Below are 162947 nucleotides of genomic sequence, written 5' to 3'. Positions count from 1 at the left end.
CCACCCAGCGAGCGCGGCTTTGTGCCCCCACCCAGGCTCAGCGGTCAGCCAACTGCCCCTGCCGTTGTCGATAAAGCCAAACGCATAGCCCCAGCCCCGATGCCGAGCCCAATGCGGCGAACAAAAAGATCGAAGCGAAACCGAAATGTGCCGCCACTGCCCCGGCCAGGGGCCCAGTCATGCCCAGCGACAAATCGATGAACAGCGAGTAGGCCCCCACCGCCGCGCCACGGCTGGCGGCCGGTACCAGGTTGACGGCTTCGACGCCGATGGCCGGGAACACCAACGAAAAGCCGAAGCCAGTCATGGCCGCCCCGGCCATGGCCCAGTCGGCCGTGGGCGCCAGCCATAGCAACAGCAGCCCCAGGGTTTCCACCCCTAGGCAAGCGATTGCCACGCGAAAGCCACCGAGGCGGTTGATCATGTTGCCGAACAGCAAGCGGGCGCAGATAAAGCTGGCGCCGAACAGCGTAAGGCACAATGCCGGGTTGGCCCAGTGCTGGGTGGTGTAGTAAAGGGTGATGAAGGTGGCGATGCTGCCAAAACCGATACCACCCAGGGCCAGGCCCATGCCATGGGGCAACACCCGGCCAAGCACATGGATGAACGGCAGCCGCTCGCCCACGACGATGGGCGCCGGCGTGCGCTTCCATGCCAGGGCGATGCCGCAAACGCTGATCAACACAATGCTGGCGCCCATGCTCCACAACCCCAGTTGGCCCGCCAGCACCACCCCCAGCGGTGCTCCGATGGCCAACGCGCCGTAGCTGGCGATGCCGTTCCAGGAGATAACCTTGGCGGTGTGCAGGGCACCTACGCGGCCGATACCCCAGCCGATGGCACCGGCGCCCACCAGGCTTTCTGCACCACCCAGTAGCACCCGGCCAATGAACAGGCAGGTAAGGCTGGCGGCGGGCAGTTGCGCGAGCGCCGCGGCCAATAGCATCAGTACGCCGCTGGCACAGCAGCCGTATAGGCCATAGATCACTGCCTGTTTACTGCCCCGGGTGTCGATCACTTTGCTTGCGTAAGGCCGGCTCACCAACGTGGCCAGGTACTGCACGCTGATCACCAGCCCTGCCAGCACCGCGCCGTAGCCTAGGTCTGTGTGTACGAAACCGGGGAGCACCGCCAGCGGAATGCCGATGTTCAGGTAACCGATGAAGGTGAATACGACGATCGATACCACGCGCCCGGTGATGGCAAGCGATGAAGGGGAAACGTTTGGCATGGGAGGGTCCGCGAAAACGGCAGGGCAGAATGAAGTGCCCATGATAGCGGCTAGTGCGGTGTCTCAGAAGTTGGCTGCACTATTTTGACGGTGCATTTTGCCGCAGGGCTGCGTTGCCGCTTGTCGCCGTAGCCATGCTATGACGCGGCACGGCGCCTTGCCCGACGGCAACATTCGCGCGCCAAACTGGGTGAAACCCACACCCGTTGAACCTTGGGTGTTAAAGCGTCTCCAGCGCCTACCTAGCGGCCGTAGTCCAACAGGTAGGTCATGCTGAATTGCGCACGGTAGTAGTCCAGCCGCAGGCGCGGCAGCACAAAACCGCCGCAGGAGCGGCAGGCATCGAGCAGGGTGAACACATCGATACGCTCAACCGCTTGAGCCTGCGCCAGTAGGTCCTGGTTGATCACCGTTGCGATCAGCCGTTCGGAATCCAGGTGGCGGTCGTGAGTGCGCGGTGTGAGGTCGCCTGGCCGCCTGAGTACGGGCAGGTCGGTAAACCGTGGGTCCGGGGCTTGCCCATTCATACGGGCGCGTGCGTCGATGTACTCGATGCGCGGTTGGTCTATGCTGGGTGGGTTGGCAAGTTCCAGCTTGCGTTTGCTCTTGCCGCCGGAGAGTGAAAAATACACCCGCCGTTGGCCATCGCGTAAGGTGATCGAGGCGAATGCCAGGTTGGCGCCGGTCAGGTGTTTTCGCAGGGTTTCAGCGCCCTGGGCGGTGCCCAGGGTTGCGGCGCTCAGGGGGGTATAGAGCGTGCCGACCTTGCCGGTAGCCGGCAGTAGTTGCTGGAGTACGCCAACAATATGTTGCCGTTGCCCCGGCGTACACGCCCTGAAATGGCGCCAAACGGGGATGATTTCTTTGTTCAGACCCGCTACGCCCTGGCGCACCAGGCCAGTGAGGGCGTCTTGCGGGCCCACACGGGTGAGGATGTTTTTCGCGTATTCCGGTAACAGCCGCGCTTGCGCGCTGAGTAAGAATTCCAGAAATGGCGAGTTGTTTGCCGGCATCAATGCCTTGCCCCTATCCCGCCAGTCCCGTAGCAACTCGGTCAAATTATCGATGTCGCGCTGCAGGTGGCGGCGGCCGGCTACGATCCGGTAGCTTTCGCTCACATCCAGATAGGCTCTGACGGCGCTATCGTCGCGCACCCGTTTGAGCTGTAGCCGCGTCGAAACGGGAACAGGGCCCTGCAATAACGGGCGGCCCGTGTTGGCCAGCGCGCTCAGTTGCTCCTGCAACCACGTGGGCACGTGGTAGCGTGTGCCGTAGAGGATGCCTAGGTCTGCCTCGACGAACAGCCAGTTTTCACCCTGCCAGTCGATGACCGCCCCCCGTAATGTGCGCCGGTCGAACACGGATTTAGCCAAGCCGTGTAAGCGCAGCACAGGGCAAAAGCGCGCCGCCAGGGTGGCGGCCCCTAGGGACAGGTTGGCAGGCAGGCCGAACCATAGGTCGGGAACCAACTCGGCGATGATCTGCCGGTGGTAGGCCGGTGGGGCGATTACCCCCAAGCGTATCGGTGCTTCGTCGGTGCTCAGCACCTGGGGTATTTTTCTGCCGGTACGCCGTGCCGGTTGCCGGCCCTTGGCCGGAATGATTTCGTCGCTGTAGTGGAAGCACTTACCTTCGCGAACGAACACCGATGCCCACTGGTGTTCATTCAGGTCGTGGGCTTTGAAACGCATGGGCGCGGTTTCGATGCGCACCGTCCCGAAGGCTCTGCTGACCAATTGCCCAAAAGGCGGTGTGCCGGTGTCGTTGGCCGGCAGGCCGAAGGTCAGCGTGATCGAGGGTTGCCCTGGCCCGGTGCTGCTGTTAACGGTGGCGATGGGCTGGCCATCGCGAGTCGCGGAGCCCAGCAAGGGTTCGTACCGCACGTGCCGAAGCAGGTTGCCCGTTTGCCCTCTATGAAAGCGGTACGGTTCGCCATCGATGATGAGGTCTATGGTGTGCGCATCACGCACCACCATCACCGGATCGCGCTGCCCACCCAGCCTCATCCGCGGCAACCCGTCTGGCCCCAGGGTGAATTCAAGCGCGCCGGGGGCCTGGCCGTTTCGCAGTTGCCGCTGGGTGGTCAGCAAACGCAGCGGTTCGCCTTCCGCCTGGGCTTGCAACGGGGTCAGGCGTGGGCCAAAAGGCGCGTTATTGAGGCGGTCGAGCATCCGCAGGTCACCGTTGGCGTCGGCAACCACGAACTGGGCAGTACCGTCTACCTCGGCGTGAGTTGCCTGGGCCCGGTGGCCCGGCAGCGCCGGTTCGCTGCTCCAGCGCCGAGGGCCTAGGTGGCGCTGGTCGGCCAGTGGTGCGGCTGCCCCGAGCCGGGCGTTAGCCCAGGCGCGGGCGATGCGTTGCGAGTCAAGGTAAGCGGTGGGCGACACCTGGGCCGGATGTTTGCGTAGCTTGCTCAGCGGGCGGATTATCCGGCCACCGACCTTGAACAGGCCGGCCACTGGCCCGGTGATGTCCAGCACACAGTGCGCCGCGTCGCCGCCGCTGCTTACACCCAGGCAGCCCACCAGCGGCAACGTACGTTGGAGCAACCGCCACAGGTAGCCCCAGACACTGCCCTGCAGATGTTTGGCTTGGGCGATCTCCCGCAGCGTTGCACCCTTGCACACCATGCGCAAGGCGCCCAGGTGAGCGAGCGCGACGTCGGCCGCATACTGTTGCGCCAAGGTTGGCAGGCGCCGGTTTGCAGGGGCGGCCACTATCGGCGTACAGCGGGCGAAATCAGAGACGTTCCAGGGCAGCGGGGTGCCGTTGTAGTCGGCATAGGGCAACGCCAGTAAACGCGGTACCTGCGCAGCAGGGTTGGCAAGCAGTTCGCGTTCGCGGCTATCGGTAACGGTATGCACCCTGTACGTTAAGCGTTCGGGAAACACCTCGTAGAGGTAGTCGGCGCTGGCGCCTTGGGCGTGGATCATCAACCCTTCGGCGGCCGTGTCGTATGCCCAGTCATCTTCTGGCGAGGACCCCAGCGAGGGCACCGCGGTGCTTGGCCCAATATAACGCGGCCAGGCGACGCCATAGGCTATCCACGGCAACTCTTCGAGCCGTTGCCGGTCGGTGCTGTGCATTGCCTGCAGGCATACGTCGAACACCTCTGCGTAGGTCTTCTTAGCGCGCTGGGTGTAGGCGGCGAAGCGTTCGTCGAACCAGGCGTTCACATCTTGCAGGGCGCCCCGCTGCTCGGCGGGCAGCCGGTGGTGTTCGCCGTCCAGGTAGGCTTCTATATACGGCTGGTTATCCACATCGCGGCCATCGGGGGCGATGCCAGCCTCAAGCAACCATTGGCGGGCTTGTGCAACCCGGTCGGGCAGTTCCCGCAACAGCTCCAGCGCCCAGGCTACATGGAAACGCCGATAGGCGTGCAGCAAGGCGGCATCGGTGTACGGCCCTTGGGCCGGTAGCACACCATTGAGCTGCGCCCATAGCAGGTTGGTTTCGTTCAGCCCGGCGGCATATTGCTGCTGGCCGCCGGTGGCGCGGGCGGGTGCCTGTTCGGCTGCGGCGAACGTCAGTGGCTGGCGTTCGGCTTGCAATAACCGGGCGCCGTGCTGCAGGTTGGCCCAGCGCAGGTCTGGCTGGTAGCAGAACTGCTCGGGGGCGTCGTCTATGAGTAGTTCCGGGGCGAAACGGCGCATCAATAGATAGGCGGCCAGTTGCGCCACGCCCGTGCGGCACTGCAGGGTTTGCCGCAGGTGGTTGCACAGGTCGATGCGGATCTCGCCCAGCGGGTAATGGGCGTTCTGCGCGGTGAACAGCTCGAAACCCAGCAGGTAGCCGGGCTCGCGACTAGGCGGGGGGTAAAGCGTATCGATCAATGCTTGTTCGGCCAGCGCCCGGTTCATTGGCTCGGCTTCAGCGCCTTCGTACCATTCGGCGGCCCGCACCAAGGTATGTTGCCACTGTTGAAATGCATTAGAGGCCAGTATCGCCTCCAGCACGTGCGCTGCAGGGTGGCGCAGGGCTTCGCCGGTGATGAACGCTTCGCCATATTTATTCACGGCCACCCCCGCTTCGCGCTCTTTTTGGGTGGGTGCCCGGCGCTGTAACGGGTTCAGGCAGTAAACCTCGGCGCCCAATTGCGTGAACATCTGCCAGGCGGTCGCTTCCGGCGTGCCCTCGCCCAACAGTTGCGCCGCCAACTCATCGAGCCGTAGGTAATCCTTGAGCATCAGTGGCGGCGCCGGCCGGGCGGTCGCTGAGGCGGGGCTTGGGCGGCTGGGCAACGTCTCGTACAGCAGGAAGGCGGCCATATAGAACGCTTGCTGCGGCCTGAGGCAAAGCCCCTGTGCCCACAGTTGTTGTGCCAGGTCGGCCGTGCGGTAGCCGCTGTCAAGTTTCGGCGACGGCTGCAATGCGCCCAGCCCACCTGGGGTCAGATGCTCCACCACACATTGACTAAGGCGTTTGAAAAAATTCGCACGCAACGCTAAGTCGAGGCCCGAAGGGGTGGCTGCGTCGAGGAACTGGCAAACGTACCGCCCGGCTGCGTCTGTGCTTAAGCGGTTATTCAGTTCGGCGAGGATGCTGGCGTCTTGCAGGTGCTGAGGAAAGTTACTGGGTGTTCCCAATGCACGGGCAAAGTGTTCGTTCAATGACCATGCAGGGTCTGGGGCGGCCACGCCGCTGGGTAAAAGAATGTGCCGGATCGACAGCTGTTCCAACTGCTGGCGCCATGGCTGGGGGTAATCAGGTATGGGCATGTGTCAGGCTTCCGGTGGGTACGCCCGTGGGGCAGGGCGGGTATGGAAGGGCAAGCCTGGTGTGGATGTGCGCTGGCAAGGTGTTGGATAAATACAGCGCCAGCGCCATGGCCTATGGGTATCGCGCGTGGGCGCCCTTCGGCCCTGGCCAACAATGCGCTCGCCACACCCCGCCGCGTGAAGGTACGGGGCGGGGGCGTGAGGTAGGCGAACAGCGTGGCGCCAACTTTACCGTTGCAGTTTATGAATAAGAAGTTAGTGTTTTATTTAATGATGCAAGGGTTTTTAACCATTGTTACAACCGTCGCCGACGACCAGGTATTCAAGAATATGTTGTTGGTGTTGTGAGTCGAGATAGGTCATCTGCACAGGCACTACGCCACACACTTGTGGAACGCGCGGTTGTTTCAATACCTGCGCGATATCCAGGGCCATGCCGTAGTGATAGTGTTCCACCGCCGCGGGTGCGGTAGGCTGGGGGGCTTGATCGGCCATGGCCGTGGCACAGGCGCCACAGAATGCGATAGCCCACAGTGCAGCTTTCATGAGAAATAACCTCGTCGATAAGAAGTGGCCGCCGCCTTGTGGGCCAGGCGGCCAAGTACATGCCCGGCCGGGTTTGGCGGGCAGTGCCGTACAGTTTGAAAGTTAAAGCCGGGGCGGCCCTGCGGTGGCGAACCGCCCGTGCCGAAGTGGCGGGGCGCAGTGTAGGGGGGTGCACTGCAAAGTTATATAAAACTTCTTGATAAACAGTGTGCGGCGCGCTGTAATAATCCCATGGCCTCGGCGCCTATGGCGGCCGGGGCGGGTAAAGTAGTCTATGCTGGGTAACCGTAAGACAATGGTCGAATGGCCCGGATAGGCCGGCATGCGCTATAAGGGGGCCATACAACAACAATGATTACCCGAGGTAAGTAACGATGAGTGCGGCTTCCCTGTATCCCGTTTCCCCTGAGGTGGCCAAGCATACTCTCACCGACGAGGCGGCCTACAAGGCCCTTTACCAGCAGTCGGTGATCAACCCCGACGGCTTTTGGCGCGAGCAAGCCCAGCGCCTTGACTGGATCAAGCCGTTTACCAAGGTCAAGCAAACCTCCTTCGACGATCACCATGTGGACATAAAATGGTTCGCCGACGGTACGCTGAACGTGGCCTACAACTGCTTGGACCGCCACCTCGAGGCACGTGGCGACCAGGTCGCGATCATTTGGGAAGGCGACGACCCCAGCGAACACCGCAACATTACCTACCGCGAGCTGCACGAAGAGGTCTGCAAGTTCGCCAATGCCCTGCGTGGACAAGATGTGCACCGCGGCGACGTGGTGACTATCTACATGCCGATGATCCCCGAGGCGGTGGTGGCCATGCTGGCCTGTGCGCGCATTGGTGCAATCCACTCGGTGGTGTTCGGCGGTTTCTCACCCGAGGCGCTGGCTGGGCGCATCATCGACTGCGGCTCCAAAGTGGTGATTACCGCCGATGAAGGCCTGCGCGGCGGCAAGAAGATCCCGCTCAAGGCCAATGTCGACCGGGCCCTCACCAACCCGGAAACCGCCAGCGTGCAACAGGTGATCGTGTGCAAGCGCACTGGCGGTGACATCGAGTGGAACCGCCACCGCGACATCTGGTACCACGCCCTGCTCGAAGTTGCCTCCAGCACCTGTGCACCGAAAGAAATGGGTGCTGAAGAGGCGCTGTTCATCCTTTATACGTCCGGCTCCACTGGCAAGCCCAAGGGTGTGTTGCATACCACCGCTGGGTACCTGCTTTACGCGGCGCTGACCCACGAACGGGTATTCGACTACCGCCCCGGAGAGGTCTACTGGTGTACCGCGGACGTCGGCTGGGTCACCGGCCATAGCTACATCGTCTACGGCCCGCTGGCCAACGGTGCCACCACCGTGTTGTTCGAAGGCATCCCCAATTACCCAGACATCACCCGCGTGGCCAAGGTGGTCGACAAGCACAAGGTGAACATTCTCTACACCGCCCCTACCGCCGTGCGCGCCATGATGGCCGAGGGCAACGCCGCCGTCGAAGGCGCCGATGGCTCGAGCTTGCGCCTGCTCGGTTCGGTGGGCGAACCGATCAACCCGGAAGCCTGGAACTGGTACTACCACACCGTGGGCAAGGCGCGTTGCCCTATCGTCGATACCTGGTGGCAGACCGAAACCGGTGGCATCCTCATCAGCCCACTGCCGGGCGCCATCGCCCTCAAGCCGGGCTCGGCGACCAAGCCGTTCTTCGGTGTGGTGCCGGCACTGGTGGATAACCTGGGTAACATCATCGAAGGCGCGGCTGAGGGTAACCTGGTGATTCTCGACTCATGGCCGGGCCAGTCGCGATCGCTGTACGGCGACCACGACCGTTTCGTCGACACCTACTTCAAGACCTTCCGCGGCATGTATTTCACCGGTGACGGTGCGCGCCGCGACGAGGACGGCTACTACTGGATTACCGGCCGCGTCGATGACGTGCTGAACGTGTCGGGCCACCGCATGGGCACCGCCGAGATCGAAAGCGCCATGGTCGCCCACCCGAAAGTGGCCGAGGCGGCAGTGGTGGGCGTGCCGCACGACATCAAGGGCCAGGGTATCTACGTGTACGTGACCCTGAACGGCGGCGAAGAACCCAGCGAAGCGCTACGCCTGGAGCTGAAGAACTGGGTGCGCAAGGAGATCGGCCCCATCGCCTCGCCAGACGTGATCCAGTGGGCGCCGGGGCTGCCCAAGACCCGCTCGGGCAAGATCATGCGGCGCATCCTGCGCAAGATCGCCACCGCCGAATACGACGCGCTGGGCGATATTTCGACGCTGGCCGACCCTGGGGTGGTGCAGCACCTGATCGACACCCACAAGCAGATGCGCAAGGCCTCAGCCTGATCGGATATCCGGCGCCCTTCACCGCTAGGGTGGGGCGCCTGCTGGACCCCGCCGCCACCTCCCGTTAGAATGCGCCGCTTTCGCCGGCCGTATTCTGGTTATCCGTGTGCCTGCATTCCCTGGCCGTTTCCCCGGCGCAAGCGGCTGGTAGCCCCGGTGAACCGTTCACCTTTTTACCAGGCAGTGGCGGCCCATGGCCCGGGCATCACCAGCGTTTCGCTGCTACTTATTAGCTGGCTTTCGAGGCCTATGTAAGCGCAGGCGCTAGACCGCAAAAGGGGTGAAGCATGCAACGAATCGACCATCCGCTGCCGTGGAGCAGCCTGGGCAGCGCCCACACCCTGAGCGTGCTGCGCTTCGGCAGCGGTGAGCGCAAGGCCTATATCCAGGCCAGCCTGCATGCCGACGAAATGCCAGGCATGCGCACTGCATGGGAGCTTAAGCAGCGGCTGGCTGCCTTGGAAAGCGCCGGGCGCCTGGCTGGGGTTATCGAACTGGTGCCCGTGGCCAACCCGTTGGGCCTGGGGCAAGTGTTGCACGGTGTACACCAGGGCCGCTTCGATCTGGCCAGCGGGCGCAACTTCAACCGCGACTTTTTCGAACTAAGCGAACCGGTGGCCGCCACCGTGGCCGGCCAGCTCGGCGATGACCCCCACGCCAACGTGCAGATGATCCGCCAGGCGATGGCTGGCGTATTAGCCAGCCTGCCGCCGGCAAGTAGCGCACTGCAGGGCCTGCAGCGGTTACTGCTGGCCCACGCCTGCGACGCTGATGTGGTGCTGGATTTGCACTGTGACGCCGAGGCGGCGCTGCACATGTACGCACTGCCGCAACATTGGCCGCAATGGCGTTCACTGGCCGCGCACCTGGGGGTCCGGGTGGGCTTGTTGGCCGAAGATTCCGGCGGCAGCAGTTTCGACGAGGCTTGCTCGTTGCCCTGGCTGCGTTTGGCGCAGCGCTTTGCCCACGTGCCGCTGGCATGCCTGGCCACTACCCTTGAGCTGGGCGGCCAGGCCGACACTCAGCCTGCCCAGGCGCAAGCCCATGCGGCCGGCATCCTGGCGTTTCTGGCCGAGCAAGGCTTGCTCACTGGTGACTTCCCGGCCGCAGCCCACGCGCCCTGCGAGGGCTTGCCCTTCGAGGGTACGCAGCTGCTTTACGCGCCACACCCGGGCGTGGTGAGTTTTTTACGCCGCCCTGGTGAGCAGGTGCGGCGCGACGAGCCGTTGTTCGAAGTGATCGACCCGCTGGCCGATCGCGTGACCTGTGTACGTTCAGGTACCAGCGGCGTGCTCTATGCGGTGCAGCGGGTGCGCTATGCGCAGCCGGGGGTATGGTTGGCCAAGGTGGCCGGCGCCGAACCGATTCGCCACGGCCGGTTGCTTAGCGACTAAGCCTTTTTTACAGAGAACACGCCTATGTACAAGCTGCTGAGCGCCCCTGCATCCGATCGCCCGCGCCAGTTCCTATCCGGTAGTCTTGAATGATTGCCTTCAGTTCACGAGCGTGACCGCCCCCATGATCCCCCAGCGAATCGGTTTTCTCATTTGGCCCGGCACCAGGCCGCTGACCCTGGCACTGGCCGAAGAAGCGCTGGACGTGGCCTGCCGGGTGCACCCGGAAGTCAGTTACGAGGCGCTGCTGCTGCAGGCCGAGGTTACCGCGAGCGGGTGGATGCCGGGCGAACCCTGGCAGGGGCGCTTGGAGCGTTGCCAACGATTGTTCCTGGTGGCCGACGAGCCACCGCTGGCGCTATCCTCGGCGCTGGGGGCGGCGCTCAAACAGGTGGCGCGCAGCGGCTGCGTGATGGGCGGGTTGTCTGCCGGCCTCTACCCGCTGGCCCAATTGGGTTTGCTCGATGGCTACCGGGCCGCGGTGCACTGGCGCTGGCAGGATGACTTTGCCGAGCGCTTTCCCAAGGTCATCGCCACCAGCCATTTGTTCGATTGCGACCGTGATCGCCTCACCGCCTGTGGCGGGGTGGCGGTGCTCGACCTGATGCTGGCGATGCTCGCCCGCGACCACGGCGCGGAGCTCGCCGGCGCGGTCTCTGAAGAACTGGTGGTCGAGCGCATCCGTGAGGGGGGCGAGCGCCAGCGCATCCCGTTGCAAAACCGCCTGGGCTCCAGCCACCCGAAGCTTACCCAGGCCGTGCTGTTGATGGAAGCGAACATCGAAGAGCCGCTGACCACCGATGAGATCGCCCAACACGTATGTGTGTCGCGGCGCCAGCTAGAGCGTATTTTCAAGCAGTACCTGAACCGGGTGCCCAGCCAGTATTACCTCGAGCTGCGCCTGAACAAAGCACGGCAAATGCTGTTGCAAACCAGCAAGTCGATCATCCAGATCGGCCTGTCGTGTGGGTTTTCCTCCGGCCCGCATTTCTCCAGTGCCTACCGCAATTTCTTTGGCGCAACGCCCCGTGAAGACCGTAACCAGCGCCGCGGTGGCAACCCCTTCGAACTGGCTTCGGTGCCGGCTGAACGCGGTTGACACTGTTGGTGCATGGTAGGTCGCTGTAGTCGCATATTCTTACATGTAAGGTTTGCATCTTGCCCATGGGCAGGTGTAGGTTGCTTACATGTAATGTTCGGAGCGGCCCATGCCACGTAAAACCCTAGGCGCAAGGCCCACGGGCAAACCTAAAACCTCGGCCGATTACGTGCGGCAAATGCGCGAGCGCTTGCGCGAAGCGGGGCTGGTCAAGCGGGAGTTCTGGGTACTTCCGGAAAACGTCGCCGCCCTCAGGGGCGTCGAAAAGGCGTTACGCCAGCCCTTTTTGGGCGATAGGGTCAAATTGGAGGGCTTCATGACACAAGACAGCAACTGGACCGTTAACAGCCTGTTCAACGCCTTGGCCGAGTTGGAACTGGCCACTACCGGCGAGTTTGCCATGCAGTTGCTCGCTGGCGAGCAGCCCAGCATCGAAATCAAACTCAGCGAATATGGCGGGATGCCGGTGTACGTCGCCGTAGCCGGTGATCAGGTACTGGTCGATGCCACCTTGATCGAGGCGCACAAGGTTAAGGACCGCGCCGCCTTCAACGACCTGGTGCTGCGCAATCGCGACCTGTTCCCGTTGTCCTCGGTGGGCATCGAGCAGGTGGCTGGCACCGAAATCTACTGCATGTTCGGCGCCCTCAGCGCTGCTTCGAGCCTGACCGTGATCGTGCAGGAAGTGCACACGCTGGCTGAGAACATGGTTCGGGCCGTCGAAGCGTTTGGCGACCATTTCACCGCATAACATCGGAGTGAGCACGATGAGTATCTGGAAAAAAGTAGTTACCGCCATTCGTGGCGGCGCATCGGAAGCGGGCGAGGCGATCGTCGATGCCAATGCCATTCGCATCCTCGAGCAAGAGCAGCGCGATGCCGAAGCCGCCGTGCTCAAGGCTCGCAACGGCCTGGTTGAGATCAAGGCCAAGCACAAGCTGTCGTTGCAACGCCTGGCGGCCTACGACAACGACATCACCAATTGGGAAGGCAAGGCCATCGCCGCGCTGGGTAAGGGCGAAGAAAGCCTGGCCAGCGAATGCGCCAACCAGATTGCGCAAATCGAAGGCCAGCGCGAACAGGAAAGGCTGCTGAATGAACAGTTCGGCAAACAGGTAGACGCCCTGCACGCCCAGGTGAGCCGCGCCGATGCGCAGATCAAGGGCCTGAAGCAGCAAGTGGAAATGGCCAAGGCCCGTGAAACCGTGCAGCAGGCGCGGGTGGCCACCGCCGCCGCCACCGGCGGTGCCAGCGGCAAGTTGGAAACCGCGGTAGACTCGCTGGCACGCATCAAGCAACGCCAGGACGAGCGTGACGCCAAGCTCGAAGCCGCCGAAGAACTGGCTGCCGCGGCCAATGGCGGTGACCTCGACAAACGCCTGCGCGAGGCGGGCATCGGCGCCTCGTCGCCTGGCGGTGCCGACGTGCTCGCCCGCTTGAAGGCGCGGCAAAACACACCGCAATAACCGCTGTTCAGAACCCCAAGGAGCGCACATGGGCGTGATCAAACGCTGGTTGGGCCTGGAGGCGCCGGTACGGGGCACCAGGCCCGCGCCCGCAGCCACTGCAGCCGGGCCGCTGGAACTGGGGCCGGGGCGCATGGTGTGCCTGGACCCTTCGCTCAAGCTGTTGCTCGCCGGCCATTCCCATGTGGTGCTGCCCGGCGATGAAAAGGTCTGGGCCCGTGGGCACATCGACCTCGGCCAGGGCATGGGCATTAACCGTTATTACCTGGACGACGAAGACTACTTCGTTCAAGTGGTGATGAACGGCCCGGGCGCTGACGATATCGAAGAGATCATCTTGTTCGGCTACTTCGCGGCCACGCCTGTCGCCAGCCAGGCTGAGCTGTTGCGCCTGACCGGCCCACAGTCGCCCATTGGCCTGCCCACCTACGAACACGACGGCGAAGTGTTCATGCGCCAATGGGGCAGCGAGGCGGGGCAGACCGAGTTCGTGCCGCTGGAGGAATTCGTCACCAGCCCCGAGGCCAGCTACCGGGTGGAGCACCTAGCCATGCTTTATGCGCGTGAGGTGGGTTTGGCCAACCGGCGTGAGTTCTTGTTGTTCTCGGTAGAGGAAGACGAAGCCGGCAATGTGAGCCTCACCACCGCCGTGGGCGTGAGCCTGCAACCCACCGATATCAAGGTTCTCTGACAAGGATATGCCCATGCTTGCTGCACTCGCCCTATCGCTCAACGCTACGGCCGTGTTCGGTTTCATTATCTATATCGTGGTGGCGGTGTTGTTGTTCGCGCTGTTCCAGTTCGCCTACACACGCTTGACGCCGCACAAAGAATTCGACTTGATCCGCGAGAACAACAGCGCCGCCGCGGTGGCTTTGGCGGGCTCGCTGGTGGGTTTTGCCCTGCCGGCCAGCAACATCATCGCCTACAGCGTCAGCGTGCTCGATTTCGTGGTGTGGGTGGTCATCGCCGCGGTGGTGCAATTGCTCGCCTTCGCCGGCACCAGCCTGGTGCTCAAAGGGCTTTCGGCCCGTATCGCACGCGGCGAGATGGCCGCGGCCATTTATTCGGCGGCCGTTGCGGTCAGCGTTGGCCTGCTCAACTCGGCGTGCATGACGCCGTCGGCCTGAGCCGCCGGGCAAGGAGATTTCGATGAGAACCCGCAGTTCGGTAACACTGGTACTGGCTGGTACCTTGCCACTGGCGCTGGCCGCGTGTAACCACTCAGACACGGTGAACGTGACGGCGCGGAAAAATTTCAAAACCGTGCAGGAATGCGTGGAAGCCAAGTTCCCGGTAGACGTCTGTTCCGATGCCTACATGACGGCCTTGGCCGATCACAAGCGCATTGCGCCCACCTACGACGACCAGGCGTCGTGCGATGCCGATTTCGTCGAGGGCTACTGCCAGGCCACGCCCGATGGGCATTTCGCGCCGCGCCTGGGCGGCTTCGAGTTGGCCATGGCCGGCGAGGTGCCGCGTGAACAGGCTGAGCAGGCCCGCAGCCAAAGCGATGGTGGCAATGGTTTCCTGACGGGGTTATTGATCGGCAACCTGCTCAGCGGCAGCCGCCCCAGCTACTTTGCCCAGCCTATCTACGACACCCGCACGCGCCAGGGCGGCTATGCCAGCACTACCTTGCCCCAGCAGATGGACGACGGCAAAACCTTCGGCCGCTCCAGCCAGGCGCGCAGCGGCGGCGGTAGCTATACCCCGTCGACGCTGGCCAAAAGCCTGGGCAGTGGCGCCACCGTGGGCTCGACCATTTCCCGTGGCGGCTTTGGTAGCCAAGCTACCGCGCGCAGTGGCTGGAGCAGCAAGAGCGGCGGCTTCAGCGCCGGCGGCTGACCATGAAGAAAATCCCAATTGCCGAGCGCCCCGGCTGGCAGGCGCGGGTCGAGCGTGAGGGCTTCGTGTTCCATACCCTCGACGGCGAGCGCTATTGGGACGAGCGCGGGTATTACCAATTCAGCGAAGCACAGGTAAGCCGCGACCTGGAGGCGCCCACCAAGGAACTTCACGAGATGTGCCTGGATGTGGTCGCTCGAGTGGTGGACAGCGAAGCCTTGCTGGCGTCGCTGGCCATCCCACCGGCGTTCTTCGACCTGGTGCGCCGCTCTTGGAAAGAGGGCCAGCCACACCTGTACGGGCGCTTCGATTTTTCCTATGACGGCCACGGGCCGGCCAAGCTGCTGGAAGCCAACTACGACACACCCACCTCGTTGCTCGAGGCCGCGGCGGTGCAGCTGCTTTGGCTGGAGGACCAGATTGCGCTGGGTAACCTGCCCGCAAGGGCCAACCAGTTCAATACCCTGGCCGAAGACCTGGTGCGAGCGTTCGCGACCTTCCCTAGCGGCGCGCCGTTCTATTTCTCCGCTATCGCCGGTTCAGTCGAAGACCGTGGCACCACCGATTTTTTGCGACGCATGGCCCGCCACGCCGGCATTGACGCTCGCCATATCGACCTGGAGGCCATTGGCCTGGCCGCTGATGGCCGCTTCGTCGACCTGCAGGCCCGGCCCATCGAGCGGCTGTTCAAATTGCATGCCTGGGAACACATCTTCCTCGAACCGTTCGGCCAGGCGGTGGCCACCTCCGGTACCCAATTCGTGGAACCTGCCTGGAAGGCCATCATCAGCAACAAGGGCATCCTGGCCTTGCTATGGCAGCTTCATGAAGGCCACCCCAATCTGCTGCCGGCCCGGGTAGACCCCCAGCCGGGCCGCCCGGTGTCGCCGGGCTGGGTGCGCAAACCGTTCTTTTCCCGCGAGGGTGCGAACATCGAGATTCACACCCACGACCATCAGCGGCTCAGCGAAGGCGGCCCCTACACCGATGCCCCATATATCCTGCAGCAGTGCGCGCCGCTGCCGCGGTTTGGCGACAGCTATACGGTGGTCGGGTCCTGGGTGGTGGGGGACACGCCGGCCGGGATTGGCATTCGGGAAGACGACAGCTTGATTACCAAGGACAGCAGCCGGTTTTTGCCGCATGTGGTGTTGGATTGAAGGGTGCCCCTCGGCCCACCACTCAAGTGGACGCGTAAGGCCACCCTCGCGTTGCTTCCAAGCGCCGGTTCCGGCCGCCAACGCCAGTATTGCCAGCGCCTCGATTCCGACGGCCAGGCTGAGTATCAATACTTCACCAGTCGCGCCGTTGGCCAATGTTTTCAACCCTCCGAACATCGCCGGGGCGAAGGCGTAGCACCCTTGTGACGTCGCCACAATCAGCGTAACCACGCGCTGTACGTGTTGCGCCGGAAACTCTGATTGAGCAATCAGCGGTGGGAGCGAGGTCGCGTTGCCGATTCCTAGGCCGAAAAGGACAACCCCCGCCCACAGCAGCGCGGGTGAGAGGCTAGCCGCGGCCAGGGCCAAGCAGCCGAGTAACTGGCAGCCATAGCTGATGCAAGCGACGGTACGCCTATCCGCCTTTGCTGACATGAGCCAGCCCATGAGGGATCGACCGGCGATGGCACTCAGCGTGGCCATGCCCATCGCCACAGCTGCCGTTTTTTCAGGCATATGGCCGGCCAGCAACACAAATAACTGGCTGATCAGGCCAATCTGGGCAAACAGCCCGAGAGCCATGGCCGCCGCTACGGTGATGAACCGGCGGTTGGCCCGCAGGGACACCGCTGGGCTGCCTGCCGGGCTTCCCGGGCCAACAACTATTGTCGCTGCGCCGTCGGGGTGCTGGCCGAGATGCTCAGGCCGAACATTGAAGACCTTCATCGAAAGGGCGGTAATAATGCCGATCGAAGTGATGCCGACCAACAGAGCCGCGTGGCTGAACCCGATACGCTCGATTAAGTACACCCCCGCCGATGAAAACACCACCCCGCCGATGCTGGCGCCGTTATAGGCCATGGCCAAGGCTGCAGGCCGCCGGGCTACGAACCATGGGGGCAATGATGGCGTTGACGGCTGCGGCGCCCATCGTCACCCACCCCAAGCCGCTGAGGGTCGCGGCCATAAACAGTTGGTAAGGCTGGCCGGCAGTGGCCCACCCATACACCCCGCAGGCGAGCATCGCGGCCCCCGCTAGGGTGATGCGGGGCAGGCCGAAGCGCTTATACAACCTAGGGAGGTTAACCACGACCAGGGTGCCCGCCAGAAAGTGCACGGTGACAGCGCCGAAGCACCATGCCAGCGACCAGCCGGTGCGTTGAACCACGGCGTACAAGAAGATCGGTGGGCCATAGAACCCGATGCCCCAGCCGAGAACGGCCATCACACATGTCGCTGCAACGACCTTGTTTCCAAAAAAAGCCGGTGGTGCCATTCGCCAATCCCTTCAGGTGGTTTGGCCGCAGTATGATGGTTGTGCACACCAACACTTCAGGGACGGGTGAACAATGGATGTAGACGCTGCTGATCTTTCTTTGGCCGCGGTCGCCGGCGCTATTGCGGATGCTGCGCCGGCGAACTGGCGGCCACGCTGCATGATGCGTGGGTCCAGGCAAATTGGGTTTATGAAAACGGCGCGAATGACGGCCTCACCGAGAAAGGTACAGATCGCTTGCTTCAGTTAGGTGTGGATGTAGATGCCATTTCGCGGCAGCGAAGGCGCCTGGCCTACCCTTGCATGGACTGGAGCGAGCGGTCGCCGCATATCGGGGGGCGCTCGGTGGAGCGCTGTTGGCGTTGATGTTCAAGCGCGGCTGGGTGGTCCGCCATCTCGATTCCAGAGCGCTCAGTGTGACATCGAAGGGCAAAAACAGCCTGGCGAAGGTGTTCCCATAGCCAGCGGCCGCTTAACCTGTGGCGGTTAGCCTACTGAACCGGGCACCTGCCGGCCTCTATCGCCTTGGCCAAGCGAAGCACCTGCGCTGAGGCTTGGTCGGCACTGGCAATGTTCGTGAAACCCAGGAGCAGGCCTTGTCGGGCCGGGGCTTGTAGGTACCAACGCGACAGTGACCCGACCGCTAGCCCGGCCGCTGCGGCGCGCTGCGCAAGGTCGATGTCGCCCCCGTCGTTCAGGCCAGCGAGCAGATGCATGCCGCCCGCTTGAGGGTCGGCCCACAGGCGGGCGCCAAGCTGCTGGCGCAGCGCATCGACCAGCCATTGGCGGCGGCGCGCGTACAGGGTGCGCATTTTATTCAGGTGCCGCGCGAAATGGCCTTCACTCAGGAAGGCGGCCACGGTTGCCTGCAGCACGTATGGGCAGTGGTTGTGCAAGCGGTCCGCTTGGTGGGCGAAAGCGCCGACCTGTTCCGGCGCAACCACCAGATAAGCCAGGCGTAGCCCAGGGAAAAGCACCTTACTGAAAGTCCCGGTATAGAGCACGCGACCCTGTTCGTCGAGGCTCTTGAGGGCCGGCAAGGGCCTGCCTTGGTAGTGGTATTCGCTGTCGTAGTCGTCTTCGATGATCCAGCTGCCCTGGCGGTTGGCCCAGCTCAGCAGCGCGAGCCGGCGTGCGAGCGACAACGGCACGCCTAACGGGCTCTGGTGGCTGGGCGTGACCACCGCGAAGCGAGCCTGCTCCGAACGGGCGATGCCTTCCGCTACGTTCAGCCCATGTTCGTCTACCGGTACGGGCACCAGCGTGGCGCCGGCCTCGAGCAGGGTATCCCTGGCCATGAAATAGCCGGGCTCTTCCAACCAACACGCATCGCCTGGGCGCATGAGCGTATGGCCGATCAAGTCGAGGCAGGCGCGATAGCCGGCGCACACGAAAACCTGCTCGGCGTGGCAGGCGATACCCCGCGAAATCCCCAGATAGGCGGCGATGGCCGCGCGTAACCCGGCATGGCCACGTGCATCGGGATACACCAGCCCCTCCACCCCGGCTTGGCGCAGTTGGCGGCCGGCTAACTGTGCCCATAGCTTGCGCGGAAACGCGTCCAGCGCGGGCAAGCCCATCTGCAGCGCGAGGGGCTTGGCACCCCGATGTATCGCTGGGTACGCCGTGGTGCTGGCCCGCAGCCGGGCGGGGGGCAGCGATGCGAGCGCCAAGTGCGGTGAAACCAGCGTGCCCGCTGGCCCGTGGGCGGTCAGGTAGCCTTCGCCCATCAGTAACTGGTACGCCGCCTCGACAGTGCCGCGTGCTAGGTTCAGCTCCGCCGCCAGCGCGCGAACGGCCGGCACCCGATCACCTGGGCGCAGGCGGCCGTCGCCAATGGCTTCACGAAAACGTTGATACAACTGGCGATAGATCGGCGCCGTATGGCGGCGGTCCAGTGCGAAGGTCAGGGCCATGGCCTAGTCGTTCATTCATTTTTTGGCTCTATAGCTTATGCCGTCGCGCCCCTAAAGTGCGTGCTGTCTCAACGCAATCGGTGTCCACCATGGCACCTGGCCTTTTCACCACACCGAGGTTTCACCATGAACCGATTAAGGCTGGCGTTTCAGTCGCTGTCGCCGGCAGCTTACCAGGGCCTGCTGGCCACTAACCAGGCGTTGGCCGATGGGCCGTTGGGCCTGCCACTGCTCGAGCTGGTGTACCTGCGGATATCGCAGATCAATGGCTGTGCCTTCTGCCTGGGCAAACACTCACAGACCTTGCGCGAATGTGGAGTGCCGCAAGCCAAGCTGGATTGCCTGGCGGGTTGGCGCGCCAGTGAACGGTTCGACGACCGCGAACGCGCGGCCCTCAGTTGGGCCGAAGCGCTTACCGATGTCAGCGAACAGGGCGCGCCCGACGAGCTGTTCGAGCCCCTGAAGGCCCATTTCACAGATGCCGAGGTGTCCGACTTGACTTTGGCGGTGGCCCTGATGAATGCCTTTAATCGGTTGGCGGTGGGGATGAGGCTTTAACACAGTCCCTATTCTCATGATTGCATTTGCAACAACATTGCATTATTCCTAGAGCCTCTCGCAAGCGTCGCCCTTGGCTCAATGGCCGGCGCTTCGTCGCCCTGGGCACGGCCGGCTTTGGCCAGTCCGATACCCGAGAAGCCTTGCGCCGCCACTTCGAGGTGGACAGGCAGTTCATTGTGCTGGGGGCACTCAAGGCATTGGCCGACGACGGTATCCTCGAGCGGGAGGAGGTTGCCAGGGCGTTGGTGGCCCTGCAGATCGATGCGCAAAAGGTCGCCCCGGCCGCGGTGTGATCGGCACCAGGGCCGCCGCGTCAACCAACGGCCTCCGGGTTGAGCATGCTGCCGGTCAGCCGGTAGCGTTCGTGCCACGACAGCGCTTCGGCCAGCAGATGGGGGGTGTGCTTGCCAAAGCTGTCGCGGTTGGCACGTTCGATATAATCGCCCAAGGCGTCTCGGTAGCTGGGGTGCACGCACCGTTCCAGGATGGCTTTGGCGCGCTGCTTGGGGCTGAGCATGCGCAGGTCGGCCAGGCCCTGGTCGGTGACAATCACCGACACGTCATGCTCGGTGTGGTCCACATGGCTGACCATCGGCACCAGGGTCGAGATCAGCCCATTCTTGGCCACACTCGGGGCCATGAACACCGAGAGGTACGCGTTACGGGCAAAGTCGCCTGAGCCGCCGATGCCATTCATCATCTGCGTGCCCAGGGTGTGGGTCGAATTCACGTTGCCATAAATGTCCGCTTCCAGCATGCCATTGAGCGCGATGCAGCCCAGGCGGCGGATCAGTTCCGGGTGGTTGCTGATGCCTTGTTGGCGCAGCACGATGCGCTTGCGCAGGAACTCGGCATGTTCGTTAAAACGCTCGATACCCACGGGGCTCAAGGAGAACGACGTGGCGGCCGCCAGCGCCAATTTGCCACTGATCAGCAGCTCCAGCATGCCGTCCTGGATCACCTCGGTAAATGCCGTGAGCCCGGTGAACTCGCTTTCGCCCAGGCCTTGCATGAAGGCGTTGGCGATATTGCCCACGCCTGACTGGATCGGCAGCAGGTTGCCGGGAATGCGCCCGGCCTTGACTTCGAAACGCAAAAAGTCCAGCAAATGGTCGGCGATGGCCTTGGAGGCGGCATCCGGTTGTTTGAACGGGCTGTTGCGGTCTGGCGCGTCGGTTTCCACCACGGCAACCACCTTTTCCAAGGGCACGCTCAGGTACGGTTCGCCGATACGGTCACCCGGGTGCACCAGCGGGATGGGCTGGCGCGCGGGGGGCAGGGCGCCGTCGTAGTAGATATCGTGCATGCCTTCCAGGGCCTCGGGCTGCCAACGGTTCACTTCCAGGATCACCGCATCGGCCATGTCCAGCCAGGTCTTGTTGTTGCCCACCGACGAAGACGGCACCAAGCGGCCGTCTTCCAGAATCGCGGAAATTTCTATTACGGCGACGTCGACTTTGCCGAAAAAGCCGTAGCGAACCTTCTCTGCCAACTGCCCCAGGTGGATGTCCATGTACTCCAGGGCGCCGGAGTTGATGCGCCCGCGCAGTTCGGGGTCGGATTGGAACGGCACGCGCAGCTCGATGCCGTCGACGCGAGCGAGCACACCGTCCAGTTCCGGCGCCGTCGAGGCGCCGGTCAGTACCGTAATGCGAAACGGCTCGCCCTGGGCGTGGCGGGCCGTGATGTGTTCAGCCAGCGCGCCCGGAATCGCCTTGGGGTAGCCGGCGCCGGTAAAGCCGCTCATGCCGACCGTCATGCCATGCCTGATTCGCTGCGCCGCTTCGGCAGCAGACAGGCGCAATGCAGCAAAGCCGGGATGGCGGATTCGATTACTCATGGATACAAGGCACCTCGTTCGAGCTGCGGCGGCGTGCCGCCGAGAAAAGGGAAGCGAAACGGGCGCAGTGGTTCCCGCCAGCGCCAGGGCTACGGTATACCCAAGCCCACTAGCAAGCGTAGAAGCCGTGCGCCAAAGGTCGAGCGCAAATGCCCATAATCGGCGCTGGGTGGGTAACGGCGGGTTATGAGCAGGGGTTTGGCCCGATAGCATCGGCATGCTGAAGCGTAAGGCGGGGGACGGAGCCAAGCGAGTGTGGTGTTTCAGACGTTCGCACGAGAATTGACGCGTGAATGTTGCCGGGCCCCGTCCGCTCTTCGCCCTAGGGCCGCGATGGTTCGTCGAGGCGGCGCGCCCATCGGCAACACTGGCGTGGCGATGCCGGCGAACGTGTGAAAGACCCTACTATTCACGCACCCGCACCTTTTCAGACAAAGGCCGTAATTTGCCAATAACGAAGAGATAGCAAAACGCACCGATCAGGCCGTGGGCGCCGACGAAATATAAAGCGATAGTGAACGAGCCGGTGCTTTGCACGGCGTAACCGATCACGACGGGCGTCACAATTCCAGACACACTGCCAAACAAATTGAACAGCCCGCCTGCAACGCCCACCAGCCTTGCCGGGGCGGTGTCGGACACCACCGCGAAGTTCACCGCCGCCAGCCCTTTACCAAACAACGCTAATGTCATCAGGCCGACGATTACGTAGGTAGAGCTGACAAAATTGCTGAATATCAGGGTGGACGACAGCAACATGCCGGTCACGAACGGTACCTTACGGGCGATGCTTACGCTGTAACCTCGGCGGCTCAGTGCGTCGGAGATGACGCCCCCTAACACACCGCCGATGAAGCCCGCCACGGCGGGCATGGTGGCCACCAAGCCGACTTCCATGATGTTCAGGCCACGGCCTTTAACCAGATAGATGGGAAACCAGGTGAGGAAAAAATACTGCATGGATGCCAGGCAGTATTGGCCCACATAGATGCCCAGCATTTGCCGGCTGGTCAGAAACATCTTCAACACCCCACGGGTCAGTACCTTGCTGCCCGAAGGGTTGCCGTTTTGCATTTGAACGTTGGCGCCCCCGTCCCGCAGGTAATCCAATTCGGCATCGTTCACCCGTGGGTGGGTTAACGGCGAGCGCACCACCCGGGCCCAAACCAGTGTCAGCAGCAACCCCAGTACGCCCATGCCCCAAAACACCCAATGCCAGCCGGCATAATGGACCAAATAGCCCATGATCGGCAAAAATACCAACACCGCCAGGTACTGGGCTGAATTGTAGATAGCGGTGGCCGTGCCGCGCTCAGCCACAGGAAACCAACCCGCCACGATAGAGCTGTTACCCGGAGACAGCGGCGACTCCACCAGCCCCAGGGCGAAGCGCAGGCAGAACAGCCCGGCCACGATCAGGCCAACCGGCAACCCATCGGCGAACCCCTGGATGAACGTGAATAACGACCACAAACCGAGGCTACAGCCATAAACCCTGACCGCACCGAAGCGGTCAAGCAGCCAGCCGGCCGGCAACTGGGCCAGCACGTAAGCCCAGGAAAAAACAGAGAACAGATAGCCTAACTGCACTGAACTGATGCCCAGCTCGCTGGACATCGCAGAGCCCGCAATGGAAAGGTTGGCCCGGTCGGCCAATGCGACAGCGCTGGCGATGACCAGCATCGCCAACACCCCATAACGTACCCGTGATCGCTTCACGGCCGCCGGTGCCGCATCGATTTCGTAGGTGTTCATTGTTTCTCCGTTTGTAGTTGTAGTCGGAGCCGTCATTCACTGGGCAAGGGCGCCCGCGGCGCTGTCGGGTTATGCGCCGGCGTATTCACCACGCCGCTGTTCCACCCGTGCCACTAACCGGTCAAGCTCGGCCAAGTCTTGCGCACTCAACCGCGGCCCCGGCGTGCGCATGGTGGCGTGTGCGATGGCGCCACGGCGGCGCATCACTTCCTTGCGGGCACACACCCCCCAGAAACCCATGGCTTCGTAGCGCAGCAACGGCAAATAAAGGTCGAACAGGTCGTCGGCTTTGTCTGCCTCACCGCGCTGATGCAACTGATACACCTGGGCCAGCATCTCCGGGTAAGAAAAACCCGCCATCGGCCCATCAGCGCCACGGCGCAGTTCCAGCGGCAGGTACATGGCGTTGTTGCCGGTCAAGATCGCGACCCGCCGGCCTTGGGACTCGCGCAGGCGAGTGATCTTGTTCAGGCAGGGCAGGTCTTCTTCTTTGATCAGGCCGATTTCCGGGTGGGATTCCACCAGTTGCAGGATCGCCGGCACGGACATCGCGACTTTAGAGGCGAACGGAAAGTCCTGAAGCACCGTGGGGATGCCCTCGTTGTGGCGAAACAATGCGGCAAAGTAACCGAACAGCTCTTCATCCGTCTGGATGCCGGCAGGTGGCGCGACCATGACCCCCGCCGCGCCCAGGTCCATGACCTGAGCACTGAAATCGGCAAGTTGCGCAAGGCTAGGGTTGCTTACCCCGACGATAACGGGCAGGTCGCCTGCACGCTCGATGTAGCGCTGCGCAACCTGCTGGGCTTCAGCGCTGGTCAGCTTGCCGGCTTCGCCGCTGACGCCCAATACGGTAAAGCCGCTGGCACCGTGCTGCCGGTAAAACTCAACCAAGCTGTCGATACTGTTCAGGTCGACATTGCCCGCTTCGTCGAACGGGGTCTGGGCGACGATATAAACGCCTTTGGTGTGCTCAAGCATAGGAACTCCACATCGGTTTGTTTATTGGAAAAGGCAGCCGCTGTTACGCTGCTCGATCATTCACGCCGCCCGTTCGGCCGGCAGCTCGATGTCGAACTTCGACGCCCACGGCCGCAGGCGTGCAAAAACCTCTTCGCTCAGTTCAATACCGGCCTGCATCTGCTCGCGCCGCTGCGCCAGGGCGCGCTCGCCCGGTAAGCGCACCGGCGGCGCGCCGTCGCGCACCCGGCTGGCTCGGCAAGCCGCCACCAAATGGTCCATTTCCGCCAGGAATACCGGCAAACCCGCGAAGTGCACTGGGTTGATAACTTGCAAAAAGACGCTCTGGCCATACATGTCCGGCCCCGTCAGGCGGCCTGCGCCAGACAAGCCAAGCGACAGCGCCTCCACGGCGATGCCCAGGCCGAAGCCCTTGTAGCCGAACGCTGTACCGCCCAGTGGCAGGATGGTGCCGGCGGGCTTTGCTTGCAGCACTGCAGGGTCATCGCTGGGCTGCCCTTGAGCGTCCAGCAGCCAAGCGCCGGGTAATTTTTCGCCGCGTTCAGCGAACGCTGTGAAAAACGAGTTGCTGGCGATCGATGTGCACTGGTCGATCAGGATCGGCTCGGCGCTAGTGGGGATGCCATAGGCAATCGGGTTGGACGTGAGCACTGCATCGATGCCGCCGAAGGGGGCTACCGAGGCGATTCCCGGGTTGGTGGCACTCAGGGTCACGAAGAGGTTTGCCTCTACTAACGGCAACAAATAACTTTGCAAGCAGCCAATATGCGAACAATCGGCAATGGTGGCGGTAACGACCGCCTGGGTGGCGGCCATCGCCAACATCTGCTGGGTGGCTTGGTCCATTACCCAGGCGCCAGGCAGGCGGTTGGCCCGCCACGCAAACGACGCCGGGCCACTGGCGATCACTTCGAGGGGGGCATCGGCACGGATGTGCCCGGCCTCCAGCCGCTGCAAATAGCTGCTAAGGAACCATAAGCCATGGGTACGATGGCCCAATAGGTCCGCGTCGAGCATGCGCAACGTCATCAAGTGTGCCTGATCGGCAGGCAGGCCAACCTGCCCGAGCAAGGCCATGGAAAAGCGCTGCAGGGCGGCGTAGGCAAAACGTGGGCGGCGCGCCGTAGAGCCAGTGGTCATAGAGCCGATACCTCGTGCTGATGAATCAAGTTTTTGGGTTGGCGCAGCAAAGTGCGCGCATTAAGCCGTTGCAACGGTTTCACCGGCCAGGCGCAGGCGCCGCAGTTTGCCGACGATCAGGATGTAACTCAGGGCGCCGATCAGTGCGTGAGCCGCCACGAAATACATGGCGGTCGTAAAGGAGCCGCTGACCTTGACCATGTAACCAATGACGATAGGCGTAGCGATGCCCGCCAGGTTGCCCGCCACGCCGAAGACGCCCGTGGCCATGCCGACGATAGCCGGTGGCGAGGTGTCGACAACCACCGCCAAGCCAATTTGGGCCAGCCCTTTGCCGAACAATGCCAAGCACATCAGGGCAACGATCACATAGGTCGAGTCGGTGAAGTTGCACAGCACCAGGGCCGTGGCCAACAGCATTCCGCTGACGAAGGGCAACTTGCGCGCAAAGGTCACGGACCCGCCTCGGCGAATGACCGCATCGGAAATGCTGCCGCCCAACAAGCTCCCCAGGAAGCCGCAGATGGCGGGCAAGGTGGCGACGAAGCCGACCTCAAGAATGTTCAGCCCCCGCCCCTGGACCAGATAGATGGGGAACCAGGTGATGAAAAAATATTGCAGCGCCGTGATGCAGTATTGGCCCAGGTAAATACCCAACATCATCCGGCTTTTGAATAACACCCCGATTGCCCTGATCGACGGTGGCGGTGCTTTGTTTTTGGCCGCCTCGATATCGATCAAGGCGCCGTTTTGCTTGAGATAATCCAGTTCCGCCGCGTTCACCCTGGGGTGTTTATCGGGGGTGCGCATCACGTAAAACCAGAACACGCTCAGCGCCATCCCGAAGGCCCCCATGAACCAGAACACGTAATGCCAACTCAAGGCATGGCCGAGCACACCCATGATAGGAACGAACAGCAGCACCGCAACGTACTGGGCAGAGCTGAAGATCGAGGTGGCAATACCGCGTTCTTTCAACGGGAACCAGGCCGCGACCACATAGTTATTAGCCGGGTAGATCGGCGCTTCGACTAAACCCACCAGAAAGCGCAGGCAGAACAGCGAAACGACTACCCACCCTGCGGGCAGCCAACTCACCGTTCCTTGGAGGAAGGTAAACGAAGACCAAAGAAACAAGGCCCCGCCATAAACATTGATCGAATTAAACCGATCAAGTAGCCAGCCACCGGGCAGTTGGCCAATGACGTAAGCCCATGCGAAGGCGGAAAACAGGTAGCCCATGGCTACGGCATCGAGGCCAAGCTCGCTGGACATCGCTGAGCCGGCGATGGATAAATTGGCGCGATCCCCCAGGTTGACCGCGGTCACCAGGACGATCAGCGCCAGGATGTAAAACCGGATATGGCTGCGGGCGGCGGAACTGGACACGGCATCGCGCTCGATGCCGGCTACGGTGGGGGCGTTCTTCATGCCTGACGTGGTCATAGCTGTCTCCTGAGCCCAAAGGTAACGTAGGCTCGGTGGCCGGTTCTGATCCGGCTTTATTGGAATGTGGAGCAGGCGCGGGCGCTACGGACGCAGCGCCGCACCTGGGCAGTGGTTTCAGCGATCCTTGATATCGAACACGTGATGCGCGGTGGTGTGCCGCTTGATGTAGTCCCAGTCGTAGGTAACACCCAAGCCGGGGCCGGTGGGCACAGGCACGGTGCCGTCCTGGTCGATACAGTCAATTTGGTCGGAATAATCGCAGGCGTAGACCTGCGGAATATTGTTCGGGCAGTCAGGCCCGACCAAGGCGATTTCATAAAAATTGGAGTTGCGAATGGCCCCCATCACGTGCCGGTGCGCCGGGCCCACCGCGTGTATTTCTACATCCAGGCCAAACGCTTCGGCGAGCCGCGCGGTCTTGATCGCCCCGGTAATGCCCATGTCGTATTCCGGGTCGACACGGATGAAGTCGGTACCGCCAGCGATGAGGAAGTCCGCCTTGGGCTCCAGCCCACGCACGTGTTCGCCAATCAATAGCGGCGTCTTGAGCATTTCCCGCAGTTTCTTGTGCGAGAACGCAGACAAGCCCGCGTCGCGGTAGGGGTCTTCGAACCAGAAGTAATCGGCTTCATCACATGCACGGCCAACGTATAAGGCATCGGCGAAGGTTTTCAGGTCGCAGGCGCCGTCATACATCAGGGCCATATTCGCGCCCACCGCCTTGCGCGTTTGCAGGATTGCCGCGGCCTCCTCAACGGGATTGCCGTCGAACCAACCATGGATCTTGAAGCCCTTGTAGCCCATTTCGCGGCACTGAACCGCGAAGTCGCCATAGGCCTGCGGGCTGTCCAAGCCGCCAGCACGGTCGCCATGGAAGGTGCTGGCATAGGCTTTAAGCCTTGAGCGATAGCCGCCGAGCAGGGTCTGGATCGAGGCCCCCAGTTGCTTGCCGGTCAAGTCCCACAAGGCGATGTCGATAGGGCCGTGGCCCATGTGATCGAAATGGTGGAGCTTGCGCTTGAACTCGTCGTAGATGGCTTCACGCTGGTTGGGATCGCGGCCGAGCAGGTCGGGAGCCAGCATCAGCGATTGTGCCAACGCTGGGCGTGTACCGCCCCACATGGCCACGTACTCGCCACGTGCGCCATCGTTGGTTTCGATCACGACGGCGTACTTCGAGAGCTGCATGCGGCCGCCTTTTTTATAGGCCACATGGTTATGGGTGTGCAGGCCTTCGGCGGCCAAGTTGATCACTTCATACTTGAAATCGAAAATTTCGACGCGGGTTATGTGAGACATGCTGACTCCGACTCTTGGCTTTTTTGTATGAGCTGATAGCGCTATCAAGTTTATGATAGCGCTAACTAAGTCGGAGCGCAAATGCGTCGGTGCCGAGCCAGTAGCGATAAACCGAAAGAGGGGCGCGTGAACGCGGGTCAGGCGGAACCGCGATGGACGATCGAAAAACCGACGTCGACCGTGGTGCCAGTGGCACGGCCCTGAAGGTGGGCCAGTATCAATTGAGCGGTGCTGACCGCAATCGCCCGCCCATCGGCACGCACCGTCGACAATGGCGGGTCGGTGTCGGCAGCGAAGTTCAGGTCGCCATAGCCCATCACCGCCAATTGCTGCGGGACCTTCAGCCCGCGCGCCTTGGCTTCGGTGAGTACACCAAGGGCAACCATGTCAGAGGTGCAGAATATGGCGTCCAATTCGCCGTACTCGGCCAGCAACTGCGCCAATGCCTGGCGCCCCGCGCCCATTGTGCTGGGCGCGGGGATTACCTTGGAAGGCACGTGCATGGCGGCGTCCAGCTTTCGAATGGTGGCCATGAAGCCCTCGGTGCGTACCGCCGCGCGCTGGTCGTCGGCGCCGATCAAGGCCAAACGGCGGTAGCCCTTGCCTACCAGGTACTCGGCGGCGGCGCAGCCTACGGCATGTTGGGAAAACCCCACCAACATCTGCAGCGGCTGGGCAGACAAATCCCAGGTTTCAACCACGGGAATGCCAGAGGCCGCGAGTTGCGCGCGCACTTGTTCAGACTGCACCGTACCGACTATCACGATCGCGTCTGGGCGGCGCCCAATCAGCGCTTCGATCAAGCCGGGATCTTGCGGCTTGGCATAATCACTCTCGCCCAAGATGACCTGGTAGCCGGCGCTGGACAGCTCTGCCCGCAACGTTTGCAGGAACTCCAGATAGATGAGCGACGCGATACTGGGCACCACCACGGCAATAAAGTAGCTTTGCGTCGACGCCAGCCCCGAGGCGAGCATATTGGTGACATACCCGGTTTCGAGGACGGCGGCCTTCACGCGCTCAACCAAAGCAGGCGACACCATGTGGGGTTTGTTCAAGGCCCGTGACGCTGTCATCTGCGACACACCGGCGACGTTGGCAACATCAGATAAGGTCACTCGGCCAAGACCTCGCCTGGCCCGCAGGAGGTGTTTGGGGGGGAGGTCGGTCATGGAAGCAGGCCCGATGAATACTCAAGGATGCGTATATTAACCACTTTTAGCGCCAGGCAATGCCGCACTGCTCCAGGCCGGTAAATCTTGCCCTTGACGCGCCCCGCCCGCCGGGCAGCAAAAGGCATCGCCAATGGGGGGGCAGCCAACGTCTAAAACAGCCCACCAGGGCCCGTTGCGGCACCTTGCCTGGCGGCAGAGCCCACGCGCACAATGGGTGTACGAATGTCTGAGCACCCCTCGCGCCTGGATAAAACCCTAAAGCCGCTGCCCTGGGTGGATTCAAAACCCCATGCACAACGTTTAGACTACGCATTCACGATACTTTATGTCGCTTGGATGAAAACCCGCCCGCTGGCGGATACTGGCTATAACAAGTTGTCGCCTGGCCGCAAGGCCGTCGCCCAGCCAGCCCCTACAATCCCCCAATGCCAGCCGATGGGCTGGCGCTTCGTTTCAGGAGACGCTGATGTCCGTTGAGCACGCTGCGGTGCAACGCACCGATTACGACCAGGTAGTGGTCCCCACTTACGCCCCGGCCGGTTTCATTCCGGTACGCGGCGCGGGGTCGCGCGTCTGGGACCAGGCGGGCCGAGAACTGATCGACTTCTCCGGCGGCATCGCCGTGAACGTACTGGGGCACGCCCACCCGGTGTTGGTCAATGCCTTGACCGAGCAAGCACACACGCTGTGGCACGTTTCCAACATCTTCACCAACGAGCCCACCCTGCGCTTGGCCAAGAAGCTGGTGGCGGCCACCTTCGCCGACCGCGCGTTTTTCTGCAATTCCGGCGCCGAAGCCAACGAAGCGGCCTTCAAGTTGGCGCGGCGGGTAGCGCACGATAAATACGGCCCGCAAAAGTTCGAGATCATCGCCGCGCTCAATAGCTTTCACGGCCGTACCCTGTTCACCGTAAGCGTCGGCGGCCAGCCGAAGTACTCCGATGGCTTTGGGCCGAAGATCGACGGCATCACCCATGTGCCTTACAACGACCTTGACGCGCTGAAGGCGGCAATCTCCGACAACACCTGCGCGGTGGTACTGGAACCGATCCAGGGTGAAGGCGGTGTGCTGCCGGCCGACAAGGCCTACCTCGAAGGCGCCCGCGCCCTGTGCGACCAGCACAATGCACTGCTGGTGTTCGACGAAGTGCAAAGTGGCATGGGCCGCACCGGCCAGTTGTTCGCCTATATGAACTATGGGGTGACCCCCGACATCCTTTCCAGTGCCAAAAGCCTCGGTGGCGGCTTTCCCATCGGCGCCATGCTCACCCGTGAAACGCTGGCCCAGCATTTTAGCGTGGGCGTGCACGGCACCACCTTCGGCGGCAACCCGCTGGCCTGCGCCGTGGCCGAGGCCGTGGTCGATGTGGTCAATACCCCGCAGGTATTACAGGGGGTGCAAGCGCGCTCGGAACACTTCATGAGCCGCTTGCGCGCCATTGGCGAACGCTACGGCGTGTTCAGTCAGGTGCGCGGCATGGGCCTGCTGATCGGCTGTGTCCTGGCCGAGGGTTGGAAAGGCCGGGCCAAGGATTTCTTCACTACCGCGGAAAAACACGACCTGATGATTCTACAGGCAGGCCCCGACGTGGTGCGCTTCGCACCGAGCCTGGTGATCGACACGGCAGACATCGACGAAGGCCTGGATCGCTTCGAACGGGCCGTGGCCGAGCTGACCGGCGCCTGACGTATCGCGCCGGGTGCTTGCGGGCCCCGGCGCCTGGCGGTACCTGAGTATTCTAGGAGTGGCACCATGCTGGTGATGCGCCCTGCGCTAATGGCTGACTTAAGCGAGGTTCAGCGGTTGGCCGCCGACAGCCCGATCGGGGTCACGTCGCTGCCCGACGATGTCGAACGGCTGGGCGACAAGATCGCCGCCTCCGAGGCTTCGTTTGCCGCCGAAGTGAGCTTTAACGGCGAAGAAAGCTATTTTTTCGTGCTCGAAGACACGGCCACCGGCCGCCTGCAAGGGTGCTCGGCGATCGTCGCTTCGGCCGGCTATTCGGCGCCGTTTTACAGCTTTCGTAATGAAACCTTCGTGCATGCATCGCGCGAGTTGAAAATCCACAATAAAATCCACGTGCTTTCGCAATGCCACGACCTGACCGGCAACAGCCTGCTTACCAGTTTTTACGTGGTGCCCGAGCGGGTGCGCAGCCCTTGGGCAGAGCTGAACTCCCGGGCCCGCCTGCTGTTTATGGCCTCCCACCCGGAGCGCTTCGCCGAATCGGTGGTGACCGAAATCGTCGGGTACAGCGACGAAAACGGCGATTCACCGTTCTGGGACGCCATCGGGCGTAATTTCTTCGATGTCAGTTACGCCGAGGCCGAGCGCTTGTGCGGGCTCAAAAGCCGTACCTTCCTGGCCGAACTGATGCCCCATTACCCGATCTACGTGCCCCTGCTGCCAGACGCTGCCCAAGAGGCCATGGGCCAAGTGCACCCGCGCGCGCAGGTCACCTTCGACATCTTGATGCGAGAAGGCTTTGAAACCGACCATTACATCGATGTGTTCGATGGCGGGCCCACGCTGCATGCGCGGGTGTCGAGCATCCGCTCGATCGCCCAAAGCCAGCTGGCGCAGGCCACGCTGCAACAGGGCGCCGCCACGCCTGGCGGGCGACCATACCTGGTGAGCAACACGCTGCTGCAAGATTACCGCGCCACGTTGCTGGAGCTACACTGGGCGCCTGGGCAGCCGCTGTTGCTGGGTGCCGCCGCGGCGCAAGCGTTGAAAATCACCGAGGGCGACGACGTGCGCTTGGTGGCTGTGTGAAGGTTGCCCTGCGCTCGCCTGAGGAGAAAGCATGATCGTTCGCCCCGCCCGCAGCACCGACCTGCCGGCCTTGATCGACCTGGCCCGCGGCACCGGGGCCGGCCTGACCACCTTGCCGGCCAACGAGCAGCGCCTGGCCCAGCGAGTGGAAGCGGCAGAGAAAACCTTTCGCGGCGAAGCCTCGCGCGCAGATGCCGACTACCTGTTCGTGCTGGAAACCGATGCCGGTGAAGTGGTCGGCATCAGCGGTATCGTCGCCGCGGTGGGCCAACGTGAGCCCTGGTACAACTACCGGGTGGGGCTGACGGTCAGCGCCTCGCGGGAATTGGACATCTACCGCGAGATTCCCACGCTGTTTCTGGCCAACGACCTCACCGGCAACTCCGAGCTGTGCTCGCTGTTTTTGCGCGAAGACTTGCGCCGCGGGCTCAATGGCCGCCTGCTGGCCAAGGCGCGCTTGCTGTTCATCGCGCAGTTCCCGGAATTGTTCGGGCGCAAGGTGATGGCCGAATTGCGCGGCATGCCCGACGAAAACGGCCGTTCGCCATTCTGGGAAAGCTTGGGCCGGCATTTTTTCAAGATGGAGTTCAGCCAGGCCGACTACCTGACCGGTGTGGGCAACCGCGCGTTCATCGCCGAACTGATGCCGAAGTTTCCGCTGTACACCTGCTTTCTGTCCGAGGCGGCGCGCAAGGTGATCGGCCGTGTGCACCCGCACACGGAACCTGCAATGGCGATGCTGCAGGCCGAGGGTTTCAGCTACCAGGGCTATGTCGATATCTTCGATGCAGGCCCTGCACTGGAGTGCGAAACCAGCAAGATTCGTGCGGTGCGCGACAGCCAGACGCTGATCCTGGCGGTGGGCACTGCCGGCGATGAGGCCCCGGCTTACCTGATTCATAACCGCCTGCGCGAAGCCTGCCGCATCGTTGTCGCGCCCGCCCGGTTGGCCGCCGGCACCTTGGTGGTAGACCCGGCCACCGCTCAGCGCCTGCGCTTGTACGCTGGCGACCAGGTGCGCGCGGTACCGCTGGCGCCACCGGCCAGCCGAGCATGAGGTGGCAGTGGCCAAGCGAGGGGTTATGATGGCTGCACCCCAGCACCCGCCCCGGCAGCGGCAGGGCTAAACCTTCAAGGCGTTGGTAAGCTGGCCGGGCCGTTGGGCTTCGGCGTGGTTTATCTTTTTGAACTTTGACATCATGGGAACACAACACATGGCCGATGCGCTGCGCTTGATCCTCGAAGATGATGACGGTACCCAACTGGAAACCTCTTGCACCCGCCTGGCGGTGGTGTGGCAGGGCCGCGAGTTGTGGGTTCAGCAAGACGGCAGTGGCCAATTGCTGATCGGGGTGGATGTAGAAGATGGCGACACCGAATACGCCAATTTGGTATTACGGCCGATGGCCACTAATTTGGTCAGCTTGCAGTTGGAAATGGAGCCGGCCGACCCCGCCGATGGCGCGGGCGATGGGCATGTGCATGGGCCAGATTGCGGCCACCATCACTAAAACTGTTATACACAAAGGCTTTCGCCGCCCCGGCGGCGGTGCCGGGCAGCTGGCGCGGCAAGCCGCGCGCCGCCCGGGTAGGCGCTACACCGCCACCTTTTGCTGGCCCTGCAACCGGCGCAAGCCGCGGACCTTGGCCATGGTATCGGCGCAGGTGCGCGCCGCTTCCTGGCCCTTGTGCTCGAAGTGGCGGAAAAAGTAGCCGTGGTGTTCTTGGCCATCGTGAAAGTGGTGCGGGGTCAGCACCACCGAAAACACCGGTACTTGCGTTTCAAGCTGCACCTGCATCAGCGCGCTGACTACGCTTTGCGCCACGAACTCGTGGCGGTAGATGCCCCCATCGACCACCAGCGCGGCACCGACCACGCCGCCGTAGCGGCCGCTTTGTGCAAGCAGTTTGGCGTGCAGGGGAATTTCAAATGCGCCGCCCACTTCGAAGAAGTCGACATCCTGCTCGCTGTAGCCCAATTGAGGGAGTGTTTCGACGAAGCCTTTGCGCGCCTGGTCGACAATGTCTTTGTGCCAGCAGGCCTGGATGAACGCGATGCGCTCGTGCTTGCTGTCGATGGGGGTGGGTTGCATGCTTGGATCTCCTGTTTATTAAGACAAACAGGGCAATCGGATCGAAGGGGATTGAAGGGTACGCGCAGGCGGCCCTTGGGCATGAATCCCGTTCTCTCTTCATCCGGACTGTTACCGTCGGCCCCGGAATCGCACCGGGTCTGCTGGCCTCGCCGAAGCGAGCGCTCGCGGGCTAGGCGCATTGCACGCCATTACCGCCGGTGGGGAATCGCACCCCGCCCTGAGAACGTTGCCGCTGTGCGGCGGCCCAATTATTACCATAGTTTTCATTAACGTGCACGGCGTCTGGTAACCGAGGGTATGGGTTGATTATTCGCGGCATTGGCCGCAGTAATGGCTGGATACATCCACCGGACGCCTATTGGGGGCCTCATGAGCGTTATCGATCTACGCAGCGACACCGTCACCCAGCCGTGTGCAGGCATGCTCGCGGCCATGGCCCGCGCCGAAACCGGCGATGATGTGTACGGCGAAGACCCTACGGTGAACCGCCTGCAGGCGCAGTTGGCTGAGCGCTTGGGTTTCGAGGCCGGGTTGTTTGTGCCCAGCGGCACCATGAGCAACCTGCTCGGTTTGATGGCCCATTGTGATCGGGGCGATGAATACATCGTTGGCCAGCAAGCCCACACCTATAAATATGAAGGCGGCGGCGCCGCGGTGCTCGGCTCGATCCAACCGCAGCCGCTGGAATTCGAAGCAGATGGCAGCCTGGATTTGGCGCGGGTGGCCGCGGCCATCAAGCCTAACGACTTCCACTTCGCCCGCACCCGCCTGCTGGCGCTGGAAAACACCACCCAGGGTAAGGTGTTACCCCAAGCGTACCTGGCACGCGCACGGCAATTCACCCGTGAACACGGCCTGGCGCTGCACCTGGACGGCGCACGGCTGTTCAATGCCTCGGTGCGCTTAGGTGTGGACGCGCGGCAGGTGACCCAGCACTTCGATTCGGTATCGGTGTGTTTGTCCAAGGGGTTGGGTGCGCCGGTGGGCTCGGTACTGCTTGGCGAGCGCGGTTTTATCGGCAAGGCCACGCGCCTGCGCAAAATGCTCGGTGGCGGCATGCGCCAAGCGGGCGTGCTCGCCGCGGCGGGGTTGTATGCCCTTGAGCACCAGGTCGAGCGCCTGGCCCTTGACCACGACAACGCCCAGCGGCTGGCCGGCGGCTTGGCGGAGCTAGGCTACGAAGTCGAGCCGGTGCAGACCAACATGGTCTACGTTCAGTTGGGTGAACATGCCGAGCCATTCAAGGCCCATGCTGCCCAGCGCGGCGTGCGGCTAAGTGCCGCAAGCCGCCTGCGGCTGGTCACCCATCTGGATGTGAGCACCGCGCAGGTCGACCATGTGGTGCAGGTTTTTGCAAGTTTTGCCCGGCACTGACCCGGGCGCGGGGCGAAAACAATCGCACTGCGCGTATAAACCGGCTGTACCGCGGCGGCAGGGCCTATATAATGCGGCCCTTTGCCGTCGATTCGACCGACAATAAGCACTCGCCTCCGGCCGCTGTCCCCGTGGAAGAACCTATGAAAAGCGCAGAAATCCGTGAAGCCTTCCTTCGCTTCTTCGAAGAGCAAGGCCACACCCGTGTCGCCTCCAGCTCGCTGATCCCCAGCAACGACCCGACCCTGCTGTTCACCAACGCGGGGATGAACCAGTTCAAGGACTGCTTCCTGGGCCAGGAAAAACGCGCCTACACCCGCGCGGTAAGCAGCCAGAAGTGCGTGCGCGCTGGCGGCAAGCACAACGACCTGGAAAACGTGGGTTACACCGCCCGCCACCATACGTTCTTCGAAATGCTCGGCAACTTCAGCTTCGGCGACTATTTCAAGCGCGATGCGATCACCTTCGCCTGGGCCTTCCTTACCAGCGAAAAATGGCTGAACCTGCCCAAGGACAAGCTCTGGGTCACCGTGTACGCCAGCGATGACGAAGCCTACGACATCTGGACCCGCGAGGTGGGCGTGCCGGCCGAGCGCATGGTGCGCATCGGTGACAACAAAGGCGCGCCCTATGCGTCGGACAACTTCTGGACCATGGGCGACACCGGCCCCTGCGGCCCGTGCACCGAGATTTTCTATGATCACGGCCCGGATATCTGGGGCGGCCCGCCCGGCTCGCCGGAAGAAGACGGCGACCGCTACATCGAGATCTGGAACAACGTATTCATGCAGTTCAACCGTACCGCCGACGGCGTACTGCACCCGCTGCCGGCACCGTCGGTAGACACCGGCATGGGGCTGGAGCGCATCAGCGCGGTGCTGCAGCACGTGCACTCGAACTACGAGATCGACTTATTCCAGCACCTGCTGGCCGCAGCGGCCCAGGCCATTGGTTGCGAGAATGCCGAGCAGCCCTCGCTCAAGGTGGTGGCCGACCACATCCGCTCCTGCGGCTTTTTGATAGCCGACGGCGTGTTGCCGTCCAACGAAGGCCGCGGCTACGTGCTGCGCCGCATCATCCGCCGCGCCTGCCGCCACGGTAACAAGCTGGGCGCCAAGGGCAGCTTCTTCTATCGCATCGTCGCCGCGCTGGTGGCCGAGATGGGCGCTGCGTTCCCTGAACTCAAGACCCAGCAGGCGCACATAGAGCGCGTACTCAAGGGCGAAGAAGAACAGTTCGCCAAAACCCTGGAGCAGGGTTTGAAGATCCTCGAGCAAGACCTGGCCGAACTCAAGGGTAACGTGGTACCGGGTGAAGTGGTATTCAAGCTGTACGACACCTACGGCTTCCCGATGGACCTGACCGCCGACATCGCCCGCGAGCGCGAACTCACCCTCGACGAAGCCGGCTTCGAGCGCGAAATGAACGCCCAGCGCGAACGCGCCCGTTCGGCAAGCGCCTTTGGCCTGGACTACAACAGCCTGGTCAAGGTGGAGAACGACACCCAGTTTCTCGGCTACCACAGCCACAGCGGCCAAGGCACCATCGTGGCGCTGTACAAGGGCGGCCAGGCCGTGCAGGCGTTGGCCGAAGGCGAGGAGGGCGTGGTGGTGCTGGACCAGACGCCGTTTTATGCCGAATCCGGTGGCCAGGTCGGCGACCGTGGCTACCTGCAGGGCGGTAACAGCCGCTTCCAAGTGAGCGACACCACTAAATCTGGCGGCGCCTTCTTGCACCACGGCGTGGTCGCGCTGGGAGGCCTGAAAACCGGTGAAACCGTGCACGCCGAAGTCGAAGGCGACCTGCAGCAGGCCACCTCGCTGAACCATTCGGCCACCCACCTGCTGCACGCGGCGCTGCGCGAGATCCTCGGCGACCACGTTCAGCAAAAGGGCTCGTTGGTCGACAGCCAGCGCCTACGCTTTGACTTCAGCCATTTCGAGGCGGTCAAGCCGGAGCAGCTCAAAGTGCTTGAAGACATCGTCAACCGAGAGATCCGCCGTAACACGCCGGTACAGATCGAAGAAATGGACATCGAAAGCGCCAAGGGCAAAGGCGCCATGGCGTTATTCGGCGAGAAGTACGGCGACCGGGTGCGCGTGTTGACCATGGGCGAGGGGTTTTCCGTCGAGTTGTGCGGCGGTATTCACGCCAAGCGCACCGGTGATATCGGCGTGTTCAAGATCATCAGCGAAAGCGGTGTCGCTTCCGGCGTGCGGCGCATCGAAGCGGTCACCGGCGCCACCGCGCTGGCCTGGCTCAACGGCGCCGAAGAGCAACTTAAGGAGGCCGCCGGGTTGCTCAAAGGTAGCCGTGACAACCTGGTCGACAAACTTTCGGCACTGCTGGAGCGTAACCGCCAGTTGGAAAAACACCTGGAGCAGTTGCAGGCCAAGGCCGCCAGTGCTGCCGGCGATGACCTCTCGGCCCAGGCCGTGGCGGTCAAGGGCGTGCAGGTGCTGGCCGCGCGCCTGGACGGGGTGGACGGCAAGGGGCTGTTGGCCCTGGTCGACCAACTCAAGAACAAGTTGGGCCAGGGTGTGATCCTGCTGGGCGGTGTGCACGAGGATAAAGTGGTGCTGGTGGCCGGCGTGACCAAGGCGCTGTCGGCCAAGCTCAAGGCCGGCGACCTGATGAAACAGGCCGCCGCTGCCGTAGGCGGCAAGGGCGGTGGCCGCCCGGATATGGCCCAGGGTGGCGGCGTCGACGCCACGGCCTTGGACGGCGCCCTGGCCTTGGCCGTGCCGTTCGTCGAACAAGGGCTGTGAGGGCTCGGTTGCCGGCCCACTGATATCGCAGCGGGCTATGGCTTTAGTGCGTTTGGTAGTTTAATGGGCGCCCTTCAGGGGCTTGAGGCAGCAATGAAATGGCTTTGATCGTACAAAAATTTGGAGGCACTTCGGTCGGCACGGTCGAGCGGATTCAGCAGGTTGCCGAGAAGGTCAAGAAATTCCGCGCCGAAGGCCATGACATCGTTGTGGTGGTGTCGGCCATGAGTGGCGAAACCAACCGCCTGGTGGCGCTGGCCAAGCAGATCAGCGACCAGCCGGTTCCGCGCGAACTGGACGTGATTCTCTCCACCGGTGAGCAAGTGACCATCGGCCTGTTGGCCATGGCACTGATCGAGCGCGGTGTGCCTGCGGTCTCCTACACCGGCAACCAAGTGCGCATCCTCACCGACGGCGCCCACACCAAAGCCCGCATCCTGCAGATCGACGACCAGCGCATCCGCGCCGACCTTACGGCTGGCCGCGTGGTCGTGGTCGCTGGCTTCCAGGGTGTGGATGCGCACGGCAACATCACCACCTTGGGCCGCGGGGGCTCCGACACCACCGGGGTTGCCCTGGCCGCGGCGCTCAAGGCCGACGAGTGCCAGATCTACACCGACGTGGACGGTGTGTACACCACCGACCCGCGGGTGGTTGCACAGGCCCGGCGGCTGGAGAAAATCACCTTCGAAGAGATGCTGGAAATGGCCAGCCTCGGCTCCAAGGTGCTGCAAATACGTGCCGTGGAATTCGCTGGCAAGTACAACGTCCCGCTGCGCGTGTTGCACAGCTTCCAAGAGGGCCCGGGCACCCTGATCACCATCGATGAAGAGGAAACCATGGAACAGCCGATCATTTCCGGCATCGCCTTCAACCGCGACGAAGCCAAGTTGACGATCCGTGGCGTGCCCGACAACCCGGGTGTGGCGTTCAAGATCCTGGGCCCGGTGAGCGGCGCGAACATTGAGGTCGACATGATCGTGCAGAATGTTTCGCACGATAACACCACCGACTTTACCTTCACCGTGCACCGCAACGAGTACCTCAACGCGCAGCAGGTGCTCGAAGCCACCGCACGTGAAATCGGCGCCCGCGAAGTGATTGGCGACACCAAGATCGCCAAGGTGTCGATCGTGGGCGTGGGCATGCGCTCCCACGCCGGCGTTGCCAGCCGCATGTTCGAAGCACTGGCCAAGGAAAGTATCAACATCCAGATGATCTCCACCTCCGAAATCAAAGTGTCGGTGGTAATCGAAGAGAAGTACCTGGAACTGGCCGTGCGCGCGCTGCACACCGCCTTCGAGCTGGACGCGGGCAGCAGCCATAACGAGTGAGCCTGCCCCGGTGGCAAGAGCGCGGCTATAACGCCGCGCTTTTTTGTATTCGGCCGCCGGCCTTTGCCGGCGCCGCTTTGGACGAGGGCGTTGCCCGGGTCCCTTTTTATGCAGATGTGTTGTCCCCAAGGCAGTAGGTAAGGAGAGTTTTATGTTGATTTTGACCCGCCGCTGTGCGGAAAGCCTGGTGATTGGCGACGGTGAAATTATCGTGACCGTGCTTGGCGTGAAGGGTAACCAAGTTCGCCTTGGTGTGAAGGCGCCCAAGGACGTGGCGGTCCACCGTGAGGAAATCCACAAGCGCATCATGGACGAGAAAGAGCAAGAACCAAGCCTTTAATTTTTATCGTTTTTTGGTTTGCAAACGGGGGAGAAGCTGGTTAATATACGCCCCGTGTTGCGGAGAGGTGGCCGAGTGGCCGAAGGCGCTCCCCTGCTAAGGGAGTACATCTCAAAAGGGTGTCGGGGGTTCGAATCCCCCCTTCTCCGCCATTACTTCACGCGTAGTTCGTGAGTTATCCTTGCATAAGTGTTTGAAAACACTGAATAAGGTTGACAAAGCACTAAAACGAACTAGAATGCGCGGCACCTAACATGCACTCGTAGCTCAGCTGGATAGAGTACCCGGCTACGAACCGGGCGGTCAGAGGTTCGAATCCTCTCGAGTGCACCATGTCGGAAGTCAGCTAACCTGCGTTAAGGTGGCTTCGGAGCAACCAGCGGTGGTCTGGTTTAACAAACACCACATGCACTCGTAGCTCAGCTGGATAGAGTACCCGGCTACGAACCGGGCGGTCAGAGGTTCGAATCCTCTCGAGTGCACCACCCTTGAAAAGCCCGTATCGAAAGGTACGGGCTTTTTCTTTTGGGTTCCGCGGCTGTTTCTATGCATCGCTACCTGGGTACTGCGGGTACAGCTCAGGCCCAGTGCAGCCATTCGGCGGGTGCCTACCCTGTGAGTGTTGCTATTTTTGTAACAGTGCATCGCGTTTGTGTCTATTTAATTAGGCAGTGAAAGTTGTATCCTATTCGTGTCATCCTTGAGTACAGGCCGATGATGACAGGTTATTCGTGCCACCCTGTGTGACAACTTCTTACTGCCACCCCATGGCGAATGAAGTCAATCCTTGGATTGCTTTACAGGCCATCGCATCATGAAGAACTTTATCGCATTGCTGCTGGCCGCTTATTGCGGCTTCGCCGGCGCCGCCCAAAACACCCCTGCCGAGGAGGCCGCTGCGGCCCCTGTGCAGCAGTATGCCTACGGCCAGCAACTAGACATCGCCAGGGTGCTGGAAATGTCCGGTATCCCCGACGTTTGCAACGTGGTGCCCGCCCGCATGACCTACCTTGACCATCAAGGCCAAGTTCACGTGCTGGAATACCAAGTGATGGGCACGGGGTGTTCACAAGGCTGACCCTGCGCCGCGAACCAGAGCCCCTCTTACATGAGGGGCTTCGTTTTACAGGGGTAGGGCCCTGCTGTAAGGTGGCGTGCGTTTCTATGCTGGATGATTGCAATGCACATTGATGGTCGAACGCCCGCTTACCTGCTGGGCTTGTTGATTCCCTTTTGGCTTCTTGGCGGTTTGCTGGTCACGGCGAGCTTTTACCCCGGCTACAGCCAAATGGCCCAGGCCATGAGCGTGTTGGGTGCGGTGGGCGCGCCTACCGAGGGCTTGGCGCCGCTGATCAACAATTACCCCTTGGGGCTGATGTTCCTGGTGTTTGCCGGCGCGGTGTATTTCACCCCAGGGCTACCCCGGTTGGCGCGCATAACCGCCGTGCTGATCGCGATACACGGCGTGGCCAGCCTTTTCGCCGGCTACTTTGCCTGCGATGCGCTATGCAAACCCGAGGTGCCCTCACTGTCGCAGCAGGTGCACACGGTTGCCAGTGCGGTGATGCTGCTCAGCCTGCTGCTGGCCAGCGGGTTATGGTGTTACCTGGCGTTTCGCCTGCCGTTTCGTGCGTTCGGGTTCTTTTCTATCATCATGACCTTCGCCACCGCCGCCAGCCTGCCGTGGATGGCCGCCGCGGCGCAGATGGACACCCACTTTGGCTTATACCAGCGTTTCAGCTATGGCACCCAGGTGCTTTGGTTGGCGGGCTTGGCCCTTACCCTGATCAAACGCCCGTTGCGCTGAGGGCGCCGGGCGCTGGCCCCACCCGGGCAAACGCTCGCCGTCGGCTTGCGGAGGGTCGCTGGCGGGCGCCCTTTACCGCGGGTGCAACTCTTCCAGCAGCAGTTGCGCCGGCGCACTCAATTGGGCGCCGCGTCGGGTTAGCGCCGAGTACGGTTCGGTGGCTGAATGCAGGCGCAGCGGCAACTCGCAAAGCAGGCCATGGCGCAAGGCGTATTGGGCGACGTCGCTGGGCATCAAGGCGACCAGGTTGGGGTCTTGCTCGAGCAACAGCAGGGTAGAGAACGTCGAGGCCGTTTCGATCGGGTAACGGGGGAACTCCAGCCCTGCCTCGCGAAACTCACGCTCCAGCAACAGGCGCATGGGCATGTTGGCCGGGTATACCACCCAGGTGGCGTCGCCCAGGGCAGCGAGGTCCAGCGTAGTGCTGGCCGCCAGGGGGTGGGCTGGGTGGGCCACCACCCGCAGGTGCTCCCGGTGCAGCGACAGCTCCGTGTAGTCGTCGGGCCGGCGGCTCACGCTGCTGCGGCAGATGGCGAGGTCCAGCCGGCCTTGGTCCACCAGCGGCAAAAGCCGCGCGCTGGTGTCTTCGATGATTTCTACGGCCAGCGCCGGTTGCCGTGCGCGCAGGCGGGTGAGGGCACGTAGCAGCATCGGCACGCCGCCCATGATACAACCCACCGCCAAGCGGCCGCCCTCGCCCTGGAGAATACCGAGCATTTCTTCGCGCAGGTGGGCAAGGTCGGTGTGTATCAGCCGCGCATAGCGGATCGCGCAGCGGCCCAGGTCATTGGCGGCCAGGCCTTTGGGGGAACGCTCGAACAGCGCCACGCCCAACGTGGCCTCGATGTCGTTCAGAGCCTTGGTCGCCCCGGGCTGGGTGATCGACACCTGTTCAGCGGCCTTATGCAACGAACCGTATTCGTCCAGTGCAATCAGCAGCCGTAATTGGCGAAGGCGCAGGCGTGACGCGATGGTGGTGAGCGAGGGAATCGTCAAGGGTGATGACCAATGGTTATCGGGGCATCAGGAGCTGTCATTAGGCAGGGGCACGCAGGCTTTGTAAAGTCCGGTTACACCAACAATGACAAAGTGATGCGCCATGAGACTGATCCAATTCGACAGCGCGGCCGGCGAGCGCCGGGTGGGCACGGTGGCAGGCCAAACCTTGCAGGTAGTCAACCAGGTAGCCAGCACTCGCGAACTTGCCCTGTTGGCCATCGGCAATGGCTGCAGCCTGGCTGAACAGGTGGCCACCTTGGGTACGAAGCCCGGCCCGGTTTACCTTGACCTACTCGCCGCGGGGCGGGTGTTGCCGCCGCTGGACCACCCGGACCCGGCCCACTGCTGGGTGACGGGCACCGGCCTGACCCACCTGGGCAGTGCCTCGACCCGCGATGCCATGCACCAGGCCAATGCGCCGCGCACAGATGAAGCCACCCTTACCGACACGGCGCGCATGTTCAAATGGGGCGTCGAAGGCGGTAAGCCGGCGGCGGGACAAGTGGGTGTGCAGCCAGAATGGTTCTTCAAAGGTGACGGCGACAGCGTGGTACGCCCCGGTGCCGACCTGCCCATGCCTGAGTTCGCCGAAGACGGCGGCGAAGAACCCGAGCTGGCTGGGCTGTACGTGATCGGCAATGACGGCCAGCCGTATCGGCTGGGCTATGCGTTGGGCAACGAGTTCTCCGACCACGTGATGGAAAAACGCAATTACCTGTACCTGGCCCATTCCAAGTTGCGTGCTTGCAGCTACGGCCCGGAGTTGCGAGTAGGGCCGCTGCCGGCGGACTTGAACGGCCACAGCCGCCTCTACCGTGGCGCTGAAGTGGTCTGGGAAAAGGCGTTTGCCAGCGGCGAAGCCAACATGTGCCACAGCTTCGACAACCTTGAATTCCACCACTTCAAATACGACCTGTTCCTGCGCCCGGGCGATGTTCACGTGCATTTTTTCGGGACCGCCACCTTGTCGTTTGCCGATGGCATCCAGCCGCAGCCGGGCGACCGCTTCGAAGTGGCCATGGGCGAATTCGGTGCACCCCTGGTCAATGGGCTTGCGGTGACTACCCCGCGTTTTGGCCTTGGCAAGGTGCGGGCGCTCTGATTCAACCGCTGTACATCGCGCAGCCTTGGCGGCGCCCATAACAAGCATAAAAAAGAGGACCACAGCATGAAAGCCGTTCAGGCCCAGGCGCCGGTGGCGCAACCGGCGGCCTACGCCGCCACCTTGCAGCCCAGCCGCGTGCGCTGGCGCATTTTTTTCATCCTGCTGGTGTTGGCGGCGATCAACTACATCGATCGCGCGTCGCTGTCGGTGGCCATGCCCCTGATCAGCGCTGAGTTTCACATGACCCCAGCCTTGGAAGGCTTGATGCTCAGCGCTTTCTTTTGGTCATACGCGCTGATGCAGATTCCCGCCGGGTTACTGCTCGACCGCTTCAACGCGCGGGGCATCGTGGGCGCAGCCACCCTCGGCTGGGGCGTGTTCCAAGCCGTTGGTGCTTTGGCCACCGGCTGGTTCAGCTTGCTGTTCACGCGCATCGGCCTGGGCGTGACCGAATCGCCGATCATGCCGGCCGGGGCCAAGCTCAACGGCAACTGGCTGACCGCTAATGAACGCGGCCGTGGCGCCACCTTGGTCGATGGCGGTGCGCCGCTGGGTACCGCGCTGGGCGCGATCATCACCACGGCGTTGATTGCTTGGTTCGGTTCCTGGCGCATCGCCTTCGTGATCGCCGGGGTGGGGACTATCCTTGCCGGCCTGTGCGCCTGGTGGTACATCCGCAACCACCCCAGCGACCACCCTGGGGTGAACGCGGCGGAGCTGGCCCACATTCGCGCCGGCAACCCGGCGGCCACGGCAGCCAATGGGCCGCGACCGCCCCTGGGGCAACTGATCCGCAACCGTTCGGTGTTGGCCATGTTCGCCGGCTACGCATGCTATAACAGCGTGTTCTATGGTTTGATGACCTGGATGCCCAGCTACCTGCACCAAGCCCATGGGCTAGATATCAAGGCCATGGGCGGGGCGACCTTTGTGATTTTCATGTGCGGGTTCATCGGCGAACTGGCCGGCGGTGCCGTGGCCGATAAATGGAAAGCCGCTGGCGGCGCGGCCAACACGGTAATGCGCACGTTGTTCAGTGGCTCGGCGCTGGTCGCGGCGGTTTGCATCCTGGCGGTGGCCTATACGGCCAGCGCCGGCTGGGTGGTGGCGCTGCTGTGCGTGGCGCTGTTTTTCATTCGCTGGTGCGGCATGTACTGGTGTTTGCCGGCCATCCTCGGTGGGCGTTCGCGTTCTGGCGTGCTGGGCGGTGCGATGAACTTCTGGGGCAACATGGCCGGCGTGGTGGTGCCGATCCTGATCGGCTTGATCGTGCAGTTCACCGGCTCGTACTTTTTGGCCCTGATCTTCTTCGTGGTCATGGCCGTGGGCTTGGTGCTGTTCTCCAGCCTGATCGACTACCGCGAGCGCGCCCTGGCCTGAGGCGCGCATACTCATAAGGACCCCCCGTGATGGACCTGATCACTAAAACTGGCGCCGCACACGACATAGCCGCCGCATTCATTCGTTTGAACCCGCTCGATGACGTGCTGGTTGCCCGCCAGCCTTTGCCGGCCGGGCTGTTCATCGAGGCGGAGAACCTCACCGTGGCCCAGCCCATCCCGGCCGGGCACAAGGTAGCCAGCCGCGCCCTGGCCCAGGGCGAACCCCTGCGCCGCTATGGGCAAATTATCGGCTTCGCTTCGCAGCCGATCGCCGCCGGTGAACATGTGCACGTGCACAATGTGGAGATGGGCGATTTTTCCCGCGATTACGCCTTTGGCGTGGACCGTCGCGAAACCCCACGCACCCAGGCCACCTTCCAAGGCATCGTGCGCCCCAGTGGGCGTGTGGCCACCCGGAACTACATCGGCATTCTCACCTCGGTGAACTGCTCGGCCACCGTGGCGCGTGCCATTGCCGATCACTTTCGCCGTGATATCCACCCTGAAGCGCTAGCGCCTTACCCGAACGTGGACGGGGTAGTGGCCCTGACCCATGGCGTGGGCTGCGCCGTCGACCCCAAAGGCGAGGCATTGGCCATGCTGCAGCGCACCCTGGGTGGCTACGCGGTGCACGCCAACTTCCATTCGGTGCTGATGATCGGCCTGGGCTGCGAAACCAACCAGATCGACGACCTGCTCGCCGCCCAGGGGCTACAAACCGGCCACCAGCTGCGCACGTTTACCATCCAGGGTAGCGGCGGTACTACCAAGACCATCGCCAGCGGCATTGCTCAGGTCAAGGCGCTGCTGGCCGAAGCCAACCAAGTAAAGCGCGAAGCGGTCAGCGCTAGCCACTTGGTGGTGGGTTTGCAATGCGGTGGCTCCGACGGCTACTCCGGGATCACCGCCAACCCCGCGCTGGGCAACGCGGTGGACCGGCTGGTCGCCGCTGGTGGCACCGCTATTCTCTCGGAAACCCCGGAAATCTATGGTGCCGAGCACCTGCTGACACGCCGTGCGGTCAGCCGTGAAGTGGGTGAGAAACTGATCGCGCGCATCCACTGGTGGGAACGTTATTGCCAACGCATGAACGCCGAACTCAACAACAACCCCTCGGCCGGTAACAAGGCCGGCGGCCTGACCACCATCCTGGAAAAGTCCCTGGGGGCGGTGGCCAAGGCGGGCTCTACCAACCTGGTCGACGTGTACCAATACGCAGAACCGGTGCGTGCCCACGGCCTGGTGTTCATGGACAGCCCCGGTTACGACCCGGTCTCGGCCACCGGGCAGGTCGCCAGCGGCGCGAACCTGATCGCTTTTACCACGGGCCGTGGCTCAGCGTATGGCTGTGCGCCGTCGCCATCGATCAAGTTGGCCACCAACCAGCGCCTGTTCGAGCACCAGGAAGACGACATGGACGTGAACTGCGGCGGCATCGCCGACGGCAGCACCTCCATCGAAGAGCGCGGTGCACACATCTTCGCGATGATGCTGCGCATTGCCTCGGGCGAACGCAGCAAGAGCGAACAGCACGGCTATGGGCAGAATGAGTTCGTGCCCTGGCAGATCGGCGCGATTACCTGATAGGCCAGGCTCAGCGCCGGGCCTGTAACCAACCCTGCAGCTCCTCCTCCGCTTGTTCCAGCGCGGTGCGGTTGAGCAACTTGCGCAGCAAGGCGATGTTCACCGCCCGTGCCCGCAGGTTGAACGCTGGGCTGGCATCGCCCAATTGGTACACGCCGAGTTTCTCGTAGAGCTGTTGCAGGCGGTTTTGCACACTGCGCAGCGACAGGTTATGGCGCTCGGCGATGGTGCGGTCGGTCAGGCCCAGGGCGATGTCTTGCAGCACGCCGTATTCGGTGTCGGTCAGGCCCAGCAGCCGGTCCTGGGCCTTTTGCTGCACACCGCGAATTTCCCGGTCGATCACGCATTGCTGTTCGATGAACAGGCTGCGCAGGGCCAGGCGCAGGCGTTCCTCGGACGCGGTTTTGAGCACGTAGCCGTAGGCGGCGCCCTGCGGCACGATGCGTGAGATGCCGCGCACGTACGCTTCATCGGCGTAGTTCGACCAAAACAGAATTGATGTGTCGGGGCGTTCGCGCCACATGCTCTTGGCCGCTTCCACACCGGTACGGGCAGGCATTTGCAGGTCCATCACCACTGAACCCACCGCGTGTTCGTGCGCCAGGCGCTCGCCCATGCGGCCGTCTTCGGCTTCGAACAGATGCGAGCATTCCGGTAGCGCCAGCTCGATCACTTCCTTGAGAAACGCGCGATGCACTGGGTCATCTTCGACAATCAGCACGTTCATGGCTAGGGCCCCTCCAGGGCGGTGATGGGTTGGCTTTCGTTGTGCGGCAGGCTCACGCTGACGCGGGTGCCGCGCCCGCCGGGCCCTGCGCCCAGTTCCAGGCGCGCACCCAGTAGCTGGGCGCGGATGCGCATGTTGCCGATGCCACCGGTTTCCCGCTGGCTGGCATCGCCCAGGCCGATGCCGTCGTCGGTCACGCAAAAGGTGAGGTGCTGCTGGCGCTGTTGTATGTCGATGCGGATGGCCCGTGGTGCCGCATGCTTGATGGCGTTGTTCACGGCCTCCTGGATGATCCGCAACAGGGCGATCTGCTGCGCTTCGGCCAGGCGGTTGGCGGCGCCGCCGGTGTGGTCTTTCAGGCGGGTGCGGATGCGCAGGCCGCTACTTTGTACACTGCGTAGCAGCAGGTCTTCCAGGCCCTCTTCCAGGCCGAACAATTGCAGCACCGTAGGCTTGACCGCATCGATGATGCCGCGCAGTTCCTGCATGCTCTGCTGCAAACCGTCGCACACCGGTTGCAAGTCGCTTCCACACAAGGTGCCTTGGCGGCTCAGGCGCGCCAGCCGGCGGTGCAGGCGGGTCAGGTCGGCCAGGGTTTGGTCGTGCAGGTCCATGCCGATGCGCTGGCGTTCGTTCTCCAAGGTGTCGGTCAAGCGCGAGGCACCCAGGCGCAGCCCTTCTTCGCGGGCGCGCAGGCGCTCTTCGGCCACCGCCAGCTTGGTAGCCTGCTCGGTTTGGCGCAGCGCATAGAGGTAGGAGGCCAGCAGGTCGGCGATGTGCTGGGTGTGGCGCACGTCGTCCAGGGTATAGAAGTGCGCCGCGTGCTTGGAGCAACTGAGTGCGCCGAGGATCTCGCCACGCGCCCGCAGCGGCACGTGGAGGCGGCTGCGCAACTGCGCATTGAAGATCGGGTGGTTGAACGCTTCAGGAAACTGAAAGCGCGGGTCGCGCATGGCATCGCCGCTGAGCAGGTACCCCACCTCGCCCAGCAGCACCGCGCGGATTGGGCTTTGCGCGGTGGGCATCAGGCCCTCGGAAAAGTCCCCCCATGAGGTGTGTAGGCCGGTTTCGAACGCGTGCAGGTGCTGGCCATCGAGCAACAACAGGCTCACGTCGAGGTGATCGTGGGGCAGGATGAAGTGCACCTCGCGGGAGATGGCTTCGATCATCGACTGAAAGTCCAGTTGCCCGGCCAGGGCCCTGGAGATGCCAAGGAAGTGATGCAGCACATCCTCGGCCTGGATGCTGGGGCGGTGCACGATACGGGCTGCCTTTATTGTTGGTATGAGCATAGCGCGTTGCCTGGTTTGATTGTGCGGCCATCGCAGTGGATGCGCTTGCGGGTTCCCGCAGAGTGTTTGCGCGATCTGGCCGCAAGTGTGCGCCATTGGCCCAAGACGTGTGCCGGCGCCGGTAGCACACTCGGCCTTGAACGATACGCGCGCGCGATGCGCCGCTGTGCCATCGCCACCGCCAGACACAACAATAAAAAGGGTCTGCTCATGAAAGCTCATTCGTTTCGCCGCGTGTTGCTGTGCACTGCCTTGTCCCTGGCCCCCTGGCTGGCCCAGGCCGCCACAGCGGACAAAACCATCGCCCTGTCGAACAACTATGCCGGCAACGCCTGGCGGCAGAACATGCTCGCCAGTTGGGATGCCACCGGCAAGCAGGCAGTCAAGGATGGTGTCGTGGCCCAGGTCGATGCCTTCACCACTGCCGAGAATCAGGCCACCGAACAGGCGGCGCAAATCCAGAACCTGATCCTGCAAGGCTACAATGCCATCGTGGTCGACGCCGCCTCGCCCACGGCCCTCAATGGCGCGATCAAGCAGGCCTGCGACGCCGGGATCGTGGTGGTGTCGTTCGACGGCACGGTCAGCGAACCATGCGCCTACCGCATTTCGATGAACTTCAAGCAGAGCGGGGTGGCGCAGATGGATTACCTTGCCCAGCGCTTTCCCCAAGGCGCCAACGTGCTGGAAGTGCGTGGCTTGGCCGGGGTGTCGGTGGATGAACTGATTCACTCCGGCATTGTGGCCGGCGCGCAGAAATACCCGCAGTTGAAGATCGTCGGCACGGTAAACGGTAACTGGTCACAAACCGCCGCGCAGAAGGCGGTGGCCGGTGTGCTGCCGAGCCTGCCCAAGGTGGATGCGGTGGTGACCCAGGGCGATGATGGTTATGGCACCGCCCAGGCCTTCAGCGCCGCCGGCCGGCCGACGCCGGTGGTGATCTTCGGTAACCGCGAAGAAGAACTGTCGTGGTGGAAGCAACAGCGCGATGCCCACGGCTACCAAAGCTTTTCGATTTCCAGCGCGCCGAGCATTTCGAGCCTGGCGTTCTGGGTGGCCCAGCAAGTGCTCGACGGCAAACAGTTTCCCCACGACCTGGAGTCGCCCGCCGCCACCGTGACCCAAGAGACCCTCGATGCGAGCCTGCAAGGCCTGCCCAAGGGTGGCATCGTCAGCCAACCGGTGAGCGTCGACGACCTGGCCCGGCTCAAGCCCGCCGCTACCGCCGCCAACTGATCGGGAGGCTTGCCCATGGCTGCTGCCACATGCACATTGCTTGAGTTCCAGGGCACCGGTAAAACCTTTGGCGCCGTGCGGGCGTTAGAGGGGGTGAGCTTGGCTTTCCATGCCGGCGAGTGCTTGGGCCTGATCGGCCACAATGGCGCCGGTAAATCCACCTTGATGCAGGTGCTGGCCGGCACCCTGGCCCCCGATCAGGGCGCAATGCTGGTCGGCGGCCAAGACTTGCGCCACCGCTACAATGTGCGCCTGGCCCGCGAACACGGCATACGCTGCGTGTTCCAGGAGCTGTCGCTGTGCCCGAACCTGAGCGTGGCGGAGAATACCCGGCTGATGTGCGCCGGGCTGGCCGGCTGGGGCTGGCGCGCACGGGCGCGGCGGGCGATCGCTGAGCAACTGCAAGCGATCTTTCCCGGCCACGGCATCCACCCCGACGACATCGTTGCAGACTTGCCCATCGGCCAGCGGCAGATGGTGGAAATCGCCCGGGCCTTCGTGTGTGAGGGCGAACCCCTGCAACTGGTGATCCTCGATGAGCCAACGTCCTCGCTCGATGCCGGGGTGGCGGCGCAGTTGTTGCGTTTCGTGCGGCGCTTCGTCGAGGGCGGCGGCAGTATCGTGCTGATCAGCCATATCCTCGGCGAAATGCTCTCGACCTGTGACCGTATCGCGGTGATGCGTGATGGCAAGGTGGTACAGGTGCGCCCCGCGGCAGACTTTACCCACACCTCGTTGGTCGAATGCATGGGCCATGCGGCCAAGGCGGCCGAGGAGCACCGCACCTTTGTTTCGCGCCGCCATGGCACGCCAGTGGTAGACACCTGCCCGGCGCGCCAGGGCGATGGCCAGTGCGTGCGCGCCTACCCTGGCGAGATTGTCGGTTTAGCGGGGCTGGCCGGGCATGGCCAAAGCCAGTTGTTGTTGCAGGTCCTGCGCCAGCGGGTACGTGGGCGGCAGGGGGTGGCCCTGGTGGCCGGCGACCGGCAAAGCGACGGGGTGTTCCCGCTGTGGTCGATCGCCCAGAACATCAGCGTGGCGTCCCTGGCGCAGTTGCGCCGCGGTGGCTTGATCGACCCCGGCGCCGAGCGGGCGTTGGCCAACGAATGGCAAGCGCGCATGGGCATCCGCACCCCGAGCATGGACCAGCCGATCGTCGCGTTGTCTGGCGGTAACCAGCAAAAGGCGCTATTCGCCCGCGCGCTGGCCACGCCGCACCCGCTGATTTTGATGGACGACCCGATGCGCGGGGTAGACGTGGGCACCAAGCGCGACGTGTACGCCACCCTCGCTGCCGAGGCGGCCAAGGGCCGTACCTTTTTGTGGTACACCACCGAGCTCGAAGAGCTGCAGTACTGCGACCACGTGTATGTGTTCCGCGACGGCCAGGCGGTGCTCGACGTGCCGCGCAGTGAACTGACCGAAGCGCTGATCTTGCGTGGGTCTTTCCAGGAGCACAGCGCATGAACGCCAGCAACCCGCTTCCTCTGGCCGCCACCCAGCGGCCGGCGCCGCGCGAGCGAGCGCGGCTGCTGCGCAGTGCACTGCCGGGCGTTTCGCTGGCGGTGCTGCTGGTGGCGATTTTCATCATGCAGCCGCGGGCGATGAGCTACCTGGGGCTTAACCTGATGCTCAACCTGGCGGTGCCCATTGCGCTGGCGACCATGGCGCAGATGTTGATCATCACCGTTAACGACCTGGACCTGTCGTTGGGCAGCTTTATCAGTTTCGTCGCCTGCGTGGCGGCCACCGTGCTGGGCCCGCACCCCTGGCTGGGCAGCCTGGCGCTGCTGGGCTGCATTGCTGTGTACGCGGCGCTGGGCGCGTTGGTCCATGGGCGTAACTTGCCGGCGATCGTGGTCACCCTGGGCATGTCGTTCATCTGGATGGGCGCTGCCATTTTGCTGTTACCCTCGCCTGGCGGGGCGGCGCCGGCCTGGTTGCAAGGCCTGGTGCGGATCAAAACGCCTTTGCTGCCGCTGGCGATTTTCGTGTGCATGGGCATTGCGCTGTTGATGCATGCCTTTCTGGCCCGGTCGACCCTGGGGGTGATCCTGCGCGGCGCTGGCGGCAACCCACAAGCCATTGGCCGGCGCGGATGGTCGCTGCTGCGCATCAAGGCCGGCCTGTACGGCTTGGCCGGCACCTTTGGGGTGCTCTCAGGGTTGTTCCTGGTGGGGCTTACCACGTCGGCCGACGCCAATATCGCCCTGCGCTACACCCTGCTCTCGATTGCCGGGGTGATTCTCGGCGGTGGCGAGTTCGTCGGCGGCCGGGTGTCGGCCGTAGGGGCCGTGCTTGGCGCCCTGACCTTGGTGTTGGCCGGTTCGCTGCTGTCGTTCTTGCACATTTCCCCGGATTGGCAGATCGGCGCCCAGGGCGCGATCCTGATTCTGGTGCTGGCCCTGCGCGCCGGGGTCAACCGCCTGGAGGCCCGGCCATGAGTACGCTACGTGTGTCGTTCAGCGCAAAACCTTGGCTATGGTCGTTCATTGCCGCCGTGCTGATTTGGCTGGCAACCATCGCCTTTACCGGCGGGCAGGGCGCTGGCGGGCTGCTGTCCAGTGCCCTGGGCTTCTCGGCGTTCTTCGTGATCGTCGGCCTGGGGCAACTGTTCGTGATCACCACCGGGCCGGGCAACATCGATTTGTCTATCCCGGCCAACATCGCCCTGTGTGGTGCGCTGGGCATGAAGCTGATGGCCGGCGACGCGGGGTTGATCGCCCCGGCGCTGCTGGCGGTACTCGTGGCCGGCGTGGCCATCGGCTGCTTCAATTACGGGTTGATCCGCCTGCTGCGCATTCCACCGATCATCGCCACCCTGTCGGCGAGCTTCATCCTCCAGTCGCTGGCCATCGCCTACGGGCGCAGCGTGCGCATCCAGCCACCGCCGCTGTTTTACGAATTCTGCACCGGCCGCCTACTGGGCGTGCCCTACCTGGCGTTGGCGGTGTCGCTGCTGACCGCCGCCATGGCCGTGGTGCTGGCGCGCACCCGCTACGGCCGCTGGGTGCTCGCCATCGGCCAGAACGCCCGCGCCGCCGAGCTTGCCGGCGGCCGGGTAGGGCGCATTCGCTTTGCCACCTATGTGCTCAGTGCTGTGTTCGCCGCGTTGTGTGGGGTGCTGCTGGCGGGGTTTTCCGGCGGCGCCTCGCTGGCCATGGGCGAGGAATACCTGTTGGCCTCCATCGCCGTGGTAGTGATCGGTGGCACCTCGGTGGCCGGGGGCTTTTCTAACGTGCCGGGGTTGTGGGGGGCGGCGCTGTTCCTCTACTTGCTGGTGAGCATGCTGAATACCTTCGGCGCCAGCGCCGGCATCCGCTTGATTTGCACCGGGGTGATCATCATTGCCGTGATCATCGCCGTGAGTGCGCGCCAACAAGGGGGCCGCCGATGAATGCCGTGTTGTCCATGAGCGAGCCACGCTATGAATACTGCGACCCGCGCTTTTATGAACTGACTTTGCCCAATACCCAGCTGGAACGCCTGTACGACCGCTGCCGCTGGGCCGAGGGCCCCGTGTGGTTCAACGACGGCGGCTATTTGCTGTTCAGCGACATCCCCAACCAGCGCATCTTGCGCTGGACCCCGGAACAAGGCGTGTCGCTATACCGGGCAAACTCCAACTTCGCCAACGGCAACACCCGTGACCGCCAAGGCCGGCTGGTGACCTGCGAACACGGCACCCGCCGCGTCACCCGTACCGAGCCGGACGGCAGCCTCACGGTGATTGCCGACCAGTATCAAGGCCACCGCCTGAACTCGCCCAATGACGTCGTGGTGCACACCGATGGCTCGATCTGGTTCACCGACCCTACCTACGGGATCATGAGCGACTATGAAGGCAACCGCGGGGCCCCTGAGCAACCCGGCCGCTATGTATACCGGGTAGACGGCGCCAGTGGCGAAATCACCTGCGTGGCGGATGACTTCGTGCAACCCAATGGCCTGGCGTTCTCCGCCTGCGGCCAATGGCTGTACGTGGCCGACTCGGCGCGCTCCCACGCCCCCCACGCGCCCCACCATATCCGCAAGCTGCGTGTGCTCGAAGGCGGGCGCTTGGGCGAGTCGCGGGTGTTTGCCGAAATCGAGCCGGGCATCCCCGATGGGTTGCGGGTGGATGTAAACGGCAACGTATGGACCAGCGCCGGGGATGGGATTCAATGCTTTGCCGCCGATGGCACGCTGCTGGGGAAGGTGCTGCTGCCAGAGAAGGTGGCGAATTTGACCTTTGGCGGGCCGCGCAGGAACCAGTTGTTCATGACGGCCAATACGTCGGTGTATCTGATTCATGTGGCGGTGGCGGGCGTGCAGTGGCCGTGAGGGTGGGGGTATGCCAGCGCCGGCCCGGCAGCCAACGGCACCGCCGAAGGGGCGCTGGCAACGCGTGAAACACCACCCACGTTGCAACGCCTACGGGCCACGCTTTGTGCGAAGGGCGCAGGCACCGCGCTGGCCCTATGGATATTTCGACCCATTGCATGGGTGCCCCGCGCAGGCCTGTGTACCCCCCCGCGCCAGCGCATCAGTGTTGTGAATATGGTTATGAAAAAATCATATTTAATACCCGAACGTTATTGAGCTACCGTAGTTCGACTGCCGTTCGACCGGGCCACCGGAGACGCTTCCTTCACCACCTCCGTGGAGTCGTTCCCATGCCCTTGGCTCAATTTCTACGCCCCGCGCTGCTGGCGGCGACGTTGTTCTCCGGCCTCGCCCTGGCCGACCCGCAGCACATCAAGATCGGCATCAACGACAGCCCGCAGAACGCGGCCATCGAGCTGGCCGCGCAGTTGGCCAAAGAGAAGGGCATCGAGGTCGAGGTACTGTCGTTCTCCGACTGGAACACGCCCAACCTGGCCTTGGCCAATGGCGATATCGACATCAATTACTTTCAGCACCAGCCATTTCTCGAAAACGCCATCGCCCAGAATGGCTACGACTTGGTGCCGCTGGCCTATGGGGTGGAGAACAAAGTCGGCCTGTACTCGAAGAAGATCACGGCGTTCAACCAGGTTAAGGATGGCGACACTGTGGCGGTGGCCGACGACCCGGTGAACCAGGGCCGCGGGCTTAACCTCTACCAGCGCGCCGGGCTTATCACCCTGCGCGACGGCGCCGGGCCCAAGGCGAGCCTGCAAGACATCACCGCCAACCCCCACAAGCTCAAGTTCATCGAGTTGCCCGGCCCGCAACTGGCGCGGGTGCTCGATGACGTGACTCTTGCCCAAAGCTACCCCTCGCATATTCTTGCCGCCGGCACGGCAGACCCAGGCAGTGCCTTGCTATTTAGCCAGGACGAAGCCAACGGGCACCTGTATGCGTTGCGCTTCGTGGTGGCGCGCAAGAACGTCGATAACCCGGCGGTGCACACCTTTATCGACATTTTCCAAAACGACCCACGGGTCCGCACGGCCATTGAGAAGGCCTACGGTAACCCTAAACTCTACGCGCTGGCCTGGTTGCCGGCACAGAAGGAGGCCGCCCGATGAGCCAGGTGATTTCCCTGCGCAGTAACACCGTTGAACCCCCGCCCGTGCACGCTCCCCAGCAGCCGGTGCACATCCAGGTGCGCGGCGTGGGCAAGACGTACCTGGCCGGGCGCAAGGCGGTCAACGCCCTGAGCAACATCGACCTGGATATTCACCGTGGCGAGATTTTCGGCATTATCGGCCGCAGTGGCGCCGGCAAGTCGAGTTTGATCCGCACCTTCAATCGCCTGGAAGACGTCAGCGAAGGCCAGGTGCTGATCGACGGGCAAGACATCGGCAAGCTCTCGGCCAACGAGTTGGTGAGGTTGCGCCGCGGCATCGGCATGATCTTCCAGCACTTCAACCTGCTGGCGTCGCAAACCGTGCTGGAGAACCTCGCCCTGCCCTTGAAGGCAGCTGGGGTAAGCCGTGCCATTATCGAGCAACGCGCCCGTGAGCTGTTGGCGTTGGTGGGGCTCAAAGGCAAGGAACATGTGTATCCGTCACGGCTCTCCGGCGGGCAAAAACAGCGGGTGGGCATCGCCCGGGCGCTGATGCTCGAACCGAGCATTTTGCTGTGCGACGAGGCCACCAGCGCGCTAGACCCAGAAACCACCCAGTCGATTCTGGCGCTGCTCAAAGAGATCAACCGCAAGCTTAAGCTGACCATTGTGCTGATCACCCACGAAATGGCGGTGATCCGCCAAGTGTGCGACCGGGTGGTGGTGCTGGAGCGCGGGCGCATTGTCGAGCAGGGCCCGGTGTGGCAGATCTTCGGCCGACCCCAGGCGGACGCGACCCGTGCACTGCTGGCACCGCTGGCCACTCAACTGCCGGAAGACCTGGCCCAGCGCTTGGCGGCCGGTAACGGCCAACGCGCGGTACTGGAGCTGACCTTTGACGGGCAAAGCGCCGGCGAGCCGGATTTGAGCGCCATCGCCCACCACCTGGGCCGTGACATCGAGTTGCTGCACGGTGGCATCGATCGCATCCAGGGCCGGGCCCAGGGCCGCTTGCTATTGGCGGTGCGCGCGGCGCCCGCGCGGGTGGAACTGTTCCTGGGCCTGAACGGCCTGTTCAGTGCGGCCAAGGTCGTGGGCCATGTCTGATTTCATGTTCAAGGCGCTGTGCAAGGCGCTGGCCGATACCCTGACCATGGTCGGGCTCTCGGCGATTATCGTCTGGTTTGCCGGTATTGCCTTGGCGCTGGTGCTGGTCACCACCGCGCGCGGTGCGATCTTCAGTGCGCCGGCGCTGAACCGGGTGCTGGGCGGGGTGGTCAACGCCTTTCGCGCCACGCCGTTCATCATCCTGTTGGTGGCGCTGATCCCCTTTACCCGTTTGCTGGTGGGCACCACCATTGGCGTATGGGCGGCGGTGGTGCCCATTACCTTGAGCGCCACCCCATTCTTCGCCCGGGTCGCGGAGGTGAGCCTGCGCGAAGTCAGCGGCGGGGTGATCGAGGCGGCCCAGGCGCTGGGCTGCGAGCGCCGGCATATTTTGTTCAATGTGCTGTTGCCCGAAGCGCTGCCCGGCATCATCGGCGGCTTCACCCTCACGGTGGTAGCCATGATCGGCGCCTCGGCCATGGCCGGTGCCATCGGTGCTGGCGGCCTGGGCGACTTGGCCATCCGCTACGGTTACCAGCGTTACGACACGGTCGTGATGGCCTGGGTCATTGCAATTTTGATCGTGCTGGTGTGTGGCATCCAGTACTTGGGTGACCGCTATGTACGGCGCCTGCGCAGCCGGTGAAGGCGGCAGCCAACGACCGTCGCCCTGCGTATCATGCAGGGTGTCTCGCACATCGCACCCATGCCCATAGCAGAAACACCCCGCTAGCGCCGGCAACCTGCAAACATGTCCAAGCCAGCGTCGTATACCTGGCTGTCTACCTGCAAAAGCCCAAGCATGGAGTGAAACACGTTGTCGTGGCTGAGCGGGCGGTCACGTGAGGCCTGAAGGCATCGCGCATCGAGGGAAAAATCCTTTTGGTAGCCATCGGAGAACCACGCCAGCATCGGCACGTGCTTTTGCTGTTCAGGCGCAAGCATGTAGGGCGTGCCGTGCAGGAACAGGTTGTATTCGCCCAGCGACTCGCCATGGTCAGACACATAGAGCATTGCGGTATCCACCTGGCCGTCGTGGCTGCGCAGGGTGTTTATAAGCTCACTGAGCACATGGTCGGTATAGCGCAGGGTATTGTCGTAAGCATTGATGATCTGCCCCCTGTCGCAGGCGTTCAGGGCATTGTTCTCGCACACGGGTTGGAAGTGGTCATAGCCGGGCGGTACCCGCTTGTAATATTCAGGCCCGTGGCTACCCATCTGGTGCAACACCAGTACGGTGTTCTGCTTCAGGTTAGCCAGCAGCGCCGGCAGGTCACGCAGCAGAATCTCGTCGTGGCATTCGCCGCCTGAGCAGTAGCGAGGGTCGGCTGCATTGCTGACGTTGCTGTAGGCCACCCGGGCACAGGCCCCTTTGCAGCCGGCTTGGTTGTCGATCCACAGCACGTCCAGCCCGGCTCGCTTCAGCACATCCAAAAGGCCTTCGCGGCGGGCTGCCACGCTTGCCGAATAATCCTTGCGCGGCAGGTTGGAGAACAAGCATGGCAGCGATACCGCGGTTTCCGTGCCGCAAGAATGCACATCCGGGAAAGCTACCAAGCCCGCCACTTTGGCAAGCTCCGGCGTGGTGTCGCGGCTATAGCCGAACAGGCCGAAGTTTTCGGCGCGGGCGCTCTCGCCAATCACCAATACCGTCAGCGACTTGCGCGCATGCTGCTGCCAGGCTGGGGCCAGGTGCGCATCCAGGCCAACCTGCACGAAGGGTTGTTTAACCGCAGACACGTTCTCTGCGAGATAGGCCATGGTGGCGCCGATCACATTGCTGGGCACTACCAACAGGCGTAATTCATGGTGATTGCGCAATAACGACGACAAGCCTTGGTAGTTGGCCATGGCTAAAAGCCCGACAGCGCAGGCGCTGAACATGCCCACTACGAATTTACTGAGCACTGCCCGGGAGAAAGGCCGGTAATGGATGGGCAACCGCCAAAGCAACACGCACGGAAGCGCGCCCAAGCCGAGCAGGTACCCGGCCAGTTTCACCGAGAGCAGCCCACGTACCTCGCTGGCGTCCGTCTCGGCGACGTTACGAAACATACTGGCATCGATGAAGATGCCGTATTCGTTCATAAAGTACGCGACCGCAGCGCTGACCACGAACAGCAGCATCAGCAGGGGCTTTAGCGTCCACCGGCTGGCGAACATGAACAGCACAAAGTTAAATAGCAGCAGCACCATGGTCAGGAATACGCTGCGCAGCAGCCAGCCATGTGCAGCCTGGGTAATCGGTGCCAAGTGGTGCCACAACGGAATATTGAACAGGGTCAGCAACAATATGCTGGCTGCCAGGGTGACCGCTTCGGGCCGTACCGCTTTGAACTTCGCCATCGAATGAAAGCCGTCTGCATTCAATTAACGTGCGCGCCCAGAAGAGGGCGCGCTCCAGTAGCAGGGGAACCCATGGGGTCTCTCAGAAGTTCGCGCAAACCTTGACGCATGGAGGGTGTTGCCGAGCACCGTGGCCCAGCAGCGAACGGCACCGCCAAACGGAGTGCGGGCAACTTCCGAGGTGCCACACTAGGCACGGGCAGGAACGTTTTTCGTGAAAAGCGCCGAAACGAATGGTCACGGCTGGCGGTATTGGGCTTATTGGGCTAAGCCCAGGCTGCGCGGGCCCGGGGCTAGAAGCATTCCACGGTGGCTGGCAGCGCGGGCACCATGGCGCCCGCCTTGTGGCACAGCAAAGCGTACGGGCGTAGAACGAACAGTAATGAGTTCAGGGCGAACTGAGCTTGTAGCCCAGGCCGTGCAGGGTATGCACCAAGGGCTGCTCAAAACCCTTGTCGATAGCGCGGCGGATCAGATAGATATTGCTTTTTATAATGTCGTTTCGGGGTAGGTCACGGCCCCAGACAGCGTCTTCCAGTACCCGCTTGCTGACCACCGCGGGGCTGCGGCGCATCAGCACCTCAAGCAGCTTGAGCCCGGTGGGCGTCAAGCGCACCGGGTGGCCGGCACGGGTCACCTCCAGGGTATCGAGGTCATAACGCAGGTCACTGACCTGCAAAATTCGCGGGTTACGGCCGCGGCGGCGGGCCACGATGGTTTCCAAACGCACCACCACTTCGGCCATGGCAAATGGCTTGACCACATAATCATCGGCGCCCACCTCGAACCCCACCAGCCGGTCGCTCAACTCGTCGCGCGCGGTGAGGATCAAGATCGCGGCATTGGAGTGTGCGTGTTGGCGCAATGTGCGGCAAATGTGATAACCATCCGCGCCGGGCAACATAATGTCGAGGATGATCGCATCAAAATCCTTGGAGGCGGCCAAGTGCAACCCGGTCAGCCCATCCAAGGCCCCCTCGACGTGGTGGCCCTTGAGTTTGAGGAACTCGACAATGTTGTCGTGGATGTCGCGGTTATCTTCAATGATCAAGATTTTCATGAGGCACTGTGCAGGGAGAAAGCCTGCCTCACAGTAGAGAAGTGGATGTCATTGAATGGTGACCGGTTGGTAAAAATTCCGTGTGGTAAAGCGTTCCGGGCCGCCGTATCGGCCGTTTGCAGGTGCGATCAGCTACCGATTCTGCCAGCCGTCTGCACTACCTTCTGCCCTCAACGCTCCAATCGGGCTGTACGTGCTAAAGGCGCTTGGCATAGCCTTATAGACTGTTCCGCGTGCATGGCTGTTACCCTGCGCCAACAGCGACCCCTGGAGACACGCCGTGCTGATTGCCCACTTGTCAGACCTACACATCAGGCCACAGGGCGTGCTCTACCAGGGGCTGGTGGATTCGAACAAGATGTGTAAGCAAGCCATCGAGCATCTACATGCCCTGCGACCGCGCCCGGATGTCGTCATCATCACCGGCGACCTGGTGGATGAAGGCTTACCCGCCGAATATGAGATGGCAAAAATGCTGCTGGCGGGTATCGAGCAGCCGCTGCTGTTGATTCCTGGCAACCATGACGACCGCGCACGGTTCCGGGCAGCTTTTGCTGAACAGAGCCTGGCGGCCAGCGAAGGGCCTTTGCATTTCGTTGCAGCCGGGCTTGGGCCGGTTCGTATCATTGGCTTGGACATTACCGTGCCTGGCCAACACCACGGCGATATGGACGAAGCGGCGCAGGCATGGCTAGAAGGTGCGCTTGCCCAGGAGCCGGAGCGGCCTACCTTGATCATGCTGCACCAGCCGCCGTTTTTAAGCGGTATTCCCTATATCGACCCCTACGCCTGCTTCAACGCCCAGCGCCTCGCCCGCACCGTTGAACGATACCCGGCGGTGGAGCGGGTGGTGTGTGGGCATGTCCACCGGGCGATGCAACTGCGTTTCGGCGGCACCCTATTGTGTACGGCGCCCAGCACCACCACGGCCATCGGCCTTGCGCTGGAGCCCGGCGCTGAAGAAGCATCCTATCTAGAACCCCCCGCCCTGTTGCTGCACCACTGGAAGCCTGACACCGGGCTTATCACCCATTGGGTGCCTATTGGGGCATTCCCAGGGCCCATGCCGTTCGCTTGAGCGCGGTCACCCACGGCGGGGCAACCCCAGGGTGTTTCATCGGGTATGCCACGGGCGATCAGATAGCGGCGCCGGCCGCCCTTTTCATATACCTTCCTGCCCAGCCCCGCACACCAGGGCACAGACATTGAGGCCTGCTGGCAGGGCCAGCTTACCTGAGCGCAGCGCGGCAATCGCGGCGGCGCCGCTGAGGTCTGCGGCCAATCCAAACTCGAACCACAACCACCGGGCTGCGTCCAGTAACGCGGCATCGCTGACCAGTACCACCTGCTCGATGGCATGCCGCGCCAATTCGAAAACACGTTCTTCGGTACGCCCGCAGGCCATGGTCGCCACCTGCGTAGTGACCGCGGGCAGGCGTACCACCTGTTGCGCCTGCAAGCAGGCGTGTAGGGTGGGGGAGCCTTCCGGTTCGATACCGATGATGCGCACGGAGGGCTTAAGCGCCTTGAGCGCGGTGGCGATGCCGGAAATCAGCCCGCCGCCGCCGATCGCCACGAGGATCACGTCAATGTCGGGCAACGCCTGCAGGATTTCCAGCCCCAAGGTGCCTTGGCCGGCGACCACCGCTGGGTCGGCGAACGGATGGAAATAGGCCGCTTGGTGCTCGGCGGCAAATACCAAAGCCTGCTCGTTGGCTTCATCCCAGACATCCCCCACCACGTGCACCTGTGCACCCCAACGGGCGAGCTTGTCTAATTTGGCCGGGGTGATGCTGCGGGGCACGAAAATGTTTGCCGGTACGCCGGCAACGCTGGCGGCGCGCGCGGTAGCCAAGCCGTGATTGCCCCCAGAGGCCGTGACGATGCCATTGCGCAGTTGCTCCACCGGTGTGGTCAGCAGGCGGTTGGTGGCACCGCGTACCTTGAACGACCCGGTAGGCTGCAGGCATTCGAGCTTGAGCCACAACCGCGCATCCGTGACCGGCTCGCGCAGCGCCGTAGCGGGGACCAACGGTGTGTGGCGGATAAAAGGCGCAATGCGTTCTGCGGCTGATTCGATATCGGACAAAGTGATCACGGCGGCCCCTACGGAATTATTACGTAATCGATTGCGTTCTGACTACATCACACCATACAGTAGCGAACACGGCAAGCCATTCTCTTATCGGCTCAGCGACCATCCGCCCTTCCCCAGAGGCCTGGAATGAACGAAATACGTTTCTACGATCCTCGCCATGGCGAGTTCTGCGCACTGAGCAACCTGCACCCTCGAGCGCTGGAGTACGCCGGGCAGCGCTATGCCACTGCCGAACATGCCTACCAGGTACTCAAGGCCAGGCCGGCATTGCGCGAATGGCTGATGGCGGCACCCACAGCGGAGTTAGTGGCCGCGGCCGGTGACGCCCTGGCACCCGAGCAAACCGTCGACCATTGGTATGAGGACCACGTGAAGATCATGACCGGCATCGTGCGGGCCAAGTTCGACCAGCACCCGGACCTGCGCGCCTTGCTGCTCGGCACCCAGAATGCACGCCTGGTGGAATGGGCCCCGGATGACAGCGAAGTTGCCCGCTACTGGGGCGAATACCAGGGGCAGGGGCATAACGTGCTCGGCAAGATACTCATGGGGCTGCGCCATGAGTATCGCCAAGGCCGCTTTGGTGCCTAAAGCCGGTAGGTCGCAATGGCGGTGTCGCGGTAAAACTGCTGAAGCTCGCTGGCCGAGCAACCGCTGAGCAGTTCGTCCATCACCGCCACCCAGGGCCGATAGGCACCGGCGAGGTTGATCACCGGCCAGTCACTGGCAAACAGCGCACGCCCCAGCCCAAAGCAGTCGAGGGTGTGGTCGATGTACGGGCGGATGTCGCATAGGGTCCAGTGCAGCGGGTCGGCCTCGGTGATTACGCCGGTGACCTTGCAGACCACATTAGGCAGCTGCGCAATCGTTTTGATCTCTTCCCACCAGGGGTGCCGCACACCATTGGCGATCCCCGGCTTGGCGATGTGGTCCAGCACGAACTGCACATCGGGGCAGCGGCGTACCAGCTCGGTCGCACTGGCCAGTTGCTGGTGGCGAATACAAATATCGAAGCTCAGGCCGCGCCGGCCGAGCTGCTGCACGCCCTCGACGAAGGCCGGTTGCAGGCAGTAATCCACCGCCTCGTGGTACTGGATCAAGCGGCGCACGCCCTTGAGTAACGCGACCTCGCCAAGCCGGTCTAGCTCGTCGTTGACCCAGGCGCCCCGCTCGATGGCGGCCGAGGCGACGATGCCCTGGATGCGCCGGTCGCTGCGGGCAAGGCCCTGCACGAAACGCGCTTCGGCCAATTCCTGGCCTGGTGCGACGTCCACTTCGACGAACACCTGCTTGTCGATGGCGATGCCCTCGGTCGCGGCGGCGAAGTCGGCGGGCAGGTAGGTGCCCTTGATCGCCGGAACGTTGTCCAGCCACGGGTAATTCAGTTGGCTGGGATCGTAGTAGTGCACATGGGCATCGACCAGGGCAAACGAAGGCATGGTGGTTAACCTTTAACGGTGGTAAAGCGGTGGGGCGGTGCTGGCCCGCAGGATCAATTGCGTGGGCAGTACCACCCGCTCGGTCGCCAGCACGTTGTCGGCGGCAAAGCGCTGGAGCAGGCGCTGTGCGGCCACCTGGCCCAACTGGTAGGCCGGCTGGGCAATGGCGCTGATGGCTGGCTTGAAGATCGGGTACCACTCCAAGTCATCGAAGCCGATCAGCGATATGTCGTCTGGAATCGACAGGCCGGCTTCCAGCAGTGCGGTGATGGCGCCCATGCTCATCAGGTTGTTGGTGGCGAACACCGCAGTCACTTTGGCGCGTTTGCGCAGCAGGGTGGTGACCGCCGCATGGCCGCCTTCGAAGGTGGAGTCGCCGCACAGGGTCAAGCGCTTGAGCGGCTTCAACCCCTGAGCGTTAAGGGCCTGCTGATAACCGGCGAGGCGTTCGCGGTCGAACGAGGCCTGCAGTTGGCCGGTGATGATGGCGATGTCGCGGTGCCCTTGTTCCAGCAAATGCTCGATAGCCATCTGCGCGGCGCTTTGGTTGTCGACCACGACGGTGTCGGCATCGACGTCCCGCAATTCGGAGTCCACCAGCACGATGCGCATGCCGCGGGCGATGGCTTCGTTGATATGTTCACCACCGGCCGCGGAGCTGGCCATGATCACCGCATCCACTTGTTTTTCTGCCATCAGGCGCAGCAAGCGCCGCTCTTCATCGGCATCGTTGCCGGAGCTGGCCAACAGTACGCCGAAGCCCTGTTGCGTCAGGGTGCTTTCCACGCCGCTGGCCAGGGCACCGAAGAATGGGTTGGCGACATCGGCCAGAATCAGGCCGACCGACGATGAGCGTTCCTTGCGCAGGCTCGCGGCGACCGAATTGACCACATAGCCCAGGCGAGCGGCGACCTCGCGCACTCGTTCGGCGGTGTCATCGGAGGTCGCACCCTTGAACCCGGCCAGTACCCGCGAAACGGTAGCGGTCGACACCGCCGCTTCGCGAGCAACGTCTTGCATAGTGGGTTTTCTGTTGGCTTTCAACGCGTTGCAATCCTTAAGGCAGTGAAGGCCGGCGCCGGCAGTGGCAACGCCGGGCACCGGGCGGGGTGTTTTTTCGGCGCCGCCTGGCGTCGGCAGCCGGGGCAGCGCACGGTATTTTCAATAATTGTGTTGACGCCATCTGCAGGTTGCCACTATAAAGCAAACACGCAACGTAATCGATTACGTGAATCGATTACGTCCACAGTCTACGACATTTGCGAGGCGCGCGACATGCATTCACCTCAGCAGTACCTGGCGGCGCAAGCGGCCCCCGCAAACGGCGGCGCCCACCTGCCATCGGTGGGGCGTCGGGAGCCAGCGTTGCAGGCTATCGGTATCACCAAGAACTTCGGTTCGCTGGAAGTGCTAAAGGGTGTTTCCATGGAGCTGTATCGCGGCGAAATCACCGCCGTGGTCGGCGACAACGGTGCCGGCAAGTCGACCTTCATGAAGGTCCTCAGCGGCGAGCATGCCCCGACTGGCGGCCAGCTGTGCGTCAACGGCAAGGAGGTGCTGTTGCGTTCGACCCAGGACGCGCAAACCTTCGGTATCGAAACCGTGTACCAAGACTTGGCCCTGGCGCCAGACCTGTCGGTGGCAGAGAACGTTTTTCTGGGCCGTGAACTCAAGGCGCCAGGCTGGCGGGGGCGTATCGGCATGCTCGATCGCCCGCAAATGCTTGCGGAATCGACACGGATTTTGACCGAGTTGGGGGCGAAGCTTAAGAGTTACCGCGCGACCACGCAGAGCTTGTCTGGCGGCCAGCGCCAAGGGGTAGCCATTGCGCGCGCCATCAAATGGGCGCGCCACGCCATTCTCATGGACGAACCGACCGCAGCGCTGGGCACCCGCCAGCGCGATATGGTCTACGAGGCCATTCGCGCCGCTGCCCAACGCAACCTGGCGGTGCTGCTCATCTCCCACGACTTGCCTCAGGTACTGGCGTTGGCGGATCGCATCGTGGTCATGCGCCAAGGCGTGGCAATCGCCAACCTGGTTCCCGCCGAGGTCACCGTCAGGGATGTGGTGGACGTGATGCTGGGCGCCAAACCCACTTGATGCACCGCTGCCGTTGCTGTTGCTGGGCTTATCCATGGCTGTTCGCACGAGGCTCGTACCGTGAACAAACTTGCTTATGACGATGGTTCCACCTGGTTTTACCGGCTAAGGGAAACCACGGCGTTCTGGATGTTTCTGATCCTGCTGGGGCTGGTCGCACTGTTTTCGCTGATTTCGCCGCACCATGCGTTCCTTAGCGTGAACAACTTCTTCAACATCGCCCTTAATGCGTCGCAGCTCGTGCTGCTGGCGGTGGGCATGACCTTTTTGCTGGGTGCCAAGGAGTTCGACCTGTCGGTGGGTTCGAACATCGTGCTGGCCTCGATCCTTGCGGCCAAGACCATCACCGCGCTGGCCGGCACCCCCGATGAAGTTGCCGTGGGCGACTATCCCCACCTGGGCCTGGCCGTGGCGGTCGGGGTGGTGGTGGCGTTGGGCTCGGGCGCGCTGTTCGGGCTGGTCAACGGCCTGTTGGTGACCACGCTGCGCCTGAGTTCATTCCTGGTCACGCTGGCCACTACCGCCATTGGCCTGGGTATGGCGCTGGTGCTGACCCACGGCGCCAACGTTCCGGACATTCCCCGGGCCTTGCAAACAGACTTCGCCACCTACCGCTTGTTCGACTTGGTGCCGCTGCCGGTATTGCTGTCACTGGCGCTGGTAATGCTGTTGTGGTTCGTGCTGGCACAGACCCGCTTCGGTGTTCATACCTTGGCGCTGGGGTCATCCGTGGACGCCGCCCGCCGTGCCGGCATCAATCACAAACTGCACCTGCTCAAGCTGTTCGCGCTGATGGGCGTGTTGTGCGGTGTCGCCGCACTGCTCGACATCTCGCGCTTCGCCACCACCAACATCGGCGGCCACCAGACCGACAACCTGCAGGCGGTCGCCGCCGCGGTGATCGGCGGCACCAGCCTGTTCGGCGGCATGGCCTCGGTGCAAGGCACGCTGGTCGGTAGCTTGATCCCGGTGGTGCTCGGCACCGGCCTGGTGATCATGGGGCTGGATTCTTTTTACCAGTTGATCCTGGTCGGGCTGATCGTTATCGCAGCGGTGTACATCGACCAGCGTAATCGCCAAACCCGTTTCTAGTGGGTGCCTCACCGGTTCATGCCTTGTCCGTGATTCTTGCGGCTTTTGATAGCTCAGCAGAGGGTAGATGACGATGAAGATGAAGTTGGCAGTAACGCTTGCGAGCATTATGGCGGCGGCCTTGGCGGCACAGGCCCATGCCGAAGATCCGGTCACTGTGGCGTTCCTGCCGGGGCAGGTGGGCATCCCGTTCTATTCCTCGATGCAATGCGGCGCACAAGCGGCGGCCAAGGCATTCAACGTGCAGTTGAGCTGGAACGGCCCGCCGGATTGGGACATCGCCCTGCAGCAGCCGTTTATCGACGCCGCATTGCAATTGCATCCGCAAGGCATCGTATTGGCGCCCACCGATGGCGGCGCGCTGATTTCCCAAGTCAAGGACCTTGAAAGCAAAGGCGTGCACGTGGTGACCGTGGACGCGCCGCTCGATCAGCCAGTGGAAACCCAGAGCGTGCAGTCCGACCACTTGCTCGGCGGCGTTGCCGCGGCCAAGGCGATGGTCGCGGTGGCCGGTGACACCGGTACGTTCCTGGTGGTCGGCATGCGCCCCGGTTTGCCGGACATCGACGCACGGGTCAAAGGGTTTGTCGACACCTTCAAAAAAGACCACCCCAATGCCAAGCTGCTGCCGGTCGCCTACCCTGAAACCAGCTCTACCAAGGCGGCGCAGCAAGTGGCTGCGGCGATCCAGGCCAACCCCGACCTGAAGGGTGTTTACGTCACCCATTCGGCAGCCGCCACCGGGGCCTCGGCCGCGATCATGGAGGCTGGCTTGCGCGGCAAGGTCAAACTGGTGTCGTTCGACGCCGACCCACAGCAGATCCGCGACCTTAAAGACGGCATCTACGACGCGCTGATCATTCAGCAGCCCTACAACATGGGCTACGAGGCGGTGAAGCTGAGTGCGCAACTGATCCGCCACCAGGTCGACAAAGCCAGCGTCAAGCATGACAACTTCTTGCCGTTCGTGGTCGCCACCCGCGACAACATGGCGGATAAGAACATCAGCCAGTACTTCTATAAAACCAGCTGTAACTGACGGCGCCGGGCTCTCGCGAGCCCGCGCCCGTCGCTATCGATGATTGAACAGGGCAGGGGCTCACGCGCCGTGGCCTGTGATGGAGTAAATGAAATGAAAGGGCGTCTGAAAAACCGTGTGGCGATCATCATCGGTGCCGCCAAGGGCATTGGCGCGGCCATGGCCCGACGCTTCGTCGAGCAAGGCGCGCGGGTGGTCTTGGCCGACCTTGACGCCGACAGCGGCGAGCGCCTGCTGGCCGAGCTGCCCCCGGAGCGGGCCGTGTTCGTACGCGCCAACGTGGCGGTCGAAGCCGATATGCAAGCGGTAGCGGATTTGGCGTTGGCCCGCTTCGGCCGCATCGATATTCTGTTGCAAAACGCCGGCATCTATCCGTCCTATCTGCTTGAGGACATGACCCTCAGCCAGTGGCAGGACGTGCTGGCAGTGAACCTTACGGGCAGCTTTTTGGCCACCCGTGCGTGCCTGCCGGCGATGCGTGCCCAAGGCGGCGGCAAGATGGTGTTCACCTCTTCCATCACTGGCCCGCGGGTGGCCAACCCAGGCGTCGCGGCGTATGCCTCGAGCAAGGCCGGCATCAACGGTTTGATCCGTTCCGCAGCGCTGGAATTCGCGCGCTATGGCATCACCGTCAACGGTATCGAGCCGGGCAACATCCTCACCGAAGGGCTGAGCGCCGGGCGCAGCCCGAGCTTTATCAGCAACATGGAAAAATCCATTCCGCTGGGCCGCCTCGGGTTACCCGATGACGTGGCCCATGCGGCGCTGTTCCTGGCCTCCGACGAGGCGGCCTATATCACCGGTACCACCATCGTTGTCGACGGCGGCCAGACCCTCCCCGAAAGCAAGGATTTTGCCGACCCTGCCGCCTGGCAATAAGCACCCCTGGAGATTCACACGATGACTGCACTCATACGCCTGGCGGCGCTCGGCCTGAGCCTGCCCACTGTGCCCACGCCGGTGGCCAACTATGTGCCCGGCAAACGCCTGGGTGATCTACTTTATTTGTCGGGGCAGGGGCCGCGTGATGATAGCGGCGGTTATCACCAAGGCAAGGTAGGCGCTGAGGTCAGCGCCGATCAGGCCTACCAGCATGCCCGCCTCGCCGGGCTGGCATTGCTGGCGGTGGCGCACTCCCTGTACGCAGACCTGGACAAGCTCGAGGTGGTGAAGATTTTCGGCATGGTCAACGCCACGCCAGAGTTTGGCCAGCATCCGCAGGTGATCAACGGCTGCTCCGACCTGTTCGTCGAAGTACTCGGCGAGCGCGGGCGGCACGCCCGGTCGGCGGTAGGGATGGGGTCGCTGCCGGGCAATATGACCGTAGAGGTTGAGGCGATCTTTCGTATTCTTGACTGACGCCGTACGAACTCATTCGCACACCCATCGAGGCGAGACTGCTTCCTCAATGGGTAGGCGATAGGGTTTGATGACTAAGAGTGAGGCCCGCCTCAATCCCAGCTCAACGCCCCACCCGTTTGGTACTCGATCACCCGGGTTTCGAAGAAGTTCTTTTCTTTCTTCAAATCCATGATCTCGCTCATCCACGGGAACGGGTTGGTGGTGCCTGGGTATTCTTCTTTCAAGCCGATTTGGCTCAGGCGCCGGTTGGCGATGAACTTCAGGTAGTCTTCCATCATCGCGGCGTTCATGCCCAATACGCCGCGTGGCATGGTGTCGCGGGCGTATTCGATTTCCAGTTGGGTGCCCTGCAGAATCATCTGGGTGGCTTCTTCCTTCATCTCGGCATCCCACAACTGCGGGTTTTCGATCTTGATCTGGTTGATCACGTCGATGCCGAAGTTCAGGTGCATGGATTCGTCGCGCAAGATGTACTGGAACTGCTCGGCGACGCCAGTCATCTTGTTACGCCGGCCCATGGACAGGATTTGGGTGAAGCCGCAGTAGAAGAACACGCCTTCGAGCACGCAATAGTAGGCGATCAGGTTGCGCAGCAGTTCTTTGTCCGTTTCCGGGGTGCCGGTGTCGAACTCGGGGTCGGAAATGGCACGGGTGTACTTCAGGCCCCAGGCGGCCTTTTTGGCCACCGAAGGGATCTCGTGGTACATGTTGAAGATCTCGCCTTCGTCCATGCCCAGTGATTCGATGCAGTACTGGTAGGCGTGGGTGTGGATCGCCTCTTCGAACGCCTGGCGCAGGATGTACTGGCGGCACTCGGGGTTGGTGATCAAGCGGTACACGGCCAGGGCCAGGTTATTGGCCACCAGCGAGTCGGCGGTGGAGAAAAAGCCGAGGTTGCGCATCACGATGCGGCGCTCGTCGTCGGTCAGGCCTTCCGGGGTTTTCCACAGGGCGATGTCGGCGGTCATGTTGACCTCTTGCGGCATCCAGTGGTTGGCGCAGCCGTCGAGGTACTTTTGCCACGCCCAGTCGTACTTGAAGGGTACCAATTGGTTGAGGTCGGCGCGGCAGTTGATCATGCGCTTGGCATCTACGGTCACGCGCGCCGCGGAGCCTTCGAGTTCGGCCAGGCCTTCGGCGATGTCCAGGTCGTTCAGGGCGGCCTTGGCACGGGCCACCGCCGCGCTGTCGTCGGCGGCAATTTCGCGGGCTTCGTGGGCCGCGGCGTCGCCGGCGCTGTCGAGTTTGTCGATACTACCGGCAGGGCCTTGGGCCTGTTGCGCGGTGTTATTAGCGGCAGGTACGTCGCCGTCTTCTTTGTCGAATTCTTCCCAGCTCAGCATGGTGATGTTGCTCCTGCCAGAGGGCCGCCGTGGCGGCAGGTGGATATTGAAACGCGTGTGTGGCGCCCGACGAATGAGGCCTCGTGCGCACTGCAAATGGTTGTTCGGCGCTGCTGCTGGGCAGCCTGAACGGGGGTAACGATTATACGAAAAAGCAGCCTTGATTGCGCGCGCCGGCGATGTTTTCCGACGGGGGTTTATTCACTTCGGGGGGAGCATAGCACTACATATGGTGTATTTCATGATTGAAATCACAAAATATGGTGTTTTGTGGTGGAGGGTAAGTGTGCTCACGATCGGTACAGCGCGCACCCAGGGTGCCGCGCCAGGCTTATGGGCAGGCCACCGATAGCGTTCTGTTGGCTTGAATAAAAACTGAATAGCCGGGCGCTTGCAGTGGGCCGGTAGGATAGCCCGCCCACAATGCCCAGCCAGTACCGTGTGCCCTTCAGAGCAGGGAATGATACCGCGCATTTCCAGCCTTTGGCAGCCCCGTCAGCCTTTGTACGCACCTTCAATAACAGGTGCAGGGTCTCCGGCTTCGCATAACCAGGGGCACAGCCCGCCCCCCTTCAATCGATAAAGGCTTGCGCGCCCAAGGTATGCCAATTTGCCCTGCAGGGCCGCCGGCCCGATCAAGCTTTTAGGCGCTCAATCCAGCCGCGCCCCAGTAGCCTTGTCGAACAGGTGAATATGTTCGCACTGGCCCCGCAAATGGACAGCCTGCCCCAGTTGAAGGTCGTCTTTGCGCGACAACGCAGCCACGATCGATGTGCTGCCGGTTTGCCCGTAAACATGGCTTTCCGCGCCGGTTGGCTCGATCAGGTCGACCTTGAAGGGCAGGGTAAATTCCAGGCCCTGAGCCGGCGCCAGGGCCAAATGCTCGGGGCGAATGCCCATCACCACGGGCGCCGCCGCCGCCAGGTCGATACGCCGCCCCATTGCAATCCGCTGGCCGCCCACGCGCACCTGGGATAAGCCTTGTTCATGCTCGAGCACGCCCTCGATCAGGTTCATGGCGGGCGAGCCAATGAACGTCGCCACGAATAGATTCGCCGGGCGGTCATAGACGTCGATGGGCGCGCCGACTTGCTCGATCCGGCCACCGTTCATCACCACGATCAGGTCAGACATGGTCATGGCCTCCATTTGATCGTGGGTCACGTAGATCGCGGTGGTGCCTAGCCTTCGTTGCAAGGTGCGGATTTCGATGCGCATCTGCACGCGCAGCTTGGCGTCCAGGTTCGACAGTGGCTCATCGAACAGAAACACCTGGGGATGGCGCACGATGGCGCGGCCCATGGCGACCCGTTGGCGCTGCCCGCCGGACAGGGCCTTGGGGTAACGGTCAAGGTAGTTCGACAGCCCAAGCAAGGCGGCTGTTTCTTTTACCGCCTGGTCGATGCGCGCGGGCGATTCCTTGCGCAGGTGCAGGCTGAACCCCATGTTTTGCGCAACCGTCATGTGCGGGTACAGCGCGTAGTTCTGGAACACCATGGCGATGTCCCGGTCTTTGGGCGAGACGTCGTTGATCACCCGCCCATTGAGGTCTATCGTGCCGGCCGTGACGCTTTCCAGGCCCGCGATCATGCGCAGCAGGGTCGACTTGCCACAGCCTGAAGCGCCGACCAGCGAAACGAATTGGCCGTCGGCGATGGCCAGGTCAATGCCATGCAACACCGGAATCGCGCCGTAGTTTTTACGAAGTTTCTGGATAGTTACGGTTGCCATATCGGGAACACTACCTATACCGGGCCCACTGATTCAGGAGAGGCGCACAACCTTCGTGAGGTGGCGCGGCGCGGTGCTGTCCAGGTGTTTGTGTTGGGCCAGGCGCTCGCCCAACAACTGAAGCGCCGGCAAAATGACCAGGCTCCGGTGCAAACCCGTGTGGGGCACTTCGACAGATAAGTCACCGGGCCCGCCAAAACCGATGACCAGCGCGCCCTTCTGTTTGAGTTCGACATACAGTTTTGCTTCTTCGTCGCGGGTTTGCGGGCTATAGATCAGCACCACGCAGGTTTTTTCGTCTACCAAGCTGATGGGGCCGTGTCGATATTCCATCGGGTGGAACACCTGGGTATAGGTCAGGCTCATCTCTTGCAGCTTCAACGCCCCCTCGCTCGCCAGCCCGTAATACGCGCCGCCGCCCAGGTACACGAAATGCGAGCGCGACAGCACGCTGCTGCTCAACAGGCCGTCCAGCGCGTGCATGGCTTGCTCTGCCTGGGCCGGGATAGCCGCGCTTACCTCGACGCCGGCCAGCCGCAGGCCCAACAACAGCATCAGGCTGGCGGAACTGCTCATCACGATCCCTTCCAGGGCGTGGGTAGGGGCGAACAGCACCTCGTCGCTGCAACGCGCCAGGCTGCTGGCGCTTTCGCAGGTGATGCCCAGGGTTTTCAAGCCGCGCACGCGGCTGGCTTGCACGGCCTGTACGGTTTCAGTGGATTCGCCGCTGCGCGACAAGGCAATGACCTGGGCATCCTCGGTGGCGGCCAGGTAGGCATCCGGGCGCCGGGCCCATTCACCTCCCGGTACGGCGATCGCGCACTGGCCATTCAGGTTCAGCGCACTGGCCACCACCTGCGCCAGGTAATAAGACGTGCCGCAGCCGACCACCACCACCGTGGAGGCGTTGAGCGTTGGCAGTGGCTGAGCCAACGCAGGCCCCCAGAATGGAAACTGCTCGACGATGACTTGTTCAGTGATGTTCATGAAAAGGACCCTTCAGAGGTTATTTGGTCGCGCCGGCAATCAGGCCACGCACGAGGAAACGGTTGAGGAAAATCACCAGCAGTACCGGCGGCAGCATCGCGACGACACCGGCGGCGTTCATCAGCCCATAGTCGACGTAGTTGCGCGTTACGAACTCTGGAATCAGCACGGTCAGTGATTTGGTCGCCAGTGACGGGGAGAACACCAGCGGCACCATGAACTGCCCCCAGGCGCTGAGAAAGGTGAGGATGGCCGTGGCGATAAGCCCAGGCGCGGCCAGGGGCAGCACGATGCGCACCAGCGTGTAGGTGCGGCCCGCGCCGTCCAGCCAGGCGGCTTCTTCCAACGCCACCGGCAGCGACTGGTACACGCTGCGCATCAACCACAACGCCAGCGGCAGGAAGGCCGAGACGTAGATGAGCGTCACGCCCAGGTAGGTGTCGATCAGGTGCAGGGAAATCATCAGCCGGTACAACGGAATCATCACCGTGTACGCTGGCACCGCCATGCTCGCGACCACCAGGCCAAACAGCAAATCCCGGCCCGGGAAGCGCAACCTGACGAAGGCGTAACCGCCAAAAGCCGCCGCGGCCAGGGTGACCAGCGTGGCTGCGGCGGAGGTCACCAGGCTGTTCACGAAGGCCCTGGAAAACTGCGGCCACACCGACTGCACCTCGTTGCCCTGGGAGGCGCTGCTGGCGCCGAACAGTTTGGCAAAGTGCTCTAGGGTCGGGTGTTGCGGCCACAGGCTCAGGTGTTCGCTGAGCATGTCGCGCGGGTCGGTAAAGCTGGTGAGCACCGCCCAATACACCGGCCCCAAGGACCACAGCAGCAACACCAGCACGGCGAGGGCGAAGCCGGCGCGGCCAAGATAGTGCAGCGTGAGCTTGCGCATCAGTCGAACCTCGTTTCGCGGTACACCTTGAGCACATAGACCAGCGACACCACAAGCGAAGCGATCATGGCCAGTACCGACAGCGCCATGCCGTAGGAGAATTTCAGATTCTGGAACGCCGACATGTACACCTGGATGATCAGGCTGCGCGTGTCCAAGCTTGAGCCGTTGAGAATCCACGCTTCATCGAACAGGTTGAAGGCGAAGACCGTCGATTGGCTGAGCGCTATGGCCAGGCCGCCCGCGATCAGCGGCAGGGTGATCATCCGAAAACACTTGATACGCCCGGCGCCGTCAAGCTTGGCGGCCTCGTACAGGTCGGCGGGGATGGCCTGCAGCGCGGCCAGCAGGATGATCGCGGTCAGCGGCAACATGCGCCACACGTGGACCAGCGCCACCAGCAGTAACGCCGTGTTGTGATCGTTGAACCACACCACGTTATTGTCGAGTAGCCCAACGGCTTTGAGCAGGTTGTTCAGCAAGCCGTAGCTGGGGTTGTAAATCCACAACCACACCAAGGCGTTGACCACCGGCGGCAGGCACCAGGGCAGCACCAGTACCGCCAGCAACCATTGCCTACCGCGGCGCACCTTGTTCAGCAACAAGGCGGCGGCCAACCCGCCGGCGGTTTCCAGCAGCACTGCCAAGACCACGTAAACCAGCGTGTTCCAGGTCGCGTGCTGAACATTGCTGTCCGCCGCCAGGTTTTTATAGTTGAGCACCCCAATGAACGGCGTGCCCGGCCGCATCGGGTCGATGCGGTACAGGCTATCGATCACCGTGGTCACCAGCGGCACGAACACCAAGCTGGCCATCACCAGGATGATCGGCAGCACATACGCAAGCCCCAGCCAGGTTTCCCCCGCCACCGGCCGCAACCGCTGCCTGATCGAGGCTAGGTTCATCACGGCTGCATCGCGCTCTGTGCTTGTTCGGCAATCTGGGCCACGGCCTGGGCAACGGTCAGTTCACCTTTGGCCGCTTGGTTCAAGGCACTGGAGACTGCGCTGGTAAATTGCGGATACCAGACCGGGGTGCCTTGTTTGAACAGCGGGTCGACCAGTGTGGCCTGTTGGAGGATGACATCGCCGCTCTTGAGCTTGCCTTCGCTGTTGAGCTGCTTGAGCACGCTGGTTCGGGTGGGCAGGTTGCCCAGGGTTTGGTAGCTGTCGATCTGGTTCTGCGGCTTGACGAACCAGTTGATGAAGGCCTTGGCGCCGCCTTTGTTCTTGGCGCTGGCCGGGATGCCCACGGCTTCGGGCAAGCCGATGGTCCGCGCGGTACCGGTGGTGGTCAGCATCAGCGCCGCCGCGACCTGGTCCGCGACCTTAGACTTGGCCGGGTCGCTGTACACCGCCACGTTGCCCGCCCAGCCGGCGAGGTCGAACGAGGCTTCGCCCTTTTTGAACAGCTCTTGAACTTCGACGTCTTTCAGGCCCGTCGCCGCTGGGCTGATCAGCCCCGACTTGAGCGCGTCTACCTCAAACGCCATGGCCTTGTAGCCGGCCGAATCCGGCTTAACGAATTGAGGCTCGAACTGGTCGTTGAACAGCTCGCCGCCGAACACCTTGGTCAGCAGGTACCACGCCGTGGCGCTGCCCTCGCTGGCTGAGAGCGGTAGGGCGATGGGGTATTGGCTGATGTGCTTGGCCTTTATCGCTTTGGCGTCGGCCAGCAGTTGTTCCGGCGTGGTGGGTGCCGCGGCGATACCGGCACGCTTGAGGTGGTCGCGGTTGTAAATCAGCACGCGAAAATCGTTGGCGTAAGGCACTGCCAACAACTGCCCGTTGAACACGAACAACTTCGCCGAAGGAATGTCGGCGATCGTGGCGGCGTCCACCACACCCTCAAGGGGCTGATACCAGTTGGCGGCGCCGAACTGCCCGACCCAGGACCAATCCACTTCGGTGGCGTCGGCAGGCGGGCTACCGGCGATCATCGAGGTGGCGATCTTGGTCAGGATCTGGTCCCAGCCCAAGGTTTGGGTGTCCAAGGCCGTGCCTGTCTCGGCAGCCAGGCGGTCTGTCATCGCCTTGGGCAGGGTGCCCCAAGGCGGCAGCAACACTTCCACGGTGTCGGCCGCGCTGGCGCTGGGCACGAACGCCGGTACGGCGAACGACAAGGGCAACATCACCAGCGATGCAATCAAATGGCGTCGGAGCATGGCAAAGCCTCTACATCGGAAAAGGGGAGGTTGATGGCAGTGCAAGGGTGCTGCGTAGGCTTGACGACAGGTGTTCTATCCAGCTGTTATCGGGGTTCCATCCCGCGTTATGGGCGGCGCGCCAAAGTGCCCCGCCAATCGGTGGCAAGCGTGGGCTACGCGGGGCGGTGCCCAGCTGATGGCGAAGCTGCTCGGCGATCAACGGGTTTGTGAACACCCCCCCCGCGTAACTCCACACAGGCGGGCCCTGCAGCCCGATGGCACGCCAGGCAGCGCTGACGTGTTCGGCCAGGTGCCCGGCAGCGGCGTGCAACAGTTCAATGGCGGCGCTATCACCGGCGCCTGCCCAGGCCGACACTTGCCGCGCCAGCGCCGCGACGCTGGCGCGACGGTCTGCCACGTGGTAGACCCAGCCGGCCAGTTGTTCGGGGGCCAGGTGCAGGTGATCCAGTAACGCCTGGGTGAACCGAGGCTGGTTGGCCCGCCCGTCCAGGGTGCGGCTGGCGATGACCAACGCTTGGGCGCCAATCCAGTAGGCGCTGCCCTCGTCACCGAAGACGTCGCCCCAGCCACCGACACGTACCGGCGCCGCGCCGCTTTCGTTACGGCTGGCCCACGCCATCGAGCCGGTGCCGGCCAGTATCAGCACGCCGGCCGACGCCCCGATGAATGCGCCGTCGAAGGCAATACGCACGTCGTTTTCCACGGTCACCGGGCAAGGCAGCGCCTGCTGGGCGGTGGCCTTGGGCGATTGAACACTCGGCCAGTTCGCCATGCAGCGGCAGCCCCAATACCGCGGCCGCCAGGGGTAAACCGGCCGCGGGCTGCAACAGCGCGTTCAGTTGAGCTTGCCAGTGCACATTGGCCACCGGGTCGAGCCCAGGGCTCACCTCTAACTTGAGTACCTGGCCCTGGCGATTGGCGATTGCCAACAGGGTTTTCGAACCCCCGCCGTCCAACCCCAGAACGCAAGCGCTCATGCCGTTTGGCCCTCGGCTGCAATCGCTTGGCTGGACGCCTTCAATAGCGTGCACCCCACCTCTTTCAGCCTGGCCCGCCAATTGGCGGGCAATAGCTCGTCGCTGATCAGCGTAAGTGATGGGTTCAGCGGCGCCACGCGATAGGTGAGGCGTTGGTCGAACTTGCTCGAATCTGCCAGCAGCAGGGTGTGCCCCGCGCGGGCCAGCATCTTCTGGTTCAACTGCGCTTCGCTGGCGTCGAGGCTATAGATACAAGCATCTGGTGCGATGGCGCCGGCACCGAGAAACAATTGGTCGAACCAGAGGTTCTCGATCATCGCTTCGGCCAATGCGCCGACCATCGAGGCGTTTTCCGCCCGCAATTGGCCGCCCAGTAAAACCAGGGTGATGCCAGGGGTGTTCATCAGCACCTGAGCCACGTTCAGGCAATTGGTGAACACCGACAGGGGCAGTGGATCAAGTCGCAAGCGCCGGGCCAGTTGCAGAACGGTGGTGCCGGCGTCGAGAAAAACGGTCGAGCCGGGAACGATCTGCTCGTAAGCCACCTCGGCGATGGCGCGTTTGGCGAACAGGTTCTGGTTTTCGCGCAGGTCGAACGCGACTTCAACACCGGCACTTTTCGCGATGCGCGCACCGCCATGGGTGCGATGTATCGTGCCGTCGGCTTCCAGGCTCAGTAAATCACGGCGAACCGTCGCCAGGGAGGCGTCGGCAATCTCGGCAATGGTCTGGATGGTGCTTTCGCCATGGCTGTAGAGGTGCTGACAGATCAGCGAAAGGCGCTCGTCTTTGGTCACTTGAATTGCTCATTAGTGATTCAATGGATGGGAATATAGCGTTTAAAAAATCACTGGCAATCAAAAATATGATTGATTTTGATCGTTTCGCTCTCGTAAGGTGGCCTCCCACTGTTATCCGGAGGCGGCACCATGCAGGCTCATTATCTTCAAAAACTGGCGCAGGCACATGCGCAGGGCAAGCCAGTAGGGGTTACCTCGGTGTGCTCGGCGCATGCGTGGGTGATCGAAGCGGCGTTGCGCGAGGCGCAGGCAGCCTTGGGGCCGGTACTGATCGAGGCCACCTGTAATCAAGTCAACCATGAGGGTGGGTACACCGGCATGGCACCGGCGGATTTTCGCCAGTTTGTGCTGGGCATCGCCGGGCAGGTGGGCTTTGATCCTGATCGGCTGATACTGGGTGGGGACCATTTGGGCCCCAACCCCTGGAAAGATCTGCCCGCCGAACAGGCGATGGGCAAAGCGGAAAAAATGCTTGAGGCCTATGCACGGGCAGGCTTTTCGAAAATCCACTTGGACACCAGCATGGCCTGCGCGGGTGAAGCAAACCCCTTGCCGGGACCCTTGATCGCCGAGCGCGCGGCATGGCTGGCGGCAGTGGTCGAACGTACGGTGGTTGCCGCCGGCCTGCCTTTGCCCGTGTATGTGATCGGCACCGAGGTGCCGGTGCCCGGTGGCGCGTTGGAAAGGGTAGAGGGTTTGTTGGTCACCACGCCGCAGGCTGCGCGGGAAACCCTGGCGCTGCATCGCGTGGCCTTCAGGGCCCTTGGCTTGCAAAGCGCTTTCGCACGGGTGGTCGGGCTGGTGGTTCAGCCTGGCGTCGAATTCGGCAATGAAAACGTGGTTATCTACGCGCCCGCAAAGGCACGCGGGCTCAGCGCTGTTTTGCAGCAGGCGCCGCAGGTGGTATTCGAGGCTCACTCCACCGATTACCAGCCGGCCGCCGCGCTGGCGCACCTGGTCAGTGACGGTTTCGCCATCCTCAAAGTGGGCCCCGGGCTGACATTCGCGTTGCGCGAGGCGCTGTATGCGCTGGACCACATCGCCGCCACGCTGGGGGTGGTGGCCGAACCCCAACGTTTGCATCGAACCATGGAAACCTTGATGCAGGCGAAGCCCCATTACTGGGACAAGTACTACCATGGCGATGAGCAGGCGTTGCGGTTGCAGCGGCACTTCAGCTACAGCGACCGAATTCGTTATTACTGGCCCTTTGAAGCCGCTGCCGAGGCGGTCGAGGCGCTGTTTGAGGCATTGGGCGACAGGCCCATTCCCGACACGCTGGTGAGCCAGTACCTGCCACAGCTGTACCCACAGATTGCCAACGGCCTGGGGGCCACCTCGGCGAAGGGGCTGGTGCTGGCCGCAATAGCCTATGTTTTAAAACACTATCGCGCGGCCTGCGAGGGCCAGAGGCCGTTAACCTAAGGGCAGCGTTGCCATGCACTGCCGGCTTGGCGCCAGCGGTGGCGAAAAAGGCTCGGTGAAGGGGGGCACGGTATAGGTGCACGCGGTTTTGGCGGGATAACCCTGGCGCATAAAAAACCCCTGTAAAGCACGTGATCGTGTTTACAGGGGCTTGGCTGGGTAACGTAGGTTTACCGCGCTACCAGGGCGGCTATTGGCACGCCTCGCAATCCGGCTCGTCGATGGCGCACGCTTTGGGCACCGGTGCCGGCCCCGCGGCCTGCACGGGGGCGCTGTCGCCACCGCTGGATACCGCATTGAGCTTGCCGGTGCTGATGGTCGATTTCTCGGTGCTGGTGGCAGCCAGGGCACGGAGGTAGTAGGTGGTTTTCAGGCCACGGAACCAGGCCATGCGGTAGGTTACGTCGAGCTTTTTGCCCGAGGCGCCAGCGATGTACAGGTTCAGCGATTGGGCCTGGTCGATCCACTTCTGCCGGCGGCTGGCGGCTTCGACGATCCAACGGGTGTCGACTTCGAACGCGGTGGCGTAAAGGTCCTTCAGTTCCTGCGGGATGCGTTCGATCTGTTGTACCGAGCCGTCGTAGTACTTCAGGTCGTTGATCATCACCGAGTCCCACAGTCCACGTGCCTTCAGGTCGTGCACCAAGTAGGGGTTGATCACCGTGAATTCGCCGGAGAGGTTCGATTTCACGTACAGGTTCTGGTAGGTCGGCTCGATCGACTGCGACACGCCGGTGATGTTGGCGATGGTCGCGGTCGGGGCGATGGCCATGATGTTCGAGTTGCGGATGCCTTTTTGCACGCGCTCGCGCACCGGTGCCCAATCCAGGGATTCGGTACGGTCCACTTCGATGTACTTGGCGCCGCGTTGCTCGATCAGGGTGGCCAGCGAATCCAAGGGCAAGATGCCCTTGGACCACAGCGAGCCTTGGAACGTGTCGTAGGCGCCACGCTCGTCGGCCAAGTCGCAAGAGGCCTGGATCGCGAAGTAGCTCACCGCTTCCATGGAGCGGTCGGCGAATTCCACGGCGGCGTCCGAGCCATAGGCGATGTGCTGCAGGTACAGCGCGTCCTGGAAGCCCATGATGCCCAGGCCCACCGGGCGATGCTTGACGTTAGAGTTCTTCGCCTGCGGCACCGAGTAGTAGTTGATGTCGATCACGTTGTCGAGCATGCGCACGGCCGTGTTCACGGTGCGTTGCAGCTTGGCGGTGTCCAGCTTGCCGTCGACGATGTGGTTCGGCAGGTTGATCGAGCCCAGGTTGCAGACGGCGATCTCGTCCTTGTTGGTGTTCAGGGTGATCTCGGTGCACAGGTTCGAGCTGTGTACCACGCCCACATGCTGCTGCGGGCTGCGCAGGTTGCATGGGTCTTTGAAGGTCAGCCAGGGGTGGCCGGTTTCGAACAGCATCGAGAGCATCTTGCGCCACAGGTCTTTGGCTTGCAGCACCTTGTACACCTTGACCTTGCCGTATTCGATCAGCGCTTCGTAGTACTCGTAGCGCTCTTCGAAGGCCTTGCCGGTCAGGTCGTGCAGGTCGGGCACTTCCGAGGGCGAGAACAACGTCCATTTGCCGTCTTCGAACACGCGCTTCATGAACAGGTCCGGAATCCAGTTCGCGGTGTTCATGTCATGGGTGCGGCGGCGGTCGTCACCGGTGTTCTTGCGCAGTTCGAGGAATTCCTCGATGTCCAGGTGCCAGGTTTCCAGGTACGCGCACACCGCGCCCTTGCGCTTGCCGCCCTGGTTCACCGCCACGGCGGTGTCGTTGACTACCTTGAGGAACGGCACCACGCCTTGGGATTTGCCGTTGGTGCCCTTGATGTACGAGCCCAGGGCGCGCACGGGCGTCCAGTCGTTGCCCAGGCCACCGGCGAATTTCGACAGCATGGCGTTGTCGTGGATGGCGCCGTAGATGCCGGAGAGGTCGTCCGGCACGGTGGTCAGGTAGCACGAAGACAACTGCGGGCGCAGCGTGCCGGCGTTGAACAAGGTCGGCGTGGAGGCCATGTAGTCGAACGACGACAACAGGCGGTAGAACTCGATGGCGCGTTCATCGCGGTCTTTTTCCTCGATGGCAAGGCCCATGGCCACGCGCATGAAGAACACCTGCGGTAGTTCGAAACGGATGCCGTCCTTGTGGATGAAGTAACGGTCGTACAGGGTCTGCAGGCCCAGGTAGGTGAACTGCTGGTCGCGCTGGTGGTCGATGGCCTTGCCGAGCTTTTCCAGGTCGTAGTGGGCAAGCTCCGGGTTCAGCAGCTCGAACTCCACGCCCTTGGCCACATAGGCGGGCAGGGCCTTGGCATACAGCTCGGCCATTTCGTGGTGGGTGGCGCTGTCGGCAACGCCCAAAAAGCCCAAGCCCTCGGCGCGCAGCGTGTCCATCAGCAGGCGCGCGGTCACGAACGAGTAGTTCGGCTCGCGCTCGACCAGCGTGCGGGCCGTCATCACCAACGCGGTGTTGACGTCTTTTATGGCCACGCCGTCATAGAGGTTCTTCAGGGTTTCACGCTGGATCAGCCCGCCATCGACTTCTTCCAGGCCTTCGCAGGCTTCGGAAATGATCGTGTTCAGCCGGCCCATGTCGAGCGGTGCGAGGCTGCCGTCGTCGCGCTTGATACGAATGCTTGGGTGCGGCTCGGCGGGGGCGCCGGCGGCCGAGCGGCTGGCGCGCTCCTTGGCGCGTTGGTCGCGGTAGATCACATAGTCGCGGGCCACCTTGTGCTCGCCGGCACGCATCAGCGCCAGCTCGACTTGGTCCTGGATCTCTTCGATGTGGATGGTGCCGCCAGACGGCATGCGACGCTTGAAGGTGGCGCTGACCTGTTCGGTCAGGCGCGCGACGGTATCGTGGATGCGCGACGACGCGGCGGCGGTACCGCCCTCGACGGCGAGGAAGGCTTTGGTGATGGCGACTTTGATCTTGTCGACGCTGTAGCCCACCACCGTACCGTTACGCTTGATCACGCGCAGTTGGCCAGGGGCGGTGGCGGTCAGTTCCTGGACCTGATCGGCACCCTGCGGCGCGGTGGCCTTCGGGTTCTCGCGAGTCGATTCGGTGTGCATGGGGGTCTCCACGATTGTCTATCCCTGGGCTGAATGCTCGGCCTGCTGGGCAGGCTCGAGGCCGGCCCGCGCGAGAGGCTGCGCGGAACGGCAAAAACTCGAAATATTTGGCAAAAAATGAGCTTGCCAATGCTTGCGCCGAGACTTCGAGTTGTGGTTCTGGTTTAGCCGAAACCCCAACATGTAGTGGTTCGGTAAAGTCGGGATACAAGATAATGCGGTCTGCACCTCATTGCAACACCGAGCTGTGTGGATAACATGTGGGCAAAATGTGTAGAGCTGTGGGCCGTTCGCGGGCAGCCCGCGAGGGCCTTGGGCTGTAGCGAATCGGGCTTTTTTATGCCGGCGCCGGCACTGCCACCAGGCTCAATAAGCGCCCGCCCGCCACCTGGAATTGGCCGCGCAGCACAGCCCCGGCGGGCCAGCCAGTGCCCAGGTCGGCCAATAAGCGCAAGTGCGCCTGGCCCTGTGCAGACCACTCCAACAGTTCGGCATGCTCGAAGTAAAACCGCTGCAGCACCTGCGGGTAAAGGGCCTTGAACAAGCTTTCCTTGAGCGAGAACGTCAAGGTGATCGCCAGGGCCGCAGTGGCGTCGTCGGTGGGCAGGCGGGCAAGCTCTGCCGGTGTGAGGATTTCCCCGGCCAGGCGGCGCGCGCGTTCGGCCGGCAGCAATTGTTCTACGTCCAGGCCCAGCCCCAGCCACTGTTTGGCGGGTGCGGCCACGCAGGCCGCCCAGCCGCCGCCATGGGTGATCGAAGCGCTGATACCGGGCGGCCACACGGGCGCGCGGTCTTCACCGATCGGCGCCACCCAGGGCACGCCCGCCACCGCCTGCACCGCTTGGCGCGCGCACAGCCGCCCGGCCAGGAACTCCGCTTGGCGCTTGGCGACGGAGCGCTGAATGCTGGGCGGCGGCGCAATGCCGTAGGTGGCGAAGTCACCCGGTTGCAGGTGTGCCGGGGTAAAGCCGCAACTGACCAGCACCGCGCCGGGCAACGGCTCGGGCAGCGGCCAGTGGGTATGCAGGGGGGAACAGCAGTTGGGGGGTGCCATGGGGGCTATTGTGCAAGCGGCCAGCGGCCAGCTGCAAGCGGCGGCTGGCAACTGGCGGTGTATAGGGCCTTAAAAGAACACTTTCAGCAAAAAGCTGGCCGTATTCTGGTTGGTGTCGAAGGAGTCCGTGTCCTTGATCCCGTATTTGTTTTCCCAGTAGTCGTATTCGATCCCCACATAGAGCTGCTTCTCGCCCAGGTTCAGTGCCTTGCCCAGGTCGTATTTGATCTGCGGGTTCACGTGCAGGTTGGCGTGGTAGTCACCGTGGTTGTTGGAGTCGTTGCCGACGACCCAATCGATGTAACCGTCGACGAGAATGTCGGATTTGCCCACCGGGAGGGTATAGGAAAACACCGGGGTGATCTGCCATACGTTGTCGCCGGCACGCGAGCCGTCGCTGTAGCGTTTGTAGAAGTTGAGCTGGAAGTAATCGAAACCCGGCACGTTGAGGTCGAAGCCCGGGCCGATCAGGTACGACTCCACATCACCTTCACCAAACTCGTACGTCATGGCCAGCAGCACGTCCTTGACGGGGCCAAGGGCAATCGGCTGGCCGAAGATCTTGCTGGCCGACAACCGTGGGCTGAACTCGCCGTACAGGGTGTTGTTGCCTGCGCTGTCGCTCTTTTTGCCTTGGTAGTGGATGCTGTCGACGAACAAGAAGTTGTCGCCGTACTTCCAGCTGTCGGCGTGCTCGAAGGTGAAGGTTTGCTGGGTTTCCGGGTCTACGGCGAAGTCCTTGCCCCACAGGTAGGTGAGGCTGTTGCTTTGCCATTGCAGCCATTCACCGGCCATTGCCGGTGCGGTGGCCAGTACACTGCCGGCCAGTGCCAGGCTGCAGAGGGTCGATTTCATGCGGGTACGCTCCTAGGTGATACGAGTGGCGCGTCTGCGGCGCCTTGCTCTAGTGGTTGTCCATTCGGTCAGCTTTTTAGGCAGCCCGGTGCCACTAGCAATGGCTGCGCCAACTGTTACGCCAGGGCGCAAAAAAGTTGTCCGCTCGGTTGAAAATAAGGTTTCCCGGGGCATTGCCGCGTAAAACCCCATGGCGTGGCGCTAGGGGGACGCACGATACTGGGGCAGCGCGGGCTACGCAGGTGTCTTAATGGCGCAGGGGCGGCTGGCCGGGCCGCCCCGCAGGGGGGCATTAGTTGAGGTGTGCGCCGTTGGCGGTCCAGTCGCCGATCAGTTGGCGTTCTTCAGGGGTCATCTGGGTGACGTTGCCCAGCGGCATGATCTGGCTGGCCACCGCCTGCGCCTGAATGCGCGCGGCCATCTGCTGGATCTGCTCGGGGGTGTCGAACATTACCCCCGCTGGCGCCGAGCTGAACAGGCTGCTGGTGGGGTTGGCCGAATGGCACACCGTACAGCGCTCTTTGATCACGCTGTGCACCTTGGCGAACCCGCCACTGCCGCTGGCCGGTGTGGCCTGTGCGGCTTGCGCCTGGGCGCTGGGCGCCGCCGGGGCCGGCGTAGTCGGTGCGGCGGCGGGGGGCGGTGGCGTCGGGTCGTCAGCGCGGCGCCCGCCGAGGGCGGTTTCGGGCAGCGGCTGGAATTCCACCTGGGCGTTGGCCGGGCGGGCCACCGGCGTGGGGCCGGTCACGTAGGCCAGGCACAGCATGCCCAGCGCGCCCACTGGCAATGCCCAAGCGTAGCGCTGGCTATTGTGGCGGGTGTTGAAATAATGCCGCACCAAAATGGCCACGGCCGCGATACCCGCCAGGATCGCCCAGTTATAGGGGCTACCGTAGGTGCTGGGGAAGTGGTTGCTGATCATGATGAACAGCACTGGCAAGGTGAAGTAGTTGTTGTGCCGCGAGCGCAACAGGCCCTTGGCGGGCAGGCTCGGGTCGGGGGTGCGGTTCTCCTTGATCGCCGCCACCAATGCGCGCTGCGCCGGCATGATGGTGCGAAACACATTGCCGACCATGATAGTGCCAATGATCGCCCCGGTGTGCAGGTAGGCGGCGCGGCCGCTGAACACCTTGCTGAACCCATAGCAGGCGCCGATGATCAGCACGAACAATATCAACGCCAGCACCGCCGGGCGGTCGCCCAGGTACGAGTCGCAAAGTATGTCGTAGATGAACCAGGCCAGCGCCAGCGAGCCGAGGGCCAGGGCCACCCCTTCGGCCCCGCTCAAGGTGCTGCCGGGGGCGAGCAAGTAAAGCGTGGGGTTGAAGTAGAACACCACGCACAGCAACGCCACCCCGCTCAACCAGGTGGCGTAGGCCTCCCATTTGAACCAGTGCAAGTGCTCAGGCATTTGCGGCGGTGCCAGCTTGTATTTCTTCAGGTGGTAGATGCCGCCACCATGAATGGCCCATAAATCGCCGGACAGCCCTTCGCCAGGGTTGCGCCGGTCGAGGTTGTTCTCCAACCAAACAAAATAAAAGGACGCGCCGATCCAGGCGATCCCGACGATCATGTGAACCCAGCGCACGCCTAGATTCAGCCACTCCATCAGATGTGCTTGCACAGTTGTAGCCTCACGCCGGCGCGCGGGTGCGATGCACCGCAGCAGGCCGGCCTTCTTTTATCGGTGGAATTCGAGCAGCACTTGTTGCGGCTCGCTGAAGTAGAACTCGTCGCAGTTGTCGCCAGGCCCGCTGCGATCGACCACCAGGAAGTCATCCTGCTGTTCGATCGCCAGCACTGGGTGGTGCCAAACGCCGCGATGGTAATTGATGCCCTGCCTGCCGTTGCTGATGAAGGCACGAACCAAGCCTGATACCGGCTCATCGCCAGGGGGCGCCACCACGATCAGAAAGGGGTTGCCCAGCAGCGGTATGAACGCCTGGCTGCCGCGTGGGTGGCGCTCGAGCATGCGCACTGTTAGCGGGTACTGCAGGGCTTGGGCGCGAAAGATATTGATGATGGCCCGGTCTTCAGGCGATTCGGTCTGTACTTCGGCCAGCTTGTGATAGCGCTGCGTCGAGCCGTTGTTGATCATGAAGAAATCGCGGCCGTCGGTGTCGATGACGTCGCCGAATGGGGCGAACGCTTGCGGGGCCAGCGGCTCGATGGCGAGAGTACGCATGCTTGGGTTCCGGTCAAAAAGGGAATGGGCCATTCAGCGGGCCAGCTTGCCCAGCACCCGCAGGCGGCTCACGCCGCCGTCGGGGAACACGTTCAGGCGGATGTGGGTGATTGGCCCGAGGGCGTGGAGCTGTTCGGCGAAGCTGTGCTCCTGGTGCATGGAGAGCTTCTGGCTAGGGAGCAGTTCGCGCCAGAACAGGCTTTGGGTTTCGATTTGGCTGTCGGTGCCGCCCTTCACATACGCCGCTTGGATCGAGCAACTGTCGGGGTAGTTACCTTTGAAGTGCAAGGTGTCGACGATCACCTGCTCGACCACGCCCGGGTGGCCCAGGGCGATGATCACCCAGTCGTTGCCAGGGGTGCGGCGGCGCGCGGTTTCCCAGCCGTCGCCCATGTTCACGCCACGGCCGGGGTTGAGCAGGTTGCCCATGCGCCCGAAGTGTTCGTCCGAGCAGGCCAGGGCGCGGCCGCCATTGAGCGCGGCGGCCAGGTCCAACGCCTCGGTGTCACCGACGGTGGCCCAGTCACGAAACGGAACCCCATACACTCGCAGGCGTGCCACGCCGCCGTCGGGGTAGATGTTGAAGCGCAGGTGGGTGAAGGCTTGCTCGCTACGCACCTCGTGGTAGTGGTGGCTGTTGCCTTGCAGGTCTACCGCCGGCAGTACTTCGGCCCACACGGTGCTGCTGGTGGGGTCGCCGTCGGCCACGAAGCAGCCTTCGAGCGAGGCCGAGGGCGGGTAGTTGCCGGTGAAATACGAGGTGTCGATGTCTATGCCCTTGATCGTGCCCGGCACCCCCAGCCGAATCACCGCGTGGTCATAGCCCTCAAAGCGTTTACGGCGCGACTCCCAGCCGTCCATCCACTTGCCGTTGTCGTCGAATACGCCTTCTTTCCACACCGCCGGGGTGGGTTGGAACATCCGGTTAACGTCGGCGAACCAATCATCGGTCACGCTGATGGCCTGGGTGCCGAGGCGTGCATCGGCCAGGTTGACAAACTTTTCGAAGGGGGCGGCGTACGCTTTCATGGGGTTCCGTGCCTTGTGGTGTAGGGGCGGTTAAAGAGCCAGCAGGCGCAACAGCGCGATCTTATCGATCTCGGCCAGGGCGCAGCGAAACTCTTGTTCCGGGGTGTGCCCGATGCGTTGCTCGAACGCGGCAAGAATCTGCTGCCGGTTGCTGCCTTTCACGGCCATGATGAACGGGAAGCCGAAGCGGGCCTTGTAGGCGCTGTTAAGCGCGGTAAACCGTGCGAATTCTTCCGCGGTGCATTCATGGATGCCGGCACCAGCCTGCTCGCGCGTGCTGGCGGCAGTCAGCTCCCCGGCCACCGCGGCCTTGCCGGCGAGGTCGGGGTGGGCGTTGATCAGGGCCAACTGGCGTTCCCGGCCCGCGCGGTGCAACGCTTGGCTCATGTGCTGGTGTAGGCTTTCGACCTGGTCCAGCTCGGTGCCGTGGGCGCTGTCGAAGGCAGCCTCGGCTACCCACGGGGAGTGCTCGTAGATGTCGCCGAAGGCTGCGATGAACCCTTGGCGGTCCAACTGCGAGGGGGTCAGGTGGCTGAACGCGGTCACTGCGCACCCCCGGTATAGGGGTGGGTGGCGTACCAATGGCGGGCGATGTCTACCCGGCGGGCATACCACACCCCCTCGAAGCCTTCGGTGTACTCAACGAAGCGCTTGAGCGCCGCCAGCCGCGCCGGCCGCCCGATCAACCGGCAATGCAGGCCGACCGTAAGCATCTTCGGCGCGCTGGCGCCTTCTTCGTAAAGGGTGTCGAAGGCATCCTTAAGGTATTGAAAGAACTGCTCGCCGGTGTTGAAGCCTTGCGCCTGGGTGAAACGCATGTCGTTGGTGTCGAGGGTGTAGGGGATCACCAAGTGCGGCTTGCCGGTGGGCGTGTTCGGCTCCCAATAGGGCAGGTCGTCGTCGTAGGTGTCGCAGTCATACAAGAAGCCGCCTTCTTCCATCACCAGGCGCCGGGTGTTCGGGCTGGTGCGGCCGGTGTACCAGCCCAGCGGGCGCTGCCCGGTGAGTTCGGTGAGGATACGCACGGCCTGCTGCAGGTGCTCGCGTTCTTGCTCGGGGCTCATGTACTGGTAGTCGACCCAGCGGTAACCGTGGCTGCAAATTTCATGGCCGGCCTCGACCATTGCGCGGATCACCGCGGGGTGGCGCTGGGCGGCCATGGCCACGGCGAAGATGGTCAGCGGGATCTCATGCCGGGCGAACAGCGCAAGGATGCGCCACACCCCGGCGCGGCTACCGTATTCGTACAGCGATTCCATGCTCATGTTGCGCACGCCCTGCAGCGGTTGGGCAGACACCATTTCGGAGAGGAAGGCTTCGGATTCTTTATCGCCGTGCAGCACGTTGCGCTCGCCACCTTCTTCATAGTTGAGCACGAACGACAACGCGATGCGTGCCTGGCCTGGCCATTGCGGATGGGGAGGGCGGTCGCCGTAACCGATCAGGTCGCGTGGGTAATCTGCACTCACGAGGGTGTCCTTTCAGGCAAAAGAAGAAGGCACGGCAACCGCCGGCCGCGGTAATGGATTTATTGTATACAACTTTGCTGGGCGATTGGGGCGCATTTTTCCCGTGGATATTTTAGATAACCTATAACCAGACCTTGCAAAAAACCTGCCTGAATGGTCAGCTTGCTGTGCATAACCTGGCGCCTATGCTAAACATTGCAGAATGCCAAGCGCAGCGGCGGAGCAGTGAAAAGGTTGCCCCAAAACTTGTGTACAATTTTACATTAAACTGTCCAGTATTCATGATCTTTGCGCCCGATTGCCCTGATCTGGTGCATACACGCCCAACCTTGGAGGCCAGCCATGGCAGCACTTACCACCCACGTGCTCGACGCAGCCCATGGTTGCCCCGGCCAGGGCATCCGTGTCGAACTGTACCGCGTGCGCGGGCAACTGCTCGAACCACTTGCCAGCACCGTGACCAACGCCGACGGCCGCTGCGATGCACCACTGCTGGAGGGCGAAGCGTTCGCCAGCGGTGTTTATCAATTGCATTTTCACGCCGGCGATTATTATCGCGCGCGCGGCACGGCACTGGCTGAACCTGCGTTTTTAGACGTGGTGGTGCTGCGCGTGGGCCTGGATGCGCGGCAAAACCATTATCACGTGCCGTTGCTGCTCTCGCCTTATAGCTATTCCACTTATCGCGGTAGCTGAAGCGTCCAGTGTGGTGTTTCAGAAGTGGCCTGTCGCCGTAGCCCTACTATGACGCGTCGCCCCGGCTTGCCCGGCAACACCATTTACCCGTCAACGTTTGTGAACGGCTGAGTCGCTTCACTGGGTGCTTAATCCGTTTGCCGCCCGGGTGTGAAGTGCCATGGTAGGGCACAGCCTTTCCCATGCCTGCAAACAATGGTGGCTTTCGAACAAGGAAGCCCCATGACCGACCTTACCGATTTATTAGGGCCCCCAACGCTGGAGCCGGTAGCGTTCTTGCCCGGCCACGCAGAGCAAGCCATGGCCGCGCTCGACGGGGCCTTGGCCATCGCCGAGCGCCCGGTTGAATGGCTCAACGCCGTGGCCGATGCTTTGGCATCGCCTTCCCCACCGCAGGCCTTGGCCCCGCTGTTAGCTGCCGAGCATGCGCCACTGTTTTCAGCGCTAGCGCTGCAGCCCGCGGCCTGGCAAACGGCGCTGGCCGAGGCGCTGGGTGAGCAGGCGCAGTCCTTCGACCGGTTGCTTCGCCCCGGTAGCCAATCCCAGGCCTATCCCCGGCTGTTGTTAGAGGGCGACCGAAACCGGCACCAAGCCCGCTTGCTCGAACGTTTCGGCGAGCTGCCACCCAGCGCGCCGGCCTTGGCCACCTATAGGGAGCATTTGGCGCGCCGCGCGGGCGCCTGCCAGGCCAGCCAGCAAGCGTTGGGCGGGCTAAGCTTGGCGACGATCGAGCAGGCCCCGGCGGCGCTGTTGCCGGCCTTGCGGGATGCGCTATGGCACGAGGCCTGGCTGCAACACGAGGAGGGCGCGCTACCGGCCGATGCCCTGGCCTGGTTGGGTAGCCACTTGGCGCCCGGCACCTTCCAGTGTTGCGCGGTGCACGTGGGCGGCATGCCGATACCGGGGGCCTGGGTGTTGGCCGATGCCTACCTGTGGCAAGCCAACACCCATGCCCAGCACGTGTTCCTTTGGCTGCACGGTGCAGCGGGCGGGTTGCAGTATGTCATGCACCCCAGCGAGCTTCGCGAGCGCTTGGCGTTCACCCTGCGCTGTGGGGTGCCAACGCCCTTGATGAAACAACTGGCGCCGCGCTTGCCGGCGACATTTTCTCTGGATGGGCCGGTCGGCTTCGAGGTGCTGCCCGATGGGCTGCTAGGTGGGTTACGGGAGATCGCCGGGCAATGGCAAGCCGCCGCCCAAGCCATCGAGGGTGGGCAAGGGCCTTGGCCGGATATGCCCCGTGTGGCCGCCCAGGAACGGGCCTGGCAAGAGACGCTCGGTTGCCTGGCCATTGCCGACAACGCCACACGGCTGGCAGCCATAGGCGAGGTAGAGGGGCGTTGGTTCGCGGCGGCGGTCATCGATCGCTTGCCGCCGTGGCTGCTGGCCCTCGATGAGGCGGCCCGGCGCCGCTACACCGACCAACTAGGCGCGTATCACCATGCCTCGCAGCGCCTGGAGCATTGGCTGGCCGACACCCTGCCGAGCTTTGCCGATTTCGCTGGCAAGCTTATGGCGGCCCGCATTCGCCGGGCGCTGTGCGTTAGCGTGGCGCCCGATGCGCCGTTCATTGAGCGCCCGATGGCGGTTGAGTATCGGCCTTATCCGGCCATCGTGGAGCCGCCGCCGGCCGACCTGTTGATCTACCCGCCCGCTGAGCCTGGCCCGCGGTGGGTGGCGGGCGACGCTTGGGAAACCTTGACCCTGGCCCAGTTCGCCTGCGAAAACATCGACCTAGGCAGCGAAATGGAACAGGCACGGCTGGCGATGGCACACCTGCTTGCCCCCTTCGTGCCGGCCTGTGAGCCGGGTGACCAGGGCCCTCACCCGGAGCACGCGCGCTGGCAGTGGACCCCGCATTACTTGGGCCGGCTGCTGGCCGAAGAGGACCCACTGCGCCGTTACGAACAGTTACTCGAACACCGGCTAGCCCCTGAAGAATCGGATGATCCGCAACGCCTGCTCGAGCCCTATGAGCACGAGATCAGCTTGTGCGCGCAGGTCGCCCATTGGCGCCGCCAACTTAGCACAGCGGGGCTGAACATGCTGTTGGCCGCGGCGGTGGCACGTACCCCAGCGGCGCTTGAACAGGCCGGCCTGTGCATTCACACCCTGCAGCTTTCCATTGGCGTGCACCCGCAGCGGGGCGTGCAAGGGGTGGGCGTGGTCGAGCGCCGCAGCGACGGCTTGGCCGTGCTGTACCTGCCAGGTGTGCCACACGGGCCGGTATTGGTGGAGCGCCCACAGGTAGGCGCGGTTTCGCAATGGTTGCTGGATGAGCTCAAGGCCCAACCGCATTTTCGCCAATACCTGGCCGAACGCCTCAAAGGGTTGGTGGTGGCTGAGGTGCTCAGCTACATGAACCAAGCCGCACTGCGCGACTATCACGGCTACCTGAGCCTTCACCGTAGCGCCGAGCAGACCCTGGGTAGGCTGCAATTGGCCGACCGGCGTTTGCTGCTGTTGGCCCAGGCCGAGCAGCACGGGCGTAGCCAGCGCAGTATTTTGCAAGCGCGGCCTTCGGCGGCGCAGTATTGGTTGGGTTGGGGGCGCTTTGCATTGTCTTTCGTGCCCGGTATCGGCACCCTGATCAGCCTTCAGGAAGCCTATGAAAGCGTGCGCCTGCTGCAAGAGGCCGGGGGCCGGCGCGACGCGGTAGCCGCCTTCGAGGCAGCCGGCGCACTGGGCGCCAGCGTGCTGGATGTATTGACCTCACTGGTTCCCGGCCTGGCCGGCTTACCGGCGTTGCGCAAGGCCGCCGCGGCGCGGCGGCTGTTGCGCAGTGGCAATCGCTTGCCCGCGCTAGCGCTGCGCTACACGCCGCAAGATCGCCAGTATTTGCATGGCCGCGATACCGGTAGTTTCCTGCGTGGCGGCGAACAATGGATCGAACTGGACGGCCACCTGCGGCAGGTATACCGCCGCCCTGGCGAGGGCACGTTGCGCCTGCGCCGTTTACCTGGGCAGTTCTACGAAGCGCCGGTGCGCCGCGAGGGTATGCACTGGGCCCGGCACGCCGACGTCGGCGTGCTAGGTGGCGGCGGCAAGCTGACCGCAGCAGAAAGTGTGTTTGCCGACTGGGGCGCAGGAAGGCGGGCCACTGCGCTGGCCCAGGGCCGGCGCCTGTTGGCGCAATTTGACTTTCTCGACGACACGGCGGCTGAAGAATTCGCCAGGGCCTATGTGGCCGAGGCCCGCATACCGCAATGGGCGCTGCAATATCGGCGCACCGGGGACCTGCCGGGGCCGCCGCCGGCAGACCACCTGTTGGCGGGCTTGGAGGTGGCCATCACCCCGGCCGACCGATTCTTCGGCGGGCAATACGGTGGCCAAGCCGACATCATGTTCAGCGGGGAAGGGGTGACCCGGCCGCATGTTCGCCTGAACGGCCGCTATTATCCATTGATGGGGCGGCCGGTAGCCAATGATCGGCGTACTTATATTCCTGGCCCGGGCCCCTTGCCCGAAAGCCTCGGTGAGTTGGACCGGCTGATCGAACGTGGCGCGGGGCCGTTGCGGGTGCAACTGGGTGACAGCGTGCCGGCTGCGGCGACGCTGCTGGGGCCGTACCCTGAAACCTTTATTCAGCGCTTGCGCCGCGTGCGCCCATGGTTGACCGATGAGACGGTCGAGGCTTGGGGCGAGGCATTGTACCGCGAGGGCGAAGTGCCTGGTATTGCGCCACCGCACAACCGTTTGCATGGTCAGCGCCTGCGGCGTCTTGAAGACATCGTTGAAGGGCGGGGGAAGCGGCTGGACGATTACCGCGAGCCGTTGCGAGGCCTTGACCTTTTCGAGGTGCGGCAACTGCCGGTGGTGTTCGGTTTGGGCGCGCCGGTAGTGCGTTTCGACCGGCTGGGGATTCGCCTGGGCGCCGACGACGTGGCCCTGGCCAGGCGTTCGATGGCCAATATCGCTGGGGGCTTCAGCCAGGTGGTGGAGCGGGTGCTGACGCGCGGTGGCTATGAGATTCTCGACAACCTCGACCACCACGGGCGTACGTTGACCCTGTTTCGTCGCGCTGGCCTGCCCGATAGTTACCTGATGCTGACCCAGCGCGCCGGCAGCACGTTTCACATCCCGACCACCCAACCGGCAGCCGGCGGCCCGCTCGCGTTGTTCTTCAGTGAGCTCCACGTGCGCCGTGTCATCGAACGTATCGAACACCCCGCGCTGCGCCAATACTTGCAGACCGCGCGGCGTGAAGGCCGCTTGCACACCCTCATTGCCGGCGTCGGTATCGCCGGGCAAGAGGTGCGTATGCGCCTGCAGCGTATTCGCCTGGTCGCCGGCCTTGAGCCGGAACCACCCGCCGAAGCGCCATGGCGGCGCTGGCTGCAACCGCTCACCGATCAAGACATCGAAACCGACTTCCGCTCCGGCCTGTACCGTTCGCAGCCCGATGGGCCCGCCCAGGCCATCGAGGTAGAAGGGTTGCGGTTGCCGATATTTCCCACGCCAAACCCTGGAACGGTCGTGATCAGCCACCCGCTGTCGTTGCCTGACCCGTTGTCATTGCAGGCGCTTAACCAATACCTGCATGCCCGCTTCGACGAGCAGCCCTGGCTGTTCGCTCGCCGCGGTGCGGTATGGCGCGCGCAGCGGCCGATGTTCGCAGCACCGGTTGAGCAGATGGCCATGCTCGCGCGCCCAGGGCTTTCAGCGGTCAGTGCGCTCAATGTGGCCGACCATGTGTTCCAGGCCACCCAGGGCGACGCCTTGGCGCGGTTAACGCGGCTGGAACACGTACTGGTGGCATGGCAGGGGCACAGCGCTCACCTGGGTAGCCTTGCCGACCCGATCAGGCTAGCCATGCCGCACGCACCTACCGCTTTGCCCGCCGGCTCAGGTTATCGGCTGGTCATCACCCCCGAACTGCCAACGGCATCACCGGCCAGCCTGCACCTGACCTTTGGCGCGGGCGAACACCGCCGCTTGCTTGCCGCGCGGCAGGCGCCACAACCTCAGGGTATCGCCATGTTGGTCGGTAATGCCTTGCAGCACTATGGGTTGGCCTACCACGGGGCGCACGGTGGGGTGATGCATTACGGCCAAGCCAATACCGGCCTGGCTTACCTGGTGCTGCCACGGCACAGCTTCAGCCATGAGCTGAACCTGGCGCCGCCTGGGCAAGGGCGCATGCTGTCGAACGCCTGGATCGATACATGGCTGGCCGAGCTGCCGGCACAACAAGCCGAGCCACTGCGCCAAGCACTGGGCACCGGCAGGCTGGTCCCCCTGGTGGCGTGCGTGCGGTTCGGCGCTAGCCCTGCGGATGATCGGCTGGTGCTCATGCGCTTGCAGGCGGGTTAGTGCCGGCTCAGCAGGGCCGCCGCCCCGGCACCGCCAAACAATGCGGCGCTGGCGCGGTTGAACCACACCTGGCCGCGGCCGCTGCGTAAGTAGCGCGCCGCGCCGCGCGCACCCAGGCCGTAGCCCAGCTTGCAGGTAAGGTCCAACAGCGCCCAACTGGCGACCATCACCCACAGCTGCGGCCCCAGCGGGTGGCCAGCATCGAGGAACTGCGGCAAAAAAGCGGCAAAGAACAGGATGTCTTTCGGGTTGCTGGCGCCCAGCATGAATGCCCGGCCAAATAACTTGCCAAAGCGTGGCGGCGCCAGGCGGCCAGGCACCTCAGCGGGTTGCGCTGGCTGGCGCGATTGCCGCCAGCTTTGCGCGGCGAGGTAGAACAGGTACAGGGCGCCTGCCACCTTCAATACCGAAAACAACTGCTCCGAGGCCAGTAACAGCGCGCCTAACCCCAGCGCCGAGGCGCACAGCAGGCTGCTGGACGCAGTGACCCCACCCAAAAAGGCGGGGTACGAGCGCAATAGCCCGTAATTCAGGCTGTTGCCGATCATCAGCAGCGACAGCGGGCCGGGCAGGAGGATCACCGCCGCGGCAGCGGCGCAGAACAGCAACCAGGTTTCAATAGCCATGTGGAGTATCCCTGTCATAAAGGCCACGGCGTTCAACGCACTGGCCGTGCCCATGAACATCCGCTGGTGAACCATACACGGGCAACGCTTGCCGTCAAGCCGGTGCGCTGAGTACCGGCAAACCTATACCGGCACCGGCCCCTGGCGCCGCGCCTTTGGCTGCGCCCCCGCCCAGCGAGGCAGGCGAACCCTGCATAGGCACAGGCGTGCGCGGCTGTGTACAATGCCCCATCGCCTCGCCTTTCCCGCTTTCGAGTTCCCATGAACGAACAGCTGCAACCTCTGAAGAAACAGGCCCGCGCCAGCCAACCGGGGCGCAGTGGCACCCAGGATGATGTGGTTTACGCGCATATCTTCGAGGCCATCCTCGAACAGCGCCTGGCGCCAGGCACCAAACTCAGTGAGGAAGCATTGGGGGAGATCTTCGGGGTCAGCCGCACCATCATCCGCCGTGCGCTGTCGCGCCTGGCCCATGAGGGGGTGGTGCTGCTGCGGCCCAATCGTGGTGCGGTGGTCGCCAGCCCCAGCGTCGATGAAGCCCGCCAGGTGTTCTTCGCCCGGCGCCTCGTCGAAAAGGCCATTACCGAATTGGCGGTGCTCAATGCCAGTGCCGAGCAATTGGCCACACTGCGGCAAATGGTTGCCGACGAACGCGACAGCTTCACCCGTGGCGACCGTGGCGCGGGCATTCGCTTGTCTGGCGAGTTTCACCTCAAGCTCGCCGAAGCCGCCGGCAACGCCCCGCTGATCAGCTTCCAGCGCAGCCTAGTGTCGCAAACCTCGTTGATCATCGCCCAATACGAAAGCGGCAACCGCTCACATTGTTCCTACGACGAACACACCCAACTGATCGACGCCATCGAAAGCGGCGATGCCGGCCGCGCGGTGGAGCTGATGATGCACCACATGGACCATATCGACGGCAAACTGAACCTGGATGAAGACAGCGCCTCGGGCGACCTGCATGCGGTGTTCAGCCATGTGATCCGCGGCAAGCGCTAGGCAACCGCCAGGTCAGCGCCGGGCGTGCCGCAATGTCTGGCGTATCAGCCGCCACCCCCTGGCGCCCCCGGCGGCGGCCGCGACGGCGCCAGCTACCCCTATCAGGGCATAGCCGGCCACGTCGGCCATGGCGCCGGTACCCAGACGCGCTTCGAACTTCACCTCGGTGCCGAGTACTCTGGCAGTGCCTTCGCCGAGAGGAATCGAGTGCGCCACGGCCGCCGCATGCCGGCCATGGGTCGACGCAGACAGGTCGCAAACAACGCCCGTCGATACCAAGTTAGGCAAAGCCTGCGCATTGGCGTTGTAATTCAACCACTGCCTACCTTCCGGTATGTGCGGTTTACCTAAAGTGACCGAGTTTATGACCCCTTGTGCGCTCCGGCCATTGGTCATTATCGAGAGGTCAGCAGATACGCCAAGCCCTTTGAATGAACCCAGCGGGGTATCCAAAAATTGATGATGAACTTTCCCCTTGATCGCCAATTTGGGTGTTAGGGCGTCCACCAGCCCATTCAGCCATGTGCCCCAGCTTGCACCTTCTGGATCCACGCGGTTGACCGGCTCTGCCGCGCAGTAGGCGTAGGCGTTCAAGCCGCCTTCGGCAAACGGTGAAAACGCGTCGGGGCTGGCAAACCGCATCAGTGCCGGCACGCCAGCGCGCCGGCCGGTGCCGAGCAGGTAAAGGCCGGCCGCGGGCTCTTGCCACTGGCCGGTGAAGCGAGCAAGGCCCTCTGGGCACTCACCGAACGGCATATAAGCCAAGCGGCTGCTACCGTGCCTCAGCACGCTTGCGGCCGTGTCGGTTGCGACCAGGCGTTGGGGGGGCGAGAGCAAATGGTTCATGGTAGGCACTGCCGGCGATTGCAAATGCGGGAGTATCGAGTACGCCAAGCCGGCGGGTAACTGGTAGATCTAATAGGTCAGCGCCGATGCACCACCTGCCCATGGGCCACCGTTCGCTCGATCACCCGGTCATCGCCCAGCGTCATCAGCACGAACAGCGTTTCGGCAATGTCATTGCATTGCTTCAGGCGGTATTCCAGCAGCGGCGTGGCCGCCAAGTCCAGCACGAGGAAATCCGCCTCGTGACCCACCTGCAGGCTGCCGATGCGATCCTCCAACGACAGCGCTCGCGCACCGCCGAGGGTGGCGAGGTACAGCGACTTGAACGGGCTTAACCGTGCCCCTTGTAATTGCATCACCTTGTACGCTTCGTTGAGGGTCTGCAGGATCGAAAAGCTGGTGCCGGCGCCCACGTCGGTGCCCAGGCCCACTTTCAGCTTGTGCCGCTCGGCCATCGGCAGGTTGAACAGGCCGCTGCCCAAAAACAGGTTGGAGGTAGGGCAAAAGGCGATGGCCGAGCCGGTTTCAGCCAAGCGCGCGCATTCTTCATCGCACAGATGCACGCCATGGGCCAATACCGAGCGTGGGCCCAGCAATTGGTAATGGTCGTATACATCGAGGTAGCCGCTGCGCTCGGGAAACAGTGCCTTGACCCATTCCACCTCCTTGGGGTTTTCGCTGATGTGGGTGTGCAGGTACAGCCCTTCATGCTCAGCCAGCAACTGCCCGGCCAGCGCCAGTTGCTGCGCCGTGCTGGTAGGGGCGAAGCGCGGGGTCACCGCGTAGTGCAGGCGGCCCTTGCCGTGCCAGCGTTCGATCAGCGCCTTGCTTTGCGCATAGCTGCCCTGGGCGGTGTCGGTGAGATAATCCGGCGCGTTGCGGTCCATCATCACCTTGCCGCAAATCATGCGCAGGTCCAGGCGCTGGGCTTCGGTGAAAAACGCATCGACCGACTCCGGGTGCACGCTGGCAAACACCAGGGCGGTGGTGGTGCCGTTGCGCAGTAACTCCTTGATGAAGATCCCGGCCACCTTTTCCGCATGGGCGGGGCTTGCGAACTGCCGCTCGCAGGGGAAGGTGTAGGTATTGAGCCAGTCGAGCAACTGCTCGCCGTAGGCGCCGACCATGCCGGTTTGTGGGAAGTGGATGTGGGTGTCGATAAAACCAGGGGTGATCAGCGCGTTGTCCAGGCGCTCGACCGGGGTGCCGGCCGGCAGTGTAGGCAGCAGCTCGGCAGCGTCGCCCATGGCGGTGATCTTGCCGCCTTCGACCAGCAGCAGGCCGTCGGCGATGTATTGATAGCTCGCGGCTACACCGACATCGGCGGGGTCGCCGAGGCTGTGGAGCAGGGCACTGCGGTAGGCGTGGGCGGGCATGGGGTCATCCTGGCAGGGCCTGGCCGCGGCGCGAGCGCGGCAGCAGGCGGGCGATGGGTTCGTGGCTGGCTGAATGCTGGCCGAAGTCTGCGTTATAGGTGGCGATCACTTCGGCGGCGATCGACACGGCGATCTCTACCGGCAGCTTGCCCTTGACCGCGGCCAGGCCCATCGGGCAACGCATGCGCTGCACCACCGCGGGGTCGAAACCGCGCTCGCGCAGGCGATGCTCGAAGCGCGTGCGTTTGGTTTTCGAGCCGATCAGGCCAAAGTAGGCGAAGTCGTTGCGGGCCAGGATCGCCGCCGCAAGTTCCAGATCCAGCGCATGGTTGTGGGTCATCACGATGCAGTAGCTACCGGGCGGCAGGCGCTCGGCTTCCTCCACCGGGTCGTCGTTGACCACCCGGCTCACACCGGCGGGTAGGGCATCGGGAAACTCCTGCTCGCGGGCATCCACCCAGCGCACCCGGCACGGCAGGCTCGCCAGCAACGGCACCAGCGCACGGCCGACGTGGCCGGCACCGAACACGGCGATGTGTGCGCGTGGCTGGCCCAGCGGCTCGAACAGCAACACCGTGGCGCCGCCGCAGCACTGGCCCAGGCTGGCCCCCAGGCTGAAGCGCTCCAGGTGCGGTTGCTGGGTGCCGGCGGCCAACAGCCGGCGGGCGATGGCCAAGGCCTTGTATTCCAGGTGGCCGCCGCCGATGGTGTCGTACAGGGCAGTGGCGCTGACTACCATCTTCGAGCCCGCGTTGCGCGGGGTGGAGCCGTGCTCCTCAAGGATAGTCACCAGTACGCCCGCTTCACCCTGGGCCTGTAGCTCGGCCAGCGCATCGATCCAGTTGGCCATGGCTCAAACCTCCGGCAACGGCGCGGTGTCAGCGTGGGGCTGGCGAACCACGGCACGCATCTGCTCGCAGCCCCAGAACACCCGTTCGGGGGTGGCCGGGGCGTCGATGTTCGGCTGCACGCGGTAGCCGGCCAGGCTCGCCACCGCGTCCTTGAGGGCACACCACACGCTGATGCCGAGCATGAACGGCGGCTCACCCACGGCTTTGGAATGGAACACGGTGTGTTCGGGGTTCTTGCGGTTTTCTACCAACTGCACGCGAAAATCCGCCGGCATGTCGGCCACCGCCGGGATCTTGTAGCTGGCCGGGCCATTGGTCACCAGCTTGCCCTGGGCATTCCACACCAGCTCTTCGGTGGTGAGCCAGCCCATGCCTTGCGCAAAGCCGCCCTCGACTTGGCCGATGTCGATCGCCGGGTTCAGCGAGTCGCCCACATCATGCAGGATATCGGTGCGCAGCAGCTTGTACTCGCCGGTGAGGGTGTCGATGATCACCTCGCTGCAGGCCGCGCCAAAGGCAAAGTAATAGAACGGCCTGCCGCGCGCCTGGGCGCGATCGTAGTAGATCTTCGGGGTTTTGTAGAAACCGGTGCTCGACAGCGACACCTGGTTGAAATACGCCAGTTGCACCAAGGTGTCGAAGCTTACCAACTGTTCCCGCACGCGCACCTGGCCCCCACGAAACTCGACATCCTCGGGGCTGACGTTCCAATGCCGGGTGGCGAATTCCACCAACCGCTGTTTGATCGTTTCGGCGGCGTTCTGCGCGGCCTTGCCGTTGAGGTCGGCACCGCTGGAGGCGGCTGTTGGCGAGGTGTTGGGCACTTTCTCGGTGTGGGTGGCGGTGATCTTGATGCGGCTGACCTCTACTTGGAATACCTCGGCCACCACCTGCGCCACCTTGGTGTTCAGCCCTTGGCCCATTTCGGTGCCGCCGTGGTTCAGGTGGATGCTGCCGTCGGTATACAGGTGCACCAGCGCGCCCGCCTGGTTGAGAAAGCTGGCGGTAAACGAGATGCCAAACTTCACCGGGGTCAGCGCCAGGCCTTTTTTCAGCACCGGGCTGTGGGCATTGAAGTGGCGGATGGCTTCGCGGCGCTGGGCGTACTGCGCGCTGGCTTCCAGTTGCTCGGTCATCTCGGCGATGAGGTTGTGCTCCACGGTCTGGTAGTAGTGGGTCACGTTGCGCTCATCCTTGCCGTAGTAATTGGCCTTGCGCACGGCCAGTGGGTCTAGCTGCAGGTGGCGGGCGATGCGGTCCATCACCTCTTCGATGGCGACCATCCCCTGCGGGCCGCCGAAGCCCCGGTAGGCCGTGTTGGAGGCCGTGTGGGTCTTGCAGCGGTGGCCGTTGATGGTAGCGTCGCCCAAGTAATAGGCATTGTCGGCATGGAACATGGCACGGTCGACGATCGAGGCGGATAAATCTGGCGAGCAGCCGCAGTTGCCGGCCAGCTCCAAGGCGATGCCATGCAAGCGGCCGCTGGCGTCGAAGCCGACGTCATATTCAACGTAGAACGGGTGGCGCTTGCCGGTGGTGAGCATGTCTTCGACCCGCTGCAGGCGCATCTTGGTGGGCTGGCCGGTGAGCCTGGCCACCACCGCGCACAGGCAGGCGGGGCTGGCCGCTTGGGTCTCCTTGCCGCCGAAGCCGCCGCCCATGCGGCGCATGTCGACCGCCACGTGGTTCATCGGCACGCCCAGCACCTCGGCCACCAGCTTTTGCACTTCGGTGGGGTTTTGCGTGGAACTGTACACCAGCATGCCGCCGTCTTCGGTGGGCATCACCGAGGCAATTTGCGTTTCGAGGTAAAAGTGCTCTTGCCCGCCGATGTGCAGCGTGCCCTGCAAGCGGTGTGGGGCGGTGGCCAGGGCCGTGGCCGAATCGCCGCGCTGGTGGGTATGGCTTTCGAGCACGAAATGGCGTTTGCGCAGCGCCTGGACCACGTCCAGTACCGGTTCGAGGTCTTCGTACTCGACGATGGCCGCCAGCGCCGCTTGGCGCGCCGTGGCCATGTCACCGGCGGCCACCGCCAGCACCGGCTGGCCCACGTACTCGACGGTGTCGATGGCCAGCAGCGGGTCACCCGGCAGCAGCGGGCCGATGTCTTTAAGGCCGGGGATGTCTTCATGGGTAATGGCGATACGCACGCCAGGGAAACCATAACACGGCGCGGTGTCGATACGCAGGATGCGGGCGTGGGCGCGGTCTGACAACCGTGCGTACACATGCAGTTGGTTAGGGAATTCGAGGCGGTCGTCGATGTACTGCGCCTCGCCCGCCACATGCTTATCAGCGCTTTCATGCTTGATCGGCTTGCCCACGCCGGTGTGGATACCCTGGCGGAATAGCTCGGCCATTTGTTCGGCGCTGTGGTGTTCGGCGTGCTTAGACATAGTCGGTCACCCGCGTGGCAACCTTGGGCTGGGTCAGCTCGATGTGGCAGCGCCGCAGCAGGTTCTGTGCGGCGTGCAGGCGATACTCGCGGCTGGCGCGAAAGTCCGACAGCGGTGTGAATGCCCCGGCCAACGCCGCACAGGCGGCCTCCACGGTGGCGGCGTTGAACACCTTGCCAGCCAGCGCCGCCTCGGCCGCATACGCGCGTTTGGGGGTCGCCGCCATGCCGCCGAATGCCACCCGTGCCTGGCGCACCACGCCATTGTCGAGCCACAGGTTGATCGCCGCGCACACCGCTGAAATGTCATCGTCCAAGCGCTTGGACACCTTATAGGCGCGAAACGCCTGGCCGGCGGTCGCCCGCGGTACGATCACCTTCTCGATGAACTCCCCCGGCTCGCGGGCGGTGGCGCGGTAATCGATGAAGAAGTCTTCCAAGGCCATACTGCGCTGGCGTGTGCCCTGGCGCAGTATCAGGCTCGCGCCCAGGGCGATCAGCAAGGGCGGCGAGTCACCGATCGGTGAAGCATTGGCTATATTGCCGCCCAAGGTGCCCTGGTTGCGGATTTGCAACGCGGCAAAGCGTTGCAGCAGGTGGCCGAAGTCCGGGTACTCGGCCGCCAGCACCGGGTAGCAGTCGGTCAGCGCCGTGGCCGCGCCGATTTCCAGGCGGTCGTCGAAGGTGGTAACGCCCTTGAGCTCGGCCACATTGCCGAGGTAGATCATTCGCGGTACCGCGCGGTGCGCCTGGGTCACTTCCAGGGCCAGGTCGGTACCGCCGGCCAACAGCCGTGCGCTGGGCTCGGCAAGGTACTGCGCGGCCAGTTCATCGAGGCGCGTGGGCAACAGGCAAGCTGTGCCGTCGCGCTGCAGCGATGCGCTGCCCTGCGCGGCGATGTTCTGCAAGCGCAGCATGGTGTCGGCCTTGAGCGCATCGAAGCGGTCCACGGCCGGGGCGCTCAGGGCCTGTTCGGCGGCGGCGAGGATCGGCCGGTAGCCCGTGCAGCGGCACAAGTTGCCGGCCAAGGCTTCTTCGGCGCGCTGGCGGCACGGTTCGCTGGCGTTTTTTTGCAAAGCGAACAGCGACATCACGAAACCGGGCGTGCAAAAGCCGCACTGCGAGCCGTGGCAATCGGCCATGGCGCGTTGCACGCTGTGCAGGTGGCCCTGGTGCTTGAGGTCTTCGACGCTGAGCAGTTGCTTGCCATGCAGCGAGGCGACGAAGGTGAGGCAAGCATTGACGCTGCGGTAGCGCAGGCTCGGTTGGCCGCCAGGCCCCTGGCTCAGTTCACCCACCACCACGGTGCAGGCGCCACAGTCACCGCTGGCGCAGCCTTCCTTGGTACCGGTACGGCCACGCTGGCGCAGGTATTGCAAAACCGTCAGGTTCGGGTCCAGCTTATCTTCGGTGCACAGTTGCTGGTTAAGGAGAAACTGGATCACGGTGCGTGCCTCTCGCGGGCGGGTTTGTTATGGGGCGGGTAGGGTGCTTCAGCCGTTGGCTGCAGCCGTGTGCTGCCGGGCTGCGTTGCCATTGCTTGCCCGAATGCATGAGGCACGCACCAATGGCGGTGAATGTATTGATAGCTGACTTTTCGGTCAAATGTTTTCTGACCTTGTAGTCAGCATCGGTAGCAGGCCCCACCTCACAGGGCTTACGTGCTTAATCCGTGCCAGCCGTGCCTGCTATTTTGCCCTGCAATTGCTATACAATCGCCGCTGGCCAACCCTCCGATGCGCAAGGACCATCATGACGTTCAAGGCTAACGACAGCCTCGCCGAACAAATCGCCCAGCACTTGGCCGAACGGATTATCCGCGCCGAACTGCGCCCCGGCGAACGCATTCAGGAACAAAAAGTTACCCAGGCCCTGGCCGTGAGCCGCGGCTCGGTGCGCGAGGCGCTGCTGATACTGGAGCGGCGCCACCTGGTGGTGATTTTGCCGCGCCGCGGTGCCCAGGTTTCGCACATCACGGCGCACCATGTGCAGAGCTTGTGCACCTTGATGGCCGAGCTGTACATCCTGTTGGGCAACGCCGTGGCCGAGCGTTGGCAGAACGCCGAAGACCTGGCACCGTTCCTGATGTTGCAAACGCGCCTGGAAACTGCCCGGGAACGGCAGGACATCAACGCCTTCGTCGACGACAGCTTCAATGTGATGCGTGCCGCTTACCCGTTCGCCAACAACCCTTATTTGCAGGAAACCGTCGAGAACCTGCAACCGGCCATGAGCCGCCAGTATTGCCTGGCGCTCGAACAACGCAAGGCGTCGATGAACGAATACCTGCTGTTATTCACGCGCTTGCTCGAAGCGGTGCGCGCGCGCCACTTCGCCGGCATCCGCCAAGTGCTCACCGCCTATGGCCAGCGTAGCTGCGAGCAGGTGCTGGCGGCACTGGAGGCCGCCTGACCGTGCGCCTTAAATGCATTCGCCTGGCCGGCTTCAAGTCGTTCGTCGACCCCACCACGGTCAACTTCCCCAGCAACATGGCGGCGGTGGTGGGCCCCAATGGCTGCGGCAAATCGAACATCATCGACGCCGTGCGCTGGGTGATGGGTGAAAGCTCGGCGAAGAACCTGCGCGGCGAGTCGATGACCGACGTGATCTTCAACGGCTCGACCAGCCGCAAACCGGTGAGCCAAGCCAGCATCGAGCTGATCTTCGATAACAGCGAAACCACCCTGGTGGGCGAATACGCCGCCTACGCCGAAATCTCCATCCGCCGCAAGGTAACCCGCGACGGGCAAAACGCCTACTACCTCAATGGCACCAAGTGCCGCCGGCGCGACATCACCGATATCTTCCTCGGTACGGGCTTGGGCGCGCGCAGCTATTCGATCATCGAGCAGGGCATGATCAGCAAGCTGATCGAAGCCCGGCCCGAAGAGCTGCGCAACTTCATCGAAGAAGCCGCGGGCATTTCCAAGTACAAGGAGCGCCGGCGCGAAACCGAAAACCGCATCCGCCGCACCTTCGAGAACCTCGAGCGCCTGACCGACCTGCGCCAAGAGCTCGAGCGCCAGCTTGAACGCCTGCATCGCCAGGCCCAGGCGGCAGAGCAATACCAACAGTACAAGGCCGAGGAACGCCAGCTCAAGGCGCAACTGGCTGCCTTGCGCTGGCGCGCGCTGAACGAACAGGTGGCGCAGCGTGAAGGCGTGATTGGCGACCAGGAAGTCAGCTTCGAGGCATTGGTGGCTGACCAGCGCAGCGCCGACGCCAGCATCGAACGGCTTCGCGACGGCCACCATGAGCTTTCCGAACGCTTCAATCAGGTGCAGGCGCGGTTCTATTCGGTGGGCGGTGACATCGCCCGCGTCGAGCAAAGCATCCAGCATGGCCAGCAGCGCCTGCGCCAATTGCACGACGACCTCAAAGAGGCCGAGCGTGCCCGCCAGGAAACCGAATCGCACCTGGGCCACGACCACACCTTGCTGGCCACCCTCGGTGAAGAGCTGGCGATGCTCGAACCTGAACACGAATTGGCCGCGGCCGCCGCCGAAGAGGGCGCCGCCGCACTGGAACACGCCGAAGCCGCCCAACGCGCCTGGCAGGAGCGCTGGGACCAGTTCAATACCCGCTCCGCCGAGCCACGCCGCCAGGCCGAGGTGCAGCAGGCGCGCATCGCGCAATTGGAGCAGGGCCTGGAACGGCTGGCCGAGCGCCAGCGCCGCCTGGGTGAGGAGCGCGCCCAACTGGCGGCCGACCCGCAAGCGGCGGCTATTTTCGAATGGGCCGAACAATTGGCCGAATGTGAGCTGCAACTGCAGGCCCTGCACGGCGAAGACGAAGCACAGGCCGGGCAACTTGAAAATACCCGCCAGCAGTGGCAAACGGTGAGCGCCGCACAGCAACAGGCGCAAGGCGAATTGCAGCGCCTGGAAGGCCGCCTGGCCTCGCTGGAAGCATTGCAGCAGGCGGCGTTGGAGCCCGGCAGCGGCACCGCCGAATGGCTCGCGGGCCAGGGCTTGGCGCAACGCCCACGGCTGGCGCAGGGGCTCAAGGTAGACGCCGGCTGGGAGCAGGCAGTCGAGGCGGTGCTGGGGGCCGACCTGCAAGCCGTGCTGGTCGATGACCTGGCCGCATTGGATTACGCACGTTTCGAACAGGGCCAACTGCGCCTACACAGCGCCCAAGCGGCGGTACCCACCACGGTGGATGCCGGCTGCCTGTTGGCGAAGGTCCAAAGCCCGGTGGACCTCAGCCCATGGCTGGCCACGGTGCACCCGGCCGACAGCCTGGAGCAGGCCCTGGCGCAACGTGCGCATTTGCCCGAAGGGCATAGCCTGGCCACCCGTGAGGGTTACTGGGTGGGCCGGCACTTTTTGCGGGTAAGCCGGGGCAACGAGGCGCAGGGCGGGGTACTCGCCCGGGCCCAGGAGATCGAAGCGTTGCAGGCGCGCCGGGCGCAGGGCCTGCAGGCGTTGGCCGAACTGGACCAGCGCCTGGATACCCTGCGCCATGCCCAGGCCGAGCAAGAGCGGGCACGCGAACAATTGCACCGGCAATTGCAGGGCGCTGGCCGCCAGCAGGGCGAGCTCAAGGCTCAGCTCTCGGCCGGCCAAGCCCGCGCCGAGCAATTGACCTTGCGCCAGCGCCGCCTCGATGAAGAACTGGCTGAGTTGGCCGAACAGCGCGCCGTGGAAACCGAAGCCATCGGCGAATCGCGCCTGCTGCTGCAGGCCGCGCTCGACACCATGGGCGAAGACACCGAACAACGTGAACAACTGATGGCTGAACGCGACCGGGTGCGTGAGCGGCTCGAACAGGTACGCCAGGCCGCGCGCCTGGCGCAGGATAAAGCCCACCAGTTGGCGCTGCGCCTGGGCTCGCTGCGGGCCCAGCATGCCTCTACCGGCCAGGCCTTGGAGCGCCTGCAACTGCAAGCGGCACGGCTGCTTGAGCGCCAGGAACAACTGGCGCTGAACCTTGAAGAGGGCGACGCACCGCTCGAAGAACTGCGCCTGAAGCTTGAAGCGCTGCTCGAACAGCGCCTGGCCGTGGACGACGAATTGCGCAGCGCCCGTGCCGCCATGGAAGACGCCGACCGGGAACTGCGTGAAGCGGAAAAGCGCCGTAGCCAGGCTGAGCAACAGGCGCAGTTGTTGCGTGGCCAATTGGAACAATACCGCATGGAATGGCAAGCGCTGAGCGTGCGCCGCACCGCCTTACAAGACCAATTGCGCGCCGATGGCTACGACCTGCACGGGGTGCTCGATACCCTAGCGCCCGAGGCCAGCGAGCAGGGTGCCGAGCAACAGCTGGAGCGGGTCGACGCGCGCATCCAGCGGCTGGGCGCCATCAACCTGGCGGCCATCGACGAATACCAACAGCAGTCCGAGCGCAAGCGCTACCTCGATGCCCAGGATGCAGACCTGGTCGAGGCGCTGGATACCCTGGAAAACGTGATTCGCAAAATCGACAAGGAAACCCGCAACCGTTTCAAAGACACCTTCGACAAGGTCAACGGCGGTTTACAGGCACTTTTTCCGAAAGTTTTCGGCGGCGGTTCCGCTTATTTGGAACTGACGGGCGAAGATCTACTCGATACTGGGGTAACGATCATGGCCCGGCCACCGGGCAAGAAGAACAGCACCATTCATTTGTTGTCCGGTGGCGAAAAAGCCCTGACCGCCTTGGCCCTGGTGTTTTCCATTTTCCAGCTCAACCCCGCGCCGTTCTGCATGCTCGACGAAGTGGATGCACCGCTGGACGACGCTAACGTCGGGCGCTACGCCCGGCTGGTCAAGGAGATGTCGCAGACCGTGCAGTTCATTTACATCACCCACAACAAAATCGCCATGGAAATGGCCGACCAATTGATGGGTGTGACCATGCACGAACCAGGTTGTTCGCGGCTGGTGGCGGTGGACGTGGAAGCGGCGATGGCCATGGTCGAGAGCTAAGCGGTTGCGGCCGACACAGCAACAAATGCAAGGTGCAGGCGACTGGCGGTGTAAAGTTGCCGTGGGTCGTGGTAGTTTAATGTTCATAGTGTGTAATGCGTGGGAAAACGCCAGCCAAGTCAGCGGCTTGGCGCCACGATTTAAAGGGGTTTATGCCCTGGTTATCGTCAAACTTTCAGATTGAGGCTCGGGTACATGGAAATCGGTCTGCGTGAATGGCTGATCGTCATCGGCGTTATCGTGATCGCCGGTATTCTGTTCGATGGCTGGCGCCGCATGCGCGGTGGCAAGGGCAAGCTCAAGTTCCGGCTAGACCGCAACTACAGCAACCTTCCCGATGAAGAAAGCACGGCAGAAGTGCTGGGCCCGCCGCGGGTGCTCGACGCACAACAAGAGCCGGAGCTTGACGAAGACGACCTGCCGTCGATGAGCGCCCCGGTACGCGAACCCAAAGAAGGCAAACGCGCACGCAAAGCGGCCGAAGCCGTGAAGCCGCGCCAGGGCGACCTTGACCTGGCGGTGGACGAGCCGCGTTTGAGCGCCCGGGACCGGGACCGGGAACACCACACCGACTTCCCCGACGAAGAGCGACCGGCCCACGGCGGCGAGCCGGGTTTTCTCGCCGAGCCCGACGAGGTGCTGGTGATCAACGTGGTATCGCGCAGCGACGCCGGGTTCAAGGGCCCGGCGCTGTTGCAGAACATATTGGAAAGCGGCCTACGCTTCGGCGAAATGGACATCTTCCACCGCCACGAAAGCATGGCGGGTAATGGCGAGGTCCTGTTTTCCATGGCCAATGCCATTCGGCCCGGGGTGTTCGACCTGGACGACATCGACCACTTCAGCACCCGCGCCGTGAGCTTTTTCCTCGGCCTGCCCGGCCCGCGCCATCCCAAACAGGCCTTTGACGTGATGGTCGCCGCCGCCCGTAAGCTCGCCCACGAGCTGGACGGCGAGCTCAAGGACGACCAGCGCAGCGTGCTCACCGCGCAAACCATCGAGCACTACCGCCAGCGCATCGTGGAATTCGAACGCCGGGCGTTGACCCACAAACGCTGAAGGTTATGGGCCCTGGGCGGGGAGGCCGCCCCGCCCAGGGCCCACGCCACATTCCCATTCGCAACCGCGCCGGTCGCCCATGAACACCGCCGAAACCCGCATCCTCGAACTGCGCCATGCCTTGGACGAGCACAACTACCGCTACTACGTGCTCGACGAACCGAGCGTGCCCGACGCTGAATACGACCGCCTGTTCCGTGAGCTCAAGGCGCTGGAAGAGGCCAACCCGCAGTGGGTGACCGCGGATTCGCCGACCCAGCGGGTCGGCGGTACGGCGTTGAGCGCGTTTGCCACGGTGCGCCATGAAATCCCCATGCTCAGCCTGGGCAACGCCTTCGAAGCGCAAGACTTGCTCGACTTCGACCGGCGCGTGCGCGAGGGCCTGGAGCAAACCACCGTGGAATACAGCTGCGAGCCCAAACTCGATGGCCTGGCGGTGAGCCTGTTGTATCAGCAAGGGCAATTGGTGCGTGGCGCCACCCGCGGCGATGGCAGCACCGGCGAAGACATCAGCACCAACGTGCGCACCATCCGCAACGTGCCGCTCAAGCTCAAGGGCAGCGGCTGGCCCGCCACCCTCGAAGTGCGCGGCGAGGTGTACATGAGCAAAGCCGGTTTCGAGCGGCTCAACGCCGCCCAGGCCGAAGCCGGCGGCAAAACCTTCGCCAACCCGCGCAATGCCGCCGCCGGCAGCCTGCGCCAGCTCGATTCGAAAATCACCGCCAGCCGCCCGCTGGAATTTTGCTGTTACGGCATCGGCCAAGTCAGCCATGACATCGCCGATACCCACATTGGCAACCTCAAGCAATTGCAGCAGTGGGGCCTGCCCATTAGCCGCGAGCTGCAAATCGCCACCAGCATCGAGCAATGCCAGGCGTACTACCAAGCCATCGGTGCCCGGCGCCAGGCGCTGGCCTACGAAATCGACGGCGTGGTGTTCAAGGTCAACGCCATCGCAGCCCAGCGCGAGCTGGGCTTTCGCGCGCGGGAACCGCGTTGGGCCATTGCCCATAAATTCCCCGCCAGCGAAGAACTCACCGAACTGCTCGGCGTGGAATTCCAGGTCGGCCGCACCGGCGCCGTGACCCCAGTCGCCCGGCTGAAGCCGGTGAAGGTGGCTGGCGTGACCGTGGCCAACGCCACCCTGCACAACATGGACGAGGTCGCGCGCCTGGGGGTGATGATCGGCGACACGGTGATCATCCGCCGCGCCGGCGATGTGATTCCGCAGGTCATGCAGGTGGTGACCGAACGCCGCCCGGCCGATGCGCGCCCGGTCGAGGTGCCCAGGCAGTGCCCGGTATGCGGCTCGGAGGTAGAGCGCACGCAATTGATCAAGCGCAGCAAGGGCAAGCAGACCGTGATCGAAGGCGCGGTGTACCGCTGCGTCGGCCGGCTCGCCTGCGCCGCCCAGCTCAAGCAGGCGATTATCCATTTTGTGTCGCGCCGGGCCATGGATGTGGACGGGCTGGGTGACAAAATCGTCGAGCAACTGGTCGACACCGGCCTGGTGCGCTCGCCGGCGGACCTGTACACCCTCACCCAGGAGCAAGTGCTGGCCTTGGAGGGCTTCGCTGAAGTCTCCAGCCGCAACCTGATCAACGCCATCGATGCCAGCCGGCAACCGACCCTGGCGCGTTTTATCTTTGCCCTGGGCATCCCTGAAGTGGGCGAGGAAACCGCCAAGGTGCTCGCCCGCTCATTGGGTAACTTGCAACGGATCATGGCGGCCCGGCCGCTGGTGCTCACCTACCTGCCCGACATCGGCCAGGAGGTGGCTTACGAAATTGGCCACTTCTTCGAAGAAGCACACAACCGCACGGTGATCACCCAACTGCTGGCGCGTGGCGTACAGCCGCAAGGCGAGGGTGAACTGCACGCCGAATTCGCCGCGGCGACCACCTTCGAAGGCTTGGTTGCGAAGCTGGGCATCCCCTACGTGGGGCCGGGTGCCGCGCAAAAATTGGCCGAGCGGTTCGGCTCGCTGGAAAAGCTTGCCGCTGCCGATTGGCTCGACCTGCGCCAGGCCGTGGCCGAACGCGCCGCCCAGGCGGTGCGCGAGTACTTCGACGATGAGCCACGGCGCACCGAAGCGCTGGCGGTGGAACAACAACTGCGCGACTTCGGCATGCACTGGGCCAGCACCCGACGCGAGGCCGAGGGCTTGCCCCTGGCGGGGCAAACCTGGGTGCTCACCGGCACCCTCGAAAGCATGACCCGCGAAGAAGCCAAAGCGAAACTCGAAGCCCTGGGCGCCAAGGTCGCCGGCTCCGTCTCCGCCAAGACCCACACCGTGGTGGCGGGGCCGGGGGCGGGGAGCAAGCTGGTCAAGGCGCAGCAGTTGGGGGTGCGCGTACTTGACGAAGGTCAGTGGGTGGCGCAGTTAGCCCATTATTGACCCGTGGATGGTGTTACCTGAGAGCAGAACCATTGTGTTTCCTCGGCAACTAGGTCGAGGCCAGTCAAAAACCGATTGGGTGATGACAGAAAATATACAGGGCCTGGCAAGCCGGGCCGCTCGCAGATGCTATTGTGACCATCGTTTTTGACCCAGCGGTTTTGCTCCTGACTACCGCTCACCGCTAATGTAGTGGTAGCCGTCGTGTTTCGGAAGGAGGCACACGTCAGCGTCGCACCTTCGAAAAACTCGCCGCCATACGAATTTGCGAGGTGAAGCCCTGTTACGATTTGCCCCGCTGGGCATGATTTTGGAGTGTCTTTCACATCCATTGAAACGGTGGTGGTGGCAGAAGCCTTGAAAGGTTTATTGGCGAAATCTTGAAGATCTGCGCATTGATACTCGAATTCTCCCGCCCGTTTGCTATATAGCGCGATCAGCGCGCCGTCCCCGCATTGAGCGTTTTGATCAACGCTCCTGGGTTGCCACGGTCGCGGAACTGTGCGCAGCCAGCCGGTGGCGGTGGTGGCTGGAAGCTGCAGCAAGGCGCAATGCGTCTTAGGTGATGTGATATCCTTCAACCCTGCCCCGATGATTTTCAAGTACGGTGCTACGTAACGATCGCTTGACGGGTCGGCGGTCCAGGAACCTGCTTTTTGCAGAATGGCTTGTAACGACAGCTTTTCTGTACTGGTTTCACGCGCTGTAGCTTGAAGTTTTACCCACCATTTCGATTTAGTTGTCGACTCCGTGCAGTCGTCCTCCGTCAGTAGTAGAGTACTTTGCGATGGTATCTTTTCCACCAGTACGGTGTTCGGCTGATAATCACATGCGCGGTTGAAGGCAGATTGGCCTTCGCCTTCTGCGAGGAGTGGGCAATCGTTGTTCTCGTCATTATAAAGGTGAACTACCCCGGTGGTGCTGGCAGTCGTGTTCACGTTAGTTTTGGGTGTTACGGCATAACTGCTCGGCATTCCCAAGCACGCCATCCAAACGCAAACGCCTACGATAGGCCTGCGCATGATCCATTTTAAGAAGTTCACAATTAATTCCTCCGCCTGGCGCTATGATAACTATCAAGCATCTAGGCTAACCATGAACCGCCTCGCCGTGTACCTGGCAACCTTAAGGGGTGTACAAGCATCCATTGCCGTTATCGATGCCATGTGCCGGAAATGCTGAACTGTCTGCGCGCGGGTTACTCTATCGCCTGAGTTCTCAGTGGAGTCATGAGCTGTGGCAGGATCTTTCGGTCGCTTTTCCAATCGGTTATCTGCTGTGCGGGCGGGATCCGCCAATCTGGACAAGCGCTGGCGTTGCCGTTGTGGCCTAGCCGTGTTTTTCGTCAACAGCCGGTGCTTAGGGTGTGGTGCTGCCTTGGGTTATCTGCCGGGCGAAAACATTGTTTCCAGCCTCGCCGAGAGGCAGCCCGACACTCATTTACACTGTGATGCGCTACCCGCTGCGGGTGCATATCGTCGGTGCGCCAACCTCGATACTCCCGCCGCCTGTAACTGGCTGGTTCCTGCCAGCGACCCTAACCCGTTGTGCCGTGCCTGCCGCTTGAACCGGACCATTCCAGACTTGTCGTTACCGGAAAACCACGAATACTGGCGCAAGGTCGAAATCGCCAAACGTCGGTTGGTCGCGCAGTTGCTCAATCTCGGCTTGCCCGTGGTGGCCAAAGTGGACGATGAAGCCAAAGGCCTGGCATTCGATTTTGTGGGTACCGACCTAAACGGTACGGCCCCCACTACGGGACACGCCGCTGGGCTGATAACGCTGGATATCAAGGAGGCCGATGGCGCCCACCGGGAAAGGGTGCGCAAAACCATGGGGGAGCCCTATCGCACCTTACTCGGGCACTTTCGCCATGAGGTCGGCCACTACTACTGGGACCGATTGGTTGCCGGCACCCCCTGGCTCCAACCTTTCCGCGCGCTGTTTGGTGACGAGCAAAGCCGTTACGCTAACGCGATGCAGCGCTATTATCAGCAAGGCGCCCCGCCTGACTGGCAGCAGGGATACGTCAGCGCCTACGCGACCATGCACCCATGGGAAGACTGGGCTGAAACCTGGGCACATTATTTGCACATGATGGACGCCGTTGAAACCGCCCTGGGCTTCGGCATGGCAGGGCACACTGGCGGCCTTGCCTATCCGCCGTTGCCGCTTCAGGCCCTGTATGACCCGGAGCACGACAGTGCGCCGTCGTTCCTCGCCTTCGTCAATGCTTGGATCGAGCTGGCAGGTATGCTCAACGAACTCTCGCGCGCCATGGGCCAGCCAGACTTCTATCCGTTCGTGCTGCCCCCGGCGGTGATCGCCAAGTTGCATTTCATCCACCTGGTGGTGCAGCAAGCCGGGGGCAAAGCTGACGACATCCTCGAAATCGCCGAGGCCGCAGCCTCCCCCGCACCTGGCCGGATACGTTAACGCCCTGACCCGCTTTGTTTTTTTCAAGGCGCCGGTTGTATCCAGCGGCCAAGGCTGTACAATGGCCCCCGCTCGCCGGGCAACCCGGTGAGCATGCGTTATGGTGACCCCGCCGGTCCCCTCGCAATGACCAACCGTGAACCCGGTCAGGCCCGGAAGGGAGCAGCCGCAGCGGTGCCGTCGTGTGCCGGGGTGTGGCTGGTGGGGTTGCCACCCAATCTCCGGGCTTCCTTGCCTATTTCTCTTTGCTCCTTCCAGTCCATACGCTTCGTATTAAAGGCAATGAAAAGTCATCACCTGCGCACTAGTAGTGCAGGACTGGCTGCGGCTGCGGTTAAAATGACGTTAGTCCTGTGGTTGATGTTATTATTGGCGTCCCGGGCGGCGATATCCATATACAGGATGCCCTTCGGCGGAGGTGGCGACTTCTTGTTAGCTAACGGCTTCTCGCTAGGTGACGGCGTCGCGATGTCCGTTCCCGTTGTTATGCTCTCATCGATTGTTGAAGGCGTTGCAGGGATGGTTACCGGAGGCTGGGCGGCACTACTGGCAATTCGCTCGTCCATTAGCTCGTCCAGTCTCGCCATCAGTATCTCATCTCCGGCACTCAGAGGCGAGAGTGAGCCCCTCGGAGATGTTTGGCTGCCTGCCTCTACACCACGGCCCCTAAATGACCAATTACTGCGGGCGCGACCGAAAATGTCCATTTCATCATCCGATATGGGCAAGAGCCTCAGTGACGAGGTGCTGCTGCGCCGGCTAAGGGCCCCCGCACCCTCGGCTGTTTGTACGCCCACATCCGCCGTGCTCACCATTTCCTTGCCCCCCGCCCTTGCCGCCATGCCCGCCGCCTTGCCGGCCAACACCCCGGACGCCACCCCCAAACCGATCCCGGCGAACAGCAACGCGCTGTTATCCGGGTCGATCATCGAGGCGATGCCGGTGCCCAGCGACGCCGCGGTGAGGGCGGCGGCGCCAGCCATGGCCAGCATGGCGCCACCGACCGGGGCGGTGACCACACCCACCACGATCTGCACCAAACTCCAGGCTTCCCAGGCGATGAAGCCCCAGCCAATGGCCTTGAAGATCGAACCGAGCCAGCCGCCGCCTTGCCCCTGTTGTTTCTCCGGCTCCATGTAGTAGGGCAGGTTGCTGGCGTTCCAGATCGGCATCGGCGCATGGCCGCTGGGGTCGTGCAGCATGATCGGGTTGCCTTGGGCGTAACGGTAGGGGTTCAGGCCACCTGCCCCGAACGGGCTTTCGCTGTCGGGAGCGTTGTAGCACATAAGCCCCGGGTCGTATAACCGATAGCCGCGGCCGAGCAGGTAGGCGTCTTGCGCGGCTTCGCGCAACTCGCCATTGAAACCCAAGCCGTGGCTGGCCTGGCCTTCGGCCGTATGCTGGCTGCCGTAGGCACTGTAGACGGCGCGGCTGAGCAGGTTTTGTTCCCATTCGCCCGTCACGCTGCCGGTGCTGTCGGCGAGCAGGGCCTTGGCTTGGCCTGCGCCATCGATGAGCGCCACCGGGGTGCCGGCAGTGCGCAGGTAGCGCTGCACGGTAGCGCCGCTGCGCGTATGGTCTACCGCGTAGCCTTCGTAGAAGCGCTCTTGGCGTTGGCCGTTATGCTCCACGGCGCACAGCGTGCCGTGAGGGTCGTAGTGGTAGGCGCTGCGCCCGGCCGCTGTGGTCAGGGCCAGCAAGCGACCCAGGGTGTCATATTCCAGGGTTGTCTGCTCGTTGCCGCTGCTGCGCCCAGTCATTCGCCCTTGGGTGTCGTATTCGAACGCCTCGGTGAGGGTACGCTTATCGGTCCAAGTGTGCAGAACGCTGGCCAGCTGGCAAGCGTCGCTGGCGGCATAGGTGAATACGCTGGTACAGATGGCGCCGTCTGCCTGGCGGGTCAGCAGGCGGGTAACGTTGTCCAGCGCATCGAGCGCGAACACTTGCTGGGTGTAGGCGGCGCCAAAGCGATCTCGCGGCAGCCAGGCGGCATCGCCAGTGCAGTCGTGCCGGCTCAGGCGGTTGCGTTGGTCGTAGCCAAAGCGCTCGGTGAGCACCGGCGTGCTGGCGCTACCGGCATAGGTGTCGCGGCCGGCCAGGGTACCGTTGCCATGCCAGTGCAGGGTGTACCGCTGCAATGGTTCGCCATCGGCCTGGCGCACCAGGCGGCGCTCGGTTTCGCGGCCGAGGTTGTCGAAGCTGAGCGTGGTTTTGACCCCCGCGCACTGCCATTCGCGAAGGTTGCCGAGCAGGTCGTAGCCCAAGGTCGCAGTCGCTTGGCCGGTGTGGGTTTGCTGCGCCCGGCCACTGGCATCGTAACGCCAGGTACAAGCGCCCACGCCGCTGTCGTCGCGGCTCAAGCGGCGGCCTTGCACGCTATGGGCGTAGGCTGTTTCGTAAGCACCGCCTTGGCGTTTTTCCGAGGTCAGTTGGCCCAAAGGGTTGTACTGGTATTCGCAGTCGATACCGCCGATAGTAGCCGTGCCATTGTGCGCACGGGCTTGCTCCAGGCGCCCGGTCAGGGCGTTGTAAGTAAAGGCATAGCCCTCGCCCGCGCTGCTCACGCTCAGCGGTTCGGCGGTCAGCGCCGGGCGGTAGGTGTAATCCACGGTGCTGCCATCGGCCAGCGTCACTTGCCTGGGTGAGGGGCTGGCGCCGTCATAGGCCCAGCGGGCGGTGCGCCCGCCTTGGTGGGCCTCGGTTACCCGCGCCAATTGGTCGAAGCGGCGGTTGGCCAGGGGCGTGAGGGCGTCCGCGCGGCGGCCGTAGCTCAATTGCTCCAGCAGGCCCTGCGGGCTGTGTTCGGCGTAGCCCTGGCCCACCAGGTCGCCGTTGGGCAAGGTGGTGAGCACCAGGCGCCCCCAGGCATCGTACTGGTAGGCGGTGGTCCGGGTTTCCTGGCCGGGGCCGTTCTCGGTCCAGGTGGCGTACCAGTGTTCTTCGCGCAGCAGCGTGCCAAAGCCATCGTAGTAGTAACGCACCCGTTCAGCGGCGCTGCCGGCCGCATCGTACGCGGTGGTCTCCCAGGCTTGGCCAAGGCCGTTGTAGCGGGTTTCGCGTAGGCCATCGGTGTGCACCTTGGCCTGCGCATCGGTGTACTCCCGCTTACTTCGGCTAACCGGGCCGGCACCGCCGAACGGGCTGGTCTGGTTTACCTGGCACACCCCATCGGCGCCAATGCTGGCGCGCAATTGGCCCCAGTCGTCGTATTCGTGGCGGGTGGTCAAGGCGGCCCAAGTGCCGTCGGCACCGCAGTCGTCGTAGGCGGTTTCTTCCGCCAGTTGCCCAAAGGGGTTGTAACGCCCTTGCCACACCAGGGCAGGGGCCGCTGCCGTAAGGCCGCCGTCGCCTTGGTAGCGCTCTACCGGGCGGCCCAGGCCATCCACTTTGGCCCCGCGGGCCACCCCCGCGGCGCTGGTTTCGTACTGCTCGGCCAAGCCTTGTTCCTGGCTGTGGCCTCGGTAGGCGAACGTGCGCTCAGCCTCGATGTCGCTGCCAGGGGCCACCGCTAAGCTCAGCAGGCGGCCCAGGCCGTCGTAGCGCGAAGCGGTTTCTACGTTGAGGGCATCGACGCTGCGCAGCGTCTGGCCGGTGCGCAACGACTGCTCCACGGCGGTTTGGCTGCCGGTGCCGTCGCTGTTGGTTTGGGTCACCACGGTGTTGAACCTGGCGGCCAGCTCACTGCGCCCCGCCAGCATCATGCCAAATTCAGGCTTGCCGGGCAGCGGCTCATAGGCATTGCTTTGGCTGCTGGTATGGCCCTGGTAATTGGCCGTACGGGTTTTCAACCGGCCAAAACTCAGGGGGTCGGCTGGGTTCTGGTAATACTCGAAGGTCACGGTCTGGCTGTCCAGCGGCGTGGTGTCCTCGGCCTTGGCCAAGGCCTGGGTGGTGACCTGTTCCACCAGCACATAGTGGCTGGCCGCCTGGCTGCCCGGCACCTGCCGGGTCAGGCCCGGGCTCGCCGGCGCTGGCAAGGGCAGGGTGGTGTAACGATAGGCGGTCACCTGCACCGTGCCACCCCCCTCGATGCCCTGGCTGGGGTCTGCGGGTGCCGGCAGGCGCGTGCTGGTCTTCATGTGCCGCACAAAGCCCCAAGGGTCTGGCGGGCAGCCGTCCTCCCCGGTGGCCGCATAGTAGGTGAAGTCGGTCTGGATGCCGCTGGCTTCGATCTGGCTGATCAGGTTGCCGTGTTCGTCGTAGCTGGCGTGGGTGGTTTCTTCGCGCTTTTCTTGGGTGCTGCTGTCGTACCAGGTGCTGGTGACGCCGGCCGGCATTTGAAAGGTGTGGGGCAATTCGTCGAAGTTTTTTCCGGCCAGGTCGCCGTAATGGGTGGTGCGGGTGAACTGGCAATTGCCTTGGGTGGTGACTTCGTTCAACTGCAGGTGAAAGCGGTTATAGGTGCGTTCGATGCGGCGGGTGATCGCACCGTGCGTCTGTGTCATGGTCGCGCCGTATTCATAGTTGCTGCGCACCGCATACAAGGGGTCGGTGCCGTCCTGCGGCCACGTGCTGATTTGGTTGTAGCCGAGAAAATTATGCTCGCCAGTGCTGTAGCGAAACGTTTGTTGCACCGCCTGCGCCTCCCCACCGGGGTGTAATGTGTACTGGGTGACCCGCGGTAAGTCAGGGCGGCCACCAGGCACCTTGTGCACCTCGTGGTAGAGCATTTGCTCCACCGCCCCCAGCGGTTGGGTTACCTTGTTGATGGAGGGGTAATCGTCGTTGCCGTAGTAGCCGAACGACCATTGGCCACCGATGCTGGCCGGCAGTGCCAGGGTTTGCAGGCGCCCGCTTTGGAAGGTCATCTTGTAATAGAAATCGTCTTCTTCGCTGGCTGGGTACAGCAACAAGTCGTTGCCGCTTTTTACGATGCGTAGCAATTCGTTGCCGGCTTCGTCGGTAATGCCTTCCAGGCGCGGGCGGCCGGCATCGTTAACGTACCCCAGGGCGATCCAACGCCCATCGGGGCCTTCGATGAACGTGGGCACCAAGTGGTCGCCAAAGCCTGGATAGTTCAAATGCTCGATCCGCCCGCTGCGGTGCACCACCCGCGCTTGGTTGCTGCTGTCACGGAACAGCCGGAACGATTGCAGCTTGCGCTGCAACACTTGGGGTTCGCCCTCCTGCCCCCCCGTCGGAAAGTGCTCGCCGGTACTCAACGCCAGGGTGCGCGGCGCTGTGCGCTCCAGCCGGCTAAGGCTGGGTGACCAGCCCTGGCCGTAGCCCCAGTCATCCCCGCCCAGCGGGTTGAAGCTCAAGGCCAGGTCGAAGTCGGGGCCGGCTAGCGCATTGGCCGGTGCCATGGGAATGTTCAGGGTGAAGCTGTACAGCCCGGTACGGGGGTCGACGCCGCCATTGGCGAAACTTGCAAAGTTTTGGGTCGCGGAAGACAAGTTTTCAGCCATGGCAGTCACCTGGGTAATATTCAACAAGTAAAGGACGTTATCAACAATCGGCGGTTGCGTACTTATTGGCAGGGAAACAGAGCACCGGGAAGTTGTAAACCTAGCAACCTTATGGGGCGACAAAGTTACACTTAAGGCTTTTTTGAAAACTCCCGTACAGGGCTGTTGCACCTAGTAGATCTGCTAGTTCCGGCTACTTCAAGGTTCTGACACAGTTTGCCCCACAGTTATGTGGAGTGAATGATATGCGCTTGGACTACGCCACCGTCGAAGGCCTGGATATAACCGCGGCCGCCTTGGACCGCCAAGAGAGCAGCGGCAAACCGGTAGTGGTCTGGGTGCAATTCGACGGCCTGGCAACCACCCGGAACGTGGAATTGGTGTGGCAGGTGGCATCGGACGCAAAGGTCATAAGCGACTATCGCCCGGTCATCCAAGTCGACCCTACCGCCCTGGACCCGGCCAAGGGTTTGAAGGTTCCGGTGCCTGCCTCGGAGGCTGTGCCTGGGCCAAACCGCGAAGTCTGGCTTCATTACGTGGCCGACGGGCAGCCGAGCCCGCGCCTTCAGTTCCGCCTTGGCGGCGCCGGGCCGGTGGTGATGGCGCGCCAGGCCTTCGGCTTGGTGATCGTCCCGGATGAGATCACCGAGACAACCCTGCAATGGACGTTACCGCCTTATACAGCGATGGCCGAGGGTGATGTGGCCACCCTGTGGCTGGTCAGCGACCCTGACACCTCGCCATTGCCGTGGGATGAAGAACCCCATACGGTGCTCGCGGCCGAGGTCGGCGCACCGTTGGTATGGCAGGTCGATACCACCTACCTCTTGTTCCCCGTGGATATCCTGGGGGCTCATGTTTCGGTAGTGCACGCCACCCGATCGGGGCAACCAGCCCAGGCCTCAGAATTTGCCATGCAGCACTATCAGGTGCTCATGGTGCAGCCCGCCGACCCCAATTGGTTGCCGGATGCCGAATTGCCAGAGGTGCAAGGCGACATCGTCGACCCAGGCGACCACCCGCAGGGGCTGAGCGTGCGCCTGCCGCTTCCCGCCGGCCTGACGGTCGATGACGCCGTACTGCTGCATTGGCGGGGGGCGGACCGGGCCAGCTCACAGGTGCAATATTGGGCGGTGGACGCCGGCATGCTGCAGGCCCGTGCCATCGACGCCCAGGTTCCTACGCCGGTACTGGCGGCAGGGGTGGGCGGCACGGCGCGGCTGAGTTGGCAGTTCGCGCGCCCCGGGGCGGCGGCGAACAGCAGGGAGCGAATGCTCCAACTGCTTGCAGCGGCCCCTTTGCCGGCGCCTACGGTGCTCGAGGCCAACGACAACGGCGAGGTGGCCGCTGCCCGCGCGACCGCAGGCCTGCGCGTACAAGTGCCGGCATTGCCAGGCGAGGTGGGAAACCTCACCGTACATTACCAGGGCCATCCCGACACGGACCCTTACGCCACGAGCACCCCGGAGGGCGAACGGGTTTTTCGCCTCCCGGCGCAGGTGCTGCCACCGAACATGGGTGCCAACCATTATTCGGTGTATTACACCGCAACCATTGAGGGCCGGCAGCGAAAGTCACCCGCCTATCAATTGAGGATCACACCCCTACCCAGTAGCGCGCTGCAAAACGTGGTGTGCGCCCAGGTGCCAGCCGGCGGGCAGTTGTCGATCCAGGTACTGAGTAACCAACACAACGGCAACGCAACGTTCAGCCAGCGACCTTGGCCTTTCTACGCCCAGGGCCAGCAGGCCAGCATCGTTGCCCAAGGCCTGGCGGCCGCTGGCGGCACGCTGAACCATTACATCTTCAACGGTGTTACCCCTGCCGCACCGGAAGACCTGACCGGCACGTTGCCGGTGAGCTTTCTGCAGACCCTGCGCCGGCCGCAACAACTGGATGTGGATGTGACCGTCCGCTTCGGTGGCGACGCGCCCGCCTTGATCAAAAAAACCTCATTCCAATTGGTGGATTAACCGACACGGGAACCCGCTATGAAACTTGATGATCTGGAAAAAGCATTGGCCGGCAAGAGCTGGACGTTCGCCTGGGATGCGCTGTTGGCCGTCAGCAAGGCACAGTTGGAGCAGTCGCTGTTCCATGCCATCACTCGGCGTGTCGATGCATTTATTCGCCCCTTCAGCGGCACCCTTGAGCACAGCAACGTAGGTACGGCGCGGTTGCGGGCCGGTGGGCTGTGTTTCGGCCCGGCGCAGTTATCGTTCGCCGGCAGCACCTTGCGCCGAGCTGCGGTGCAGGTTCGGGTGCCGCTGGTGGCCGGGAACCTGGTAGAACTGCTTACCGGTGGCACTAGCGCGGGCCTCTCTGCCCTCGACGCGGTGTCGCCCGCCCAAGGCTATTGGTTGCAATGGGAAACCGACCTGCAGGTGCTGCGCCAAGGGTCGAATTTGCAAGTGGTGCTCGACCTGGCGGGCGAGGCGCGCGAGCCGCGCTGCAACCTGTCGGCGCATGCGCTCGAGCAGTCTAGGTTAGGCGAGCAACTGCTGGCGTATCTGCGCAGCGGGCTGGGCACGGCCGCTGCGCCGCTGCCGGTGATGCCGGAGACCCGCTTCCCGCTGATCACCCTGCCGCTCGGGCAGGGTGACTGGTCGGAACCGGCCACCGCCGAGGTGTTGACCTACCAAGCCGGCAGCGACGATGACGGCGCGGTGCTGGTGTTGTTGGCATTCAGCGACCGGGCGGGTGGCAGCCTGCCGGACCCCGCCGCAGGCCTGCCGTACCTGGTGCCGAATGACCAAGCCAATGGGCAGCGCCTTTACCACGCCGCGCTGTTGCTGCGCCAAAGCCCCTATGGGCAATGGCTGGCTGAGGACCAACTGCCGCAACTGCTGAACGAGGCACGTTTCGGTGACCAGCGCTTTGCCGCGGCGGCCCAACGCAAGCCTTTCGACCGCTTGTGGGTGGGGCGCCTGGAGAGCGATGGCAGCCTGCGCCTGGAGCCGTCAACCGCGACCCTGGCGGCAGGCAGCGGCCAGGCATTCGCCCCGCAGGCGGGCCTTGCAACGGCCGCCGGCCTGTGGCAAGCCGGCGGCCAGGTGCATGGCAGCGCTGGTGGGCGGGTGACACAGGCCGGCCAGTACACCGCAGCCAGCCTCGCCGAGCTGGCGGCCGATACCGGTGTGGCGGCGGTGCGGTTGAACCAAAGCAATGGCGAGCGCGAGGAAACCGCCGCCGCCTGGGTATACACCCAAGCCAGTGCCGTCTTGCAACCGGGGCGGGTGTTCGTGCAGCACCTGTATGGCACCCCCGAGGCCTTGAGCCTGCGCGCGGTGGCGCCCGGGCAGAGCGTACAGTGGCACGCGCCCAGCCTGGGCCGTTTGGCTGAGCAAAGTGCCGACGGCAGTGCGCGTTACCAGCCCCCCGCCAGCCTGGGCGACTATGTGGCGGTGGACTACGTCAAGGCAAGCGTGGCCAGTGGGGCAGCCAGCGAAAGCGCGGTGGTGCTGATCGGCCAAGCGCCGGGGTTCACCCTAGCGGAGAATTACGCGCTGAACGTGGCCGCCGGCGACCCGCCGCTGCGCTTCGGTTTGGGCGAGGCCAAGCGGGCCGATGGTCAGACCTTGAGCCTGGCCACGCGGGCCGACGACGATCTCCAGGCCACGGTCGTTAACCCCGAGGGTGGCACGGTGGTGGTCGACGGTGACGATATCGTCTATACCCCACCGGCCATAGTGGTACACCCGGCCGATGTCATCCAAGTCACCCTGGTTATTCGTGGCGGGATCAAGCTTCACAGCCATATCGTGGTGCACACCCGCCCGGCGGCGACCTTCATGCCGGACCATTGGGAGCAATTGGATTACTTCAGGGTTCGCGTGGTGGGCTCGGTTACCCCGTTGCTGGGCACCGCCTACGGCAATGGCTACCAGCAAATACAGGTGCAGGTGGAAATCCGTACCGGAACGGTTATCTACGACGGCCAGGAGTACCACATCCCCATCACCCAGGAAGAGCTCGACAGCCTCGAACTGGTGGATAACCTGAACAACCAGGCTGTGTTCAAGCTGGCCTTGGGCGCCGAAGGGATCGACGACCCGCAAGTGGCGTTGGCCTTATCCCTGGAGCGCAACCGCTATGTGCTCGGTAGCCAAGTGCAGGCCCCCGCGCCCGCCGCCGAGGGCGACCAGGAGCGTACCCGCCGCGCCACCTACTACATTCACGTTCAAGGCAACAAGGCTTATGAGCTGTTCGCCCGGTTCACCGATACGTATTACATCGCCCACGAATCGCGGGGGGTGACGCCGGCCGAAGGCTCGATCACGGTGAAAAGCGAGCCGGCCCCGCAGCCGACGTTCTACCTCGAATACCACCCGCGCAGCGCCGTGATCGCCTGGAAGGGCCGGGTCATCGACAATGGCGAGAACCAGCAGCCGCGTTTCGACTACGGCCTCAGCGATGCCAGCACCACGTATTACGAGTTGTCGGCTTACCGCAACAACCAACTGGTTAAGCTGCTGGAATGCCAGGTCGAGGGTGTGCCGAACATGGCGCGCTGGGAAAGCGAGTTCTGGGCCGAGAGCGGTTTCAGCTACAGCAGTTACGCCAGCCCCAGCGATGGCCGCGGCTATGACCTCGCCCTGAGCGCTGAGTTGTTGGAGCTCAACCAGGCCTTGCGCCCGGGCCTGGCCCAACCCCAGGTGCCGCCGGCCAGCGGCCCGTATCGTGAAGAAATACCGCTGTGGAGCGCACTGCGCCCGGGCGTGACCCCGACCGAAGGCAAGCTGTTGTTCACCCTCGACCAGATGAGCGACATGCCCTGGCAATGGGCCGACGACTTGGGCGAGGCCCAGGTGCAACGGCTGGATGAGCTGCGCCAAGCATTGTCCGCCGAGGTGCCGACCTTTCGGGTGCGCGATGAGTTCGGCACCTTGCACAGCGGCACGCTGGGCTTTCCCCCCGACACCGGTGGCCCGACCAGCAACCGCGACAGCCTGGTGTGGCAGCCGTCGAGGGCCCTGGCCACCCAGGCAGCGCCAGCGGCCTCGGTGCACTCCAATGCGTTCAACTTTCTCAGCTACCTGCAGGGTGGGGTAGACCCGCGCACCGGGCAGTACACGGTCGCCTTGGAACTGCCCGGGGTTGCCGCCAACGACTTGGCGGGCCCCGAGTTGCCGCTGGTGCTGAGTTTCAGCCCGCTCACCCCGCTGGACGCGGGTTTCGGTATCGGCTGGTCGCTGAACCTCAGCCACGTGGACCTGGCCACTGGCGGCTTGGGCAGTGTTCGCTTGGGCAACGGCGAAAGCTATCGCATCACCGGCGCCGACGCCACCAGCCAAGAGCTGTACATGCGCGAGCAGAAGCTGCCCAGCTTTCGCCTATTCAGCTTGGGCGGTAACCAGTATCGCTTGGTGCACCGGGATGGCTTGGTGGAATACCTGGGCAACCCCGGCGCGGGCAGCCTGATGTTGCCATCGCGGATCGAAACGCCGCGTGGCCACGGTGTGCAATTGCGCTACGAAGGGTTCGAGGGCAATGCTCGGTTGGCCAGCATCATCGACGATAGCGGCCGGGTACTGCTGCAACTGGAGCATGGCAGCAGCCAGGCGGTGGTGCGCCTGGATGTGGACGGCAGCAGCGAGGCGGCCCGTTTCATGCTCACGTTCAGCGCGCGGCAATTGGTCGAAATGGCGTTGCCCACCGAAGAGCGGGCCAGTTGGCGCATCGAGTACGACCACATCGGGGCGAACTACGAGTATTTGTGCGTGAGCGAGCTGCACACCCCAGTGGGCGGCCGCGAGGTGATCAGCTACCACAGCCAGGGCCATGGCGTGCCGGGCAATGCCCGCCCGCCGTTGCCCAGGGTGGCCAGCCACATCACCTACCCCAGCGGTGGCGGCGAGGACCGCTTGGAAGTGACCTACGCTTGGTCGAGCAACAACTTCCTTGGCTATAACGCGTTGAATACCTGGAGCGAAGAGGAAGATAACCTCTACGTGCTGTACCGCAGCCAGCAGGCTTACGAATATTCGAGCATAGCCACACAGGTAGGCAGCGGTGTTACCCGTACCGTGACACGCACCTACAACGGCCTGCACTTGCTGACCGAGCAGCAGACCGAACAAAACAACCACGTGCGCACCGACACTACCCGCTACCACTTGATCGCCGGCACGCCTGTGGATCAGCAGCCCGGGCAGTTTCAGCTACCGAAGGCGCAAACGGTGACCTGGCGGGTCGGCAACCAGCGCCAGGCCACCCAAGTGACCGGCACCGACTACGACGAGCACGGCAACCTGCTCAAGGAAACCGCTGAAACGGGCGTGGTGACGACGTACACGTATTACCCCGGTGGCAGTGGCAGCGAGGCTTGCCCTGCCGACCCCTGGGGCTTCACCCGCCACCTCAAGACCACCACCGTCGCCCCCAGCGCGCTCGGGCAACCTGGCGCCCCAGTGCGGGTAACCACGACCACGTACCGGCAGGTGCCGGGCCTGGCCAGCGCCGATGCCAAGGGCGAGGTATTACCCGCCAGCGAGGTGTTGGCCGAACAGGGCCAGGCGCAAGCCCTGCGCAGCAGCACCTACGCCTATTACACAGACAGCGCCGACAGCCTTACCCTCGGCCGCTTGCGGGAAACGATCGTAACCTATGGCACGTTCGCCACTACACAGGCGTTGGTGTACCAGAAGCTCGACGGCCAGTGGGGTGTGGGCACGGTGCTCAAAACCCAGCAAACCACCACAGGGCATGACGGCACCACCAAGGTCAACTACAGCGAGCAGTCAATCCTCAATGGCCTGATGCTGCTTGAACGCGATGAGCAGAGCGAAGGCCAGGACATCGACGTGCGCCGGCATTATGACCGCTTGCAACGCGTGGTCGAGGAAACCATTGCCCCCGGCACGGAGCAAGAGGCCACCAAGCACTACGCCTATGGTTTGGTCAGCGCGGCGGGCCAACGCGGCTGGCAGGCGGTGACCGATGTGAAGGGCCTGCGCGAGGTCACCTGGGTCGACGGCCTGAACCGCCCGGTGCAGGTAGACCGTTACGAGCCAGGCAGCCAGCAGCCGCTGCAAACCTACAGCGCCACCTACGACCGCCTAGGGCAACTGGCCAGCGCCCGCGAGTTCGATGACTGCCTGGCCCAAGGTCAGGTGCTGGAGCTGCCTGAGCGTTACGAATATGACGACTGGGGTGAACGCAGCGTGACGGTTACCGCCGACGGCGTTAGCCAGCATGACCGTACCGAACCGCGCAGCCTGGCCGACGTACCGGCGGCCACCCAGGTACAGATCCAGTCGCAGCAAGGCGGCAACCTGCGCAGTGGGGTGCAGGTCACTTGGCTCGACGCCTTCGACAACCCTTTGCGGGTGGAGCGCTACGAAAGCGCCGAAGACCACGAACAGGGCAGCCGCCCCTACAGCACCCAGCAGTACGCCTACGATGGGCTCGGGCGTAAAACACGAGAAATCGACGCCGGAGATTTCGAAACCCAGTTCGAATACGACGCCTTCGACCGCAACGTGCTCACGGTGCTGCCGGGTAACACTCAGGTCATCCGTGAATATGCCGCCCACAGTGACCAGGACTGGCCCACCTCCATCAGCGTGCGCATTGGCAGCCAAACTAAACTGCTCGGCACCCAGGCCTTCGATGGCCTGGGCCGGATGACCGAAGCGGTGACCGGCGGGCGTAAGCGCGCTTTTACCTACAAAGGGGGCGAAACCCGCCCCACCCGCGTGCTGACCCCCAGTGGGGCGACACTGGAATACCAGTACCAGCCACGCTTGGGCGACCAACCGATCTTGCGAAGCGTGCCGGGGGCCACGGGCAAGCAGGCTGCGCCCTTGACCGAATACTATGACTACGACCCCCTGGACGCGCGCCTGGTCGCGTGCCGCCAGGGCAGCCAAGAAGTGCTCAAACGCCAGTACCACAGCAATGGCCGGCTCAAGACCGAAACGCGCCTGCATGGCGGTGAACCCTTGAACATGGCCTATAGCTACAGCGTGGGGGAACGGCTGCTGAGCTACACCGACGTCGTCCAGCAGGTGCAAACCTACCAGTACGACAGTGCCGGGCGCCTGGCCAAGACCGAACTGGGCAGCCTGGCCTGCACCCTGGGCTACGATGCCTTGGGCCGGCCGGCATCGGTTGCCGCCACCGACAGCAGCAGCCGCTTGACCACCTACTTGGGTTACGACGCTTTTGGCCGTGAAGTCGAACGGCGTTTCCAGTACGCCGACGGTACCGATGTGCTCACCCAGGCTTACGATGCCCTCGACCGCATTACCAGTAAAACCCTGCGCGACGGTGAAGGTGAAAACGCGCCGCTGCTGCGCAAGGAAACCTTCAAATATGATCAACGTGGCCACCTCAGCCAGTACGACTGCGAAGGGCCAGAGAAGCCGCAGGACCCTTATGGCCACCCCATCACCCGCCAGGTATTCGCCGTGGACGGGCTGGACAACCACACCCGTGTGCTGACCAGCTGGGACGGTGGGCAGAACGTCGCCACCTATACCTACAGCGAGGTGGACCCGGCGCAACTGGTGCGCATCGGCAATACCGGCCAAGGCTACCCCACGGCGGTCGAGTTGGCCTATGACGAAGACGGCAACCTGCTCAACGACGAATGGGGCCGTGCCTTCGACTACGACCCATTGGGCCGCCTGGCCTCGGTCAGCGCTTTGCAGGGCGAAAGCCCCAGCTACTACCACTACGACCCACTGGATGCCATCAGCGCCCGTAGCGAACAGGCAGATGGAGCCCCTCTAGAAGGCCGGTTCTATCGCGACGGCCAATTGCACACCCTGCTTGAACAAGGGCAACCGACCACGATTGTACGCGCCGGCGAGCATTTGATTGCCGAAGTGGGCACGCCCGACAAGACCCCACCGAGGAGTACCCAGCCATGAGCACCACCTACCAGACCATCGACCAATTACTGCCCTGGTTTCGCGAAAGGTCCCGGACCTTCGGGTGGGATGCGATCATGGCATTGGACCGTGACCAGTCCAACCATGTATTAACTCAGGAATACATCAAGCGCTTCGGCACCGGAGACTATGTACAACCGATCAGCCAGGTGACAGAGGGCACCGGCAATTTTCAGCAATTGGTCGGTTATCGCTTCGATAAGCCGAGGGTATCGTTTGAGGCGGCCAGCCTCGACGACGGCAGGATCAATGTGACGTTGCGCGCAGTAGGCGGCACTTACTTGCTCTGGACCGGTGTGAGCTTGAACACGGCCGCGCTGACGCGCATTGACAAGATCGACCCCTTCGCGGGCCACACGTATACCGCGACCTCGGAACTGAAAGATAACCCGCTGCAACTACATGACCGCCAAGTAGTCTTGGACCTGAAAGATGGCCAGGATCCGAAGCTCGACAGCACGGAGTTCCCGGCAGAGCAAACGGTGACCGGCCAGTTCATCCTTGAGCAGTTCAAGGCCATGAGCGATTCACAAACCCGGTTTGAACTCAGCCGGTTGCGGTACAACGATAACGACTTGATACAGCCGGAAAGCCTGCGAATTCGTACCCAGGCCGCGCCTGGGGCGAAACTGGCCACCAGCACAAACTCAGGTGACGGCGCGGTGCTGGTTTTCGTAGCAATGAAGGGCGGCAGCGTGGGCACGCTACCCACCGAGGGAAGCTCCGACTGGCGGTATTTGCTCGACCCGGCATCACATTCGGCGTTGTTGGTCATTGCCAACAAGTTTCTGCTCAACAGCATTGCCGGGCAAGGCATGCGTTCGCTGCAAAGAATCAACGGCGCCAATGGCACACGGGACGCGTTCGAGCCGCATGTAGATAAGGTCGGAGAGTTTTACCGGGTGGGCATGCAGGATGAAGCATGGTGGCAGTCTGAGGGGGTTGAAGACCAAGAAGCCGGGTTTAATGTCAGTTGGGTCATTATCGCGTTTCCCTTCAACGTTCAAGGGGCCTCTGACCGCTGGTTGCTAGGGCAACTGGAGTTCCATGTGACTGGCGATGTACTTCAGATGAAGTGGGCGGGCCAAACTTTCCAGTTCAAGGCCAATATTCGAGAAAATGGAGCGCTACGGGGCATTGTTTCTGGTAAATCGAGTTTCGATTATTCGACGCCCTTTCGCATGACGATTGAGGGTTCCACGATATCGTTCCAACCTGAGCTTGCGCCGGTTCAGGTTCCCAGCGTGGATCATTCCCTTACGCCCGAGCAGTGGAACGCGTTCAAGGCGGCGTTTGCCTCCCGGGTCGAGGACATTCGCCGCTCGACGGCTAGTGCGTTCACCGGGGCCCTGGCGAACGTGAACACCGCTCACCTTTCGAATTTGCTGTTCAGCAGCGATGTACCCCTGGCCCTTAAAGGCGCCAAGATGCCCGGCGATCTGATCATCTATGGAGACATCAGCCCAGAGCTGACCAGCTTTACCCTTACACCGAGCGAAGTGTCGGTGATGGTAGGCGGCAATCACACCTTCACGTGGTCCGGGAATATCAAACCCACCTTCACCCTGGAATGGGCCGACGGCGAAGGCAGCGACCTGGGCAGCATCGATGCTAATGGCAAATACACCGCGCCCGCGACCCTTGCCGCGCCCCGGGATTTTGTACGCGTGCGGGTGGTGGCCAAAGCTGGCAGCGCTACCAGCTATGCGCTGCTAACCGTGGCCGCGCGGGGTATCAACGCCAACCCGCTGGTGCAGATCGTCAGGCCAGGCGCCACGGCGCAGCCGCTGCGTGGGGCGGCTTTGGGCGGCGGCAAGGTCAGTTGGCAGTCGAGTCTGGGGGCGACCTTCACCGAACAGGCCGACGGCAGTTTCACCTACACCCCACCGGCCAGCTTTGAGGGCAACGTGGCGGTAGATGAAATCACTGCCAGCAATGGGGGGCATAGCACCAAATGCTACGTGGTGAACATTCAGACCGAACTGTTCACCCTGTATATCGACCGTGCCGGCAGTGATCTGGGCAAACGCCAAATCAAGGTGGTGTTGCCCTCGGCTATCGCGCGAGCGCCGGATGAGTACGGTTGGTCAGTGATCGCCGGTGGCGGTTCGATCACGGCCAGTGATTGGGAGGATATGACCTACCAAGCACCTGCCACCGGCTCGCTGCCCTTTGCGCTGATCGAGTTACTTGAGGAAGTGCGTGGCAGGAAGAGTTATGGCTACGCGCTGATCCCCCAGCCTGTGGAACTGCTCGCATTGCCGGCCTGATCGGCGTCCCGCGGCCGATGCAGCAGGGCGGCCGCTCCGTTATACCTGCCAGGAGTGTTCAGATGAGCAAAAGCAAACCAGTACCCATGTCTCAGAGCGTCAGGGATTCCATTGCACAGCAATATCGAACCGGCGCTACCCTGGCTGCCGGCGGCCCGCTGCTCACCGTGGCGGACGATGTCTATGCCGACAAGGCGCGCGGCATTTTGAAGGTCAGCGCGTGGGCCCAAGGCCTTGAGGTGATCGTACAGCCTTGGGAAAACGGCTTCCCGATCGTGACCTTGATTATCGAGAAAAAAAGCGGCAGCAGCGGCTGGCAAGAAGTCTATTCCGAGGAAATGTTCGGCGGGTTGACAGCGCCGTTCCACTACACGATCCCGATCGACGACCTTATACCGGATGGCACGTTGGAAGTGCGCGGCACCATCGATATAGGCGAGCGTTACGATGGGGAGGTCACGACACTGGTGTTCGATAGTACGCCACCCTACCGGGACAACCCCGCGGGGCGTTACCCGACCAAGCCAAGCATTGTAGAGACCATCATCACCCAGGCGTATCTTGATGCCAACGGCAGCACGGTGAAAGGAACGGTTCCCGGTTACCCCGACCATGATCAGGGCGACCAGCTGTTCATCTATTTGGAGAAAGAGTTACCAGAGCCAGGTGACCAGTTGGCGCCGGTTTGGCACGGCGCCGCCCTCGCCACGGCTACCCCCTTTGAGGTGACCGAGGCCGCGCTTCAAGGCAAAGCCGACGGCGAGTATTATCTGGTTTACATATTGGTCGATGTGGCGGGCAATTACTCGGAGTTCTCCTGGACCGAGAAAATTGACCTGTTGCGCGACCCGCTCCCGGTCACCCTGGCCGCGCCCAATGTGCCGGCCGCCGACCCTACGATCGACGTGGGCGACATACGCAGCCACAACGTTTCGATCGAGATTGAACCCTATACCGGTGCTCGCGTCGGCGATTGGATCGCGGCGGATTGGGACGGCGACCCCTTCGCTGAAACGCCCGTTCCTCCGACGCTCAAGACCGTGATTTCGGTGGCTTCAGATTACTTCGTGCCGGTGGCGGGGCAACAAACGACTGCGGACGTGGCGTACCAAGTGCGGCGGCTGCGTTGGCAGTCGACGCAATCGGCCATCAAGTCAGTGGCTATCGACCTGCGCGTACCGGGGCCGGAAAACCCTGGTTGGCCGGGCCCCAACCCAGACCTGGACACGGTGACGTTCAGAAGCGCCAGCGGCGCGGAAAACGTGGTCGGCCCCGCCGACATCGGCCAGGATGGCACGTTGGAATTCGAGATCTACGAAGACGCCCGAGTTGGCGAAATCATGCGCTTTTATTGGGATGGCAGGGAAATTGGCAGTGGTTACACGGTGGAGGCCAGTGACAACCCGGGCGAGGCAAAGACCTACCCAGTGCCTTGGGCAGACCAGTACCTCTCTGTCGGCCAAGATGAAGCGCAGGTGCATTACCGCATCTTCGACCCCGGTTTGCCGGAAGAAAACTACCAGCAATCCGAGCCTACCGCCGTGGATACCTCAGCGTTGCCGCTCACCTTGCCGCAGATGACCGCGCCCGACGCTCGGGAATATAGCGGTTTCAAGTGGCTCTACTGCAGCCATCTAAAAGACCCTGCCAACCCCACGGGCCCGCAGCCGGTGGACTCCGCCGAGGCCGCCATCCGTATTTGGATACCTGACGTTTCCGTAGCGCCCTATAACCTTGGGCCGGGCGAGACGTTGACGCTTTATTGGAAAACCTTCCTCTATGAGGATACCGGTTTGCCTGAGCAGCCGGGCAGCCCGATCACTCCGGACGGTGAATTCAGTGAAACGCATACGCTGGCGCCGGGAGAAGAGAAGGGCTTTTTCTGGTACGTGCCTTATGAGCCCTACGGCCGTGTCACCGCTTACCCGGATACACCGGCCCCGCCGCAATCTACCGAGCGATGGGCGTGGGCCCAGGTGCATTACACCGCTCAGGTCAGCGGTAAAGCGGCCGCTTCAGCCCCAACCGATGACTTGCTGACCGTATTCATTCTGGCGAGTACTGGCTGTTATGCCGAAACGTTGGGGCTTCCACCATCGAATTAAGACTTCTCTGAAGGATAATTAAATAAGGCGCCGATATTGTGTCCGGCCGTTACATATTAGCGCTTTATATGAGGATGCATCATGGGAAGGCTTCAGGCTGCTGTTTGCCCACTCGCCAGGCATATACGCTTGGCGGTATTGGCTTCATGTTCGATGGGGGCGCTCCCGGCGCTGGCCATCGAAGATGTCGTCAGCGACCGGACCATCGATGCCAGCACGCCGGCCGACCGCTACACGGTGCGCGCCGGGGCAACATTGACCGGCAACCAGGCCAACTTGGTAAGCGTATCGGCCAACGCTGGAAGCGGCCTGGTACTGGACGGCGGAAGCGTTGACTCGCGCAGCAGCACACTCAGCTTTGGCATCCTCGGCCAATCGGCGGATATCAGCCTCAATAATGTGCAGGTCGAAGGCCGCCAGACTGGCGTGCAACTGACCGGCAACGCCAGCAACCCCGCCCAGGCCAGTATTACCGGAGGGCGTGTGGCTGGCCAAAACTTCGGCCTGCAGATGCAGGCCGCCTATACCGTGTACGTGAATGGCACCACAGTAGAGGGTCGTGACCGTAGCGCGTTACTTGCCTACGGCGGGCAATTGACGGCGGTGGGCGCCACCTTCATTGGCCATGACAGTGCTGTATTGGCCGCGGATTCCAGCAACAGCGGCAGCGGCCCTAGCTTGGCTTTTTATGGCAGTACCCTGCAAAGCAGTAACGGCGCAGCGATCCAGATAGGGATGCCGGGCTTTGCCACCCATGCCGATGTGTTGATCGCCGATGGCAGCCGCCTCAGCGGCGAGGGCGGGCGCTTGGTCGATGTGCAGGCCGGGAGCTTGGCAAATGTGGCCGTGCTGGGCTCGGCGCTCGAGGGCAACCTGCTCGCCGGCGACAACGCCGAGCTGAGCGTTACCCTCGGCCAGGGGGCCAGCCTTACCGGCGACATCCTGGCCGCGGCCAGCGCCAAGGCCAACCTGAACATGGCCGACGGCGCGCTGTTCACCGGCCGCCTGGAGAATGTCGCGGATGTGAGCCTTGCCAATGGCGCCACCTGGCAATTGGTGGAAGACACCACCCAGCAAAACCTCACCCTCAATGGCGGCGTGGTGCGCCTGGGCGACGACAGCGCCTACCGTACCTTGACCTTGGGCCAGTTGTCCGGCAACGGCGGCCGGTTCGACCTGAGGACCAACTTCGCCACCGGCGAAACCGACTTTATCGACGTGACCGGCAGTTCCAGCGGCAACCATGTATTGAACGTAGCCAGTAGCGGTAGCGATGTGGGTGTCGAGCGTATCCATGTGGTGCACACGGCCGACGGTGGCGCTGATTTCACGCTGAACAACGGCCGGGTCGACCTCGGTGCATGGAGCTACCAACTGTTGAGCGAGAATGGCAACAGCGATTGGTACCTGGACAGTTCCAGCCAAGAGGTCAGCCCGGGTGCCGCATCGGCCCTGGCCCTGTTCAACTCGGCACCGAGCGTCTGGTACGGGGAGATGACCACCTTGCGCAGCCGCATGGGTGAAATCCGCCGCGACGCCAGCCAAACGGGCGGTTGGGTACGCACTTACGGTAACAAGTTCAACCTGGCCGGCGGCGGTGGCATTGGTTACCGGCAGTTGCAACAGGGGCTGTCGTTCGGTGCCGATGCTCCCGTGGCGCTGGGTGATGGCCAGTGGCGGCTCGGCGTGATGGGCGGCTACAGCCAATCCAGCCTCGACCTGCAGCGAGGCACCAGCGGCGAGGTCAAGAGCTTCTATATCGGCGCGTATGGCACCTGGAGCGATGAGGCCAGTGGCTATTACATCGATGCTGTGGTCAAGGCCAACCGGTTCCGCAACGAGGCCAAGGTGGCCCTGAGCGACGATACACGCACCGAAGGCGATTACAACAACCTGGGCCTCGGCACCACGCTGGAGTTTGGCCGCCGCCTGGCGCTGAGCGAGGGTTGGTTCGTCGAACCCTATGCACAATTGGCGGCGCTGACCGTGCAAGGCCGTAGTTTTACCCTGGACAACGGCTTGCATGCCGACGGCGACAGCGCGCGCTCCTTGCTGGGCAAGGCCGGGGCTACGCTGGGCCGGCGCATCGAGCTGGGCGAAGGGCGCAGCGTACAGCCTTACGTGCGCGCCGCTTATGCCCATGAGTTTGCCAAGCGTAACGACGTATCGATCAACGACAACCGCTTCAACAATGATTTGTCCGGCTCGCGCGGCGAGTTGGGCGCAGGCCTTGCCGTGAACCTGAACGAACGTGTGCAGGTGCATGCCGACTTCGACTATGCCAAGGGCGAGCGGGTTGAGCAGCCCTGGGGCGTAAATCCAGGCGTACGTTATCTCTGGTAAGGCCCCCACCCGGAGGCACTGAAATGCGTAAAGACTACGGGCCCACCCTGCAAGTGCCGCGTATCGACGGTTTGTTGCCGGCCGATGACGATGGCAAGGTCAACCTAGTGCCGGTGGGGTTGCTCGCTGCGCCCGTGGCGGTGTTGGTTCCAGCCTGGAGCAATGGCCCAAGCCCGGGGATAGGGCAACAGCGTTTGGACCTGTTCCTGGGTAGCAAGCGGGTGTACCAGCAGGAGTTGGAACAGCCTTTCGGTGCCCAACTACGGTGCGAGGTGCCGGCGGCCGAGTTCATCCATGGTGTTCATGAGCTGCGCTATGACGTTTATCTTTATGTGCGCGACGAAACCGAAAACAGCCAGACCTTGCCGCTGACCGTGGATCGGATCGCGCCGGCCGCCAATGGCTTAGGGGAATTGGTGTTCCCGGCGCAGGTGCTAAGCGGGGGTGTGACCGATGCCTGGCTGCAGAGCCACGGCGACGCGCTGAGCGCTACGTTCCCGAGCTACTCGGAGCAAGAGGTCAGCGACCAGGTCGTTTGGTACTGGGACATCGCTGGGCAACGCCAATGGGAAGCCGGGCGCGCACGGCTCGACCAGCTTAGCGCCAGCCACACCCTGGTATTTCCCGGCGAATTGATCCGCGAGCGAGGCGACGGCTCAGCCCAAGCCTATTACCTACTGCGCGACCGTGCTGGCAATGAATCCAGCCTGGCCTGGCCGGTGTCGCTGCGGGTCGACGCTCAACCCGTGCCGCGGGTGTTACCGGCGGCGCAGGTGGTTGGGGCCACTGGCAGTGGCGCGGAGCAAACACTCAAAGCCACCCTGGCGTTGAGGGGGGCCACCGTACGGGTGCCGGCCAGTGCCGTGATCCAACCGGGCGAGCACGCCGTGCTGCACTGGGGGCGCCCCGGGGAGGCGGGCTACCGCAAGCTCGACCCGGCTATCGCGCCGGGCGACAACCCCATACCGGTTGAAGCGGTGGCCGCCTACCTCGATGGCCAGGCGCAGGTCAGCTACCAGGTGATAGACGCCGAGGGCCAAGCGTTCGATTCCGACGCATTGGCCCTGGCGGTACAGGCGGACTTCCCCCTTCGCGCGCTCGATTGCCTGGAGTTGCGTGGCAAGGACGCCCTTACGCTCGGCCAATTGCCCAGCGCGGGCGCTACGTTGTACCTACCCGCCTGGGCCATGATGGTGGCCGGGCAGACGCTCAAGGTATCGATCACCGGGATCGACGCCGCTTCGAACCAGTCCCGCGAGGCGGTGGTGGTCGCTGGCCGCGCGGTCGCCGCCGCCGAGGTTGGCGGGAACATCACGGTAATGTTGCCGCTTGCCGCGCTGTCGGGGTTCAAGCCCCAAGCCCAGGCCGATATCCAGGGCTGGGTCAGTTTCAATGGCAGCAATGAATGGCCCCGGGCGAAGGCATTCGGCAAGTTGACGCCAAAATTGGTGCCCTGAACGCACCGCCGGTTTTTCGACAGTTTCGCTGAGTAAACACTCCAAAAGCGCCCCGTGGGGCTTTTTGACGTCGGAACCCCGTCTATTTGGCGGCGGTTTTTGGCGTAGGCCAACCTTTCGTCAGCACAACGGGGGTGGCAAAATGATTCCGCACTTTTTTGCAGTAGCTTGGTCTTTGTCGTGAGTTTAACCAAGGACGTTGATCATGCGTACGATGCTTGCTTTGCAACTCGGTGTTTCGTGTGTGTTAGCCATGGCCTGTATGGCCGCCCATGCCCAAGGGAATCTTCGCGATTCGGGGTTCGATGAAGGCATCACTGCCCGTTGTATGTGGGGCAAGAGCATTGCCGGGATGGCCCAAGAGAAATATTTGGCCGGCGTCTCGCGCAAGGAGTTTCTGGTGTCGCTGGATCAGATGCACTACGCCCGCGCGTGGATGCCGCGCATGACCCAAGCGATCGCCGACAACGTGTACCGCAGCAACTCTAGCTCAAGCGTCTCGATCGTTCAGGAGCAATACCTCAACGATTGCCGCCAGTACTACCTGGCTAAGTGACGGCGCGCATTTACAAGGCTCCGTGGGTGCTTCATATTTCACCGTTTGGTGAAACCTGATTTGCTTACGGAGTACCTGCGCGTGGAACAGTCACCCGGCCAGCCGTTGGATACGGTGTATATCGTGCGTATCGACGGCACCCGCTTCGGCCCCTTCGCCACAGCGTTGGAGCCAAGCAAGGCGCTGATCTGGGAAGTGACGCTCAATGCCGGGGCGGGCGATGTGCTGGAGCACCATAAAGGGCCGGGCCAGGTGGAGGTGTACGCCATCACCAATACCCACTTCCAGCCCAAGATGGAGGGCATCGAGGCTCACTACACGCTGCGCCTGCGCACGCTGTGATGGCATGGCCACGGGCCTGCGGGTAGCACCGGTGAACGCGACATCGGTAACGCTCACGCGTTAATTGCGTGGGTGGCTGGCCGTGGCCGACGGGTTTGCGGGCTCGACCGCCCGTTGGCGTGGTGGGGGCGTATTCGAAACCTTATCACGGGATTGCCTAACGAGTTTTTCCTCAAGGTTGTTGATACTACTGGCCGGCTTATGCGGCGTATTAATGGCGCGCGTCGCTACTGGCTGTTCGAGCCATTGCTGGATGCCCCTGGCGCGGTCACAAAAGCGTTCGAACAGGTTAATTAATGCAGATGCCTCCAACTGGCCCAGCCATTCTTGCGCCCATAGGATGATACTTTTGCTGTCGGCGACCGCGCTGATTTGCAATGCCGGAAAATCATCTGCAAATATATTTTGCTGTAAAAGTTGCCACAGTAGGCTATTTTCTTCATCCGACCTTAGTTCGCCCAGCCTGGCAACCAGCAACAGGCGCTCTTTCAACACGCCGGTGATTTGCACGGTGATATCTTTGAACTCCAGTTCGTAGGTGTCTTCTAGCCCTGAACCTTCTGAAGCGACATTCAGATACTTCAAAAGGGGGGCAACCGTTTCATGAAATTTTTTTGGCGACACGGTGATTCTCCCATAGCGGATATGCCCTGCGAGTTAGCCAGGGCAGAGCTGGGCGGCTCAGTCTTCAGGATAGAGCGGGGGCAAATCAGCCATGCCCTGGGCCCGGGCCTCCCGTAACGCAGAGGCATGTTGCTCATAGCGGTCCCGCGCAATGCTTTGTGTTGCAACCTGGGTAGCATCGTTTTCATCTTGATAACGAATGCCCAAGTTAGTCATCCCGTGAAGTTGCTTATAAAAGCGGCTGCCCGGTGCTTGGCTCAACTGCTTCAGCTCGTGATACGGCGGGGTCTGCTCGCTAGCATTTATGTGTTCGATGCGCTGATCGTCCAGTGCTTGCGCCATTGTGTCGAGTATTTGGTCCTCCGTTAGTGGAGCAGGCTGTGAAGGCATTTGTGCGGCAATTAACGCCCCCAGCGGCGGAAGCCTAGAATGTTGCAATAACATCCCGCCCGTTGACAGCACCGGCCAGTTCTCTGCTACCACCACGTCTCTGTCGGCGCGTTGGTCGCCAATCACATTGACCACATGGTCAAGGCCTGCCACTTGATGGGTATAAACAGGGCGCTCCAACCCCAGCATCGCCAATACCGCCTTGGTCACATCCGCGAGCTCTTCGCAGTTAATGCCGCCTGTTTGAAATGAAGCCTTGACTTGCCGTTGGGGGTCGTCGCGCAGTTCACGGGTTTTGATATACCGGGCGGCTACCACCCGCTGATAGTTTTCGCCTTGGCTTGCGACAAGCGAGGTTTGTTGATTACCGGGGCCATGGGGGAATGCTTCATGAATGAAGCCCAACGCTTCCCGGCAACGCTTGATGTCGCGCATTGCCACACTGCTGACCTGGATGGTTTGGCCGTGGTGGTTGCCCGGCAGTTTGTCCCATAATTTAACTGTTTCATCTGTGCCCGGCAGGGTGCTGCCGGTGTGACCACTCACCGTTGGAAACACGATACCTCTCCTTCTGTTAGCCGCTGGAGACCCTGGGTGGGCAGAGCGACAGAACGGTTCCTACCGCTTGTAGATAAAGTCGAGGCCGCGCTGCCAGCGATGCTTTGACCTCGTCGGTTTTGTGAGCCAGGCAGTTGGCCATGGTCAGTTGACGCCGCGGTGCCCAGCGGCACCGCGGCGCCACCTGTATCAGCAAGGCTGGCCATGCAGCGCTGCATGAGGCTACGCGCCCGCGGCCAGCCATTGGGCCACGTCAAAGCACGGGCAGGCCTTTACGAACTCATTGGCGCTAACCACCCCGTCACTGTTCGTGTCGGCCGAGAGGTCCCGGTGCCCGAGAATGCGCGCGGCCGGGTAACGGCTGTGCAGCTCGGCGAGCAAGCGCCGCAGGCAGGCCAGTTGCGCCTCGGTGTAGTTGGCGTGCGGTTTACCGGCGGCATCCACGCCGCCCACCAGGCAAACACCCACCGACACGGCGTTGTGCCCGGCGGCGTGGGCGCCGATGGCGTGTTCGGGGCGGCCGTTTTCCAACTTGCCGTCGCGGCGGATCACATAATGGTAGCCAATGCCTGCCCAGCCACGTTTGAGGTGCCAGGCGTTGATGTCGTGGGCCCCGATATCGGCGTGCGGGCCGGTGGCTGAACAGTGCACGACAACCAATGAAGTGCGCGTGCGGGCAGTGAGTTTAGGCTGGGCCATGGTCAGCATTCCTTGCGGTGAATGGCAGGGCATCACACCTCACCCCATAGCCAATACCGATTCGGAAACGTCTCAGGGGGCGCCGGGTGCCGTTGTAGCTTGCATTGGCAACGCGGGTACTGAACGCCCCCTACCATGCCTAGCCGGTCCGGCGGTGGGCCGGCGCCGCCCGGTGCTACCCATCGCCAAAGGCGGGTGCTTTTGAACCCTCGCTGCGCTAGGATGTGCGCCTTTACAACCGCTGTGATCAGGTTCGATGAGTTATCAGGTACTCGCTCGCAAATGGCGCCCACGTTCCTTCCGTGAAATGGTCGGGCAGGCGCACGTGCTCAAGGCCCTGATCAATGCCCTGGACAACCAGCGCCTGCACCATGCGTACCTGTTCACCGGCACCCGCGGCGTAGGCAAAACCACGATTGCGCGCATCATCGCCAAGTGCCTTAACTGCGAAACCGGCATTACCTCCGAACCTTGCGGGCAGTGCTCGGTGTGCCGGGAAATCGACGAGGGCCGCTTCGTCGACCTGATCGAAATCGACGCCGCCAGCCGCACCAAGGTCGAAGACACCCGCGAGTTGCTCGACAACGTGCAGTACGCGCCCAGCCGCGGGCGGTTCAAGGTGTACTTGATCGACGAAGTGCATATGCTCTCCAACAGCTCTTTCAACGCCTTGTTGAAAACGCTGGAAGAGCCGCCCCCCTACGTCAAGTTCATCCTGGCCACCACAGACCCGCAAAAATTGCCGGCGACCGTGCTGTCGCGGTGCTTGCAATTTGCACTGAAGAACATGAGCCCGGAGCGGGTGGTGGAGCACCTGCAGCACGTGCTCAGCGCCGAGCAGGTGCCGTTCGAGGTCGATGCCCTGTGGCTGCTCGGGCGTGCCGCCGACGGTTCGATGCGCGATGCCATGAGCCTGGCCGACCAGGCCATCGCCTTTGGTGAGGGCAGGGTGTTGGCGGCCGACGTGCGCGCCATGCTCGGCACGCTCGACCATGGCCAGGTGTTCGAGGTGCTCCAGGCGCTGCTCGATGGTGACGCCCGGGCGCTGCTGGTGGCTATCGCCGAGCTGGCCGAACAAGGGCCGGACTGGGCCGGCGTGCTCGCCGAGATGCTCAATGTGCTGCACCGCGTCGCCATTGCCCAGGCGCTGCCGGAGGCGGTCGATAACGGCCAGGGCGACCGTGACCGCGTGCTGGCCCTGGCCCAGGCACTGCCGGCCGAAGATGTACAGTTCTACTACCAGATGGGCTTGCTTGGGCGCCGTGATTTGCCCCTGGCGCCCGATGCCCGGGGCGGTTTCGAGATGGCCCTGCTGCGTATGCTCGCCTTTCGCCCGGCCGGTACCGGCGAGGCGCCCACGCCGCCCCGAGCGCTAAAGCCGATGGGGGCCAGCCCGGCCACGGCTGACCCCCAAGTGGCGGTGGCCACGGTGGTGAAGGCGACATCGCAACCCGTGGTTCCCCACGCTGCGCCGGCGCCCGAAGCGCCGGAAGCGCCGGAAGCGCAAATACCCGAGCACGAATTGCCCTGGAACGAACCTGTGGTTCCGGCCCCGGCCGCAGTATCGGCCCCGGTGGGCGTTGCGGTACTCGACACCCGCGCCGAAGCGCCACAACTGCCGCCGATGCCCGTGCCCACACCGGCGAGCGTGGTCCCGGCCGCGCCGCAACGTGAGCCGGAGCCTTCCCCGGACGACGAGTTGGACTACCCGCCCGCCGGCAGGTTGCGCGATGAGGACGTGCCGCCGGACGACGACTATTACGAAAATGGTTTTGGCGGCGACGCCGATGCCTCGGCCTACGGTTACCTCGACGAACTGGCCAGCCACGCCGCCGAGCCTGCCAGCGAACCGCCACTGGAGGCGGACCTGCCGCCGGCGCTGCCGGCCACGGGCCTTGCCCTGCAATGGCTTGAGCTTTATCCGAAGCTGCCGGTGTCCGGCTTGACCGGTAGCATCGCCGCTAATTGCAGCCTTGTCGCCGCCGACGGCGACCATTGGCACTTGCACCTGGACCCTGCCCAGGGGGCGTTGTTCAACGCCGCCCAGCAGCGCCGCCTCACCGAAGCGCTTAACCAGTACCTGGGCCGCAGCCTCACCTTGAGCATCGACCTGCAACGCCCTGCACAGGAAACCCCCGCCCGCGCCGCGGCGCGGCAACGGGTCGAGCGCCAGCAGTTGGCCGAGCGTTCGATCCAGGGCGACCCGTTGGTGCTGCAACTGATCCAGCAGTTCGGCGCGACCGTTCGCGCTGATACTATTGAACCTGTCGACGCCGCCCACAGCCAAAGCGAGTGATCGATTCAACACCCACGAACACGTAAGGTGACCCCCATGATGAAAGGTGGCATGGCCGGCCTGATGAAGCAGGCGCAGCAGATGCAAGAAAAAATGGCCAAGATGCAGGAAGAACTGGCCAATGCCGAAGTGACGGGCCAAGCCGGCGCGGGCTTGGTGAGTGTGGTGATGACCGGCCGCCACGACGTCAAGCGTATCAGCCTGGACGACAGCCTGATGCAGGAAGACAAAGACGTGCTCGAAGACCTGATCGCCGCCGCGGTGAACGACGCTGTGCGCAAAATCGAGCAGAACAGCCAGGACAAAATGAGCGGCATGACCGCCGGCATGCAATTGCCGCCTGGCTTCAAGATGCCGTTTTAAAGGTCGCCGGCCATCCTGGGAGCGGTAGGCCTCCTGCTGATCGCTCCCACGCGCGCCCGGTGTCTCGAACGGCGCCGGTAATGGCAATTTGTCAGTATCGGATATTGGTTATGCACGGCCGCTGCGCTACACTGCGCGCCCGGTAAAACAAGCCGTTGAGCGTGTGCCGGCCTATAGAGCCGGCCTTACCGGTGTGGCCGATGCCATGCAAGCCTCTGATTCCAAAGACTTCTAAAAACCAGCGGCGAGGACAGGTGAACCATGCCCCCCAGCTTTGTGTGCCCAGGATTCTTACACAGCGCGCCTGTAAACGCGCTGCGTTGGGCCGCCGCACCCTGGTGAAGGAGGGGGCAGATTATGCTCTAGCGATGGGATAACGAGATGTTGAAAAAAACCAATGGGGCGCTCTTGGCCCTGGCAGTTGCGGCGGCCATGGGGCCTGCGCACGCGGCCGAGGCCAACAAGGTCGATGTGCTGCTGATCGGCGGCGGCGTCATGAGCGCCACCCTCGGGGTGTGGCTCAATGAACTGGAGCCGGGCTGGTCGATGGAGATGGTCGAGCGCCTGGACGGCGTTGCCGAGGAAAGCTCCAACGGCTGGAACAACGCCGGTACCGGCCATTCGGCCTTGGCCGAACTCAATTACACGCCTGAAGGCAAAGACGGCAAGGTGACTATCCCCAAGGCCATCGAAATCAACGAAGCGTTCCAAGTCTCCCGCCAGTTCTGGTCGTGGCAGGTTAAGAACGGGGTGCTGAAGAACCCGCGCTCGTTCATCAATTCAACCCCGCACATGAGCTTTGTCTGGGGTGACGAGAACATCGCCTTCCTGAAAAAACGCTACCAAGCCCTGCAGGCCAGCCCGCTGTTCGCCGGCATGCAATACTCCGAAGACCCGGCGCAAATCAGGCAATGGGTACCGCTGATGATGGAAGGGCGCGACCCCACGCAGAAGGTCGCCGCGACTTGGACACCCATCGGCACCGACGTGAATTTCGGCGAGATCACCCGCCAGTTTGCCGGCTACTTGCAAAGCAAGCCGAATTTCACGATGAAGCTGTCCAGCGAAGTGCAACGCATCGAGCGCAACCCCGCCGGGGGCTGGCGCGTGGAATACAAGAACCTCAAGGACGGTGCGGTCAGCGAAACCGATGCCAAATTCGTGTTCATCGGTGCCGGCGGTGGCGCCCTACACCTGCTACAAAAGTCGGGCATTCCCGAAGCCAAGGATTATGCAGGCTTCCCGGTGGGCGGCTCGTTCCTGGTCACCGATAACCCGGCCATTGCCGAGCAGCACCTGGCCAAAGCCTACGGCAAGGCCTCGGTGGGCGCACCGCCGATGTCGGTCCCGCACTTGGACACCCGGGTGCTGGATGGCAAACGTGTGATCCTGTTTGGCCCCTTCGCAACCTTCTCTACCAAGTTCCTCAAGGATGGTTCGTACTTGGACTTGCTCAGCAGCACCACCCCGCATAACGTCTGGCCGATGCTGCGGGTAGGCATAGACGAATACCCGCTGGTGGAATACCTCGCGGGCCAACTGATGCTCTCCGACAACGACCGCCTGGCGGCGCTGCGCGAATACTTCCCTAATGCCAAGCAGCAAGACTGGCGCTTGTGGCAGGCCGGCCAACGCGTGCAGATCATCAAGCGTGACGAAGCCAAGGGCGGGGTGCTCAAGCTCGGCACCGAAATCGTCGCCTCGCAAGATGGCAGCATCGCCGGCCTGTTGGGCGCGTCCCCAGGTGCTTCTACCGCCGCGCCGATCATGCTCAGCGTGCTGGAGAAGGTGTTCAAGGACAAGGTCGCGACGCCGGCGTGGCAGCGGAAGATCCGCCAGATCGTGCCCAGCTACGGCACTAAGCTCAATGACGACCCCGCTGCCGTGCAGCAAGAGTGGAACGACACCGCCGAGGTGCTACAGCTCACCCCGCCGCCGGTGATCGGCATGGCTGCTCGCCCAGCCAGCCCAGCCCCGGCCCAGCCAAGCAACGCCGCGCAGGACATGGCCTTGTAACGCCCGCCCATGCCCACTGAAGGCCACCCAGCATTTGCTGCGTGGCCTTTTTATTTTCGGCCCAGGAGCACCCTTTGCCCGCCAATGAGTTTCGGGTGAATTTCGCAGAGGCCACCGCCCAGGAATGTTGGCTGCATGCTGGGTGATTGGGAACCGAGCGCACGCTTTCACCACTCATAAGGCTCTGATTTGGTCATGCCACCCAACCTAACCAGGATAAAAGGGATAGCACTATGGACCCCCATTCGTTCAGGTATCCATGCCGGGTATCAAGATGCCTCAGTACCCACTGGCGAACAGCCGGGGCCTTCAGGCTCCCAGGCCCAGCACGTTCACCCCAGCGCTCTATCGCTTGCCGGGCTGAGCCCTAACGCCCTATTAGCGTTGGACCAAGTTGAGCGACAGCCCGATGCCCATCATCAATTGTTTGCACTGTTGGCACGCAATGGCATCGCCGACGGAGCGCTGCAGATTCACACGAGCCAACAAACCGAAGCCAACTATAGGCAGCAGCTGAATGTGCCTGACGCGGGCCTTGCCGATCTAACGGTCCAAGCGAAATTGAACGACAAATCGCAATACGATATCGTTGGGATCACTTTGCATGTGCTTTCGTCTGGCAACACTGAATCCATAAGGCTGGGTGCACCCGCCCCGGCGTTAACCTCTGCAGCGCCGCAACCCATGGCCGATCGCCTGGCGGCTCAATCCTCGCGAGGCCAATTGACCCAGGCGCTGATCGGCCAAAGCGCTCCTCACGGATTCCCGCCGGCCCCCCAATCTTCGGCGGCGGGCCCGTCGGGCCCCGCGGTTTCCCACGATGCGGGCGTTCCCGCCATAAACGACGAACCCCTCTATGGCGTGCACACCCACGGGGCCGAGGCAGAGGTACGCTTTCTGAAAGAGCCGCCCAAAGAGGTAGCGCAAATGTGCAAGCTGGCCATAGATTTAATTGGCAAATCATTCCCGCCAGGCTTCAACCATATAGACTTTGATTTTTATGGTCGCGGAAATAACTCGCTCCGTGGTGTTACAACTTCAGACGGCAATAGATCGAAAGTATCAATCGGTTTGATCCCCAGCGACGACTGGGAAGATGATTATGAAATGCACGGGATGATTGCCTTCACGGCCTTCCACGAGGCGTTCTTGCATGCCCTGCCGGACCTGCGCACAGCCAGCCGCGGTGCGCCAGGCACCACGGAGCAACAAGATCACGACATCATTCTAATGCCGCCCGACGAAACTAATGCTCTTCATCAGGCTGTGAAGGCAGCCCTTCCGAGCATTCCAGAGCATATAAAGCAGTATTTTCTCGATGCCTATGTAGACGACGTCGGCGAGGAAAAATCCACAAACGATCGCGCCGATGAACAGGCCACGGAGCAATGGCATCAACAGCTTAGTGCCCATCTGAATAACCTGGACTCAGATTTCTGGCGCGGTTAGCCCGCACACGCGCCGCGGCCTCGGTAGCTACAATGCCATTGCAAAAGCCCACCGCTCAATGCCTTGATAGGAAAACGCGGAACTGCTGGCAGCGGTGTCGGCTCTGTTAATAAGATTACCCAGGAGCCTGTGATGAAATGCTACCTATGCGGCATGAACGCCCAACCGTTAAGCGACAGCGCCGCCGGGCAAGTGGTGCAATGCCCCGATTGCGGCGAATACCGCGTGTCCCAAGAAGTGCTGCGCGAATTGAACGAGCGGCAGTTCGATTACTTGCCGATGCGCGAAGCCCTGCATCGGCAGCGGCAAACCCAAGCCAGTGTGCTAGCCGATATCAACAGCCTCAACGCCATTTGGCGGCAACCCACATGACCGAGCGCAAACCACCCCCGGCGACGCCGCCACGGCCTGCGCCAGCCCATGATACGCCCGCGCACGCAACGGCCGAGGAGCGCGAGCGGCTTAAAAATTTCAACAAGGAGGGTATCCCGCCGGGGGCGGGCTGAGGCCGGCTACAAGTCGAGAACCAGCCTAGGTGACCGGCTTCGGGAACAGCACAGCGCCATTTGATTGTTCAGGGCCTGCTCAGCCTCGCTGAGTACCGCGTCGCAGTGCAACGGCTCGCCGGCTACCACGCCGGTCAAGCAGGCGCCGCAGATGCCCTGCTCGCACGACAACGACACGGCCACCCCAGCTGCCTGCAATACCTGCGCAATGGTTTCGCCGGCAGGTACCGGGTACACCGTACCGGTGGAGTTCAATTGCACTTCGAAGCTACCGGGTTCGGCGGGTGGCGCCGTGTCGCTGGCCGAGAAGGCTTCTGTATGGATGTGTTCATCGGGCCAGCCCCCTTGCAGCGCGCGCTGGCGAAACTGAGCCATGAACGGTAACGGGCCACACAGATAAAGGTGCGTGCCAGGCTGTGGCGGGTGCAGCTCGGCGGGCACGTAGGTTCTTGGGCTGCGCCCCAGGTTGCTGTGATGAAGCTGCACCTGCGCTGATGAAAACCGGCCAAGGTGCCCGCGCAGGGCAACGTCTTCAGCGCTGCGGGTGTAGTAGTGCAGTGAAAACGATTGCTGCTCCTGGGCCAGGTGTGCGGCCATCGACAGCAGCGGGGTGATGCCGATCCCCGCGCCGATCAGCACCGAGTGCTCGGCCGGGCGCAGGGCGAACAGGTTACGTGGCGTGGAGATTTCCAGTTCCGCACCCGCTGCCAGGTGCTCGTGGATAAAGCGCGAGCCGCCGCGCGACTGTGCCTGTAGCTTGACGCACAGCAGGTAGTGGCCGGTGTCGTGCGGCGCGTTGGCGATCGAATACTGCCGAACGATACCGCCTGGCAAGAACACGTCCACATGGGCGCCCGCGTCGAAGGGCGGCAGGCTGCCGCCCGGCTCAAGGGCTTCCAGCCGTATCCCTACGTTCGAGGCACCTTCGGCGCTGCGCTGCGCTACCCGTACTTTCAATCGCGCCATGACGTAGCCCTCAGCTCAGGAAGAATTGGCTAAGGCCCTGGCTACGCAGGCCCTTGCGGTAGGCGATGGAGCTCATGTCCGCGGGGATGTGTACTTCCAGCGCCGGGTCCAGCGGCAAGCGCTCGGGCTTTTGTGCTTCGACGATGGCACGGTCTTCTTCGAACACGCGCAAATTGAAGGCATGGCAGTCTTCTACCGGCAGGTCTTTGTCGAAATTGCGCGCAATCGGCGCAAACATCCGGGTCACCTTGGCCGACACCGGCGAGGCGGCATTCATGATCACCAAGCGGCCGTTTTCAGGAAAATGCACGGTCAGCGTGGCGGTGAACGGCAAGTGCACCTCGAAATGCCGCAGCCAGGTGAAGTCGGCCGGTGCCTTGCCATCGATGCCGATCGGGTAGTTGCCCACGGTGCTCAGGTAGCGCACTTCAAAGCCTTGCTCGGTAGGCGTCGGCCGGTAGGGTGGGATCTCCAGGTTGTTCGGGTCGCCAAAGGTGTCGGTGTGCACGAAGCCAAAATGCGCCACATCCAGGAAACCTTCCACTTGGCGGCCGGCGAACGCTTGCACCTCGAACGCTGGGCACACGATCTGCTGGAATTCCGGCTCGTCCCAATGGGGCATCTTCGGAATATCGACACCCTCGCCTTGTGGGTCGAGGCAGGTCCAGATCAGGCCGTAACGCTCCACGGCAGGGTAGGTGTACAACTGCATACGGCTGGGGATGGCTGCGTTCGGGCTGGCCGGCACTTTATTGCACTTGCCGCCGTGGCCAAAGCGCAGGCCGTGGTAGGGGCACACCACGCCTTGGCCGTCCGCCTGGCCCATGCTCAGCGGCACGCCGCGGTGCGGGCATACATCCCGGGCCACCACCAGCTCGCTGGCCACACGGTAGGCCACCAGCGGCTCATCGAGCAGCATGGCTTTGATGGGCTGTTCACCCACCACGCTGGCTTGGGCAATCGGGTACCAATGGGTGGCGAGGATGCGCCAATCGCTTTCGACGAAAGTGCACTGCAGGGGGAGCGTTCGGTCTTTGATCATGGCAAGCGGGCCTTATCCGGTGGCGGCAGGGTTCAGCAAGTGCGCTCTGGGGCGCCTTCGCCATGGACTTTATGAGCGCAGCGTGATGAACTCAAACATCGTTTTTTCACTAGCGCGTTGCAAAAAAGACAACACATGTTCCCCTTTTCGCGGTTTACCCGTTATTTTCTCGAGGTTGCCCAGCAGCGCAGCATCCGCCGGGCGGCCGAGGTGCTGCATGTTTCCGCCTCGGCCATCGACCGGCAGGTGCTCAGCGCCGAACGGGCGCTGGGCGTGCCGTTGTTCGAGCGCTTGCCTGGCGGCCTGCGCTTGACCAGCGCCGGTGAGCTGTTGCTGGCCAACGCCCGCCAATGGCAGAAAGACTTTGCCCGCACCTGTGAGCAGGTCGACGAAATGCAGGGTTTGCGCCGTGGCCATGTAGACATCGGCCTGATCGATGCCTTGAGTGAAGGCTTGGTGGTGGAAGCCGTGGCGGGCTTGATGCAGCGTTACCCGGGGCTGACGTTCGGCATGAAGGTAGCCGACAACCAGCAGGTCGCGCAGATGCTCGCCTCGGCCGAAGTGGATTTCGGCTTCATGCTCGATGCGGTTGCCAGCCCCGAGCTGGTGCTGCATGCCAGTACCGAAATCAAGGTGGGCATTGCCATGCCCACCGGCCACCCACTGGCCAGCAAAAAGCGCTTGCGGCTGAGCGAAACCCAGCACGAAACCGTGATTTTCCCAGCGGCACCGTTGGTGGTGCACAAGCACGTGCATGCGCTGTACCAGCATTTGCAGTTGGATGCGCGGCAGCGCGTGGCCTGCAACGACCTGCGTATGATGCGCTCGCTGATTCGCCAGGGCGTGGGTGTGGGCATGCTCTCGTGGCTGGATGTGGCCAGCGAAGTGCAGGCCGGCGCCATCGCCTTTGTGCCGTTGAGCGGCATCCACGTTAGCCACCCGGTGTTGTCGCTGTGCGTGGCGGCCCATCGGCAACTGCCCAAAGCCGCGTTGCTGGCGATGGCCGACATGCGCGAGCGGATGGCCCAGCTCGGCAGCGGGCCATGAGGGCCGCCGCTTATGGCGGTTTCTGCCAGTGTGCTATCGCTATATAGTGAGCAACATAGTGTGGGCCCTGGCGGCCCTGAGGAGACCCCCGTGAGTGCAGTGACCAAAGAGGCGGTGGGCGCGGCGTATAGCCTGGCGGCCATGCAGCACGCGCAAGCGATGACCTGGAGCGCCATCGAGCGCCTCGCCGCCCGGATCGCGCCCGGCATGCGCGAAACCGAGGCCCGTGCATTGGGCCAGCACGTGCTGGCCGAGCTCGATATGCAGCGCATCTGGCACCCCTTGCTGGTGCGCTTCGGTGCCAATACCTTGAAAACCTTCGGGCAGCGCTCCGACGGTGACCCGGTGCTAGGTGCCGACGATATCTTTTTCATCGACATGGGCGCCGTGTGGCAGGGCCATGAGGGTGATGCCGGGCACACTTTCACCACCGGCGATGACCCCCAACGGGCCGCCTGCGCCGCCGCCGCCAAGGCGCTGTTCGAGCGGGTTCAGGCGCGCTGGCAGCAGGGCCGTGTCAGTGGGGCGCACTTATACGATTACGCACAGGCGCAGGCCCGGGCGATGGGCTGGCGGTTGAATTTGGACATCAAGGGGCACCGCGTCAGCGATTTTCCACATTCGGTCCACCGTGGTGGCGACTTGGGCGATTTCGAGCAGTATCCGAACCCTGGCTTGTGGATTCTGGAGATCCAGATCGCCCACCCGAGTGAGCCCTATGGGGCGTTTTACGAAGATTTACTGGCTTGATAGGAGCGCCCCAGTGATCCCCCGCGAAGATTACCCCGTGCTGTTGTTTTCCTATGGCACCCTGCAAGACCCGGCGGTGCAATGGGCCAACTTTGGCCGTGCACTCACCGGGCAAGCCGACGAGATGCCCGGTTACGCGCAAAGTTGGGTCGAGATCACCGACCCGCAGGTGCTGGCAACCAGCGGCAACGCCCGCCATCCGATCGTTGCGCCGAGCACCGACCCCGATGCCCGGGTGGCCGGCACGGTGTTCCAGATCACCGAGCAGGAATTGGCCGCCGCGGACGCCTACGAAGTCAGTGACTACCGGCGGGTGTCGGTGAACCTGGCCTCCGGTGTGGCAGCATGGGTGTATGTGAAGGCCTGAGCCGTGCACGCTAGGGTGGTACTTACATACCGCTAATAGCGATGCTTCGCTATTTACCGATCCGATGAGGAATGCCTTGCATGAAAGTCAGCGCCCGAAACGTTTTCAAAGGCACCGTGAGCCAACTGCACCCCGGTGCCGTCAATGCCGAGGTGGTGCTCACCCTGGCGGGTGGCGAGCCGCTGGTGGCGGTGGTGACCCTGGCCAGTGTGCACAGCCTGGGGTTGGCCGTGGGTAAAGAGGCCCTGGCGCTGATCAAGGCGCCCTGGGTGATGTTGATGACCGACGCCAGCGGTATCCGCCTTTCGGCGCGTAACTGCTTGCAAGGCATCGTGACCCGGGTTAGCGAGGGGGCGGTCAACGCCGAGGTGGTGGTGCGATTGCCCGGCGGCACCGAGGTGTTTTCGATCGTGACCCGAGACGCGGTACAGGAGTTGGGCCTTGCCCCCGGGGTGGAGGCCACGGCGGTGATCAAGGCGTCGCACGTTATCATTGGTGTGCCGGCCTGATCACAACAGCACCCCGTCGCGCGGGTGTAGCGGGGCAGGGGCGGGCTCGTCGAGCAGTTCCAGCACGGCGATCTCCAGGTTGCGGCACATCGCGTCCAGCGGCAGGTCGTTTGGTTGTTTGTCGAACGGGTCGGCGATTTGGTCGCCCAGCGCGTCCAGGCCGAAGAAGGTATAGGCCAGCACGCACACCGCGACCGGCGTGAACCAGCCGATGCTGTCGACTAAGCAGAATGGCAGCAAAAAGCAATAAACGTGCACCACGCGGTGCAGCATCAGAATATAGGGGTAGGGGATCGGGGTGCCCTTGATCCGCTCGCAGCCACCGAGCACATACGACAACCGCGACAGCTGCTGGTCGATGTTCAGTTGCGCCGCCATGCCCCCTTCGGCACGATGGGCCGCGGCCATGTAGCGGCGGCCGAGTTCACCGAGCACCGCGTTGGGCAAGTTGTGCTTGGGTTGGCCCTGTGCGCCCGGGCCCTGGGCCAGCCACTGTTTGGCCCGCTCATCCTGCGGGTCGCCGCGCAGTTGGTTGCGCAGCGCCTGGGCAAAGGCCACCAGCCCTTCGGCCAACGACCGTCGCTGTTCAGGGGCAAGCCCCGGCAGCAGGCTGAGGCTTTGGCGGGTGAGGTTACGGCTCACGATCAGCAACTCACCCCACAAGGTGCGGGCTTCCCAAAAGCGTTGGTACGCGACCGTGTTCCTGAAGCCCAGGAAGATCGCCAGCGTCAACCCCCATAGGGTGAAGGGGGTGGCGGTGAGGATCACCTTGAAATGAAACAACGTACCGTGGATAGCCACCACCGCAGAACTCACCAGCATGGTGAACAGTACCTTGCGCCAAATGGCAGGGATGATCGAGCCCTTCAGCGAGAACAGCAAGGTAAGGGCCGACGGGGCTTGCGGGCGAATGATCAACGCTGAGTGTCCTTTGCGATACGGCGTTGCTACGGTGCCATCAACGGCCGCGGAACACCAGGCCCAACCCCAGCAAGATCGCCGCCATACCCACGATCGCCAGGCCACTGAGGGCGTTGCCCAGCACCAGGTAATCGAGCAGGGCGGTGACCACCGGCACCAGGTAGAACAGGCTAGTGACGTTGACCAGGTTGCCGCTGCCGATCATTCGATACAACAGCAACTGCGCACCCACTGAGATCGCCAACCCTAGCCACAGCATGGGGATGATGAACCCTGCCACCCATTCGACGTGAAAGGGCTTGAACGGCACGCAGGCCAGGCACATGGCCAGGCTGACCGCGTACTGCAGTGGCAGTGCCTGTTGCGGCGGCTGCTGCACGCGTTTTTGCAAGATGGCGCCGAAGGTCATACAGCCCAGCGCCAGCAGCGCGAAGGCAATGCCCAGTAGGCTCAGGTGCGCCTTGAGCACCCCTTGCAGCACCACCAGCGTGAGGCCGGCCAACGCCAACCCGAGCCCGAACAGCCGCTGCGACGAGGCGCGCCGCTCCACCAGCAGCAAGGTGAGGATCGGCTGCACGCGCAGCACCGTGGCCAGCATGCCCGGGGTAATGCCCTGTTCCAGGGCCAGGAAGTAGCAGATCGAATAGCCACCGATGAGCAAGGCGCCCGTGCTGGCCACCTGCGCGCGGCGCCCTCGTGGTGGCAACCACTGGCGGTAAAGCAACCCTACCAGGCCGAGCCCGGCCAAAGCGGCGGCAAAGCGAAAGGTCAATATGGCGAACGCGGAACTGTGGTCCAGCCCCCAGCGCGAGAAAATCGCCGCGCTGCCCCAAAGCAGCACGAACAGGGTGGTGGGGCCATACGCGGCCCAGGCGTTTTTAAAAAAGCGCATGAGGTACCTGCTTCGAATCGTCGAACGGCGCCCGGCCACGGGCTGGCGGCCGCGGCAAGCGGCGGGGCACGGGAACGGGCGGGGAAACGAAAGGGTCAGCGGCCGGGAGGCGGCGCGACCGAAGCAACTACCACGAAGCGCATGAAGGGCAAACCTGGGCGTTTAAGAGGGTGGCGTAAACGGTAAGTGTTTTTTCCGTAGGGTTCAAGCGCCCCCCAGGGATTCGTAAGGTATACGCAGGCCCCCGTGGAGCCGTTTGACCCTGCGCATGCTCAGTGGCCGATCACCATTGAGCACTTCCGAAACCCGGCCGCTTGGCCCGATGTATCGTGCGAGGTCGAGCCGGGTCAGGCCTTCGAGTACGAGCGAGCAACAGCTTTTTTCCTGGGGCGGTTATTTCAAACACAACACCCGATACGCCCCCGCCTGCACCTCGACCCCATGGGTGTCGTGGCCAAACCCCGGAAACAACTGATCGAACCGTTCCAGTGCGCGCAGGTAGCTGAGGTAAGGCCCTTGCGTCGGGCCCAGGTGTTCGCCGGGCATCAACAGCGGGATGCCCGGCGGGTAGGGCACCACTCCAGTGGCCACGGTGCGGCCTGCAGCCTGGTCGAGGGGCAGCAGCTCCACCTCGCCACGCACCAGTTGTTCGTAAGCCTGCGCGGGGCTTAGCCGCGCTTCGGGCAATTGGCTGAAGGCGCGGGCCATCGTGGCGGTGGTGCGTTCGGCCTTCATCGCCGCGAAAATGGCTTCGCACAGTTCACGCAGCCCCATCTGCCCATAGCGTGCCTGGTGGCCGCGGACCAGGTCGGGCAGGCACAGCTCCAGGTGCAGGTTTTCGTCGTAGTCGCGCTTGAAGTCGAGCAGGGCGTTGACCAATGTGCCCCATTTACCTTTGGTAATGCCGATGGAGAACAAGAACAGCAAGGTGAAGTCGGTGGTTTTCTCCACCACGATGCCCACCTCGCTGAGGTAAGCACTGACCACGCAGGCGGGGATACCAAAAGGCCCCAGCTCGCCGCTGTGGCCCACCCCGGGGGTGAGGATAGACACCTTGATCGGGTCGAGCAGGCAGTAGCCGGCTTCGATGTCGCCAAAACCATGCCAGGCTTCGCCGGGGCCGAGCAGCCAGTGCGCCGGGTCGCTTTTCAGGGCCTGCGGGTCCGCGTCGTGGAAGGCGGTGGTTTCACCTTCCACCTGGACCGTGGGCGGCTGCCAGCAACTGAAAAACCACTGCCCTTCGGCGGCGAGGTCGGCGTGCATGCGCGAGATCACCTGGCGAAACGAAATGGCTTCTTCGATCGATTCGTTAGTGAGGATCTGCCCATTGGGCGCTTCCATCATCGCCGAGCTCACATCGCACGAGGCCATGATCGCGTAGTTGGGCGAGGTCGAGGCGTGCATCATGAATGATTCGTTGAAGCGCCCATGGTCGATGGCGTTGCGGCCGTTGCGCACATGGATCATCGAGGCTTGCGACAGCGCCGCCAGCAACTTGTGGGTAGACTGGGTAGCGAACACCGTGGGCTTTGTGTCGTCATGCTCGGCCGGGTCGCCATGCATGGCGAAGCGGTCGCGGTACAGTGGGTTGAAGCGCGCATAGCCGTACCAGGCCTCGTCGAAGTGCAACCGGTCGACGCTCTGGCCGAGCAACTGCTCTACCCGGCCTACGTGGTAGCACAGCCCATCGTAGGTAGAGTTGGTGATGATCGCATGCCGGGGGGCAGGGTCGACCCCATCGCCAACCAATGGGTTGGCGGCGATGGCGGCGGCCACGGCCGGCGCGGCCAGGGTTTGCGGCAGGATCGGCCCGATGATGCCGTAGCGGTTGCGGGTGGGCAGCAGGTAGGTGGGGATGGCCCCGGAAAGGGTCATCGCGTGCTCAGCCGACTTGTGGCAATTACGGTCGCACAGCGCCACTTGGTTGCGGGTGACGCTGGCCATCAGGATCACCCGGTTGGAGGTCGACGAGCCGTTGGTCACATAGTAGGTGCGGTGCGCACCGAACACCTTGGCTGCATAGCGTTCACCCTGGCCGATCGGGCCGCTGTGGTCGAGCAGCGAGCCCAACTCGCTCACCGAAATAGAAAGGTCCGAGCGCAGCAGGTTTTCCCCGAAATATTCATAGAATGCGCGGCCCGCGGTACTTTTCAGAAACGCCGTGCCGCCGGCGTGGCCGGGGGTGTGCCAGGAATATTCGTATTCCCGGGAGAACTTCAGCAGCGCGCTGAACATCGGCGGCAGCACTGCCTGGCGATAGCGCTCTATCGCCGCCAGGATGCGCCCGCTCAAAAAGGCCGGGGTGTCTTCCGGCAGCCAGATGAAGTCATCGGCGTGCTGCATCACCACCAGCGGTACATTGTTGGCGGTGCTGCGGTCACTGATCAGGAACACCGGCACCCGCGTGTTGCGTTCGCGCAAGTTCTTCAGCAGGCCGATGCAGTGTTGCTGGCCTTCGCTGTCGTCCAGGCCCCAGTTGAGCAGCAGGCACTGGATGGCCGGGTCGGATTTCAGTATGGCCGTGGCATCGCTGAGGGATTCGGACAGCAATACGCTGATATCACGTTCTTCGACGCCCGCGATCAATTGGCCCAGGGCCCGGCCGAATACGGTGCGTTTGTCCGGGGCCGCGCTGACCAGCAGCGCGAGCATGCCAAGGTTGCGTTTATCATCACTCATTCAAGGCTCCTGGGTCACGGGCGTGCCGTGGCGGGCGCTAGTGGTCTGCACCGGCACACGCAGCACACCCTGGGCTTCTAGCCGCATCAAACGAATATTGACCGTGCCGAACAGCGAGTAGCCGAAAATAGTTGCCAGCCCGCCCATCATCAGCGCCTGTTCACCGCTGCTGTACAGCGCCAGGTAGCTATAAGCCGCTGCCAGCCACGCCACCGCATTGCTCACCAACGCTTGGCGCGGGGGTACGTTGCTGACCTGTTGCAGCGTCGCCAGCGCGGCCATCGACAAGATATACGGCACCAGGTTGGTGACCACCGCGAGGTTGACCAACACATCGAACTGTTTCGAGAGGTCAGGGCTGATGGTCAGCAACGCCATGACGGTTTGCAACGCCAACAACACCAGCATGCCCACGATCGGTGTGCCGGCGCGGTTCACCTTGGCGAACATCGGCAGGAAGTAACCGGTGTCGGCCGAGCTTTTGAACACCTGGGCGATGGTGAACTGCCAACCCAGCAGCGAGCCAATGCAGGCCAGCACCATTGCCGCCATCACCGCGTTGCCGACCAGGGGGTTGAACATCTTCGCGAACGCCAGGCCGAACGGCGCGGTAGACGCCACCAGTTCCGGGTTGCTAACGATGCCGGCGATCACGTTGGTCGAGACGATGTAGATCACCGCCGCGCCCAGGGTGCCGCCGAGTACGGCAATGGGCACGTTGCGCTCGGGGTTTTCCACCGCATCGGTGTTGGCGCACGCCGACTCCAGCCCTAAAAAGGCCCACAGGGTAATCGACACCGAAGCCCCAGCGGCGTCGTACCAGGGCAGCGCATGGGGGTTCCAACCCGCGGCATACAGGGCAGGCTGGAACCAGAACCAGCCCAGGGTGCACATCACCAGCACCGGTGCGATGACCCCCCACACCGTCACCGCGCCAATGCGGCCGGTAATATGTGCCCCGCCAAAATTGGCCACGGTGGTCAACCAGAGCAGGGCGATGGTCAGCAGGGTGATCTGCAGGGCGCTCAACGTGAGGCCCAGCAGCACTTGCAGGTAGCCCACGGCGGTGATGGCGATGGCCACGTTGGCGATCAACAACGACAAACCGTAGGTGTAGTTGGTGAGGTAGTTGCCGCCCTTGCCGAAGGTATACTCGGCATAGCCGCCCATGCCGCCCGCCTTGCGGCTGAGCATGCCACAGCGGGCGAAAGCGTAGGCCAACGCCAGCGAGCCGGTGGCCGTGATCAGCCACGACAAGATCGAAATCCCGCCCACTTCGGCCAGTTTGGTCGGCAGCATCACGATGCCGGAGCCGAGCATGTTCACCGCGGTGAGCATCGTCAACTGCATGACGCTCATCTTCCTGGCCATGGCGTAACCCTTCCTCGTGTGTAAAGGGGTCGAGCATAGACCACGGGCTGTGGGCGGGCCAGCGAGCGGGGTGGCCCGCCCCACTGCGTGATGAACCCTTCTGCACCCAGTGGCTGCCTGGGGTGTGCGGGGGCGATAGGGGTGGGCCCGGTTCAGACGAAGCGCTGGCGCACCTTGCTGCGTGGCAGCCGGCAATGGCTGTTCATCTCACCCAGGCGCTGGCGCCAGGCGGCGGCCACACTGAAGCCTGGGGCTGTTGCGCTGGCCTGCGCAGGGGCCGCAACGGGCTTGGGCTTGCGCAGTTCGGCCAACGACGGGGTGGCTCTTTTCACCGCAGCGGTGGCCGGTACCGGCTTGCCCAATGAACGCTGGCAGCGCTTGCACGACACCTCGGCGGTGTTGCCGCTGCTGCTTAAAGTCGCGCCGCTATGGCCGCAGGCGCTGTGTTGGCCGTTGGTGGAATAGTGGATAACCAAGGCTGAATCTCCAAAGCATTGAAACGGCGCGCATTTTTGCACATTTTCGAGCGGTGTGGGCGGGGCTGCGGTAAACCCGATGAAACGCCTGTAGCGGGATAGCGTTCTTAAGCAGACCTTTATCGCAATGCCTTCCGGGAGGTCGCCATGCAATCATTCAGCCGCCGCCGAACCCTTCAGTGGCTGGGCGCCACGGCCACCGTGCCGCTGTGGCCGGGCGCATTTGCCGCTGAAGGGCCGGGCGGCACACTGGTGCTGGTGGAAAAAGAAGCACCGGCCTTGAGCTTTTACCGCCTGCCAGGCGGTGAGCCGTTAGCCAGCCTGCCGATGCCGGAGCAGCCCCATGAAGTGGTGGCCAGCGCCGACGGGCGCTGGGCCTTCGTGGCGCAATACGGGGTGGCCAAATGGGCCGCACCCGGCGAGGGCGGGCACCAGGTGGTGGTGGTGGACCTCAGCGCCCAGCGCATCGCCCGCAACCTGGACCTGACACCCTATGGCCGCTTGCATGGCATTCGCATGGACGCTGCCGGGCGCCTGTATGTGCTCAGCGAAGCCGCCTCGGTGCTAATTCGCTTCGATAACCCCGCCCAGGATCAGTACCCCAGCCAGATCGTGCCGGTGGGCGGCACCCGTAGCCATTATTTGGTGCTCAGCCGCGACGGCCGCCGCGCCTACGTATCCGACACGTTGTCGGGCATGGTGATCATGCTCGACCCGCACGACCCCACGTTCAGCCCGATCAAGCGCCTGGCCGGGCAAGCACCGGAGGGCGCATGCTTGAGCCCGGATGAAACGGTATTTTACGTGATCGATCGCTACCAGGGGTTGTTGCAGGCGTTCGACGCCGGCACCCTGGCGCCACGCGCCCAACAGCGGCTGCGCGGTGAGGCCGTGCGGGTGGTGGCATTACCCGACGGCCGCCTGGTGGTGGCCAACCAGGCCGACAAAAGCTTGTCTTTGCTGCGCCCCGATACCCTCGCCGAGGAACGCCACCTGCCGCTGGAGGCCGCCGCCCCTGGGCTGAACCTGGCGCCGGGCGGGCACACCTTGTACGCCTCGCTCGAAAGCGACAAAGTGGCGATCATCGATATAGCACGCTGGCAGATCAGCGGGTTTTTCCCCACCCGCCATGCCCCGGACGCAGCAGCGGTATTGCCTACTTAACGGCGGGTAAGGCGCACCACCTGGCGGGCGATGAATGCGCCGGTGAGGATCACCCCGAACAAGCGGATGGTTTGCATCGCCAACACCAGGCCGATGTCCGAATGGGTATCGACCGCGATGATCGCCATCGAGTCTAGGCCGCCAGGGCTGGTGGCCAGGTACATCGAGAGAAAATCCTTGTGCATCAGGTGTGCCAGGCCCCAGGCCAACAGTGCGCAGAGCGTGATCAACAGCAGCGAGCCTGCCACCATTGCCGGCAACCGGCGCCACACGTAGGCCAAGGTCGGGCGGTCGAAGCGCAGGCCGATGTAGCAGCCGATGGTGCCGTAGGCCAGGGCCAGCAACCACCCGGGTAACTCGACCGGCAGCAGCCCGGCCAGTTGCAGGGTGCCGCCCAGCAGCATCGGCACCAGCAACGCCCCGGCAGGCAACCAATTGCCCAGGCTTACGCCGGCCACCAGCACCACCAGGTTCAGCAGCAGGGTGGTCAATTGGGGCGTGCCCAATAGCATGGCGGTGCCCTGGCTGTTGCCGGCGCCGCCATCGACCCCCAGCAACCGGCTGACGAAGGCGCCCACCACCACTACGCACACCACCCGCACATACTGCATGGTGGCGACCACTCGCGGGTCGGCACCGTTGTCTTCGGCCATGGCCACCATCGCCGACGCGGCCCCGGGCGAGGTGCCCCAGGCCGCCGTGCTGCTGGTGATACCGCCGAAGCGCACCATCGCCAGCGCCACCACGGTGCTCAACAGCACTGTAAGCAGCGTGGCGGCCAACATCACCGGCCAGGACTGCGCCACGGTCGCCATCACCGCCCAACTGATCGAATGGGCCACCAGCAAGCCCACGCACCCCTGGCCCAGGCGGAAGGCCTGGCGGTGAATGCGCAGCGAAACACCGCTGGCACCCATGGCGATACCCACCAGCATGGGGCCAACGAATTGCCCGGCGGGCAGGTGGAAATGCTTGAGCAATTGGCCGGCGCAACCGGCCAGCACAATGAGCACCAGCCATTGCAGGCACAAAGGCCAGGCCTGGGGCGATAACGTGGGGGCGGGGGGCAAGGTGTCTATCTCCGGGCCTGGGCAAAGGGCCAAGCTTGCCGCCATTATCACCGCTGCGATCAATTCGGTCTATTTGCTAAAAGGAATGAATTGATCGATAACAGCAATGGATTGCCCTGCCGGCATAGCGCTGGGCTGCGCGCCCCCAGGGGCCTGTTACCCGTGAGAGGCAATGGCGCTCGGATCAAAACGGGATCGTGTCGCGCAAGTGGCGTAACTCAACATTGGCTCAGGCGACTGAGCGATGCTTTTCAACCGTTCCGTAAAAAGCGCAATTGTGTCCGGGCCTGACACGCGTTACGCATGGCACCCAGACCTGCAATGCATTGGCCTTGCTCATTACGCTCTGTTTAGAGTGGCGGCCGATTGCCTTACCTTGCAGGAGCCAGACCATGACCCGCCAAGCCCCCTGGACGCTCGAGCGGCTGACCCCGCACCTGGGTGCCAGTGTCAGCGACATTCAACTGCATGCCCTTGATGATGTGCAACTGGCGCTGCTGCAAGCCAGCCTGGTGGAGCATAAGGTGTTGTTCTTTCCCAACCAGCAGTGGACCGCCCGACAACAGCGGGATTTTGCCGCACGCCTGGGTGAGTTGCATGTACACCCCACCTTCGAGGCCCACGCCGATGCCGATGAACTGGTGGTGTTCAATTATGACGAAACGCGAAAGGGGGCCAACGACACCTGGCACGCTGACGTGACGTTCGGCGAGCGCCCGCTCAAGTACGGCGTGCTTCATGCGGACGCCATTCCAGCGCTGGGCGGTGACACGCTGTGGGTCGATACCGAGGCAGCCTTCGCCGCACTGTCGGCGCCACTGCGCAACCTGTTGCAAGGCCTGGACGCTATGCACAGCGTGCTGCCAGCCATGGGGTACCCGGCGTTGATCGAGCAGCCTGGCTGGCTTGAGCGGCTGCAGCGCCTGCCAGCGCCTAGCCGTCACCCCGTGGTGCGGATCCATCCGGTGTCCGGGCGCCCCTCTTTATTCGTCAATCAGGCCTTTACCTCGCACATCATCGGCTTGCAGCCGGCCGAATCGCAGGCGTTGCTGGCGCTCTTGTTTCGCCATCTGGAGAGCCCACAGTTCCAGGTGCGCTGGCGCTGGCAGGCCAACTGCGCGGCGATCTGGGACAACCGCAGCACCCAGCATCTGGCGGTTTCCGATTATTTTCCGGCGGTGCGCCAGGTCCGCCGCGCCGCCGTGCTGGAAGACAGCCGGCCGCAACCGGCAGCTGCTCGGGAGGGCACCCTATGATCACGTCATGGTGCAAGGCACTGGTCGCCACCTTGCTTCTGAGCGTCACCGTCGTCCACGCCGAGACCGCCCCCGCGGTGATCCGCATCGGCGTCCCGGACCTGAGTACCAATGCCAAGCCCTATGCCCCCGGCCTGCTGGGCATCGTCCAACAGCGCCAGCAGTTGGAGCAGGCATTCGCCGCCGGCGGTACGCGCATCGAATGGCGGTTTTTTCGCGGCGCGGGCCCGGCCATCAACGAAGCCTTCGCCAACGGCCAGTTGGATTTTGCCGCGCTGGGCGATCTGGCGGCGATCATCGGTCGCGCCAGCGGGCTGGACACCCGGCTGCTGATGGGCATGCGGGGCACCCATCTGTTTTTGGCCAGCACACCGGAAGCGGCGATCCACAGCGTCGCCGACCTCAAGGGCAAACGCATCGCGCTGTACCGTGGTACCGCCGACCAGCTGTCGTTCGACCGCGTACTGGCCGGCGCCGGGCTTAGCGAAAAAGACCTGCAAATCATCAACCTTGATTGGACCGCCGCCGCTGCCGCGCTGCTGGCCGGGCAAGTGGACGCCACTTGGTCCAACCTCAACCTGCTCAAGCTGCGCGACCGTGGTATCGAGATCAACCTGAGCACCAAGAGCCTGCCGCTGTTGGCCACGACCCAGGGCGGGGTGGTGGCCAGCCAGGCGTTTTTGAGTCAGTACCCAGAGGCCACGCAGCGCGTCGTCGACCAACTGGTGAGCGACGCCGTTTGGCTCCAGCAACCTGAACACTACGAGCAGTACCTGGTGGAGCAGGAGCAGGTCAGTGGTATCCCTGCCGCCTTGGCGCGGGAAGAGAGCGCTGGCGCCGATCTGACATTTCGCTATTCGCCGCGGTTCGACACCTTCCTGACCGCCAGCTTCAGCCAAAGCATCGAGCAGGCCAAGGCGCTGGGCTTGATCCGGCGGCCCTTCAAGGTGGGCGAATGGTTCGCGCCGCAGTTCGTCGAAGCGGCCTTGCGCAAGCAGTCGCTGCAAGCGCTATGGCCAGATTACGACGAACAGGGACGGGCGATCACAGCGCCAGCTGGTTCGTAAGGTTGTAGGCAGCCTTGCCTGGCGTTGTTTCAGGCAGGCTGTCGTCGGCGTCCAGCAGGGCTTCGATCATGCACCGGGCGGCTTCGGACAGCGGCTGCTCGGAGCGCTGAACGATGCCGAGGCAGGCGCCGCCATCTTCAAACAGCGGCGGTTCGTCGGTGCAACGTAGCCAGTGAAAATGCCCGCTCTGAACCAAAGGTTCGATCATCTCCTGCGGCGCGATCGCCACCGCATCCGAACGCCTGACGATCTTGCCCAGCAGGTCGTTATAACTTGTCTCCATGTTCACCGCTGGGCCCTCCAGGCCCCAGCGTTGATTGAGGGCGGCGAGCAATTCCTTGGGTAGCATCGAGGCCACGCGTGGGTAGTGGGCGATTTGCCCGAACGACGGTTCGGCCAGCGCCGCCAGCGGATGCCCGCGGCGGCAGAACACCCCAAACCGGCGAAAACGCAAAGGCCGCACCAAGTGGCGGGTGCCGATTTCCATATGGCGCAGATCGGCGATCAAGAAGCTGATCTCACCCTCGTCCAGCAGCGCTAGCAGGGTAGACGGCTTGTCTACCTTGAGGTCCACGGTAGCGCGCGGAAAATGCCCCAGGAACGTCGCCAAGGCGTCGGGTACCAGCCGCGCGATCACCAGCGGCCCGGAGCCGAAGCACAGGCTAGCGCCGTCGCCGGGCAGGGCGCCGGCGCCAAGGCTGTCGCGCAGGTGGTTGGCGTCGGCCAGCAAGCGCGCGGCGCGCAGGTACAGTTCTTCACCTTTTTTGGTCAGCCCCACGCCGCGGCTGCTGCGCTGCACCAACGAGCAGCCCAGGTCGCTCTCCAGGCCTTGGATGCTGCGGCTGAAGGCTGATTGGGTGATGCACGCCAGCTCGGCCGCGCGGGTGAAATTGAGCTGGGTCGCCAACGCCATGAAATGGCGCAGCTGTCGTAAATCCATGTTCAGTCCTTTAAGTCATGGCGTTGATGCGATTAACGAATTTCTCAGGCGCACCGCGCATTGATACAAAGGCCGCCGACGTCTTTGCGCAACCCATTCGGGCGGCATTATCCGGCCCGCCCCAAACC

Annotated in this window: 124 protein-coding genes, 3 tRNA genes, 1 other RNA gene, 4 pseudogenes and 1 riboswitch; of the genes and pseudogenes, 74 read left to right on the top strand and 58 right to left on the bottom strand. The window is 63.1% G+C overall.

Annotation, left to right across the window (positions count from 1 at the left end):
• Positions 1–37 precede the first annotated feature (37 nt).
• The 3 genes from HAQ05_RS10930 to HAQ05_RS10920 form a co-directional block, all read right to left on the bottom strand.
• The gene (locus tag HAQ05_RS10930) at positions 38–1231 is read right to left on the bottom strand and encodes an MFS transporter (protein WP_190420319.1); all 1194 of its coding nucleotides are present in this window, start codon (positions 1229–1231) and stop codon (positions 38–40) included.
• Between the two features lie 242 nt (positions 1232–1473).
• Positions 1474–5949 (bottom strand): deaminase domain-containing protein, encoded by a 4476-nt coding sequence (locus HAQ05_RS10925; protein ID WP_190420317.1) that lies wholly within the window; start codon positions 5947–5949, stop codon positions 1474–1476.
• Positions 5950–6234: 285 nt separating this feature from the next.
• The gene (locus HAQ05_RS10920) at positions 6235–6495 is read right to left on the bottom strand and encodes a DUF2790 domain-containing protein (protein WP_190420315.1); all 261 of its coding nucleotides are present in this window, start codon (positions 6493–6495) and stop codon (positions 6235–6237) included.
• A 374-nt stretch (positions 6496–6869) separates the two neighbouring features.
• On the opposite strand from HAQ05_RS10920, the gene acs reads away from it, so the two are divergent.
• The 9 genes from acs to HAQ05_RS10875 all read left to right on the top strand — a co-directional run bounded on the left by acs (position 6870) and on the right by HAQ05_RS10875 (position 15798).
• Positions 6870–8831, top strand: coding sequence for an acetate--CoA ligase (gene acs / locus HAQ05_RS10915; RefSeq protein WP_190420313.1), 1962 nt, complete (start codon positions 6870–6872; stop codon positions 8829–8831).
• A 287-nt stretch (positions 8832–9118) separates the two neighbouring features.
• Positions 9119–10225, top strand: coding sequence for a succinylglutamate desuccinylase/aspartoacylase family protein (locus HAQ05_RS10910; RefSeq protein WP_190420311.1), 1107 nt, complete (start codon positions 9119–9121; stop codon positions 10223–10225).
• Positions 10226–10337: 112 nt separating this feature from the next.
• Positions 10338–11324, top strand: coding sequence for a transcriptional regulator ArgR (gene argR, locus HAQ05_RS10905; protein WP_190420309.1), 987 nt, complete (start codon positions 10338–10340; stop codon positions 11322–11324).
• Positions 11325–11433: 109 nt separating this feature from the next.
• Entirely contained in the window at positions 11434–12075 is a 642-nt protein-coding gene (locus HAQ05_RS10900) for a YjfI family protein (protein WP_190420307.1), read from the top strand.
• A 16-nt stretch (positions 12076–12091) separates the two neighbouring features.
• Positions 12092–12790, top strand: coding sequence for a PspA/IM30 family protein (locus tag HAQ05_RS10895; RefSeq protein WP_190420305.1), 699 nt, complete (start codon positions 12092–12094; stop codon positions 12788–12790).
• 28 nt (positions 12791–12818) lie between these two features.
• Positions 12819–13481 (top strand): DUF2491 family protein, encoded by a 663-nt coding sequence (locus HAQ05_RS10890; protein WP_190420303.1) that lies wholly within the window; start codon positions 12819–12821, stop codon positions 13479–13481.
• 13 nt (positions 13482–13494) lie between these two features.
• On the top strand, positions 13495–13920 hold the full coding sequence (locus HAQ05_RS10885; RefSeq protein ID WP_190420301.1) for a DUF350 domain-containing protein: 426 nt from the start codon (positions 13495–13497) through the stop codon (positions 13918–13920).
• 22 nt (positions 13921–13942) lie between these two features.
• Positions 13943–14638 (top strand): DUF1190 domain-containing protein, encoded by a 696-nt coding sequence (locus tag HAQ05_RS10880; RefSeq protein WP_190420299.1) that lies wholly within the window; start codon positions 13943–13945, stop codon positions 14636–14638.
• A gap of 2 nt (positions 14639–14640) precedes the next feature.
• Entirely contained in the window at positions 14641–15798 is a 1158-nt protein-coding gene (locus tag HAQ05_RS10875; RefSeq protein ID WP_190420297.1) for a glutathionylspermidine synthase family protein, read from the top strand.
• A 78-nt stretch (positions 15799–15876) separates the two neighbouring features.
• Here HAQ05_RS10875 and HAQ05_RS10870 read toward each other — a convergent pair.
• A pseudogene (locus tag HAQ05_RS10870) lies at positions 15877–17074 on the bottom strand (MFS transporter); the annotation flags it as partial.
• 132 nt (positions 17075–17206) lie between these two features.
• Here HAQ05_RS10870 and HAQ05_RS28650 point away from each other — a divergent pair.
• Positions 17207–17535: pseudogene (locus HAQ05_RS28650) on the top strand (transcriptional regulator); the annotation flags it as partial.
• 30 nt (positions 17536–17565) lie between these two features.
• On the opposite strand, the gene pdxR reads toward HAQ05_RS28650, so the two are convergent.
• The gene (gene pdxR / locus HAQ05_RS10865) at positions 17566–18990 is read right to left on the bottom strand and encodes a MocR-like pyridoxine biosynthesis transcription factor PdxR (RefSeq protein ID WP_190420295.1); all 1425 of its coding nucleotides are present in this window, start codon (positions 18988–18990) and stop codon (positions 17566–17568) included.
• A gap of 126 nt (positions 18991–19116) precedes the next feature.
• Here pdxR and HAQ05_RS10860 point away from each other — a divergent pair, with 126 nt between their 5' ends.
• Both HAQ05_RS10860 and HAQ05_RS10855 read left to right on the top strand, forming a co-directional pair.
• The gene (locus HAQ05_RS10860) at positions 19117–19548 is read left to right on the top strand and encodes a carboxymuconolactone decarboxylase family protein (protein ID WP_190420293.1); all 432 of its coding nucleotides are present in this window, start codon (positions 19117–19119) and stop codon (positions 19546–19548) included.
• Positions 19549–19616: 68 nt separating this feature from the next.
• Positions 19617–19844 (top strand): annotated as a pseudogene (locus tag HAQ05_RS10855) (hypothetical protein); the annotation flags it as partial.
• A 20-nt stretch (positions 19845–19864) separates the two neighbouring features.
• Here HAQ05_RS10855 and HAQ05_RS10850 read toward each other — a convergent pair.
• The 7 genes from HAQ05_RS10850 to HAQ05_RS10820 all read right to left on the bottom strand — a co-directional run bounded on the left by HAQ05_RS10850 (position 19865) and on the right by HAQ05_RS10820 (position 29133).
• The gene (locus HAQ05_RS10850; protein ID WP_190420291.1) at positions 19865–21391 is read right to left on the bottom strand and encodes an acetyl-CoA hydrolase/transferase family protein; all 1527 of its coding nucleotides are present in this window, start codon (positions 21389–21391) and stop codon (positions 19865–19867) included.
• A 405-nt stretch (positions 21392–21796) separates the two neighbouring features.
• Positions 21797–23146 (bottom strand): MFS transporter, encoded by a 1350-nt coding sequence (locus tag HAQ05_RS10845; RefSeq protein ID WP_190420289.1) that lies wholly within the window; start codon positions 23144–23146, stop codon positions 21797–21799.
• Positions 23147–23215: 69 nt separating this feature from the next.
• Complete coding sequence (locus HAQ05_RS10840) at positions 23216–24127, bottom strand: dihydrodipicolinate synthase family protein (RefSeq protein ID WP_190420287.1); 912 nt, start codon at positions 24125–24127, stop codon at positions 23216–23218.
• Between the two features lie 60 nt (positions 24128–24187).
• Entirely contained in the window at positions 24188–25267 is a 1080-nt protein-coding gene (locus HAQ05_RS10835; protein ID WP_190420285.1) for an Ldh family oxidoreductase, read from the bottom strand.
• A 60-nt stretch (positions 25268–25327) separates the two neighbouring features.
• The gene (locus HAQ05_RS10830) at positions 25328–26713 is read right to left on the bottom strand and encodes an MFS transporter (RefSeq protein WP_238935298.1); all 1386 of its coding nucleotides are present in this window, start codon (positions 26711–26713) and stop codon (positions 25328–25330) included.
• Positions 26714–26830: 117 nt separating this feature from the next.
• On the bottom strand, positions 26831–28015 hold the full coding sequence (locus tag HAQ05_RS10825; protein WP_190420283.1) for an enolase C-terminal domain-like protein: 1185 nt from the start codon (positions 28013–28015) through the stop codon (positions 26831–26833).
• Positions 28016–28152: 137 nt separating this feature from the next.
• Positions 28153–29133, bottom strand: coding sequence for a substrate-binding domain-containing protein (locus HAQ05_RS10820; protein ID WP_202988056.1), 981 nt, complete (start codon positions 29131–29133; stop codon positions 28153–28155).
• 279 nt (positions 29134–29412) lie between these two features.
• On the opposite strand from HAQ05_RS10820, the gene HAQ05_RS10815 reads away from it, so the two are divergent.
• The 5 genes from HAQ05_RS10815 (at position 29413) to HAQ05_RS10795 (ending at position 33477) form a co-directional block, all read left to right on the top strand.
• The gene (locus HAQ05_RS10815; protein ID WP_190420279.1) at positions 29413–29667 is read left to right on the top strand and encodes a hypothetical protein; all 255 of its coding nucleotides are present in this window, start codon (positions 29413–29415) and stop codon (positions 29665–29667) included.
• Positions 29657–30877 carry an aspartate aminotransferase family protein gene (locus HAQ05_RS10810; protein ID WP_190420277.1) on the top strand — a complete coding sequence of 407 codons (1221 nt, stop codon included), beginning with the start codon at positions 29657–29659 and terminating at the stop codon, positions 30875–30877. The genes HAQ05_RS10815 and HAQ05_RS10810 overlap by 11 nt, the downstream gene beginning before the upstream one ends.
• 66 nt (positions 30878–30943) lie before the next feature.
• Positions 30944–31966, top strand: a complete 1023-nt coding sequence (gene aruF, locus HAQ05_RS10805) for an arginine/ornithine succinyltransferase subunit alpha (protein WP_190420275.1) — start codon at positions 30944–30946, stop codon at positions 31964–31966.
• A gap of 31 nt (positions 31967–31997) precedes the next feature.
• Complete coding sequence (gene astA, locus HAQ05_RS10800; RefSeq protein WP_190420273.1) at positions 31998–33023, top strand: arginine N-succinyltransferase; 1026 nt, start codon at positions 31998–32000, stop codon at positions 33021–33023.
• Positions 33024–33180: 157 nt separating this feature from the next.
• Positions 33181–33477, top strand: coding sequence for a topoisomerase II (locus HAQ05_RS10795; RefSeq protein WP_190420271.1), 297 nt, complete (start codon positions 33181–33183; stop codon positions 33475–33477).
• Positions 33478–33561: 84 nt separating this feature from the next.
• Here HAQ05_RS10795 and HAQ05_RS10790 read toward each other — a convergent pair whose 3' ends face one another.
• Positions 33562–34059 carry a 6,7-dimethyl-8-ribityllumazine synthase gene (locus HAQ05_RS10790; RefSeq protein ID WP_190420269.1) on the bottom strand — a complete coding sequence of 166 codons (498 nt, stop codon included), beginning with the start codon at positions 34057–34059 and terminating at the stop codon, positions 33562–33564.
• Between the two features lie 86 nt (positions 34060–34145).
• Positions 34146–34291, bottom strand: a riboswitch (FMN riboswitch).
• Positions 34292–34431: 140 nt separating this feature from the next.
• Between HAQ05_RS10790 and ltaE the strand changes: the two genes are divergently transcribed.
• From ltaE to HAQ05_RS10745, 9 genes are all read left to right on the top strand, one after another.
• The gene (ltaE, locus tag HAQ05_RS10785) at positions 34432–35436 is read left to right on the top strand and encodes a low-specificity L-threonine aldolase (RefSeq protein WP_190420267.1); all 1005 of its coding nucleotides are present in this window, start codon (positions 34432–34434) and stop codon (positions 35434–35436) included.
• A 143-nt stretch (positions 35437–35579) separates the two neighbouring features.
• Positions 35580–38204 carry an alanine--tRNA ligase gene (gene alaS / locus HAQ05_RS10780; RefSeq protein WP_190420265.1) on the top strand — a complete coding sequence of 875 codons (2625 nt, stop codon included), beginning with the start codon at positions 35580–35582 and terminating at the stop codon, positions 38202–38204.
• 98 nt (positions 38205–38302) lie between these two features.
• A complete protein-coding gene (locus HAQ05_RS10775; protein ID WP_190420263.1) occupies positions 38303–39538 on the top strand; it encodes an aspartate kinase in 1236 nt (411 codons plus the stop codon).
• A 151-nt stretch (positions 39539–39689) separates the two neighbouring features.
• Positions 39690–39878: a carbon storage regulator CsrA gene (csrA, locus tag HAQ05_RS10770; RefSeq protein ID WP_190420261.1), complete on the top strand. Its 189-nt coding sequence runs from the start codon at positions 39690–39692 to the stop codon at positions 39876–39878.
• Between the two features lie 61 nt (positions 39879–39939).
• Positions 39940–40030 (top strand) — tRNA-Ser (locus tag HAQ05_RS10765).
• Between the two features lie 104 nt (positions 40031–40134).
• Positions 40135–40211, top strand: a tRNA-Arg gene (locus HAQ05_RS10760).
• 75 nt (positions 40212–40286) lie between these two features.
• Positions 40287–40363 (top strand) — tRNA-Arg (locus tag HAQ05_RS10755).
• Between the two features lie 329 nt (positions 40364–40692).
• Positions 40693–40956: a DUF2790 domain-containing protein gene (locus tag HAQ05_RS10750; RefSeq protein WP_190420259.1), complete on the top strand. Its 264-nt coding sequence runs from the start codon at positions 40693–40695 to the stop codon at positions 40954–40956.
• 102 nt (positions 40957–41058) lie between these two features.
• On the top strand, positions 41059–41685 hold the full coding sequence (locus HAQ05_RS10745) for a DUF998 domain-containing protein (protein ID WP_190420257.1): 627 nt from the start codon (positions 41059–41061) through the stop codon (positions 41683–41685).
• A 72-nt stretch (positions 41686–41757) separates the two neighbouring features.
• On the opposite strand, the gene HAQ05_RS10740 is transcribed toward HAQ05_RS10745, so the two are convergent.
• Positions 41758–42681 (bottom strand): LysR family transcriptional regulator, encoded by a 924-nt coding sequence (locus HAQ05_RS10740; protein WP_194719589.1) that lies wholly within the window; start codon positions 42679–42681, stop codon positions 41758–41760.
• A 103-nt stretch (positions 42682–42784) separates the two neighbouring features.
• Here HAQ05_RS10740 and araD1 point away from each other — a divergent pair, with 103 nt between their 5' ends.
• The 3 genes from araD1 to HAQ05_RS10725 all read left to right on the top strand — a co-directional run bounded on the left by araD1 (position 42785) and on the right by HAQ05_RS10725 (position 46755).
• Positions 42785–43786 carry an AraD1 family protein gene (araD1, locus tag HAQ05_RS10735; RefSeq protein WP_190420255.1) on the top strand — a complete coding sequence of 334 codons (1002 nt, stop codon included), beginning with the start codon at positions 42785–42787 and terminating at the stop codon, positions 43784–43786.
• 66 nt (positions 43787–43852) lie between these two features.
• Positions 43853–45169, top strand: a complete 1317-nt coding sequence (locus HAQ05_RS10730; RefSeq protein ID WP_190420253.1) for an MFS transporter — start codon at positions 43853–43855, stop codon at positions 45167–45169.
• Between the two features lie 29 nt (positions 45170–45198).
• A complete protein-coding gene (locus HAQ05_RS10725; protein WP_190420251.1) occupies positions 45199–46755 on the top strand; it encodes a UxaA family hydrolase in 1557 nt (518 codons plus the stop codon).
• Between the two features lie 10 nt (positions 46756–46765).
• Here HAQ05_RS10725 and HAQ05_RS10720 read toward each other — a convergent pair whose 3' ends face one another.
• Together HAQ05_RS10720 and HAQ05_RS10715 are read right to left on the bottom strand one after the other, a co-directional pair.
• Entirely contained in the window at positions 46766–47482 is a 717-nt protein-coding gene (locus HAQ05_RS10720; protein ID WP_190420249.1) for a response regulator transcription factor, read from the bottom strand.
• A 2-nt stretch (positions 47483–47484) separates the two neighbouring features.
• Complete coding sequence (locus tag HAQ05_RS10715; RefSeq protein ID WP_338050191.1) at positions 47485–48741, bottom strand: GAF domain-containing sensor histidine kinase; 1257 nt, start codon at positions 48739–48741, stop codon at positions 47485–47487.
• A gap of 243 nt (positions 48742–48984) precedes the next feature.
• Between HAQ05_RS10715 and HAQ05_RS10710 the strand changes: the two genes are divergently transcribed.
• The 8 genes from HAQ05_RS10710 to HAQ05_RS10675 all read left to right on the top strand — a co-directional run bounded on the left by HAQ05_RS10710 (position 48985) and on the right by HAQ05_RS10675 (position 57236).
• Positions 48985–50010, top strand: coding sequence for an ABC transporter substrate-binding protein (locus HAQ05_RS10710; protein ID WP_190420245.1), 1026 nt, complete (start codon positions 48985–48987; stop codon positions 50008–50010).
• A gap of 15 nt (positions 50011–50025) precedes the next feature.
• Entirely contained in the window at positions 50026–51477 is a 1452-nt protein-coding gene (locus tag HAQ05_RS10705; protein WP_190420243.1) for a sugar ABC transporter ATP-binding protein, read from the top strand.
• Positions 51474–52454 carry an ABC transporter permease gene (locus tag HAQ05_RS10700; protein WP_190420241.1) on the top strand — a complete coding sequence of 327 codons (981 nt, stop codon included), beginning with the start codon at positions 51474–51476 and terminating at the stop codon, positions 52452–52454. Before HAQ05_RS10705 ends, HAQ05_RS10700 begins: the two co-directional genes overlap by 4 nt.
• Entirely contained in the window at positions 52451–53407 is a 957-nt protein-coding gene (locus HAQ05_RS10695; RefSeq protein ID WP_190420239.1) for an ABC transporter permease, read from the top strand. Before HAQ05_RS10700 ends, HAQ05_RS10695 begins: the two co-directional genes overlap by 4 nt.
• Positions 53404–54333 (top strand): SMP-30/gluconolactonase/LRE family protein, encoded by a 930-nt coding sequence (locus HAQ05_RS10690; protein WP_420825767.1) that lies wholly within the window; start codon positions 53404–53406, stop codon positions 54331–54333. Before HAQ05_RS10695 ends, HAQ05_RS10690 begins: the two co-directional genes overlap by 4 nt.
• A 332-nt stretch (positions 54334–54665) precedes the next feature.
• Positions 54666–55502: a MetQ/NlpA family ABC transporter substrate-binding protein gene (locus HAQ05_RS10685; protein WP_190420237.1), complete on the top strand. Its 837-nt coding sequence runs from the start codon at positions 54666–54668 to the stop codon at positions 55500–55502.
• On the top strand, positions 55499–56590 hold the full coding sequence (locus HAQ05_RS10680; protein ID WP_190420235.1) for a methionine ABC transporter ATP-binding protein: 1092 nt from the start codon (positions 55499–55501) through the stop codon (positions 56588–56590). Before HAQ05_RS10685 ends, HAQ05_RS10680 begins: the two co-directional genes overlap by 4 nt.
• Positions 56583–57236, top strand: a complete 654-nt coding sequence (locus HAQ05_RS10675) for a methionine ABC transporter permease (RefSeq protein WP_190420233.1) — start codon at positions 56583–56585, stop codon at positions 57234–57236. Before HAQ05_RS10680 ends, HAQ05_RS10675 begins: the two co-directional genes overlap by 8 nt.
• Positions 57237–57319: 83 nt before the next feature.
• Here HAQ05_RS10675 and HAQ05_RS10670 read toward each other — a convergent pair whose 3' ends face one another.
• Together HAQ05_RS10670 and HAQ05_RS10665 are read right to left on the bottom strand one after the other, a co-directional pair.
• Positions 57320–58936 carry a phosphoethanolamine transferase gene (locus HAQ05_RS10670; RefSeq protein ID WP_190420231.1) on the bottom strand — a complete coding sequence of 539 codons (1617 nt, stop codon included), beginning with the start codon at positions 58934–58936 and terminating at the stop codon, positions 57320–57322.
• 388 nt (positions 58937–59324) lie between these two features.
• Positions 59325–59996 carry a response regulator transcription factor gene (locus HAQ05_RS10665; RefSeq protein ID WP_190420229.1) on the bottom strand — a complete coding sequence of 224 codons (672 nt, stop codon included), beginning with the start codon at positions 59994–59996 and terminating at the stop codon, positions 59325–59327.
• A 280-nt stretch (positions 59997–60276) separates the two neighbouring features.
• Between HAQ05_RS10665 and HAQ05_RS10660 the strand changes: the two genes are divergently transcribed.
• Positions 60277–61074, top strand: coding sequence for a metallophosphoesterase (locus tag HAQ05_RS10660; protein ID WP_190420227.1), 798 nt, complete (start codon positions 60277–60279; stop codon positions 61072–61074).
• 84 nt (positions 61075–61158) lie between these two features.
• Here HAQ05_RS10660 and HAQ05_RS10655 read toward each other — a convergent pair whose 3' ends face one another.
• Complete coding sequence (locus tag HAQ05_RS10655; RefSeq protein ID WP_190420224.1) at positions 61159–62094, bottom strand: pyridoxal-phosphate dependent enzyme; 936 nt, start codon at positions 62092–62094, stop codon at positions 61159–61161.
• 126 nt (positions 62095–62220) lie between these two features.
• On the opposite strand from HAQ05_RS10655, the gene HAQ05_RS10650 reads away from it, so the two are divergent.
• Positions 62221–62685: an NADAR family protein gene (locus HAQ05_RS10650; protein ID WP_190420222.1), complete on the top strand. Its 465-nt coding sequence runs from the start codon at positions 62221–62223 to the stop codon at positions 62683–62685.
• Here HAQ05_RS10650 and HAQ05_RS10645 read toward each other — a convergent pair.
• Together HAQ05_RS10645 and HAQ05_RS10640 are read right to left on the bottom strand one after the other, a co-directional pair.
• On the bottom strand, positions 62682–63533 hold the full coding sequence (locus HAQ05_RS10645) for an amidohydrolase family protein (RefSeq protein ID WP_190420220.1): 852 nt from the start codon (positions 63531–63533) through the stop codon (positions 62682–62684). The genes HAQ05_RS10650 and HAQ05_RS10645 overlap by 4 nt on opposite strands.
• A gap of 12 nt (positions 63534–63545) precedes the next feature.
• Entirely contained in the window at positions 63546–64553 is a 1008-nt protein-coding gene (locus HAQ05_RS10640; protein WP_190420218.1) for a LacI family DNA-binding transcriptional regulator, read from the bottom strand.
• Positions 64554–64808: 255 nt separating this feature from the next.
• Here HAQ05_RS10640 and HAQ05_RS10635 point away from each other — a divergent pair, with 255 nt between their 5' ends.
• The 5 genes from HAQ05_RS10635 to HAQ05_RS10615 all read left to right on the top strand — a co-directional run bounded on the left by HAQ05_RS10635 (position 64809) and on the right by HAQ05_RS10615 (position 69126).
• On the top strand, positions 64809–65636 hold the full coding sequence (locus HAQ05_RS10635) for an ATP-binding cassette domain-containing protein (protein ID WP_190420216.1): 828 nt from the start codon (positions 64809–64811) through the stop codon (positions 65634–65636).
• Between the two features lie 60 nt (positions 65637–65696).
• Positions 65697–66728, top strand: coding sequence for an ABC transporter permease subunit (locus tag HAQ05_RS10630; RefSeq protein WP_190420214.1), 1032 nt, complete (start codon positions 65697–65699; stop codon positions 66726–66728).
• 73 nt (positions 66729–66801) lie between these two features.
• Positions 66802–67767 carry an ABC transporter substrate-binding protein gene (locus HAQ05_RS10625; protein ID WP_190420212.1) on the top strand — a complete coding sequence of 322 codons (966 nt, stop codon included), beginning with the start codon at positions 66802–66804 and terminating at the stop codon, positions 67765–67767.
• A 93-nt stretch (positions 67768–67860) separates the two neighbouring features.
• Entirely contained in the window at positions 67861–68646 is a 786-nt protein-coding gene (locus tag HAQ05_RS10620; protein WP_190420210.1) for an SDR family NAD(P)-dependent oxidoreductase, read from the top strand.
• Between the two features lie 21 nt (positions 68647–68667).
• Positions 68668–69126 carry a RidA family protein gene (locus HAQ05_RS10615; RefSeq protein WP_190420208.1) on the top strand — a complete coding sequence of 153 codons (459 nt, stop codon included), beginning with the start codon at positions 68668–68670 and terminating at the stop codon, positions 69124–69126.
• A 92-nt stretch (positions 69127–69218) separates the two neighbouring features.
• On the opposite strand, the gene HAQ05_RS10610 is transcribed toward HAQ05_RS10615, so the two are convergent.
• The 8 genes from HAQ05_RS10610 to HAQ05_RS10575 all read right to left on the bottom strand — a co-directional run bounded on the left by HAQ05_RS10610 (position 69219) and on the right by HAQ05_RS10575 (position 78026).
• Complete coding sequence (locus HAQ05_RS10610; protein ID WP_190420206.1) at positions 69219–70472, bottom strand: ribonucleotide-diphosphate reductase subunit beta; 1254 nt, start codon at positions 70470–70472, stop codon at positions 69219–69221.
• 651 nt (positions 70473–71123) lie between these two features.
• Positions 71124–72203 (bottom strand): ABC transporter ATP-binding protein, encoded by a 1080-nt coding sequence (locus HAQ05_RS10605; protein ID WP_190420204.1) that lies wholly within the window; start codon positions 72201–72203, stop codon positions 71124–71126.
• A gap of 33 nt (positions 72204–72236) precedes the next feature.
• Positions 72237–73190 (bottom strand): SIS domain-containing protein, encoded by a 954-nt coding sequence (locus HAQ05_RS10600; protein WP_190420201.1) that lies wholly within the window; start codon positions 73188–73190, stop codon positions 72237–72239.
• Positions 73191–73209: 19 nt separating this feature from the next.
• Complete coding sequence (locus HAQ05_RS10595; protein ID WP_190420199.1) at positions 73210–74085, bottom strand: carbohydrate ABC transporter permease; 876 nt, start codon at positions 74083–74085, stop codon at positions 73210–73212.
• Positions 74085–74990: a carbohydrate ABC transporter permease gene (locus tag HAQ05_RS10590; RefSeq protein ID WP_190420197.1), complete on the bottom strand. Its 906-nt coding sequence runs from the start codon at positions 74988–74990 to the stop codon at positions 74085–74087. The genes HAQ05_RS10595 and HAQ05_RS10590 overlap by 1 nt, the downstream gene beginning before the upstream one ends.
• A complete protein-coding gene (locus tag HAQ05_RS10585; RefSeq protein WP_190420194.1) occupies positions 74990–76249 on the bottom strand; it encodes an extracellular solute-binding protein in 1260 nt (419 codons plus the stop codon). The genes HAQ05_RS10590 and HAQ05_RS10585 overlap by 1 nt, the downstream gene beginning before the upstream one ends.
• A gap of 10 nt (positions 76250–76259) precedes the next feature.
• Positions 76260–77024 (bottom strand): N-acetylglucosamine kinase, encoded by a 765-nt coding sequence (locus tag HAQ05_RS10580; protein ID WP_238936501.1) that lies wholly within the window; start codon positions 77022–77024, stop codon positions 76260–76262.
• 201 nt (positions 77025–77225) lie between these two features.
• Positions 77226–78026 (bottom strand): DeoR family transcriptional regulator, encoded by an 801-nt coding sequence (locus HAQ05_RS10575; RefSeq protein WP_190420192.1) that lies wholly within the window; start codon positions 78024–78026, stop codon positions 77226–77228.
• Between the two features lie 132 nt (positions 78027–78158).
• On the opposite strand from HAQ05_RS10575, the gene HAQ05_RS10570 reads away from it, so the two are divergent.
• The gene (locus tag HAQ05_RS10570) at positions 78159–79454 is read left to right on the top strand and encodes a D-tagatose-bisphosphate aldolase, class II, non-catalytic subunit (protein WP_190420190.1); all 1296 of its coding nucleotides are present in this window, start codon (positions 78159–78161) and stop codon (positions 79452–79454) included.
• Between the two features lie 190 nt (positions 79455–79644).
• Here the strand turns inward: HAQ05_RS10570 and HAQ05_RS10565 are convergent, their stop codons facing one another.
• From HAQ05_RS10565 to puuE, 8 genes are all read right to left on the bottom strand, one after another.
• Positions 79645–82524 (bottom strand): ribonucleoside-diphosphate reductase subunit alpha, encoded by a 2880-nt coding sequence (locus HAQ05_RS10565; RefSeq protein WP_190420188.1) that lies wholly within the window; start codon positions 82522–82524, stop codon positions 79645–79647.
• A gap of 337 nt (positions 82525–82861) precedes the next feature.
• Positions 82862–83578, bottom strand: coding sequence for a 4'-phosphopantetheinyl transferase family protein (locus tag HAQ05_RS10560; RefSeq protein ID WP_190420186.1), 717 nt, complete (start codon positions 83576–83578; stop codon positions 82862–82864).
• A gap of 69 nt (positions 83579–83647) precedes the next feature.
• Entirely contained in the window at positions 83648–84433 is a 786-nt protein-coding gene (locus tag HAQ05_RS10555; RefSeq protein WP_190420185.1) for an outer membrane protein OmpK, read from the bottom strand.
• Between the two features lie 292 nt (positions 84434–84725).
• On the bottom strand, positions 84726–86057 hold the full coding sequence (locus tag HAQ05_RS10550; RefSeq protein WP_190420183.1) for a urate hydroxylase PuuD: 1332 nt from the start codon (positions 86055–86057) through the stop codon (positions 84726–84728).
• A 57-nt stretch (positions 86058–86114) separates the two neighbouring features.
• A complete protein-coding gene (locus HAQ05_RS10545) occupies positions 86115–86618 on the bottom strand; it encodes an ureidoglycolate lyase (protein WP_190420181.1) in 504 nt (167 codons plus the stop codon).
• Between the two features lie 33 nt (positions 86619–86651).
• Entirely contained in the window at positions 86652–87647 is a 996-nt protein-coding gene (gene alc, locus HAQ05_RS10540) for an allantoicase (protein WP_190420179.1), read from the bottom strand.
• Positions 87648–87677: 30 nt separating this feature from the next.
• Positions 87678–88193, bottom strand: a complete 516-nt coding sequence (gene uraD / locus HAQ05_RS10535) for a 2-oxo-4-hydroxy-4-carboxy-5-ureidoimidazoline decarboxylase (protein ID WP_190420177.1) — start codon at positions 88191–88193, stop codon at positions 87678–87680.
• Entirely contained in the window at positions 88190–89116 is a 927-nt protein-coding gene (gene puuE, locus HAQ05_RS10530) for an allantoinase PuuE (protein WP_190420175.1), read from the bottom strand. The genes uraD and puuE overlap by 4 nt, the downstream gene beginning before the upstream one ends.
• A gap of 342 nt (positions 89117–89458) precedes the next feature.
• Here puuE and uraH point away from each other — a divergent pair, with 342 nt between their 5' ends.
• Positions 89459–89812 carry a hydroxyisourate hydrolase gene (gene uraH, locus HAQ05_RS10525; protein ID WP_190420173.1) on the top strand — a complete coding sequence of 118 codons (354 nt, stop codon included), beginning with the start codon at positions 89459–89461 and terminating at the stop codon, positions 89810–89812.
• Positions 89813–90034: 222 nt separating this feature from the next.
• The gene (locus HAQ05_RS10520; RefSeq protein ID WP_190420171.1) at positions 90035–95125 is read left to right on the top strand and encodes a hypothetical protein; all 5091 of its coding nucleotides are present in this window, start codon (positions 90035–90037) and stop codon (positions 95123–95125) included.
• Here the strand turns inward: HAQ05_RS10520 and HAQ05_RS10515 are convergent.
• Positions 95122–95751, bottom strand: coding sequence for a LysE family translocator (locus tag HAQ05_RS10515; protein ID WP_190420169.1), 630 nt, complete (start codon positions 95749–95751; stop codon positions 95122–95124). The genes HAQ05_RS10520 and HAQ05_RS10515 overlap by 4 nt on opposite strands.
• A 261-nt stretch (positions 95752–96012) precedes the next feature.
• Between HAQ05_RS10515 and HAQ05_RS10510 the strand changes: the two genes are divergently transcribed.
• Positions 96013–96753 (top strand): GntR family transcriptional regulator, encoded by a 741-nt coding sequence (locus HAQ05_RS10510; RefSeq protein WP_190420167.1) that lies wholly within the window; start codon positions 96013–96015, stop codon positions 96751–96753.
• A gap of 12 nt (positions 96754–96765) precedes the next feature.
• Here the strand turns inward: HAQ05_RS10510 and HAQ05_RS29465 are convergent, their stop codons facing one another.
• The 5 genes from HAQ05_RS29465 to xdhA all read right to left on the bottom strand — a co-directional run bounded on the left by HAQ05_RS29465 (position 96766) and on the right by xdhA (position 103666).
• Positions 96766–97509: an RHS repeat-associated core domain-containing protein gene (locus tag HAQ05_RS29465; protein WP_420825768.1), complete on the bottom strand. Its 744-nt coding sequence runs from the start codon at positions 97507–97509 to the stop codon at positions 96766–96768.
• Positions 97510–97676: 167 nt separating this feature from the next.
• Positions 97677–98975, bottom strand: a complete 1299-nt coding sequence (guaD, locus tag HAQ05_RS10500; RefSeq protein WP_190420163.1) for a guanine deaminase — start codon at positions 98973–98975, stop codon at positions 97677–97679.
• A gap of 4 nt (positions 98976–98979) precedes the next feature.
• Positions 98980–99825 (bottom strand): xanthine dehydrogenase accessory protein XdhC, encoded by an 846-nt coding sequence (xdhC, locus tag HAQ05_RS10495; RefSeq protein WP_190420161.1) that lies wholly within the window; start codon positions 99823–99825, stop codon positions 98980–98982.
• A gap of 3 nt (positions 99826–99828) precedes the next feature.
• Positions 99829–102222 carry a xanthine dehydrogenase molybdopterin binding subunit gene (gene xdhB, locus HAQ05_RS10490; RefSeq protein WP_190420159.1) on the bottom strand — a complete coding sequence of 798 codons (2394 nt, stop codon included), beginning with the start codon at positions 102220–102222 and terminating at the stop codon, positions 99829–99831.
• On the bottom strand, positions 102215–103666 hold the full coding sequence (gene xdhA, locus HAQ05_RS10485; RefSeq protein WP_190420158.1) for a xanthine dehydrogenase small subunit: 1452 nt from the start codon (positions 103664–103666) through the stop codon (positions 102215–102217). Before xdhA ends, xdhB begins: the two co-directional genes overlap by 8 nt.
• Before the next feature lie 307 nt (positions 103667–103973).
• Between xdhA and HAQ05_RS10480 the strand changes: the two genes are divergently transcribed.
• From HAQ05_RS10480 to ligA, 4 genes are all read left to right on the top strand, one after another.
• Complete coding sequence (locus HAQ05_RS10480) at positions 103974–104633, top strand: GntR family transcriptional regulator (RefSeq protein WP_190420156.1); 660 nt, start codon at positions 103974–103976, stop codon at positions 104631–104633.
• A 2-nt stretch (positions 104634–104635) separates the two neighbouring features.
• The gene (gene smc / locus HAQ05_RS10475) at positions 104636–108130 is read left to right on the top strand and encodes a chromosome segregation protein SMC (protein WP_190420154.1); all 3495 of its coding nucleotides are present in this window, start codon (positions 104636–104638) and stop codon (positions 108128–108130) included.
• A 195-nt stretch (positions 108131–108325) separates the two neighbouring features.
• Positions 108326–109189, top strand: coding sequence for a cell division protein ZipA (gene zipA, locus HAQ05_RS10470; RefSeq protein WP_190420152.1), 864 nt, complete (start codon positions 108326–108328; stop codon positions 109187–109189).
• Between the two features lie 79 nt (positions 109190–109268).
• Positions 109269–111587, top strand: a complete 2319-nt coding sequence (gene ligA, locus HAQ05_RS10465; RefSeq protein ID WP_190420150.1) for an NAD-dependent DNA ligase LigA — start codon at positions 109269–109271, stop codon at positions 111585–111587.
• Here ligA and HAQ05_RS10460 read toward each other — a convergent pair.
• Complete coding sequence (locus tag HAQ05_RS10460; protein ID WP_190420148.1) at positions 111581–112561, bottom strand: hypothetical protein; 981 nt, start codon at positions 112559–112561, stop codon at positions 111581–111583. The two genes, ligA and HAQ05_RS10460, sit on opposite strands and share 7 nt — an antisense overlap.
• A gap of 262 nt (positions 112562–112823) precedes the next feature.
• Between HAQ05_RS10460 and HAQ05_RS10455 the strand changes: the two genes are divergently transcribed.
• The gene (locus tag HAQ05_RS10455; RefSeq protein ID WP_190420146.1) at positions 112824–114023 is read left to right on the top strand and encodes a putative zinc-binding metallopeptidase; all 1200 of its coding nucleotides are present in this window, start codon (positions 112824–112826) and stop codon (positions 114021–114023) included.
• A gap of 110 nt (positions 114024–114133) precedes the next feature.
• Positions 114134–114230, top strand: an RNA gene (ffs, locus tag HAQ05_RS10450) — signal recognition particle sRNA small type.
• Positions 114231–114316: 86 nt separating this feature from the next.
• On the opposite strand, the gene HAQ05_RS10445 is transcribed toward ffs, so the two are convergent.
• Positions 114317–119431 carry an RHS repeat-associated core domain-containing protein gene (locus HAQ05_RS10445; RefSeq protein WP_190420144.1) on the bottom strand — a complete coding sequence of 1705 codons (5115 nt, stop codon included), beginning with the start codon at positions 119429–119431 and terminating at the stop codon, positions 114317–114319.
• Between the two features lie 245 nt (positions 119432–119676).
• On the opposite strand from HAQ05_RS10445, the gene HAQ05_RS10440 reads away from it, so the two are divergent.
• The 8 genes from HAQ05_RS10440 to HAQ05_RS10405 all read left to right on the top strand — a co-directional run bounded on the left by HAQ05_RS10440 (position 119677) and on the right by HAQ05_RS10405 (position 137401).
• Positions 119677–121404, top strand: coding sequence for a hypothetical protein (locus HAQ05_RS10440; protein ID WP_190420142.1), 1728 nt, complete (start codon positions 119677–119679; stop codon positions 121402–121404).
• 18 nt (positions 121405–121422) lie between these two features.
• Positions 121423–128307 (top strand): RHS repeat domain-containing protein, encoded by a 6885-nt coding sequence (locus tag HAQ05_RS10435; protein WP_190420140.1) that lies wholly within the window; start codon positions 121423–121425, stop codon positions 128305–128307.
• Positions 128304–130598, top strand: a complete 2295-nt coding sequence (locus HAQ05_RS10430) for a hypothetical protein (protein ID WP_190420138.1) — start codon at positions 128304–128306, stop codon at positions 130596–130598. The genes HAQ05_RS10435 and HAQ05_RS10430 overlap by 4 nt, the downstream gene beginning before the upstream one ends.
• A 62-nt stretch (positions 130599–130660) precedes the next feature.
• Entirely contained in the window at positions 130661–132703 is a 2043-nt protein-coding gene (locus tag HAQ05_RS10425) for a hypothetical protein (RefSeq protein WP_190420136.1), read from the top strand.
• 153 nt (positions 132704–132856) lie between these two features.
• Positions 132857–135046, top strand: a complete 2190-nt coding sequence (locus tag HAQ05_RS10420; protein ID WP_190420133.1) for an autotransporter outer membrane beta-barrel domain-containing protein — start codon at positions 132857–132859, stop codon at positions 135044–135046.
• Between the two features lie 23 nt (positions 135047–135069).
• Positions 135070–136503, top strand: a complete 1434-nt coding sequence (locus tag HAQ05_RS10415) for a hypothetical protein (RefSeq protein ID WP_190420131.1) — start codon at positions 135070–135072, stop codon at positions 136501–136503.
• A gap of 205 nt (positions 136504–136708) precedes the next feature.
• Positions 136709–137059: a hypothetical protein gene (locus HAQ05_RS10410; RefSeq protein ID WP_190420129.1), complete on the top strand. Its 351-nt coding sequence runs from the start codon at positions 136709–136711 to the stop codon at positions 137057–137059.
• An 81-nt stretch (positions 137060–137140) separates the two neighbouring features.
• Positions 137141–137401, top strand: a complete 261-nt coding sequence (locus tag HAQ05_RS10405; protein ID WP_190420128.1) for a hypothetical protein — start codon at positions 137141–137143, stop codon at positions 137399–137401.
• 60 nt (positions 137402–137461) lie between these two features.
• Here HAQ05_RS10405 and HAQ05_RS10400 read toward each other — a convergent pair whose 3' ends face one another.
• From HAQ05_RS10400 to HAQ05_RS10390, 3 genes are all read right to left on the bottom strand, one after another.
• Entirely contained in the window at positions 137462–138025 is a 564-nt protein-coding gene (locus HAQ05_RS10400; protein ID WP_190420126.1) for a CesT family type III secretion system chaperone, read from the bottom strand.
• Positions 138026–138082: 57 nt separating this feature from the next.
• On the bottom strand, positions 138083–138973 hold the full coding sequence (locus HAQ05_RS10395; RefSeq protein ID WP_190420124.1) for a hypothetical protein: 891 nt from the start codon (positions 138971–138973) through the stop codon (positions 138083–138085).
• Between the two features lie 222 nt (positions 138974–139195).
• Positions 139196–139672, bottom strand: a complete 477-nt coding sequence (locus HAQ05_RS10390) for an N-acetylmuramoyl-L-alanine amidase (RefSeq protein WP_202988055.1) — start codon at positions 139670–139672, stop codon at positions 139196–139198.
• Between the two features lie 256 nt (positions 139673–139928).
• On the opposite strand from HAQ05_RS10390, the gene dnaX reads away from it, so the two are divergent.
• From dnaX to HAQ05_RS10365, 5 genes are all read left to right on the top strand, one after another.
• Positions 139929–141968: a DNA polymerase III subunit gamma/tau gene (gene dnaX / locus HAQ05_RS10385; protein WP_190420122.1), complete on the top strand. Its 2040-nt coding sequence runs from the start codon at positions 139929–139931 to the stop codon at positions 141966–141968.
• Positions 141969–142004: 36 nt separating this feature from the next.
• Positions 142005–142331 carry a YbaB/EbfC family nucleoid-associated protein gene (locus tag HAQ05_RS10380; protein ID WP_190420120.1) on the top strand — a complete coding sequence of 109 codons (327 nt, stop codon included), beginning with the start codon at positions 142005–142007 and terminating at the stop codon, positions 142329–142331.
• Positions 142332–142712: 381 nt separating this feature from the next.
• A complete protein-coding gene (mqo, locus tag HAQ05_RS10375; protein ID WP_190420118.1) occupies positions 142713–144347 on the top strand; it encodes a malate dehydrogenase (quinone) in 1635 nt (544 codons plus the stop codon).
• Positions 144348–144731: 384 nt separating this feature from the next.
• The gene (locus HAQ05_RS10370; RefSeq protein WP_190420116.1) at positions 144732–145796 is read left to right on the top strand and encodes a hypothetical protein; all 1065 of its coding nucleotides are present in this window, start codon (positions 144732–144734) and stop codon (positions 145794–145796) included.
• Positions 145797–145928: 132 nt separating this feature from the next.
• Positions 145929–146168, top strand: coding sequence for a hypothetical protein (locus HAQ05_RS10365; RefSeq protein ID WP_190420114.1), 240 nt, complete (start codon positions 145929–145931; stop codon positions 146166–146168).
• Between the two features lie 140 nt (positions 146169–146308).
• On the opposite strand, the gene HAQ05_RS10360 is transcribed toward HAQ05_RS10365, so the two are convergent.
• Positions 146309–147268 carry a PDR/VanB family oxidoreductase gene (locus HAQ05_RS10360; RefSeq protein WP_190420112.1) on the bottom strand — a complete coding sequence of 320 codons (960 nt, stop codon included), beginning with the start codon at positions 147266–147268 and terminating at the stop codon, positions 146309–146311.
• A gap of 10 nt (positions 147269–147278) precedes the next feature.
• Complete coding sequence (locus HAQ05_RS10355) at positions 147279–148310, bottom strand: aromatic ring-hydroxylating oxygenase subunit alpha (protein ID WP_190420110.1); 1032 nt, start codon at positions 148308–148310, stop codon at positions 147279–147281.
• A gap of 135 nt (positions 148311–148445) precedes the next feature.
• Between HAQ05_RS10355 and HAQ05_RS10350 the strand changes: the two genes are divergently transcribed.
• The 4 genes from HAQ05_RS10350 to HAQ05_RS10335 all read left to right on the top strand — a co-directional run bounded on the left by HAQ05_RS10350 (position 148446) and on the right by HAQ05_RS10335 (position 150983).
• Positions 148446–149357 (top strand): LysR family transcriptional regulator, encoded by a 912-nt coding sequence (locus HAQ05_RS10350; RefSeq protein WP_190420108.1) that lies wholly within the window; start codon positions 148446–148448, stop codon positions 149355–149357.
• Between the two features lie 90 nt (positions 149358–149447).
• The gene (locus HAQ05_RS10345) at positions 149448–150107 is read left to right on the top strand and encodes a M24 family metallopeptidase (RefSeq protein ID WP_338050189.1); all 660 of its coding nucleotides are present in this window, start codon (positions 149448–149450) and stop codon (positions 150105–150107) included.
• Between the two features lie 13 nt (positions 150108–150120).
• The gene (locus HAQ05_RS10340) at positions 150121–150474 is read left to right on the top strand and encodes a gamma-glutamylcyclotransferase family protein (protein WP_338050188.1); all 354 of its coding nucleotides are present in this window, start codon (positions 150121–150123) and stop codon (positions 150472–150474) included.
• An 80-nt stretch (positions 150475–150554) separates the two neighbouring features.
• Positions 150555–150983: a TOBE domain-containing protein gene (locus HAQ05_RS10335; RefSeq protein ID WP_190420102.1), complete on the top strand. Its 429-nt coding sequence runs from the start codon at positions 150555–150557 to the stop codon at positions 150981–150983.
• Here the strand turns inward: HAQ05_RS10335 and HAQ05_RS10330 are convergent, their stop codons facing one another.
• The 6 genes and pseudogenes from HAQ05_RS10330 to HAQ05_RS10310 form a co-directional block, all read right to left on the bottom strand.
• Positions 150984–151901 (bottom strand): bestrophin family protein, encoded by a 918-nt coding sequence (locus tag HAQ05_RS10330; RefSeq protein WP_190420100.1) that lies wholly within the window; start codon positions 151899–151901, stop codon positions 150984–150986.
• A gap of 40 nt (positions 151902–151941) precedes the next feature.
• Entirely contained in the window at positions 151942–152796 is an 855-nt protein-coding gene (locus HAQ05_RS10325; RefSeq protein WP_190420098.1) for a DMT family transporter, read from the bottom strand.
• 204 nt (positions 152797–153000) lie between these two features.
• Positions 153001–153153 (bottom strand): annotated as a pseudogene (locus HAQ05_RS28640) (transcriptional regulator); the annotation flags it as partial.
• 36 nt (positions 153154–153189) lie between these two features.
• Positions 153190–155475: an Orn/Lys/Arg family decarboxylase gene (locus tag HAQ05_RS10320; protein ID WP_190420096.1), complete on the bottom strand. Its 2286-nt coding sequence runs from the start codon at positions 155473–155475 to the stop codon at positions 153190–153192.
• Positions 155476–156846, bottom strand: a complete 1371-nt coding sequence (gene potE, locus HAQ05_RS10315; protein WP_190420094.1) for a putrescine-ornithine antiporter — start codon at positions 156844–156846, stop codon at positions 155476–155478.
• Between the two features lie 152 nt (positions 156847–156998).
• Entirely contained in the window at positions 156999–157322 is a 324-nt protein-coding gene (locus HAQ05_RS10310) for a hypothetical protein (protein WP_190420092.1), read from the bottom strand.
• A gap of 147 nt (positions 157323–157469) precedes the next feature.
• Here HAQ05_RS10310 and HAQ05_RS10305 point away from each other — a divergent pair, with 147 nt between their 5' ends.
• Positions 157470–158486 carry an NHL repeat-containing protein gene (locus HAQ05_RS10305; protein WP_190420090.1) on the top strand — a complete coding sequence of 339 codons (1017 nt, stop codon included), beginning with the start codon at positions 157470–157472 and terminating at the stop codon, positions 158484–158486.
• Here HAQ05_RS10305 and HAQ05_RS10300 read toward each other — a convergent pair.
• A complete protein-coding gene (locus tag HAQ05_RS10300; protein ID WP_238935129.1) occupies positions 158483–159556 on the bottom strand; it encodes an AbrB family transcriptional regulator in 1074 nt (357 codons plus the stop codon). The genes HAQ05_RS10305 and HAQ05_RS10300 overlap by 4 nt on opposite strands.
• A 392-nt stretch (positions 159557–159948) precedes the next feature.
• Here HAQ05_RS10300 and HAQ05_RS10295 point away from each other — a divergent pair, with 392 nt between their 5' ends.
• Both HAQ05_RS10295 and HAQ05_RS10290 read left to right on the top strand, forming a co-directional pair.
• On the top strand, positions 159949–160812 hold the full coding sequence (locus HAQ05_RS10295; RefSeq protein ID WP_190420086.1) for a TauD/TfdA family dioxygenase: 864 nt from the start codon (positions 159949–159951) through the stop codon (positions 160810–160812).
• Entirely contained in the window at positions 160809–161879 is a 1071-nt protein-coding gene (locus HAQ05_RS10290; protein ID WP_190420084.1) for an ABC transporter substrate-binding protein, read from the top strand. The genes HAQ05_RS10295 and HAQ05_RS10290 overlap by 4 nt, the downstream gene beginning before the upstream one ends.
• On the opposite strand, the gene HAQ05_RS10285 is transcribed toward HAQ05_RS10290, so the two are convergent.
• On the bottom strand, positions 161857–162819 hold the full coding sequence (locus tag HAQ05_RS10285; protein ID WP_190420082.1) for a LysR family transcriptional regulator: 963 nt from the start codon (positions 162817–162819) through the stop codon (positions 161857–161859). The genes HAQ05_RS10290 and HAQ05_RS10285 overlap by 23 nt on opposite strands.
• Positions 162820–162947 lie beyond the last annotated feature (128 nt).

The organism is Pseudomonas typographi (assembly GCF_014694385.1).
Lineage (GTDB): Bacteria > Pseudomonadota > Gammaproteobacteria > Pseudomonadales > Pseudomonadaceae > Aquipseudomonas > Aquipseudomonas typographi.
This window is presented reverse-complemented; position numbering and strand designations above follow the sequence as displayed.

Coding starts and splice junctions, on each gene's coding strand:
- HAQ05_RS10520 (WP_190420171.1), top strand. CDS start 90,035: ATGACCGACCTTACCGATTTATTAGGGCCCCCAACGCTGGAGCCGGTA.
- HAQ05_RS10635 (WP_190420216.1), top strand. CDS start 64,809: ATGCATTCACCTCAGCAGTACCTGGCGGCGCAAGCGGCCCCCGCAAAC.
- aruF (WP_190420275.1), top strand. CDS start 30,944: ATGCTGGTGATGCGCCCTGCGCTAATGGCTGACTTAAGCGAGGTTCAG.
- HAQ05_RS10440 (WP_190420142.1), top strand. CDS start 119,677: ATGCGCTTGGACTACGCCACCGTCGAAGGCCTGGATATAACCGCGGCC.
- csrA (WP_190420261.1), top strand. CDS start 39,690: ATGTTGATTTTGACCCGCCGCTGTGCGGAAAGCCTGGTGATTGGCGAC.
- HAQ05_RS10845 (WP_190420289.1), bottom strand. CDS start 23,146: ATGAACACCTACGAAATCGATGCGGCACCGGCGGCCGTGAAGCGATCA.
- HAQ05_RS10360 (WP_190420112.1), bottom strand. CDS start 147,268: ATGGCGCGATTGAAAGTACGGGTAGCGCAGCGCAGCGCCGAAGGTGCC.
- zipA (WP_190420152.1), top strand. CDS start 108,326: ATGGAAATCGGTCTGCGTGAATGGCTGATCGTCATCGGCGTTATCGTG.
- dnaX (WP_190420122.1), top strand. CDS start 139,929: ATGAGTTATCAGGTACTCGCTCGCAAATGGCGCCCACGTTCCTTCCGT.
- HAQ05_RS10775 (WP_190420263.1), top strand. CDS start 38,303: ATGGCTTTGATCGTACAAAAATTTGGAGGCACTTCGGTCGGCACGGTC.
- HAQ05_RS10665 (WP_190420229.1), bottom strand. CDS start 59,996: ATGAAAATCTTGATCATTGAAGATAACCGCGACATCCACGACAACATT.
- HAQ05_RS10365 (WP_190420114.1), top strand. CDS start 145,929: ATGAAATGCTACCTATGCGGCATGAACGCCCAACCGTTAAGCGACAGC.
- HAQ05_RS10670 (WP_190420231.1), bottom strand. CDS start 58,936: ATGGCGAAGTTCAAAGCGGTACGGCCCGAAGCGGTCACCCTGGCAGCC.
- HAQ05_RS10720 (WP_190420249.1), bottom strand. CDS start 47,482: ATGAACGTGCTGATTGTCGAAGATGACCCAGTGCATCGCGCGTTTCTC.
- HAQ05_RS10705 (WP_190420243.1), top strand. CDS start 50,026: ATGGCTGCTGCCACATGCACATTGCTTGAGTTCCAGGGCACCGGTAAA.
- HAQ05_RS10600 (WP_190420201.1), bottom strand. CDS start 73,190: ATGAACATCACTGAACAAGTCATCGTCGAGCAGTTTCCATTCTGGGGG.
- HAQ05_RS10750 (WP_190420259.1), top strand. CDS start 40,693: ATGAAGAACTTTATCGCATTGCTGCTGGCCGCTTATTGCGGCTTCGCC.
- ltaE (WP_190420267.1), top strand. CDS start 34,432: ATGAGCGTTATCGATCTACGCAGCGACACCGTCACCCAGCCGTGTGCA.
- alc (WP_190420179.1), bottom strand. CDS start 87,647: ATGAAAGCGTACGCCGCCCCCTTCGAAAAGTTTGTCAACCTGGCCGAT.
- xdhB (WP_190420159.1), bottom strand. CDS start 102,222: ATGTCTAAGCACGCCGAACACCACAGCGCCGAACAAATGGCCGAGCTA.
- HAQ05_RS10570 (WP_190420190.1), top strand. CDS start 78,159: ATGCAGGCTCATTATCTTCAAAAACTGGCGCAGGCACATGCGCAGGGC.
- HAQ05_RS10610 (WP_190420206.1), bottom strand. CDS start 70,472: ATGCTGAGCTGGGAAGAATTCGACAAAGAAGACGGCGACGTACCTGCC.
- HAQ05_RS10555 (WP_190420185.1), bottom strand. CDS start 84,433: ATGAAATCGACCCTCTGCAGCCTGGCACTGGCCGGCAGTGTACTGGCC.
- HAQ05_RS10650 (WP_190420222.1), top strand. CDS start 62,221: ATGAACGAAATACGTTTCTACGATCCTCGCCATGGCGAGTTCTGCGCA.
- HAQ05_RS10815 (WP_190420279.1), top strand. CDS start 29,413: ATGTCTGAGCACCCCTCGCGCCTGGATAAAACCCTAAAGCCGCTGCCC.
- HAQ05_RS10885 (WP_190420301.1), top strand. CDS start 13,495: ATGCTTGCTGCACTCGCCCTATCGCTCAACGCTACGGCCGTGTTCGGT.
- xdhC (WP_190420161.1), bottom strand. CDS start 99,825: ATGGCCAACTGGATCGATGCGCTGGCCGAGCTACAGGCCCAGGGTGAA.
- HAQ05_RS10685 (WP_190420237.1), top strand. CDS start 54,666: ATGCCCTTGGCTCAATTTCTACGCCCCGCGCTGCTGGCGGCGACGTTG.
- HAQ05_RS10730 (WP_190420253.1), top strand. CDS start 43,853: ATGAAAGCCGTTCAGGCCCAGGCGCCGGTGGCGCAACCGGCGGCCTAC.
- HAQ05_RS10700 (WP_190420241.1), top strand. CDS start 51,474: ATGAACGCCAGCAACCCGCTTCCTCTGGCCGCCACCCAGCGGCCGGCG.
- HAQ05_RS10565 (WP_190420188.1), bottom strand. CDS start 82,524: ATGCACACCGAATCGACTCGCGAGAACCCGAAGGCCACCGCGCCGCAG.
- ligA (WP_190420150.1), top strand. CDS start 109,269: ATGAACACCGCCGAAACCCGCATCCTCGAACTGCGCCATGCCTTGGAC.
- HAQ05_RS10835 (WP_190420285.1), bottom strand. CDS start 25,267: ATGACCACTGGCTCTACGGCGCGCCGCCCACGTTTTGCCTACGCCGCC.
- astA (WP_190420273.1), top strand. CDS start 31,998: ATGATCGTTCGCCCCGCCCGCAGCACCGACCTGCCGGCCTTGATCGAC.
- HAQ05_RS10910 (WP_190420311.1), top strand. CDS start 9,119: ATGCAACGAATCGACCATCCGCTGCCGTGGAGCAGCCTGGGCAGCGCC.
- HAQ05_RS10675 (WP_190420233.1), top strand. CDS start 56,583: ATGTCTGATTTCATGTTCAAGGCGCTGTGCAAGGCGCTGGCCGATACC.
- HAQ05_RS10795 (WP_190420271.1), top strand. CDS start 33,181: ATGGCCGATGCGCTGCGCTTGATCCTCGAAGATGATGACGGTACCCAA.
- HAQ05_RS10545 (WP_190420181.1), bottom strand. CDS start 86,618: ATGCGTACTCTCGCCATCGAGCCGCTGGCCCCGCAAGCGTTCGCCCCA.
- HAQ05_RS10335 (WP_190420102.1), top strand. CDS start 150,555: ATGAAAGTCAGCGCCCGAAACGTTTTCAAAGGCACCGTGAGCCAACTG.
- HAQ05_RS10695 (WP_190420239.1), top strand. CDS start 52,451: ATGAGTACGCTACGTGTGTCGTTCAGCGCAAAACCTTGGCTATGGTCG.
- HAQ05_RS10895 (WP_190420305.1), top strand. CDS start 12,092: ATGAGTATCTGGAAAAAAGTAGTTACCGCCATTCGTGGCGGCGCATCG.
- HAQ05_RS10285 (WP_190420082.1), bottom strand. CDS start 162,819: ATGGATTTACGACAGCTGCGCCATTTCATGGCGTTGGCGACCCAGCTC.
- pdxR (WP_190420295.1), bottom strand. CDS start 18,990: ATGGCCCTGACCTTCGCACTGGACCGCCGCCATACGGCGCCGATCTAT.
- HAQ05_RS10710 (WP_190420245.1), top strand. CDS start 48,985: ATGAAAGCTCATTCGTTTCGCCGCGTGTTGCTGTGCACTGCCTTGTCC.
- HAQ05_RS10590 (WP_190420197.1), bottom strand. CDS start 74,990: ATGAACCTAGCCTCGATCAGGCAGCGGTTGCGGCCGGTGGCGGGGGAA.
- HAQ05_RS10480 (WP_190420156.1), top strand. CDS start 103,974: ATGACGTTCAAGGCTAACGACAGCCTCGCCGAACAAATCGCCCAGCAC.
- HAQ05_RS10625 (WP_190420212.1), top strand. CDS start 66,802: ATGAAGATGAAGTTGGCAGTAACGCTTGCGAGCATTATGGCGGCGGCC.
- HAQ05_RS10790 (WP_190420269.1), bottom strand. CDS start 34,059: ATGCAACCCACCCCCATCGACAGCAAGCACGAGCGCATCGCGTTCATC.
- HAQ05_RS10850 (WP_190420291.1), bottom strand. CDS start 21,391: ATGAGTAATCGAATCCGCCATCCCGGCTTTGCTGCATTGCGCCTGTCT.
- HAQ05_RS10390 (WP_202988055.1), bottom strand. CDS start 139,672: ATGGCCCAGCCTAAACTCACTGCCCGCACGCGCACTTCATTGGTTGTC.
- HAQ05_RS10640 (WP_190420218.1), bottom strand. CDS start 64,553: ATGCAAGACGTTGCTCGCGAAGCGGCGGTGTCGACCGCTACCGTTTCG.
- HAQ05_RS10350 (WP_190420108.1), top strand. CDS start 148,446: ATGTTCCCCTTTTCGCGGTTTACCCGTTATTTTCTCGAGGTTGCCCAG.
- HAQ05_RS10645 (WP_190420220.1), bottom strand. CDS start 63,533: ATGCCTTCGTTTGCCCTGGTCGATGCCCATGTGCACTACTACGATCCC.
- HAQ05_RS10415 (WP_190420131.1), top strand. CDS start 135,070: ATGCGTAAAGACTACGGGCCCACCCTGCAAGTGCCGCGTATCGACGGT.
- HAQ05_RS10880 (WP_190420299.1), top strand. CDS start 13,943: ATGAGAACCCGCAGTTCGGTAACACTGGTACTGGCTGGTACCTTGCCA.
- HAQ05_RS10925 (WP_190420317.1), bottom strand. CDS start 5,949: ATGCCCATACCTGATTACCCCCAGCCATGGCGCCAGCAGTTGGAACAG.
- HAQ05_RS10420 (WP_190420133.1), top strand. CDS start 132,857: ATGGGGGCGCTCCCGGCGCTGGCCATCGAAGATGTCGTCAGCGACCGG.
- HAQ05_RS10690 (WP_420825767.1), top strand. CDS start 53,404: ATGAATGCCGTGTTGTCCATGAGCGAGCCACGCTATGAATACTGCGAC.
- HAQ05_RS10875 (WP_190420297.1), top strand. CDS start 14,641: ATGAAGAAAATCCCAATTGCCGAGCGCCCCGGCTGGCAGGCGCGGGTC.
- HAQ05_RS10615 (WP_190420208.1), top strand. CDS start 68,668: ATGACTGCACTCATACGCCTGGCGGCGCTCGGCCTGAGCCTGCCCACT.
- HAQ05_RS10580 (WP_238936501.1), bottom strand. CDS start 77,024: ATGGCGAACTGGCCGAGTGTTCAATCGCCCAAGGCCACCGCCCAGCAG.
- HAQ05_RS10290 (WP_190420084.1), top strand. CDS start 160,809: ATGATCACGTCATGGTGCAAGGCACTGGTCGCCACCTTGCTTCTGAGC.
- HAQ05_RS10460 (WP_190420148.1), bottom strand. CDS start 112,561: ATGCCGAGCAGTTATGCCGTAACACCCAAAACTAACGTGAACACGACT.
- HAQ05_RS10860 (WP_190420293.1), top strand. CDS start 19,117: ATGAACCGATTAAGGCTGGCGTTTCAGTCGCTGTCGCCGGCAGCTTAC.
- guaD (WP_190420163.1), bottom strand. CDS start 98,975: ATGCCCGCCCACGCCTACCGCAGTGCCCTGCTCCACAGCCTCGGCGAC.
- HAQ05_RS10430 (WP_190420138.1), top strand. CDS start 128,304: ATGAGCACCACCTACCAGACCATCGACCAATTACTGCCCTGGTTTCGC.
- HAQ05_RS10920 (WP_190420315.1), bottom strand. CDS start 6,495: ATGAAAGCTGCACTGTGGGCTATCGCATTCTGTGGCGCCTGTGCCACG.
- HAQ05_RS10445 (WP_190420144.1), bottom strand. CDS start 119,431: ATGGCTGAAAACTTGTCTTCCGCGACCCAAAACTTTGCAAGTTTCGCC.
- araD1 (WP_190420255.1), top strand. CDS start 42,785: ATGAGACTGATCCAATTCGACAGCGCGGCCGGCGAGCGCCGGGTGGGC.
- HAQ05_RS10425 (WP_190420136.1), top strand. CDS start 130,661: ATGAGCAAAAGCAAACCAGTACCCATGTCTCAGAGCGTCAGGGATTCC.
- HAQ05_RS10680 (WP_190420235.1), top strand. CDS start 55,499: ATGAGCCAGGTGATTTCCCTGCGCAGTAACACCGTTGAACCCCCGCCC.
- HAQ05_RS29465 (WP_420825768.1), bottom strand. CDS start 97,509: ATGCCGTTCGGTGAGTGCCCAGAGGGCCTTGCTCGCTTCACCGGCCAG.
- HAQ05_RS10435 (WP_190420140.1), top strand. CDS start 121,423: ATGAAACTTGATGATCTGGAAAAAGCATTGGCCGGCAAGAGCTGGACG.
- HAQ05_RS10620 (WP_190420210.1), top strand. CDS start 67,861: ATGAAAGGGCGTCTGAAAAACCGTGTGGCGATCATCATCGGTGCCGCC.
- HAQ05_RS10900 (WP_190420307.1), top strand. CDS start 11,434: ATGCCACGTAAAACCCTAGGCGCAAGGCCCACGGGCAAACCTAAAACC.
- alaS (WP_190420265.1), top strand. CDS start 35,580: ATGAAAAGCGCAGAAATCCGTGAAGCCTTCCTTCGCTTCTTCGAAGAG.
- HAQ05_RS10890 (WP_190420303.1), top strand. CDS start 12,819: ATGGGCGTGATCAAACGCTGGTTGGGCCTGGAGGCGCCGGTACGGGGC.
- HAQ05_RS10510 (WP_190420167.1), top strand. CDS start 96,013: ATGAACGAACAGCTGCAACCTCTGAAGAAACAGGCCCGCGCCAGCCAA.
- HAQ05_RS10320 (WP_190420096.1), bottom strand. CDS start 155,475: ATGAGTGATGATAAACGCAACCTTGGCATGCTCGCGCTGCTGGTCAGC.
- HAQ05_RS10325 (WP_190420098.1), bottom strand. CDS start 152,796: ATGCGCTTTTTTAAAAACGCCTGGGCCGCGTATGGCCCCACCACCCTG.
- HAQ05_RS10560 (WP_190420186.1), bottom strand. CDS start 83,578: ATGGCACCCCCCAACTGCTGTTCCCCCCTGCATACCCACTGGCCGCTG.
- HAQ05_RS10725 (WP_190420251.1), top strand. CDS start 45,199: ATGGACCTGATCACTAAAACTGGCGCCGCACACGACATAGCCGCCGCA.
- HAQ05_RS10515 (WP_190420169.1), bottom strand. CDS start 95,751: ATGGCTATTGAAACCTGGTTGCTGTTCTGCGCCGCTGCCGCGGCGGTG.
- HAQ05_RS10825 (WP_190420283.1), bottom strand. CDS start 28,015: ATGTCTCACATAACCCGCGTCGAAATTTTCGATTTCAAGTATGAAGTG.
- HAQ05_RS10295 (WP_190420086.1), top strand. CDS start 159,949: ATGACCCGCCAAGCCCCCTGGACGCTCGAGCGGCTGACCCCGCACCTG.
- HAQ05_RS10605 (WP_190420204.1), bottom strand. CDS start 72,203: ATGGCAACCGTAACTATCCAGAAACTTCGTAAAAACTACGGCGCGATT.
- HAQ05_RS10380 (WP_190420120.1), top strand. CDS start 142,005: ATGATGAAAGGTGGCATGGCCGGCCTGATGAAGCAGGCGCAGCAGATG.
- HAQ05_RS10410 (WP_190420129.1), top strand. CDS start 136,709: ATGCGTACGATGCTTGCTTTGCAACTCGGTGTTTCGTGTGTGTTAGCC.
- HAQ05_RS10840 (WP_190420287.1), bottom strand. CDS start 24,127: ATGCTTGAGCACACCAAAGGCGTTTATATCGTCGCCCAGACCCCGTTC.
- uraH (WP_190420173.1), top strand. CDS start 89,459: ATGGCAGCACTTACCACCCACGTGCTCGACGCAGCCCATGGTTGCCCC.
- HAQ05_RS10355 (WP_190420110.1), bottom strand. CDS start 148,310: ATGATCAAAGACCGAACGCTCCCCCTGCAGTGCACTTTCGTCGAAAGC.
- HAQ05_RS10305 (WP_190420090.1), top strand. CDS start 157,470: ATGCAATCATTCAGCCGCCGCCGAACCCTTCAGTGGCTGGGCGCCACG.
- HAQ05_RS10930 (WP_190420319.1), bottom strand. CDS start 1,231: ATGCCAAACGTTTCCCCTTCATCGCTTGCCATCACCGGGCGCGTGGTA.
- HAQ05_RS10585 (WP_190420194.1), bottom strand. CDS start 76,249: ATGCTCCGACGCCATTTGATTGCATCGCTGGTGATGTTGCCCTTGTCG.
- HAQ05_RS10595 (WP_190420199.1), bottom strand. CDS start 74,085: ATGCGCAAGCTCACGCTGCACTATCTTGGCCGCGCCGGCTTCGCCCTC.
- HAQ05_RS10810 (WP_190420277.1), top strand. CDS start 29,657: ATGTCCGTTGAGCACGCTGCGGTGCAACGCACCGATTACGACCAGGTA.
- acs (WP_190420313.1), top strand. CDS start 6,870: ATGAGTGCGGCTTCCCTGTATCCCGTTTCCCCTGAGGTGGCCAAGCAT.
- HAQ05_RS10745 (WP_190420257.1), top strand. CDS start 41,059: ATGCACATTGATGGTCGAACGCCCGCTTACCTGCTGGGCTTGTTGATT.
- potE (WP_190420094.1), bottom strand. CDS start 156,846: ATGGCCAGGAAGATGAGCGTCATGCAGTTGACGATGCTCACCGCGGTG.
- HAQ05_RS10830 (WP_238935298.1), bottom strand. CDS start 26,713: ATGACCACGTCAGGCATGAAGAACGCCCCCACCGTAGCCGGCATCGAG.
- mqo (WP_190420118.1), top strand. CDS start 142,713: ATGTTGAAAAAAACCAATGGGGCGCTCTTGGCCCTGGCAGTTGCGGCG.